Origin of the sequence: Ruegeria sp. HKCCA5463, from assembly GCF_013034175.1 — a bacterium.
Taxonomy (GTDB): Bacteria; Pseudomonadota; Alphaproteobacteria; order Rhodobacterales; family Rhodobacteraceae; genus Ruegeria.
In genome coordinates, this window is the sequence record NZ_WQFL01000004.1 from 115,344 (window position 1) to 346,029 (window position 230,686).

A 230,686-nucleotide genomic window follows, 5' to 3' on the forward strand; every position below is an offset into this window, starting at 1 on the left:
GGTAATCGACCGGTCCGTGAAGGCCCGCAGTTCCGTCTTGGCCAACAGCCGGTCCAGCCGATCTTCATCCATATATGCCAACAAAGCTTTCCCGATGCCCGATGCGTGCATCGGAGACAGCGTGCCCGGAGGGAAAAACGCCCGGATGCTGGCATGGGTTTCCACCTGGCTCAGGAACAACACCATTCCTTCTTTTTCGACCCCAAGGTTTGCGGTCTCGCCGGTGGCCTCCATCAGCTTTCGCATCACGGGTCGGGCCCGGTCCACAAGGCTGGTGCGACGCAGAAAGCGCGAGCCGATTACGAACGCACGAGGACCGATGTGCCAGACCTGCTCGTCATGATCGAACTCGACAAGTCCCCTGCCCTCAAGCGTAACGAGAATTCGATAAACTGTGGCGGGCGACTGGCCCATTTCGTCGGACAGCGCAGTTAACGCCTTGCCCTGCGCTTCACTCAAATACTCAAAAACTTCCATCGCACGGTCCAGAGATTTGATCGTGTTTTGCGCTGTCTTGTCGTCCCATCCCCGTGGTCTTCCACGGGCTTTTCTGCGGACTTCGCGAGTATTGTCTTGAGAATCCATAAAAACCCTTTGATCATTCGTGAAAGACTAATTCATGATATGAAAAATATAACACACTGACAATTATAAATTAAATTCAAAACGTGGTGTTTCGAAAGTCTTTTTCAAAAATATATCGGGCAGAACGGCTAGAACTTATTGTGTGGTCAACAACGGAAGGAGACCACCCATGAGCTTTCAAAATCCCGTTTTCATTCCGGGCCCGACCAATATCCCCGAAAGCCTTCGCAAGGCTTGCGACATGCCCACGATCGATCACCGCTCGCCACTGTTCGGGCAAATCCTACATCCAGCGCGCGCGGGTGTTCAGAAAGTACTGAAAAGCAACAGCGCCGAAGTCTTCATCTTCCCGTCGACCGGAACAGGAGGCTGGGAGACCGCGCTGACCAACACCCTGTCGGCCGGTGACAAGGTTCTGGCGGCACGCAACGGCATGTTCAGCCATCGCTGGATCGATATGTGCCAGCGCCACGGTCTGAACGTCGAGATCGTCGAAACCCCTTGGGGCGAAGGTCTGCCAGCCGATCGTTACGAAGAGATCCTGACCGCCGACACAAGCCACGAAATCAAGGCTGTTCTTGCCACGCACAACGAAACGGCGACCGGTGTGAAATCGGATATTGCCGCTGTACGCAAGGCTCTGAATGCTGCCGGGCACCCCGCAATGCTGTTCGTCGATGGTGTTTCATCGATCGGATCCATGGATTTCCGTTTTGACGAATGGGGCGTTGATGTGGCCGTCACGGGTTCGCAGAAAGGGTTCATGTTGCCTGCGGGCCTTGCCATCGTCGGGTTCAGCCAGCGGGCAATGGACGCGACCAGCACAGGGACCCTGCCCCGCACCTTCTTTGACGTGCACGACATGGCGAAAGGCTATACCAACAGCGCATACCCCTACACACCTGCGGTTGGCTTGATGAATGGCCTCAATCAGGCCTGTGACATGCTGCTGGGTGAAGGTTTGGAAAACGTCTTTGCCCGGCATCACCGTATTGCCGAAGGCGTACGTGCCGCCGTGGGCGCCTGGGGGCTGGACCTGTGCGCGGCGGACCCATCGGTATACTCTGACACCGTCAGCGCGATCCGTACGCCAAACGGTTTCAACGCCACCGATATTGTCACGCACGCGGCAGAAAAATATGGCGTTGCCTTCGGTGTCGGCCTTGGCGAGGTCGCGGGCAAGGTATTCCGCATCGGGCATCTGGGAAGCCTGACGGATGTCATGGCCCTGTCCGGGATTGCCACTGCTGAAATGTGCATGGTCGACTTGGGCCTGAACATCCAGTTGGGCTCGGGCGTGGCGGCCGCGCAGGAATACTATCGCGGTCATTCGGGCGCCATTCAAAAGGACGCCGCGTGATGAAGGACTGCAACATGTACATCCCGACCTACGAGGACATGCTGGCGGCACATGATCGGATTGAACCCTTCATCCGCCGCACACCGGTACGTACTTCGGACTTTCTGAACGAGCTGAGCGGTGCACAGCTGTTCTTCAAATGTGAAAACTTTCAGGAACCGGGCGCCTTCAAGGTTCGCGGCGCTGCAAACGCCGTGTTTGGCCTTGATGACGATCAGGCCAAGAAAGGCGTTGCAACCCATTCTTCGGGCAACCACGCCTCGTGCCTGTCCTATGCGGCAATGAAGCGGGGCATACCGTGCAACGTCGTCATGCCACGCACTGCGCCACAGACCAAGAAAGACACGGTGCGGCGCTATGGTGGGAAGATCACGGAATGTGAGCCCTCCACCTCGTCGCGCGAAGCAACCTTTGCCGAGGTTCAGGCCGCCACGGGCGGGGACTTCGTGCACCCCTACAACGATCCGCGGGTGATTGCCGGGCAAGGCACCTGTTCGCGCGAGCTCATCGAGCAGACCGACGGTCTGGATGCGGTTGTAGCACCTATCGGCGGCGGCGGCATGGTGTCCGGCACCTGTCTGACACTGTCGACGCTCGCCCCGGAAACCGCGATCATCGCGGCGGAACCGGAACAGGCCGACGATGCCTATCGCAGCTTCAAAGCCGGCCACATCATCGCGGATGACGCACCCAAGACGATTGCCGACGGGCTGCTGGTTCCACTGAAAGAGCTGACCTGGCATTTCGTGTCGAACCATGTCTCTGAAATCTACACGGCCTCAGAGCAAGAGATCATCGATGCGATGAAGCTGACGTGGAAACACCTTCGGATCGTGATGGAACCATCTTCGGCCGTTCCGCTGGCCACGATCCTGAAGAACCCGGACGCATTCAAAGGCAAGCGTGTCGGTCTGATCATAACCGGGGGCAATGTCGATCTGGACAGGCTGCCCTGGCTGAACGCGTGACATCAATCCCGACATAGGAATACGGAAATGAAAGATATGACCAATCTCGACGAATTCGAAGTAGGCTTTGACATTCCGGCCAAGCCCGGAATGGATGAAGCAGATATCCAGACCCCTAGCTTGGTGCTGGATCTCGATGCGCTTGAGCGCAACATCAAGAAGATGGGCGACTATGCCAAGGCGCACGGCATGCGCCACCGCGTGCATGGAAAAATGCACAAATCGGTAGACGTGGCCAAGTTGCAGGAGAAGATCGGAGGCGCCGTTGGCGTCTGCTGCCAGAAAGTTTCAGAGGCCGAAGTGTTCGTGCGCGGTGGTATCAAGGACGTTCTGGTCTCGAACCAGGTTCGCGACCCCGCCAAGATCGACCGTCTTGCCAGCTTGCCAAAGTTGGGCAGCCGCATCATCGTCTGTGTCGATGATCTGGACAATGTCGCGGATCTTTCAGGCGCAGCGGTGGATCACGGAACACAGTTGGAGGTCTTCGTCGAAATCGACTGCGGCGCTGGCCGGTGCGGTGTGACGACAACATCCGACGTGATCGAAATCGCCAAAGCGGTCGAAGCAGCCGAGAACCTGAAATTCACCGGCATTCAGGCCTATCAGGGCGCAATGCAGCACCTCGACAGCTATGAGGCGCGCAAGGAAAAGCTCGACACCGCAATTTCGATGGTAAAAGACGCGGTTGAAGGCCTCAAAGCCGAAGGCATCGAATGCGAATTGGTCTCGGGCGGCGGCACCGGCTCATATTACTTCGAATCAAACTCGGGCGTGTACAACGAACTGCAATGCGGGTCCTACGCCTTCATGGACGCCGATTATGGCCGGATCCTGGACAAGGACGGCAACCGGATCGATCAAGGCGAGTGGGAAAACGCATTCTTCATCCTGACCAGCGTCATGAGCCACGCTAAGGCGGACAAGGCGATCGTCGATGCGGGCCTCAAGGCGCAATCGGTGGACAGCGGTCTGCCCGTTATCTTCGGCCGAGATGATGTCGAGTACATCAAATGTTCGGACGAACACGGCGTCGTGATGGACCCGAACGGTGTGCTGAAGGTCAACGACAAGCTCAGGCTGGTTCCGGGGCACTGCGACCCAACCGCAAATGTACATGATTGGTATGTCGGCGTTCGCAACGGCAAGGTCGAGACCGTCTGGCCCGTATCCGCCCGCGGACGCGCTTATTGATTCGAACTTGCTCTGTTTGGGAGGGCTGGCTCGGAAGCAGCCAGACAGCCGCCCGCGTGTATGCTCTCCTTCCGGCAGTGGCACGCGGGCGCACGAATGTTTGATTGGAGAATGAAATGCTGATCGTACCCGAGCGTGAGATCGCTGACCTTATGACCCGACAAGCGGCTTTTGACGCGGTCGAACAGGTCTTTGCCGCAATGGCGTCCGGCGACGCCTACAACTTCCCTGTCGTGCGTGAAGCCATCGGGCACGAAGATGCACTATACGGCTTCAAAGGGGGGTTTGACCGCGCCGGCCTGACGCTGGGACTGAAGGCGGGCGGCTATTGGCCGAACAATCTGGAAAAACGCGGGCTGATCAACCACCAGTCCACCGTTTTTCTTTTCGACCCCGACACGGGCAAGCCATCTGCGATGGTCGGCGGCAACCTTCTCACGGCCCTTCGAACGGCGGCAGCATCATCGGTATCGATCAAGCATCTCGCACGCAGGGACGCCAAGGTCATAGGCATGATAGGCGCTGGCCACCAGGCAGCCTTTCAGCTTCGCGCGGCACTGGAGCAGCGCGCCTTTGAAAAGGTCATTGGCTGGAACTACCACCCTGAAATGCTGCCGAATATCGAGAAGGTCGCCAATGAAGCCGGCGTTCCGTTCCAGGCGGTCGAGCTTGACGAAATGACTGAGGCGGATGTGATCATTTCGATCACTTCGGCCTTTGCGCCCTCGCTGATGGCGAACCATGTCAGCCCCGGAACTCATATCGCCTGCATGGGCACGGACACTAAAGGAAAACAGGAAGTCGAAGCCGCCCTTCTGGCCAGGGCAAGCGTGTTCACGGACGAAGTCGCGCAATCCGTCAGCATCGGTGAAGCGCAGCACGCGGTGGCCGAAGGCCTGATCCAAGAAAGCGATGTGGCGCAGCTTGGCGCGGTCATCAACGGCACCGATCCGGGCCGGATATCGGACAATCAGATCACGCTGTTCGATGGCACGGGGGTTGGCCTTCAAGATCTTGCGGTCGCTGCGTCCGTGGTTGACCTCGCCGTTCGGAAAGGGGTCGCGATCGAGGTCGATTTCTGAAGCCAGACGGCGACACCTTCTTGGGCATTGTCTCGGCGGTCCTTTTGGGCAGAGAGCTTTTGACAGCAGATCTCCATTAAATGGTGACCAAAAAATGAAACGCGGCGCGCCAAGGCGCGCCGCTTCATGTTTTTTCCAGGAAGATCAGTGTATCAGGCCGAACGCATCAGACGTGGTCGTCTTGCTCGATGGACCCAAGACCATGTCCGGCCATGCCGCCCGAGACCTCTTCCGTCGCTTCGTCGGAAAGTTCTTCGGGAAGCACCAGATTCAATACAATGGCGATGACGGCGGCGGGCAGGATTCCTGATGTCGCCAGAACCTTCAATGTGCCGGGCAAGTATTGCAACGCGTTGGGTTCCAGTTGCAAACCCAGTCCAAGGCTCAGGGCGATTGCAAAAATCACCATGTTGCGCCGGTTCCAGTTCACGTCCGACAGCATCGAGACCCCTGCGGCAACAACCATGCCAAACATCACGATCACACCGCCGCCAAGAACCTCAATCGGAATGGACGAGATTATCGCCCCGATTTTGGGGATAAGCCCACAAACGATCAGGAAAAGCGCGCCGATGGTCACGACCATGCGGCTCATGACTCCGGTCATGGCAATCAACCCGACATTCTGGCTGAACGACGTGTTGGGCAGCGCCCCAAACAGGCCAGAGATCGCAGTACCAAGACCATCTGCATAGGTCGCGCCCTGTATTTCCTTGTCGGTGGCTTCTCGGCCAGCGCCCCCTTTGGTGATACCGGATACGTCCCCAACGGTTTCAACGGCGGAAACAAAAGACATTGCACAGAAACCGATGATGGCCGCGACCGAGAATTCAAGACCAAAATGCAAGGGGTTCGGCAGAGCAAAGGATGCCGCGTTGCCGACGTTGCCCAGATTCACTTGGCCAAGTAGGAAGGCCACGGCATATCCGACCAGCAGTCCGATCAGAACCGCCGACACCGACAACATGCCCCGGGCAAAGAATTTCAGGCCAAGCGTGACCACGATTACGGTTCCGGCCATGAACCAGTTCAGACCCGAGCCATATTCCTCGGTACCTATGGCGGGCACACCGCCGGCGGCATATTGGATGCCGACTTTGACAAGTGCCAGGCCGATCATGGTCACCACAAGGCCCGTAACCAGCGGCGGAAGAGCAAAGCGAATACGTCCAATGAACAACCCGAGGAATGCGTGGAACAATCCACCAACAACGATACCGCCCATCAGAACGGCAATGGCGTCGACGCCCTTTCCAACCACCAGCGGGATCATGATCGGGATGAAGGCAAACGAAGTCCCCTGCACGATGGGCAGCCGGGCACCGACCGGGCCTATGCCAACAGATTGAAACAACGTGGCGACGCCCGCGAAGAACATCGACATCTGGATCATGTAGATCATCTGCGGAAAATCGGGGCTGTTCGAGCCAAAGCCGAAACCGGCCGCGCCGCAAACGATAATGGCTGGCGTGACGTTGGACACGAACATCGCCAGCACATGCTGAATTCCAAGCGGCACCGCCTTCAACAGCGGCGGAGTATAATTCGGATCGCGGAGTTGTTCCGGCGATCCGATGGATGCATCTGACATTTGGTCTTTCCTCCCTTGAGGTTCGCAGCCGGCTCCTCTTCCGGCAACGCGCCTCATTCTGTGATTTCAATCGCCTCCTCGAACCAATGCTCTTCGAGGTTGGGCCCGGCTCCAATTCGGTCGACCACCGCAAAAAGTCCGGGCGCATGAAGCGGGGTCAGAACGCCATGCCAGGTATTGCGATGATAATTCACTCCCTGTCCGGGCGCTGTTTTGAAGGCGATGGGCCGCCCGGGTGTTCCGTTTTCATCCGGGGCCACAACCACGACAAATGGCTTGTCCGACAAAGGCAAAAAGGCTTGGCTGCCATCCGGATGGCGTTCAACCATTTCCAACTTGATCGGCAGGCTGAAGGCTTCGGACTGAAACACGCTGATACCCGCGCGCCCATCGTGGAAATCCAACACGGCCCGGTCGTGATAGCGGGCGCATCTACCCTGATTAATAAGCTTGTCCGCCTGGCCAGCCGCCTCGATGACATCGCCGAAAGGTGCAAATGCCTCTGACGTCAAGGGGCGGAGTTTCAAGGCAGCCGTCATTGCGCGAACTTCTCGATCAGGCGCAATTCGGCAATGCGCTCGACCTGATGGCAGGCTTCGGCAAATTCGCTGTCGCGGTCATTGTCGATGCGACGGCGAAAGGCTTCCAGAATGCTGGCCTTGGTGTTGTCTTTGACGGCAATGATGAAAGGAAAGCCGAACTTGGTCGTGTAGGCTTCGTTCAACGCCGTGAACGTTGCGCGTTCTTCATCGGTCAGCATGTCCAGACCCGCACCGGCCTGTTCCGCGGTGCTTTCCTTGGTCAGGCGGCCGGCGGCGGCCAGCTTGCCCGCCAGGTCCGGGTGGGCTGTCAGAACGCCAAGGCGCTGCTCGGGCGAGGCGGAACGGAACACACGCGCCAGCGCGTTGTGGACACCAGCGGCATTGTCATGCGTCGGGCCCAGTTCCAGTTCATACGCACCTTCGGCAATCCACGGGCTATGCTCGAACACGCCGCCGAATTCCAACACGAAGGTTGGTCGATCCATTTCGGACGGGGTCAGCCGTTGCACCGGTGGGTGTTCCCTGGCCCAGTGGTCGGCAATCTGCTCGCGCGTTGCGAACCAGACACCGTCGTGGTTTCTGAAATAATCAAGTGCGCGTTTCAGCGCCATGGCGCGACCCGGGCGACCGATCAGACGGCAGTGCAACCCAATCGAGAGCATCTTGGGCGCGCCCGCCTCACCCTCGGCATAGAGCATGTCAAAACTGTCTTTCAGATAGCTTTCGAATTGTTCCCCATTGGTGAACCCAGCCTGGATTGCAAAGCGCATATCGTTGCAGTCCAGTGTATAGGGCATGATCAGTTGATCCTTGCCCCCTGCCTTGATCCAATATGGCAGATCGTCGGCGTAGCTGTCGGCGATATAGGCAAAGTCGCCTTCCTTGGCGGCCAGTTCGACCGTATTCATCGAACAGCGGCCGGTATACCAACCACGGGGCGGCTGACCTGTAACCTCTGTGTGCAGGCGGATTGCTTCGCGGATCTGGGAACGTTCTTCTTCTGCGCCCATGTCCTTGTGTTCAATCCACTTCAAACCGTGGCTGGCGATCTCCCAACCGGCATGCTTCATCGCCGCAACCTGTGCAGGTGCACGCGCCAAAGCAGTTGCAACACCGTAGACGGTAACAGGCAGATCCTGCAAAAGGCGATGCACGCGCCAGAACCCCGCGCGGCTGCCGTATTCATAGATCGATTCCATGTTCCAATGCCGTTGCCCCGGCCAAGGGGCGGCTCCGGTGATCTCGGACAGAAACGCTTCGGATGCGGCATCGCCGTGCAGAACGTTGTTTTCACCGCCCTCTTCGTAATTCAGCACGATCTGAATGGCGATTTTGGCGTCGTTCGGCCAGTTTGCTTTGGGAACTTGCCCACCGTAACCGGTCATGTCTCGTGGATAAGGCTTCACATCGGTTTCCTTCTTCTTGAATTGATCAATACCCCAGATAATCAAAGATGTTTTTCAAAAAATGCAGAAAGCAGCTTCCCACAGACTGCCTTTGCTCCTGGATGCGAAATCAGACTAGTAACTGTATAACTTGAGGAGTAGCGCAAATGACCGGTTACCTTACAACACATGTTCTGGATACGGCCCGGGGGTGCCCCGCCGAAGGATTGAAAATCGAACTGTTCCGCATTGAAGGTGCAGACCGCCAGTTGCTGAAAACTCTGGTCACCAATGACGACGGCAGGACCGACGAACAAATTCTGCCCGAAGCAGAGTTTTCAACAGGTGACTACGAACTTGTCTTCCATGCCGGGGATTACCTTGATGCCTGCGGCACACCACCTGAAAACCCGCGCTTTCTGAACGTCATCCCGATCCGGTTTGGAATGTCCGAACATTCGCATTACCACGTGCCTCTGCTGCTTTCGCCCTTCGGGTACTCGACCTATCGCGGCAGCTGAGCGACCTACCGGGCCGTATTTGCCGCCGCAATCGACGACCCGATGCGTTCGATTATGAATTCCATGAAAAGCCGCGTTTTTGGGTCCTGCATACGGCGGTGCGTAAACAGACATGCCATCTGAATCGGTTCTGGCGGCGTCTTTTCCGCCACCGGAACCAGTGTCCCGGCCTTGAGATGTTGAGCGATCTCAAAAATCGGCTTCAACGCGATACCATGTCCGCCAAGCGCCCAGTCTGTCAGCACATCGCCATCGTCTGACTCGTAGCGCCCGGAAACCCGGAACCGTTTGGGCCCCGTATCGGTCCTCAAAAGCCATTGAAACTCGGTCGCGCCCGGGAACCGCAAATTGAGACATTCGTGCTCATCTGCGATCAACGCGTCCCCGCTTTCGGGCATCCCGCGCTTTTTGATGTATTTCGGGGATGCACAAAGCACTCTTTCGACATCCGCGATCTTGCGAATACGCAGGTTGCTGTCCTCTGGCTGACCAAGAAAAAATGCCAGGTCCAGACCTTCGGTTGTCAGATCAACCTTTCGGTCGGTAAGCCTTAGCCGGACGTTCACCTCGGGGTACTCGGCAAGAAACTTCGGGACCTGCGGCGCAATCAACCGACGCCCGACCCCCAAAGGCGCCGCGACATAGAGTGACCCTTTCAGGTTTTCGGTAAGATTGACGATCTGGGCTTCGGCACTTTCGACTGCTTCTAGGATCTCTGCCGCGCCACGATAGAAAGATTTTCCCTGCTCGGTGGGGGTCAGGCTGCGTGTCGTGCGTTGGAACAAACGCACGCCAAGATGCTCTTCCAATTGCGATATACGCGCCGACGTGACGGCTGGCGAAACCCTCAGATCACGGCCCGCGGCGGACATGCTGCCCAATTCATAGACCCGGACAAAGGTTCTGATGTTATCAAGGTAGGACATTTTTTTGCATTTTTTGATACTGCTTGGTCTTTACCAGCAATACCAGAACAAAACACACTCGCATAGAGTAACCGGAAGCAAAGAATCTTAGGAGCAAAGCCATGTATGACTTGGCCGTAATGTGGGAGTGGATCGCCTTTTCCGTCCGCTGGTTGCATGTGATCACCGCGATGGCGTGGATTGGGGCGTCATTCTACTTTATCGCGCTGGACCTCATGCTAAAGCCGAACCCAGCCCTGCCGGACGGGGCCTACGGCGAAGAATGGGAAGTACATGGCGGCGGCTTCTACCACACCGTCAAATACCTGGTTGCGCCCTCACGCATGCCTGAGCACCTGACCTGGCACAAATGGCAGAGTTACACGACCTGGCTGTCAGGTGCGGCGTTGCTCATGATCATATACTGGGTTGGTGGCGAGCTGTTCCTGCTTGATCCGACCAAAGTGGACCTGGCGCTGTGGCAGGGGATTCTGATTTCCGGCGGATCGCTGACCATTGGTTGGTTGCTCTACGATCAGATGTGCAAATCCAAGCTGAGCGATCACCCGACCGTTCTGATGCTGCTGTTGTTCGTGATCCTGATGATCATGTCCTGGGGTTACAACCAGATCTTCACCGGTCGTGCCGCGCTTTTGCATCTTGGCGCCTTCACTGCGACGATCATGACGGCCAACGTGTTCTTTCAGATCATGCCTAACCAGCGGATCGTGGTCGAAGACCTCAAGGCCGGTCGGACGCCTGATGCCAAATACGGCAAGATCGCCAAGGTACGATCCACGCATAACAACTACCTGACTTTGCCGGTCGTGTTCCTGATGTTGTCGAACCATTATCCGCTTGCTTTCGGCACCGAGTATTCCTGGATCATCGCCAGTCTGATCTTTCTGACGGGCGTCACCATCCGTCACTATTTCAACACGATGCACGCAACTGGGAAAGGCCCGCACTGGACCTGGGGTGTGACGGTTCTGCTAATGGTCGTGATCGCCTGGCTTTCTTCGGTGAGAAACACCGAGACATGGGAAGACGCCGAAGCGCGCGAGCTGACGCCATACGAGCAGAAATATGCGTCCGCCGCAGGCTTCGAAGATGCCTATGACACGGTCTTGGGCAATTGCTCGATGTGCCACGCCCGCGAGCCGGTGTACGGCACCATGAAATGGGCCCCGAAGAAAGTTTACCTTGAGACACCCGGCGATGTCGCCCGACATGCTGACCAGATCTATCTGCAAGCCGGGATCAGCCACGCAATGCCGCCGCCAACGGCAGTGCAAATGGATGAAGAGGCACGCCAAACCATCATCGCATGGGTGCGTGAAGTCAGAAACCAATAGTCGCCTTCGCGCAAAACGATGACAGCGAACCGGGCCGTGATGCCTGGTTTTCTTTACGCGAAAAAGCGTTTGCTGTGCTGTGCGATATGTTCGACGAACAGGCGCACCTTGGGATCTTGCAGCTTTTTGTGCGGATAAAGGCACCCGAAAATCGTTGGCAAGGGGGGCGTCTCGGGCAGGACCTCGACCAGCCGCCCATCCTCGAGAAACTCCCGCACGTCAAAGCGCGGCTTGTTGACGATCCCACGACCGGCCAAAGCCCAGTCCGTCAGCACATCACCATCATCCGCGTCGTATTTGCCGCCAACTTCAAGCTTTCGCGGCCCCATGTCAGTGCGAAGAGTCCAATAGTATTCCGGAGACCTTGGATAACGCAGCAACAGGCAGTTATGGGGCATGTGCAACAAATCATCCGGTGTTTTGGGCGTCCCAAACCGCGACAGGTAATCGGGCGAAGCGCACAGAACACGATCACAATCCGCGAACTTCCGCAGTTTCATGGTTGAATCGCCGGGTTCACCAATGAAAAAGGCGATATCCAGACCGTCGGCCAGAATGTCCACCTTGCGATCGGACAGACGCATGCGAATCTCTGTTTCCGGGTAGCGGTCAGAAAATTCCGGCACCAGAGGCGCAACGATTCTGCGCCCGACACCCAAAGGCGCGGTGATGCGGATCGCCCCCCGAGGCGCGTCGGAAAAGCTGGCGACACGCGCTTCGGCGTGATCAAGCGCCAGCAGGACCGCCTTGGCTTCATCGTAGAAAACCGTCCCCACTTCGGTTGGTGTCATCGACCGGGTGGTTCGGTTGAACAGCCGCACACCCAGATGGTTTTCAAGCTCTTTCAACCGTTTGCTGGCCACCGCCGGGGTCAACCGAAGATCACGCCCGCCAGAGGTGATGCTGCCCAGCTCCATCACTCGGACAAAAACACGCAGACTTTCGATGTAAGACATTGGATCCTCCCAGCAGCGAAAGAATGCGCCATGGCCCCATCTTTTTCAACGATCTGTTGAAAGTATTTGCCGTTTGCAGCGATTTTCCACCTCAATCTTTGCTCCTATGGTTCCACTGACCACCCTCCGGAAGGCAGGGGCAGAGGGAGAATTCCATGACGCATCGCACCGACATCCGATTTGTCCTGAATGGCCGGGACGTGTCCGTCGCAAATGTTTCGGCAGACCAGACGCTTCTGGATTTCCTGCGGCTGGACCGCCGGCTGACAGGTACCAAGGAAGGCTGCGCCGAAGGCGACTGCGGTGCTTGCACCGTTCTTGTCGGGCGGCTTGGTGACGCTGGTCTGACCTATGCTCCGGTCAATGCCTGTATCCGGTTTCTTGCCTCCGTCGATGGCTGCCATGTGGTCACGGTTGAACACCTGTCCGGCCCCGATGGTCGCCTGCATCCCGTTCAACAGGCGATGGTCGATCACCATGGCAGCCAATGCGGGTTCTGTACGCCGGGCTTCGTCATGGCCCTCTATGCGCTTTGGATGCACACTCCGGAACCGACCGAAGTGCAGGTTGAAACCGCATTGCAGGGCAACCTGTGCCGCTGCACCGGGTATGAGCCGATCATCCGAGCGGCCATTGCCGTCAGCCGCTACGGCACCCCGGCATCTGATCATCTGAACACCGAACGCGAAACCATGACCGCGCGTCTGGCGGCCCTGAAGGACGGGCGGCGCGTGGTCTCCGGACCCGAAAACAACCTGAGCATTCTGCCATCCAGCGTCGATGATCTTGCCGAATGCCTGCAAGCTTATCCAAACGCCACGATCGTGGCCGGAGCCACCGATGTGGGCCTTTGGGTGACCAAGTTCCTGCGCGACATTGGCCCCGCCATCTTCACCGGTCATCTCGAAGACCTGAAAACAGTCGAAAGACAGGGGTCTCTCCTCCTGATCGGTGCCGGCGCCAGCTACACCGATTGCCAGGACCTTCTGTCTGAACACCTGCCACACCTGTCCTCCTACTGGGATCGCATCGCAGGGTGGCAGGTGCGGAATATGGGAACCGTAGGTGGGAATATCGCCAACGGCTCACCCATCGGGGACACGCCGCCGGTTCTCATCGCGCTCGGCGCGGAAATCACTCTGCGGCGCGGTTCCGAACGCCGAACCCTGCCTCTGGCTGACTTCTTCATCGACTATGGCAAGCAGGACCGTCTGCCAGACGAATTTGTCGAAAGCATCCGCGTGCCCCTGCCCCGACCCGATGATCTGGACGCGGCTTACAAGATTTCCAAGCGCCGAGACGAGGATATTTCTTCCGTGGCCGCCGGACTGCACATGAGCGTCACAGACGGGATCATCAGCGATGTGCGCATTGCATTCGGGGGCATGGCCGCCACGCCTAAACGCGCATCGACAGCCGAGGCGGCGCTGAACGGCCAACCCTGGGCACGCGAAAGTTTCGAAGCCGCCGCTGAAGCGCTGGCCGAGGATTTCGCGCCTCTTACAGATTGGCGCGCATCGTCGGACTATCGGATGCTGACCGCCCAAAACCTGCTGCGCCGGTTCTTCCTTGAAAACGACGGCGAAACCGACACCCCCGTTCAACTGGCTAGTGCCTGATCAGGAGACGACAACATGAAAGACAACGTTTCCATCATTGGATCGGCTCACACCAATGTAAACCATGACAGTGCGGTCAAGCACGTCACGGGGCAGGCCGACTACACGGACGACATTGCGCTGCCACAAGGCGCGCTGCACGCGTATCTCGGCGTTTCAGACGTCGCGCACGCCAAGCTTCTGGGTATCGATTTCAGCGACGTTCTGGCAATGCCCGGCGTGGTCGGCGTGCTGACCGCTGATGACGTGCCGGGGGCCAATGATATCAGCCCGACCCACCTGAACGACGAACCGGTTTTCCCGACCGACGCCATACAATTTCACGGCCAGCCGTTGTTTGCCGTGATTGCCGAGACCCGCGACATCGCGCGCCGCGCCGCTGAACGGGCAAAGATCGAATACGAAACCCTGCCCCACGCGTTGGACCCGATCACCGCGCAGAAAGCAGGATACCCGCATGTCACAGCGCCCCTCAAGCTGGAGCGGGGAGACGTGGCACCGGCTCAGGCGGCCGCGCCCAACCGGATCAAAGGCCGCATGAGCGTTGGCGGTCAGGATCACATGTACCTTGAAGGTCACATCGCCTTTGCGATTCCCGGCGAAGACGACGACGTGGTGGTGCATTGCTCGACCCAGCACCCGTCCGAGGCGCAGCACATGGTGGCGCATGTCCTTGGGGTGCCGTCCAATGCGGTCGTGGTCAACGTCCGTCGCATGGGTGGGGGGTTTGGCGGCAAGGAAAGCCAGATGAACCTGTTCTGCGCAGTGGCGGCCATGGCTGCCAAAAAGTGGAACCGCGCCGTCAAAATCCGCCCCGACCGGGATCAGGACATGACCGCAACCGGCAAACGCCACGACTTCGTGATCGACTATGATGTCGCCTTTGACGATGAAGGTCGCATTCAGGCGGTCGAAGGCAGCTTTGCCGCGCGCTGTGGCTTTTCGGCAGACCTGTCCGGCCCCGTGACCGACCGGGCGCTTTTCCACGCGGACAACGCCTATTTCTATCCGAATGTGCGTCTGAACAGTCGCCCGATGAAGACCAACACCGTATCGAATACCGCGTTTCGTGGGTTTGGCGGCCCGCAGGGCGTGATCGCGGCGGAACGGATGATCGAAGAAATCGCCTATGCCACGGGGCAGGATCCGTTGGATGTGCGCAAGGCCAATTTCTATGGCACCACGGACCGCAACGTGACCCCGTATCACCAAGAGGTCGAAGACTGCATTCTCGACCGGCTGGTCGGAGAGCTGGAAGAGACCTCGGAATACCGCCAGCGCCGTCAGGATATCATCGCGTTCAACAAGACATCGCCGGTTCTGAAAAAAGGCATAGCGCTGACACCGGTCAAGTTCGGCATTTCTTTCACTGCGACCTGGTACAATCAGGCCGGTGCGCTGGTGCATGTCTATAACGACGGGTCGATCCACCTGAACCATGGTGGCACCGAAATGGGCCAGGGTCTGAACACCAAGGTTGCTCAGGTCGTGGCCGAGGCCTTCCAGGTCGATTTCAACCGGATCAAGATTACCAAGACGACGACTGAAAAAGTTCCCAACACCTCGGCCACTGCGGCGTCCAGCGGGACCGACCTGAATGGCATGGCGGCGTTGAACGCAGTCGAACAGATCAAGGAACGTCTGGTGAAGTTCGCATCCGAGACCTGGAACGTCTCGCCAGAGGAAGTGGTCTTCCACGCCAATCAGGTGCATATCGGCCAAGACGTTCTGGCCTTCGATGCATTCATCAAACAGGCCTATCTGGCGCGCGTGCAACTGTCGGCGGCCGGGTTCTACAAGACGCCAAAAATCCACTGGGACCGGGCCAAAGGACAAGGCCGCCCGTTCTATTACTTCGCCTATGGTGCGTCCTGTTCAGAGGTCGCGATTGACACACTGACCGGTGAATACCGCGTGGATCGGACGGATCTGCTGCACGACGTCGGACGTTCGCTGAACCCTATGCTGGACAAAGGTCAGGTCGAAGGCGCATTCATTCAAGGTATGGGATGGCTGACCACTGAAGAACTTTGGTGGGACGATGCCGGCCGCCTGCGCACCCATGCTCCGTCGACATACAAGATCCCGCTCGCGTCAGACCGCCCGCGCATCTTCAACGTGAACCTTACCGATTGGTCGGAAAACCGCGAGCTGACCATCAAACGCTCCAAGGCCGTCGGTGAGCCGCCGTTCATGCTGGGAATTTCGGTGTTCGAGGCCCTGTCGATGGCCGTTGCCTCGGTCACTGATTACCGGGAATGCCCCCGCCTTGACGCGCCGGCCACGCCCGAACGTGTGCTCATGGCCGTCGCGCGGCTGCAAGCCGGGTCCTGAGCCATGGTTGCCCCGGGTTCTCTGAACGAATTTCTGTCCGCGCAGCATAGCGTGATCCGCGTTGCGTTGACCCGAGTCCGCGGGTCTTCGCCGCGCAATGAGGGGACAGAAATGTTCGTCGCGCCCGGGGCGTTGTGGGGAACCATAGGCGGTGGACAATTGGAATTCCTCGCCATCAACGCCGCGCGGGACATGCTGCGTGACGGTGCGTTGCATCAGGATCTGGACGTGCCACTTGGCCCCGAGATCGGGCAATGCTGCGGCGGCCGGGTCGAATTGAACCTGTCCCGCATGCGTGCGTCCGACAAATGGGCCGCGACGGAACGCGCGGCCCGGAACGAAGATGCTTTGCCTCATGTCTATGTCATGGGGGCGGGCCACGTGGGGCGTGCCCTGGCCAATCAGTTTCAGCATCTGCCGGTGCGCTGCATCCTCGTCGATACCAGACCCGAAGAGATCGCGCTTTGCGCCGCAGATGTCGAAACCCGGGTCAGCGCGATTCCCGAAGCCGAAATCTGGCGCGCGCCCGCAGGCAGCGCCTTTGTCGTTCTGACCCATGATCACGGGCTGGATTTTCTGCTGACGACCGCCGCGCTGGAACGAAATGACGCCGCTTATGTGGGGATGATCGGTTCCGCCACAAAGCGAATAAAGCTCAGGAACTGGGCGCAGAAACACTGTGACGGACAGTCCATCGAACATTTGAAATGCCCCATTGGGGCTAGCGGTAGCCGCGACAAGCGGCCCAGCGTCATCGCCGCCTTCGTGGCGGCCGAAGTGATGGCTGAATTGACCTCTGAAACTGCCGCGACCGCCCTGACCGGGGCAAACCAGGCACCCCTGCGGGGCCATCATCACGACCGGAAAGGGAGATCGGCCTGACACCTGTCGGGCCAAACCGGTCACATCAGAGGAGGAGACCGTCATGGACGGGAGGACCTATGAATACAAGCTGTTTAGCCGCAGCGATTTCAGCGCTTTCTGGGCGCTGTTTACCGACAACCTTGTCAACTTGCTGATCCTGTCCGGGGTCTGCCAATTCGTGTTTCAAATGCCTGCGGACATCGTCTTTGGCCGCATCGTTCCCGGCGCTGCCATAGCGATTTTGGCCGGTGTAACCGTCTACGCATACCTCGCCAAATGGGCGGCAAACGCGCAGGGCAAAGACGTAACCGCGTTGCCCTACGGCATCTCGACGCCAGTTATGTTCGTCTACCTGTTCGGGGTGATCGGACCCATCTATTGGGCGACAAATGATCCAATGCTTGCCTGGCAAGTGGGCATCGGCGCCGGGTTCATGGGCGGCATCGTCGCGGCTTTGGGCGCGGTGGTTGGACCGTATCTCAAGCGGATCACGCCACGTGCGGGGATGCTGGGGACGCTGTGCGGCATTGCCCTGGTCTTCATCGGCTCTGTGCCGCTGGCCGAAGTGTTCGAGAACCCCATCATTGGCTTTACGTCGCTGCTGTTCATCCTCTGGGGGTTGATCGGCCGTTTCCGCCTGCCGGGCAATGTTCCGGCCGGCCTTGTCGCGATTGCTGCCGGTACCGTGATCGCCCTTCTGCTTGGCGAGTCCAAAATTGATGTCAGCGGCATCGGGTTCTACCCGCCGATCCCGTATTTCGGTGATCTGATCGCCGGTGTGCAATACCTGTTCGCCAACCCTGAGCTGTTCCTGGTGCTGATCCCCGTGCAGATCTACAACTTCATCGAAACGATGAACAACGTGGAATCCGCCGAAGCGGCAGGCGACCATTACCCTGTCGGGCTCTGCCAGGTGACGGACGGCGCAGGCACGATGCTGGGCGCTCTGTTTGGTTCGCCATTCCCGACAACCGTTTACATCGGCCATCCGGCCTATAAACGGCTTGATGCCCATGCGGGGTATATTGTCGGTGTGGCCGTTGTAATTGCCGCCGCCGCCTTTCTGGGGTTCCTGTCCTTCCTTGCGGGGCTGATCCCGATCGCCGCAGCCGCACCGGTACTGGTCTTTGTATCAGTCAGCCTGATCACCAACACCGCCTGGGCCGTTAAACCGATGCACATGGCCGCGGTATCCTTTGCGATCCTGCCCCATATCTCGGCCTTCCTGATGGTCAAATGGGGATCGTTGATGAACGCGCTGCGCAGCAGCGGTGTCGAAGGGCTGCCATCCTTGGGAGATCCTGATCTGACCTCGGCCCTTCTGATGGAAGGGGCTCATTACGAGGGGCACCTTGCCCTGAGCCAGGGGGCGATCATCACCGGTCTGGTCTGGGGTGCCATCGTGGCCGATGTGATTGACGGGCGCTTCCGGATGGCCGGCGCGTTTGCTGTCGCAGGTGGGCTGATGTCTTCGATCGGCATCATCCATTCCTACACGCTACAGATGCCTCAGTTCGACGGGATAACCATCGGCTATCTGATCATCGGCGCGTTCCTGTACGTCTACCCGGTGTTCGCCCCCAAAGAGGATCTTGAGCATCGCATCATCGTACCGGACGAGCCCGACCTCATCGATGACGACTCACCAGCTCAACAGGCCTGATCGGCAACGGGGCAGTCGCACGGCTGCCCCAAAAACCATCCCTTCCCGTTCAATCGTGGCCGTTCAAGACGCAGAGTTTGCCCTGCGGTCGCTTGCAGATCTTTCTCTCGCCTATCTCAGAGTTACGGCATGTGGTTCGAAAGGGTCTTGCAGAGGATCGTCCTTCCGAACCACGCATCTGCGTCGCCTGGGCATCTTCCATCACGAACACGGGCGCTGCATCGGCCGGGTCACACAAAACAGACGACCACAGGTGACGTGCGCGGGGTCAAGACCCTCACCCGCAAGCGCCGCAATCGGCCAGGCGTGACGAATTTTGTCGTTTGCAGGCATTTTTGTCGCTTTCCGGCTTGTTGCGGCAAGCTGGTGTGAACAAGAATACCTGCTTATGAAGAGTTGTTTTCCAAATCCCATGGACCGCCGTGCCACCGGCTGTGACCTTGTGATCCCAGCCTGATCTCAGGGCCTCTGGCCCCTACGCATCACGCTGTGACTACGGATTTTTCGGATAACCTCATGACAACTCAAGCGCTGCGCCTGGCCATCGATATTGGCGGCACGTTCACGGATACGGTTCTTGTCTCTGGCGAAGAGACGATACTTGCCTCGACCAAAACCCTGACCACACATCACAACCCCGCCGACGGAGCCATTCAAGGCGCAGCGCGCGTAATGCAACAGACAGGGCACCGTCTGAGCGAAGTCACCGGTTTCATTCACGGCACCACGCTGGCCACCAACGCGCTGATCGAAAAACGCGGCGCGGTCGTGGCAACCGTGACCACCGAAGGGTTCAGGGACATTCTGGAAATCGCCTACGAGCGGCGCTATTCGCAATATGACATCAATCTGGAAAAACCTGATCTGCTGGTGCCGCGTGAGCGCGCGCTGACGGTCCGCGAGCGCGTTTCGGCGGATGGCAAGGTATTGATACCGATGGAAGACACAGCCATCGACGCGCTGTTGAAGGACATCGACGCCAGCGGAGCAGAAGCCATCGCCATCTGCCTGATGCACGCATATGCAAACCCCGAGCACGAGCGCAGGCTGCGCGACATGCTGGCGGACAGGCGCCCCTATCTGACCGTCTCGATTTCGTCGGACGTCAGCCCCGAAGCGCGCGAATTCGACCGGCTGTGCACGACAGTAGCCAACGCCTATATCCAGCCTCTGATGGCAACGTATCTGGCCCGGTTTGTCCGGCAATTCGAGGCCCAGGGCGTCACCTGTCCGATCCTGATGATGACAGCGGGTGGTGGAATGTGCACCATGCGAACCGCCGCGCGGTTTCCGATCCGGCTGGTGGAATCCGGCCCTGCCGGCGGTGCCATTCTGGCCGCCCGCGTCGCTGCCCGCGCCGGTCTGGGCCAGGTATTGTCCTTTGACGTGGGTGGCACCACCGCCAAACTGTGCCTGATCGACAACGCCCGTCCCCAGACCTCGCGCCAGTTTGAGATTGCACGCGCCGCACGGTTTATCAAAGGGTCCGGTATGCCGGTGCGTATACCGGTCATCGAAATGATCGAGATCGGCGCCGGAGGCGGTTCGATTGCCGGGGTTGACCGGTTGGGGCGGCTGACCGTGGGGCCAAAATCAGCGGGATCCGAGCCCGGCCCCGCCGCCTTCATGCGCGGCGGAACCGAACCTACGGTGACTGACAGTGATATTGCACTGGGATATATCGTACCGGACACGTTTGCCGAGGGGCATATTCAGCTTGATCCCGACGCTTCGAAACGAGCGCTGAGCCGGGTGATCGGGTCAAAGCTGGATCTGGATGCCGTAGGCGCCGCCGATGGCGTCAGCCGTATCGTCGACGAAAGCATGGCCAGCGCGGGTCGGATGCATGCGGTGGAATCCGGCAAGGACCTTGGCCCACGAACAATGATAGCGTTTGGGGGCAACGGGCCATTGCACGCCAGCCGGGTCGCGCGATCCGCCGGGGTCAGCCGCATCGTGATCCCGCCCGATCCCGGTGTCGGATCGGCTGTCGGCTTCCTGTTCGCTCCGGTGTCTTTCGAGATCGTCCGATCGCATTATACGTTGCTGGGCAGCATGGACCTGAACGGGATCAACACGCTGTTCGAAGCCATGATTTCCGAGGCAAGAGAGGTCGTCTTGCAAGGGGCCGGCGATGTCCCGACCCAGACGCTGCGCACTGCTTTCATGCGCTACCACGGACAAGGGCACGAGATCGAGATCACCCTTCCCGACCGCCCCCTGACCGCCGAAGATATCGAGCCGCTGACCGCTGCATTCGAACAGGAATACCGCAAGCAATTCTCGCGCCCAGTGCCGGGGATGCAGATCGAGATCCTCAATTGGGCGGTGCGGGTCGCGACCTGTGACAGCTTCGTGCCGGCGGTTCCTGAAACGCCCCGGTTGAAGACAATCTCGGCGCCGGAAACCCGTCCGATCACCTGTGACGTGGACGGAGTGTCGAAACCAGCGGCCTTCGTTGCCCGAGCGGATCTGAAGCCGGGCGACTACGTTCACGGCCCCGCATTGATCACCGAACCGCAGACAACCACGCTCGTATCCGCCGACTTCTCGGCCCACGTGGATGCCATGGGAAACCTCGTCCTCGTTCGGGGCCAGAAAGGAGGCGCATGATGTCGTCCGATCTTTCACACGATCTTTCGCCCGCCCGATTGCAGGTGATGTGGAATCGTCTGCTGGCCGTGGTCGAAGAACAGGGCCAAACCCTGATCCGCGCCGCCTTCAGCCCGATCGTACGCGAATGCGGTGACATCTCTGCCGGGATATTTGACGCCGATGGCCGGATGCTGGCGCAGGCCGTGACCGGCACACCAGGGCACATCAACACCATGGCCGAGGCGGTGCAGCACCTGCGCCGGGCTTTCCCGGTTCAGACCATGAAGCCGGGCGACATCTACATGACGAACGACCCATGGCTTGCCTCGGGGCACCTGAACGATTTTCTGCTGATGATGCCCGCATTCAAGGATGGCAAGGTGGTGGGCTTTACCTCCTGCACCTCGCATCTTGTTGATCTGGGTGGGTTGGGCATGGGCCCCGAAGGTTCCGACATCTATGACGAGGGCCTGCTGATCCCGCCCTGCAAGCTGGTTGAACAGGGCACTCCCAACGCTTTGCTGCTGGACATCATCCGCGCCAACAGCCGCGAACCCGTCGCCAATGATGGCGACATCTATGCACTGATCGCCTGTTGCGAAGCCGGGGTTGCAAGGCTGCTGTCGATGATGGAGGAATTTAGCCTCGACGATCTGGAGACGCTCGGCTCGTACATCATCGACACGTCGCGCCGCGGCACGCTGGAGGCCATCGCCGACGTGCCCGAAGGTGTCTACAAGAATGTTCTGAAGATGGACGGCTATGAGAATGAGCTGGAGCTGCACGCCACCCTGACCGTAAGGAAGGACGGCATGCATGTGGATTTCTCGGGCACCTCGGGCTGTTCGCGCAAGGGCATCAACGTGCCGCTGAACTATGCCACCGCCTATACGGTGTTTGCCTTGCGCTGCATTGTCGGCGCGGACATTCCCAACAATGCGGGATCGCTGGAGCCGTTTACCGTTGACGGGCCAAAGGGCTGCATCCTGAACGCGCAGCGCCCGGTGCCGGTTGCGATGCGGCATACCCTGGGTCAGGTCACGCCCGATCTGGTTCTGGGCTGCCTGCATCAGGCCCTGCCCGATGCGGTCCCGGCCGAAGGCGCAAGTTGCATGTTCGACTTGCCCATGCGCCACGCACCCGAAGTGGCCCGTGACGGCGGTCGCGAATTCGCGGTGGAACCCGTGCACAATGGCGGAACCGGCGCGCGACCTCATGCCGATGGTCTGTCGGCCACGGCCTATCCGTCGGGCGTGTTCGGCAGTCAGGTCGAGATCACCGAAAGCGTCGCACCCGTGACGATCTGGCGGCGCGAACTGCGCCCAGATTCCGGCGGCGCGGGCAAGTATCGCGGCGGGCTGGGGCAACGGATCGAGATGACCTCGTCCAACGGGGCGCCCTTTATCGTGTTCCTGTCGGTCGAACGGCTGAAATACCCGGCGCTTGGCCGTATGGGCGGCAGACCCGGCGCGCCCGGTCGCATCCGATTCAGGGACGGTGCAAACGATATTCCGGGCAAAGGAGAATTGCGGGTGGAACACGGTGATTATCTGATCTTCGATACACCGGGGGGTGGAGGCTTTGGCGACCCCGCCGAACGCGACCCGGATGCGCTGGCACTGGACATCAAACGCGGGTTGGTAAGTGCGCAAGGCGCCAGGATTTACGGGGATGACGCATGATCCGACCGGTTCCTTACGTAGGTGCCATGGGCGCTTATACGCTGGCTGATCCGAACGGCGCAGGCACGATTTCACTGGCGCAGAACGAAAGCGCCTTTCCCGCAAGCCCCGCCGCCGTTGCGGCCGGGCAGGCAGCGCTGGCGGATCTGGCCCTTTATCCAGATCCGGAATGGGCCGAAATGCGCTCGGCCATTGCCGAGGTGCACAGGCTCGACCCCGCGCGCATTTTATGTGGGGCGGGCTCGATGGAACTGATTGGCTGTCTGATCCGCGCCTTTGCCGGACCGGGCGATCAGGTGCTGGGCACACAATATGGCTATGCCTTTGTCGCCTCGGCCACAGCACAGGCACAGGCCGAATATGTGGCAGCGCCCGAGGTCGATTTGACCGTATCGGTGGACGCGCTGCTGGCCGCTGTCACACCTGCCACCCGCATCGTGTTCGTCTGCAATCCGGGCAACCCCACCGGCACGCTGATCCCGAATGACGAAATTGTCCGCCTGCGATCGGATCTGCCTGGCGATACATTGCTGGTGGTGGACCAGGCCTATGCGGAATTTGCCGATGCCACGAACGATCCCGCGCAGATCTTTGCGCTGGTGGATCGGAGCGACACCGTGATCACGCGTACATGTTCCAAGGCCTACGGGCTGGCGGGGGCGCGGGCCGGCTGGGGCTGTTTCCCAAGCGAAATCTCGGGTGAGGTCCGCAAGCTTTTGAATCCCAACAATATCTCGATTGCCTCGCAGGCAGCGGCGGCGGCGGCGATGCGGGATCAGGCCCATATGCGCAACGTGGTCGCACGGACAGCCGAAATTCGGGACCGGTTTGCGCAGGAATGCCGCGAACTGGGCCTGAGCGTGCCGGAAAGCCACACAAATTTCGTGCTGATCCGCTTTGCCTCGACCGCGCAGGCACAGCGCGCCGACACGGCCCTGCGGGCTGAGCGCCTGATGATGCGCGGCATGGGCGGCTATGGTTTGTCGGACTGTTTGCGCGCCACGATCTGTGCGCCCGAGGTGATGGACAAGGCCCGCGACATCTTGAAAGGAGCGCTGACATGACCGAGACCCGCACAGCCGCCAAGATCGGTGTTCTGGTGCCCTTCACCAACACCAATCTGGAACCGGATATGGAGATGCTGCGACCACCAAACACCACCATCCATTTCCAGCGCATGGGCGGCTATGACGTGAATGAAATTCCCGGCTCGGATCAAATGGCAGGTTTGGGCGCTTCGGATATCAGCCACGATCTGCGGATGATCTCGGGGGTGCGGCCCGATGTGGTGCTGTACGGCTGCACCTCGGCCACCCTGACCCATGGGCCGTCTTTCGACGCTGAGCTGGCGCAACAGATCAAATCGGAATCCGGTGCGCTGTCGCTGACCGCGGCCGGATCATTGATCGCCGCAATCAAGGCACTGGGGGCCACGAAGGTCGGCTTTTCCTCGCCCTATCTGGGCGAAATAAACGCTCAGGCGATGGATTTCATGGCCCAGAACGGAATCGAGACCGTTCGATGCGCCGATGTGGGCCGAAAGCTGGGCAATTACGGTCAGGGAGAGCTGACCCCGGACGACGTCTATGAACTGGCCTGTCAGGCCGATCACCCGCAGGCACAGGCCATAATTCTCAGCTGCACCGACATGCGTTCGGTCGAGGCGGTCGACCGGATTGAAGCAACGCTGGGCAAGCCGGTCGTCACCTCAAATCAGGCGATGATGTTCTGCCTTATGCGGGCGCTGAACCTGCCGCGTCATGACGCGCTGCCAGGGCGATTGTTCGACCTGCTCTGACCGGATCAGGGCGCAAGGCGACAATGTAAAAAAGCAAGCTCACCTCGAGCGGGTCTTGGATCACCCAGACTTGCTCCCAGCTCCAATTCAACCTGTGCAGCGGGCGGCAGGGCCTGCATCATCGCCGCCATCAGGATCAAGGGTGCGGATGTGCCGGTCGGAACGCGTTTCAACGGCAGCTTCGGCAGATTTTACGTCTGGTCGGCGGGGGCGTAGATCAACGCGCCAAGGTCCGAGAATTTCGAGCCCGGCGCGCCCAGCCCCAGAACCGCATCACGAATGGCGGCGGCACGGGATGCACCCAGTGATGGTGTCGCAAATTCCATGAATTTGTCGATCACTTCGGTCTCATCCATTGGTGCCTCGGGTCCGCCGCGTGCATGTACGTCGCCAGACTCGAGTATTCGCCCGTCGGTCAGAGTGATGCTGACATCGGCGAACCGGCTTTCGGGGAAACGGTCGGAATGGCGTGCGGCCTCTGAAACCGAGATACGCTCGACGATCGAGGCGACCAGCGGTTCGGCCAGGCCCGCACCGGTGATGTTCTCAACTCCGATCCGGCCATGCGCAACCATTGTCGCGACGGCAAATGGCAGCGAATACTGCGCCTTGGACGTATCATCCGGCATGCCCTGGAAAAGGCAGGCGCTTTCCCGAAACGTGTTTACATGAATCGCGGCAATATCGCGGTAAGTCAGGTCGTTTTCACGCATGAGTGCACGGGTGGCATCAATTGCGGCGTGGGCCCAACGGCAGATCGGGTAGGGTTTGACATATTGATGCTCCATTTGCCAGAAATCGCCCAGATCTTGCCAATGGGGGGCAACGTCTGCCGCTTCGATGGTGATGGCCGGCGCCCCGGTAAAGCCTTTCTCGGCCAATACCGCTGAAGAAATGCCAACCAACGCGCCCCAGCCCGAACCGTCATGCAGCATGGTGGGATTGGCGATCTCGCGCATCATCTGGCTGCGCGGGCCATGATATTCGGCGATCCCCATGGCCTGCCGCATCTGTTCGGCCGTCAAACCGCGCAAGCGCGCCGCCACGGCCACCACGCCAAGCGCGTTCCAAGCTCCGGATGTGTGATAATCGCTGACGGTGTCATGCAAAGAAATGCCCGCGCGTCCCGCGACCTCGTATCCAACGATCACCGCCGCCAGCGCTTCGGGGCCTGAAAAATCTTGAACGGTTTCAGCCAGTGCCGCCAGTGCGGGAACGACGACAACCCCAATGTGGCCTTTGGTCGGATTGTATCCATCATGGCCGTCCAGATTGTCGGTCTGTGTGGCCGCTGCATAGGCCGCACCCGCGACGCTGACGCGACGACCGTCGAAAAGCATGCGCGCGCTCAGCCCCGGATCGCCCGCGCCAAACAGCGCTACCGCACTCTCGCGTGCAATCTGTCCGGCCTGCATCGGCCCCGATCCTATGGTGATCCCCAGCGTATCCAGCAGCATCAACGCCGCTGCCTTGCGTCCGGTGTCAGGAAAATCCTGCGCGGCACGATTCAGCGCAAAATCTGCAACGGTCTGAAAGGTATCTGTCACGGTGTCCAGTCGAGGTTTTTCTTTCGGGTTCAGGTTACAAGAAAAAGCCTATGTGAGTTTGCGCATAGCGGCACGAAAACAATGATGGGGCAATGGCCCCGGATTATTTGTGACTAGGACCAGATCACATTTCGAGGCAGAACCATACGTGTGAGTCGCTCATGGGCAAGACAGCAAGCCCTGGGCTTATTAATTCTTTGCGATGTGCCTTGCCTGAGAAACGTCCGTCATGATGAATCTTCCACACCTGACCTTTCTTCGCTCGTTCGAAGCGGCGGCACGGCACCTGAGCTTCACCGCTGCTGCCGAAGAGCTGAACTGCACCCAATCTGCCGTCAGCAATCATGTCCGCTCGTTGGAAGAGTTTTTGCAGCGACCCCTGTTCGTGCGTCATCCCCGGTCCCTGTCGCTGACAGATGTGGGCGAGGCCTATCTGCCGTCGGTGCGCCATGCCCTCCAGGAAATCAACGCTGCCACGCAATCGGTCATCGTGCGGTCGCATACCCGCAAAGTGGTGGTTTCTTGCCCGGTCAGTCTGGCCGAGAACTGGTTGCCGGATGTGATCCGTGGTTTCAACGCGGTGCATCCCGATATTGATCTGACGGTTCATGGCACTGTCTGGACTGATGTCGAACCAAATGTTTCGGACATCTCGCTGACAATCAATCATGTCGACGATGTGTCGCCGGACGCCCAACGTTTGTGGGTCGAAAAGCTGGCCTTGGTCTGTGCGCCCGGTTTTCTGGTCGATGGCGAGCCGCTGACCGACCCCAAGCAATTGCAGAATGCACCGCTGATCCATATCCTGGGCCGCCCCTCCTATTGGGAGCACGCGGCGCGGCATTTCGGGTTGTCCGATCTGAGCCAGAAGGGCGGGTTGCGGACGAATGTCTCGAATCTGGCGATGGAAATGGCCGCCAAGTCACTGGGATGCGTCGCCCTGCCCCGGTCGCTGGCCCGGTCCTATGTCGAGCGGGGGCTGCTGATCGAGCCTTTCCGGTTTGATCTGAACAGTCCCTGGACCTATTTCATGCGTCTCAAGGAAAAACCCGTTTCACCACCGGTCCGGCTGTTTCAGAACTGGCTGTTGCAAGCCGCCGCTGAAATGGACAGCTGATCGACCGGTCATTTGCCGGGGCATGTCACGCGGCCCCTATTTTCCTTGCCAGCCAGCTTGTTGGCGGCGAGAACGCGCAATCACTTCCGCGCGTCATCAATACCCAAGGTAGGGGCTATTCCAGCCCTCAACAGCACCCTCTTTGCAACCGAGTTTCGACACCAACCAGTTCTTCCTGATCGTCGGTTCCGCTGAACAAAGCCGACATGATCGCGATTTCGGAGGGCTTTGCACCATCTGCGCTTCTATTGCCTCAATATCCGCAAGAATCTATGGGATGCATCACGCAAGTGCTGACGGCCATTGAAACCGGCGTCAGTTTCTTTGATTGTGCCCACGCCGTCCGTGGTAATTGGTAAAAAGGATTTTTGGATGCGTATTGCAATGATCGGCACCGGTTATGTTGGCTTAGTGTCCGGTGTATGCTTTTCGGACTTCGGTCATGACGTGATTTGCGTCGACAAGGCTGAGCAAAAGATCGACATGCTCAAGGCCGGAGAAGTGCCGATCTATGAACCGGGCCTGGATGTGCTGATGGCAAAAAACGTTGCTGCCGGTCGCCTGAGTTTTTCAACCGATCTGAAGACGGCAGTTGATGGCGCCGATGCGGTTTTCATCGCGGTCGGAACTCCGACCCGACGAGGGGACGGCCACGCGGATTTGACCTATGTGATGGCCGCGGCAGAAGAGATCGCCCAAGCGGTTACCGGTTACACGGTCATCGTCACCAAATCGACCGTGCCGGTGGGAACAAACAGAAAAGTTCAGGAAGTCGTTGCGGCCGCCAACCCCACAGCCGAATTCGACGTGGCCTCGAACCCTGAATTTCTGCGCGAAGGCGCTGCAATCGACGACTTCATGCGCCCCGATCGCGTCGTTGTCGGTGTGGAAAACGATCGCGCCGCCGAAGTGATGGCCGAGATTTACCGACCGCTTTATCTGCGTGACTTTCCGATCCTGACCACCGATCTGGAAAGCGCCGAGATGATAAAATACGCCGCCAACGCGTTTCTGGCGACCAAGATCACTTTCATCAATGAAATCGCAGGCCTGTGTGAAAAGGTCGGTGCGGATGTCAAGGAAGTTTCCCGCGGCATCGGTCTGGACGGACGAATTGGCAACAAATTCCTGCATGCGGGGCCGGGCTATGGTGGCTCTTGTTTTCCCAAGGATACCGCCGCGCTGGCGCGGATCGGGCAGGATCATGCATATCCGATGCAGATCACGGAAACCGTCATTCGGGTGAATGACGAGGTCAAGAAACGGATGATCGAGAAAATCCGCGACGCCTGCGACGACCGCCTTAACGGCAAGACGGTGGCGGTTCTGGGTGTCACTTTCAAACCCAACACAGACGACATGCGCGACGCGCCATCACTGTCCATCATTCCCGCTTTGATCGGCGGAGGAGCCAAAGTGCGCGTCGTCGATCCGCAGGGCAAAACTGAAGGCGATGCGCTATTGCCCGGGGTCGAATGGTGCGACGACCCCTATGCAGCGGTTCAAGGGGCTGACGTTGTGGTGTTGCTGACAGAGTGGAACGAGTTCCGCGCGTTGAACCTGACCGAGCTGGCCGGTTCCATGAACTCTGCCCGAATGGTGGACCTGCGCAATATCTATTCGAAGTCACAGGCGCTGAAATCCGGCTTTGAAACCTATGTCGGCGTTGGACGCTGAAGGCACCCCGCCTTTTGGATCAAACACGCCCACCGGACCCGCTTGGGTCCGGCAGGGATCTGCCTTCACGGGCTATTCGGTGGCCCAGATCTTGCGGCGGCGTTCCTTGACCATTTCATTGCCTTCATCGGTGCCGTCGTGGAACGTGTTGAACCATTCATCCCAAGGGGTTTCCCAAGTGCCGTAGTTGCAGTCGAAAAACCGATGGTGCAGCTGATGAAAGAAATCCCCGACCTGAAACTTGGCCTTGTTGCCGAACTTCACGTGCTCGAACCCGGCATGAGAGGTCGGAGCGCCGATGCCGTGATGGAACAGCAGGAAAACGGCGTGGATCGGATGCGACGGCAGCAGGAAAAAGATCATCGTATCGAACATCAGAAAGAAACTTTCGACCGGATGCATCGCAAGCCCCGACCAAGGACCGGTATTGATGTTGCGGTGATGCCAAGCGTGGACTCTTGTATAAAGCACACCCACATGCAGCAGCCTGTGCAGCCAGTAGAAATGGAACCCGGCCCAGATCGGCACAAAGACGGTCATGGCGATGAACCAGATCGGGTTGCCGTCTAACGTGATCATCGTGATCCAGCCATTGGCATAGGAATACAGGATCAGACATTCCCAGAACGTCCAGAACGTCAACGCCGGGCCCAAGGTCCAGAACATGTTGTCCCAGACCTGATTTTTGAATGTGAATACCTTGGCGCCCTTCATCATCGGGCGCATGTCATAGCGGTATTCGTCCTGCTGCGTGCGGAACCTCCAAAGCGCTAGGTGCAAGCCGCCTGCGACCACCATCAGGATACAGAAATTGCGGAACCAGATTTCCGCAACCCAATCCCAGCCGAAGGTCTCGATCCTGCTCAGTGAAGGCGTCAGATAGGTCCAGGTGATGACCGCAAAGACCAGCAGCAGCGCCCGCAATGCAAGCGGATTCCAGCTTTGCAGCAGGTATTTCAACGCGGACAGAGGTTTCATCGGCCAATCCCAATAGGGCGCGGTCTGAATCGGCAGCTGAGGCGTGTAATTCCAGATCTTGCGCTTGGCTCGTGGCGGCAGGGCGGGGTCTGACATAGAAGGCTCATTTCATCTGTTCACTGATCACAAGCCTAAGGCGGGGGATCAAAAGCTCAGACCTAATTGCCTTGCCGGTGAGGCTAAGTTCTGCTTAGCCTGTCGGAATGAACACCCGCGTCCCTTCCCTCAACTGGTTGCGCGTATTCGAGGCTGCGGCCCGAACCGAAAGCTTTGCCCGCGCCGCGACCCAGTTGAACATGACGCCTGCCGCCGTCAGCCAGCAGGTCAAGGCGCTGGAAACAAGACTGGGCACACCCTTGTTTCACCGTCACGCGCATGCGGTCACTTTGACCGAGACCGGGCGCGCCTATCTGCCGCCGGTACAGCAATCCTTGCTTATGCTGGAAACGGCAACCGCCGGTCTGTTCGGTGAAACCCGCGAGCAAAGGCTTTATGTGCAGTCGGTGCTGCTGTTTGCACATGGCATTCTGGCCGGGGGTGTTCCCGATTTTCAGGCGGCGCATCCTCAGATCAATCTTTCGCTTTCAACTGGCAATGTCATGTCGGATTTTGCCAATCGGTTCACTGACCTTCAGATCGTGTTCGGAAACCCCGCGCTGTTCGGCTCGGAAAGTGAAGAGTTGATGCGCGAACATCTCTATCCCATCGCCCCGCCCGAGATTGCTGCCCGGATCGAGACGGCAAGGGATTTGTTCGACTTCACCTTGATCGAAGTTTCGACCCATCGGGCAAGCTGGCCGCATTGGTTCGAACACCAGCGGCTGCCAGCAGGCCAGGCACGGTATTTTTTTGCCGACAATTCGGTGATGGCGGCCGAGCTCTGCGCCAGCGGATGCGGCATTGCCTTGGCGCGCGCGCCCGCGTCAGATCGCATTATGAAACTGTCGGGTTTGGTCCCCTGCCTGCCGGACTTCTCCTGCCCGGGGCAGGAAGCCTATCATCTGGTCTATCCCTCCCGCACGGCGCTGCGCCCGGCAGCGCGTATGTTTCGCGATTGGCTGATGGATTACAGCGCCGCCGTCCAGACGCGGTAACGCCCCTGCCCGGTGACCTCGCGAACCAGACCCCGCTGCGCGAACAGGTCGAAATTGCGCTGTACCGCCGCGCGGGAAGCCTTGGTCAGGTCTTCGGCCAAAGGCGCGGATACCATGGGCCAGGCCGTCAATGCATTGATCAGGCGCGGCGGGGTGCGGCCGCTCAGATCCTGCGTGACCTCTTTGGCTTTCGCCTCCCACGCGCTGATCCGGTCCAGATGCAGCAACGCCGCAAGGGCAGCCTGGCCTGCGCCGCCGATCCATGCGCTCAGTTTTTCCGACGGATCCCCCGAGCCGCGCAGCGCACGCGGCCCGGACAAAGCCAAGGGCATGAACTGCGCACCGCCGCGCCCCATGGAGGCCGCATGCCGCGCGGCTATGACGGCTGCTTCCGTGTCCTGTCCGATGCCTTGTGACACCGCCCGCCAGGCGTGAAACGCAATTGCCGACTGCGTCACAGGATGCAACCCTTCGGCGTTTTGCATGACCTCGGCCAGATCAATGATGGATTCCGGGGTCGTGTCGGCCCCCTGAGCCAGTCGGTCAAGAAACGCGGTCAGCCCGCGTTCCCAACCGCCGGCAGCAGGCGGCGCGCCCGAACTCAGGCGTCGCACGGCCCATCCGGCCCGGAACAGGGCCTGCACGTCATCATGAGTCGCGCCGATCCGCAAACCGGTCCACAAAGCCAATCTATCCACGCTGATCCGGTCTCCGGTCCACCACCCCAGATCGGACGTCTCCATCAATGCCAAGCGATGCGTCCAGCCTTCGGGGCCCGCTCGCAACCGTTCATCCAGCGCGCCAAAAGTCAGGGCCAGATCCGCAAGTTCCGCAGAAAGGTCGGACTGCGCAGCCCGCCAATCACGCGGATCGAACAGCAGGCGCTGTTCGCGTCGCGGCCCGGGCAGGAAGAAACCCTCGTCTTCCTCGACTTCATCCGGTGGCAAGAACCACAGGTCGTCCTCTTCGGACGGATCGCCGTCATAGATGCTGGCGGGGCCAAGATCTTCGGCCTCGTCTTCAGGAAGGGGCAAGGGTTTCTTCGACGTCATACCCCGCATTCTTCGGGCATTCCCGTTGCTTCACAAGGGGTATTCCGTCAGCTCGCAAAGGTTCGGGTCAGAACATCCAGTTCGCTGCTCAAATCGGTCTGCGGAGAGCTGCCCAGCAGCATGTAACCATAGCCATCCTGCGCCCAGGTCGCTGTTGCCAAACCGCTCAGAATGGCCTGTTTGACCTCTGCCTTCGGGGCGTTCGGCCCCTGGCGGATAACACAGAAGGCAAAGGGTTGACCCTGCTCATCGGCGAAAACGACCTGAACCAAAGGCTTTCCCTTGAACGAAAGCACTTGTGCTCGCTTCAACTCCAGCCCAGGCAGGGAGTCCAGCGCTTCACGGTTCAGAGACCTGCCAAGTGCTGCCTCGGCCATCGCGAACTGCTTGTCCAGCGATGCCTCGGAACTGTCCAGCGAGACAATCGTCTCGGGCACATAAAGCGACTGATAGATCGCCGCTTGCTGCGCCCAGCCCAGTTCCGCCGGACGCGTCGCCCAGAATGTCAGGGCAACGGCTGCAACCCCGACGCCCGCGGCCACGGCCAGAAGGCGCAGAAACCCGCCATTGGTGTTTCGCGCCACGGGTTCCGGCAAATCGACCTTCGGCGCCGCGGTGGGCAGTGTCTCAAAGACCTGCCGAACGACAGGCGCAAACGGATCCAGCGCCATCAGGCGGCGTTCAAGCTCGACATCATCCTCAACCGCGGCCTCGATGGCGCGGCTCTGAGCCTCATCCAGCGTGCCTTTCAGATACGCCAACAGCGTCTCGTCGGAAAACGTCATTTGCCACTCCGTCGCGCGGCGTCTGCCGCCTCAAACTGCATCACGGTTTTCAGTTTCCGCCGGGCATTCGATAGCCGGCTCATGATTGTGCCGATGGGAACGTCCAGCAATGCAGCGGTTTCGCGGTAGCTGTACCCTTCGACGAACACGAGCATGACCGTTTCCCGCTGCGCTTCTGGCAGCTGCATCACTTGAGTAAACACTTCAGCCGCAAAAATATTCGTTTCTGAATCCGGCAAAGTTGCGACCAGTTCCGATTCTGGGGTCACGGACAGCGCCTGTGCCCGCCGGACGGAACGAGACCGCACTTCGTTCAACCAGATTGACCGGCAGATCGTCATCAGCCAACTGTCCAGACGATCATGCGACGTTACCTGATGATGCCGCTCGAGCGCACGCAGGCATGTGGCCTGCACCAGATCGTCTGCCACATCCGATGCCCCCGACAACGCCAGAGCAAACCGCCAGACGCGTCTTGAGTGCATCTGTACGGCGTCACGAACGGCCTGTTCGGAAGTCATCTCGGCACTCATCGAATAAAACGCGACCTGTGTGTGTTTGTCAGAAACGGACCCGGCCCGCAGGGCCAAAACTGACATAAACCGCGGAGGAAAGAAATGAAACTTCTGTTGAAGGCAGTCACGTTTGCGTCGGCAATTGTTGCAACACCCATATGGGCAGCGGGTTGGACACTGGAGTCCGATCGCTCGCATCTGGCCTATGGAACGATCAAGAAAAACGCGGTGGGCGAGGTCAACAGCTTCACCAGCCTGAGCGGACACGTGACGCAGGAGGGCGTGGCCGAAATCGAGATCGACCTGTCCTCGGTCGAGACCAACATAGAAATTCGCAACGAACGGATGATCGAATTTGTATTCCGCCAAGCACCCACTGCGCGCCTGACGGCCGAATTCGACATGGCGAAGGTTGCAGGGCTGGCCGTGGGTGAAACCACCACTCTGGATGCTGCTTCCGTGCTTTCGCTGGCCGGCACGGAAGTTGAGTTTGACGCGGAAATGTTCGTCGCACGCTTGTCCGAGACGTCAGTGCTTGTTTCGACAAACGACATGGTGTTTCTCAGCACCGAAGACGCCGGTGTCAACGCCGGCGTGGACAAGCTTATGGAATTGGCAAGCCTGCCCGGCATCACCCGAACGGTACCGATTACAGCCCGGCTGATCTTTCACACGGATGAAGAACATGCCGCGACGGCATCGGAAGCCACAGAGGTTGTTGCTGCCGCAGCTGTTCAGGGTGACGCGACGGCCGGCAAAAAGGTGTTTCGCAAGTGCAGCGCTTGCCACAAATTGAAAGAAGGCAGCCATGGTGTTGGCCCGTCCCTGCACGGCATTCTCGGCGCAAAGGCCGGTCACGCCGAGGGATTCAAGTATTCGACAGCGCTGGAAAGTTCCGACATCGTCTGGACCCATGAAACCCTGAGCGCATTCCTGACGGATCCCAAAGGGTATCTTCAGGGCAATCGAATGCAGTTTCGCGGCCTGAAAAAGGACGAAGATATTGTTAACCTTCTTGCGTATTTGCAAGAAGAGGGGTGACGGCAACACCCAAGAGACCTGCTGAATTTCGATTTCACGCAACCGGCCCCGGGATCGGATACGATGCTTGTGCCCGTCCCCTGTCTGGTTTCGGATCAACACGTGTTCAAAGTCAGGAATTACAGCCTTCTATCAGCGGATTCATGCCGGACACACGACTCGTTTGTGGCAAAACAGCCCGTATTTTAAGGCGTTTTTTGCGGATCCTGTCGCGCCACCAACCCTGCCTGCGCCCGTACAAAGGGGCAAATCGCGGTTGTTGTTGCGCTTTCCAACTCTTGTCCGATCGTCAACCAGCCATTATTTAGCGGGCCTACAGCTCAGATGGTCGGGATGGGCCGCTCTGCCGCAGCATGGCATCTGTCCTTTAGGCCCGACAAGATATAGGTTAACTGAGCGTGCGCACAGTTTCACGATTTGGAGAACGCAATGATAAAGCGCGCCTGGAACAAGTGGCGATCAGGCTATATGGGCCGCCTTGTAGGTGAAAGCTTTTACGCGCAAGGCAAGCTGTATGGTATTGCGGTTCTGGCAATGATTGCCGTGGCGGTCACCACGGCCGGCTCCGCATATATGATGGAGTACATTGTCGATGCGATGACCAGCCCGGAATTGCGGGGCTACGCGCATGTCATTGCGCTTGGGGTCGTGATTCTGTTTCTGGTTAAGGCCATTGCCTCGTATATTCAGTCTGTTTTCCTGGCCCGCGCCGGCAACCGGATCGTCGCGCAACAGCAAGACAGGGTTTATCGCAAACTCCTCAGGCACGGCGTCTCGTTCTTTTCGACCAATGAATCCTCAGATCTTTTGATGCGCACCACCCACGGTGCTCAGGCGGCTCGCAGCCTCATCGATGTCCTGGTCACCGGATTTGTGCGCGACGCCCTGACTTTGGTCGGCCTTGTAGGGGTTATGGTTTACCAGCAACCCGTTCTGTCGGTGATGTTCTTTGTCGTGGGCCCGATCGCCCTTCTAGGGGTACGCTATCTGCTGAAAAGCGTGCGTTCGATCATGCAGGCCGAGTTTGCATCGCTGGCTGAAATTATTCGGGTACTTCAGGAAACATCCGCTGGTATCAAGGTTATCAAGGTCTTCTCACTGGAAGATCGCATGATCAATCGCATGGACACCGCCATTCGGAGGGTCGAGGACCGGGCAAACGATATCTCGAGACTTCAGTCCGTGGCCAGCCCCCTCATGGAATTTTTGGCCGGTCTTGCTGTGGCAGGTGTACTAGTCGTCAGCACAATGGGAATCGCTGGAAGCGAACAACCTAGCGCAGGTCAGTTGATGTCTTTCATAACCGCACTTCTGATGGCATATGAACCAGCAAAACGTCTGTCGAGAATGCGTGTCCAGATCGAAACCTGCATGGTCGGTGTCGCCATGTTGTTCGACTTGCTGGATCAGGACGAGACGATGTTGGAGAGCCCCAAAGCCCATGACCTCATCGACGGCCCCGGACAGATCGAATTGCGCAATGTAACCTTTGGCTATCATGGTGCGATGCCGGTGATCGAAGAGATGAATGTCACGTTCGAGGCCGGTAAAACCACAGCTCTTGTTGGTCAATCCGGCGGCGGTAAGTCCACGTTGTTCGGCCTGATCATGCGTTTCTATGATCCCGATCAGGGCAGCGTTGAGATTGATGGTCAGGATCTACGCGAGGTGAGCTTTGCCTCGCTGAGACGCAAAATATCCTATGTCGGTCAGGATACATTCCTGTTCTCGACATCGATCATGGACAACCTGCGCTGCTCGTCCCCTGACGCCACGGACGAAGAAGTCATAGACGCCGCCAAAGCCGCACATGCGCATGATTTCATCATGGATCTGCCCGAAGGCTACAATACGCAGGTTGGCGAAAACGGCACCTTCCTGTCAGGTGGCCAGAAGCAGCGAATTGCGATTGCCCGCGCTATTCTGAGAAAAGCCGAGATCCTGCTTTTGGACGAAGCCACGAGCGCGCTGGATGCTGAATCGGAATCGCTTGTCAAAAAGGCTTTGGACACCCTGACAAAGGACGTGACCGTCGTCGTCATTGCGCACCGACTTTCGACTGTTCTGGAAGCGGACAAGATTATCGTGGTTCAGGATGGCTCGATCGTGGAACAGGGCAATCTGGACGAGTTGATGAAAAAGAACGGAAGCTTCCGCAATCTGTTCAATCAGCAATTCAAAAAACACGCACCCTCGGCGGAAGTGGCAGAGTAGCCCCTGCATTCGGTCTGGCACATGCCTCCCTTCTCTGGGCAAGACCTGTCCGGAAGAGGGGCGGAGTATTCTCTTCACGCGCGTCCGTGCATCGAAATCATCAAGCCCAAGCCGCCCAAGGGATTTGGGCGGCTCGGGCCGCATCTTGGGAAGTAAACGGTCCGGTATTGCGCAAGGGTTCGAAGATGGCGGTCTTCGACAGTAGCGACACAAACATGTGGCTTGGTCGCCCACGTCGGCGCCTTGGCGGGGTGGTTCTCCCACAAGAAGTCACCGTCGCTTCTATTGCGACCGCCCTGTTTGCCACCCAATCACACCAACGCAGAAACCTACTTGCATTACAAGGGAAACAGACACGCGACCTGATGCGGTTCTCCGGCCAGTTCAGGCAATGTTGCCCTGCACTGATCGGTTGCCAGCCAACATCTTTGCGCAAAGGCGCAACCTTTTGGAATATTCATCGGCGATGGCAGTTCGCCCTCAAGCTTGATCCGTTCTTTTCGGGCCGTGGGGTCGGCCCGGGGCGTCGTGGACAGCAACGCCTTGGAATAGGGGTGGCGCGGCGCGGCGAACAGCTGTTCTTTGGGTGCCTTTTCAACAGCACGCCCCAGATACATCACGATCACGTCGTCTGCAAAATGCCGAACCACGGAAAGATCATGCGAAATGAACAGATAGGCGAGGTCAAGCCGTTCCTGCAAATCCACAAGCAGGTTCAGGATCTGTGACTGGATCGAGACGTCCAGAGCCGAAACCGGTTCATCCAGAACCAGGACCCTGGGATTCAGCATAAGCGCGCGTGCAATGGCGATACGCTGACGCTGCCCGCCAGAGAACATATGTGGATAGCGATCATAATGTTCGGGGCGCAATCCCACCATCTCGATCATGTCGCGCGCTTGTGCCTCGCGGTCTGCGGCGGACATGTCCGGGCGATTGATGATCAGCGGTTCCTGCAATATCTGGCCGATGCGTTGACGTGGATTCAGCGATCCATACGGATCCTGGAACACGATTTGCACCGTTTCCCGCATCTTGCTCCACCGCGACGGGGTAATGTCGACACCGTCAATCGTCAGCCTGCCCGACGTCGGCTCTTCAATCATCGTGACCAATCGCGCCAATGTTGACTTGCCGCAGCCGGACTCTCCGACGACGGCCAGAGTCTTTCCCGGTTTCAGTTCGAAATCCACCCCCGAAAGGGCCTTCACCGTCGCTGACTTGGACAGCAAGCCGCCCTTCACCGTGTAAAACCGGGTCAGATCTTTCGCCTGAACGATGGGGTCGGTCATGCCAATTCTCCGGCCGCAATTTTTTCAACGTGGTGACAACGTGCCTTGCCGAAGGCCTCGGCACGAGGGGTCGGCGGTATTTCAGCGCAAGTTGCATCAGCGAACCGGCATCGCGGGCTGAACAAGCACCCTGCGGGGCGATCGAATTGACCCGGCACAACGCCGGGAATCGTCGGAAGGATCTTGGAAGTCGCGCGCTCGGGCAAAGCGCTCAGCAAGGCCGAAGTATAGGGATGGCGCGGCGTGCGGAACAGATCACGCACGGGCTGCTCTTCGACTTTTTGTCCGGCATATTGCACCTGAACCCGTTCGGCGGTTTCGGCCACCACCCCCATGTCATGAGTGATCAGCACAAGGCCCATATCGTGTTCGTCCCGCAACCGAACAAGCAGGTCGAGTATCTGCGCCTGAATGGTGACATCCAGCGCCGTGGTCGGTTCGTCCGCAATAAGCAGCTTGGGCTTGCAGGCGATGGCCATCGCGATCATGACGCGCTGGTTCATGCCCCCTGACATCTGGTGTGGAAAGGTGTTCAGGCGGCTTTCCGGAGCCGGGATGCCGACCTGGTCGAACAGTTCAATCGCGCGCTGGTGGCGGTCCTTGCGGTTCAAACCAAGATGGATGCGCAGGGCCTCTTTGATCTGGAATCCCACCGTGAAACAGGGGTTCAGCGACGACATCGGCTCCTGAAAGATCATTGCCATGTCTTTGCCGATGATCTTGCGGCGCTCACGGGCCGAAAGACCGGCCAGATCCACCCCCTCAAAGCGCATCTCGTCAGCGGTGATCGTCGCGGTCCAGGGCAACAACCCCATCAGCGCCAGCATCGACACCGACTTGCCCGAGCCGCTTTCGCCGACGATGGCCATCAGCTCGCCCCTGTCGACCGACAGATCGACACCGTCCACGGCGCGGAACTTGCCCGAGGCCGTGGCGAATTCAACAGTCAGGTTGCGGATCTGCAAAAGGCTCATGCGATCAGCTCCGTTTCAGTTTCGGGTCAAGCGCATCACGCAGGCCATCACCCATCAGGTTGATGGCAAGAACGGTGACAAGAATCGCCAGACCGGGGAAGGTGACCACCCACCAGGCGCGCAGTATGAATTCGCGCGCTTCGGCCAGCATGGTGCCCCATTCCGGAGTGGGCGGCTGCGCGCCCATGCCCAGAAAGCCCAAGGCAGCTGCATCCAGGATCGCCGTCGAAAAGGACAGTGCCGCCTGTACGATGATGGGTGCCAGACAATTGGGCAGCACGGTGATGAACATCAGCCGTGACCTGCCAGCACCGGCCACACGCGCCGACGTGACATAATCCTTCTGACGTTCCGCCAGAACCGACGCGCGGGTCAGGCGCACGTAGTGGGGTTGGAAAACGATGGCGATGGCAATCATCGCGTTGGTCAGCGACGGGCCAAGGATGGCCACCAGCACCAGCGCCAACAGCAGCGACGGGAAGGCCAGAACGATATCCATCACCCGCATGATCAGCGTATCGACCCATTTGGGGGCAAAGCCCGACAGCAGGCCAATCATCACGCCACCCGACACGGCCACACAGACGACGACGATTCCGACAAAGAAGGAATAGCGCGAGCCCATGATCAGGCGCGACAGCATGTCCCGACCCAGCGGATCGGTGCCCAACGGGAAAGCCCAGCTTCCGCCCTCCTGCCAAGCAGGCGGTTGCAGGATATGATCGCGGAACTGCTCGGTTGGGTCATAGGGGGCCAGAAGGGGCGCAAAGGCGGCACAAAAAACGAAGGCTGCAAAAACCCAAAGCCCGATGACAGCGCCACGGTTTTCACTGAAGTAGTACCAGAACTCGCGCAGGGCGCTGGGGCGGTCTTCCGTTCTGGGCGGGGTTGAGGATAGTTCGGCCATCACCGCCTCCGAATTTTGGGGTTGATGATGCCATAAAGGACATCGACCAGCAGGTTCACCAGCATCACGATCACCGCGATCATCAGCAATCCGCCCTGAACAACCGGGTAGTCACGGCGAAAGATGCTGTCGACCATCCACTTTCCTATGCCCGGCCAACTGAAGATGGTTTCGGTCAGAATGGCCCCCGCCAGCAAAGTGCCCACCGATAGGCCGATCACCGTAACAACCGGAATCAAAGCGTTTCGCAGCGCGTGCAATCCATTGATCCGCGTTGGTGACAAACCCTTGGCGCGCGCGGTGCGGATGTAATCTTCGCCCAGAACTTCCAGCATCGCCGACCGGGTCTGGCGTGCGATTACCGCCAGCGGAATCGTTCCCAGCACAATCGTCGGCAGGATCAGATGGCGCACGGCTGATCCGAATGCTCCTTCCTGACCCGACAACAGGCTGTCGATCAGCATGAAGCCCGTGACGCTGGGAAAGTAATACAACAGGTCGATCCGGCCCGAGACCGGCGTCCAGCCCAGATTGCCCGAGAATATGATGATCAACAGCAGCGCCCACCAGAAGATGGGCATCGAGTACCCGACCAGCGCCGAGGACATCAGCGCCCGGTCAAAGAACTTCCCTCGGTTCACCGCCGCGATCACACCCGCGGGCAGACCCAGCGCAACGGCAAAGATCATGGCGCACAGGGACAACTCCAGCGTTGCGGGGAACAGCGAAAAGAACTCATCCCATACGGGTTTCCTAGTGACAAAGCTTTCGCCCAGGTCACCTTGAAGCACGCCGGTGAGGTAATCCCAATACTGCTGCAACACCGGCTTGTCGAAACCCAGCTTTTCGACCATTTCCTGATAACGTTCTTCCGTCATGCCGCGTTCACCGGCCATCACGATGATCGGATCGCCGGGCAGCACCCGGATGAACATGAACGAAATCAGCGTCACGCCCAGAAATGTCGGAACAAACAGGCCAAGACGGGTGAGGAAATAGCCAAGCATCAGCGACCTATGATTGTAAGTTCTTTGGGAAAGCGGGTCAGTGACCGACAGCCATCCCCGGTGACAAGGACGTCATCTTCTATGCGAACGCCGAACTTGTCCAATTCATACAGACCGGGTTCGTTGGTCCAGACCATGCCCGGCAGGATTTTCTGGCTGTTGCCGCGCATGATATACGGCGCCTCATGCACATCCCGGCCCAGACCGTGACCTGTCTTGGTCCGGATACGATCGGCAAAGGGCGAGGCCTCAAGCACGCCTGTGACGGCATCGTCGATGTCATGCGCTGTCACGCCGGGGCGGCAGGCTTCGAACCCGGCTTTGTTGGCGCGCAAAACCGTGTCGTAGACATCCCGGCCTTCGTCCGTGACGTCCTGAACGAAAAAAGTTCGCGTGATGTCGGCCGCAAAACCATGTTTTCGAGCGCCAAAGTCGAACAGCAAGGCGTCGCCTGCCTTGATCCGGTAGTTGGCGCGCGCCTTGCCGTGCGGTCGGGCCGAGTTGTCCCCCGCAGCCACGATGGGGGAAAAGGCCAACGACTCGGCGCCTTCCGCAAAAAGCGCCTGTATCAGCGCCTGTTCGATCTGTTTTTCGGTCTGACCTGCACGAACACCTGCGATCACACGCTCCAACGCGCGTTCCGAAATATCGATGGCCGCTTGCAGCGCGGCGATATCTTCTTCGGTTTTGATGATGCGAAGGCCTGAGATTTCGCGTTCGCCGTCCACAATCTGCAGATCCGGAATTGCGCGGGTAAACGCGTCTGACACGAAAAACCGCATCACCTGACCTTCGACGGCCAACGATCTGATCGGACTATGCGCTGCCAGCGCGGAAAAGGCGCCGTCATAGCCGGTCTGATCGCGCCAGTCGAACACGGCACCCTCAAATCCAACCAGATCCCATGAGGCGAGTTCCAGATTGGGCACGATCGCCGCCGGATCACCCTGGGCCGGAATCACCACGACAAAAGGGCGCTCGTGGCTCATGAAGGATTTGCCCAATGCGCGGGTGAAATTCGGACCCGGCACCAGGGCCACTGCGTCCACTGACATATCCAGTGCCAATTGGCGGTATTCGGGCAAATCCGGCATTCTGCCCGACCTCCTCAATAAGAAAGCCGGAGCCACCACTCTGGTGGCTCCGGTTTGCGAGTGGTGGTTTATTCGACGCTCACACCATAGAAGATGTGACCGCCCAGAGGGTGCACCTTATAGCCTTGCACCTTGTTGCTCATGGGCATGTAAACGACCGAATGCGCGATGGTTGCCCACGGAGCCTGCTCTTTGAACACAACCTGCGCTTCTTCATACAGTTTGGTCCGCTCGGCCTGATCCGTGCTTTGCTTGGCCTTCAGGATCAGGTCTTCGAATGGCTGATGGCACCATTGCGCCCGGTTGGATGCTTCGACACCGTCACAGCCCAGCAACACCGCCAGGAAGTTGTCCGGGTCGCCATTGTCCCCGGTCCAGCCCAGCAGAACGGCACCGTCCCGGTTCAGTTCTTTCGACCGAGACAGGTATTCACCCCATTCGTACGAGACGATTTCGACGCCCACACCGATCTTGGCGAAATCCGCCTGGATCAATTCGGCCATGCGACGGGCATTGGGGTTGTAGGGGCGCTGGACGGGCATGGCCCAGATTTTCATCGACAGGTCCGAAACACCTTCGGCCTCAAGCATCGCCTTGGCCGCTTCGGGATCATAGGGATCGTCCACGATGGCGTCGTTGTAGCCCCACATGGTAGGCGGGATCGGGTTCTTGGCCACCTGGCCCGAACCCTGGAAGACCACGTCGATGATCGCCTGCTTGTCGATCGCCATGTTCAGCGCTTTGCGCACCTTCGGATTGTCGAATGGCGCCATGGTGGTGTTGTAGGCCAGATAACCAACGTTCAGGCCCTCTTGTTCCAGCATGTTGATGTCCGGATCATCCTTCATTGCCTGAATGTCGGCAGGGTTCGGATAGGGCATCACATGACATTCGCCTGCTTTCAGCTTTTGATAGCGCACAGACGCATCCGGCGTGATGGCAAAGATCAGGTTTTCGACCTGCGCCGGGTCTTTCCAATACGCATCATTGGCCGCGTAACGGATCACCGCGTCTTTTTGATATGCCACGAACGAGAAAGGTCCGGTGCCGATGGGTGCCGTATTCAGTTTTTCCGGCGTACCGGCTTCCATCATTGCCGCAGCGTATTCCGCCGACACGATTGAGGCAAAGTCCATCGCCATATTGGCGACAAACGGTGCTTCGGGCTTGGACAGGGTAAATTTCACCGCGTAGTCGTCGATCTTTTCGATGGACTCGACCAGATCAGGCATCCCCATACCCTGGAAATATTCCCAGGTTCCACCTGACACTTGATGATAGGGGTGGTTTTCGTCTTTCTGACGCATGAAGGAGAAAATCACGTCATCCGCGTTGAAATCGCGGGTCGGCGTGAACGCGTCGTTCGAGTGGAACTTGACGCCCTGGCGCAGCTTGAAAGTGTATTCCAGACCATCATCGCTGGCCTCGACACTTTCGGCCAGGCCGGGGACCACATTGGTCGTGCCCGTTTCAAATTCAAGCAACCGATTGTAGATCGGATGTGAAGACGCATCAAAGGTCGTCCCTGCGGTGTACAGCGCAGGATCGAACCCTTCAGGCGATCCTTCGGAACAATATACAAGTGTATTTGCCTGCGCCACGGCACCCGTCAGGGCGATCGCAGTGGTTGCGGCCAGAAGTTTGAGTTTCATGATTTTCTCCCAGAAAAGGACTTCAAAAGACAATCGCATGGCTCTTTGTCGCCAGAGCATTCAGTGACAGCACAGGTCGTCGCGATCCCTCTGTCTAATGTATCCAAAATACAAAATCTAATGTCAACAGTGTCTTTCTGCGGATATCTTTGAAGGCTTTTTCTGCTATTGCACCCTGATTTCCGGATCTCACTCTCATCTTCGCTGCGCAAACGATACGACGGCCCGAAACGCCCTGCCGCGACCTCAGACCTTGCTGTTCATGGGTGCGGATTGCATGCTCTCATGGCCTGCACGCTCACGTCTTGTCCGTATGCGTAACCGCACGCCAATCCCCCGAGGGAGGGTTGGTCAAAAGTTTCGTTGCGCGCAGCTTCATGGCGACGGATACAGGGTCCCCGCCCCGCATTTTGTCCGCAGCCTCAAACGCAGCTATCGCCTGCTCGAACCGGCCGGAACGATAATGCGCAAGACCTTGTTCGTAGGTCTCGATCCAATCAAGGGAACCTTCAAAACCGTCGGCCATCGCAATCAGCTCATAGACCACCAGTTCCTCGGTCCGGCCAAAGACCGCGAGCGTGTCAAGCTCTCGGACGACAATTGCGTCGCCTGCTTCGCGCCGGGTCTCGGGGCCGATCAGAATACGCGTGCCATACTCCTTGTTGGCCCCTTCCAATCGGCTGGCCACATTCACGACGTCACCGATCGCCGTGTAGTTCAACCGCTGCTCTGACCCAATGTTGCCAACCAGAGCTTCACCGCTGTTCAACCCGATCCTGACACGCAGGGAATTTCCGGCCTCGTCTTTGATGCCCGCATCTTCCACGGTCACGACAAGATCCAGTGCCGCGCGGCAGGCATTTTCGGCATGGAGCGCATCCTTGCGCGGTGCCCCCCAGATCGCCATGACCGCGTCACCCATGAATTTGTCGATCGTCCCGTCATGGCGCGCGACGGCTGCTGCGGCCGCAGAGAAAAAAGGCTCCATCAACTGGATGATTTTGGGGCCGAGTTTTTCCGACAACCCGGTGAATCCGGTCACATCGCAAAACAACACGGATATCTGCTTCATGTCGCCACCGGGCTGCGTTTTGATGCCCTCGGCGACCAGCATCTTCACAAGATCGGTCGGCACGTATTTTCGAAACGCGGACAATCCTGCTGCCATGCTGGCCGTTGCCGCAGACAGATTGGCAAGCTCGGACAGGTTTGAAGGCCGGCGTGGAATGCGTTCGACGTCAAAGCGTTCGATCTTGCTCAGATCCTCGGCAATGCGCGCCAAAGGATTGGCCACAATTCGACGGATCAACCAGATCGCCAGAGCGGTTGAGACGATCACGACCCCGATCAGGATATAGATCAGGTCTATCAAGGTTGCATCGATGCCAGACAAAAAGGCCGCCTCAGGAATGACCGTAGCGACGCGCCACCCGTAAAAACCCAAAGGTGTCAGGGCCACCGCATAGGGGACGCCATCGATCACCACGCGCTTCGTCGAACTGCCCGCAGTATTGCCATCCGGGTCGCCCAACAGTTTTTCCCCCGAGATCTTGGCAACCTCGTACAGTTCACCCTCGCCCATGCGCGCCGGTGTAACTTCGTCCGCTTTTGCGTCGGGAACAGCAATTACTTTGCCATCAGCATCCAGAATAAAGGCGGCTCCGAATTCGCCGGGCTCGAGCGTCGCCAGAAAGCGTGACAAACGGTCGGTTTCGATTGCGACCGCAAGAACACCCTGCCGTGCCCGGTTGACATCGATCGGCCCCGCAAATGCGTATACGGTCTTGTCACTGCCCGGAAGATCGCGTGCTTCGATCCATCCCATCGTGTCCAGGGACATGAAATTGTTGAACCAGGCATGATCACGAGGATCATAGGAGGTCGGAACAAAGGTCCTTTCTTCGAACTGAATATCCCCGGGAATAAAAATGTATCGATCGGTCCGCAGGTTCCGGTCGCGGATGTCCTTGTCGATCTCTATCATCTCAAGCCCGCTGTCGCCCAAACGGTGCGACGCGAAAAAATTGCCGTCCGGCCAACCAAAGAAAATCCAGGAAATATTCGGCTGCGCCTGCAACTGAGACAGAAAGACGAACTCTCGTTTATCGGCCTGCCGTGTTGCGATGACATTCTGTACAAAGATCGTGCGCACCGCCGACCATGCGGCTTCGGCGGATCTGAGGGTTGCCCCGACTTCGATACGGACCGTGTTTGCAATCTGGCTGTTGATCTCAGCGGCAAGCATGCGGCTGTTGTCACGCGCGGTCGTCCACCACAGCGAATGAACAACGAAGGTCGACACGCCGATGGATACGGCGACCAGCATAGATACAGCAATGCCGACACTGAACCGCATGAAAACCCCGAAAAGAATGTCCTGTACCACAGTATTCGGTTGAGATCGCAGGAAGAGCAAAGCTTAGTTTGCTCCTACCCCGAAAAATCACGCAACTGTTAAGCACATGTGTATGCCGCGACCGAAATCCACGGCACCTGGTCACTTGCCGATGCCCAGAGGACAGACCTTGCGCGTGGCGGAAATCAACTGCCCTTGGGTCCGGATTTGCGACGTTTTGGAACTGCGTTGCCACCCTTGGCGGATTTGACGGCCGCCGCGCGTGCACGATTCTTCTTGCTGTTTGGCTTGCCCTTTGGCGGCGGCGGACCTTTCGGCGCGTCTCCGGCTGGTTTGGAGCGACCTCTCCTTTGCTCGACACTGCCGGGCTTGCGTTTTTTCGGTTTTGCGCCCGAAGCGCTGAACTGGCTTTTTGCGTCGTCATCCGACGCTCGGCGGGTTTCGGTCGCGGGCACGGTCTGGGCAGGCTGAACCTCGGGCTTGGATTGGCGGCGGCGGGCTTTCCGCTCAGCCGGAGAGTTTTCCGTTTTGTGTCCCGTAGGTCTGCCTTTGAACTTTCTTTTGAGACCAGACCGACCGGTTGACGACAGGTCCGGTGCTTTGTCCAACCGCACAAGGTCTTTGGTTTCTTCGATTTTCATCTCTGGACCAATGGCCGTCAGAAAGCGGTCGACACTTCCCTCACTGATTTCGAAATAAGTTACGTCCTCGGCAATCCGAATGGCACCGATGTCGTCTTTTGTCAGATCGCCCGCCTTGCAGATCATCGGCAGCATATGACGGGGAGACGCATTCTGATTGCGTCCTTCGGACAGTGAAAACCAGACGCCTGGCCCAAAAGATGCGCGCAGCTTTGGGGCGGTCTGATCGACCCCCGACAGCTCTTCCGGGGCGGAATGGCGTAGTTTGTATTGCCTGAGGTAAGCGGCTGCGATTTTTTCGGGCGTGAAGCGAGCAATCAGTTTTTCAACAGACGGGCGCTCGCTTTCCGTGATCTCGACCTGCCAGTCCTCCGATGCCAGCATCCGAGCCTGATCACGCTCGTTCACCTCATCCGCAGACGGGGCCGATCCCCATTCTGCTGTCAGCTTGGCAAATTTCAGAATGCGCTCTGCCTTTTTGCGCGATGATGGCGCGACGATCAGGGCACTGACGCCCTTGCGCCCAGCGCGACCCGTGCGGCCAGACCGGTGCAGCAGTGTTTCATGGCTGTTGGGCAGTTCGGCATGGACCACCAGATCAAGGTTGGGCAGATCGATACCGCGGGCCGCAACATCGGTTGCGACACAGACCCGGGCCCGTCCATCGCGCATGGCCTGCAACGCGTTGGACCGTTCGCTCTGGGTCAGCTCACCGGACAGGGCCACGACAGAAAACCCCCGGTTCGACAGGCGCGCGGTCAGGCGCGAAACCATCGCTCGGGTGTTGCAGAAAACGATGGCATTGGGGGCCTCGTAATATCGCAGCACATTGATTATCGCGTTTTCACCATCACGCGGCGCCACCGTCATGGCCCGATACTCGATATCCGCATGCTGGGTCAGTTCGCCGACCGTGCTCACACGTTCCGCGTCGCGCTGGTACCGCTTGGCCAGATTGGCAATTGCGCGTGGCACAGTGGCAGAAAACAACAAGGTCTGACGATCTGCGGGTGTTTCATCAAGGATGAACTCAAGATCCTCGCGGAACCCCAGATCCAGCATTTCATCCGCTTCGTCCAGGACAACCGCTCGGATAGCTGTCAGATCGATTGAACCTCGATTGATATGGTCGCGAAGTCGTCCCGGAGTGGCCACAACGATATGGGCGCCTCGGGCCAACGCGCGACGTTCATCCCGAATGTCCATGCCCCCGACGCACGAGGCCAGAAACGCTCCCGCTCCGGAATACAACCAGCCAAGTTCCCGTTTTACCTGAAGTGCCAGCTCGCGGGTCGGTGCGACAACCAGCGCCAACGGCGCTTCGGGTTTGCCGAGCGTTTCTTCATCGCCCAGCACCCTGTGCGCTATCGCCAGACCAAACCCAATGGTCTTCCCTGATCCGGTCTGGGCCGAAACCAGCATGTCGCGCCCTTCCAGCTCGGGCTGGGTGACGGCTCGCTGAACTTGGGTCAATGTATCATAGCCCTTGCGCGCTAGCGCATCTGCAATGGTTTGTTTCACGGTGGTGGTTCTTTGTATCGGCCAGGTGATAGGCGCTGTGCGGAATTGCGATCAGCGGATCATCCAAGGGTAAAGACAGCCCCTTATCGGCTGCCATCCCGGTTGTATAGACGGGAAAACGGGCATTTTCGCCGAAAAGCTCCTCATAAGGTAACACCCTGACAGGTCAGACCCTGACGCAACCGCCAGGGCCGGGCCGCGTCAAGCCTAGGTCAACGCGGGAACATAATTCAACATCTTGCCGGCAGCTGCCTGCTGTTGGGCGTCGGAAACATGCACCGGGCACGCATAACCGTGCCGATCATTTCGATGACATCGACCGTCGTCGATGCGACATGGGTCAAACAAGAGCCCGAGCGGGATCGTTCCTGATCTTGTTGGCCCAATCTCAAGCCCCTGTTGCCCGATGAAGTACTCTGCCACGGGTCAAACCACTCACTTTTTCGATGATGGCATCGGCATCAATACAGTGGTGGCGATAGAGATCACCGATCGTTCCTGTCTGGCCAAAATGTTCGACCCCCATCGGAATGGTCTGATGACCGCGCACAGCGCCCAGCCACGACAATGTTGCAGGATGCCCGTCAATCACGGTGACCAGATTGCAGTGCGCTGGCAGACCAGACATCAGGGTTTCGATGTGGGATAGTGCGGCGGGGTTGCCGCGCGACCGCGCGCGTTGTGCAGCCGTCCAACCGGCATTCAGCCGATCCGCGGACGTCACGGCCAAAACGCCGACATCGCGGCGACCCTCGCCGATGATACCGGCGGCCTTGATTGCCTCGGGCGCGACAGCACCTTGATAGGCGATTACAACTTCGCAATTGGGCCCCGGTTTTCGCAACCAATAGGCCCCGTCAATGGCACCCTGCCGAAACTCGTCATCCACGCGTTTGCCGGGCTGCTCAATCGGGTTGGTCGTCAGACGCAAATAGACGGAACCGCCGGTTTCATCGCGCAGCCATGTGCGCTCGTCCGGTTGTCCTTCACCGTCGCGTTGCAGATAGTCGAAGGCCCATTCCATGATCACCGCCAGTTCATCAGCAAAGGCGGGTTCAAATGCAGCCAGCCCGTCCTGGCTCATCCCGATCAGCGGTGTGCCGACGGATTGATGCGCTCCGCCTTCAGGTGCCAGTGTCACGCCCGACGGCGTACCAACGAGAATAAAGCGTGCATCCTGATAGCAGGCATAGTTCAGCGCATCGAGGCCGCGACTGACAAAGGGGTCATAGACGGTGCCGATCGGGATCAAACGTTTGCCAAACAGGGAATGCGACAGACCCGCCGCTCCCAGAAGCAGCATCAGGTTCATTTCGGCGATCCCAAGCTCGATATGCTGCCCTTCCGGCGTGAATTCCCATTTCGCCGTCGAAGGGATCCGATGTTCTATGAAGGCATCGGCTTGCGTGGATCGGGCAAACAGCTTGCGCCTGTTCACCCAAGGCCCCAGGTTCGTCGTGCCGGTGACATCCGGAGAGGTTGTCACGATGCGTTCGGTCAACGGGCCATCACCTTTTGACAGATCGTCAAGGATCTTGCCAAACGCCATCTGGGTCGAGATTTCACGGCTGGTGTCGACCTCGATCCTTGGCACGTCCAGCTTGTCATCGAAATAGCGGCGCGGACCCTTGGCAGAGAACGGTGCCCTGGCCAGAAAATCCTTGAATGCGGCGGGGTCCTGTACTGTCGCAAGCGGCTCCCATTCCTCGCCGTCTGGCACGCCCATATGCGACTGCCACGCGGCGAACTGGCTGTTGTTCATCAGCCCGCCGTGATTGTCCTTGTGACCTGCGATGGGGGTGCCCCACCCTTTGACGGTGTAGGCCAGGAAACAGGTCGGGCGATCATGATCGATGGCGGCAAATGTCCGGGCCATGGTCTCGACGCAATTGCCGCCAAGATTTTCCATCAGCGCCGCCAGCTCTGCGTCCGTCCGCCGTTCAATCAGAGCGGTCACATCCCCCTGATCCCCCAGATCGTCCATCAGGCGCTGCCGCCAGACTGCGCCCCCCATGAAGGTCAAAGCCGAATAATCCTGATTGGGGCACGCATCGATCCAGTCGCGCAGGCGATCGCCACCCGGTTCTTCAAAGGCCGCGCGTTGCAGAACCCCATATTTCACGCGCACGACATCCCAACCGAACGCATCGAAGATCTTTTCAATCCGTTCGAATAGCCCTTCGCGGACGATGCCATCCAGGGATTGCCGGTTGTAGTCAATGATCCACCACGTATTGCGCAGGTCGTTCTTCCAGCCTTCCTGCAATGCCTCGTACACATTGCCTTCGTCCAGTTCGGCGTCGCCTACAAGGGCCACCATCCGCCCCATCGGAGCATCCGAGCCCCAGCTTTTGGCCTTGATGTAATCCTGAATGATCGAAGCAAACGAGGTGATCGCGACACCCAGCCCCACAGACCCGGTGGAAAAATCAACGTCGTCGATATCTTTGGTTCGGCTGGGATAGCTTTGCACACCGCCAAAACCACGGAAATTTTCCATCTTCTCGCGCGTTTGATTGCCCATGAGATACTGCATCGCATGGAAAACCGGCGAGGCATGGGGTTTGACAGCCACCCGGTCTTCAGGGCGCAGGGCCGAAAAATAGAGCGCGGTCATGATCGACACCATCGAAGCAGACGACGCCTGATGGCCACCAACCTTGATCCCATCCACCTTTGGCCGGATGTGGTTGGCATGGTGGATCATCCAATGCGACAACCATAACAGACGTTGTTCAACGATCTTCAACTGGGTGGGATCAATGTGCATGGCGGTCTCCGGGTTCAGGCGGCGCTGCGGGCAGGATACGGCAAAGCTTGCTCCAGGTCTGCGAGGATATCTTCGACATCCTCAAGCCCGACGGACAAACGGATCAAACCATCGCTGATCCCATGCTCGGCCCGTTCTTCCGGGGTATAGGTCGAATGAGTCATGGATGCAGGGTGCTGGATCAGCGTTTCGGCATCGCCCAAGGACACCGCGCGCTGGATCATGTTCAGACGATTCATGAATTCGATCCCACCGGACAGGCCGGACTTGATCTCGAACGCGATCATGGCGCCGGGTTGGGACATTTGCCGCTGCGCGACATCATGCTGGGCAAAGCTTTTCAGCCCGGGGAAGTAAACCTCGCCGACGGCGGGATGGGCCTCGAGGAAATCAGCGACGACCCTGGCTGACGCGCAATGACGATCCAGACGCAGGTTCAGTGTTTTCAGGCCACGCAGGATCAGCATCGCGTTGAAAGGGGCCATGACCGCACCGGTCATATCCTTCATTCCGACCAGGCGGATTTCGGCGATCTGTTCGGCGGTGCCGACAACCAGACCAGCGACCACGTCGCCATGACCGCCGAGATATTTGGTGGCAGAATGCAGAACGATATCCGCCCCGTGCTCGATCGGGCGGGTCAGATAGGGGCTGGCATAGGTGTTGTCGACGACAACCGTTGCTCCGACCGAATGCGCAATTTCGGCGCTGGCGGCGATGTCCACCAAGCGCATGTTCGGATTGGCCGGAGTTTCGAAATAGACAACGCGGGTTTTGTCGGAAACGGCGGCTTTCAGGTTCTCTGGGTCTGTCATGTCGACATGGGTAATTGTGACCCCCCATTTTGCCAGTCCGTGGCGCATGAAGGCGAAGGTGCAGCCATAGAGCGTTTTGTCCACGATGACTTCGTCCCCCGGCGACAGCAGGGTCCAAAGCACTGCCGTGATCGCCCCCATGCCGCTGGAAAGGGCCAGTCCGGCCTCGGCCCCTTCAAGCACGGCAATGCGTTGTTCCAGAAGGTCACATGTGGGGTTCGAAATACGGCTGTAGATATGACCTGCGCGTTCACCGGCGAACATCTCTCCACCAGCCTCTGCGGTTTCAAAGGTAAACGTGGACGTCAAATGCAGCGGTGGGGTAAGGGCGCCTTCATTTTCCAAAGGGTTGTAAGCGTGGTGAATGGCGCGGGTGGCAAATCCGGTTGAACGAGTCATTGCAAGCTCCTGTTTCAAGCTGGCGCCAGTTTGCACCTTTACTTTGGGCTTTTGTTTGCAAATAGTACCAATACTGCGATCCATGTTGGCAGATTCTGCCAAGTATAAGGTTGAAATGGACGAAAAAGACAGACAGATCATTCGGGCGCTGCAAAAGGACGGGCGCATGACGAACCAGGACCTTGCCGACGAGGTGAACCTGTCTCCGTCGCCGTGTCTGCGCCGGGTCAAGAACCTCGAAGCTCGCGGAATCATCAAGGGTTACAGCGCAGATGTGGACGCCGCCGCATACGGCATAGGCATTACTGTTTTTGTGCGGATCCGATTGGAGCGGCACAATGAAACGGACGTTCAGAATTTCGAAAAACGCGTTCGGATGATCGACGAAGTTCTTGAATGCCACGTGCTAACCGGGGCGATGGACTATCAGTTGCGGGTGTTGGTATCGGATCTCGAGGCATATGAAGAATTCATTCGAAACAGAATTCACCCAATCGGTGGGATTGCTTCGATCGACACCAGCTTTGTTTATGGAACCGTAAAGAAGACCGCCGTTTTTCCACCCTGATGGAACGCCCGGCCAATCTGCAAACTCAGGTTGAGGTGCATGTTTAACGGGCGCGGGGACGAGGAGTCACAGCCAACAGATGACGATGGCGACGCGGACGAGAAGACCATTGAGCCTCGGTTGCACAGGGTTGCGACGCGCCGCCAGCCCTTGATCCTGTCGAACAAGATCTTGACGCGATTGCGCCGCTTGGCGTGCTTTGCAGGCAACCAGCACTGTTTGCGACCTTGGTTTCTGGCACGTATCCCGAAGATCAGACATGTTCACCGCTCGTTTTTTTCGAACCGTGAACACGCTGACCTGCCAAGTTCAATGGGTTCCGGGCCTAGTAGGCGACCATCGTCAAAAGCTCATATTCCGCAACCATTTCATCATCCTGCTGGGTCAGGGTGACATGCCAGCGGACTTCGCCGTATTCCTCGTTCCGTTTGGTCTTGGCCTTGACCGTCAACCGCACCTTGATGGTATCACCCGCCTCGACGGGCTTCATGAATCGCAACCCGTCAAGACCGGTGTTTGCCAGAACTGGGCCTTCGTTCGGTTCAACAAACAATCCGGCTGCAAATGACAAAAGCAGATACCCATGGGCCACACGGCCCGGGAAGAACGGGTTCCGTTCCGCCGCTGCCTGATCCATATGCGCATAGAACGTATCGCCGGTGAAATTGGCAAAGTGTTCGATGTCTTCCATCGTGATTGTACGGGGCGCCGTGTGGAGGGTCTCGCCAATCGCCAACTCGTGAAACCGGCGCGTGAACGGATGGGCTGGCCCTTCGACCTCGGTCGCGCCGGGAACCCATTTGTTCCCGATCGCGGTCAGCAGATCAGGCGATCCCTGAATGGCTGTCCTCTGCATGTAATGCTTCACGCCACGCACACCGCCCATCTCCTCGCCGCCACCAGCGCGTCCAGGTCCGCCGTGAACCATATGCGGCAGAGGAGAGCCGTGGCCGGTAGATTCCTTCATCGAGTCGCGATTGTTGAAATACAGCCGCCCGTGATAGGCCCCGGCCCCCAGGGCAACGTGCCGTGCCACATCCGCGTCACAGGTTATGACCGATGCCACCAGCGACCCTTGCCCGCGATTTGCCAGTTCGATCGCATGGTCAAGATCGCGATACCCCATCACCGTGCTGACCGGGCCAAAAGCCTCGGTGTCATGGACGCGTCGGGCCGCATCCGGATTGGCACAGTGGTACAACATCGGCGGCAGGAACGCGCCTTTCTCGGCATCCGCCCCATCAACCTGAAAATCGTCAGGGTTGCCGAAAACGCGCTCGGCTTCCTGCCCAATGATTGCCGCCTTTTCCAGAACATCGCGTTTCTGACCGTTCGAGACCAGCGCGCCCATGCGTGTGGTTTCCAGCCTTGGGTCGCCGATAACCGTTTTTGCCAACCGCACGGACAGGGCTTCGATCACCGCCTGCACCTGAGGCTCTGGGGCAATGATCCGGCGGATCGCCGTACATTTCTGCCCGGCCTTCGTGGTCATCTCGCGCTGGACTTCTTTGACGAAAAGATCGAATTCCGGCGTTTCAGGCTCGGCATCAGGGCCCAGGATGGAGCAGTTCAGACTGTCCTGCTCGGCTACGAAACGAACAGAATTCTCCAGAATCACCGGGTTGGAACGCAGTTTCGACGCCGTTTCCGCGGATCCGGTGAAACTGACCACGTCCTGCATGGTCAGACGGTCCAGCATATCGCCCAGACCACCCGAAACCAGCTGCAACGCGCCGGCAGGCAAAATGCCGGAGTCCAGCATCAGCCGGACGCATAGTTCGGTGACGTAGCACGAGTTCGTCGCTGGCTTTACGATGGCCGGAACGCCTGCCAGAAGCGTTGGAGCCAGCTTTTCCAGCATCCCCCAAACAGGAAAGTTGAACGCGTTGATGTGAACCGCCACCCCATGCAACGGGGTGCAGATATGCTGCCCCAGAAAGGTGCCATTGCGCGACAACTGCTCGACCTCACCGTCAAGATAGACATGTCCGTCCGGCATCTCGCGTCGACCTTTCGAAGCGAAGACGAACATCGTGCCGATACCACCGTCTATGTCGATCAAGTGGTCGGACTGGGTCGCACCTGTGCTGAAAGACAGGTCATACATTGCCTGTTTGTGCTGACCCAAATGAACGGACAACGCCTTGAGCATCTTGGCCCGCTCGTGGAACGTCATCTGCCGCAGCGCCGGCCCGCCCACATTGCGCGCATAGTCCAGCATCCCCTGCACATCCAACGCGCTATTGCCAGCCGTGGCGATCACCTCGCCGGTGACCGCGCTTGTAATATTGCGGGCACCCGCACCGGGCGAAACCCATTCACCGGCCGCGAAGCTGGAAATCTGTTGGATTGTCATGAGCGTCTCCTCATTTGTTGTGTGAACTTCTCGCGGCCATATGCCCGTCTCACGAAATCATAATATAAACCGATCGGTCGGTCAATAAATTGGCGAATTGGCAACCCAAACCGCACATCTCAGACTTGAGCTGGCAGTCGCGCGAAACCCCGAAACCGGATGCGCCCGCCCCGTTCGGCGCCGTCAGTGATGCGATAGGTCGGGAATCGCGCAAGAAACCGTCCGACGGCCACGCGACCCTCCATACGCGCCAGGGTCAGGCCGACGCAGGTATGGGGACCTCCGGCAAACGCGTGATGCTTGTTGGGACGTCGATCCAATACAACCTCATCAGGTTGTGCAAACTGCCGCGGATCGCGATTGGCCGCGCCGATACACAGGTGAATGTCCGTACCTGCCGGAATGGTCTGACCGTGGAACATTACATCTTCGGTGGTCAGACGATTGCCAAACTGATTTGGGCTTTCCAGCCGCAGAAACTCGTCCACTGCCGTGTTGATCAGATCCGGATTGGCCAGAAGCTCGGCCCGTTTGTCGCGGTGCCGTTCCAACAGTTCCAATGCGTTGCCGATCAGGTTGGTGGTGGTCTCGTGCCCTGCATTCAGAATGAAGATGCAGTTCTGGTACAGCTCGACCTCGGTCAAGCCACCATCGGTGTCATCCTGCATCAAACGTGTCAGGACATCCGTCGCAGGATCTCCGGGATTGGCCCGGCGATCTTCTATGACATGCCGAAGATAGTCCTTGAAATCATATACCGACCGGTTGCCCCACTCTTCCTGCTCGGGCGTCAATTGAGGTTCCAAAGCGCCCAGAATAGCCAAAGACCAATCCCGCAAAGGGCCACGTTCCGATCTGGGAATGCCAAGCAGGTGGCCGATGATCTCGATCGGGATGGCACCGGCGAAATCCTCGATCAACTCTACCGAGCCCTTGGCCTGCATCTCGTCCAGCAGCCCATCGACAAGTTGAATCAGGCCCGGTTCCATCTGCGCCAGCGCCCGTGGGTTCATCGCACCGACCATGACCTTGCGGACGCGGGTATGCAGAGGCGGATCATTGAACACAAGGCTGGTGGTATGGTGTTCGTACAGCGGGCTGTCGATACCGTATTTGGGGCCGAAAACCGCCTTTTTATCCGATATGAAACGCTCGGTATCCCGGTACACCAGATCCAGGTCGTCATACCGCGACAGGACCACCGAACCATCGGGCTGCCAGCAGACGGGCGTGTCTTCGCGCAACGCGGCGTAGGTTGGATAGGGATCCGTATGAAACCCGTCCGGAAGCGCAGTCAAAGAGAACATCAGTGACCCATCGCTCCCATTTGTTCGGGAAGGACCAGAACCAGCCAAGGCACCAGAACGATTAGAGCCAGACGGAAGATGTCTGCCACCCAGAACGGTGTGACCCCCTTGAAGATTGTTCCGGTCGATACGTCCCCGACCACGCCTTTCAGAATGAACACGTTCAGACCCACGGGCGGCGTGATCAAACTGATCTCGGTCACGACGACGACAACGATGCCGAACCAGATCGGATCATATCCCAATGACGTGACCAGTGGGAAAAAGATCGGAACCGTCAGCAACAGCATCGACAGCGATTCAAAGACGCATCCCAGAATGATGTAGATCCCGAGGATCATCAGGATCACGACGAAGGGCTCCACCTCATATGCGGTGACCAAGGCGATCAACGCTTCGGGCAGACCGGCCAGGTTGATGAAGTTCGAAAAGATCTGCGCGCCGATCAGAACCGAGAACAGCGCCGCGGCGGTGAAACTGGTTTCCTTCAGCACTTCAAAGGTCGACCCAAGGGTCAGCCCGCCGCGCGACAATGCGATCAGGAATGCCCCCATGGCGCCCATACCGGCGGCTTCGGTCGGGCTGAAGGTCAGGTTCAGAGGATAGAAATCGAACGCTCCGTACAAGCCGCCGATCACCAGGAAGAACAAAAGCAACACCGCCCAGACCGAGCGCAGGGCCGACAGGCGTTCGCCCCAGCCGTGGCGTTCACCGGCGGGGCCGGCCTCGGGCCTGCGCCAAACGGTCCAGCGCACCGCGAACAGATAGAAGAGGATGCCAAGTACACCGGGGATGATGCCCGCAACGAAGAGTTTGCCGATCGATGTTTCGGTCAGCAGGCCGTAGATCACCAAAATGACCGACGGTGGGATCAGGATACCCAGCGTGCCCCCCGCTGCAATCGACGCGGTCGACAGCTCATCCGAGTAGCGGTACCGGCGCATCTCGGGCATCGCGACTTTGGACATGGTCGCAGCCGTTGCCAGCGAGGAACCGCAAATGGCCGAAAAGCCGCCGCACGCGGCAACCGTCGCCATGGCGATACCACCTCGGAAGTGGCCCAGGAAGGCGTTTGAAACCGCGTATAACTCGCGCGCGAGCCCGCCCTTGTTCACGAACAGGCCCATGAGGATGAACAGTGGAACGACCGAAAGGCCATAGTCCTGTGCCGTGTCCGTAATCTGGCGACCCACCATCGACATGGCGGCCTTCAGCCCGCGCTCGGACAGAATGCTGCCACCGCGTTCATATGCGAACCCAAGCGTCCCCACGAGGCCCATCGCAAACACGATGGGCAAACGTACCAACACAAGAACCAAGACAAGGGCGAAACCGATCAGTGCGGCAGTCATCAGGCGTGCTCCGACAAGGTTTGGGGGGCAAAGATGTGCAAAAGACCGGTGATGACCATCGCAACGGCCGTTATTGCGGTGAAGGCGGCGATGAACCAGCCGACATAGAAGACAGGGATCGACAGGTATTCGGTGACATCCCCGTAATCCCTTGCACGTTCAGCCAGAACCCAAACGCGCTGAATCGGCCAGATCAGCATGATGCCGGACACCAGATAGACAATTGCATCGCGCACCCTGCTCAGCCGCAGGCGGGAAAAAATTCCATCGGTCAGATCAACGGCGATTTGCCCTTTCCCGGCCGAAATCATCGGCAGAACCGAGAACACAAGGATCGCCATCAGAATCCGCGTCAGTTCGGTTGCCGCCTCGATCGGAGCATTGAAGACTGAGCGCAGGATGACGTCAAAAAAGGTCATCACCATCAGGATGAACAGCGCCACACAGGCCAGCACCGTCGGAATGATACTGACGCGACGCGCGAAGGTCACGATAGATTGCATGATTGGCCCCCAACGGGTGAAGATGGCTGGCGGGTCAACCCCGCCAGCCGGGCTGCGTTACTGGGCAGCCATTTCGTTAACGATCATGTCATAAGCGGCTTGCGCATCGACGCCCGTGCCATTGACCTCTTCGATGACCTTGGCGCGCACATCGGCAGCAATCGCATTGAACTTTTCCAGATCTTCGGCAGAGGCTGCATTGATCGCGTTGCCCTCGGTCTGCTCGGTCGCCTCACGGCCGATCGCGTCGATCTCATCCCAGATTTTACCGATTTCGCGGCTCAGCGGTTCGCCGAAGACCTTTTCTTCCAAAGCGGCCTGCACATCGGCGGGAAGATCCGCAAAAGTGTCTTCGTTCATGATGAACGCAAATGACCCGCGATACAGGCCACCCGGAACTTCATATACGTTTTGCGCCACTTCCGTCAGTTTGAAACCCTTGCGGGATTCAAATGGCATGACCACGCCATCAGCAGCTTTCGACGCGAGTGTCTCGTATACTTTCGGCGCGGGAACCTGGATTCCGGTTGCGCCCAGCGCGGTGCCGACATCTCCGCCGACACCACCCGGGATACGGACTTTGAGGCCCGATACCTCGTCGAGCTTGGTCACTGGGCTGCTGGAATGAAGCTGTGCCGGGCCATGGGTGTGCAGGGCGATCACTTTCACACCGCGATGTTCGTCCGCTGCCTTGAGATACTTGTCGTATGTACGCCAATACGCGACCGAGGCCGCTTCGGCCGAGCCCTCATATCCGGGCAGCTCAATCATCTTGGTGGTGACGAAACGACCGGGCTGGTATCCGTGGAAGATGATCGACGCATCCGCCGCGCCATCCATGATCAGGTCCATCTGCGCCGGCGGCGGGGCAATTCCCAGCTTCAGTTCAGCTGTGACTTTGCCGTCGGTGGCTTCTTCGACCATTTCCACGAATTTCGGCCACATCTTCGCGTTTATGCCGTGGGTCGGCGGTGCCCAGCTGGAAATCGTCAGCGTATAATCCGCTGCCAGCGCCACCGTGCCCGAAACGGCCAGCGCGGCCGAGGCCAAAAGAGTGCTCAACTTGGTGAACTTCATGGTTTTGTCTCCTCCCTGTGAAACATGACTCGAGAATGCGTTAATGGTCACTTTTGTAACCATCAACATGTTAATTGTTTTCCAATTGGCCCGCGAGGCGCCACGAACCGGGGCTTTCTTTCGCTACGGTTAGCATATTTGCGGCGCACCGGCTGATGCCGATTTCGTTGCAATAGTTCATCGGTCCTCCTCTCCAACGGGGAAAGCCGTATCCATGGATTTGAACCATATCGACAGCTTCGGCGTTTTCCGCGATCCCCTCTTCAATGATCAAAGCGCCCTCGTTGGCCAAGACCGCCAGCAACCGAGAACAGATTTCCTCGTCCGAAAAATCCCTGCGGGTGATGCCCTGCTGGTCGGAATAAGCTTCAATCAATGCCTCAACTTCGGGATCCCGAACCGGATCGCGACTGCCCTCTTCGTAACGGTACCACCCTTTGCCGACACGCTGGCCGAAACGCTCGTGCTGACAAAGCTGGTCCGCGATGGTGACATAACGTTCGTTCGGGTCGCGGTTGGCGGCATTGCGTTTGCGGTTTGCCCAGGCAATTTGAAGACCGGTCAGATCCTGAAGCTCGTACGGCCCCATGGGCATCCCGAACGCCCGCATTGCACGGTCCACCTGATGGGGAAGCGCCCCATCTGCCAGCAGATAATCGGCCGCGCGCCGATAGGCAGCCAACATGCGGTTGCCAATGAACCCATCGCAGATACCCGACAGCACCGAAACCTTGCGAAGCTTCTTCCCAAGCGCGACCGCGGTTGCGACCACTTCAGCAGACGTTTGCGGAGCTACCACGATCTCGAGCAGTTTCATGACATGGGCCGGGCTAAAGAAATGCAGCCCGATGCATCGGGCCTGATTGCCGACGTCCGCGAAAATTTCGCGCGGGTCCAGATAGGACGTATTGGTGGCCAAAATCGCATCGCTGCTCATACGCCTTGCCAGCTCGTCAAATACCTGCTGCTTGACGGACAGGTCTTCAAAGACGGCCTCGATCGCCAGTTCGGCATCCGCAGCGTCTGCATAACTGTTCACCGCACGAAACGCAGCAAGGCGATCCCGAAGCTGCGCCTCGGACATCTTGCCTCTCTTGACCGCGCCTTGCAGCAGACCCTCGACCCGATTGCGCGCTGCGGCCGCGGCGTCGGCGTCTCGCTCGATCAACGTCACGGACAGCCCGCCGTTCAGGGCCGCAGTTGCGATCCCTGCCCCCATCAACCCACCTCCGACAACGGCGATCCGTGTTATGTCACGGGCGGCCACACCTTTGATCAAAGAAGGTTTGGACACGGCCCGTTCACCAAAAAACGCGTAGCGCAAAGCGCGGCTTTCCGGGCTTTGGCGCAACTCCAGATGGCGCGCGCGCTCTTTCGGTTGTGCGGTGGCAAATGGCTCAACCGACCAACCAAGCGCCGTCAGGTTTTCCAATGGCGATTTCTGACCCTTGGCGCGTTTTTTCAAAGCCTCGCGGCTCGCCTCCAACAGATCCGGCGCAAATTCCGCCACAGCACGCTGGCTGACAGGTATTGGGCGTTCGGGCAGGTCGGCAACCAATTCCAGAGCAGCAGCCTTGGGGTCTTCGGCGACGCGGTCGACGCCGCCAAGCTCGGCCAGTGTCTCTGCCTTGAGAATTTTGCCCGAACAGGCCACGTCAATTGCAGCCTGCATCCCGACCAGACGCGGCAATCGTTGTGTGCCCCCTGCCCCGGGGATCAAACCCACATTGACTTCCGGCAGGCCAAATCCCGTTCCCGGCGCCGCGATCCGCCATGCACAGGCCATAGCGATTTCGAACCCGCCACCCAGCACGTTGCCATGCATGCAGGCAATGAACGGAACCTCGCTGTCTTCGATTTTCTGAACAACGTCGGGCAAGTGCGGCTCGACCGGCGGCGCATCGAATTCGGACATGTCGCCGCCTGCGACAAAAGTTTTTCCGGCGCAACACAGCACCGCCACACGCGCGCCCTTGACCGCATCAACCGCGTCAGACAGCCCTTGCCGAACACCTGTCGACGTCGCGTTTACCGGCGGGTTGTCAATGGTGACCCACGCCACGTCGCCCTCAAATTCAACGCTCACCAGCGACGACTGCGACATTTGCAATCCCTTTGATCGGTTCAGATTCGGTTCGGGTTTATATATTGACCAACCGTTCGGTTAATGCAATGATTAAGTTGAAACGAGACCAGATGAGACAGTCATGAGCGATACGATTCTTGTACAAGACAACGGGAACTGGGCCGAAATCACCCTGAACCGCCCGGACAAGCTGAACTCGTTCAATGAAGAAATGCACCTGGCGCTTCAGGATGCGCTGAAAGCCGCGCGCGACAGCGGGGCCCGCGCGATATTGCTGACCGGTGCCGGACGAGGGTTTTGTGCCGGTCAGGACCTCGGCGATCGCGACCCGTCGAAAATGGATGGCCCGCCGGATTTAAGCAAAACGGTACGCAGGTTCTATGCCCCTCTTGTCCGGTTGATCCGGTCGATGAATATCCCGGTGATCTGCGCCGTGAACGGAGTAGCCGCCGGGGCGGGTGCAAATCTGGCGCTGGCCTGTGATATGGTTCTGGCTGCGGAAAGTGCGAAATTCATTCAGAGCTTTTCCAAGGTGGGCCTGATTCCCGACACAGGCGGCAGTTGGCACTTGCCGCGCCTGTTGGGCGAGGCGCGCGCCAAGGGGCTGGCCCTGACAGCCCAACCCCTTCCGGCCAAACAAGCCGAAGATTGGGGGCTGATCTGGAAGGCAGTGGCCGACGATCAATTGATGACCGAAGCGCGCGCGCTTGCCGCGCAATTGGCAAACGGCCCCACCCTCGGGCTCGGGCTGACCAAACAGTGCATTCAAACTGCTGCCACCACGTCCCTCTCGGATCAGCTCGAGATCGAAGCAGACGCAATGAAGACCTGCGGGGAAAGCGCGGATTACGCCGAAGGCGTATCCAGTTTTCTTGAAAAGCGGGCACCGAATTTCCAGGGACGCTGATGATGACACCCAAGGAACGTGCCACGAGATCCGCTGAAGCGATGTGGGCGAATGACCAAGCCAGCAAATGGTTCGGGATGGATCTGGTCGACGTCGACGAAGGCCGTGCAGTCCTGACCCTGACAGTCGGGGACCATCACTGCAACGGGCACGGCATTTGCCACGGGGGCGTCACTCATGCCCTGGCCGACAGCGCCTTTGCCTTCGCCTGCAACAGTCGCAACGTGGCAACCGTCGGCCAGCATACGATGATGAGCTATCTCGCGCCCGGAAAAAAGGGGGACCTTCTGACCGCAACCGCGACAGAGGTTGCCGTCACCGGCCGCAGTGGCATCTATGACGTCCGCGTCACCAATCAAGACAACACCCTGATCGCCGAGTTTCGCGGAATGTCCCGCGCGGTCGGCGGGCAGAATTTTCAGGAATAGCTTCGCGACTGGAGGAGTGACGCGATGGAAGACCTTTCCCCAAACAAAGCGGATCTGGACCCGATCGAGATCGCCTCAATCGACGAAATCCGCGCGACGCAGCTTGAACGCCTCAAATGGTCCGTTCGCCACGCCTATGAGAACGTTCCGATGTATAAGCAACGGTTTGACGAAACCGGTGTGCATCCTGACGATCTTCAGCAGCTTTCGGATCTGGCGAAGTTTCCGTTCACGTACAAGAATGATCTGCGTGACAACTATCCGTTCGGCCTGTTCGCCGTTCCACGCAGCCAGATCATTCGCCTGCACGCCTCGTCCGGTACGACGGGCAAGCCGACGGTGGTGGGCTACACGAAAAACGACATCGACAATTGGGCGGATCTGGGCGCAAGGTCCCTGCGCGCATCGGGGTTGCGCAAAGGTGACATGGTGCACAATGCCTATGGTTACGGGTTGTTCACCGGCGGTCTTGGCGCACATTACGGGATCGAGCGACTTGGCGCGACCGTCGTCCCCATGTCCGGCGGGCAAACCGAAAAGCAAGTCAACCTGATCAACGATTTCCGGCCCGACGGGATCATGGTTACGCCTTCCTATATGCTCAATATCCTTGAACAGTTCCACAAGGCGGGGCTCGACCCGCGTGAAAGCTCGCTGAAGGTTGGCGTGTTCGGTGCCGAGCCCTGGACAGACGCCATGCGTGCCGAAGTCGAGGATGCGTTTGATATGCATGCGGTCGACATCTATGGCCTGTCCGAAATCATGGGGCCCGGGGTGGCCAATGAATGCGTGGAAACCAAGGATGGCCCGGTGATCTGGGAAGATCACTTCCTGCCTGAAATCATTGATCCCGCGACCGGAGAGGTCCTGCCCGATGGCGAAACTGGCGAGTTGGTGTTCACGACCCTGACCAAGGAGGGTTTGCCGATGATCCGCTATCGCACGCGCGATCTGACCTGCCTGCTGCCGGGGACAGCACGATCCATGCGCCGGATGGCCAAGATCACCGGTCGCAGCGACGACATGATGATCCTGCGCGGCGTCAACGTCTTTCCCAGCCAGATCGAAGAACAGGTCATGGCGACGGGGGGCCTTGCCCCTTATTATCAGATCGAGCTGTACAAATCCGGCCGCATGGACGCCATGCGGGTTTATGTTGAATCGTCCCCGGATTCCACCGACGAACTGTCCAAGACGGCCGCGGCACGGATGCTGACCAAGCGGATCAAGGACGTCGTTGGCGTCTCAACGGAAATTGTTGTAGGTGACCCCGGCGACGTCGAACGCTCTCAGGGCAAGGCGAAGCGCGTCGTCGACAATCGCGATAAGGAATAAGCCGTGGCCCGTACAATCGCCAAAGATCACGACCAGAAGCGGAAGCAAATCCTGAAAACGGCCGCCAAAGTGTTCGCCGACCAAGGGTTTGATCGCGCCTCGATGACCCTGTTGGCAAAAGAGTGCGGGATTTCCAAGGCAAACATCTACCACTATTACGACAGCAAGGATGCCATCTTGTATGACATCCTTGAAACCTACCTGCGCGAGCTTCGCGACCGTATCTGCAATGTGGATCTGAACGGTCTTACGTCTGAACAGAAGCTGCGGAAAGCGGTGCGCGAAATCCTGTTTGCCTACCAAGGCGCAGATGACGAACACCGAGTGCAGATCAGCGGCATGAGCGCCTTGACCGAGGAACAGCAGAAACTTCTGCGCGGGTATCAGCTGGAATTGGTGAATTTTGTGCGCGAAATCCTGAAAGAACTGGCCCCGACAGCCTTCAACGATGACAAGGACAAGCTGCGCGGCACCACGATGTCAGTTTTTGGGATGCTGAACTGGTATTACATGTGGAACAGCGGAGCAGGGCCCAAGGCCCGCGAAGACTATGCCGATCTGGTCAGCACTCTGACCGTCCATGGTATCCAAAAGCTCTAGCTGAGGCCTTTCGAGCAAAACCGTTCCAAGCCCAACACAGGGGTGCCTGCCCTTGACCCGTTGCCACAGTGGCAGGTTCAGGGCCGCAACGTGTTTTCCTCATCCTGACCAATCAATGCGGAATTCTTCCCGAAACGCAAAACGCGCCAGATGAGCCTCGATGACCTGTTGCCATCGGGCCAGATCACCGCGCGCCCGGGTGGCGGCGATTACGGTCAGGCTGGTGTCGCCCGCCGAAAGGGTGACGCGGTTCCCGTCCGGAAAGCTCACGCTGCCTTGTGTTTCATCGAATGTTACCTGAGCCTTGTGCGACCAGTGTTTGCAAAGCTGTTGCAGGTATTTCGACGCCGCGCCTGTCTGCGCGATTCCCGAAACCACCTGATCGGGCAGCAGGCTGAGCCCATCAGCGGCAGCAGCCCGGATTGCCTTGGCGAACAAAGTCACATCGATGTCCGTGGCCACGAATGTTGCCCCCAGATCCAGGCATTTTCGCTGCATGACCGGGTCCAGCGACAATATCCCTGCCGGCTTGCCTGCCGCAACGATGCGCCGGATCGCATCAAGAACGGCCTCGATCACGTCCGGGTGCCCGGCATCGCCGATATGGCCCATATCTGCGGCCAGATCCGACGGGCCGACGAACACCCCATCGACGTCGGTCGCCAGGATGTCGTCCAGCGCCTCCAGCCCAAGCCTGTTTTCGACCTGCACCAAAAGACAGATCTGCTCGTCCGCCGTTTTCAGATAATCCGGGATAGCCGCAAAACGCGAGGCCCGCGCCAAAGCGGAACCTACGCCCCGAACGCCACGGGGTGGATACTGCACGGCCCGCACCAGTTCGCGCGCCTGATCGCCGCTTTCGACCATCGGCACCAGAATATTCTGCACACCGGCATCAAGATATTGCTTGATCATCCAGGTCTCGCCAATCGGCAGGCGTGCGACGGGGGTACTGCCAGATCCTTCAATCACCCTCACCTGCTCGAGGATCGAGCGCAGATCGTTTGGCGCATGCTCACCGTCGACCAGCAGCCAGTCAAACTGCGCGGTTGCGGCGATCTCGGAGGTATAGGCATTGGCCAAGCCGATCCAACACCCGATCAAAGGGGTTCCAGACGTCAGCGCGGCCTTGAACGAATTGATTGGCGCAGGCATTGGCGCTCCTTTCAGGCGAAATTGATATCGACTGAGCCGAACGGTCCGAAATCCGCGTGGATTTCTGTTCCCGGGGGGCATTCGACCGGGCGGATAAAGCTGCCGGACAGAACGACCTGGCCCGGCGCGATGCTCTGACCGTATTGCGCCATGCGACGCGCCAGCCACACGACGCTTTCGACCGGATCGTTCAGCACCCCCGCGCCCAGACCGGTTTCTTCGATCTCGCCATTGCGGAAGGTCAGCGCGCCAACCCATCGCAGATCAAAGGCATCCACCCTGTGGCGATCGTTGCCCAAAACGATACCGGCATTGGCGGCATTGTCACTGATCGTGTCAAAAACCGTGCGGGCTTTGCCGGTTTCGGGATCCACCCGTTGAATCCGCGTATCCAGAATTTCGATGGACGGCACAACGTAATCCGTCGCCGCGATGATATCTGCGCGGGACACGTTTTCCGCGCCTATGGCCGATTTCATGACAAAGGCAATTTCGGCCTCGATCCGGGGCTGGATGAAGCGCCCGGCCGGAACGGTGGCACCCTGTGCAAACACCATGTCGTCAAACAGAATTCCACTGTCAGGAATGTCGATGTTCAACGCGTATTGCATGGCTTTCGAAGTCAGGCCGATCTTCCACCCGATCACGTTGCGCCCTTCGGACAGTTTCTGGCGACAGATGGCGTTCTGCACCTCGTAAGCGTCATCCATGCCCATCTCGGGGTGGCGCAGGCTGAGCAGGCCAATCTGTTCATGCGTTCGTTCCGCCTGCAACAGATCAGCGGCCGCGCGAGCATGGTCTTCGGGCGTCATACTTTTTCGTCCTCAACCGTGTTTCGCAGAGTACCGATACCGTCGACCGAGACCTCGACCACATCACCGGGTGCCAGGAATTTCGGCGGATCGAACCGCGCGCCCGCCCCGGTCGGTGTACCGGTCACAATGATATCGCCGGGCTGAAGCGTCATGAAAGTCGAGATATATTCGATCTCGCGCCGGATCGGGAACATCATGCGGTTCAGCGTATCATCCTGTCGCAGCTCGCCATTCACACGGGTTTGAAGACGCGCCTCATCCAGCTGAGCCGCATCCGTGAACGGAACCAGCCACGGGCCGATGGCCCCGGACCTATCCCAGTTCTTGCCTTGTGTGACATTGAACTTGGCGTGCCGAACCCAGTCGCGAATGGTTCCCTCATTGCACAACGTCAGCGCGGCGATGTGATCATACGCGTCTTCCTGTGGAATGCGGCGGCCAGCCTTGCCAATCACGATGGCAACTTCGCCTTCGTAGTCCAGCGTGTGGTTTTCCGGCGGGCGGATCAGAGGCCGGTCATGGCCGGTAAAGCCACTGGCGAAACGCGGGAACAGGGACATGTATTTGGGCCGCGCGCTGCCATCTTTGTATTCTGCGTTCCGGTCGGGAAAGTTCACTCCGACGCAAAGGATACGTCGCGCATCCGGCATCACCATGTCATAGATGAAATCGGGATGGGTGACAGGTTTCCCCCCGGCCGCCTCTGCCAGTTGATCGAACGCCCCGGCCGCGATCACCTCATAAAGGCTGTCGTGTTCCGGGAATTCCTGGTTCAATGCAATGGCACCACCGTCGGTGATTGCCCCGAAGAAACGTTCTTCGTCCGAAACGAAAGTTGCAAACTTCATTTCATGGCCTCCCACACGTCCCGGATCACGTCCGCAGCCATCAACACGTCGTCGCGGGTGGTATCGAATTGCCCGACCTGAAAGCGGATGATCTTGCGGCCGTCGAACATGCCCTGCGTGAGGTAAATCCTCCCATCGTCATTCAGCGCGTCCACCAGACGCTGCTGCTGTGCATCGTCCCCGGGACAGCGGAAGGAAAACAGGCTGAGGATTGGGCCGGTTGTGATCTCGAACCCCTCGATCGAACCGATCTTCTCCGCCAGTTCGCCGGCCCAAGTCACGTGATTGCGGATCCGTTCGCGCAATCCTTCCAACCCGTAGGAACGCAACAGGAACCAGATTTTCAACGCCCGGAACCTGCGGCCCAGAGGGATGGTCCACTCAGAGTAATTCGTCACCTCTGCACCGGTCGTCTTGAGGTATTCCGGTTCGATTTTCAGCGTATCGAGCTGCGGCGTGGCGTCCCTCAGGAACTGGATCGCACAATCGAATTGCGCACCCATCCACTTATGCGGGTTAAAGACGATGCTGTCATAGCGGTCGGCGCCCTGCCACAGAGCCCTGCGGAATTCGGGGCAGATCATGGCCGAACCCGCCCAGGCGGCGTCAAGATGGGTGTAGAGGTCGTATTTTTGCGCAATATCAGCCACGGCCATCAGATCATCGCAGGCCCCCACACCTGTGCCACCGGTAATCGCAACGATCCCGGCCGGGACATGTCCGGCGGCTATGTCATTCTGAATGGCGGCCTCAAGCGCCGAGGGAACAATCCCGAAATTCGGCCCCTGCGTGGGCAACTTGACCAGATTGTCCTGACCGATCCCGGCAACCCAGCATGCCCGGTCAATCGACGAATGCACCTGATCGGAACAATAGATCCGCAACGCTCCCTTCGCGTTCAGGCCCTCCCGGTTGCCGGTAAAGCCGGTGGCCCGTTCCCGCATGGTCAGTACCGCCGACAAGGTGGCCGAAGAGGCGCTGTCCTGTATGACGCCGGTCATACCCTCGGGTAATCCGAGGGCCTGCCGCAGCCAGTCGACCATGACGCCCTCGACCTCGGTCGCGGCAGGCGAGGTCTGCCACAACATGCATTGGGCCGCGATGGTCGTCACCAGCATCTCGGCCAACATGGACGGGGGTGCAGCGTTGGCCGGGAAATACGCAAAAAAGCGCGGATGCTGCCAATGGGTGATGCCCGGCATCACGATCCGTTCAAAATCGGCCATGATGGCGTCCATCGGCTCGCCTATCTCGGGTGGCGTTGCAACAAGCTGTGCCGCGATTTCCCCCGGCGCGGTCTGCGCCCGCACGGGACGTTCAGCAAGTGTCCTGTGATAATCCGCCGCCCATTTCGAGATGTGCTGACCCCAATACGAAAACGTGTCCCAGTTCATCTACTGACTTTCCTTTGTGACGGGATCACCGCCAAATCCTTTTGTTCCGTTGCGTGCGTCACACCGAAAAGCTGACATTGGCCTGACCGGTGCCAGAGCTGCCGAAATACGGGGTGTAAATGTCGATCTCACCCTTGTAGCTTCCCCACCCCAACGCACCAAACAGCAAAGCGGTGTCATTCATGGCGCATTCACCGGTGCATTTTTTTGCATAGTCCGGCAGCATTTCCAGAAACTCTTCAAATCGGCCCTGCTGCCACAGCTCCAGAACGCGCATGTCCATCTGGCGGTTGAACTCGCCATTCACGGCATTCAGCCCGTCGACCGAGCGTTCATTCGGCGTAAAGTCGTGGCTGAGCGAGCCGGACGCCAGAATGGATACATTGCGGTCCGAACGTCGGATACCCTCGGCAATGGCCTCGCCCCAGGCCCGGTTTTCCGCAATCGACGAGAATTGATTGACCGCCACCGGCAAAACCCGGGCATTCACGCCATCATTGATGAAATGCATCGGCAGGAGGGTGCCGTATTCCATGCCCATGTCGGGGTGCGAATGGCCCAGCGCCCGCTCTCCCCGTTCGCGCAGAACGTCAAGGATGGTTTCCCCAAGTTCATGATCGCCGCGATAGTCGAACTCCATATCCGCCAACATATGCGGCAGTTCGTGACTTATGAACCGGCCCTTGTGATGTTCCTTCGTGTTCAGGTGAAACCCTTGATTGGTGATCCAATGGGTGTCGAACACGATGAACGTCTCGACCCCGCGGTCGATCGCGTCCTGACGCAGGCGTGCATATCCATCAATGGCGGATTGCCGGATGCCCTTGTACTTTGGCATCGTGTGGGACATCCAGATGCTGGGTACATGCGTGATCTTTGCGGCCTGTACTATCTTTCCCATGGCAATTCCTCCTCGTGTAATGGGCTTGCCCCAGCCGGGGTCGGCCTACGTGATCTATTTACCCAACTGCATGATCTTGTGCTGACCGGTGGCAAAGCCGATATGTTTCTGTTCCATATAGAATTCAAAGCTCCAGTCGCCGCCATCCCGGCCGATGCCGGACGCCTTGACCCCACCGAACGGCGTGGGCAGGTGACGCACGTTCTCGGAATTCACCCAGATCATTCCAGCCTCCAGCCTGTCTGTAAACCGAAGCGCGCGGGTCAGATCATTGGTCCAGACATAGCCGGTCAGGCCATACGGCGTGTCGTTGGCGATCTCCAGCGCCTCATCCTCGGTCGAGAACGGGATCGAGGTCAGGACAGGGCCAAATATCTCCTCACGCGCGATGCGCATCTGGTTGGTGGCATTGGTGAACAGGGTCGGCCGGACGAAATAGCCCGCATCCCCCACCGTGACGCCGCCAGCGGCGACAGTTGCGCCATCTTCCTTGGCGATGTCGAAATAGCTCGTGACCTTGGTGTAGTGTTCTTCGGTCACCAACGGCCCGATCTCGGTATCGGGGTCCAAGGGGTGGCCCACCTTGATGTTGTTGACGCGCTCAATCAATCTGGCTTCGAAGTCTTCCTTGATCGTGTCCTGCACCAAAAGCCGCGAAGACGAGGTGCAGCGCTCGCCATTGATCGAATAGATCATGAAGATCACGGCATCCAAAGCGCGGTCCAGATCCGCATCATCAAACACGACAACCGGGTTTTTTCCACCCAGTTCCAGATGGTTGCGCTTATGGGTATCTGCGCCTTGCTTGACGATCAGACTGCCGGTACGGCTTTCGCCCACAAAGGCAATGGCCTTGATCAGCGCATGCTCACACAAAGCCTTGCCAGCGTCGGGGCCAAACCCGTTGACCGTGTTCAGCACACCTTTGGGCAGCCCTGCCTGTTCGGCGATTTCCACCAGAAGACGGGCCGTCAGAGGGGAATCCTCGGCGGGTTTGTGAACCACCGTGCAACCCGCAGCCAACGCAGGCGCGATCTTCCAGGTCGACAGCATGAACGGCGTGTTCCACGGGGTAATCACGCCAACCGGGCCAATCGGCACACGGGTCGTCACATTCATCAGCGTCGGAGACTTCAGGTGCTGCCCATCCCGCGCCTGAATCACCTGATCCGCGAAATACCGGAAGTTCTCTGCCCCGCGCAAAGCTGCCTTTGACATGAAGCGCAGGGTCTGCCCCGTGTCCCAACACTCGCACAGTGCTATTTCCTCGGCGCGCGCTTCAATGGCATCAGCCACATTCAACAAGATGCGACGGCGTTGGGTGGCGGGCATGTCTCTCCACTCTGCAAAGGCTGCGTGGGCGGCCTTGGCTGCCGCATCGATGTCATCTGCCGTGCCATGGGCAACATCACAGATCACGGATTTATCGACGGGCGAGACCGACTGAAACACTCCGGCGGATCCGTCCCGGTCTTCACCCGCGATACGGTTGCGGATGCCCGTTTCCCGGATCCGGTCCAGAAAGCCGTTCAGCTTTTCGATGTTTGTGTCCAGTGCGCTCATGCGTCAGGTCTCCTGCGTGGTCGCCGACAGGTGGTCGCGGATCGTACCGGCCTTGGGCGACAGCTTGGGGTCGATGTCACGCATCTCAAGCGAGAGCGCGATGGAATGCTGTGAAAAAACCGGCGCCAGATATGTTTTGACCGCCTCGAATATGCGCTGTGTCGCATCCTCTTTGACATCCGCGGATCGGCCTGCCCGCAGGCGGATCGAGATATCAATGAACCCATGCACCGGGTTGCCGTCCGCTATGGCGTAATGATCGACCCGTGTCGCGCGCACACGAATACCGGGCATGGGAAAGGTCTCGATTCCGGCCGCCGTTGACCGAATGCACTCGCACAGGCCATCCATGTCGATCCTGTCTTCAAGATTGCCGGAATATTCGACATGGAAGTGAGGCATGGTCTCTCCTTTATTAGTTAACATGTTTAGTTTTTAATGCACCCCCTGTCAAGAGATTGCTTTGTTAATCTTTGCAATTCACGGAACGGCGTTCTAGAAGGCCGCATGAACACTCAAAGCCATTCCAAAAGTACGGCCCGGTCCCTTCCGATCGCGTTGTTGCGTGCCCGTGAAACCGTCATGGCTCCGATCCGGGATATGCTGCAAGGCATCCAACTGACCGAGCAGAAATGGCGCATCCTGCGCGTTCTGGACGAGTTGGGCGAAGTGGAGCAAAGCACCATCGCGCACGAGGCGTGCCTGCTGCTGCCCAGCGTGACCCGCATTTTGCGCACGATGGAGGCCGACGGCCAGATCACCCGCCGTCAGGACAGCGATGACAAACGCCGCACCATGGTCAAGATCACCGAAGCAGGAAGCGCCATCCTCAGGGAAAACCTGGCCACTTCACTTGCGATCTCCAGCAATATCGAAACGCAGATGGGCAAGGAGAAGCTGGATCAGCTGCTGGACCTGCTCGAGGAGCTGCAAGCCATCAAAGTCTGACCCCGCCAGGTTCCGACGGGGTCGGTTGACCACCTACAAAGTGGCAAGACCGGTATCCAGCGCCGACAGAATTTTGGCCACATCTTCCGAAGTGACGATCAGCGGCGGCGACAGAATGATGTTGTTGCCAGACACACGCACCATCACGCCATCTTCATATGCGGCTTTCTGAACCTGAAGCGGCAGGTGTTTTGCGACAGGCGCCTTGGTCGCCCGGTCCGAAACCAGTTCCAATGCACACATCAGTCCCTCGCCGCCCCGCACGTCCCCGATCGCGTCATGCTTGTCGGCCAGCTTTTGCAACCCGGCAAACAACTCATCGCCACGCGCGGCGGCGTTTTCCCAGATCCTCAGCCGGTTGATCTCGGACAGGGCGGCCAAGGCCGCGGCCGCCCCGACCGGATGGCCAGAATAGGTATACCCCTGATCCACGGATGCTAGGCCCGTGGTATCACTTTCAAACACCTCTGCGACCGCACCGGAAACCATGGCCGCGCCAAAAGGGAAATACCCGTTGGTGATCGCCTTGGCCGTCGTCATGATGTCGGGCTGAACACCCCAGTGCCGCGCACCGCTTTCGCTGCCGGTGCGACCAAAAGCGGTGATGATCTCGTCCGAGATCAGCAGGATGCCGTGTTTCGAACAGACCTCGCGCACCATGGGCATGAAGCTCTTGTGTGGCGGGATCACACCGCCCGCGCCCAGCACCGGCTCCATGATGAAGGCGGCAACAGTGTTTGCACCCTGAAAAGCGATCTCGGCCTCAAGCGCCTTGACGCAAAGCTGCGCCAGACGCTCGGGGTCGGTTTCGTCAAACGGGTTGCGATAGGTCCACGGCGCCGGCACGTGAAAACAGCCGGGCATCATCGGCTCATACACGGCGCGGAATTTCTGGTTGCCGTTGACGGAAGCGGCGGCGAAATGGGTGCCGTGATAACCCTGCTTCAGGCTGATGAACTTGGTGCGCCCTGCTTCACCCCGGACCTTGTGATATTGACGCGCAAGCTTCAGCGCAATTTCGACCGAATCCGACCCGCCCGACGTAAAGAATGAACGGGTCAGCCCGTCGGCCTCGAAGAACTGGGCCAGCTCATAGGACAGCTCGATCGCCTTGTCGTTGCTGGTGCCGCGAAAGGTCGAGTAATAGGGCAACGCGTTCAGCTGATCCGCTATGGCCTGTTTCACCGGTTCACAGGAATAGCCCAGATTGACGTTCCACAACCCCCCCACGGCGTCCAGCGCCGTGTGGCCATCGACATCAGTGATGTTGACCCCTTCACCACCGCTGAGAATGGTCGGTGGGTTCTTCCGGCTGTCGGCAGGGTGCGCCATCGGGTGCCAGAAGTACCGGGCGTTGTTTTCCTTCAGAAAGTTGGAGTCTTTCATGTCGCGGGTCTCCGAGTGTTGAATCCGCCCTGGGTCACGGGTGGAATCCGGTTGGAAAGGAGTCGGGCAACTGGCCGCCAAAACCAGCAGTCAGATCAACCGAAAGTGAATGCAGCGTGGACAGTATTGCCGGAAGGCGGTCGCCGGTTGCCCGGGTTTCCGGGACAGCTATCGCGATGGTACCCAATGCGACCTGATCGATGCCGAAGATCGGCGCGGCATATCCAAAAACACCTTCTTCGTAACTACCACGGCTGTCGGCCCAGCCTGAAACTCTGATCTTTGCGACCCGTTCCTTGATAAGCTTCGGATCAGTAAGCGTGGCTTGTGTAAACCGTGCCTGCACGTCCTGATCCAACTGCTCCAAAAGGTAAGCCGGCCCGAAACTGAGCATGCACAGACCGGAAGCCGTCGCATTGAGTGGCAGCATCTCGCTGGGATCAAGACTGACACGAACACTGTGCTGCGTTGTTTCCACCACAAGCGCCGTCTGCAACCCCGTTTTCTCAAGCAAAGACAGATGCAGGGATTCACCGACCACCTGCATAGCGGCCTGCATTTTTTGACGCGCGTCCTCAATGCCGGGTCTGGCGATCTCTCGCAGCGCGGCCAAACGCAAAGCCGCCGGCCCGATCGCATAGGATTTCGTCATCGGGTTCTGTTCGATCAACCCGAACTCCTCAAGCGCGCGCAGGTGCCGCAACGCCGTTGCTTTGTTCAGCCCGGACAACCGCGCCAGGTGACTCAGCCCGATCTCAGGGCGGGCATTGGAAAAGTAGTCCAGCATTTTTAGGGCGTTAAGGGCTGTACCCATGTGCGTGTGGTCCTCTTGCTCAGGTAATACTTGACAGAACTAACTTAACAAAGCAACATTATTATTGTTAACGAGGTTCAAATATTGAACCACTAACGGGAGGTGTCAATGAAGAAATTTCTAACAGCCGCCGCTTTTGCGGCTTCGGCCACTGCCGCACTGGCAGAGTACCCTGAAAAGCCGGTAAGTTTTGTCGTCCCCTGGCCTCCGGGTGATCTGGAAGATGTCCTTACCCGGATGATCGCCGACGAATTCCAGGCCATGTACGGTGTGCCTGCCGCTGTCGTGAACAAACCCGGCGGCGGAGGCGGCCCATTCCCCGGCGCTGTCGAGGTGGCAACCGCCCCGGCGGATGGCTACACCATCGGCTCATTCGTCATCGGCGTACCTGTCATCGGCCCCGAAATCGGAATTCCCGAACTCAACCCGAATCCTTTTGATCCAATCGGCATCTTCCTGACCTATCCCTTCGTCATCGCAGCCAGCAAAGACGCGCCGTTTTCAAGCTGGGAAGAACTGGCCGAACACGGCAAGGAAAACGACGTTGCGCTTGGCCATTTCGGATCGGTTCTGCCCCCCACTCAGGTCACCTTTGCAGCTGCGGTCAGCAGCGGGTTCGACTTTGCCAGCGAAGCGGCCTTCGACGCACTGGATTGCAACACGCTAGCCTCAGGCGACGTGGATGTCATCAATACGACGCTACAGCTTATCCTTCCCTGCCTTGATCAGGTGAACGTCCTTGCCAGCATCGGCGGCGAGCGGATTTCACTGGTTCCGGATACGCCGACGATCGTGGAGCTCAATCCGGACCTTCCATTGGCCCTTTGGAACGGGCTGTTTGTGCACAAGGACACGCCCGCCGACGCGCGTGAAAAGATCACGGCTGCCGCGCAGAAAGCGTTGTCCTCGGACAAAGCCAAGACGCTGGCTGAGGAAACCGGCGCCCTGATCTACTGGCAGGACCCGGACGCGTCCAAAGCTCAGATCGAGCAGGACAAAGCCTCTTTCGCCAAGATCGAAGAGATTCTGGGCGAATAATCCGAAAGAGGCCCGGCAAGGCCAAACAACCCCGGGCCTTTTTCATTCAAACAGGAGGCCAAAATGATCGCAAAGACGCTGCAAGACATGTTCCGACGGTATCGACGTCCTGGCGATATTGTCTTTGCTTTCCTTTTCTTCGGCTTCTCCCTGTTCCTTCTCAGCCAGATCGGCGCTGAGACTCAGATCGTCAAACGAACCAAGTGGTTTGCGCAACCCGCCCTTTGGCCCAAGATCGCGATCTGGGGCATGGTTTTGTTCAGCGGCCTCCACTTGCTGGGCTCCTTCCTGTCCCCACGCATTCCCGGACGGTTGCAAGAGGTGACGTTCTGGTTGATGTCCCTCGAATACGTTGCCTATTTTCTGATCTATGTCGTGGCGGTTCCGTGGCTTGGATACCTGCCATCGACCATGCTTTTTGCAGCCCTGCTGACGATACGATTGGGGTTTCGATTGCCCGGGGCTTTTTGCGTTGCACTTGGCTTCGGCGCGGTCGTTGCAGTCGTTTTCCGCGCGTTGCTTCAGGTGAACATTCCTGCCGGTCGGATATACGAATACCTGCCCGACGGGCTGCGCGCCTTTGCGCTGACCTACCTGTGAGGCCAAGATGGACAATCTGATTTCCGGCTTTGCAATTCTGGCGCAGTGGCAGGTCGTCGTGGCATTGGTCATCGGATCGGTGGGCGGGGTCATCATCGGCGCATTGCCCGGCGTCGGCGCTGCTGTCGCAATTGCCATCCTGCTGCCCGCCACCTTCGCGTTCGAGCCCATCGTCGGCCTGACCCTTCTGTTGGGCATCTACGGGTCGTCCATGTATGGCGGCGCAATCCCCGCCATCCTGATCAACACGCCCGGTACCGCCGTCAATGCACTGACCACTTATGACGGCTATCCCATGACCAAGCGCGGCGAGGGCCACCGGGCCCTGTCGCTGGCCTATTCGGCGTCGTTTTTCGGCGGCATCTTCTCGATCCTCTGTCTGATCATCCTGTCACCCGTATTGGCCTGGGTTGCCCCGCATTTCGGCAGCCGCGAGATTTTTCTGGCCGCACTCATGGGCATCCTTCTGGTGATCCTGGCTCATCGCGGGCAAACCTTCTCGGCCGCGATGCTGGCGTTCTTCGGCATCTTCCTCAGCACCGTCGGTCTGGAACCCGTCAAATACACCAAACGTTTCACCTTTGACCAAACCTGGCTTTCGTCAGGTATCGATCTGATCGTGGTGGTTCTTGGGCTGTTCGCCATCAGTCAGGCGCTGCTGTTGCTGGTCGACAAAGAACACGCGCCGGGCGAAGCCCATGTGCGCGGCAGCATCTTCGCGGGCCTCAAAGAGCTGCTGGGCCTGAAACGCATCGCGACGGTTTCGTCATCGCTGGGTGTGCTCATGGGCATGATACCGGGCACAGGCGAATTCACATCACAGTTCCTGTCATACACATACGCACAGAAAACCTCTGAGGACCCGGACAAATTCGGCGATGGGTCACCCGAAGGTCTGGTGGCGTCCGAGGCGGCCAACAATGCCGTCCCCGGGGCTGCGATGATTCCACTGCTGGCGCTGGGTATTCCGGGCGAGGCGCTGACCGCGATGATGCTGTCCGTCTTCTACGTTCACAACGTGATCCCCGGACCGCAGCTATTCGCCGACCAGATGGATTTTGTCATGGCGCTGTACATGTCGCTGATCCTGCTCAACGTGATCGTTCTGGTCTTTCTTTTGTTCTCGACCAACCTGCTGCTGAAGATCATTCAGATCCCGACGCGCTTTCTGGGGATCATGATCCTGACGCTGTCCTTTGTCGGGGTATTCAGCCTGCGCAACTCAGTCACGGACTGCGCCATTGCCGCCGGGTTCGGCGTGTTCGGGCTGATCCTGAAGCGCCTGAACCTGCCCATTGTTCCGATCATTCTGGGCATGGTTCTGGGCGGGATCATGGAAGTCAAACTGCGCAGCGCCATGGCGCGGGTGAAGTCACCACTTGATTTCATCGACCGACCGATTGCCGCAATTCTTTTCATCATGATCCTCGGGATCATTCTGCTCCACGTTCGCTCGCTGATCAAGGAACACAAGGAACGCATCACACCGCAGCCGGTTCTCGACGAAGACACAACTCAGCAAGGATAACCCCCATGGACCAATCCTCGATTGATGCGCTGCGTGCGCAGGACATTGCTCCGCGCGGGCATTTCATAAACGGCCGCGTTCAGGATGGCGAAACCGGGGCCCGGCATCAGGTTCTGTCTCCGATCAACGGCCAACCTCTGGCGCTGATCGCCGAAGGCACACCGGCCGATGTCGACATGGCCGTGCGCGCGGCGCGCGATGCTTTCGAGGACGGGCGATGGTCGCGCATGGCCCCTGCCGGCCGCAAGAAAGTGCTGCTGAAGCTGGCCGACCTGATCGAAGCCCGCGCGCTTGAACTGGCCGTGCTGGGCGTACGCGACAACGGAACCGAGATCACCATGGCCTACAAGGCCGAGGCGCTCTCGGCGGCGGCCACTTTCCGGTATTATGCCGAGGCGATCGACAAGATCTACGGGCAGATCGCCCCGACAAGCGGTGACGTTCTGGGTCTTGTGCATCACGCTCCGGTCGGGGTTGTCGGGGCCATCGTGCCCTGGAACTTTCCACTGATGATCGGCAGCTGGAAAATTGCACCGGCACTGGCCGCAGGCAATTCCGTCGTGCTGAAACCTGCCGAAAGCGCCTCACTCAGCCTGCTCAAGATTGCCGAGCTTGCCGCGGAAGCCGGAGTGCCCGATGGGGTGTTCAACGTCGTGACCGGGCGTGGCTCGGTCGTGGGTGAGGCGCTGGCCCTGTCGATAGATGTCGACATCATGGTGTTTACCGGCTCGGGCACAACCGGGCGGCGGCTGCTGGAGTATTCGGCGCGGTCGAACCTGAAACGCTGCTATCTTGAACTGGGCGGAAAATCCCCGAACATCGTTTTTGCCGACGCCCCTGATCTGGCCGAAGCCGCCAAGGTTTCCGCGGCGGGCATCTTCCGCAATTCTGGTCAGGTCTGCGTCGCCGGATCGCGCCTGTTGGTTCAGCAAGAGATCTACGAGGACTTCGTCGCCGAGATCAGCCGCCACGCCGAAGGCTTTCGCGTCGGCGACCCGCTGGATCTCAACAGCCAGATCGGTGCGGTCCACAGCCTGCCAGAGCTTCAGGCCAATCTGGATTTCGTCACGAAGGCCGAGGCCGAAGGCGCCGAGCGCCGGACCGGCGGAAACCGCATCCTGACCGAGACCGGAGGCTATTACATGGCGCCGACCGTGATGGCCAACGTGAAAGAGACCGACACCCTGTTCCAGAATGAGGTCTTTGGCCCTGTTCTGGCCGTCACGCCCTTTGCCGACGAAGACGAAGCGCTGCGCCTTGCCAATGCCACCGTATATGGGCTGGCCGGTGGTGTCTGGACCTCGAACCTCAGCCGCGCGCATCGCATGGTGGCAGGCATTCGCGCCGGCGTTGTGCATGTCAATACATATGGCGGTGCCGACCTGACCGTTCCGCTGGGCGGGGTTCGCCAATCCGGCAACGGGCACGACAAATCACTGCACGCGATCGAGAAATACTTCGATCTGAAAACCGCATGGATAAAACTCTGAGAAAAGGCCGCCCTCATGACTCTTCCAGCGAAATCTGTTGAACTCATTGAACGCCGGGCCAAGCTATTGGGCCCTAACGTGTCGACGTTCTACGACGAGCCGGTTCATTTCGTGAAAGGTGAAGGCGTCTGGCTGTGGGATGCAGACGGGCGCAAGTATCTGGACTGCTACAACAACGTGCCACATGTAGGGCATTGCAACCCGCGCGTGGTCGAGGCGATCTGCCGTCAGGCGCGCACGCTCAACACGCACACCCGGTATCTGCACGACGGGATTCTGGACTATGTGGAAAAACTGACCGGGACGATGGATGCAGCGCTGGATACGGCCATCCTCACCTGCACCGGTTCCGAGGCAAATGACATTGCTTTGCGAATGGCCGAGGCGATGACCGGAAAACGAGGGATCATTGCCACTGACGCCACCTATCACGGAAATACCGCGCTGGTCAGCCAGTTGAGCAGATCGAACATCCCGACAGTCGGCTTCGGGCTGAGCCAGTATTGCCGCTTTGTCAGCGCGCCCGACAGCTATCGCGATCCCGACCCGGACGGGTCAAAATTCGCCGATGCCGTGGCGGAACAGATTGCCGAGCACGAAAAGGCCGGCACCGGTTTTGCCGCATTGATCCTCTGCCCTTATTTTCTGAACGAGGGGTTTCCCGACAATCCGGACGGTTGGCTGGCACCCACGGCCAAGGTCGTACGCCAGGCCGGCGGCCTGTTGATCTGCGACGAGGTGCAATCAGGCTTTGGCCGAACCGGCACCCATATGTGGGCGCATCAGAAGTTGGGCGTTGTGCCGGATGTCATGACCTTGGGCAAACCCATGGCCAACGGCCATCCAGTAGGCGGCGTGGTCACAGGTTCCGAGATCATTTCGGCATTCCGCAAGGGATATCGGTACTTCAACACGTTTGGCGGAAACCCTGTTTCCTGTGCTGCCGCGATGGCGGTTTTGGAAGAGATCGAAGACCAGAGCCTGGTCGCACACGCCAGATCCGTTGGCGACCATGCGCGAAAACGGCTGAACCTTTTGAAAGAAAAATATGACGTCATCGGAGACATACGCGGCTCGGGGCTGATATTCGGGGCTGAAATGGTCCTTGATCGCGACAGCAAGGAACCCGCCGGTGAATTCACCGACCGTATCATCAACGCCATGCGCCAGCGCGGGATCATTCACTCCAAGCTTGGGCGTCACAAGAATACTCTGAAAATTCGCCCGCCCATGCCATTCTCTGTCGAAAACGCGGATCTTCTTTTCGACACGCTGGACGACGTGTTGGCGGAAACGCCGCTGGTGGCATGAAGCAGATCGTGGAACATGCGCTTTCCCTTTGGGGGCTGGCTGATGGCCAGGCGTCTCTTGTGGCGGCTCGGGAAAACCGCGTCTATCGCGTTCAGGCAGGCCAGACCGCCTATGCCCTGAGACTGCATCGCAAGGGCTTGCGAACGGATGCCGAACTCCGGTCAGAGCTACAGTGGATGGCTGTTCTCGGCAAAAACGGGGTCCGGGTTCCAACGCCCGTTCCGGCCGCAGATGGGCGCTATCTGCATCTGGTGGACGGTATTCAGGTCGACATACTCGACTGGTTGCCGGGCCGCCCTTTGGGTGCGACAGGACAGGCTTTGACGCATCAGGACAGGACAGGCGTCTTTTGCTCAATCGGCCGGGAAATGGCACGGCTGCACCACATCAGCGACCAATGGACACCTCCTCAGGACTTCTTGCGTTGGTCATGGGATCGCAGCGGGCTGCTTGGAGACGCCCCTGTCTGGGGTCGTTTCTGGGAAAACCCAACGCTTGGAAAAACGGACCGGGCCCTGTTCCTCGCGTTCCGGGATATCGCAGATCGTGACCTTCGGCGCGCGGAAAATCAGTTGGATTACGGCCTGATCCACGCCGATCTTGTCCGCGAAAACGTCATGGTTGACGGGGACAAACTGTGGCTGATTGATTTCGACGATGCCGGGTTCGGTTTTCGCCTGTTTGATATCGCAACGACGCTTCTCAAGAACCTGCACGAACCTGATTTCAACCGGCTGCGCGGTGCTTTGCTGGCGGGGTATCGATCTGAACGACCGATCTGCACCCGCCAACTCGACCTGTTCATGGCACTGCGCGCCGTAACCTACGTGGGATGGGTTGCATCCCGCCTGAACGAAGATGGATCGGGCTTACGCAATGAGCGGTTCATTGAAACCGCCCGGGCGTTGATGTCCCAATACCTTCAACAGCACACTTAGACAGGAGGCACCAATGGCCGAAAAGACAATCCTGCTGATTGGTACGTATGATACCAAAGAGCCCGAAATGCGGTTTATCGAAAAGGCGGTCAGAGCGCAGGGCGCTGACGTGCTGACCATGGATGTATCGGTTCTGGGTGATGCGTCCGAACCGACGGATATCTCGAAACACGACGTTGCCGCTGCCGGTGGCATGACAATAGAACAGGTCATCGCGCAAGGAGACGAGAACAAAGCCTTTCGCGTGATGTCCGCAGGGGCCGCAAAAGTTGTTGCACAAGCCTATTCAGAAGGTCGATTTGACGGGATGCTGGCCACGGGCGGGACCATGGGCACAGACCTTGCGCTGGATTGTGCACAGGCTTTGCCGATGGGCGTTCCCAAATATATCGTGTCAACGGTCAGCTTCTCGCCTCTGATCCCTCCGCACCGGTTGGCGCCGGATGTTCAGATGATCCTGTGGGCCGGCGGCCTGTATGGCATGAATTCGATCTGCAAGTCGTCGCTCAGCCAAGCTGCCGGGGCCGTCGTGGGCGCAGCCAGGGCGGCGACCGCAACCGATCGCAGCAAACCTCTGATCGGGATGACCAGCCTTGGTTCGTCCTGCCTGCGCTACATGAAAATTCTGAAACCGGCACTGGAAGACCGCGGCTTTGAAGTGGCCGTGTTCCACTCTACCGGCATGGGCGGCATGGCCTATGAAAAACTGGCGGGCGAAGGCGCGTTTGCCTGCGTGATGGACTTCTGTATGCAGGAATTCGGCAACCTGATGGCGGGTTCCGTTGTCTCCAGCGGCGATGACCGGGTCACCAATGCCGGGCGCGTAGGAACGCCCCAGATGGTGGCGCCCGGTGCGTTGGATCTATTGGATTTCGCGGGTTGGCAGGACATCCCCGAGCAATATGCCGATCGCCCGTTCCACGAACACAACCGCCTGATCAAAAGCTCGGTCTTCAACGGGGCTGAACGGCGCGCGTGGATTCGGGAACTCGCCAACCGACTGGAAGCCGCAACCGGGCCCGTGCATTTCTTTTTGCCCGTTCAGGGCGTCGAGGCCTGGGACAGGGAAGGCGAAGAGGCGCATGATCCAGAGGCTCTGGCCGAAATGGTGGACGAGGCGCGCAAGGTCATGCCCGGCCGGGTGCCGATGACCGAGCTGGATGTTCACATCAACGACGCGGCTTTCTGTCAGGCTGTTCTGTCACGATTTGACACGTGGGTGGAAACCGGCGTCATCAGAACAGACTGAACGCCATTGGCAGCATCGGGAAAGGGAAAAACAACCCTGCGCGTTGTCTTACAGCGAATGGGGGCACCTGTCCGGGTTGTGCAGGTCGGTTCCGTGACCCTCGGGCACCCAGTCCTCAGGCGGACGGTTCCAGAACGTGTTGGGGTTTTCTACGTCCATCCCGGCCCGTTTCAAGCTGCGCAACGCGGACCGGATCAGAATGACCGGTCCTTCATTGGATGTTGCGCCAAAAGCGTCTCCACAACGTTTTGAACGGTTGGATGATCGGCTTGCTCCCACCCCCAAGACGATCAATCAGCCAAGGGCGTTTCTTGAACAATTGATCCATCCTGTAGCCGGGTACGGGCCCGTTTCTGTTGCCGGTGGAAACTTTTTATGGATGTTGGATCCAATATCCTTTATTCGTGATCGCATCTTTGATTCAGGGAGGATCACATGCTCAAGAAACTCGTCGCTTTGGCGGCCTTCACCACTTTCACAACAGGTCCTGCGATGGCGGACACGCTCGACGATGTCGTGGATCGCGGTACTCTTCGCTGCGGCGTTGTTCTGGACTTTCCGCCGATCGGGTATCGCGACGCCAGCAACGAACCGGCGGGTTTTGACGTGGATTACTGCAATGATCTGGCCGCGGCGCTTGAAGTTGATGCGGAAATCCTGCCTTTGACCTGGGCCGAACGCCTGCCGGTCATCGTGACCGGGCGCGCCGACGTCGTGTTCGGCGCAACCTCGGACAGCCTTGAACGGGCGCGGACCGTGGGCTTCAGCATTCCCTATGCAATCTACTATGCGCAGGGCGTCGTGAACGCGGACAGCGGGATCGAAACCTTCGAAGACATCCGCGGCAAACGCGTCGCCGCCGCGATTGGCACCGTGCCGGAACAGGAATGGCTGAAGATTGCCGCCGAATGGGGTGAGGAAGGCAATTATCAGGGCTATCAGTCGGAAAACGAGGTGTTTCTGGCGGTCGCGCAGGGCAAGGCCGATATCGGCATCACCACCAACACCGCCGTTCTGCCGATCACCCAGCAGTATGAAACCGTGCTGGCCGGCCCCCGTATGCCCTGGACCACCGACTACACCTCGGTCGTGGGCAAACGACAGGACGTCACCTGGCTGAATTTCCTGAACCTGTTTGTCACGCATCAGGTGCGCTCGGGCCGGTACCAGGAACTGTGGGGCAAATATGTCGGAGGTGAAGCACCCGAGCTGCGCATCCCCGGCGTGATGTACTGATTTCACCCCCCAAGTGCTCTTTCGTCGGGTTTCGCCCGGCGAAAGTGCCGGTCAATTCGGAAAAAACCCGTGTTCGATTACAACTTCCACTGGCGGCCGGTCATGAAAAGCCTGCCGGACTTGCTTGAGGCATCGCTGCTGACCTTGCAAGTCGCGGTTCTGGCGATGATCCTGGGCATCCTTATCGGCCTGTGTCTTGCGCTGACGCGGCTGCACCTGAAGGGGCCGCTGTACTGGTTCGCCTCGGCCTGGGTCGAACTGGCCCGAAACACGCCCGCCCTGTTTCAGCTGTTCTTTTTCGGCTTCGGGCTTGGCGCATTCGGCCTACACCTGTCGCCTTACTTCATCGTGCTGGCGGGTTTGACCTTCAATTGCGCCGGCTATCTGGCCGAAAACTTTCGCGGAGGTTTCCAGGCCGTCCCCGAGACGCAACTGCGGGCCTCTCGTTCTCTGGGCATGACCGCGTGGCAGGCTTACACACGCGTGGTGATCCCGCAGGTGTTTCGCATCGTCTATCACCCGATCACCAATCAGATGGTCTGGGCCGTACTCATGTCCTCGCTGGGCATGCTGGTCGGTTTCCGCGAGCTGTCAGGCGAGACGCAGTTCTTTGCCTCGCGCACCTTCCGCATCTTTGAATATTTCGCCGTCACCGCGATCATCTACTACGTGATCGTCAAAATCATTCTCGGAGCCTCACGCCTGCTGGCGACCCGGCTCTTTCGCTACTGAAGGACGCTCGGATGGAACCCACTGTCAGCTTTTTCAGCGGCTTCACCATCAATGATCTGTGGTTTCTGGGCGAAGCGGCCCTGCGGACACTCTGGATTTCGGTTCTGTCGATATCCATCGGAACGCTTCTTGGCGTGGTATGCGGGTGGATCCTGTACGAGGGCAAGCTGGCCGCAGCCTTCACAGTGGCCCCGTTTCTGGATGTTTTCCGTTCCGTCCCGCTGATCATCCAACTGGTGCTGTTCTACAACTTTGCGCCCATTGTCGGGCTCAATCTGGATCCGTTCGCCTCGGGCGTGGTGATCCTGTCGATCTACACGGCCGCCTTGGTTGCGAATGTCGCACGCGGCGGGATCGAGGCCGTCGGTGCGCCGATGCGCCGTGCCGCGCGCAGTCTGGGCATGACCTATTGGCAGGATCTGCGCTATGTCGTCTTCCCGATTGGCGGGCGCGCGGTGTTCCCGGCCTGGGTCGGTGTCGCATTGGGAGTGATGAAAGACAGCGCGTTGGTTTCGGTGCTGGGCTATGTCGAACTGCTCAAGGCCAGTCAGATCCTGATCACCCGGACGCAGGAACCTTTCCTGATCCTGACAATCGCAGGCGCGTTCTATTTCGCGCTCAGCTATCCGATTTCGCGCTATTCCGCGTCTCTTGAAAAAAGGTGGGCCCAATGATCGAAATTCGCGACCTGCACAAGTACTTCGGCGCGTTGCATGTGCTGAAGGGCATCGATCTAGATGTGCAGAAAGGAGAGGTGCTGTCGGTGATCGGCGCATCGGGCTCCGGTAAATCGACCCTGCTGTATTGCATCAACGGGCTGGAACCGATCCAGCAAGGCTCGGTCATAGTGGATGGCACAGATGTTCATGCCAAAGGCACCGATATCAACAAGCTGCGCACAAAGCTGGGAATGGTGTTTCAGCAATGGAACAGCTTTCCCCACCTGACCGCATTGGAAAACGTCGCGCTGGCCCCCAAGATCGTCAAAGGACTGTCAAAATCAGAAGCCCGCGATATCGCCGCCCGCCAACTGACCCATGTTGGCCTGGGCGAAAAGCTCGACGTCTACCCATCTGCCCTTTCGGGTGGCCAGCAACAGCGTCTGGCCATCGCCCGCGCGCTGGCGATGGAGCCGGAATACATGCTGTTTGATGAGGCGACGTCAGCGTTGGATCCCGAACTGGTGGGCGAGGTTCTCGACACGATGCGCCTTTTGGCCGAAGAAGGGATGACCATGATCTGTGTCACGCACGAGATGGGTTTCGCACGCGATGTGTCGGACCGGGTTGCTTTCTTCCATCAGGGCGTGATGGAAGAGATCGGTCCGCCCGGGCAGATATTCGGTGATGCGCAATCCGAACACACCCGTAAATTCCTGGCCAACGTGCGCTGAGTGCACTGGCCCCCTGAAACAACGAGGAAAATCACCTTCATGTCCAAGAATATCTTTACCGGCACCATGCCAGCCCTGATGACCCCGTGCAAAGCCGACCGGACTCCGGATTTCGATGCCCTGGTGAAAAAGGGCAAGGAAATGATCGAGGCCGGCATGTCGGCCGTGGTGTATTGCGGCTCGATGGGCGACTGGCCGTTGCTGTCGGATGCCGAACGCATGCAAGGTGTCGAACGCCTGATCGACGCCGGCCTTCCTGTCGTCGTCGGCACCGGTGCGATAAACTCGAAATCTGCCGTGGCGCTGGCTGCACATGCGCAAAAGGTCGGCGCGGCAGGGCTTATGGTCATCCCACGTGTGCTGTCGCGCGGATCGTCCATCCCGGCACAGCGCAACCACTTCAAGGCAATCCTGTCAGCCGCGCCGGATATTCCGGCCATCATTTACAACAGCCCCGTTTACGGCTTCGCCACCCGCGCCGATTTGTTCCTGGAATTGCGTGCAGATCATCCGAACCTTGTCGGGTTCAAGGAATTCGGAGGCAAAGGCGACCTGCGCTACGCCGCGGAACACATCACCTCGAAGGATGATCAGGTCACGCTGATGGTGGGCGTGGACACCGAGGTTTATCATGGCTTCGTCAACTGCGGCGCCACGGGTTCGATTACCGGTATCGGCACTGCCCTGCCCAAAGAGGCACTGCTGCTGGCCGCCCTGTGCCAGAAGGCGGCGGCGGGCCATGCCGAAGCGCGCCTGCGCGCGCGCGAGCTTGAAGAAGCCTTTGGCGTGCTGGCCAGCTTTGACGAAGGCACCGATCTGGTGCTGTACTACAAGCACCTGCTGGTCCTGAACGGTGAAGAGGAATACCGCTTGCACTTCAACGAAACCGACGAGCTGACGGATGCCCAGCGCAATTATTGCGAACAGCAATACAAACTGTTCCGCACCTGGTTTGCCGACTGGTCCAGCCAGGGCGGGGTCATCGCTGAATGCATGTGATCGACAGCCACACCGGAGGCATGCCCACGCGGGTCATCCTGAACGGCGGCCCCGATCTGGGGTCGGGCCCGCTGGTCGAGCGCGCGCAACGCCTGGCCACCGAGCACAAGGAATTCTACAAATCGGTCCTTCTGGAACCACGCGGTCAACCCGGCATGGTCGGGGCGCTTCTGGTGGCCCCGGAAACGTCTGGCTGCGAAACCGGCGTGATCTATTTCGATGCCGACGCCGTTCTGGGCATGTGCGGTCATGGCACCATCGGCCTTGGGGTCACTCTGGCCCATCTGGGCCAGATCGGTCCGGGGACGCACAGGGTCGAAACGCCGGCCGGCGTCATCTCGGTTGACCTGTTGGACGCCAATACGGTGCGCGTCACCAATATCGAAAGCCGCCGGGTCAAGGCTTCGGTGTCGGTTGACGTCGAAGGCCATGGAAAAGTGACCGGCGATCTGGCCTATGGTGGCAACTGGTTCTTCATTGTCGATCCCAGCCCGATGGACGTGACGCCCGGCAACATCCGTGCCCTCACCGATCTGACCATTGCAATTCGCAAAGCCTGCATCGACCAGAACGTGCGTGGCGAAAACGGGGAACCGGTGGACCACGTGATCTTGCAGGACAAATCCCCGGACAAAGACGTTCACAGCAGGAATTTCGTCCTGTGCCCGGACGATCAATATGACCGATCCCCGTGCGGGACCGGCAGTTCTGCGCGTCTGGCCTGTCTGGCGGCGGATGGGGTTCTGGTTCCGGGGCAAGAGATCGTGCAGGAAAGCGTGATCGGCAGCTCTTACCGGCTGAGCTTTCAGCCTGGTCCCAATGGCGGCATCATTCCGACCCTGACCGGGCAGGCGCATATCATGGCCGAGGGCACATTGTTTTTCGCGCAAAACGATCCGTTCCGCGGTGGGATCCTTCTTTGACAAAACTATCGGGGACTGGCGCAATCCAGCCCCCGGAACCAAGCCACAGTTTGAGAAGATCTGGCCATGCTGCAAGACAACCCGACGGATATCGTTGTGATCGGTGCCGGTATCATCGGCATCAGCACCGCACTTGAATTGCAAAAACGCGGCCGGCGCGTGCTGGTGCTGGATCGCGAAGGCGTAGGAGCCGGTGCCTCGAAGGGCAACGCCGGAGCCTTTGCCTTTACCGACATCGTGCCATTGGCCACCCCCGGGATCATGCGCAAGGCTCCGAAATGGCTGTTTGACCCGCTGGGTCCACTTTCAATTCCTCCTTCTTACGCTTTGAACATCGCGCCGTGGATGCTGCGGTTCTGGCGGGCCAGTTGGCAGGATCGCTATGCTGCGGCCTTGTCTGCGCAGGCTGCTTTGATGGATCACAGCCGCGCGGCGCTGGAACGCCAGATCGCGGATGTCGATGGCGAAGCGCTGATGCAACGCGACGGCCAGTTGCAGGTGTTCGAGGGTGAAGCAGAATTCCGCGCCAGTCGGCCCACATGGGACAGGCGCAAGGATCACGGCATCCCCTTTGACCTGCTGGACAACCCCGACGCGATTGCGGAAATCCAGCCCGGGCTTGACCGACGATTTACCCATGCGGGTTTTACGCCCACCTGGATGAACACGGTCGATCCGGCCAGCTGGGCAAGACATTTGGCCACCCGGTTCACCGCCCGCGGCGGTCAGGTTGAAATCGCGGCAATCAACGCGCTCGCACCGATGGATTCGGGCGTTCGCCTGACGACTTCGATCGGTGAAATTGAAGCAAGACAGGTGATCGTGGCCGCCGGGGCCTGGTCTCACCAACTCGCGAAAACCCTAGGCGATCGCATCCCTCTTGAAACCGAGCGCGGATACAACACCACCCTGCCCGAAGGGGCCTTTGACCTGCGCACCCATCTGACATTCGGGGGACACGGGTTCGTGGTGACTCGGATCAACGGCGGTGTGCGCATCGGAGGCGCGGTCGAGTTGGGCGGGCTGGAACTGCCACCCAATTACAAACGCGCCGACACGTTGCTGGCAAAGGCCGGTCGCTTCATGCCTGGCCTGAATTTGGAAGGCGGCACGCAATGGATGGGCTTCCGGCCGTCGCTTCCCGACAGTTTGCCGGTGATCGACCGCTCGGCCCGTGCGTCACAGGTGTTCTACGCCTTCGGACATGGCCATCTGGGCTTGACGCAATCCGCAGGCACGGCGGAACTGGTCGCGGATCTGGTCACGAACACAAAGCCCGCGCTCGACATGAAGCCTTACGCATCCACACGCTTCTGATCAGGAGAACACCACATGAAAATCACTGCACTGAACGTATATCAGGTGGATCTGCCGCTGAAGGAAGGTCGCTATAGCTGGTCCAATGGCAACTATGTCGAAGTCTTCGACAGCACCGTTCTCGAGATCATCACGGATGAAGGTCTCAAGGGGTATGCCGAATGCTGCCCGCTGGGATCGGCTTATCTTCCGTCCTTTGCAATGGGCGTCAGGGCCGGGCTGGCGGAATTGTCGCCACATCTGATCGGGCAGGATCCGCTGAATATCGGCCAGATCAATCGCACCATGGATGGCGCCCTGCGTGGCCACCCCTATGCCAAGGCGCCTGTTGATATCGCCTGCTGGGATCTGCTGGGCAAGGCGACCGGACAACCCCTTTACACCCTGTTGGGCGGCGACGCGCAACAGGACGTGGTGCTGTATCGCGCGATCAGCCAGGAAGCACCGGACATCATGGCGCAAAAGATCGAAGGTTATGCGGCCGAAGGCTATACGAAGTTTCAACTGAAAGTGGGCGGCGACGCCAATGACGACATCGACCGCATTCACGCCACCCGCGCGGTTCTGAAAAAGACCGACCTGCTGGTGGCAGATGCCAACACCGGCTGGACCCGGCACGAGGCCGCGCGTGTCGTAGGCGCCATCGCGGGCATGGATGTCTATGTGGAACAACCCTGTTTGACTTATGAGGAATGCGTGTCGATCCGCCGGCGCACCGCGCTGCCCTTCGTGATGGATGAGGTCATCGACACGCCCAACACATTGGTCCGCGGCATTGCCGACGACGCCATGGACGTGATCAACCTGAAAATCTCAAAGGTAGGAGGTTTGAGCAAAGCCAGGCTGATGCGCGATCTTTGCGTCGCACATGGTATCCCGATGACCATCGAAGACACCTGGGGGGGCGATATCACCACCGCCGCCATCGCTCATCTGGCGCGGTCGACACCGTCCGAGTTCACGTTCTCGGCCACCGATTTCAATTCCTATGGTACCGTGGACATCGCCGAAGGTGCGCCAAAGCGTGTCAATGGCCGGATGACCGCAGCAGATCGTCCCGGTCTGGGCGTCACACCGATCTTCGACGCGCTGGATGCCCCTGTCGCGCAATATAGCTGAGGTAAACATGCGCAGCAGCAAAACCATACATGTGATCTCGGCCCATGCCGAAGGTGAGGTTGGAGATGTCATCGTCGGAGGTGTCGCCCCACCGCCGGGCGACACTCTCTGGGATCAGCGAAGCTTCATTGCGCAGGACCAGACACTGCGCAACTTTGTTCTCAACGAGCCGCGCGGCGGTGTGTTCCGGCATGTCAACCTTCTGGTTCCGCCAAAACACCCCGAGGCGGACGCCGCCTGGATCATCATGGAACCCGAAGACACGCCGCCCATGTCGGGGTCCAACTCGATCTGTGTCTCAACCGTGTTGCTGGATGGCGGGATCATTCCGATGAAAGAGCCGGAAACCCATATGGTGCTCGAGGCACCGGGCGGGCTGGTCCGGGTGCGTGCGGAATGCCGCGATGGCAAGGCGCGGCGCATCTTCGTCCAGAACCTGCCCAGCTTTGCCGACAAGCTGTCGGTCCCGCTTGAGGTATCCGGACTGGGCACGATCACGGTAGATACCGCTTATGGCGGCGACAGCTTCGTGGTCGTCGATGCGCAGACGCTTGGGTTTGCAATCGTCGACAACGAGGCCCGCGACATAGCCCGGTTGGGGGTAAAGATCACGAACGCCGCCAATGAACAGCTTGGGTTCTCTCATCCCGAGAACCCGGACTGGGATCATATATCGTTCTGCGCCTTTTGCGGCCCGCTGAGCGAGACGGAAACCGGTCTAAGCGGCAAGTCCGCCGTGGCGATCCAGCCGGGTAAGGTTGACCGTTCACCAACGGGTACCGCGGTGTCTGCCCGCATGGCGCTGATGGCGGCCAAGGGGGTGATGAAACCCGGCCAGACCTTCGACGCGGTTTCGATCATCGGATCACGATTTACCGGTCGGATCCTTGACACTGTGCAGATAGGTGGCCGCCCGGCAATCGTTCCTGAAATCAGCGGTCGCGGTTGGATCACCGGAATACATCAGCACATGTTGGACCCTGACGACCCGTGGCCCGGTGGGTATCGCCTGTCTGACACCTGGGGTGTCTGATGTCGGCAAACACATTATTCAGAGACGGAAAAGCCTGAAGATACGCGGGCTGGTTACGGATTCATAACCAGATTCAGGCTTTTCCAGATCTCGGGCATGGGTCGAACATGGGTCGAAATCCAAGTTCGGCTTGGAAAAGTCGATGATTACGGGTAATTGTATCCAAAAAACCGTGGCGGGATATTGGACATGGCAGGGAAACGCGCGATCACGAAACAAAGCCTACCGGACGTCATCGCAAATGATCTGCGTGAACGTATCCTGAGCGGCGAACTTGCCGAAGGTGAGACGATCCGGCAGGAAGCTCTGGCCGAGGAATATGATGTCTCGCGCATGCCGATCCGCGAGGCGCTGAAGCGCCTGAATGCCGAAGGTCTGGTGCAATGGGCCAACAATCGCGGCGGCTCGGTGACCAAGCACTCCCTCGACGAAATCGGTGAAATTTTCGATCTTCGCATCCTGATCGAAGTGGATCTGTTTCGCCGGGCCATCCCGAATATGGGCCCGAGGGAATTTGCGCGTTGCGACGAGATTCTCAGGCAGATGGAAGCGTCATATGACGAAAATGACGTCGGCAAGTGGGGGATATTGAACTATCAATATCACTCGGCGCTTTATGCGGCGTCACAGCGGAAGCTGACCAATGAATTGCTGGACCGCGTCAACCTGCAATCGGATCGTTATGTAAGGATGCACCTGAGCGTGATGAAACAGCGCGAACCCGCAAAAAAGGAACATCGTGATCTGTTGCGGCTGGCGCAGGAAGGCAATGTGGACAAAGCCTGCGAGGTCTTGACGCAGCATATTCGCCGGACCAAGGAACAGCTTCTGGAAATGATCGCCTCGAAGCGCGGGACAGACGAACCCTAGGGCGGTCTTGCATGTCCCGTTATTTTGGATACATTATCCATAAATCTGGACATCCCGAAATACGAGGCCCAAATGACCTTTACTCCGCATGGCAAGCACCTGATCGCCGGCAACTGGCTTGCTGGTGACGATTTCTTTGCGTCACAACCCGCACATGGGCCATCGCATGACTTTTCGAAAGGTCGGATTTCAGACGTCGACGCCGCTGCGCAGGCCGCAGAAGAGGCGTTTTGGAGTTATGGTTATTCCTCTCGGGAAGAACGCGCCGCCTTTCTGAACGCCATTGCCGACGAGATCGAAGCGCGCGCCGATGCAATTACCGAGATTGGCACTCAGGAAACCGGCCTGCCCGAGGCTCGGCTGCAAGGTGAGCGGGGCCGCACGTCGGGGCAGCTGAGGCTGTTTGCAACGCATATCCTCAGCGGCGATTATCTGGACCGGCGCCACGACAGCGCGCTGCCGAACCGTGCGCCCCTGCCCCGGCCCGATCTGAAGATGATCCAGCGCCCGATCGGCCCGGTCGCGGTGTTCGGCGCATCAAATTTCCCGCTGGCATTTTCCACCGCCGGGGGGGACACCGCCGCCGCATTGGCTGCCGGCTGCCCGGTTGTCGTCAAAGGCCACGGCGCCCACCCGGGCACCGGCGAAATCATCGCCGAAGCAATCCTCGCAGCCACCCGCCGGTGCAACATTCATCCCGGTGTTTTCAGCCTGATCCAGGACGGCGGCCCGGCTGTGGGTTCAGCCTTGGTGCAACACCCTCTGATCAAGGCGGTCGGGTTCACCGGATCGCTTGCGGGCGGTCGCGCCCTGTTCGATCTGTGCGCCGCACGCCCCGAACCGATTCCGTTTTTTGGTGAGCTTGGATCGGTCAACCCCATGTTCATTCTGGATGCGGCACTGGCAAACCGGGGTGAAGACATCGCCAAAGGCTGGGCCGGCTCGCTGACGATGGGCGCAGGTCAGTTCTGCACCAACCCGGGCGTCGTCGTGATGGTGGCAGGTGAAGCAACGGACCGTTTCGCCGAGATCGCACAGGCCGCATTGACCGAAGTTCCGGCGCAGACCATGCTGACCGACGGCATCGCCGACGCCTATCGCAACGGTCAGGCCCGTGTTGCTGAAACCGCTGGCGTTCACGAGGTTCTGGCTTCGACATGCGATCAGCGCAACGCAACCCCCTTCCTTTACCAAACAAGCGCCGCGACATGGCTGGCCAACGAAACCCTCGCGGAAGAGGTGTTTGGCCCGCTGGGCATCATCGTGACCGCCGAGACACCCGACGAAATGCGCGACGTCGCGCGCGGATTGCACGGGCAGCTGACCTGCACCCTGCATATGGACGAGGAAGACATCGGCATGGCGCGATCCCTGCTGCCGATCCTTGAACGCAAAGCCGGACGCGTATTGGCCAACGGCTTCCCCACGGGGGTCGAGGTATGTGACAGCATGGTCCATGGCGGCCCCTACCCGGCTTCGACCAATTTCGGCGCCACATCCGTGGGCACATTGTCGATCCGACGTTTCCTGCGTCCTGTCTGCTATCAGAACCTGCCGGATGCCTTGCTGCCGGAACACTTCTCATAGGGAAATCAGTCGACACCCGCCGATACTCTGAAAGCACGATGCGCAGCAGGGTGTCGGCGGTTGTAACTGCCAAGCGACAGGGGACGGAGGCACATGCCCCCGGATCCAATTGCACAGTTTCATTTGGGTAACAGTGCTTTTGATCAATCGGTTCATGGCAACGCAATCACGGCCCGATCCGTTGGCACCATGGTCAACTACCTGTATGAATTGACCCGTGTTGCCCAATACCACGAACAATTCGCCAATACCCATGAGATGATCGCCTCATTCGAGATCCATTTCCTCGCTGCATCCACCTCTCTCTCCATACTTCAAGAAAGGTAAACCTGATGGCCAACCCCCTCTATGACGGCCTGTTCGGCATTCATGCTGGCAAAGGCACACCTTTTTTGCGGCTGCTGGACGGGACAACGATTTCCCATCAGGACTTTCTCGGCAAAGCGGCGCAGATTGCACATGTGGCCAAGCATCTGGGCCTGAATCCCGGTGATCGCGTTGCGGCGCAGGTTGAGAAGTCACCCGAGGCGCTGGCGCTTTATGCTGCCTGCGCCCAGGCCGGTCTGGTGTTCCTGCCCCTGAATACCGCCTACACGGTCGATGAATTGACCTATTTCATTGAAAACAGCGGGGCCGCGCTGATTATCTGCGACACCGAAAGTGAGGAAAAACTCACCCCTGTCGGCGCGCAGCTGGGCGCCCGGGTAGAGACGCTGAACGCGGATGGCAGCGGGTCTCTGTCAGATCTGGCCGCGACCATGCCGACACGTTTCGAAACCGTCCCCCGCGATGGCGAGGACCTGGCTGCGTTCCTCTATACATCGGGAACCACAGGCCGGTCCAAGGGGGCCATGCTGACCCAGAACAACCTGCTGTCGAATGCCCGGACACTGGTCAGGGAATGGCGCTTCAACTCGCAGGATGTGCTGCTGCATGCCCTGCCGATCTTTCACACCCACGGGCTGTTCGTCGCGACCAATATCATGCTGGCCACGGGTGGATGCATGATCTGGCTGCCCAAGTTCGATCTGGACCAGATCATCGACAATTTGCCCTTTGCCACGTCGATGATGGGCGTCCCAACCTTCTATACGCGCCTGTTGGACGACCCGCGTTTTACCAGGGAACTGGCCACCCATATTCGCCTGTTCGTTTCCGGATCGGCACCGCTGCGGGCGGAAACCCATGCGCAGTTCGAAAAACGAACGGGGCATCGCATCCTTGAACGCTATGGCATGACTGAAACCAACATGAACACGTCAAACCCGTATGACGGCGAGCGGCGCGCCGGAACGGTCGGGCACCCGCTGCCCGGGGTCGAACTGAAGATCTGTGATTCAGACGGCAATACCCTGCCTGCGGGCGAGATCGGCACAATTGAAGTGCGCGGGCCCAACGTCTTCAAAGGGTATTGGCAGATGCCTGAAAAAACCGCTGCCGAACTGCGCGACAACGGCTTTTTCATCACCGGTGATCTGGGCCGCATCGACGAGGATGGGTACGTCCATATCGTCGGTCGCAACAAGGATCTGATCATTTCGGGCGGCTACAACATCTACCCAAAAGAGATCGAGATGGTTCTCGATGATCAACCCGGTGTTCTGGAAAGCGCCGTGATCGGCGTGCCACATCCCGATTTCGGTGAAACGGTTGTTGGTGTCATCGTGGCAGAGCCCGGCCAGACCCCTGATCCGGAGGCGATAACGGTCGCGGTCCGCGAAGGTCTGGCCCGGTTCAAGCATCCGCGCAAGCTGATCGTTCTGGATGAGTTGCCCCGCAACACGATGGGCAAGGTTCAAAAGAACATTCTGCGTGACCGATACAAAGATCTCTTCATGACTGTGTGAGTGAGTCTCGGCAAAGCGGGGATCAGCGGATGCACCCCCTGAAAAGAAAATCAGGCGAGGGTGTCCCCGCCTGATTTACTATATGTTTCAGGCAACCAGATCGAACCGGTCGTTGTTCATGATCTTGGTCCATGCCGCCACAAAGTCGCGCACGAACTTCTCGGCATTGTCGTCCTGAGCGTAGACCTCAGCATAGCTGCGCAGGATCGAGTTCGATCCGAAGACCAGATCAGCGCTGGTTGCGGTGAACTTGACCTCACCCGAGGCGCGGTCGCGCAGCTCATAGGTGCCTCCGCCAACCGGATGCCAACTCAGCGACATATCCGTCAGGTTGACGAAAAAGTCGGTTGTCAGCTGGCCTAACCGGTCGGTGAAGACGCCATGCGGCGATCCGCCATGGTTGGCACCCAGCACACGCAGACCACCGACCAGAACGGTCATCTCGGCCGCGGTCAGACCCAGCAGTTGCGCGCGATCCAGCATCATCGCCTCTGGCGAGACCGCGTATTCCTTCAGCTGCCAGTTGCGGAACCCGTCCGCCAGCGGCTCAAGTACCGAGAAGCTGTCCACATCGGTCTGCTCGATCGACGCGTCGCCGCGACCGGCCGAGAACGGAACCGCCACGTCAAAGCCTGCGGCGTTGATCGCCTGCTCCAACCCGACATTGCCCGCCAGAACGATCACGTCGGCAACCGAGGCACCGGTTTCCGCCGCGATCGGCTCCAGCACACCCAGCACTTTCGCCAGACGTTCGGGCTCGTTGCCTGCCCAGTCCTTTTGCGGCGCCAGTCGGATGCGCGCGCCATTTGCGCCGCCGCGCTTGTCCGACCCGCGGAAGGTTCGGGCACTGTCCCAGGCGGTGGTGATCATCTCGGCGATGGTCAGGCCACTGTCTGCGATCTTGGCCTTGACGGCATCTATGTCGTAATCTGTCGAACCAGCCGGGAACGGATCCTGCCAGATCAGATCTTCCGACGGCACGTCCGGGCCATAATAGTTGACGCGCGGACCCATGTCGCGGTGAGTCAACTTGAACCAGGCACGTGCAAATGTATCGGCAAAATAGTCCGGATCCGCCATGAATTTCTGACAGATCGCGTTGTAGGTCGGGTCGACCTTCATCGCCATATCCGCATCGGTCATCATCGGCATGCGACGAACGGTGGGGTCGGTCGGGTCGACCGGCTTTTCGTCTTCGGGCATGTCGACGGGCTGCCACTGATGGGCACCTGCGGGTGATTTGCCCAGTTCCCACTCGTAGCCGAACAGGTAGTCGAAATAGCCCATGTCAAATTTCAACGGCTCTTTCGTCCACGCCCCTTCGATCCCCGAGGTAAAGGCGTTGGCCGCTTTGCCGTTCTGATCAGGGTTTTCCCATCCCAGCCCCTGGCTGGACGCCGGGCAGGCTTCGGGCTCGGCGCCGATATTGTCGCCGGGCATCGCACCATGGGCTTTGCCGACGGTATGGCCCCCGCAGGTCAATGCCGCGGTCTCTTCGTCATTCATCGCCATACGCGCAAAGGTTTCACGGATATGCATCGCGGTTTTGGCCGGATCCGGATTGCCGTTCACGCCTTCGGGGTTCACATAGATCAGTCCCATATGCACCGCACCCAGAGGGTTTTCCAGCGTGCCGGGGGTTTCCAGATCGCCATAGCGGTTCTCGGACGGGGCCAGCCACTGGTTTTCAGAACCCCAGTAAACATCTTTCTCGGGGCCCCAGATGTCTTCGCGACCAAAGCCGAAACCAAAGGTCTTCAATCCCATGGATTCATACGCCACCGTGCCCGACAGAACGATCAGATCGGCCCAGGACAGCGCGTTGCCGTATTTCTTTTTCACCGGCCACAGCAGACGGCGGGCTTTGTCCAGGCTTGCATTGTCCGGCCATGAATTCAGCGGCGCGAACCGGATGTTGCCCGAACCGGCGCCACCTCGACCATCCCCCAGACGGTAAGACCCCGCCGAGTGCCACGCCAGACGGATCATCAGCCCGCCATAGTGACCCCAGTCAGCCGGCCACCAGTCCTGGCTGTCGGTCAGCAACGCCTCGACATCGGCACGAACCGCCTTGAAGTCCAGCCCCTTGACCGCTTCTCGGTGATTGTAATCCGCATCCATCGGGTTGGTGCGCGTGTCGTGCTGGCTCAGAATGTCCAGGTTCAGCGCATCCGGCCACCACTTGGTGACGGAATTGCCCGTTCCAGTATTGCCGCCATGCATGACAGGGCAGCCGCCGGATTGGTGATTGTGGGGGGTACCATCCATTGTAAATCTCCTGAGTATTTACCTAGGGGTTCAGATATCTTGACTCGTACCCCACGGCTTCGATAATTGGAAATTTGTAATTTCTATCATTGTGATTAATTTTTCATATGAAAGCACTCACCCTCAAACACCTGCGCTATTTCGAGGCGCTCGCCACGCACGGCCACTTTGGCAAGGCCGCCGCGGCCAGTGCGATATCGCAGCCTGCGCTTTCCATACAAATCAAAGAGCTGGAGGCAATTATGGGTGGGCCGCTGGTCGAACGCGCGGCCCGGCAAACCCGCCTGACTGCACTTGGCGAAGACGTGCTGAAACATGGCCGCGAAATCCTGACCCGGGTCGAGGATTTGGGGAAATTGGTGCAATCTCCCTCAGGCCCCTTGTCCGGCCGCATCAGAATCGGGGTCATTCCCACGGTCGCACCCTATCTGCTGCCCTCGATCATCAAAGCTCTGTCGCAGCGTTTCCCACAACTGACTATCGAACCCAAGGAAACGATAACCAAGACGTTGATCGGTGAAATACTGGATTCGAAACTGGATTTCGGTGTCGTTGCCCTGCCCGTCTCGGAACCCAACCTCCGAGAGTTCTCGCTGTTCAACGAAGATTTTCTGCTGGTTCGCCCGGCGCAGGATGCCAACCTGCCGATGCCAAGTTCCTCGCAGCTCAGAACCATGCGCCTGCTGTTGCTGGAAGAGGGGCATTGCTTCAGGGATCAGGCCCTGTCCTTCTGTTCAATCCGCAACATCGAACCGCAGCACATCATGGAGGGCAGTTCGCTTTCCACACTGGTTCAGATGGTCGGCGCCGGCATCGGTGTGACCCTGATACCGGAAATGGCGGTCGGGCTGGAAACCCGATCCGCGGATGTGTCCATTGCCCGGTTTCAGGACACGCCGCCGACGCGGACGATTGGTCTGATCTGGCGAAAGACCAACCCGCTCAGCGAAAACCTGTTGAAGATCGGCGCGATCATCCGCAAAACAGCCGAAGAAAACACGTGGGGCGTGAAACCGCCTCAGCCTGAAACAACAGGCTGACCCGCCCAAAACGATGTTCCTCGGCACGAAGGCCAGACCCGGCGCAACCCGTCAGTCGTCACCCTTGTAATAGCCGATCACATCATTCTCGGTCGTTGCACCCAACCCGTTCAGCAACCGATTTGAATAATTGAAATAGGCGCAGACCTGATTGACCTCCAGGATCTCGCCATCCTCACAGCCAGCAATCTTGAGCGCTTCGAAGTCGGACTTGACCATTTTGCCAACATCCGTCGTCAGCTTGGCGGCATAGCGCAGCAGCGCCAGTTCCTTGCCCTCGAATTCATCCTCGGGCCGATGCGCCTTGAGCGCGACGAAAATCCGGTCACTGCGCGGCTGATCCTTAAGCAGGTTGCGCACGTTCATGAAGTGATGGGTCAGTGAATAGGTGCAATCGTTCAGGATCGAAGTATAGCTGGCGACAACTTCGAGGAACCAGAATGGCAACTGGTTGTCATCGGAATGCAGGACCGAACGGTACAGCGTCACATGCCCGTTCATCGTTTCGGGCCGCAATGAATGCACACGCATGACCGTATCCACGGTGCCATGAGGGGTGCGGGCCTTGTCCAGCAGCTCTTTCAGGCGGCCCTCGGCCTTGTCGTCCGAGATCATCTCGATCCAAGCGCTCATTGCTGTGTCTCCTGTCTTGTTCGGGCTCAGCTTATGTACAAAGCCCACAGGCATGTCAGTTAATTTTTTTCTTAAGATGAAATTTTTTCTGGATCACGGAAACGTGAAAGATGTAAAATACCAGCGCGGGGGATTTTGTTGAGGATCAACGCGAATGCACAGTCCAGAGCTTATGGCAGGTGCCGAAAACCTGTTGTTCAGATGCGGCGGCCTGGCGGCGGGCGACCAGTTGCTTGTGGTCTGCGAAGATGCGGCCAACGGGTATTACGATGCCGAGATCACTGAGGCTATCGTGGACTGCGCCCGGGAAAACCGGATCAAGACCGCAGTTCGAACCCTCGCATTCGATCCCATGGGTTCATCGCTGCCAGCGGATTTGAAAACGGCGATGGAGATGGCGGATCGCACCTTGTTTCTGTCCCGCACCGGCGATCAGATTCGTTTCGACGCAGGAATGAGGGACGTTCGGCCCATCATGTCATATGCGCTGGACGCCGGAATGCTGGCCTCGGGTTTCGGGCGCGCCAACTACACCGGGTTCGTTGAATTGAAAAACGCGGTCAACCGGCTGCTGGCCAATGCCGGGTACATCCACGTGACCTGCCCATTGGGCACCGACTTCGCGGGCCCCGGCGCCGCCTTCCCCCCAGCAGGTGCAGCGGATGTCAGCGTGGCGCGTTTTCCGATGTCGGTCTTTGCCCCGGTTCCCGCGCAGGGGTTTTCCGGCGTGCTGGTTCAGGACGGGTTTCTGGTCGGCACCGGTTCGAAATTCTACGAACCATACGGCTGCGACCTGCGCGAACCGCTGACCATACGGTTCGAAAACAACCGCCTGACCGGCTTTGAGGGCCATCCCATGGATGTGCATTGCGCGCAGATGCATTACGAAAAAGTCGGCAAGATGTTCGACCTTGACCCCCTGACCATGCATTCCTGGCACGCAGGCATCCACCCGGGCTGCGCCTACACGACCCCGGCGCGAAGCAATTTTGAACGTTGGAGCGGGTCGGCCTTTGGCAATCCACGCCTGCTGCACTTTCACACATGCGGGCATTATGCGCCGGGTGAGATTTCACTGAACGTGCTGGACCCGACGATCCGCGTGGATGGTGTTTCGATCTGGGATGCCGGTGTTCTCCGGGCCGATCTGTTGCCCGGTGGGGCTGAAATTCTCGACCGGTATCCCTGCATCAAAGCGGTGTTCGACGCCCCGGCCCGACACGTGGGCCAGGGCGCGAACGGGCGCTTGTCGGCCTGATGATCAGCCGGCCTGCTGTGCGATCAGCTTTGCAACCCGCGCGCGGAACCGCATCGCGCCCGCGTCCAGCCCGAGGTTGATATAGCCGGTCTTGCGCCGCGCCATGCCGGTTTGAACGTGTTCCAGAACCTCTTTGTCCTCGTTGAAGGCCATGACCGCGCCTTCGAACATACGCTGCGACATGGCTGTGTCATCCGCGTGCATGTTGCGGTGCTGGAACCAGAAATACCGCGATGTTTCCGCATCGACCGGTGTGATGAAGTTGTACGAAATATTGACAAAGGCATTGGGCGAAATCGGCCGATCCGCCCCGCCTTCTCCGGCCGGAGTGTAAATGGACATGTTGATCGCAGTGGACGGCAGACGGCATTCGTAATGCTGCTTGCGGTCGCAGCTTGGCCCGAACGACAGTATCGGCGCATAGTAGGGCGGCGCGGGTTCATCCGCGATCCAGCGCGAAACTATGACGCCGGTTTCGGTTTCTTCAAGATCCAGCGGGCGGTTGTCGGTTCCCGCCCCGGCAAACGAGGTCAGATGCACCCAGGCCACATGGCTTGGATCCAGCAGGTTGTCGATAATGTAAAGGTAATGGCACGCCATCTCCATCGCACCGGTCCGGGTCTTGCCCCAGGACGGGTTGTCGAAATTGGGGATGTCGATGATGTCGTCTGTGCTGGCTTTGTCCGGGTCCCCCATCCACAGCCAAAGAAACCCCCAGCGGTCTTCGGCCGGGTATGCATGCACGGCGGCGCGGCGCGGAGGATTGTCCAGCTGTGTCGGGGCGCTGACACATTCACCGCCGCAGCCGAATGTCAGACCGTGATAGCCGCAAACCACATGATCCCCTTCGATGGTGCCCCGAGACAGCGGCAGCTTTCTATGCGGGCAAGCGTCCTCCAACGCGATTGCTTTGCCCGCTGTGTCACGATAGATTACGATATCATCGCCCAACATTCGCACGGCACTCAGGCTGCGGCCAAAATCCTCGGACCGTCCGGCGACGTACCAGCTGTTGCGAATAAACCCCTCTGCTCCGGCCAGATCAGGACGCATGTTTCTTACTCCGAAAACTCGTCAAAAGCCCTGAGCGCCTTGGCGCTGTAGGCATAGGACGGCCCGCCGCCCATATAGGTGGCCATGGCCAATGCCTCGCACATCTGAGCGCGGGTTGCGCCCAGCCGAACCAGCGAACGCACGTGGAATCCGATGCAGCTGTCGCAGCGGGTCGCGATCGCAATGCCGAGCGCCATGAACTCCTTGGTTTTCTCGCTCAGCGCCCCGTCAGTCTTGGCCGCCTTGCCCATGATGCCAAAGCCGCGCACGGTTTCCGGCACTTCTTTCGAGAAGGTTCCGATATTGGCCTCGGTCTCGGCCATGAAATCTTTCCAGTTCATTTCTTCACTCCTTATCCGCGCTCGTCCGCGCCCATGCGACGCTCCAGCCAGCGCACCCCGGCTGAGATGATCAAAACCAGGATCAGGTATTCGAAAATCAGCAGGGTGTAGATTTCCAGCGGGCGGTATTCCGTCACCACCAGTTCATTCGCCCGGCGGGTCAGTTCCTGCATCCCGATGACGCTGGCAAAGGCGCTCATCTTGACGATGTAGATGAACTGGTTTGCCAAAGGCGGCAGAATGCGCCGGATCGCCTGCGGCAGGATCACATAGCGCATGGTCTGCACATAGTTCAGCCCGATGGTCTGCGCTGCCTCGCGCTGTCCACGCGCAATGGATTGAATGCCTGCGCGATAGATCTCGGCCGTAAAGGCGCTGTCTGAAATCGCCAACGTTATGATCGCCCCCCAGAAGGGATCGATGGGGATGTTCAGACCCATCGACTGAAACACGATGGGCAAGCCGTAAAACACCCAGAACAGCATCGGCAACAGGGGAATGGCGCGGATGAACTCCACGTAAACCCTGTTCACAACCCGCCAGCCACGTTTTTCGGACAATCCCGGCAGGGCGACCAGCAATCCGATGACGATCGACAGAACGGCGGCGATCAGGGAAATCTGGATCGTCGCGCCCATCCCCGAGATCAGGAATTTCACATTGGTCCAACCCGAGGCCGTCGTCGGATCGATAACGTACCAGCCCCAGGTCTGCGACGACGAACAGCCTGCCAGAAGAAGCAGAGGCAAAATGAGAAGAAGTTTTTTCATCGGCCCCTCTCAGTGTTGCAGGATCTGGGACAGGAATTTGCGACACCGATCGGACTGAGGATTGGTGAAGAAATGTTCGGGCTTGCCTTCTTCGACGATTTCACCGGCATCCATGAAGATCATCTTGTCGGCCACCTTTCGGGCAAACCCCATCTCATGCGTGACAACCACCATGGTCATCCCCTCATTGGCCAACTCGACCATCACGTCCAACACTTCCGAGATCATCTCGGGGTCCAGTGCCGAAGTCGGCTCGTCAAACAGCAGCACACGTGGCTCCATGCACAGCGACCGGGCGATGGCGACGCGTTGCTGCTGACCACCCGACAAATGAATGGGCTTTTTGTCGGCCTGATCTGGAATGTGCACCCGGTCCAGATAGTGGCGCGCTTTTTCCTCTGCCTCTTTGCGGCCGAGACCGCGCGCCTTGATCGGGCCCAAAGTCAGGTTTTCCAATACGGTCAGATGCGGGAACAGGTTGAACTGCTGGAACACCATTCCAACCTCGGACCGGATCCTGGCCACGGATTTCTCGTCATCCGTCAACTCGATCCCATCTACGCGGATGGTTCCTTTCTGATGTTTTTCCAACTGGTTGATACATCGCACAACGGTGGATTTTCCTGACCCGGAAGGCCCGCAAATCACCACCTTTTCGCCGCTGTTGACCGTCAGATTGATGTCCTTGAGAACGTGAAACGTGTCGAACCACTTGTTCACGCCCACAAGTTCGATTGCGGCGTCTGGCATAAGATGAACTGCCCCTGTTTTAGTCCCAGTATAATATTTTCTTGAGGTTATCTTTCCCTTTGGGCTTAAATCAATGAAGAATACGGCCACAAGGTCGAAACGCCACCAACGGGAGAAACCGATGAACACTTTTTGGAAAGCTGCGGCAGCCGCTGCGTTTGGACTTGTCTTGTCAGGCGCTGCGCAGGCGCAATCTGCACTGAACGAGGTGCTGGATTCCGGCGTGCTCAAGGTGGGCACCACGGGCGATTGGAATCCCATGTCGCTCCGCGACCCTGCAACCAACAGCTACAAAGGGTACGACATCGACATCATGAACGAGCTGGCCGCCGATCTGGGGGTCGAGGTCGAATATGTCCCCACCGACTGGAAAACACTGGTCAACGGTGTGGTGGCAGGCAAGTATCACCTGACCGGATCGGCATCGATTTCGCCGCCGCGCATGAAGGTCGCAGGTTTTTCCGACAGCTATATTTCGGTGGAACTCTTCCCCTATACGACCAAGGACAAGGCCGACAAGTTCGACGGTTATGACTCGATCAACCAGCCCGGAGTAAAAGTCGCGACCACCCTGGGCACAACATTCGAAAAGCGTGTCCGCGAATGGTTCCCGAACGCAGATATCAAGGTGGTCGAGGCCCCGGCCCGCGGTTTTCAGGAAGTAATCGCAGGACGCGCGGATGTCTTCATCACGTCGAACATCGAAGGTTCGACCCTCGAGGCGAAGTTTCCGGTGGTACGCGTGAAGAACGCAGGCCCGCGTTCGCCGTCACCCATAGCGATGATCCTGCCACAGGCCGATCAGGTGTGGATCAACTATGTAAACAACTGGATCGAAGTCAAAAAGGCGCAAGGGTTCTTCGAAGAAAACCGCAAGAAGTGGGGTCTCTGACTTTTCTCGGATCACCTTGATTCCCTAACGCCCGGCTTGGTCGCCGGGCGTTTTTCAATTATCGCCCGACACGGCCTTGGCAACCACGGTGACAAAGCTGACTGTATCAGTTTTCAACTCCAACGGCCCATGAGTGGCGTTTGAATCAAAACTCAGACTGTCGCCCGGCCGCATGTGATAAGCGGCTTCACCGCAGCCATAGACCATCTCGCCGGCGGTGACGTGGATGAATTCGACACCCTGATGTTGGTAAAGCGGGCGTTCGTCCAACGGACCTTCCAATGTAACGCTGAAACTCTCGAAACTGACATGTTTCGCTTCCGCCCGACCGATCAGCTTGTAACTGTGCCCGAAACCGGTGCCCAACCGTTGCACGGTTACACCTTCGCCCGCAGCCACAAATGATACATCCGTGCGTTCGACCGTGCCGGCAAAGAAGTTGATCAACGGAACGCCGATTCCGCCGGCCAGAGCCTCAAGCGTCGCCAGTGAAGCAGACACCTGACCGCGCTCGATCTTGGAAATCATCGCCGTGGACACGCCGGACCGCTGAGACAATTCGGCCAGAGTCAACCCGGCCAGCGCGCGATGCGTTTTCACCGCGGACCCGACTAGGTGATCCAGCGGCGGTTTTTCGGCGGAAAGCACAGGTGAATCTTCCATTTGCGAAGCCTATCGACACGTATGAAAAAGGCAAAAGAAATGTCACCGAACCATTCGCACCAGTTCGGCGGCAAACTCTCAGCTTCCGTTCAGGATGTCTCCTGTAAGATCATTCAACTTGGCCAACCCGTTGCGCAGATGATCTTCGGGCAGGGCCGAGCTGAACCGAAAATGGTTCTCGACCCCGAACCGCGACCCCGGAATGACCAGCACGTCTTTTTCGCGCAACAGGCGCATGCTGAACGCCTCGGATGCGATCGGTAGATTGAACCGCACGAACGACATGGCCGACGCCTGAGGTGGTACAACGGAAAACACCCCCTGATGCCGCGCCAGTTCTTCCGTCAGAACGTCGAAACCCGTGCGGATCAGACGGCGCGCGCGGGCTTTCAACTTGGACCGTGCCGGTTCGGCAAGCGCCTTGTCCGCCAGTTCCATCGACAACATGGATGCCGCGATCGAGGCATATTCGTGCCGCCGCCAGCAGTGCTGAATGATGTCTTCGGGCCCAACCAGCCATCCCAGCCTCAGCCCCGGAAGCCCATAGGCCTTGGACATGGAGTTCACCACGAGAACCCTGTCCGTACTTCCCCAGAACGAAGGCGTTTCGGTGTCACCTTCCCGCTCGGTTCCGGCATAAACCTCGTCTGAAACGATCCAGGCGCCAACGCGCTCGGCAGCCGATACGATGCGGGCGCGATCCGCTTCGGTCAGAATACGGCCCGTTGGATTGTTCGGGTTCACTACATGGATGATGCGGGTTCTGTCATCGACCGCCCGCTCAAGCGCCTCTGCGTCTATGCCCCACCCTGCGGATTCGATCAGATCGACCCAACGCACTTCGTTGCCCAGATTGGCGGCGTTTCCTGAAATCTGTTCATAGGTCGGTCGGAAACACACAACATTGTCGCCGGGCTCCAACAAGGTGTTGGCCACCAGCGTGTTCGCTTCGGTTGCCCCGACCGTGACCAATACCCCATCTGCCGAGGCCCCCGGATACAAGCCTGCGATGGTGTTGCGCAGGGATTGCTTTCCATTGACTTGCGGATAGTCGATCATCGTTGTCAGCAGAGCGTCGAGATCAATCCCGGCCAGCTCTACCAATCCCTGCAACGACATGGGATGAACGCCGCTTTCCGAGAAATTGAAGGCCACCCCGTGTTCCGTTTCGGACAGGAACTGTTCGACCCGAAATGGTTGAAAATTTCGGTTGATCATGATGCATCCTTTGCTCGGCCGTGCTGCGCACCTGACAGCCTCAATCGGCTGCGTTTACATGAACCGTTCTGATACTGGGATCGACGCGGCTGTAGGCGGCCAGCAATCGTGCCGTCCATTTCTGTGCAATGTAATCCGCCATGAACCGCGAGGGTGCAACCAGAATGACGCGCCCCCCTGCCCTTTCCGACTCGGACAGATGCTGGAACCAACTCGCCCACAGCTCGGGATCGCGCCCGTGAAGGATTGACTGCACCTGCGACCAGACATCCTCGGGCTTGGCTTCGGGGGTGTTGATTTCAGGCCCCGGGGATTTTGCCGCGAAAGGCACGACATTTGTAACGGGCTCGGAATCCTCGCTCATCCGGGCCTGGAAATCGGAGCCTATGATCGGCCAGACCTCCTGCGTATCGATCATGATCTGTTTGAGGTCGATTTCATAGACCGCGACCCGGCCCCGTGCAGCAGGCCGTTTGACCGTTACCCAACCTAGTGCGCGAAATCTGGCCATTTCGCGCTTTACAGTCCTTTCGTTCACTGACCAAAGGCGCGAAATTTCTTCGCGTCCAATCGATAATTCGTTGTTTCGCCAGTTATATCGTGTCGTAATCAATGAGATGACACGCAGTACGCTGCGTTGCCGATGCTTGTCGCCTGACAACGCATATATGGTGAGTGCAGAAAGTATATCATATTTCAAGGCCGCCGCATTTCGCCCGACCGGTTTAGCCAGCTGCATACCCGTTCTCACCGCTCTATCTGCCTCAGACGGGTGTGTCCCGCCGATCTCGCGCTGTTTGCCAACGCTTTTCGTCATCTTGGCCTAATTAGCGTCCAAAGCCTCGATTCTGTCAAGAAGAGTCTGAAACAGGTCAGAAAATTGCGCCAATCCAGATCAAAAAATATAAGAAATCTGGTGAAGTATTGGTGAAGGGGGACGTTCAGGATGACCCCTTATTGGCTTGTTATGTCCCCCCATATATCGCCGTTCCAGTAAGAATGCCCCCCTAAATACGGTTGAGGGCGTGTTGCGAATCGTCACCCCTCATCTTCTGCGCTGCCGAATCGGCGATGGCCTTGCAGGGCCTTGTTTTCTTACCCGTGGGTAAGATTTGAGTTTCATCATATTTTCTTTTGCGTAAAGCGCAAATCGGGCGTAAATAGGAAACGAACAGAAATTTACGTTCCAAACAAAGAGACATGAGGCATGTACACGCACGAAGACCTGAATGCATTGCGCAATCAATCTCTCAAACTCCAGGGGTGGATTCGTCAGCAGACCTTTAGCCCCGAGATGGAGAAGACACTCCGCCGGTTTTCGAGCTGGGAAGTGTCCGAGCTGATCTTCCGGGTCAACCAGTCAACCTTTCGCGGAAAGCTGGCCGCTGATCCGTCTCTGCCCGGAGGCGAGGTTGAGCCCGAGGGGCGGCAGCGCTGGTTCAGCCTGGAGGAGGTGAATGAGTTGCGGCGGCGGCTCAAGGTGAATCGTAAATCCCTCATGCCACCGCGTCCCGAGGGCAAGCGGGCCATTCGCGCGGCCGTAGCGAACTTCAAGGGCGGGGCGGGCAAGTCAACGGTCGCGTTGCATCTTGCGCATGCTGCCGCGCTTGATGGGTACCGTGTTCTTGTCGTTGACTTCGACCCGCAGGCCACGCTGAGCCATTCAATGGGCCTGACCGATGTCGCCGAGGATTACACTGTCTGGGGGATCATGGCGCGTGACCTGATCCGCGAGACCGAGCGCATGAACAACCGGCCCGCCGCGGCCGAGTCCGGCACCGCCCTACCCCGCCGGGAACTGCCCCCGGCGATCACGGATATGGGGCTTGGAGATCTGCGGATCAGCGATTTCATCAGGCGGACGTCCTGGTCCACCATCGATGCGATCCCATCCTGTGCGAACGCGGCCTTCGTCGAATTTGCCTCGGCACAGTATCGCCACCTGAACCCTGAATGGTCTTTCTTTGCCGCAGTGTCCCGGTATCTGGATCAAATCCCTGACGACGCCTATGACCTGATCCTGTTCGATTGCCCGCCGGCCATTGGGTATCAGTCCATGAACGCGGTGTTCGCGGCGGACATGTTGTACATCCCGTCTGGCCCCGGGTACTGGGAATATGACTCGACCACGTCCTTTATCGGTCAGCTGGCAGAAGCTTTGGAGGACCTGGCCTACGGGTTCGACAAAACCTTACCCACGGGTAAGATCGGTCTTCCCAAAACCTTCTGCGAACTGCGGTTCCTGCTTACAAGGTACGAGCCCGGAAACGCCTTGCATCTGGCGATGTTTGACGCGTTCCAGAAAGTCTTCGGAGACCACGTCGCCCAGCACCCTGTTGAAATGACCCGCGCGGTCGAGCAATCCGGCCGCTTTCTGAGCTCGGTGTACGAAATGGATTATCGCGAAATGACCCGCGAAACCTGGCGTCGGGCCCGTTCGACGTTCGACAATGTTTACGAGGAATTCCGAGGTGTGATGCTGTCTGCCTGGGACAAGCTGGAGGATGACGCATGAGCCGCAAGCGCAGAATGTTTGATATCGACCTGCCCGCAATGGATGACATTCCTGTCGGCAAGGTTCCGGACAAGGTTCTTGAAAAGCGGCGAGGCCCGATGGCTGCGGCCATTTCGGAAAATGCTGATGCGCTGCGCGACCAGCAATCGACGGAAGAAACCATTCGCGCAGAAAACGATCGTCTTGCGCATGAACTCGTGCGCCTGCGTTCCGAAGGTCTGGTGACCGAACGTGTAGCATTGGCTGACATTCTGTTTGAAAAGCTGACGCGGGATCGTAAACCCGGGCCGGATCCGGAACTGGACGAGCTAAAAGCGTCAATTCAGGAAATCGGATTGTCCAACCCCATCCGACTTGAGCGTCGCTCAGACGGACGATTTGAACTGATTCAGGGGATGCGGCGCCTGTCTGCCTATCGGGCCTTGTATGAAGAAACGGGCGATGAGTCCTATGCCAGAATTCCAGCGGGTATTTCAGAGGCGGGCGATCTCGACAGCAGCTACCGGCGCATGGTGGATGAGAACCTGATCCGCAAGGATATCTCGTTTGCGGAAATGGGTGCTCTGGCGCGCGCGTATGCCGAAGACCCGGCAAATGATTGCCCGGATGTAGACAAGGCGGTTTCCACGCTGTTCAAATCCGCCAGTTACACAAAACGGAGTTACATTAGGTCATTTGCCAGTTTGCTGATGATGTTGGACAAGGTTTTGAAACACCCGAACGACATTCCGCGCAACGTAGGCGTAGAGCTGAAGCGCAAGCTGGATGCAACGCCCGGTCTGGTGCGCCAGGTGAGTGCCGCGGTCATGAGCGAGCCGGACCGTGACGGAGCGCGTGAGGTTGCTATCCTCAGGTCATTTCTGGGCGCGCCGGAAACAAGCGTGGCAAAGAAGGCTCCGGTTGAAAGCGCCGATAAACCACGACGTGCAAAGACCACGTTTCAGGTATCAGGGCGGGCAGGGATCGCCAAGTGCTCGGCATCCAGTGGTCGAATTGAGTTGAGATATGATTTGGACTTTACGCGTGTTGATCGCAGCAAACTTGAGGCGGCAATAGCTGCTTTCATCGATGCTCTTCCCGAGGAAGACGATCTTACCCACGGGTAAGGTTTGGTTTGAAGGTCCGAGAAAAGGCGCCGGTCGAATCCGGCGCCTTTGTCTTGTCGCTAATGCCTGGACGTTCTCAGCAAGGGATTACTGCCCATAAGTTGTTTTGCCTTGAATTCGTGTCCCGTGATAGATGATGCCGCAGCTTGAGACGGGGTTTGTGGCTTCAGTCATCGACGTTGGTTCAGGAACGGTCATTTTCACGGAGTGTTGTCGGGGCCTAAAACCACGGCGTCTTGTTCGGGTTCGTACGTTCAGATCACGGAAGGGCGCCCGATACCTGCTCGAGATTTCGGCATGCAATATGTGACACGGGAATAAGGTGATATGACGGCTACTCACTGCACACAATCTCGGCTAGAGCAATTACATATGATAAGAAAAATTATCAAATGTTATAGTGAAATCGTGTTGTGAAAAAGTAAGGATCAAAAACCAAAAATTATGCGCACAAGCGGAGAGGCGGCCTGAAAACACCTGCGGTTGGCAATGCTTTGCTGCTCTACAGTGTAATAAAGAAATCCGACTTCATTCTTCCCTATGTTTGACATGCTTTCGACCCACCACCTGACCGCGATGTTACGGTGGCGGTTTAACCGTGAGTGAGTGTTTTCAGTACGTTCTGCACTCGGGGGCTGGTTCCCCCGAGTGGCATTCAACCGACCGTGAGTGTGGTTTCATGGAGTTCAATAGTTACTCTGGCCAGGCCAGTTGTGCGCCTCGTACACAGTTCGCAATTGGCCTGTGATCGATCTCAGACAACCGGACCCTCTCAAGTCGCGGCATGAACACGGATGTGACGACCGCGGGTCAATCTCGTGATGGTTGTAGAGATCACAAATGGTTCCCGTCTGGCCAAAACGCTCGGCACCGAGCCAGATCGTATGGTCTCCAGCCACACCCCAAGCCATGCGAGGGAGGCCGGGTACCCATCAATGGCAGCGACGATCTTGCAGTGCGACGGTAATTCGCCCATCAGGGTTTCGATGTGTGACTGGGCAAGAGAATTTCCTAGCGAACGGGCCCGCCGTGCGGCAGTCCAATCAGCATTAAGCCGTTCAGCTGACGCCGGTTTTATCGCAAACTCTGTCTCCACCTGTCAGCTTGAACGAAGTTCTGTTAACGCGGGCTAGAATATGACAGGAACCAATCGCGACGATCTCTTTCAAGGGCGCATTTCCGAAAGACGTCATCTTGCACGCGGTTTTCGTCTTCCTTCGATACAGTGTGTCGTGCCGTGACCTGGAAGAAATCATGGCGGAACGCGGCGTTAATCTGGATCATGCAACACTGAACCGTTGGGTCACAAAATACGCTAGTGCAATTGCCGATGTCGCGTGCAGGCGAAAGGGGCCGTGCGACTGTTCCAGGAGAATGGAAGAGACTTGCATCAAGGTAAAAGGAGCGTAGGTCTGTCACTATCGCGCTGTCGACAGGAACGGAAAGACACTTGATTCCATGCTTTCGCAGCGTCGAAACAAACCCGCCGCCGCCAAATTCTTCGCGTAGCTGCTGGAGGTCAACGGCCATCCAGGAAAGACTGCCATCGACAAAAGCGGAGCTAACACGGCTGGCATCAGAGCGATAAACAAGATGCCGAAAGGCTTTCGCTGCCCGATCGCAGTCGAGATGGTCAGGCGGAAGTATCTAAATAACATCGTGGAACAGGACCATCGCTGCATCAAGAGACGAACACGGCCTATGTTGGGGTTCAAGGCCTTCGCTTCAGCGGCGGTTACATTGGACGGGATCGAAGTGGCGCATATGATCCGCAAAGGCCAACTCACGCCTGCGGTCTGCCCGTTACGCCAATTTGCAGAACTGGCGGCATGAGCCGCGGGTTCGGTGTCAACTCTTCGGTCAATAAATAACTTAGCAACAGATCCGTTTCGTACTGTTGCGGAGACGACGCTGAGGCGCTTTGACACCCTTATATTATGCGCACGCCCGGTCGCAGCTTGGTATACCTGACATCCTTGAGCTGACACGGAAACTGCCCCCGTACGGCACATTTCAAGACTTTTTGCGCGATGGGTTCAAAGTCGGCTCGGAAGTGGGTTGTGCTTTTGACACATAGTATCCGAGCGTCTGCCGGTTCAAGGTTGAACAAACGTATTTGCGCCAGATCCAGACACTGATTTCGAATGCTGGTGACAAGGACATGGATTTGCGTTCCAATCAGCTGTAAGGCGGCCGACGGACCCATCGTAGCAACGCCGCCGCCATACATTTCGCCCGAATAACGACATTGGCCATCGCTTAAGTGATGCACGCGCACCTTTGAGGCGAAAGGAACGTCGCCGGGACCTCGACCACCAATCTCGGCCTCGAGTTCCGCGCCTTCGCCCAATTCGTGGGCCTTGGCCGCCAGTTGCGGGTCGTTCAGCAACCCGAGAATGGCCGAGGGGGCGTTTTGTTGCATCAACTCACGTAGCAATCCTGTCGTGTCGGCCGACGCTCCAGCCCCCGGATTGTCCTGCACATCAGCGATTACTACAGGCCCTTTGCCATTTGCATGCCGTGCAGTTTCAACAGCATCTTTCGGACAAAGCAGAGACGTATCGAACTGCGTTTCCGCCGCTTGCAGCTTTGCGAATATCTGCGCGGCCATTGCATCGGCATCGGATTGTGACTCGCCGTAGGCCAAGACAGATGGTCCACAATCGGCCGTATCCGCTGCAGTAAACCCAGCGGCGAGTTCAACCAGACGCGCGTTTGGCCAGTCGAAGACATCCAACGCGGCGTACAGCGTTTTGGCGGGGGCGACTTCGGTATACTGGCTGTGCAGCGGGATCAGATACTCCCCTTGACGCCACGCTTTTGCGGGCGGGCCATTTGTGCAGATGTCGCGCATCATTCGAAAGGCCCGCGCGCCTGTTTCTGCCATGTCGAGGTGCGGATAGGTGCGGAAAATGGTCATCGCGTCCGACAGATCCACCATTTGCCTCGAGATATTGGCATGCATATCGAGGCTTGCAACAAGCGGCAGGTCCGGACCGACGACCTGTCTGATCCGCGACAACAGCTCTCCCTCCCCATCATCCAAAGACTCTGTGACCATGGCCCCATGCAGGTCCAGGTAGACCCCATCAAGCTGCGTCATGTTCGCCAGCGCATTGGTGATATGTCCGGCAATGGTATCAAAGGCGTGATCCGCAACCTTGCCACACGGTTCAGCAGCGCACCACAGGATAGGTTGTAATTCGACCCCATCCGCCAAGGCAGTTTTTGCGAAACCGGCTATGGGCAGGTTCATACCTTGGGTTATGTTCAGAACGTCTTGACCCCAAAGCAATTCCGGCCAGCTGTCTGCCTGCTCAAAATCGCTCAGTTGCGTTGGAGTGGCGACGAAGGTATTGGTTTCGTGTTGAAATCCTGCGATAGCGATTCTCATCTGACCCTTCAGCCGCTTATTGCTGCACCAATTCGGCGGTCAAAATCTCACGTAGTTTTGCCGCCACGACTTCCGGTTTGTGGCGGGTCATTGAAACATGACCCAGGCCAGGAATTTCATGGAACACGCCGTTCAGCGCAAGATCAGAAACCACCTTGCACATGACCGGAGCGGTTTGAACATCCTCGGAAAAGGCGATGACATGCATCGGGACCGGGCAGGTTTTCAACCCTTCACGACAGTCAAATTTCAGACAGGCTTCCCACTGATCAATTGTTGCCTGCGGGTCGCGATTCCGAAAACGCTCGGTGTAGGAGGCTTTGAGCTGCTCCCAAAGCTCAGGCTCGTGCAGCGCTTTTGCCGGAAAGGCGTAAACGGCATAGTGCGGGGCCAGGAAATAATCAGGCAGAGTGATGCCGTCCTTGCGCAAGTCGATCTCGGCCTGCATCCAGTCGCGAGTGAACCCGTCAATATAGGCCGAGGTGCCCATCGGAATTGCCAGTCGCACCTTTTCCGGGAAGTCGATTGCGGTTTGCTGCGTGACCAGCCCGCCCAGTGACAACCCGCAGACAGCGGCCTGACCACCAGCGAATGCATCAATCACCGCAGCGCAATCGGCCGCGTAATCCTGCATCGACCAGGGCGGAGGGGGCGATTGCGTGTCACCCGCGCCGCGTGGATCATAAGTGATGCATTTAAAGTGATCTGACAGGCACGAGAATTGTTCGGAATAAGCCTCAGCCGTCTGATCTCCGCCGGGGACGAACACGACCGGAGGCCCTTCGCCTTCAACGACGACTCGCATGGTGACGCCGCCCATGGTCAATTGATGTGTTTCTGATTTTAGACCAAATTCGGGGAAGACTGACATTGGAAGGCTCCTGTGGCCGCAAGGATGCGCTACATTCCGTTGCGGGGAATGATGTGCGTCTCTTCTTCTTCGAAAATGAGTTCACCACCTGACCAGGCTTTTAGGCGTGAGGTCAGGAGAAACTCGGTTGCCGTTGCCCGTTGCTCGGAATAGGTCCAGATTTTCGCGGACCAGCCGTCCCGATCGAAACCGGCTGTTTGCTCCATTGTGGCGACGGCAGACAAGGGATCGCCGGGGTGGATCGTGTAGCGCCGGTCGGACACATCGCTGAGCACCGTTCCGATGTCGTCAAGACGGAAATCGCCGACCGGACCAAATACACCGCCATCCAGAAAGAACCGGTGGGTCACTTCGCCATTCGTCAGATCAGTGTGGACCGAGCGTTCCATTGAGCCATTGCGAACATGGGTTTTTCGCGGGGCCGCGTTTGGGGGCTCCGGTTCCGGCAGCGGACGCGGCTCGGCGCTGCCGTCAGGCTGGACTCTGATCGGCAGGGTCAGCCGGGACATGCCGGACTTGATCATGAGTGTCACCGGCTGTGGCGCAGGCCACAGAACAGGCCAATAGGCTGAGGCGATTTGCAATGTGATGCGGTGGCCTTCGGGAACATGATAGCCGGTTCCGTACAAGGGAACCGTAACGGTCATGTCTTCGCCGGGCGTGATCGGCGTAGGTTGGGTGTCGCTGTCGCGGTGGTTGAGATTGCAAAATCCCCGCGCGATCAGCGTTTGCGCGCCGTCCGGGGCCTCATCCACCAGCAGCACGGCGACATAGGCTTGCGTCTGATCCGCCGACACCGTCAGGTCAACGCTGGGCTGACCCAACAAGTCCAGCGGTTCGGTCAGGGGTAACCCCTTGAACTGTAATGCCCCCCCAGCGTCGATCCGGCAATCCTCTGCCATATCGCCGGGAATGGCGAAAGAGCACATATCGCCCGCAGCGGCACCGAAGCTCTGTGGCGAGCAGATGGACATCGCAGTCCCTGACTGTGCCGTTTCGCCCAGAGTTTGGTCATTCAGCCAGAACGTTTGCTCGGCGATATTGGGCGACGGCCAAGACGGTTCTTCAACCCAGCGCCCCGTGCGTTGCAGATGGGTCCCCGAAGGCGCCGCGCTGTCCTGCAAGAAAAACCGCAATGGGGGTTCATCCATTAACCCCGTGTCGATCCCTTTCAGCCAATGATCCCAGAAACGGATTAACTCGCCGACAAAATCGACCTTGGGGCCGGGCACCCCTTCATGTGGGTAAAGATGCGCCCAAGGTCCCATCAGGATTTTGACTGGTCCGCCGAGGTGTTCTGCAATGCGGAAGGGCGTGTCCCGATACAGATCCATCCAGCCGCCAAAGAAGTAGACCGGTACCTGTAGGTCAGAGTAATTCTCGCAGATCGAACCACGTCGCCACATTTCGTCGTGGGTTTGGTGTTCCAGCCACATGGCGGGCCAGAATTCAGCGCCTTCCAAACGTTCGCACCACATGTCGAGCCAGCGATCAGCTCCGACAATTTCGGGGTCCGGCGGCATAGCGTTGTAGAGCTGCATGATTGAGCCCCACCAGAAATTGTCATTGGCCAAACAGCCGCCGTAGAAGTGAATATCCTCGCGCCATCGGTCATCCGTGCCCATCACCGGAGCGATTGCCTTAAGTGCCGGGGGCCGGGTCGCCGCAACTTGGAACGCGTTATACGCCCCCCAACTTTTGCCGAACATGCCGACATTTCCGTCGCACCAGTCCTGATCGGCTATCCATTGGACAATGTCATGGCCGTCCTGGATTTCCTGGTGGGAATACTCATCCTCGGACACGCCTTCACTGTCGCCATACCCTCTTATGTCGACGCGGATTGAGGCGTACCCGGCGGCTGCGAAATGCGGGTGCATGCTTTCATCGCGCATACGCGTGCGATCCCGACGCCGGTAGGGGATATATTCGAGGATACAGGGCATCGGTGAAGTTCTGGCTGTTTCGGGCAGCCAGAGCCGGGCAGCAAGCTTGGTTCCGTCAGGCATTGGAATCCAAACGGTTTCAATGACCTCTATATCGCTCATGACGCTGCCTTTTCTGCTAGTTCCGGCGGGCGGGCGCCGGGTTCCAAAGGGAAATGACAGGCGACAGCGCGCCCGTTTGCAACCTGCCGCTCCGGCGCATCCACACTGCATCGCGATTGCGCCCATGGGCAGCGGGTGTGGAACTCGCATCCCGATGGGCGGGCCAGCAACGAGGGGACTTCGGCCGGCAGCGTGATCCGGTCATGTGTCTTATCCGGGTCGGGCTCGGGGTTGGCTGACAGAAGCGCCGCCGTATAGGGGTGTTGAGGCGCACTGAACACCTGTTCGGTGTCTCCGGCCTCGACAAAGCGGCCCAGATACATGACTGCGGTTCTGTCCGCCACATGATGTACCACATGCAGGTTATGGGTGATGATCACCATCGCCAGACCCAGCCGTTCGCGCAGATCATTCAGCAGGTTCAAAACTTCGCCCTGCACCGACACATCCAGGCCCGCAGTGGGTTCATCCGCGATGATCAGCGCCGGGTCCAGCGCAATGGCGCGCGCGACGCCGACACGTCGGGCCTGTCCACCCGACAGCTGATGCGGGAAACGCGACGCGAAGCTGGTCGGCAAACCCACTAGTGTCAGCAGGCGGTCAGCTTCTTCCCGCAGATTGCGCCCCTCTATACCGTGAATTCGGAAAGGTTCAGTCACCAGATCGCCGACGGTCATGCGGGGCGAGAGGGAGCCTACCGGGTCCTGAAACATCATCGACATGCGTTTGCGAACGGGCTTCATCGCCTTTCGGTCCAACTCGTCGATGCGCTGGTCCTCAAAAGTGATGGCGCCGGCGCTAATCTCCTGCAAACCGTTCACGGCCCGCGCAAGCGTTGTTTTGCCAGAACCGCTTTCGCCAACCAGGGCAAAGGTCTCGCCGCGGTTGACCTCAAAACTCACCCCAGCCACACCCAGGATCGCGCTGCGGCGTCCCAGTCTGCCGACCGGAAACGAGACCTGAACATCTTCGACCTTGAGAATCGGATCGCTGCTCATGCTGTCACTCCGGTTTCTGCTGGTGTGTCCGCGACAAAGCAGCGGGCGATATGGCCTTCCCCGATGTCCTTGTCAGGTGGCGGGGCGGAACACGCGTCGCTTACCCGGTCACAGCGGTTGGCAAAGATGCAGCCCGCGGGCCGTGCGCGCAGATCGGGGATTTCCCCGGGTATTGTCGGCAAGTGCCGGGTGCGTTCGCTTTGCCGCGCAGGGTCGCATTCCAGCAGCCGCGCTGTGTAGGGGTGGCGTGGATCCTGGAATATCTGCCGGACGGTACCGCGCTCGACCACTTCCCCGGCGTACATCACCACGACATCGTCACAGAGCTCGGCGATGACACCCAGATGGTGCGAGATGAACATGACTGAACAGCCGATCTTTTGCTGAAGGTCCTTGAGAAGTTCGATTGTCGTAACCTCAAGCGTCGCATCCAGCGCCGTTGTGGGTTCGTCCGCGATCAGCAGAGCGGGCTCCATCATCAAGGCCATGGCGATGGCGATGCGTTGCTTCATCCCTCCCGAGAACTGGTGCGGATACCGCGCCAGCGCCGCACGGGCATCGGGGATGCGCACCAATTCCAGCATCTCGACCGCGCGGCTTAGCTTTTCGTCCTTTGAAAGGGGCGAGCGATACTGAATGTTCAGCATCTGTTTGCCGACCGAGATCACAGGGTTCAGCGCGCCCATCGGGTCCTGAAACACGGTTGCGATGCGCGGGCCGCGCAGGTCCCGCATGCGCGACGGGGGCAGGGTGGTCAGCTCATCCTGCCCCTCAAACAGGATCGATCCGCTGTCGATGCTGCCATTGTCGGCCAGCAATCCAAGAATGGCGTTGATCAGGGTGGATTTCCCGCAGCCAGATTCGCCCACGATACCGACAATCCGGTTTTCGGGCACATCGAAGCTGACGTTTTTCAACGCGTGCAGCGGCCCGGCCTCGGTCGAGAAGCTGACGTTCAGATTTTCTATGCGCAGCGTGGTCATCAGCGTCCTTTCAGCCGGGGATCGAATACGTCCCGCAGCGTCTCGCCCAAAAAGGTAAAGCCCAGCGTTGTGATGATGATCGGCACGCCGCCAGCAATCGCGATCCAGGCAGTATCGCGGATATTGGTGAAACCGTCATTCAGGATCGAGCCCCAGCTTGGGGTCGGGGGGCGCACACCGAGGCCCAGAAAACTCATCCCTGCTTCGATGCCGATGACGACTGGGATGTCCATCGATGCGAGGATAACCAGCGGACCGATGACGTTCGGCAGAATGTGCACCCGCAGGATACGCGCCGAAGAAGCGCCCATGCTTTGCGCCGCCGTGACATATTCTGACGTCTTCAACGCGATAGTCTGAGTGCGAATGATCCGCGCGTAACCGGGCACGGTGACCAGAACAACGACGACCATAACGGCGGTCAGCGACGGCCCCATAAGCGTGACCAGCGCAAGGGCCAGCATGACGGTCGGAAAGCTTTTCATTGCGTCGAACAAAAGGATCATCAGATTGTCCAGCCAACGCGGCCCATAGCCCGCGATCAAGCCCAGAACGATGCCTATCACCAGCGACACAGCAGTCGAGACCAAAGCCACAAAAAGCGCAATCCGTCCACCATGCAGCACCCGGGCAAACAGATCCCGGCCCAGCTGATCGGTGCCCATCAGATGCTGCGCGCTTGGGCCTTGGAACCGGTCACGCGGGTTGATTTTCGACGGGTCCCAGCTGGTGAGAAAATCGGCAAACACGGCGCCAAAGATGACAAACAGCACAAGGAATAGTCCCAGCGCGCCCAGCGGTTCACGCAGGATTTTGCGGATCGGGCGCCACAGCTCGGCCATGCGCCCGGGGGCGGGGTTAGAAACTGCTTCTGACACGGGGATCCAAAGCTCCGATGATGAGGTCTGCCAACAGATTGAGCAGAACGAACAGGACTGTCGTGATCAGAACGGTTCCTGTCACAATGGGGAAGTTGCGGGTCAGGATGGCGTCATAGACCAGCTTGCCAACGCCGGGGCGGGCAAAGACGATCTCGGCAAAGACAGCCGAGGACAACATCTGACCGATGCCCACGCCCAGCAACGTGACCGTGGGCAGGATCGCAATCGACAGGGCATAGCGGTAGGTGATCGTTCGATCCGGCAGGCCAAAGGCGCGGGCGGTGCGGATATGGCTGGCCTCAAGCACTTCGAGCATCGAAGCGCGCACCATGCGGGCAATATAGCCGACCCAGCCCAGACCAACCGCCAGCGAAGGCAGGACCAGGTGCGTGAGTTGATCGCCGAGATTGCCGGGTTCGCCTGCGCCAATGGCAGGTAGCCAACGCAATTCAACGGCAAAGATCAGCAGCGCATAGATCGCGATCACGAACGAGGGGACGGCAATCACTGCAACGGACAGGATGCCAACGATCCGGTCGGCCCAGCTGCCGCGGCTGACCGCCGCCCAGCAACCCAGCGGAATACCAAGCGCAACCGACCACGTGATGCCGCCGACGATCAAGGCCAGCGTATAGGGCAGTTGTTCGAACACGACCGTAGTGACGGGACGACCCGATAGAACCTCATCCCCTAAATCACCTGTCCAGGCCCCGATGTAAAAATTCCAGAACTGAACCAGAACCGGCTGGTTCAGCCCCATTTTTTCGCGCAGGGCGGCGCGCATTTCCTCGGTTGCCCTGGGCCCCAGCGCAACCGAGGCCGGGTCGCCGGGGATCAGGTAAATCATGCAAAACAACAGGAACATGGCGACCGAAACGATCGCGGCAGCCAGCCCAAGCCGTTTGAAAAAATAGCTCAGCATACGCGCCCCCCAAAAGGCCGTGCGGGCGGCGGCCATACGCCGCCCGTTTGCGTGGATCAGGCGGGTTTGAACAACGGCAGCAGCGGCTCGCCATTCGGTTTCAGGCCCGGATTGACCGTATCCTTGTGGATCAGGCCGACCACTTCGTGCGTCAGGAAGACATAGCAGCCACTTTCATCCATAAGACCTTGCATCTTCTTGTAGATCTCATCACGCTTGGCCGGATCGCTTTCGACCAGGCCCTCTTCGTGCAGCGCCTTGTATTCCGCGTTGTTGAACCGTTCCCAGTTCCAGACGCCAACCTGTTCCGGCGTGAACCAGACCGTAGCCCAGCTTGGGTCAGGGTTCATCGAAAACCGGCTGAGCACCAACTGAAGATCCATGAAATAGTCGCCGTCCTTGGAACCAAGCGTCCAGAACGTCCCACTGTCATTTTGCTTGATCTCGCAGGTGATCCCCACATCGGCCAGATTGGCCTGTATGACCTGAGCCGCCGTCAGGCGTTCGGACTGGTTCAGGATGTCGAGCGTAACGGTCATGCCTTCCGCACCCGCTTCGGCCAGCAGTTCGCGCGCTTTATCGGGGTCGTAGTCGTATGTCACGCTATCCCGGCTGCCCGGCAGGCCAGGGGCGATGATACCGTTGCCCACGGCCGCTGCGCCGAAATAGGCCGCGTCAACCACAGTCTGCCGGTCAATCGCGTGTTGAATGGCACGGCGGATGCGAACGTCTTTCAGTGCTTCGTTGTCCTGATTCATGCCCAGCCAGACATAGGCCAGCGAGGGTTTTTCCTCGACAACCGATCCCGCCGGCGGGTTTTCCTTAAGCCGCGGCAGAGAGGATACCGAAGTCCAGGTGTAGTCCAGATCACCAGCTTCAAAACCCAGCTCGGCGGTCGAGGGGTCCTCAATGGGCAGGATGTGGATTTCCTCATACCCGCCAGGTTCATAAGCCCAATCCGGGTTGCGCTTTAGAACGGTTTTCTGCTTGGGAACCCATTCAGTCAGAATGTACTGGCCAGATTGCGCGACCGGATCGGACCCGATCTTTCCGCCGATTTCCTCGACCGCTTTGCGCGAAACGATACACGAGGCGGGGGTCGGCAGCGTGGTTGTCCACAGCGGCACGAATTTGTTTTTCAGATGAATCAGGCCCGAAAGGGAGTCTTTTACTTCGACCTCTTTCAGCGCGCTCCAGTCACCCGCATAGGGGCTTTCATTCGCTGGGTCAGCGATACGCTCGATCGAGAACTTCACGTCATCGGCGGTCATCTGACCAAAACCATCCGTGAACCCGATCTTGTCACGCAGTTTGAAGGCGATGGTCAGATCGTCCAGCTGTTCGATGCTTTCAACAGCAACGGGCCGCCAGTTCCACTCATCGCCCTGTTGGTTTGAGACCAGCGGGGCATAGATCGACCGCATGATGTCGGCCTCGGGCAGAGCCAGCCAGAAGGCCGGGTCCAGCACTTGCAAATCGCTATAGGATCGGATGGTCAGAACTGAGCCATCGGCACTAACTGCCATATGGGGAAATGCGAGGCTGGCTGCGCCCAATGCACCGGCACCGGCCAGAACGGAGCGTCGGGAAACGTCCCCTTTGAAAATCGAACTCATTTGCTTACTCCCTGTTTGTCTTCGTCTCCGGGCATCTGTCCGGTTTGGTTGCTTGCGGGCTGGCGTGCCCGCGACTTCAGGTGCCAGCAGGCGTTATCCGTTCTTTTTCTTGTGTGACTGTGGCAGTTGCTCATCAACGCCGAGCGCTGAGAATCTTGGAATGATCACGGGTGAGTTCACCCAGATCATGCGCGCAGGTTGATTGGATACGTTGCGCAGGACGTGAAGAATGTCTCCGGGAAAGCTGAAACTGTCACCGGTGCGCAAGGTTACGGTTTCGTCCTCGAGCACCAGTTCCAGCTCACCGTCCAGAATGACCCCGTGCATCTCGCCATCGCGCGAGAAATATTGGTCTACGACCTGTTCGGAATAAGGGCGGTAGTCCGAGACGCCCATACAAAACCCACCGCCGATGGAGCTGGACAGTAACTGATCGGCATAACCCGATTGCTCGGCCGGTTCGTCATACAGCATGTTCAGGTTCCGTCGGTTGGACTGGCGCACGACATAGGCGCGCTCCAACGGGCCAGAACCGGGGCGGTGGTTGAAAAACCATTCCTCAGGGACGCCAAGAGCATCGGCAATGCGCGAGATCTTGTTGAGAGACGCGCTGACGGTTCCGCGCTCGATCGCGCTGAGATGGCTGATCGAAACACCGCTGCTGGTCGCAAGCTCGGCCAGGGTCATCTGGCGCGCTTTGCGCAGCTGGCGCACCTCGGCACCGAAGGCTGCAAGGCCCTCTTCGCTGGCGGTGCGGGTTTGTTTTTTCGATTTGCCCTGGCTCACGAATCCTCCCTACGCTCGCTGGGTATGTCGGAAATCCTACGTTTGTTTTTCTTTTCCGCAAGAAAAACTATTCAAAATTCCTGTATTGGCGCTGCCTCCCTGCGCTTGCTACCATTGGATGCCCATACGCAGGGCGTCGTAGATAGCTGCGTGAATGTTGCGTGCCGATACGGCGTCACCGATGCGATACAGGTCAAATCTGGCGCTGGGATTGGGTTGCGGAAACAGGCCGCCTGTGCCGGAGACAAGCGCACCCTGATTCACCGCTCCGCGATTGCGCGACAGAGGTTTAAGATCAAAATAGAGATCGTCCAGAGGCTGCGTGCCTTGATTGACAACCACTTGATCATATTCCTTTTTTTCGACCAGATCAGAATAGTCTGTGCCGATATGGGCTTGCAGCTGATTGCCTGATTTTTCGATCGCTTGCAGCGTTCGTGCGACGGTAAACTTGGCTCCGGTTTTCTGCAAAGAGCGCATATAGGGCACCAGATTCATTGCCATAACCTCGGGCGCAAAGCTGCGGTCACGGGTCATGATTTCGACCCGTGCGCCGGAGGCGGCGATGACCTCGGCGGCCATCAGGGCGGGGTGATCTCCTGCATCGTCATAGATCAGCACGTTTTCGCCCGGCTGCACGTCGCCGGATAGGATATCCCAGGCGGATACCGCCAGCTCATTGCCCGAATCGAGGATCGTTGTATTCGGCAGGCCCCCGGTCGCAATCACGACGATATCCGGTGACAGCGCGGTCACGTCACTGGCTTCGGCATATGTGTTGAACTGAAACTGAACGTCCCGCGCAGCACATTGCGCCATGCGCCAGTCGATGATCCCGATCATCTCGGCCCGGCGCTTGGATTTTGCTGTAAGGCGCACCTGCCCACCAGGTTCGGGGGCGGCTTCCAGAACGGTGACATCGTGCCCGCGTTCTGCGGCGACCCGCGCGGCCTCCAACCCCCCGGGGCCTGCGCCCACGATGACTGCCCGGCGGCGCGTGTCCGCCGCAGGTATTACATGCGGCATGGTCAGTTCACGCCCGGTGGCAGGGTTGTGGATGCACAGCGCTTCGCCCGCTTGATAAATGCGATCCAAACAATAGGTCGCGCCGACGCAGGGCCGGATGTCACCTTCCTGTCCGGCTTGAACCTTGGAAACGATCATCGGGTCGGCCATGTGAGCGCGGGTCATCCCCACCATATCCAAAAGCCCCGAGGACACCGCATGTCTCGCCGTTGCCACGTCAGGGATGCGCGAAGCATGGAAGGTCGGCATGCCCGTTTCGGCCCGCACCCGCCCGGCGAAATCCAGATGCGGCGCGCTTTTCATGCCCTGCACAGGGATCACGTCCGTCATGGCAGGGTCGGTGTGAATGCGCCCGCGAATGACATTCAGGAAATCCACCTGACCGCTGTCGCGCAGCCTGCGCGCGATCTCGAGCCCTTCTTCCTCGGTGATGCCGCCCTTTTCAACCTCATCGGCAGTATAGCGAACGCCGACAATGAACTCTGGTCCTACACGGTCGCGGATCGCATCCAGTACCATGAAGCCAAAGCGCAGTCGGTTGTCGAGATCACCTCCGAACGGTGCGTCCATCGTGTTGGTCAGCGGCGACCAGAACTGGTCCAGCAGATGCCCGTAGGCCTGCAACTCGATCCCGTCCAATCCGGCGGCCTGCATGCGTTCAGCCGCATCGGCATAGTCGGTCACGATCCGCTCGATGTCGAAGTCTTCCATCTTCTTCGGAAAGGCCCGATGCGCGGGTTCCCGGTAGTGCGATGGAGAAACTGACGGCAACCAGTCACCTTTGTTCCAACCGGTACGCCGACCCAGATGGGTCAGCTGGATCATCACGGCGCAGCCATGGGCGTGGCAGGCGTCGGTTAATTCACCCATCCAGCGCACGACCTCATCTTTGTAGGCGAGGATATTGTTGAACACCGGGGGGCTGTCACGGCTGACGGTGGCAGAGCCAGCGGTCATCGTCATCGCAACGCCGGCTTTCGCTCGCATTTCGTGATAGGCGCGATAGCGTTCCTTAGGCATTCCGTCTTCGGGATAGGCGGGTTCATGACTGGTGGTCATGATCCTGTTTTTCAGGGTCAGGTGCTTCAGTTGATAGGGTTGCAACAGGGCGTCGCTGCTCATGAGGACGTTTCCCGGTTAGAAGGCTGCGTTGCGACGACATCCTTGGGAATGACGACAGGTGAGACGGCCCAGATCAACCGGCAGACCTGATCGGTGCGGTTGCGGGCATGGTGCGGGATGCGTGCGTCAAAGCTGTAGCTGTCCCCGGCGCGCAGGGTGATGAACTCATCCCCGATCTGCATCTCCAGCTCGCCTTCCAAAACCAGCCCGTGCTCTTCGCCTTCGTGTTTTTGCAAAGGGTCGTCCGGGCGTTCTGAATGTGGTGCGTAGACCGCCATGCCCATATAGAATTGTCCTCCGATCGAGCTGGACAGCAGATGATCGGTATAGCCCAGCTCTGCCACGTCCTGACCGTACAGGGTATTAAGGGCTCGACGGTTCTGGGCGCGCACAACAAAAGCCTGTTCCATTGGACCCGCCCCAGCACGGCGGGCAAAGAACCAATCTGGCGTGACGCTGAGCGCGCTGGCGATAGTTTGCAATACGTCAACAGAAGGCTTGGATACCCCGCGCTCAATCGCCGACACGTGACTGAGCGAGATGCCCGCTTCTTCGCTCAGTTGCTTCAGCGTAAGCTGACGGGCTTTGCGTAACTGCCGAACCTCGCTGCCCAGCGAAGAAATAGCGGATGGCAAGGCGACAACTTTGTCAGATGACATGCGGGTCTCCGAAAAATGAGTAGAGTGGATGAACTCTACCCAAATTGAAAGCAGACTAGAATTTTAAAGTCAAATTCTATTTTTGGACGAATAGCACGAAACTATTGCATGTTCGATCTGGATTTGCAGAAGTGAGGCAGACATGGATTCCACGCGGCGGATCAAAATGACCGATCAAACCGATCATCCCTTCAAAGTGTCAGAGACAGACCATCTATGGATCGAAATGCCTGATGGCGTACGTTTGGCAGGCCGTCTGTGGTGCCCGGTAACACAGATGCCTGTTCCTGCCATTTTGGAATACATCCCGTACCGCAAAACCGACATGGTGCGCGCGCGCGATGAAAGGAACCACCCCTACTTTGCAGCCCACGGCTACGCCTGCATTCGGGTTGACATGCGGGGCTCGGGCGACAGCGAAGGGCACATGCCGGATATGTATGCTCAGGCTGAACTGGACGATGCGCGACAAGTGATCAAGTGGCTGGCTGCGCAACCTTGGTGCAATGGCCGTGTGGGAATGTTCGGCACGTCCTGGGGCGGTACGGCATCGTTGCAGGCCAGTGTGAACGCGCCCGATGCGCTGAAGGCGGCGATCGCCGTTTGCGCAACCCATGACCGTTTTGAGGATGACATCCACTATATGGGTGGTTGCGTTTTGTCGGATACGTTCGAATGGGGTGCGACGCTTCCGGCTATTCTGGCCTCGCCTCCAACGGCAAATGTCGGGACAGATTGGAAAGCGCTGTGGAAAGAGAGAATTGAGAACCTTACGTTTCCATTGGAAAACTGGCTGCGCGAGGATGGTAGGGGGCAATACTGGCGACACGGTTCTGTCATTCATCAAGCAGATGCACTTTCTGTCCCGGTTCTGGCTATCGGAGGGTGGAGCGATCGCTATTCCAATTCGGTAATGTCTCTGGTTGATGCGCGACCGACCCAGGTTTGGGGGGTGGTTGGCCCTTGGGGTCACCACTATCCAGATCAAGGGTCGCCCGGACCCGCCGTCGGGTTTCAGAAACTGGCTCTGGATTGGTGGGATCACTGGCTGAAGTCAGACACGTCTCAAACGCCAAACTGGCCGCGGCTTCGGGTTTGGTTACGCGAATACGTTGATCCGCAGGATTTTTTATCCATGGCCACAGGGAAATGGATAGAAAGTGGCCCAACGATCCAAGAAACAAAAGTTCAGGAAATTTCCCTGTCTTCACTAAAATCCAATACCAACCACGAGCGGTGGATCGTTCCAGCAGATCCGACGGTGGGGCAAAGCGCAGGGGATACAGGGTATTTTGGCCGAACCGGCGGTTTACCCCTTGATCAAAACTTTGATGATTCCCGTTCTTTGGTTTTCGAAACAGCGCCTCTTACAGAGGATCTGATAATCTATGGGTCGGTCGTTTTGAGGTTACATGGAGAAACGAAAGGCCAACCAAATCAGATTATCGCAAGACTCAGTGATGTAAATTCTGACGGCGTGTCGGCACGTATAACCTATGGCGTCAGGAATCTGTCGCTGGATGAGAACCTGGATCGCATTTCGCCCTCGGCAAAAACCGATGCATTTAACGCAGACATCCGTTTTCACTCAACCGCCTACCGCATCCGCAAAGGACATCGCATCCGACTAGCGTTCTCTTCGTTTTACTGGCCCCTCATTCACGCGGCGGCACCGAAAGGTGACCTGAGTCTGGATGATGGAGAACTTGTTCTTCCTTTGATGGCCAATAAGCCTTCCGACTTAAGCGAACCTCTTCCGCCTGCAGAAGATTTGCCAGAAGAGAAATCGCATTTCACTTCTGCTGCTGACAGGCTGACACGCTGGAATAAAACCCGTGACAACTGTATCGAGATGGGCTGGCGCCAACCACTGGTGAAGACTGCATTCCCTCAGATGGGTACTGTTTTTAGCTACGAAACAGGCATGGTGCATAGATTGAAGACCTCGGATGTCGTCGAGCAAGAGACAAACGTTGATCACAAAATGATTTTTGAGCGACCTGACGGAACCGCAGAGGTTTCAGTTGCTTTGACTGCGTGTTCATCGCTCGGGCATACGACGGTGGATGCTGAACTGATTGTTACATGGAACAAAGAAATCTTCATGACACGGCACTGGCGTAAATCTTAATCAATGCAGCGCAAGTGGTTTCCTCCAACCAGTGTTAGCTGTATTGCAGGTTTTCAATGTCTCGGCACTGGTTGCAATCAAGTAGAAACGTCGCTGGTTCTGCAAAGTACAAATATCACCATAGTGCGCGGCGGCAGCAAAGCCTGACAGTGCAGAGGTTTCATAAATCGTAGCCCCAGCTGGCTTTGCGGTCGTTGATGCGCTTACGATCAGCCAATGAGCTTCAACCGTCATTGCGACGGCCGTTTGGCTTGTATCTTGAGCGTTGTTTGCCAGCACATCGTTTCTTCAGTGGCGCTTTGTCCTGTTCTTCTTCGATGAACTCCGGGACGGAACTGAGGCGCTTGTTCTCGGTGATTGCGGCATGGGTGATGCGCTGATCCTTGTCGAAGACACAGTAGCGGGGCGAGACGCCCTTCCAGCGATTTGCCAGTCCTGAAGCGCATGCGCGACGCGGAGCACCGGCCCATCCTCAGGCTCGTCTGTGCGGAACTTGCAACTCCAATTCATGAGCACCGGATCGGGGCCAAGCGGTATTGCCAGGATACGCTTGGACGCCACATGTGGCGAGACGGCCCATTGCGCCAGAATGCTTGTACCTTGGTTTGCAGCAACCAATTCGACAATGGCTTCGGGCAACTCGACGGCTGCAGTCCAGTTGGGATAGCGACGTTCTGCACGAAACAGCCTTGCAAATTCTTGATCAGGCTCGGGGATCTTGGTGAATGTGATAAACCGTTGCCCTTCGATATCACGTGCAGATACCGATGCAGCCCCGGCCAGCGGGTGTTCTGGCGCGCAAACGAATACAAGAGGATCCTGAAAGAGATGCAACGACCGCGTCGCTGCATGGCTCGACTCTCCGGCGACGATGGCCAGGTCAATCTGACGGTCCAGAAGCGATGTGACCATGTCACGACGGTAACCAGCCATTATCTGAATATCGATCGCTGGGTGTTTAGCGCGAAACATTTGCAGAAACGCGGGGAACCAGTGATAGGCGCTGTAGTTTTCCACCGCGATGCGCACGACGTGATCAATGCCCGCATTCATCCGACGCACTTCATCTTCGATCACATACATCTCGCTCAGAAACTTGTCGCTGAATCGGGCAAGATACTCGGCGGCAGCCGTCATGCGCAAACGCTTGTGCATGCGTTCAAACAGGGGCACACCCAGCCTGCGTTCTGCTTCGCGGATTCTGTGGGACAGCGCTGACGGTGTCAGGCCCAACTCATCGGCCGCGTCAACGACGCGACCGGTTTTCCCAATGGCGCGGATCATCTGCAGGTGGCGGATGTCTAGTCGGGGATTTTCCATACTGATCTCTGCATGAAAGTTGTTCATGAAAACCTACGATTAACGCGAGTGTTGCTCAATAATTTTTCGCCAAGAATACCCCCGGCACAGATGATCAAGATCCATATGGACAAGCTCGCAGACGTCGATTCACCCCGCGCTTGGGACCGTCAGTTCCATGTGCATGGACAGACGAACGCCCGCCTGCATCAGCAAGATAGCCCCACCGCGATGGTGACGCGCGGCCAAGGGGTCCGGATTGAAACGGATGATGGGCAAAGCATCATAGACGGCTTTTTCGGGTTGGGATGCGTGTCATTGGGTAATCATGACGACCGGCTGGCGCGGGCGGCCATGGATCAGATGCAGGAACTGCCTTTCGCGCCGACATTTTACGGGAGGTCCCATCCAAGAGCCGCGGATTTAGCGCGCACACTAACGTCGAAAGCAGCGGTGCTCTGTCCGGCCAGCTTCACATTCATGCGGGCTTTGGTCTGCCGATGCATGATTTTCTCAAGCTGTCGACGTCGAACTACTATTTAAATGCCGAGGCCAGTGAAACCGAGGAGGAGTTCTCTGCCCGCATGGCGGCCGAGTTCGAAGCCACCGTGCTGGAGGCGGGACCAGACACAATCGCCGCGTTTCTTTGCTGAGCCGATGCAATCCGGCGGCGGCGCGATCCGCCCGCCAAAGGGAAAGTGGCATGCGATGCAGACCGTGATCCGGAAGTATGACATTCATTTCCATGTGGACGAGACCGTTTGCGGCTTTGGCCGCACCGGGCATTACTGGGGCGTAGAGGCCTTCGATCTAACCCCTGATATCACCACCTGCGCCAAGGCGCTGACCGCAGCGTTTTTCCCGATATCGGCGATCATGTTCCGGCAGGATTTCTTTGACGATCTGATGCTGAGCTCAGACGCACCCGGCGTGCTGGGCCACGGGTTCACTTATGCTGGTCACCCTGTCGGTGCCGCCGTCGCGTCGGAGGCGCTGAAAATCTATGGCGACATAGATCTGATCGGTCATGTGCGCGGGATCGGTCTGTTTTGCGGTATTCAACTGGTGCAGGGCAAAGGGACGCGTGCGCTGTGGGATCCGGCGCTGAAGGTGGGGACAATGGTGCAGAATCGCGCCCACACGCGGGGGCTGTACTTGCGGCCCGTCCCGCCCGATCGGATTAGTTTTATGCCGCCGTTGATTATCAACGAAGATGAGATCGACGAGGCAACTGCGATCCTGAAAGCCGCCTTGGACGATGTCCGGGCCGAGGTGAAAGGGCGCGCCTGGGACTTATCCAGAACGCGGCCATCATGGTAGGAAATCAGCGATTTCATCGCATCGGCCCAATTGAGTTTCAGACAAAAGAAAAAGGTGCCTATTCATACAGACGCCTTTAGTCGTTCAGGCCTTCATTTTCAGATTGTCCGGGTCATAGACATGGGGATTGTGCCGCCGAGCGTTGCGGGGCTGGCCAAGCACACGCACCGTGCAATCGGCCCCCATACCCAGTGATCCGCGCTTGATATAAGCCAGAACACAATGTGTTCCGGTGCGATAGCCTTGGCTGGCTGAGGTCACGTACCCGATCCATTCGCCATCCTTCAGGATCGGATCAGAGGCAAGCGGTTCGGGGCTGTCGTCACTGATTTCCAGCCCGATCCATTCCCAGTTGGCCTCCTCGCCAGACTGCCGCTCGACCGCATCGCGTCCGATGAACTCCCCCTTATTCATATTGGCAAACCGGCCCAGACCCGCATCGTAAAGCGTATATTCCGTTCCGAAATCCGAACCCCATCCGTGATAACCTTTTTCGATCCGCATCGCGTTCAGCGCGTAGGAGCCGAACTGGCAGCCGCCAACCTCGGTCACGCGCGTCATGATCGTGTCGTAGACCGCTACAAGGTGCTCGGAAGCCAGATGCAACTCCCAACCCAGCTCACCGACGTATGATACGCGCATCGCGGTGACAGGAAAGCCGGCCAGCGTGATCTCGGCCACTGACAGCCACGGGGCAGCAGCGGCAGACAGGTCTGCATCGGTCAGCGGGGCAAGCACCTCTCGCGATTTGGGGCCCATGACCATCAAAGCGGCATCGTGTTTGTAGCCGCGGCTTAGTGTGACGCCCTCTGCTGGTAGGTGGGTGTTCAGCCAGTCGAAGTCTCGCAGATCGGCCAGGGTCGGGCCACATAGAAGGAACCTGTCACCCGTCAGTCGCGCAACGGTGGCTTCTGACCAGATGTGCCCCTTTGGGGTCAGCATATAGCTGAGCCGGACGCGTCCCGGTTTCGGAACGCCGCCGCACAGGACGCTGGATAGGAACGCCTCAGCGCCGGGGCCGCGCAGATCGTATTTGGTGAAACCGCCGTGATCCATGACGCCGACGCTTCTTGCCAAGGTTTTGCATTCTTGCGCGACAGCTTCCTGCCAGGGTTCGTGGTGGAAGGACAGGTCGGCATCGCCATTGTCCTTGATCGCATCGGTTTCGAACCAGAAGGCGCGCTCCCACCCGGCGATCTGGCCCATGACGGCGCCCTGATCCTTCAGGCGTTCAAAAAGCGGGGTACATAGCACCGGGCGGCCACGCTGCATGTTCCGATGCGGAAATGGAATGGCATATTGCAGATCATAGTGTTGCGAGGCACGGGAATGGGCATAGTCCTGCGTGGTCCAATCGCCAAAGCGGCGCGGATCCCACGCACTGAGGTCCCATTCTGTTTCGCCTTCGGTGATCCATTCGGCCATCGCTTTGCCGATAGCGGCCGAATGGGTGATGCCAACCTGCACGCCAGTCGCTTGATAGAAATTCGGCGCACCCGCCGCCGGGCCGACCAGCGGCAGGGCATCTGGGGCATAGGCGATGGGGCCGTTGACAAACCGCTGCGCGCCCGCTTCGCCAAGCAGCGGCACATGGACCATCGTCGCCTCCAGCACATCCAGAATATCCTCAACACTGTCAGGGAAAAGCTGATGCGCAAAGTCATCCGGCGGGCCGTCCTCCTCCCACGCGGGGCGACCATCATGGGCGTAGGAACCAACAAGGAAAGCGTTGCGTTCGCGGCGCAGATAGAAGCGGATATCGGGGTCACGCACCAGTGGGAAAAGATCGGCATGATCCTCCAACGCTTTGAGCGGTTCGGTCACAAGATACTGGTGCTCGAGCGTGACCACCGGGGCAGGCAATCCTGCCATCTCGGAGATTTTGCGGCCGTAAAAGCCACCTGCGTTGATGACGATCTCTGCCTTTACTGTGCCTTTCGCACAAGTGACCAGCCATTCCCCTGACGCCGTGCGGTCAATGGCTTTCACGGGCGCAAAGCGTTCCACCTGCGCCCCCAGATCCCGTGCGCCCTTGGCCAGCGCTTGCGTTAGCTGGCTGGGGTCAATGTCACCTTCGTAAGGGTCCAGAATACCGCCCAGAACGGATTCGTCCGGATGCCAGAACGGGTGAATCTTGTCCATCTCGGACGGGCTCAGCATCTGCAGATCGAAGCCTGCGCTCTCCGAAATTCCGCAAAGATGGTGGAACAGGTCCATCCGTTCCGGCGTATGGGCAGGCCAGAACGCCGACGTATGACGATAGGTGATCGCGCTGCCCACCTTTTCGGCCAGATCTTTATAGGTTGACCAGCCGTAGTTTCCTGCCCTCATTCCCAGCCATGAAGTCGCGTAGGTCGGGATGTTGCCGGCTGCGTGCCAGGTCGAGCCGGAGGTCAGTTCGTTGCGCTCAAGTAGAAGCGTATCAGTTACGCCGGCCAAAGCGAGATGATACAGGATTGAGGTGCCAACGGCCCCCCCGCCAATCACAACAACGCGGGCAGTGTCTTTCATGGGGCTATTTTCCTTCGGGCAATCGGATATCGAAAGCGGCGCGTATCGCGGCCTCCCGGTCCTTGGGCAAATGGGTTGGTGGCTCGCGCAACATCTCGGCGCTGCGATCAACAGCGACATCCCAGATCGTGCGCGACCCGGCATCTTTCCAATCCGAAATGCTCTGCCGGTTGCCGAGGCTCGGATAAGTGTATTCGGATTTCATGAGTTCCAGTGTCTGCGCCTCGCCCAGGTAGTGGCCGTCGCCGGTCGCCACGGCTTCGATTCGGCTGAGGTCGATCGCGGTTTCGGTCAACTCGACCCCGCGAACCGACCGTAGGATCGCGCCACACATGTCATCGTCGATCACCAATGCCTCGCGCGAGGCGGCCATGATGGACCCGAGCATGCCAACAGACAGGTTGATCATGTCTGCCCCGGCTTGCGCTGCAAGAGCCACCGTGTACCCTTTTTCATACCCCGCCTGCGCATCGGGGGTTTTGGCATCGGTCATTCCCGCAGAAGCGGTTGACGGCAAGCCTAGATGCAACAGCAGTTGCGTGGCGGCAGCGGCGGCGACGGCAGCTTCGCCTGATCCACCTGTCATTGCACCGGTGCGCAAATCGGAAATGAATGGCATGAACGCAAAGATGCAGGGATACCCCGGCTCGAGGGCGTCGACGACCATCAACCCAGCCAGCGTTTCCGCAAGACCCTGCGCCAGCGCGCCCGCCAAAGTGACAGGGCTGGTTGCCCCCGCCTGTGCCGCGGTGCAGATCTGCAGCGGCATTCTGTGGGCCATGGCCCGTTGCATAATCTCTAACCCTTCGGGCGCAAAGCGCAGCGGCGAGACCGCATGCACGATCACGCCGAAACAGAAGGGTTGCGCCCGAAAGGCGCCCTCGTGGCCCAGGGACATATCAAACATGGCGATAGCCGGATCCAGATGCGCGGCGCTGTCAAAGCTGATCCCGATGGGTTTGGGGCAGGCCCTGAGACAGGCAAACCCGGTGTTGAGGTCCAGCAGCAAGGGCTGGTCCATGTCCCGTGCAATCACCGGGCGCAAACCGTAGTGGATGTTCTGCAATCGTCCCACCAACTGCATAAGATCGTAGAGATCGTACAGCTGGGCACCGCGAAACTCGCCGGTGGCGCTGTCCAGAACCTCTGTCGCCGCTCCGCCTGTTCCGATATGCACACGGCCGCCGCCAACGGTCAGGCCCATATCCTCCACAAACCCTGGTAGATTTACGCGCCTCGCCGCCCGCGCAATGGCGGTTTCCACCATCGATTGCGAAAAGCAGACCCGCCCATCCGAACGTCTGGTTGCCCCGGCATTGACGAATTGCGCTGCGATGGCATCGGGGCATTCTGCGATCCCGGTCCGCGCAAGGATATCAAACGCGGCCTGCACGATCCGATCAACCGCAGCAGCATCCAGTGGCGCAAACCGCCCACCCTGTGGAGGCGGAGTGATGCGGGGCGCGCGACGGTCGGTTTTTGAGCGGATTCTGCGGGCCATCGGGCGGTCCTTAGAAGAACAATCTACGCAAGGATTGCGCAAACTCACGCAATGGCAATTCGAAAATTCGCGCACTCAGACCAGAATCTTTCATGCAAACGTCGGCTTTTCCTGCGCAATACTAAGGACTAGGGTTTGACGTCCTACGACTTCGGCGGGGTGAACATGGCGAGGATTGCGTTTATTGGCTTGGGCACGATGGGCCGTCCGATGGCGCAAGTTCTGCGGGACGCAGGCCATGACGTAACGGGCATGGATATCAGCCCCGAAATGCGTGAAGCGTTTGTCGGTGCGATCGCGCCGTCGTCGGATAGCATCGCAGCGGCAGAGGTCATTATCACCATGCTGCCAGAAGCCGATCACGTCGCGCGCGTTCATGAGACACTGATCCGAGCGGCTGCCAAACCTGGCGCGCTGGTGATCGATTGTTCGACCATTGATGTGAACACGGCGCATGCGCTCGCCCTTGAGGCGATGTCTCATGGGTTGGCAATGCTAGACGCGCCCGTTTCCGGCGGCCCTGCTGGGGCCGAGGCCGGGACACTTAGCTTCATGGTCGGCGGAGACGCGGCGAACATCGAACGGGCGCAACCAATCCTGCTGGCAATGGGTTCCAAAATTACCCATTTCGGTGGACCCGGAACGGGGCAGGCCGCGAAGGCCAGTCACAACATGATCTGCGGTATTACCGCGATGGCGGTGATGGAAGGATTTGCGCTTGCCGACGCCTTGGACCTCGATCTCGACAAATTCTATGCGTTGTGCGCGGGGGCCGCGGCGCAAAGCTGGACGCTTGAAAACCGCTGCCCGATTCCCGGTGTGGTTCCCGACGCCCCATCGTCCAACAACTTTGACCCCGGCTTTGCCGTGCGCCTGATGGCAAAGGATTTGCAACTTGCTCAGGCGGCGGCAAAGTCGAGCGGACAGCCCACGCCTTTCGGGGCCGAGGCGGCCAAAGCCTTTACAAAATTTGCCGAAACGCGCGGCGACCGCGACTTCTCGGCCTTTTACACCACGCTTCGGGCATTGCCCGAGCACCAGAAGGAATAACACATGGCTATTCTGGATTACACCTTGCCCACAGATGGGTTGGCCGGGTCCTTCATAGACGGGCAATGGCATTGGCCCGCAAGCGGAGAGATGCTGGCAGTTGAAAACCCCTCGCGGCGCGAAACGATCTGCGAGATTGGCCGGGGGACCAAAGTAGAAGTAAGCCTTGCCGTTGCCGCCGCTGAGCGGGCGCGCCAGGACTGGGCCGCGCGACCTGCCGCAGAACGCGGCGCAATGCTGACCGAACTGGGCAACCGCCTGACCACACATGCCGAAGAGGTCGCCCGCGTTCTGGCCGCCGAAAGTGGCAATGCGGTCCGCACACAATCACGGGGCGAAGCGATGGGCGCGGCTGGAGTGCTCAAGTATTATGGCGGTGTTGCGGGTGAGCAAAAGGGCGAAACGCTGCCCTTTGGCCCCGGGCTGATGTCGTATTCCACGCGCGAGCCATTGGGCGTTGTCGGCTCGATCATCCCATGGAACTCGCCCTTGCAATTAGGCGCGGTGAAGATTTCCATGGCGCTGGCCACGGGCAACTGCATCGTCCTGAAGCCTGCCGAAGATGCGCCACTCGCCGTTCTGAGGCTGGTTGAGCTGGCTGCCGACATCTTTCCACCAGGTGTCTTCAACGTGGTCACCGGGCTTGGGGAAGAGGCCGGCGCGGCGCTGGTCAATCATCCCGGTATCGCGAAAGTGTCGTTCACCGGATCGTCCGAAGTGGGCAAACTGGTGGCTCATTCCGTGGCGGATCGGGTGGCCAATGTAACGCTTGAACTGGGGGGCAAAAGCCCCTGCATCATCTTTCCCGACGCTTGCGCACCAGAGCGTATCGACGCCACGGCGCAAGGTGTGGTCAATGCCATGCGATTTGCACGTCAGGGGCAAAGCTGCACAGCCGGATCTCGCCTGTTTGTGCATAAATCTGTCTGGGATGACCTGATGCCTTTGGTCGCAGAAAAAGCCGCTGCGATGAAAATCGGCGATGCGCTGGATGAAGACAGCGACATCGGGGCCGTGGTGAATGAAGAACGCTACTCTGAGATTTGTGCCTATGTCGCTGAGGCCGAAGAGCAAGGCGCCACATTCCTGACGGGCGAAACGCCAAAGGCTACAGACAATGGGTTTCATCCGATCCCCACAATCCTGACGGGGCTAGACAATTCTTGGCGGATTGCCCGCGAAGAAGTGTTTGGCCCTGTCCTGGTCGCAATCCCGTGGGAGGATGAGGCCGATATGATCGCGCAGGCCAACGACACGCATTACGGGCTGGCGGCGTTCATTTTCAGCCACGACATGAGCACCGTCATCCGCATGACCCGCGCGCTGGAGGCCGGCTGGGTGCAGGTCAATCAGGGTGGCGGGCAAATCCCCGGGATGTCTTACGGCGGGATCAAGCAATCCGGAATGGGCAGCGAATATTCTATCGAAGGCGCGCTTGAGGCCTATACCTATCGTAAGTGCGTGACCGTGGCGCTGTAGGCATGGAAACAGACCGATTCGGGAACATGATTGACGCTTCGGTCGGCTATGCGCGGGGGCGATATTTGTCCTCCAGCGCGACCGAAATCCGCCGGCTGCGCCATGCGCAAGTGGTCGCGGCAGAGGTCGTGGAAACGCGCGGGGCTGACGGAATTGGGATTTTTACAGGTAACCCGCGTTACTTTCCGCTGAAACCGGATGATCTGTCGACCTATTGCGAAGAATGGGTGGGACCGGGCCTGTTTTCAGCGGAACTGACCCAGGCTGCCATCGCGCATTTCGGGGGCGGGGATACGGTCGCTGTCACCAACCGCACAAGTGCAGGTATTGTGGCGGCCATATTGGCGCTATGCGATGGGCGACCCGTGGTCTCCGTGGTGCCCGATAAGGACCGCAGCCACGCATCGGTTGTGCGCGGATGTCGGCTGGCGGGCGTCGAGCTTGTGGAAATCGAAGGATCGGCGGACCTAGGGCCAGCGATAGCCACGCACGCGCCCGCATTGGTGGTGATCACGACTGTCACAAGCACGTTGGCGCGATTGCCGGACGCCGAGACGAGCCGCGCCATAGCTGAGGGGCGGGCCGCGGGCGCCACCGTGTTCCTGGACGAAGCTTATGGCGCGCGTCTGCGCCCGGTGCTGCATGGTGGAGCGCTGAGCCTTTCCATGGGAGCGGATATAGCCATCACGAATGCGGATAAGGCGGGCCTGTGCGGCCCGCGTGCGGGCATCCTTTGTGGGGCGTCCGCGCCGGTACTGGCCACGCTTGCCAAGGCGTCGGAACTGGGCCAGGAGGCACGCGCACCCATAGCGGCCGGCGCGATGCGCAGCCTGCAGGCCTTTGACCCGGAAGATTTGCGGATCGAGGCAAGCGACGGCGCGTCCATTGCAGAAGCGATGGCCGGGGCCTGGGGTGCAGAGGTTGTGCTGCGGTCTGATTTGGGGCCGATGCTGGATGAAGAGGACGTGTTAGCGCGGGTGCTGTCACTGGCAGGACGGGACAAGACTGACATTGTCCCGGCAGAGGCGACAGCGGCCATCGGTATGCTATTGCTGAAAGAGCACGGCGTTTTGACCGTGAACACCCATGGCGCGCCGGGCGGAAGGGTTTCGCTGCGCCTGAAACCGACCGCCGGAGCTGTGACCGCTGTGGGTGGGGTTGCCGCTTTGGTGTCGGCGCTGGACTCGGCCACAGAAGAAGTGTCGCACAGGCTTGACGATGACGCGTGGTTCACGGCGGTTTTGTTCGGAGACGAGTCATGAGCGAATTTGCAAAGTATGATGACAGGCTGGACCGGCTGGTGAACCTCGACCTCGGCAACCGGGGGATCGAGCCGCTCTATGACGCCTCGCGCGCCTTGGCGGGCCAAGCGTTGTGCGGCGCCGCGGCGGATTTGCTGCTTGCCATGCCCGAAAGCGGGACGGCAATCGTCACCACGGGATCCGTGTCGCGGGCGTGGCTGTCTCCGGCTTTGGGCGAAAACGATGGCCCGTCCGGGGCGGCGGCCCTCATTCGCGCGCTTTGGCTCGCCCGAAAAGCAACCTGCGTATTGGTGATTGAGGAAACACTGATCCCGCCCATGGCTGCTACCTTGCAGGCCTGTGGCGTCGCGATCGTGGATCTTGAGACGACGCGCAAGGCCAGTGCGGATGGCTCAATGGCCTGCGCAACCTTGCTGCCGTATCCGGTGACAGATGCCGAGGGCGCTGTTGCGGCGGCCAAGATGCTGAATCAGCTCAAGCCCGATATCATGGTCTCGACCGAACGCGTGGGGCGCAACGAAAACGGCATTTATTACAACATGCGTGGGCGCGACTACGGCTTAGGCCGGGCGCGCATCGACATGCTGTTCGATGCTGCCATGGCGCGAGGTATCCCGACGCTGGCTGTGGGTGATGGCGGCAACGAGATCGGCATGGGGCTGGTCGCCGATATCGTGAAAATCGCCGTTCCCTTTGCTGCCCCCGGCGATTGCGCATGCGGTGGTGGGATCGGCGCGACCTCTGGCGCCGATATCCTGATGACCGCTGCGGTTTCGAATTGGGGCTGCACAGCGATTTGCGCGGCCATGGCCATGCGCACAGGCGACGCCCGCCTGATCCACACCCCAGCGATGGAAGCCCGCCTGTTGAAGGTCATGACCGCCAACGGGCTGATCAATTCTGCCGATGGGATCATCGACCCCCATGTGGACGGCATCAAGGACACCACCCATATCGCGCTGGCGGAAATGGCCGAGGCCATTACCCGCAAAGCGCCGTCATAGCAGAAAGACCCAACCGTGATAACCGAAACACTCCTTCGCAATTTCCGCGACCCCATCGCTCATGTGGAAAATTGCCCTGTGACGGGGGCTCTGCTGCAAAGTTTTGGCGGTTGATGCGCCTGAGTTTAACGTGCGGATGGCTTTCGGTCCAATTGTAAACGTAAGGTTGAAATTTCCTGATAGCATTGTTGAGCAAGGCCATCGGTTCAACAAATGTCTGGCAAAGCCAATGCTATGGTCTAAGTCCGTCGGTACAAAAATATACGTCCTTGCGGGAATGGAACTGGTCAACATGACCAGCAATTTCAATTCACGCCAGGTCGCTCTTTCCGGTTCAGCAGGTTGCTCAGCTGGTGGGCTAAAAGGATCGCCATTCCCATCGAGGCGGGTCTCAATGAATTTTGCGAGAGACCCGTATCCCAGATAGAATGTGCGTCACATTGAGAGGGGCTGAATGCGCTATCTGTTGTTGCAAATATTGGCGATTGTCGCTTTTGCAGGCGCGCTTTGTGCAGAGAAGAGCGATTATATCGAACTTGCACAGAGAGGATGGGGGTATGAGCTGCGGTCCACGATGCTGGGGCGTGACATGGCGATCCCCGTGCACATCAATGGCCGCGATCAGGCCGGTGCAGCCTTGTGCCTGGTCGGTGAAAAACCGCATCCGCAAACGCTTGTCGTTCTTGATACCTTTCGGGCGTTGCTGAAACACAGCTTCGGCCACCCGACACCCATGCGCTACGCTGGCCCGTCTGCGCGCGATTGTGGAACCGGTCGAACCGTGGTTTTGCGATTGTATTCCGGGTACCCTCCCAATCGGGACCTTTCGTCAGATATCGACTGGCTCAGCGAACTCCACCAGCTTGGTTTGCCTGCGGGTCGAAACTATGTGGTGACATCACCGGCGATGGCACAGACCTTTTTTGGTCATCGGGGGCAGGGGACCCATATTGTGGTGAAACAACCGGCGCATGATCGGCCCAGCAAGCTTGAAAGGGATTTTCACAAATCGATCCTGCTGGAAGAGCTGTTTCAGTCCTTCACCTTTGGCATGGACATCCTGTTATATGACAAATCGTCAGGGTTCTTGTCGAAATTGCAGGAAACGCCGGTAAACTTGCAGCGCCTGCCTTGGAGTTCGCACGACTTCATGCGCGCATTGCTGGCTTCGAACCCAAGCGGTCTTTGTGCGTTTGACGTCTTTATGATGCATGCTGTCGCGCAATCCCCGGTGGATCAAACCATAGACCCCGGCTTTATCGAATACATTGACGCCCAATATGATCGGCTATGGGCGCAGGCGGACGAAACCCTGGCCAATCCCAGATTTGCAGCCCTTTTTGATGAAGGCTGCGCCAATTCGGTTCGTGTGCCCAGGTAATACCATCTGACGTGTTTTGTCGGGCGGGTGACTCCGGGTAGCCTGAGCGCAGGCAATGCGCCCTCAGAGGCTATGGGAGGACATATGGATACGAGGCCTGAAAACCCGCCACGCGTCATTGCGGGATTGTCCGCGTATCTGTCGCAGGGGCTTATCGGTCACGCGCATCTGGTGGACTCTCTTTTGATCGCGCTGCTGGAAGGTGGCCATCTTCTTGTAGAAGGTCCGCCCGGGCTGGCGAAGACACGGGCCGTCAAATGGCTGTCAAACGCTGTCGAGGGCGGCTTTGCCCGTATTCAATGCACACCTGACCTGATGCCTTCTGATCTGACCGGAACACCAGTTTACCAGCCTCAGGAAGGCCGCTTTGAGTTTGTTCCGGGGCCGGTGTTTCACACGCTGGTGCTGGTTGACGAGATCAACCGCGCGCCACCAAAGGTGCAGTCTGCCTTGCTGGAGGCCATGGCAGAACACCAGGTTACGGTTGGCAATGAAACATATGCCCTGCCGGATCCCTTTCTGGTCGTGGCGACCCAGAACCCCATTGAACATGATGGAACCTTTCCCTTGCCCGAGGCGCAGTTGGACAGGTTTCTGCTGCATGTCGTACTGACATTGCCGGATCTGGAAACGGAACGTGAGATCCTTGATCTGGTCATCGCCGAAACCCGGAATGGGCCTCCGGACGCGCAGCGGATGACGCTTGAGGAGCTGAAGATTGCCCGTACCGAGGCACAGTCGGTTCACGTCGCGCCAGAATTGCGGGACTATATCGTACGGCTTGTGCTTGCGACCCGTGAAGGTCCGTTTTCCGAATATATTGAACACGCAGTCTCGCCGCGCGGGTCATTGGCTCTGGCCTCCGCATCGCGCGCGCGCGCCTATCTGCGGGGCCGGGATTTCGCCCTGCCTGAAGATGTCGCCGCTGTTGCGCCCGATGCGCTGGCCCACCGCATGGTGCTGACCTGGAGAGCCGTTGCAGATGGGAAAAAGCCGCGCGAGTTGGTGGCCGAAATTCTGAATGCGGTCGAGCCGCTGTGACGGGGGTGCTGGCACATGCGGGGGTTCGCCTGACGACCGAGGCCTTGATTGCATTGCGGCATATCGCAGTGACCGACCACGGCAACCCGACAATGACGGCCCTGCCCGGAGGATTTCTGACCCGAAAGCGCGGTCAGGGCGTCGAGGTTGCAGATGTACGCGAATATGTGGACGGGGATGACATTCGTCATTTGGATCGCGGAACAACCGCCCGCACGGGGCGTATGCATATCCGGCAGTTTCAGGAGGAACAGGACCGCGTCGCCCTGTTGGTTGCGGATTTTCGTGCACCGATGTTCTGGGGCATCCAGCGGGCGTTTCTGTCAGTCGCTGCCGCCGAAGCCTTGACCCTGATCGGGTGGTTCATGGTTGAAAGCGGCGGGCGTGTTGGTCTGTTGGCGCTTACCCCCGGCGCACCCGTCATCGTACCGTTGAGAGGGAAAACGCGCGGAATGCTGGACGTGATCGGTGGCCTGGTTCAGGCTCATGCGCGCAGTCTGACCGCGCTGCAAAAAGGTGAGGATGAAAGCTGGACGCTGGAACAGGCACTTGCCGGCGTTGAGCGCCTGACGCCGACGGGGGCCGAGATTATCATCGCGTCTGGCTTCGATCAGCAGGGAGAGGGCTTTTCGGACGTGCTGGGCCGGCTCGATCATCGCCGCACCCCCAGACTGCTGCTTGTGACCGAAAGCAAAGCGCATGAGATGCCAAGAGGCTGGTATCCGATCCGCCTTTCAGATGGGCGGCAAAAGCGGGTCTATCTGGCCCGGGCAGAGCCTGCCGGTGTACTTGCGTTTCAGAGGGTGGCAGCACATCCCGCGCTTGTCCTGAATGCTAGTGACCCGGTCGAACAAACCTCTCGTCGCATTTCGTCGGTTTTCGCGGCAAGATATGTGGCATGAGTGAGAAAGCACTCTCTGAAGCCACGATGCTGGCCAGCCTGCGGGATATCCATTTGCCCGCCGAGGCCGCAGGCGGGGCGGTTGCGGAATACGCGGCTGTTCTTGGTATCGCGGCGCTGGCCTCGGTCGGCTGTGTCGCAATCTTGCGGTTGTTGAGTGTCAGGACCGCGGCAAACAGGCGGCCGGATCCACCTGATAAATCTGCTGAACAACCGGGGTGGTCCGTGGATCGCCGCAGGGTGGCTCTTTTGCACAAACTGCGCGCTCAGAATCCGAAGCGTTATGCAGAGTTGACGGGTGATCTTTATCAACCCGGCGGCGAACCGGATCTGGCGACCCTGCAAGAGGAGGTCGCGGGTCGTGTTTGAGCTTGCTGACCCCTGGATCTTGCTGGCGCTGCCATTGCCTCTTGTCATCACACGTTTGGTCAAGCCGCGGCCGGTTTTCGAGCGGGGGTTCCCAGTTCCGGACCGCATAGGTGGAATGCTTATGGCGGCCAGCCCACAGGCTCAGGCCAGGACCCGGACTTTGGCGGACCTCCTGATTTTGTGGATCATTTGGGGGCTCATGATTTTTGCACTGTCCGGTCCGCGCCAACTGCAACCCGTCAGCGCCTTGAAAGTGTCCGGACGGGACCTTGCGATTGTTCTGGATCTTTCGGGATCGATGGTGCGGGAGGACTTTTATCTCGATGGGCACCAGATCACCCGTTTGCAGGCGGTGACCCGCGTTGGATCCGAGTTCGCCCGACGCCGCGCCGGCGACCGGGTGGCCTTGATTGTTTTCGGATCCGAAGCCTATTTCGCCACGCCTTTCACTTTCGATACAGAGGCTGTCGCGCGACGGATCCAAGAGGCCACGATCGGTATCTCGGGCCGTGCGACAAACATATCCGATGGTCTGGGCCTTGCTTTGAAGCGCCTGGCCAACAGCCAGGCGGCGTCGCGGGTCGTCATTCTGTTGTCGGATGGGGTGAACAACGCGGGCGCTACGAATCCCGGTGGCGTGGCCGAACTGGCGGCCGAGATCGGGGTGCGGGTCCATACGATTGCTCTGGGCCCGAAAGACCTGCAAAGCGCCGAACCTGGTGAGCGCGGCGTCGTCGATGCGACAACCCTGCGCGCCATTGCCGAAATTTCCGGCGGCGAAGCGTTTCGCGTCAAAACCACCGATGATCTTGTCGACGTGACTCAAGCCTTGGATCGGCTGGAAGCGACGGACAGCGCGGGCCTTACGGCCGAGGTCTACCGATCATTTTGGACCTGGCCCGCAGCAATGGCGGCCGCGCTTGCCCTGTTGGCGGCGTGGAGGCAAGCGTGATGATTGAGCTGGATGTCACTCTGCTCAGACCGGCCTGGGGGCTTTTGTTGCCTGTCATCTGCGGGGCAGGGTGGTGGTTGCTTTCCCGTGCCGGAGGGTTCGGAGCCTGGGACAAGATCACCGATCCGCAGCTTGTCCAGGCGATGGCCGCGATCGGCCGGATCGAAGGCGGCTCCTTCCCGGTTAAACCAGCCGCCTTGCTGCTGACCACCGGCATCATCGCAACTGCCTTGACCGGCCCTGCAATCGAACGGCGCGACGCGCAGACCTATCGCAATCTGGATGGCGTATTGTTCCTTGTGGATGCATCAGACAGCGTGGTGGAAGACGACCGCTGGCCGCAACTGCTGAGCATGGGGCGTTTGGGTGTCAGTGCGCTTGGGTCCCGCCCCGGCGGCATCATCGTTTACGCGGGTGATGCCTATGTCGCCACGGATATGACCACCGATCACCGCCAATTGGGACAAACGCTGTCGCTCATCGATGGTCAGACCGTTCCGGACAAGGGATCGCGACCCGAACGCGCGCTGGCTTTGGCGTTGCAGCGGATGGAAGGGGCGGGCATCCTGGCCGGGGACGTCGTCCTGTTCACTGACGGGGACGGGCTGGGATCACCCTCATTGCAGCGGGTCGCATTGCTTGCCGCACGAGGGGTGCGCGTGTCCTTGGTGTCGGTTCACCCCACGACTGCGCAAATCCAAACCCACGCCGCGCTCGGCGGTGGCGCTGTCTTCACTTTGGACCAGTCAGATGATCTGGCCAATTGGCTGGCAGATGATGCCGCAACCCGCTTGATACGGGCGGACTATCCGGTGCTGTTCTGGCATGATCTGGGGCGGTACTTGCTGTATTTCGCATTGCTCCCCCTGCTGTTTTTGTTCTGGAGGGAAGGGGCATGAGGTGGTTCGCGATTGCAGGTGCCACTTGTATTGCCGTTGCCTTTGCGCTGGGCGGCGCTGCCCCATTTGGCCGCGTCACATTGGCAATCGGTCTGTATCCAATGGCTGCAAAGCTGTTTCCCGACCCTGACTGGCAAGGTGTCGCCTTCTACCGCGCGGGCGTTTTTGACAAAGCGGCCAGTGCTTTCGAGCGCGCCGGGAACCAGTACAACCTCGGCAATGCTTACGCCCGGACCGGCCAATTGGCCGCCGCGCTGGAAGCCTATGATCAGGCCATGGCCAGGGGAAACCTGGATGCTCAGGCGAATTTCGATGTGCTGGCCGCCTATTACGCAGGGCAGCAGATCACCCTAGAGGCGTTGAGCCTTTTCCCCGAACGCAAATCCGGCCCCAAGGCCGACAGTTTTGTCGCGCGCGGGAATGCGCGGGCGGCGGGAACCGGCAGTGAGGTCACGAACGCGAACACGATGCTGGGACTGGCGGAATTGGACAGTCGCGGGCAACTGGGCGTGCGCCGCATCTTTGATGACAAGTTCATGGTTGCCGATCTGCGCTGGCTCAATCAGCTTTCCGATGTTCCGGGTGAGTTCATGGCGGCCCGGATCGCACACGAACACAAACGCCGGGCAAAGCTTGGTCTTTCGCCTCCAGAAGCGGAGAACCCGGAATGAAGTGGCTGTTTCTGCTTCTTATTGCATTTCCGATGCAGGTTTTGGCGCAGTCGAAAACAGTGCTGCCGTCCGAGGCGTTGATCAAAGTTGCCATCGAAGACAATGCCCCGGTTCCGTTCACCCAAGAGATGGTGCTGTTGACGATCCGGGGTGTCTATCGTCGGCACATCACGCGCGAAGAGCTGATCCAACCCCGCTTGGATGGGTTCAGCTGGGCGCAACTGGGCCCGGACAGCTGGTCGGAGCAAAGGATCAATGGCCGGAAATACAAAGTGTTCACCCGACGGATGGCGATCTATCCTGTCGAGGCAGGCAAGCTTACAATTGGTCCGTTTGTGCACAGGTTGACCCTGACAGACGAAAATGACGACTGGTTCGAACACGAGATTCAATCAGAGCCGCTGACCATTCAGGTGGCGCAAGCCCCGGCCACCAAGGAGTGGTGGTTTCCGGTTCGCAAATTGCAGATTTCCGATCAGTGGTCGAATGCGCCGGATCAACTTGCGTCGGGTGAGGGGGTCTTGCGCGTCATTCGACTGGAAGCCCTGGGCGCGACGCCCGAGATGATCCCGCCCATGCCCGAGTTGACCTCGCCTTCGGCCCTGATCTTCCCGCATCCTGAGAAACGGCTTGTCGAACTGACCCCGGAAGGGCCGGTCACCCATGCGTTCTGGCGCTGGACCATACGCCCCTCGAACGACACGTCCGGCATCGTTGAACCCTTGCAATTCAGTTATTTTGATACCGTGGCCCGCGAAACCCGAGAGGTCGTCATCTCACCACAACGCATTGCCTATGGCACGGCCATCGAAAACGCAGGCCTTGGCGGCGCAGAGGCAGATGCGCCACCAGCAACGCTGTTGGGTTGGCCAATGGCCGCAATCGCCATTGTCGTTTTTCTGGCCGGTTTGGGATTGGGGCTGTCCGGTCACAAACTGGCCGTTTCAAGGGCATTGCGCCGCTTTGGGGTTTTTGATCCGTTGGCCCGGGAATTGCGGCGCAGTGCCAGGGCTGGTCGCGCAGACAGGCTGCGGCAAGCGGCTTCTGCCATCCTGCGCCGCGACGGCCCTTCATCCAGTCGACTCAAACACATGCAAGACTTTGACAGGCAGTATTTTGATCCCAATGCTGCGGCGCCCGATTTGAACGCGTTTGCCAGGGTCTTCCTCAGGAACCAGACCGGCTGAGTCATCAAGCATTTGTTATCTATGGTATCTTTCGCGTGTCTCAAAATGAAACAGTTGAACTGATCGGGAAATGCTGTACCTTTCCTGTCGGAGGAGAAGCAATGCACATTGCGGGATGCCCTAAACCGGTGGACCAGGTGTCCAGCGTGCTTATCGTGGATGATCATCCGCTGTTCAGCGATGCGTTGGCCGCGGCGTTGCAGTTGAGTTTCGAGAACTGCCGAATTGAAAAAGCCAACACGCTGAAGCAGACACTTGAAATACTTGGCGCAGGCTTCAAGCCCGATCTGATCATGTTCGATCTGAAATTGCCGGACGTAACGGGTATCTCGGGTTTTCAGCAGCTACGGCAGCGCTGTCCGAATGCGCCGGTTCTGGTGATATCGTCCTTGGCATCCGGAGAGCTGGTAAGATCTTTGCTGGACCACGGTGCGATGGGATTTCTGCCGAAAGATACGCCGGCGCAAACCCTGAAACACGCCATTCAGGAGATCACCTCTGGGCGGAGATACGTACCCACCGAATACAACCGCGTCGAAGAGCTGAAGCCCTCCGAAAGCACCGTCTACCAATCCAGCCCCGAGCTTTCATCACTGACGCCGCAGCAGGTCAAAATTCTCAAGCTTATCTGCGTGGGCCAATCCAACAAACAGATTGCATATGAGCTGTCGTTGGCAGAGGCGACGGTCAAGGCACATATCACCGCTTTGCTGCGCCGCCTTGGGGTGCGCAACCGGACCCAGGCCGCTGTTCTGGTCGACTCGGTTGTCGCCAGACAGTCGCGACACGAACCGGAGGTCAAATCCTTTCTTCAACACTAGGGGGGACACATGCGGGATCTGGAGCATGAACCGAATTTCATTGTGATTGGCCGTTCCGATGATTTGGACCCGACGACCGCCGTTGAAGAAGCCTGCGCGGAAATCGATAGTCTGTCGTCCTGCTTTGTCCTGGCCTTTGTCCCCAGCACTCTTGACCCGGCAGAGGTGTCACGTTGCCTGAACAGAAGACTTGCGGGTGTTCCAGTCTTTGGCTGCACCACCGCAGGTCAAATCACGCGATCGGGTTATGAATCGCATGCGCTTTTGCTGTTGGCCTTTCCAAAGTCCAACTTTCGGTGTTCGTCCATTCTTTTCGAGTCGCTCAGGCCGCTCAATTCAATGGAAATCGCTGCCGCAGCGCAGCGGTTGGCCGAAAGATTCCGCCACACGGCGGGGTGGAACAGGCTGGCGCTGGTGTTTACGGATGGATTGTCCAAGCAGGAAGACTTGCTGGTTTCAACGCTGGAAACCGTTCTGGATGGATTGCCGATATTCGGCGGCTCTGCCGGGGATGGCCTTCAATATGAAGAGACGTTCGTTTTTCACGGTGGCAGTGCGCACAACAATGCTGCCGTCCTGTTGCTGATTGAAACCAACCTTGGTTTTCAGGGTATCGGTTTTGATCATTTCCTGCCCATCGGGTCAGAGATCATCATCACCGACGCCAACCCGGAAGAACGCGTGGTGTATGAGATCAACGGGGCGCCGGCAGCGAAGGAATATGCACGACTGGTCGGGTGCGCGGCCGAAGATCTTTCGCCACTGGTATTCGCGGAAAACCCGCTGCTTCTCAGGCAGAACCTCAATTACTATGTGCGTGCCATTCGTGAACCGATGGAGGGGGGATCCCTGTCTTTTCTAGCGGCGATCGATGACGGCCTTATCATGACACTGGGGCGCGGGAAGGAGATCATTGAAACGCTCGAAGCTGGACTGAATGTGCGCGACAACACCGGCGCGGCCCCGGATTTCATTCTTGGATTCGACTGTATTCTGCGGAAACTCGAAATCGAACAGAAGCAGTTGAGCAAACAGGTTTCGGATGTTTTGCAATCCCACCGGGTGGTTGGCTTCAACACCTACGGAGAGCAGCAATCCGGCGTACACATGAACCAGACCTTTGTAGGGGTCGCTTTCTTTGAACCCGAAAAGCGGGAACTGAGCTGACCATGCTTAATCCGGACGACCCGCCAGAGATCCAGATATCCAAACAGGCCAAGATCATTGATGCGCTGATGCGGCGCGCCAATCGTCAGAAAGATGTAGGCCCGTCCGCCTTTCTGGCGTTTCAGTCGGCGATAGAGTTGCAGCAGCAGGTGATGAAGCAGAGTCGCGATCTGGAACGCGCGACCACCGAACTTGAAAGCGCCAGGTACGAACGCGAACAAACCCGCAAGAGCCTCGTCAAGGCCCTGTCTTCCATGGAAGAAGGGTTTGCGCTGTTCACGGATGGTGAATTGAACCTGTGCAACGAGCTGTTTCAGGCGATCTTCCCTGATATGTCCGATATTGTCGGGCCCGGCCTCAGCCTGGGTCGGTTTTTTCTGTTGGTGCAGAACAGCCCCGAATTCGTATCGTCCGACAATGGCATATCGAAAATGCTGGATACGCTTGAGCGCAATTGCCATACCGGGATGGTGTCCAGCGACGTGATCGAACTGATTGGGGATCGTTGGTATCAACTCAGCGCACAATACACGTCGCCTCAGAATGTGGTCATTCTGTTGACCGATATCACATCCGTTGTTCGCAGAAACCGTGATGAGAAAGAAACCCTTATTGACCGTCAGGAGGACTACCTTAAGGCGGTTTTTCAAAACATGAGCTCAGGCGTTTGCACGTTTTCATCAGATACGAAGATCATGATGCACAATGCGCGGTTCCGGGAAATACTGAACCTGCCGCTTTCCGTCTTGCAGGCAAATATGCCAGTGCAAACGCTTTTGGATTTGATGCGGGCGCGTGGGTTGATCAAGGCCGATGATGAACTCAGGATCGGCAAATGGCAACACGCGCTGAAAAGCCGTGGCTGGTTGCGCAAACGTGTGCGCGACGGATCAGACCGCGTATTGGACATTCAGGTCAACCAGCTGCCGGATGGTGGTTTTCTGGTCGAACTGAAAGACGTAACGTTTGAGGCACGCGCGACCGAAACCCTGGAAAACCGGGTAATGGAACGCACGGCAGAGTTGACCCATGCCAACGCCAAGCTGGTTCAGGAATACGAAGAAAAAGCGCGGGTGGAAGAGGCTCTGCGGATCGCAAAGGAACGCGCCGAAGCTGCGGTTTCTTCCAAGACGCGATTTCTTGCGGCCGCCAGCCACGATCTGCTTCAACCGATCAATGCTGCAAAACTTATGATCTCGACCCTGCTGGAGATCACGCGTGAGACAGAGCTTCATGAGATGATGGAGCGTTTGGACGGTGCGTTTGGATCTGCTGAACAACTGTTGCACTCATTGCTGGATATATCGCGGCTTGAAACCGCTGACCCGGACACGGTCTCACCCACGGAAGTTAGCCTTGCTACGATGATTGCAGGGATACAGGGCGACCAAACGCTGGTGGCCGAGAGCAAGAATGTGACGCTTGATGTGGTTCCGTGTTCGGAAATCGTGAAATCCGACCCGGTCTATCTGTTGCGCTCGATCCAGAATTTGGTCGTGAATGCCATACAGTATACCGAACCGGGTGGTCGGGTTCTGGTGGGGTGCCGCAGGCGCGGCGACAAGGTCATTTTGCAGGTCTGGGATACGGGTATCGGGATCGCACGCAAAGACCAGGAGCGCGTGTTCGAGGAATTCACGCGGGCCGAAAACGTGCCATTGGGGTCCGGCATGGGGCTGGGTTTGTCCGTCGTGGACCGCGCCTGCCGGTTGTTGGGTCATAAGCTGTCGCTGCGGTCCAAACCTGGCATTGGTTCAGTGTTCAGCATAGAAATGGACAGGGTCGAAACCGGGCCAAGCACCATCGAACCCTTGGATCTTCTGGCCAATACGGGCGACGTGCCGTTGGATTTCATCATTCTGGTGATTGAAAACGACCGTGACGTTCTTTTTGGAACAACGCAGTGGCTGGAACAGAACGGCGCCAGTGTTCTGCCGGCCCGGTCACCGAAAGAAGCGCTGCAATTCATAAAAGACATAGGAATGCCCCCGGATATCATTCTGGCCGACTATCAATTGGATGATGGGGAAACTGGCGTGATGGTCATTCACCGGATCCGAGAGATGACGCAGACTCAAGTTCCGGCGATCCTGATCACGGCTGATCGCAGCGAAGCGTTGCGCAAAGACGGATTGCGGCATGAAATTTCGGTTATGGCGAAACCGGTCAAGCTGCCTCGGCTGCGGTCTTTGATCTTTTGGAAAATACAGAATGCCCTGCACGCGCAAACGCTCAACACCGACAAAAGTCGGCGATGACATGGGGCGATTTGCCCATACTCTCATCCTTGGGAGGGCCAGGTCATGAGAAGGCTTCTTTGCGGCATCGCCGTTTTGTTTCTGAGTTTGAATGCCGTATCCGCGGCATCGGTTGATGCCGAGCAAGCCTATGATTTGCTGTTCCAAAATGGCGTTCTGGACACAATCGAACGTGACAAGGAATTGATCTATCAGCGTACCGTCACAAACCGGATAAGACCCGATGCGGCGGAACGTGATACCGGTCTTATCTCTCTCAGTTTTTCGGATGACGGGAACGAGATGGCCCATCTTGAATTTCGCCAAGATGACAAACACCGCGCCATGGGTGTTTTTCCGGCCAGCGTCGGCAATCCGATGATCATGGTTTTCTATGAAAGCGCCATCCGGGATATGGCCGAGTCCGCCGGAGGCAGCCCGTTTTACATCCGAAACCGTATCAAAGATGCGCTGGTTCAACCTGCCGAGATCGTCGAGGGCGAGGCGGCGATTGGTGGCAAAACCATCCCCGTTCGGACCATTTTCATGCGTCCTTTCGCCGAGGATCCGAACCGCGACCGGATGCAAGGGTTCGGCGACCTGGTTCTTCGCGTCACGGTGTCGGAAGAGGTTCCGGGCTGGTATCTGAGCCTTGTGGCGGAAGCTGTTTCCGAACGTGACGGCACGGCCGTTTATCGATCGGAAATGCGGTTTGAAGGAATGCAGGAGGGTCGCGAATGAAAACGCCAGGCCAAATTAGGGAACGCAGCCGCATGACCTTTACAGCCTTGATCGCGGGCATTCTGGCCGCGCCCATTGCAGCGTCAGCACAAAGCGTTGCGGATCGGCTCAATGACTACCCAACCGCGGCGCGCGCGGATTACGTGTTTGCATGCATGGTCACCAACGGTCAAACCCGCGAGATGCTGGACAGGTGCTCATGCTCGATCGATTTGATCGCTTCGATCCTGCCGTATGAGCAATATGAACAGGCGGAAACTGTTCTGTCGATGCGTCGGGTCGGGGGAGAGCGTATGGCGTTTTTCAAAAGCGCGGTACTGGCCGAAAACATGGTGGCTGACCTGCGCCGGGCGCAGGCAGAAGCCGAGGTTGTCTGTTTCCGATAAACGCAGGCTCGTCCGTCAGCTGGCCGCAGCTTTGGGAAGGTCTTTTTCGAACGTGTTGCCCTCGGTATCCGTTGCCTTGACTGTCAACATGGTCGAACCGTTGTCATTGTAGGCAAAACGGAAAGCCGGGTTTTCCGAGATCGAGATGCCGCCATCCATCGTGAACAGCAACTCATCGCCCTGCCAGACTTCGATATGGTCGATGAAATGCGCGGGGATGAACAGTTGCGTGACCTGATCGCGTTGCAGGCCGGAATAGTTCGGGTGGCGGATCATGATTTGAGCTTCTCGGCGTGATGTGGAAATCTGCGCCTCTTCCCCAAAGCTGCGCAGCTTCATCTTGCCCATGGACGCCAATGCGACCTCTGGGTCTTTGCTGGCCGGTGCCGAACAGCCGCCCGACGCTTTGACAAACCGGCCTGTCATATGAAGCCCGTCAGGCGTTTCAGCGATCACGCGGACATTCGAATATTGGTTCACGCGAACACGCATCTCGAAATCCAACTGACCCATGGCCGGTGAAAAGCTGAAGACGCCTGCGATCGGGGCCGGGTTTTCGTCGATCACGACGGTAGCAGCGGAAATCCGGACATCGGGATCAAGCTGTTTCAAAACGATTGGCACCGTTGCGGCATCATGCGCCCGGTAAGGGGCGTCCAGCGCAAGCAGCGTGTCCGTGTTCCCGATCTGGGCGTCGCCCACGACATCGTATTGCAGATCCTTCCAGGTTTCGCCTTCGACCAGCGGGTTTTTGATCGGCTGCTGTGCCCATGCAGGCAGGGACAGCGCAAGAGAAAGGATCGCTGCGGGTGCTAGTGCTTTGGCCATGGTGTCTCCTCCGGCAACCGGTGGCCAAGAATGTGCCACAAAATGCGGGGAAAATACATGCCGACGAAAGGCGCGGTGGTTCGGGCAGAGAACTGTGCCAATGTTCCGGTCGGAGGGCTGCCATGTTTGAAGCCGTGATTTTGCTATGCGCGCAGGTTGCGACAGAGCCTTGCAGAGAACAGCTTTTGCCGGGTTACGAAGCCCGATCCCAGGCTGAATGCGAGCAGAAGCTGATAACAACTCCTCCGCCGCTGTCGGATTGGCGTAGCGGCGCGCCTTTTTGCCAACCCATTGGCCAGGCTCTGGAATTTGAAGAAGCTGCGCCCGGTCTGTTCGTGCATCGCGGCTTGATAGCGGAACCCGACGCGGACAATCTGGGCGACGTGTCCAATATCGGGTTTGTCATTGGTCAGGACAGTGTCGCCGTGATTGACACGGGAACGGCACCATGGATAGGCGAGGCTGTCTGGCGGGCCATTCGGGCCGAGACGGACAAGCCGGTCAGTCACGTAATTTTGACTCACATGCATCCCGATCACACATTGGGCACAGAGCCTTTGGCCCTTTCAGGTGCGCAGGTTGTCGGCCATGTGGGGCTGGAGCGAGCGTTGCTGGACCGGTTGGGCAACTATGTCGAAAGCCTGAGCGCCGCGATCGGCGAAAGCGCCTATGTGGGCGTCGGGCCGATTTCCGTCGACATCGCCGTCGAAACCACGCACGAGATTGATCTGGGTGGGCGCAAACTGATCCTGCGGGCCTGGCCGCGGGCACATACCGGGAATGACTTGACCGTCATGGATGCAAACACCGGCGTCATGTTCACCGGCGATCTTGTATTTCACCGGCACACCCCGGCATTGGATGGTCAACTGATCGGCTGGCAACGCGTCTTGAAACAGATGACCGGGCTTGAGGTCACCCAAATCGTGCCGGGCCATGGTGGGCCGATCCTGGCGTGGCCTGAAGGGGCCGAGGATATGATGCGCTATTTGAACGTACTGGAAAGCGACACGCGCGAAGCAATCGACAGTGGTCAGCGGTTGGGGGATGCGGTTGAAACGATCGCTCAGGAAGAAGCGGTGCACTGGGACTTGTTTGACGCCTACAACCCGCGCAATGCAACGGTCGCATTCACCGAACTTGAATGGGAATAGCCCGGTCAGCGAATGGCCCGATCCAGGTTTTTCGCTTCGTTCAGATTGGCCTGATCTGCGCCCTGAACATCAGTCAGCCGCGTTGCCGTCAAATCGGCATTCGTAAAATCGGCACCGGACAAAGTGGCCCCTGTCAGGTCCGCCCCGCCCAATGTTGCCATCGACAAATCGGCATTGGTGAAATTGGCGTTGGGCAATTTGGCAAATTCCAGATCGGCGCGGGACATTTGCGCATCAGTGAAATCCACGTCCGATCCACGAGCCGAGGACAGAACTCCGCGCATAAGCCCCATGGATTGGTTGCGCATGTCGGCCGAAAAATCCGCCCCTTTGAATACTGCCCGGTTCAGATTGGCCTTGGTAAAATCGGCGGCTGTTCTGGCGTTTGTGAAATCCGTATCGCTCAGATCCGCCTGGCTGAGCTGAGTCTGGAACAGCTCGGCCCCAACAAGAGATGCGCCTGAAAGGTTGGCGCCGATCATCCAGGATTGGCTGAGAATCGCGCCGTCCAGAGTCGATCCCGACAAATTGGTGCCGTTCAATGATGTCGCTCGCAGGATCGCGCTGCTGAAATCCAACCCGGACAAGTCGAGATTGTTCAGCCAGACCCGAGTGAAATCGGCGGGCGCGTCGGACGTGGCAGCCGCAAGCCGGGCCACGACATCGGCGCGGGTCATTTGCGCTTGGGTCATTTTGGGCAGGGTCATGTCAACGCCGCTGAGTGGGGACTGGCCCAGGGCCGAGAGGGGCGACAGCGTCAGAAAGATGATCAATACGTGTTTCATGTGTCCCTCCTTCCTCCGCCGGCGCTGCGTCAACCCTGGTCTGAGGTCAATTGTTGCAGCATTTGCGAAATCGCGAACAGGCGCCGTTCGATAATTTGCGGCGTTTCACACAGATAGGTGATCGAGCGTTGACGGTCAGAATAGATAAGCTGATCCCAATCCAATTGCTCTTCCAGGGCGTCAACGCGGTCATAGTCGGGCGGGTCGGAAGACAGGGCTTGGTCCATTTCCACCCTGGCCAGATCAATCTTTTCGGCCAGATCGATCTGCTTGAGCGAAAACTCTCCGATCCCCGCGATGATGTGCTTGCGCCTTTTGGACAAGGTGTCAAAGACGCGCTGGAACACCTGACCCAGAATATCCGGATCCCCGTTGTACCGCGCGGCAAACTCTGCAACCTGGGGCCGAAGGTCTTCCAGTTCGATCCGCCTCAGGGCCAACAGCCCGGCGATTTCGTCGATGTCGGTACTGTTTTCAGCGGTTTCGCCGTCAACAACCTGATACGGCCACATGAGGCCCAGCGACAGGTCCTCGACCTTGCGCTGAATGCACGGCCATGTTGGATCGGAGAAATCCGCAGCCAAGCCAGGGCCAGCCGCACCCAGACAGGCCAGCGCCAAAACAATCAGCTTGCCGTTTGACATCACAGCTTTCCTCCACGCGGACATCATGCACGAAATGTGCGCGCGAAGTCCATTCAACCCAATACACACCATTGTCTTAATTGTTTGCACGTGGTGCTCGCCCCCATACTCGACCCAAGCTGCCGGACTGCGGTTGATTCCGGTGCCATGGGAGGACAGACGGAGATGAGAACACGCGCGGCGGTTGCTGTGGCGGCAGGCCAACCTCTGGAAATTATGGAGGTTGAGCTGGATGGCCCGAAAGCAGGTGAAGTCCTGATCGAGGTCAAGGCGACCGGTCTATGTCATACGGATGAGTTTACCCGTTCCGGAGATGACCCCGAAGGGATATTCCCTGCAATTCTGGGCCATGAAGGTGCCGGGGTTGTTCTGGAGGTCGGGGAAGGCGTTACCAGCCTTGCCGTCGGGGATCACGTGATCCCGCTGTACACACCAGAGTGCCGCGAATGCGAATATTGCCTGAACCCCAAGACGAACCTGTGTCAGAAAGTGCGGGCGACTCAGGGTGCCGGCCTTTTGCCGGATGGAACGACGCGGTTCAGCATGTTGGATGGCACACCGATCCACCACTACATGGGCTGTTCGACGTTTGCCAATCACACCGTTGTGCCCGAGATAGCGTTGGCCAAGGTGCGCAAGGACGCGCCGTTTGACAAGATTTGTTACATCGGCTGCGGCGTTACCACCGGCATAGGGGCCGTCATCAACACCGCCAAGGTCGAAATTGGGTCGCGCTGCGTGGTCTTTGGTCTGGGCGGAATTGGCCTGAACGTCATTCAGGGCTGTCGCATGGCGGGCTGTGATCAGATCGTTGGTGTCGACCTGAACGACGGCAAGGCCGAAATGGCGACTCATTTCGGTATGACCGATTTCGTGAACCCCTCGAACGTCAGTGGTGATATCGTGGCGCATCTGGTCGAACTGACCGGCGGCGGTGCGGATTATACCTTTGACGCGACCGGCAATGTCGGCGTGATGCGGACCGCTTTGGAATGCGCACACAAAGGTTGGGGTGAAAGCATCATCATCGGTGTGGCACCCGCTGGCGCCGAGATTTCAACGCGTCCGTTCCAGCTGGTCACCGGCCGGTCATGGCGCGGAACCGCGTTCGGCGGTGCCAAGGGCCGGACGGATGTTCCGAAGATCGTGGATTGGTACATGGCCGGGAAGATCGAGATCGACCCCATGATCACGCACAAGCTGACGCTTGATGAAATCAACCACGGCTTTGACCTGATGCACCAGGGTAAGTCGATCCGCGCGGTCGTGGAGTACTGACATGGGTTTGAAAGTTATCTCGCAAAACCGCAGTTTCGGAGGGGAACAGACCGTGTACTCCCACTCGTCCGAGACCTGTGATTGCGAGATGACCTTTGCCGTCTACCTGCCGCCTCAGGCCAAATCCGGCCCGGTGCCGGTGTTGTGGTACTTGTCCGGCCTGACCTGCACCCATGAAAACGCGATGACCAAAGGCGGATTTCAGGAGGCGGCTGCGGACTACGGTGTCGCGGTTGTGTTTCCCGATACGTCCCCGCGTGGCGACAATGTTGCCGATGATGACGCCTATGACCTGGGGCAGGGGGCCGGGTTCTACGTGAACGCCACCCGGGACCCGTGGCGGGCCCATTTCAAGATGTATGACTACATCGTCGACGAACTGCGCGACATTGTACTGAAGAATTTCCCCGTACAGGATCGCCACGGGATCACAGGCCATTCCATGGGTGGACATGGTGCGATTACGATCGCGATACGCAACGCCGACAAATTCGGGTCTCTTTCGGCATTTGCGCCGATTGCGCACCCGACGCGGTCGGATTGGGGCCGTAAGCAGCTCAGCAGCTATCTGGGTGACGACGAAAACACCTGGGTCGCGCATGACGCCACGCTGCTGCTGGAAGAGCACGGCTGGAAAGGTGACCTGCTGATCGATCAGGGCGCGGATGATCAGTTCCTTGATCTGCTCAAACCCGAAGCTCTGGCCAACATGATGGCCAAGCGCCGCCAGCCCGGACAGATCAGAATCCAGGAGGGGTATGACCATTCGTATTTCTTCGTGAACAGTTTTGCGCGCGACCATGTCGAATGGCACGCGGAACGTCTCAGCCAATGAAAATAACAAGGAAAGATTGATAGTGATCAGAACGGTATTCGCAGCAACCTGCCTCATGCTTTCCCCCGCCTTCGCAAGTGCCGATGGCGACCCCGAAGCGGGTGAGAAGGTCTTTCGCAAGTGCAAGGCCTGCCATGCGGTGGGCGAGGGGGCTGAAAACAAGGTGGGGCCGATGCTGAACGGCATTGTTGGACGTCAGGCCGCAACCGTCGAAGGGTTTGGCTATTCACCGGTGTTGATTTCGCTGTCCGAAGAAGGGCTGGTTTGGACACCCGAAGAACTGGACGCGTTTCTGACGAAACCGCGCGACTATGCGAAGGGGATCAAGATGACCTTCGCCGGGCTGCGAAAAGAGGACGATCGGGCCAATATCATCGCATATCTTGCGACCTTTGAGGACAGCGGGTCGTAGGAGATCGCATTGCTCTCCCACCTAAGCGACCGGAAAACCGTCGGTCGGGGCGAGCATCAACAGACACCGTAATCCGACCTGGGTGAGGTGTTGCAATGCAGAGAGAGATCGCTGCACGAAAGGGAGGAGATTGAATGAAAAATCTATCGCTTTGGACCTCCGGGATTGCCATTGCACTGGCCACCACGGCCTATGCAAATGACGACCTGGTTGCCCAGATGGAGAACGCAAAACAATGGGCGATCCAGACGGGTGACTACAAAAATCAGCGCTATTCCGAACTGGATCAGATCAACGCAGACAATGTAGGTGATCTGCAAGTGGCCTGGACCTTCTCGACTGGTGTTCTGCGCGGGCACGAGGGCTCACCGCTGGTGATTGGTGACATGATGTATGTCCACACGCCGTTCCCGAACATTGTCTATGCTCTGGATCTGGCAAATGAGGGCAAAATCGTCTGGAAGTACGAGCCCAAGCAGGACCCGGACGTGATTCCGGTCATGTGCTGTGACACGGTGAACCGCGGTGTGGCTTATGCGGATGGCAAGATCTTCCTGCATCAGGCCGACACCAAGGTTGTGGCGCTTGATGCCAAGTCCGGGGATGTCGTCTGGGAAGTCCAGAATGGCGACCCGGCGATTGGTGAAACCAACACAGCCACGGTGTTGCCAATCAAGGACAAGGTCATTGTCGGCATCTCGGGTGGAGAATTCGGTGTGCGCGGGTCAGTTACGGCCTATGACATGAACTCGGGCGAGCAGGTCTGGAGGGCCTATTCCATGGGGCCGGATTCGGACATTCTTGTCGATCCGGAAAAGACCACCCATCTGGGTAAGCCGGTTGGCGCGGACTCGGGTACAAACACTTGGGAAGGCGATCAGTGGAAGATTGGCGGCGGCACCACATGGGGCTGGTATTCTGCGGATCTGGACGAGAACCTGATGTACTATGGCACGGGTAACCCATCGACCTGGAACCCGGCGCAGCGCCCGGGTGACAACCGCTGGTCCATGACCATCATGGCGCGTGACATCGACACCGGTATGGCAAGATGGTTCTACCAGATGACGCCGCATGACGAATGGGACTATGACGGCATCAATGAAATGATCCTTACGGAGCAGGAAATTGATGGCGAGCAGCGCAAGTTGCTGACCCATTTCGACCGCAACGGTCTGGCCTACACCATGGACCGCGTCACGGGTGAGCTGCTGGTGGCCGAAAAATTCGACCCGGTTGTGAACTGGACAACTGGCGTCGACATGGATCCCAACAGCGAAACCTATGGCCGCCCGGCCGTGGTTGCGCAGTATTCGACGGAACAGAACGGCGAGGACGTGAACTCGACCGGTATCTGCCCGGCGGCTTTGGGCACCAAAGACCAGCAGCCGGCGTCGTATGACCCGAACCTTGGTCTGTTCCTCGTGCCAACGAACCACGTTTGCATGGACTACGAGCCGTTCCGTGTCAGCTACACCGCCGGTCAACCCTATGTGGGCGCGACGCTGGCGATGTATCCTGCACCGGATAGCCACGGTGGTATGGGTAACTTCATCGCTTGGGACAACATCAAAGGTGAGATCAAGTGGTCTATTCCCGAGCAGTTCTCGGTCTGGTCGGGTTCGCTGACCACCGCAGGAGGCGTCACCTTCTATGGTACACTAGAAGGTTACATCAAGGCGGTGAATACCGAGACAGGTGAAGAACTTTACAAGTTCAAAACACCCTCTGGTATCATCGGCAACGTGATGACGTACGAGCAAGGTGGCAAGCAGTATATCGGCATCCTGTCAGGTGTCGGTGGCTGGGCCGGTATTGGTTTGGCGGCTGGTTTGACCAACCCGAATGACGGTCTGGGCGCCGTGGGTGGCTATGCCGCACTCAGCGACTATACCGCGCTGGGCGGTCAGCTCACCGTGTTCGCATTGCCGAACTAAGCCAAAGATCTGGCCGGCGCGGTTCAATCGGACCGCGCCGGTATTCACTTGAAAAGAAACGAGCGTTCCATGAACCATTCTGTACGTCTTCTGGCATCAATTCTTGCATTGTGCCTTCCTGTTGCCGCCATTGCTGACAATCTGGCAGTCGCGTATTCCGAAGATGGACGGTATTACACCGAAGACGATATCCCGACATTCAACGTGGCCGAGGATGGAACCGTGGACTGGATGACATTTTCAGGCTTCCGGCGCTATCACGCAGAATGCCATGTCTGTCATGGCCCGGATGGCGAGGGCTCGACCTATGCGCCGGCTCTGAAAAACTCAGCGTTGGAAATGGATTATTACGACTTCGTTGATATCGTCACCAATGGCCGCCAGGTGGTGAACGCCGCTGAAAACTCGGTGATGCCGGGATTTGGCGACAACCCGAATGTGATGTGCTTTCTTGATGATATCTATGTATATCTCAAAGCCCATGGATCGGGCGCGATCCCGCGTGGCCGCCCGCCCAAGAAAGAGGCGAAATCTGACGTGATCCGCGAGGATGAAGATGCGTGTATGGGCTAAGGCCTGCCTGCCGATTTTCGGACTTTGCGTCTGGCTTTGTCAGGCAGTGCCCGTGTCGGCGCAGACGTCTGACCTGGTTTCAAGAACGGCTTTTCGCGTTTGTGCGGATCCAGCCAACTATCCCGTGTCATCCAAGGATGGATCGGGATATGAAAACAAACTGGCCGAATTGATTGCCGAAAAGCTGGAACTGCCCGTGCAATATGTCTGGTTTCCGCAGGCGACAGGCTTCATACGGAACACGCTGGCCGCCAAGCGTTGCGATGTGGTGATCGGTTATGCGCAAGGTCATGAGCTGGTGCAGAACACCAACCACTACTACACGTCCGCCTATGCGCTGATCGTGCCGATGGACAGTGATCTGGCCCAGGTGGACAGGCTGAACGATCCCATGCTCAAGGGGAAACGGATCGGGATCGTGGCGGGTACACCGCCTGCGGCTCATATGGCGCGGAACGGGCTGATCGGGCAAGCCAAGCCTTACAATCTTTTTGTCGACCGACGTGTGGAAAGCCCGGCCATCGACATGCTGGATGACCTGCAAACAGGTGAGATCGATGCGGCCATTCTTTGGGGCCCGCTGGGCGGACCACTGGTCAAGGCGGACTATCCTGATTTCAAGGTGATCCCACTGGTCAAGGAAGAGCTGCCGCCGCGCCTGTTCTATCGCATCACCATGGGCGTACGGCAGGGTGAGAAGGTTTGGCAGAGACAGCTGAATTCCCTGATCCGGCGCAACCAGGACGAGATCAATTCGTTATTGGCCGAGGCTGGTGTTTCCTTGGTGAATGATCTGGGGACCGAGGTTCTGGACCTGTCGCAATGATGCGCGCATCGGTGGCAATTACGTTGATCTCGACTGCCGCAATAGCGCAGACAGTACCCGAACCAGGTGATTATCGCATGGACCACTACCGCGCGCCGGTGCCGGATCAGATAACCGGCGGGACGGTCATCGGCCCGGAAGAGGCGCACGGCCTGTGGCAGGAACAAAGCGTCGCGTTCATCGACGTTTTGCCGCAGCCGCCCAAACCGGCCAATCTGCCCGAAGGCACGATCTGGCGCGACAAGCCGCGCGACAGCATTCCGGGATCACTGTGGTTGCCCAATGTCGGCTACGGCGCAATTGCCGATGTTACGGCAGACTATTTTCGAACCGGCCTAGAAGCCAGCACCAATGGCGATATCAACCACGGTCTCGTGTTCTTTTGTCTGGAAGATTGCTGGATGAGCTGGAACGCCGCCCGACGCGCAATCGAATGGGGATACACCAAAGTCTATTGGTTCCCGGAAGGTACCGACGGCTGGGCCTTGTGGGGCTATCCGCTGGAACGGGTAGAGCCAGCCCCGGGCCAACCCGTTGCCGGAGGCGGCTGATCTAAAAACCCGCCAGTTTTTTGTGTAAATGACTGACCGTGCCGTCCGTATCCGTCATAGTCACGTCAACTGCTTGCGCCCTGCTTGGAACGGAAATGCCGACCCTTGGATTTTCGGACAGTGAAATCGACCCCGTCATCTGGACATACCCCGCGCCATCAAGATCGATATCCACGGTCTCTACATATCGCATCGGGATGAACAGCAGGGAAATCTGATCCATCTGCATTCCGGAATGCGACGGGTGATCAATGTTCAGATCCATCTTGTTGGCCCGGTTCGCCCCCAAGCTGGACAATCGTGCCCGTGTGTTCAACGCAGGGACGCGGCCCACCAGTTCGGCCTCCATCGTTCCAAGGTTTGCCAACGCCAGTTCCGGATCAGTTCCGGGAGGTGCCGCGCAGGCGCCAAGGCCCGAGGTTTTGACGAAAGTTTCTGACACCCAAAGGTGGCCATCCGTGGTTTCGGCGATGACATGTATCGGCGTCGGGCCGTTCACGCGCATGGTCACGTCGAAGTAGAAACTCGGCAATGGTTCTTCCAACTCGAACACGGCAGAAACCGGCATCGGGTTTTCGTCCAGCACCAAAGTCACCTTGGCCACTTTCGTCCCCCGAGGGGCCGCAATCTGAGCCGCCAGTTGAGCCCGCGCATCGTCGGGCGTGCGATAGGGGGCATCAATCGCGATGAACGCATCTCCGTTTTGCATCGGTCGGTCGCCATACAACATCGCTCGGACATTTTCCCATGCCTCGTTGGATGCCCAAACCGGAGCCGCCAGCACACAGAACAGGACTGCAATCAGATGAGAAACTTTCATGGTCGTCCTCCTTGCAGGAACCTGCCAAAGGCACGGGGCCCATCACAGGTTTCCATTGTTTCTAACACCGACAGTGCCTGCGGGTCCACGATGCTGACGGTGTTGTCGAACCAGTTTGCGATGACCAGAAGATCTTCGCCCGCCGTCGCATCAATGCCTTCGGGGTATTCTCCAACATCAATCACGGCCTCATGTTCGAGCGTCTCCAGAGATATGACGCTTAGCGTATTGGCATATTGGTTCGTGACGAACGCCCGGCCGTGGGCGAAGGCGATGCCGTAAGGGCGTTCCCCGACCGGGACCGTTGCGAGAACGGAGCCGGTTTCCGCATCGACCACGCTGACATCATTGCTGCCGACATTGCCGACGAACAGACGCCCATCCGGGTCAAAACGCAGCCCGAAGGGGCGTGATCCAACCGGGCTGCGGTGCAGAGGCTGAAGAGTGTCGGCATCGAAAACCGACACCTGGTCCGCGTCCTTGTCGGCCGACGCCAGAAAACGCCCGTCTTTTGATATCGCAATACCCGCCGGGGCGGCTCCGGTGGGCAACTCGGATTGAACTTTCAGAGTTTCACTGTCCAGCACCCACAGTCGGGCGTTGTACCAGTCCGAGACGAAAACCCGCCCGCGATCCTGATCCAGAGCGATTCCAATCGGCCCCCCTTCAAGCGTGACTTGCGCGACCGTTTCACCGGTCTCGGCAGACAAACGCCTGACCATCTTGCTGTCCGGGGATACGGTTAACAGCGTTTCATCCAGACCAACCGCCACACCCGCCGGCTTGCCAGGTAGGGGCCAGCGGGCCGTTTCCTGCATCCCCGCAAGATCTATCCGGCTCAGTTCCTCACCGTTCTGACAGGTGATGAATGCTGTCTGTGCCAGTGTCGGGCAGCCAGAGAACGCCAAAAACAACATCAGCGGGTGTCTAACTTGCCGCACCGAACCGCTCGATCAACGCGTCGAGACCCGCCTGATAGACGCCGGTCACGGCGGCAATGGCGGCTTCGTCATTCAACTCGGCCGGAGGATCGTTGTTTGGATACCCGCGATAGAAGGCACCGCGCCATTCGATGATCGAACCACCTCCGTCGCGCGGTTTTACCGTCAGATGCGACGAGTAGTTGGTGACAGGCAGCACCTCTACCGCGACTTCGGTGATCCGGTAGGAGTAGCTCATTTTTTCTGCGCTGTACTTGTACAGTATTTCATTGATCGTCGGACCGCCTTCCTGGCCAAGTGTCAGCAATCGGGTCGCATCAATCTTATTGCCGCCGTTTCCTTCGGTCGCAAACACAGCCGGATGCCACGACATGTCATCAAAGTTCCCGACAACGGCCCAGACTTCCTCTGGTGAGGCTGCGACCTCGGCAGTCAGCGTGACTTTCTGCCGGGTCGGCCCGTGGGCCCAAACCAGACCCGGAACCAGCAGAGCGGCGGTTGCGGCAAGAAGAAATCGTCGATTCATTCCATGTCCTCCCTGAATGCGCAGAGCGTTTGCACACGCCGCGCGCTTGCGGCGTTTCTTTTGTCAGACCTGACGTGCGAGCGCACGTTGACGGTCACCCGTCACACCCCCTGAAAAATCGGCGGGTGTCGCGGGAAACCGCAGCAAGATCAACCATATACGCGCATTCTTATAAAATAAGAATCGAGCTTAATGATGAAGCTGATAGGCTTTGTTTTACAACACGGCCAAAAGTATCGGTTCCGTTTTTCGGGGCGCTATGCCCCGCATGTTTCAACCTGAACTCTGACTTTCAGGCAACGGGAGGACATCTTGAGCATTCGCCTGCTGCCGCTGCTTGCGGCGCTTCTTTGGTGTGCATCCGCGATGACCGCGGCGGCGCTCGATGTAAAGGCTGCGGTGCTGCGGATCGACTATCCGTCGCTTCTGCCGATCTCGCGATATGATTTGAAACCGGACGATCTGGGGTTTGCCGGTGCGGCGCTTGGGGATGAGGATAACGGAACCACGGGCGGATTTCTGGGACATACCTATGAGACCATCACGATGGCCGTTCCGCCGGAAGAGGCTGACGCCGCAATGGACCAGATCCTTGCCGGAGGCGTGCGCCTGATCGTCCTTTTGGCCAAGGCGCCGGACATGTTGCGCCTGACGGACAAGGCGGCAGAGTCCGGGGCGCTTGTTTTCAACGTGTCTGCACCTGATGTCGATCTTCGCGACGCAAACTGCCGGGGCAACCTGCTTCATATCGCCCCGTCCCGCGCCATGAAGGCCGATGCGGTTGCACAGTTTGCCGTCTGGAAGAAATGGGGCGACTGGTTCCTGTTGGCGGGATCCAACCCCGAGGATGTCCAGCTTGCGGACGCGTATCGCCGTGCAGCGAACAAGTTCGGCGCGAAGATTGCCGAAGATCGGACCTTTGCGGATACCGGGGGATCTCGCAGAACGGATTCCGGTCATGTTCTTGTTCAGCGCCAATTGCCATTGGACACGCAAGATGCGCGAGACCATGACGTTGTGATTGCCGCGGACGAAACCGATTATTTTGCGCGGTATCTGTCCTATCACCTTTGGACCCCACGCCCCGTGATGGGTTCAGGCGGCTTGCGTCCGACGACGTTTCACGGCGCACATGAGGCATGGGGCGCGACCCAGTTCCAGACCCGTTTCGAGGATCTGACAGGGCGCTATGTCCGCCCCGAAGACTACAACACCTGGCTTGCACTGCGCGTGGTCGGCGAGGCCGTGACCCGTGCCAGTACGGCAGAGCCCGAAGGTGTTCGGGATTATGCTCTGTCGGACGAGTTTGAGCTTGCCGCATTCAAGGGGCAGAAAGTGACATTCCGCGATTGGAACGGGCAGTTGCGTCAGCCGATCCTTCTGTATGACGGGTCGATCACTGTCAGCGTCAGCCCGCAAGAGGGGTTTCTGCACCAGGTCTCACCGCTCGATACGATGGGGTTGGATCGGGCGGAATCCAGCTGTCGCGCATTCGAGTAAACAGGAGGTATTGATGAAACGACTGTTGTTGACCGTTGCCTGTGCTGCGCTGACTGCGGGTCCCGTGTTTGCGGGCAAGGCTTTTGTCTCGAACGAGCGGGGCAATACGATTACCGTGGTTGATACCGAAACCTGGGAAGTGATCACCGAATTTCCAGGCGGCAACCGACCGCGCGGGATCACCGTCAGCCCGGATGGCGGCACGCTGTATGTCTGTGCCTCGGATGACAATATCATCCGGGTATTTGATACAGAGACCTATGAGGAACTTCCCAGTTTGCCCTCTGGTCCGGACCCCGAACTTTTCATTCTCGAACCCTCGGGCAAGCGGCTCTATATCGCCAATGAGGACGACAATCTGGTGACGGTCACCGACACTGAAACCCGCACCATTCTGGCCGAGGTTCCGGTCGGCGTCGAGCCCGAGGGCATGGGGATCAGCCCCGATGCCAAGTTCGTGGTCAACACGTCCGAGACCACCAACATGGCGCATTTCATTTCCACCGAGGATTATTCCATCAAGCATAATGTCCTGGTCGACCAGCGCCCGCGCTATGCCCAGTATACAGCGGATGGAAAGCGCCTGTTCGTGACATCGGAAATCGGCGGAACCGTCACTGTCATGGACATTGCAGAAGACGGAACGCCGACGGTTGTCGGCAAAATCAGTTTCGAAGTGGCGGGCGTGCAGCCGGAATGGCTGCAGCCTGTCGGTGCCAAGGTGACATCGGATGGCAAACGCCTGTTCGTTGCTTTGGGGCCCGCAAACCGGGTTGCCGTCGTTGACGCGCAAAGTCTTGAAGTGCTGGACTATATTCTGGTGGGACAGCGGGTCTGGCAGTTGGATTTCACGCCGGACGAAAAATATCTGCTGACCACGAATGGCAATTCAAACGACATCACAATCATTGATGTGGCTGCAGAGAAAGCCATCAAATCAGTACAGGTCGGTCAACAGCCCTGGGGCGTGGTGACCATTGACTGAAGTTCTGGGAGGGACGGGAATGAAGAAATTAGTGATCGCAGCGATGGTAGCAGCGTTGGGTGGGCCAGTATCGGCGGCGCCGCTGTGTGACGATCTGGGATTTGCCGGACTTCTGGCGAAATGCAACCGGGGAGAAACCATAAAGCTGACACTCGCCTCAGGGCAGCCGCTGGGTGAAGACGTGGTTCTGCAATCCGGTGCGTATTACAAGCTTGAGATCACCGCTGATGGTTCAGCGGAACTGGCCATCGAGGGGCCATCGTTCTTTCGCGCGATCTGGATGAACGAAATCGTGATTAACAAGATCGAAATCCGTCCGATGGCGGTAGATAGCATCGAGTTTGACAAGGCTGGCGTGGCTGAATTGTCGTTTATCGCAATCAAACCCGGCAGTCATGAAATTCGCATCCCCGGGTCCACGGGTGAAACGCAACGCATCACTGTTAGTATTCAATAGAGAAGGGCTAGGTACATGAAAAATATTGGAATTTTGATAATCACCGGACTTTTGGCGGCGCCGGCTTCCGCCGACGAAATTGATACCGAAACAGTGGAAAGGATTGAGGCCTATCTTGCCTCTATCGAATGCCAGATGGACCCGGATGACATCGAGGTTGAAGACGATGGGTATGATCTGGATGACGTCATTTGCAAGGGTGGCAACCAGTTCGATATCAAGCTGGACAAGGATTTGAATGAAGTCAGCCGAAAGGCGGAATAGCGAATGAACAGGATTGAGCCATGACCAAACTATTTGCCGCCTGCCTTGCACTTGCACTCATTTCGGGGGCTCTGGCCGCTGAGACCCTGCCGACCATTCGGGCGGCCGTACTCAAGATAGGTACGGTGAATTGGGAACTGGAGACCATTCGCCAGAACGGTCTGGATCGGAAACATGGCTTTATCCTTGATGTTCAACCTTTTGCCGACAATGGCGCAACGCGCATTGCGGTCGAAGGCGGCGAAGCCGATCTAGCCGTTGCCGATTGGATCTGGGTTGCTCGACAAAGGGCTGCGGGCAAGGGCTATGTTTTCATTCCCTATTCCAAAGCAGTTGGTGGCGTGGTTGTACCCGCTGACAGCTCTGCAACCAGTTTGAGAGATCTGGCCGGTGGCAAGATCGGCATCGCGGGTGGCCCACTGGATAAATCCTGGCTGATTTTACGCGCCTATGCAGCACGGGAATATGGTATGGACCTGAAAGCCGACACCGAACAGGTGTTCGGTGCGCCCCCTCTGATCTTCAAATCTGCTTTGAATGGTGACTATGCCGGCGCGATCAATTTCTGGCATTTTCTGGCCAAGATGAAGGCGTCCGGCATGAAAGAGCTGATCTCGGTTGAGGCTGCTGGGCAGGCTTTGGGGCTCGACACAAATACACCCCTGCTGGGTTATTACCTGAAAGAGAGTTTTCTGAACGAACACCCCGACCTTGCGCAAAGCCTGTTTGCCGCCAGCCGCGACGCCAAGGACCTGCTGGCCAATTCGCCCGAAGCATGGGAGGCGATCAGACCGCGCATGAACGTCAAGTCCGATGCACAGTTTGAACAACTCAAGATCGATTGGATTGCCGGTATTCCCGATCGCCGCCCGGTAGATGCGGTCGCGGCCAACAGGATGCTGGAACTTATGGCCGAATTGGGCGGGGCTGAACTGGTGGGCGCCGCGACGACTGTGCCGCAGGGTCTTTTTGCCGACGTGGAATAGGATCAGATGCAAAACGCGCGCCTCACGCCGCTTATGTCTATCGCAGGCCTTGTGGCGTTGTGGATTGTTGCGGCGTCGCTGACCGCAGACCCTCAGATACTGCCGCAACCCTGGGACCTGATCCCCCGGTTTCATCAAGAGCTTGCGTCAGGAGAGTTGCTGCGCAGCCTTGGCGCGACCCTGTCACGCGTGATCTGGGCGTTCGTGCTGGCAATGACATTGGGAACGATCATTGGCCTGGCCATGGGGCGGTCGGATGCGCTGAACCGCTGGCTCGATCCATGGCTGGTTGTCTTCCTGAACCTGCCCGCGCTGGTTCTGATCGTGCTGTGCTACCTCTGGATCGGATTGACCGAGGCTGCGGCGATCACGGCGGTTACGCTGAACAAAATTCCCAATGTCGCGACGATCCTCCGAGAGGGCGGCCGGGCGCTGAGCCCGGATCTGGATGCGTTGGCACGGGTCTACCGGATGCCGTGGCAAAGGCGACAGCGCCATGTGATCCTGCCGCAGCTTGCCCCGTTTATCGCAGCTGCCGCACGGTCCGGACTTTCTCTGATCTGGAAGATCGTGCTCGTGGTCGAGTTTCTTGGGCGCTCATCCGGTGTCGGGTTTCAAATCCACTTGTATTTTCAGCTGTTTGATGTGGCAATGGTGCTGGTCTACGCGTTTTCGTTCATTGCCGTCATGCTGGTTGTCGAATGGCTGGTTCTTCAACCTTTGGAGCGTAGCGCTCGACGGTGGAGAACTGCATGATCCGAATTGACATCCGAAAGAAGCGCTTTGAACACCACGCCGTTCTGGGCCCCATTGCATTTGACATCGCCGCCGGGGAAACGGTCGCGCTGACCGGACCATCGGGCATCGGAAAGACGACGTTGCTGCGATTGGTGGCAGGCATTGACCCGGATTTCGAAGGCCAGATTGTGCGGCCGGATCGGCTTGCGATTGTGTTTCAGGAACCCACTTTGCTGCCATGGCGCTCGGCTTTCGATAATCTCGCCCTGATCCATGGTAACCTGTCGCAGGCTGACATTGACGCTGCGCTGTCAGACGTTGGCCTGGACGGAAAGGGGGATTTGTTTCCCGGTCAATTGTCATTGGGTCAGCAGCGCCGGCTTTCTCTGGCGCGCGCCTTTGCCGGGCAGCCTGAATTTCTGATTATGGACGAGCCTTTTGTATCACTGGATTCCGAAACGGCCGAGACGATGCTGACCCTGACCGAGGACCTCATCACGCGGCATCGCCCGGCGACCCTGTTCGTGACGCATTCCAAACCGGAAGCACAGCGGCTTTCCGACCGGATCCTGAACCTGGTAGCCGGGCCAGACGGGGCCGTTCTGGGTTAGGGTCATTCCGCAGGCTCTCTCGCGGCACCGGGTGCGGTTCGATACATGAAGGGCGCATCCGCTTTGGCGGCATGTTCGTTTGCCTGGTTTTGCAGGGTCTGATGATGGGGTGATTTTATGCAAACCGGATCGGTGGCGCCTGCGTCTCCGATAACGGCCATGGCCTGACAGCGGCAGCCGCCAAAATCAATGGTTTTGCGTTCGCAGGTTTTGCACGGGTCCGACATCCATTCCGTTCCGCGATACGCATTGAACGCGCTGCTATTGTACCAGATATCCGCAAGCGGTTTGTCCTGTACCCGGTCAAATGTCAGATGCGGGATGGACTGTGCCGCATGGCAAGGCAGAACCTGACCGTCTGGCGCCACGTTCAGCCCGGTTGTGCCCCAACCGCCCATGCATCGCTTGGGATAGTCATCATGATAGTCCGCCGGAACATAATCGATGACCAGTTGCCCCTTGAGGTTTTTCCTGGCCTCGGCCACCTGTCGCGTCACCTGTTGCGCCTGTTCCCGCGTCGGCATCAAGGCATCCCTATTCCGCAAGGCCCAGCCGTGGAACTGTACCGTTGCAACCTCGATCCGTCGTGCTCCCATTTCGCGCGCCAGTTCCAGCGCCCGCGGCAGCTGGTGGGCATTGTGACGGTGCAGCACGAAGTTCAGGGTCAGCGGAAACCCGATCTTCTTGATCCATTCGACCGTTTTCATCTTGCGGTCAAACCCACCCCGATAGCCGCCTACCTTATCCGCCATCGCGGCGTCAGTGCCCTGAAGAGAAAGCTGGATATGGTCCAGGCCGACGTCGTCCAGTTCATGCAGGCGTCGCTCGGACAGGCCGATCGCCGACGTGATCAGGTTGGTATACAACCCGGCCTCACGCGCGGCATTGACCAGCGCAGCCAGATCGCGGCGGGATGCGGGCTCTCCACCTGACAGATGCAATTGCAAGACACCAAGCGCCGCCGCCTCCTTGAAAATACGTTCCCAGGTTTCAGCATCCATTTCACTGTCGAGTTTGGCCATTTCGACTGGGTTGGAGCAATAAGGGCAGGACAATGGGCATCGATGCGTCAGCTCGGCCAGCATGGCAATTGGGGGAGGGGGTTTTACCTGCATCAGATGACATCCAGAAAGCGACGCACCCGAAGGGCATCCAGAAACCCCGAGCTGTCTTCGACAATCTGTTCTTCCGGGGCGTTGTATTTCCTGGACAGTCTTGCGGTGATCTGACCAAAGCTGCGTTGGCCGTCTACTTCGCTCAGAATCGCATGTCCGATCTGATCCAACGTCACGGCCCGTTCAGGTGCCAGCAGTACCCATTGTTCCCGAACGGAATCGTACTGGATGCGGACACCACGTGGAAGCAAGGGGACCTCCTGCGCCAACATCACGACGCCTGCCGCATCCGTAAGCCGGTGTCCGGCTTCCATGCCCCCGGAGGAATTCGGGCAGGTTCGACATAGGCACCCCACAGGGCATCCAGCTGCGACCAGAGGACATCGGTCTTGAATATCAGTGCCTTGGCTGCCGCGTCTTGTTTTTCTGCGGTGTCGGCATGATCCAGAACCCATGCCAGACCAAAGGCCACATCCTTGGGGGCTTCTTTCAGGCGGTTGCGGAAATAGGCAAGTGAGCTGTCATCCGCAAAATCGTAATGCCGAAGCAGGCCTTCGATCCTGTTGGCATGAATCTTGGGAGCAAACAGTTCTGTGAGTGAGGCCGCAACCGCTTCCAGCAACGACTTTTCGCGGACGTATCGCACGTAAGCATCCACCGCAAATCTGGTGGCAGGCAATACGCCGTCGCATGAAGCGACATAGTCCGGATCAAGACCGACTGCTTCGGCCAGTCGCAACCAGCGCCGGATACCACCTTCGTTGTCTTCCGTGCCGTCATGATCTTCGATCCGAGACCGCCAGGCTCGGCGCAGCGCAGGATCTTCTACACGCGACATGAAGGCGGCGTCCTTCATCGGGATGGAATGCTGATAATAGTAGCGGTTGATCACCCAGGCCCGCACTTCGTCAGGCGTGCATTGACCTCCGTGAAGGCGATGATGAAACGGATGAAGGTCGTGGTAACGCTCGGCTCCGATCTGACGAAGTCGGGCCTCGAACTCTTTGCGGCTTTGGGTCATAGCGTTATCTCCATGCCATCCTGGCCTATCGTCCAGCCTTTCGCCCGTGCCTGGGCGTTCTCGGCGCTGTCGGGGCGCAGAACCGGATTGGTGTTGTTCATGTGGATGAACACTTTCCGGCCGATTTTCATATCGACGAAAACAGCGATCGATCCATCGGGGCCGTCCATCGACATATGGCCCATGCGCTTGCCCGTTTTCTGACCCAACCCGGCCTGCACCATTTCCGTGTCGTGCCAAAGTGTGCCGTCGAAAAGCAGAAGATCGGCCTCATCAAGCCGGGCGCGCAGCTCGGGCGTCAATGCGGCACAGCCCGGTATGTAATATGCCGTCTTCCCCTGCGCGCTCAGTGCCACCCCGACGGTTTGTTCGCCAACCAATTCGGTTTCGACATGCTCCCCTTCAAGATACAGAGGCACTTTGCCGGGCACCGGGAACAAAGTTGCCTGCAAGCCGGGAACCAGATCGAACGTCTGATTCAACGAGATCGGCGCGCGAGTCACGACCAAGGCGTTCAAGGCGTCGAAAATCGGGTTCTGCGCGATGACGTCCTGAATACTTTGGGTCGCAAACAGCGTGAATGGCTGCATCTCGCGCAGCGTCAGCAAGCCAGCCACATGGTCGATGTCACCATTCGTCACCAGCACCGATTGAATCGGCACCTCTCGCAACCCGGTCGGATACAGGACGGGCGTATTGCCAAGCTGCGCTCGAATATCCGGAGACGCGTTCAGAATGGCCCAGTTCTGGCCATCGGGTGAGACCGCGAGTGATGATTGCGTCTGCGCCGGAATATGTCCGCTTCGGGCCAGATTGCAGTTTTCACATCCGCAATTCCATTGCGGAAGGCCGCCACCAGCAGCGGCCCCTAGTATTATCGCGCGCAACGTCATCTATTGTTGGCGCTTGCGGCTGATCAGATCAGGCCGCCACCGCGCTCATCGTCATGATCAGGGCCATACATGTTGATTTCCATGCCGCATTCGATCTCGCGAATAACAGGTCTGTTCCAAGCCATATCAGGGTCCTCCTCCTAGGATGTGCTTGCGAGCAATGTGGCAGTTCTCATGCGCCCGTGCGACTCTTAATTCATAAGAAGGATTTAGACTTTGGTCGGTACTCAGGTGTCATCCGACAACGGGGCGACCCCCTGAATGCAAAACCCCTGGTTGCGTATGGTTTTGATTTCAAATCCAAAATCATCCGACCCCAATTTCTTTCTCAGATATCCGATGTAGACGTCCACCACATTTTCGTTACTGGACCCGTCCTGTGACCAGAGCGTGTCAAACAGTTCTCCTCGGGATATTGGCGATCCGGCCTTGCTGTTGAGCAGCGTGAGCAGTTCGAATTCACGTTCGGTGAGCGCAATGCATGTCTCGCGGATCGAAAGTGTTCTGTCCCGCGACGACAGGCGCGCGGGGTCCGGGCGCTGAGAGAGCACGCGTTGTTCCTGTACTTGCAACCGGGCGACAAGCTCATCAAAGCTGAACGGCTTAACGACGTAATCATCGGCCCCGGCTTCAAGCCCGGCGGCACGATGATCGACATCGGAAAGGGCAGACAACATCAATATCGGGATTCCGACCCCGGCAAGACGCGCGGCCCGGACCAGCTCGATACCACTGTCGGTTCCCAGCATGACATCGACAATCGCGCCCGAGAATACACCGCTTTTCAACCGCTCCAACCCTTGGTCGGCGCGGTTTTCAGCCTCGGCTGAGTAGCCGTGCAGCGACAGGCCCCGGACAAGGGCCGACGTGATTCTGGGGTCGTCATCTATGATCAGCAGTCTGGAGACCATTTTTCTATGCCTCCGCCAGCGGTAGTCGAATGCAGACATTTGTACCGGCATTTGATCCCAGGGCGTTTTCACGCGGAACCGGGCTTGCCACCGAAATGGTTCCTTCATGGGCCTCGACGACCCACCTGGCCAGTGCCAGCCCGACACCGAAACCCTGACTGTTTGCTGCCCCTCCCTGAACAAACCGCTCGAAGATCCGGGTTTGGGCGCCGTCGGGAATTCCGGGGCCGTTATCGGTCAGCTGTATTTGAACGCCACCATCAACCGATTGGCCGGACAGCAACAACGCCTTCCCGTCCCGCGCATGTCGGATCGCATTGCGTATCAGACTGAGCAGGACCTGACGAATCCAGTTCAGGTCACAGTGCAACGAACAATCCGGGAAGTCGCCCGTTTCAAGCTGCATGTCGGCGCCATCGATTTCAGGTTGAATGTCGCTCACAACTGTTTGCATCAGATCGCATAGTGCAACGTTGGTTGGTTCCAGAGCCAGCTCACCGGTTTCGGAACGGGCGACGCGCAGCAAATCATCGATTCTCTGGTTCAGTTTTGCCGCGCTGCTTTCGATTGTCGCCAACGCCTCTGGCGCGGTCTGGTTATCCCTCTGGCCAATCTGAGCTTCCATCATGATGACCGTCAGCGGTGTGCGCAGTTCGTGACTGACATCAGCAAAAAAGCGGCGCCGGTTTTCGTCGATCTTGGACAGGGATTCATTTGCAGCGCTCAGTTCGCGGGTTCGCTGGGCAATGGTCTCGTTCAACCGGGCCCATTCTGCGTCAACCTCGGCCTGGCGTTTTCTCAATGCAGCGGCCATGCGGTTGGTCTCGCCATATAACTGGCCGATCTCATCATTGCGGGTTTGAGGCAGCGAAATTGCGAATTCGGATCGGCCGACCTGAACCGCCGCGTTGCGCAACCGATCCAGACGAGAGAACTGCGGTCGCACAAGGCCAAAATAGAACCACGCCGTGCTGAGCAAGGCGAACAGTGCCAGTGCCAGTGCCGCCCAGGTCAGAACCCAACGGGTCCGTTCGATCCCCGCCATGACGGAGTTTCGAAACAGAACCTCGGTATTCACCGCCTGGCTGAGCAGAGGATCAAACGCCGACGCAAACGAGTCGACATAGGCGCGCAGCTGGGCCTGATCGGCTTCTGCGTCGGCTAGCCCTTCCAGCGTGCTGGCCAGCAGCGCCTCCATTCTGGCCAGACCCAGGGATTGGGTTCCGTATCGCGATTGTTCGTCCAGCCCCAGAGATCGAACCGCGGCAACTGCATCTTCCACATCGGAACGAAGGTTCAGAAACGTTGCCCCAATCTGGTCTCGGATCGGCGAAAGGCGATCAAGTCGAGACTCGACTGTTTGGCCGGTCTGTATCGACTCGGTTGCGATCACAAGAAATGTGGCCGCCTGGGTCGACAGAGCAGCATAGCGTGCCATGCGGGTTTCCGATGCCAGTGCCGTTTCCAGGCGGCTGGCGACGGTCTGCATCCCGAAGTAAAGGATTGCGGCCGCCAGCAGGGTGCCTGATCCAAGCACGACGGCCCCAAGGCCCAAGCGCGTTTTCAGAAGCAGATTCCGCTTTGCGGTTTGTGGCGCGGCCGTCATGATTTTCGCCTCATCAGGCCCCGGGCCGGGTCATACCCCCAAACGGCGATCGTGCTCAGTATTGCGGTTGACGCCAGAACCCACAGCAGGGCCCCCCAGTTGATCTGCAAGTAAAGCAGAAACCGGATCAACTCGACCACATGCGTGAAAGGATTGAGCGCACAGATATCACGCAGCAATGGCGAGCTTTCAGCCATTTTCCACAGCGGATAAAGGGCGGAGGACAGGAAGAACATCGGGAAGATGACAAAGTTCATCACCCCGGCGAAATTCTCCAGCTGCTTGATGAAACTGGACAGCACCAGCCCCAGCGCGCCCAGCATCAGACCGCCCAGAACCAGCCCCGGCAGAACCGCGACATATCCGGGTAGGGGCAGGACAATGCCGAACACAGCGGCCAATCCGAGAAACGTGTAGACTTGCAGGATGGATATCGCGGTTGATCCCAGCAGACGGCAGAACAACAGCCACCAGCGCGGGAATGAGCTGGTCAGCAGTAGGCGCATCGAGCCCATCTCGCGGTCGTAGACAAGGCTGAGCGAGCTTTGCATCCCATTGAACAACAGAACCATCGCACACAGGCCGGGGACGATATAGGTCTCGTAAGTGATATAGGTCTGGTAGGGGGGAATGATCGACAGGCCGAGGGCCGCGCGAAACCCTGCTGCGAAGATCAAAAGCCAAACCATTGGCCGGACCAGGGCTGCCAGAAATCGTTCGCGTTGATGGATGAAACGCAGAAACTCGCGTCCGATGATGGCGCGGGCGACTCCCAGGAATCCGTTCATGTCGGGACCTCGGTTCGGGACAGGAACCAATCAGACAGCGTTTGATCCCCCCGCAGGCGGCCCACCTGCCCACTGGCAAGAATCTGACCGCGATGAAGAACCAGCAGCTGGTCGTCGTCGCGCATTTCATCTGTCAGATGCGTGGCCCACAATACGCACAGCCCCTGTTCCGCCAGGTCGTGCACATGGTCGGTTATCGCGTGCCGAGCCGCGGCATCAAGCCCAACGGTCGGTTCGTCCAACAGCAACACCGAAGGTTCGTGCAACAGGGCACGCGCCAGTTCCATCCGGCGGCGATGACCGCCATTGAGATCGCGCACTCGTTCCCCGGCGCGGTCGCGCATGTTCAGCCGATCCAGCGCCGCATCGATACGGCCAGGGACTTCGGATCGCGACAACCCATGCAGAGCTGCGAAATATGCCATGTTCTGGCGCACCGTCAAACCCAGATCCAGTGTCGGTTGCTGAAAGACCACGCCAAGCTTTGTCAGCGCCTTGCGTGGGGATTGGCGCAGATCATGGCCCGCGACCGTGATTTCACCGTCCGGCGCCACAAGCAATCGCGTGAGCAGCGACACCAGTGTCGATTTCCCGGCCCCATTCGGACCAAGCAGACCGCAGAACATCCCCGCCGACACGTCAAAAGAGACAGCATCCAAAGCCGTCTTGGCGCCATAATGAAAGCTCAGGTCGCGTACGGCGAGACCAGGATCGGTTTCCGCCGAGGGGCGCGCGTCTGACATTCTTCCTCCGTCCCGAACCATGGTTCTTGACAGCAGCTTGCATCGTCGGGGCGCGTTTCTCAACCTTCCAGTCCGAGGCCGGACCACGACTTAAGTATGTGAAGCTTCACGGATTTGATGGTATTTCCCGAAGGATCCGTCGCCAAAACTGGCCAGCCGAGACTGTCAGGGGAAGGCGGGCCTGATCGGCGCGAACACCCCGTTTTGCGGGCACCGCTTTTCAGTTTGCGTTCAGCAAAAACGATCTGAACTCTTTGAAGACGGGGGATCTGCTGAAAGAGGGTGTGAATTTGGCCACCATTACGCGGGGCAGCTTCAACGAGGCCGAATACGGGCGAACCAGATCGCCATTGTCCAGCAAGTTCTGAACCAGAACTTCGTGCGCCATCAACACGCCACCGCCATGACGCGCCTCTTCCAGCGCGACGGAATACAACGAGTGCACGGTTCCCGTCTTCGGTACACCTGCGCCATCCGGTTGGCTGTTCAGCCAAATGTCCCAATCATTTGCCCATGCCCCGTCATGGAGAAGGGTTTCCCGCGAAAGATCTGAAACAGATTTCAATCTGTCCGCGACCGAGGGCGCGCAAACCGGGAAAATCACATCTTCGGCTATTTTGATTTCGTTGATTCCGATCGGTTCACCGGAAAAGAACAAAGTCATGTCAAATGGTTCACGCGCAAGGTTTGGCGGCGTTTCAAGGGCCACGACAGACACGGACAAATCCGGGGCAATTTGCCTGAGCGTTCCAAGTCTGGGCGCCAGCCACAATTGCGCGATCGACGGCAGCGCGGCGACCTTGACCTTGCGCGGCAGGGCCTTGGTTCGAAGTTCCTGCACGGCCATTCCCAATTGATCAAACGCCTGGGTGAACCCGGGCAAAAGCTCTTCGGCGAGCGCCGTCATCTCGACCCCGCGGGCATTTCGGACAAAAAGTTGGGTGCCGGCCCAGGCTTCAAGGGCCTTGACGTGCTGAGTTATCGCGCCCGGAGTAACGGATAGCTCGTCTGCCGCAGCGGCAAAACTTCCAAGCCGAGCCGCCGCTTCAAATGCTCGTAAAGCATTGAGATGTGGGCCTTTCGGGCGACGAGGGGAAAGTGACATCCATTTAAGCCTTAGTTTTTCTGCGGCAAATAAATAGCAATACTGATTTGCTTCGGCCAGTGGAACTCTGGAATTTTGGTGAAAACGCAATCGCATCGGAGGAGCCCGGATGTCGCGGCACTTTGAAAACCCAGTCAGGATGACCGACCCCGTCGTCGCAGAAGCTCTTGCAAACGAGAAAAAGCGCCAGCAGGACCAAATTGAGCTGATCGCGTCCGAAAATATCGTCAGCCGCGCGGTGCTGGATGCTCTTGGGCATGAGATGACCAACAAGACGCTTGAAGGGTATCCGGGAAACCGGTTCCACGGGGGTGGTCAGTTTGTCGACGTCGTCGAGCAGGCGGCAATTGACCGCGCCAGGGAACTGTTCGGATGCGACTATGCCAATGTTCAGCCCCATTCCGGCAGCCAGGCGAACCTTGCTGTTTTCTTTCTGCTGCTCAAGCCTGGTGACAGGGTCTTGTCGCTGGATCTGGCCGCCGGCGGTCATCTGAGTCACGGCCTGAAGGCCAACCTGTCGGGTCGCTGGTTCGAACCGCATCATTATGGTGTCGATGCCGAATCCGAGGTCATTGACTGCGATGCGCTGGAAAAACTGGCCGAGGAAATCCGGCCAAAGCTGCTGATCGCGGGTGGGTCTGCCTATCCACGGGAAATCGACTTCGAGCGCATGGGGCAAATCGCCAGGAAGGTCGGTGCGCATTTTCATGTGGACATGGCCCATATTGCCGGGCTGGTCGCCGCGGGCGTGCATCCTTCGCCTTTTCCGCATGCGGACATTGTGACGTGCACCACGACAAAAACACTGCGTGGTCCTCGTGGCGGGCTGATCCTCACCAACAAAGAGGATTGGTTCAAAACGCTGCAATCTGCGGTTTTTCCAGGCGTTCAGGGTTCGATCCACAGCCAGGTTCTGGCGGCCAAAGCGGTTTGCCTTGCCGAAGCGCTTACGGATGAATTCAAGGACTACGGAGCGCAGGTCAAAGCCAACGCCGCCAAACTTGCGGAAACCTTGCAGTCCCGGGGGTTGCGTATCGTGTCCGGTGGTACTGACACGCATCTGGTGCTCGTGGATCTCAGCCCCAAGGGTATCACAGGCAAACGCGCCGAGGTCGTTCTGGAGAAGGCCAATATCACAACCAACAAAAACGCGATCCCCAATGACAGCACGCGACCGCCAGAATGGGTTGGATTGCGCCTGGGCGTGAGCGCGGCAACGACCCGCGGAATGAAAGAGGCCGAGTTCGACCAATTGGCAAACGTGATTGCGGATTTGATCGAAGCTGAGGCCGCGGGTGATACCGGCGCGACAATTCTGCGCTGCAAAGCCTCGGTCGCAGCGTTGTGCAAATCGTTCCCCATCTACCCGGCGTAGTTACTGCGTGCCCGGTGGCAGGGTCCATTGACCGCTCTGGACCATTGGTGTGAGCGCGTCACCGCGGCGCCATAGTAACGCGTGTCTGATTGGGTGTTTGGGCTGTACCATGTTTGCAAATTTTGGCATATTCGTGCAGTCCAAAACCAAAGGGCCGGCCAATGCTCGCACCTGAACGCCACGCCATCATACTGGAAGAAGTCTCGCGCCAGCCTGCGGTCTCGATCCGTTCGCTGACGGAACGGCTTGGTGTGTCACGGGAAACCGTGCGCAAGGATATTGAACAGTTGGCACTGGAGAACAAGCTTCATCAGGTGCGGGGCGGCGCGACCAGTATCCGCAGGCGGGAACCTCCGATGGCCGACCGGGCTCAAACCAACCCGCAAGGCAAGGAACGGATTGGAGCCTATGTGGCAAGCGTGATCCCGGACGGGGCCAGCGTGATAATCGACAGCGGGTCAACGACAATGGCGGCGGCGCAGGCTCTGGCCGCTGTACGGCAAAATCTTACCATATATACCAATGATTTGGCGATTGCATCTGTGTTGGCGCCGGCGGCCGCCGAAGTCACGCTGCTGGGCGGGCGGCTGGATTTTTCAGAGAATGCCACATTGGGTTTGGACACGCTCGACCACCTGTCGCGGTACAATGCAGAATATGCGTTGATCGGGGTCGGCGGTGTGAGCTCTCGGGCATTATTTACGGATTTCTCGCTGGAAGGCGCCAACCTGCGTCATATGATGATGCAGCGGTCGCAGCGGCCGCTGATCCTGGCTGATAGCAGCAAGTTCGACATGGTTGGTCCGATCGTAATGAAACCTCTGCCGGTTAAAGCGACACTGGTGGTGGATGAGGAGTTGCCAAATAGCATTGCTGGCGCGCTGCAAAGCCAGCCCGTGGATATTGTGATCGCATGACGCAATAACAGGAAAAAAATTGCCAAAATTTGCAAGGTACAAATAGGGTGAAGGGAAATCCGAATCCCTGAGTACGGAGCGACCCGATGGCTGACACCAAACTTCCGCACAGCGCAGCATGTCATTGTCGGAGGCATCATCATTGGCTGCACGGTTGCGTATCATCTGACCGGAAAGTTGCATCGTGATGTGGTGCTTATTGAGCAGGGGTAACCAAGCCGTGGCACCACATGGCATGCGGTTGGTCTGGATCGTCAGTTGTGCAACCAACCCGCGATGACCAACCTGATCCGCCCCTCGCCAGGGTTGCATTGCCCAGCGGGTTTGAGCCCAATAAAGCGTTGCCGTCGCGATACAGGTCAAGCTTTGGTCGAGCCGCTGTGTGTGCGCGCAAACAAGCGCTCTGAAAGCCGAATTGTGACGCAAGACAAATATTCAGCTCATATCGTCGGGCCACAATGACATTACAGGCAGTTCTCATCGTCTTGACCGCAGCCGTGTTGCACGCGCTCTGGAATGCGGTTGTCAAAGGCGCGCCCGACAAAGCGGTTGTTTTGGGGTTGGTGGCGCTTGGCCACGCCGTGCCTGCGCTGATTGCGTTGCCTTTTATCGGCTTGCCGGTTTGGGCGGCGTTCCCCTTCATCATCGGCTCGACCCTGATCCACTGGGGGTACTATTGGTTTCTCAACACCGCGTACAAACATGGAGATCTGTCGGTGGTGTACCCGATCTCACGCGGGATGACACCAATCCTGGTCACGGTGGGTGCCATTCTTTTCGCGGGTGAGTTTCTGCCGCCGATCGCGTCGGTCGGCATTGTCTGCATCTCGGCTGGGATTGGGTGCCTGTCCCTGGTCGGGCTGGGCCGAAACACAAGCTGGGTCGCCGTGGCGGCGGCGTTTGGCACGGGTCTGATGATAGCGTCCTATTCGATTGTGGACGGCATTGGTATCCGGCTGTCCGGGAACATACTGGGATACATTGCGGCACTGTTCGTTGCCGAAATTTTTGTTGCCGGGTTTATCTTCGCGACCAGATGGCAGCGTGTCGTCGCGCTGCCCAGGCGTTATGTCTGGGCAGGTCTGACAGGCGGCGTCATCTCTGGCCTGGCGTATGGGTTGGTGCTGTATGCCAAGACGGTCGCGCCCTTGGGCGTTGTATCCGCCCTTAGGGAAAGTTCGGTTATCTTTGCGTCGCTTATTGGTGTGATGTGGTTCGGCGAAGGACCGAAATCCAACAGGCTTCTTGCAGCGACCATCGTCGCGATCGGGATCGGACTCCTTGCGATGACACGTTGAGCGTTTTTGTGCCGCCGCAGGGAAAGTCTGAAGAATTCAGAACCTTTGACATGCCCTGTTGATCTGTTGATCGTCATGGTCCCGTTCCGCACCGATCTGCTGGGGCGGGCGGATTTCATCTATAGGAAATGCTTATGACATCGAAGATATAATCGATTTTTATTGGCATTTTTATCTGTCAAACTGCTGTCAAACAATCGGTGCACAATAATCGAGTTCGAACGCCGCGCAAGAATGGCGAAAATAACATTACTACCAACAGAGGATCACAATGAAACACAAAGCATCACTTCTCGCAGCTCTGACTATCGGTGCGCTGACGGCGACGGCGGCGGCATCGGAAACGGAATTGACAGTTTATACCGCAGTCGAGGCGGAAGACTTGGCCCGGTATGCCGAGACGTTCAATCAAAGCCATCCTGATATCAAGATCAATTGGGTTCGCGACTCGACCGGGATCATTACGGCGAAATTGCTGGCAGAACGTGATAATCCGCAGGCCGACGTTGTTTGGGGCCTGGCCGCCACGTCGCTGCTGCTGCTGAAATCAGAAGGTATGCTGGAGCCTTATGCGCCGGCCGGTGTGGAAAAGCTGGACAAAAAATTTGTTGATGGCGACAACCCCCCTGCCTGGGTCGGCATGGACGCCTGGGTTGCATCCGTCTGCTACAATACCGTCGAGGCCGAAAAGGCCGGGTTGACCCCGCCGACATCCTGGAAGGATCTCACCGATCCGATGTACAAAGATCAGGTGATCATGCCCAATCCGAACTCATCGGGCACCGGTTTCCTTGATGTGTCCAGCTGGTTGCAGATGTTCGGTGAAGAAGGTGGTTGGGAATACATGGATGCGCTGCACGAGAACATCGCGCGTTACACCCATTCAGGTTCAAAACCCTGCAAACTGGCCGCAGCAGGCGAAATCCCGATCGGCATTTCTTTTGCGTTCCGCGGGGCAAAGTCCAAAGCTGACGGCGCGCCGCTTGAGATCATCGTGCCTTCTGAGGGCGTCGGCTGGGACATGGAAGCCACCGCAATTGTTGCTGGCACCGCCAATTTGGAGGCCGCGCAAAAGCTGGTGGATTTCACCGTCACCAAGGAAGCCAACGAGATGTACAACACCGGCTATGCAGTTGTCGCCTATCCGGGCGTTGCAAAACCGGTTGAGCACTTCCCAGAGGGTCTTCTGGATGCAATGATCGAAAATGATTTTGAGTTTGCCGCCAACAATCGCGCGGCAATCCTGAAGGAATGGCAGTCTCGCTATGACGGAAAGTCGGAAGCGAAGTAACCCCATTGACAGGAGAGGCTTTCGTGCCTCTCCTGCGCACCAGTCTCTTGTTCCCCGAAAAACAACTTACTCACCCGGTTTCAACCGGCCAGGACCGGCCGCGCCCGAGGTGCAGATGTGAGGACTTCTCCCGTGCTTCAGAAAACACCACCCGGTGAACTGTATCTCAGCATCCAGAGTTTGTGGAAAGCGTTCGGAAACTTTCTAGCGCTCAAGGACATCTCTTTGGAAATCAACGAGGGCGAGTTTGTTTGTTTCCTCGGCCCGTCCGGGTGCGGCAAGACCACTCTTTTGCGGGCAATCGCCGGATTGGATTTGCAGACCAAGGGTACGGTCATGCAGGATGGCAAGGACGTGTCCAATCTGCCCCCGTCCGAGCGTGATTTCGGGATCGTGTTTCAGTCCTACGCGTTGTTCCCAAACCTGACCATTGAAAAGAACATCGCTTTTGGCCTTGAAAACACCGGCCGCAGCAAATCGGATATCGCTGTTCGCGTAAACGAACTCTTGACCCTGGTTGGTCTGCCGGATCAGGGCAAGAAATATCCGGCGCAATTGTCAGGTGGTCAGCAGCAGCGGATTGCGCTGGCGCGTGCCATCGCGACCAACCCCGGACTTTTGCTGCTGGACGAACCCTTGTCGGCGCTGGACGCCAAAGTGCGTGTTCATCTGCGGCACGAGATCAAGGAGTTGCAGCGCAAGCTGGGTGTGACCACCGTGATGGTGACCCACGATCAGGAAGAAGCGCTGGCCATGGCAGACCGGATCGTGGTCATGAACCATGGTGTGATCGAACAGGTGGGGCCTCCTACCGAAATCTACCGGGAGCCGGCCAATCTGTTCGTTGCCGACTTTATCGGTGAAATGAACCAGATCCGGTCACAGGTCACCAAAGGCGGACGTTTGAGCGTCGGGGAAAAGACCTTTGCCTGCCTCAGCCACAAGTTCAACGATGGAACCCCGATCATCGCGGCCATTCGACCCGAAGACATCATCCCTCATGAAGCTGGTTATCTCGACACGGGCGGCAATCGGAACTGCATAGAGGTGACGCTGGATGAGATGGAGTTCCTGGGTTCGTTCTGGCGCTGCCGCTTGAACAACGAGAAGTTCGGATCATCGGAACTGATCGCGGATTTCTCGATCAACGCTGTGCGTCGTCTGGAACTGGAAGAGGGGCGCAGCGTGGTGATTGAGCTCCCCGAGAACCGCCTTATGGCGTTTGAAGTGCCGGAGGCCAAGGCATGAGCTCGGTTTCTACCAATCAGGACAGCCTGCCTGTCGGGCCGGACATCAAGCCCAAGCTCAGCCGTGATGATATCCTGATGCGCAGCAGCATGATGGTGATCGCGCTGTATCTTGTCGTGACATTGGCGTTGCCGCTTTACACGATGCTGTCCAAGTCGTTTTCGACCTATCGGGTCGAGCTGTCCCAGTACGAGTTTCAGGTAAGTGACGACGCAGGCGTCTTTGATGGAACGATCCTGTCGGCAGACGAGTTGAACAGGCAATTGGGGGTCTATTCCGACTCTGATCTGGTGACGGGTTCCGACGGGCGCTTGCCGGTGACCGGTCTCTTTCCTGATTTCAGCTTTCGCAGTCCAGTGATGTACAAGATCCGCAACACGACGGATACCGGGCGCTTTCTGGTCGGATCGACATTGAATGAAGGCACCGATTGGGTCGAGCTTGATTCCAACACGTTCCGCCGGGTGCAAATGCGGCCGGTCCAGTCGCGAGGGCTGGACAATTTCATCAACTACTTCTCGACACCGGCATTGTTCAATTCGATCAAGAACTCGCTTTGGATCTCGGTAGTCAGCACCATTGTGACGGTGACACTGGCGTTTTGGTTCGCCTATGCGCTGAACCGAAGCTGCATGCGGTTCAAGGGTGTTTTTCGCCTCATTGCGATGGCACCGATCCTGGTTCCGTCGCTTTTGCCGGGCATCGCGTTGGTCTACCTGTTCGGCAATCAGGGCATGATCAAGGAGTTGCTGTTCGGTGCCAGCATTTACGGCCCCATAGGCATCGTGATCGGATCGGTTTTCTTTACCTTTCCGCACGCGTTCCTGATCATATCGACCGCGCTCGCGATATCTGACGCGCGCCTGTATGAAGCTGCGGCCAGCTTGCGGTCGACGCCATGGCGGACCTTCTGGACCGTAACCATCCCCGGGGCCCGCTATGGCCTGATCTCGGCGGCCTTTGTCGTGTTCAACCTGGTGATCACTGATTTCGGATTGCCGAAGGTTATCGGTGGTCAATTCAACGTGCTTGCGGTGGATATCTACAAACAGGTGATCGGCCAGCAGAATTTTGAAATGGGCGCCGTGGTCTCTGTGGTTCTGGTCATCCCGGCCATTCTGGCTTTTGCCATCGACCGGATGGTTCAGTCCAAGCAGGTTGCGCTGCTTTCGGCGCGTTCCGTGCCATATCAGGCGACGCCAAACCCGAAAGCTGACCGCATATTCCTGATCTATTGCAGCCTGATCGGCCTGTTCATCGTTGGTCTTCTGGCTGTGTGTCAGTTTGCGGCGCTGATCAAGTTCTGGCCCTACGACCTGAGTCTGAGCCTCAAGAACTATCAGTTCAACAGAATGGACGGCGGCGGCTGGGGGTCGTATTTCAACTCGATCAAACTGGCGTTGCTGACGGCAGTCATCGGCACGACGGTTGTGTTCTTCGGGGCCTATCTGGTGGAAAAATCAAACGGGTTCAGAACCGGCCGGTCGATTTTCCAGATGTTCGCGATGCTGCCCATGGCGATCCCAGGCATGGTATTGGGGCTGTCTTACATCTTCTTCTTCAACAACCCGTCCAATCCGCTGAACGGGATTTACGGCACGATGGCGATTTTGGTGATTTGCACTGTGACGCATTTCTACACCGTATCGCACCTGACGGCCGTCACCGCGCTCAAGCAAATGGACAGAGAATTTGAGTCAGTGTCTGCCTCGCTCAAACAGCCGACAATGAAGCTGTTCGCACGGGTAACGGTTCCGGTTTGTCTGCCGGCGGTGTTGGACATCTCAATCTATCTGTTCGTCAATGCGATGACGACCGTGTCGGCAGTGGTGTTTCTTTACTCTCCCAAAACGACGCTTGCGTCCATCGCGGTGCTGAACATGGATGATGCCGGGGATATCGCGCCTGCGGCGGCGATGGGCATGATGATCTTTTACACCAACGCGGCTGCCCGGATCGTTCACCTGATTGCTTCAAAAGGCATTCTCAAGCGCACCCAGGCTTGGCGAATCCGGTAACCAAAAGAACCCTGCCTCCGCCGGTCAGGTATCGGCGGGGGGGCTTTTTTCTTCCAGCGCGCGCTGGGCGAAGTCCATGAAGGCTCGGATGATCTTTACGTTGCGCCGTTGCGACAGCGAAATCATGCTTTCACCCATTTGCAACTTCACGTCCTTGAGCTTGATTTGTCGCAACCGATCATCATGCCCATACTCTGCCTGAGAGACAAATCCGATGCCTGCGCCCGAGGCCACAAGCTCGCGAACGGCCTCGCGCCCTTCCGCAACGATTGCAGGATTCAACGTGATACCGCGCCTTTCGGCTTCTTCTTCCAGTTTCTGACGTGTTTTTGACCCGTGCTCTCTGAATACCAGCGGCAGATCGGCCAGTTCTTCCAAAGAAAGCGAAGGTTTGGATGCCAAAAGCACGCCTTGGGCAGCAAAGGCCACGATTTCAGTGGACCCCAGGTTCAACACATCCATGTCCTTGCCGGGGGACAGGCTGCCGACAACACCGATCTCGGCATTGTACGACCGAAGTTCCTCCAGAATTTCTTCGGTGTTTCCGGACCGCACGGTGATGGTGATTTTGGGGTACTTCTTTTGAAACGACCCCAGGAAAGACGTCATATGATGCGCTGAATCAGCGATGATCCGCAATTCCCCGTCGATTGCGGCCTTGGTTTCCGAAAGATAGTCCTCGATCTGATCTTCGATCTCAAAATACTGCTTTGTGAACCGGTAAAGCTGTTCGCCTTCGGGGGTGAGGTTCACGCGTTTTCGTTCGCGCTGAAACAACAACAGGTCGTGATCCTGTTCCAGCTTTCGAACCTGTTCGGAAATCGCCGGCTGCGTCAGAAAAAGCGCCTCGGCCGCGCGGGAAAACCCGCCATGTTTGGCCACGTAATGAAAGGCTTTGAGCTGGCTGTGCCGCATCACCGGTCCCCAATGATTTGTGCATAGGCTGCACTTATAATTAGATTGATATTTGCAATTTCACATATAGCAACCGTTGCTGCAATGGTGTTTGTGAAAACGCTGTTCTGGAGCCCGGTAATGACGCCATCCCATCCAAAAATCGAGCAACCGCGCCTCGGCGAACCATACCTTTTGACACCCGGTCCTTTGACAACGTCCTATGCCGTGAAAGAGGCCATGCTGAAGGACTGGGGCAGCTGGGACGACGACTTTCGCGCCATGACAAGAGAGCTGCGGTCAAGCCTGCTGGGCCTGCTTGGTGACGGCGCCGACGCCTTCGATTGCGTGCCAATGCAGGGCAGCGGCTCCTTCTCGGTCGAAGCAATGCTGGCGTCGTTTATTCCGCCGGAAGGAAAGGCGCTGGTACTGGCCAATGGCGCCTATGGGCAACGTTCTGCGCAAACGCTACAGTATCTGGGCCGAGACCATATCGTGCTGGACAAGGGCGATTACCTGCCGCCACGGGGCGACGAGGTTGCGCGCATTCTCGCGGATGATCCGGCCATCACGCATGTTGTTGCCATTCACTGCGAAACCAGCTCGGGTATCTTGAACCCCGTCGAGGAAATATCCGAGGCCACCTATGCAGCCGGCCGCAAGCTGTTGATCGACTCGATGTCGGCCTTCGGCGCGATCGAGCTCAGGCCCTCGGATATTCGATATGAAGCCATGGTGTCTTCGGCCAACAAGTGCATCGAGGGCGTTCCCGGATTTGGCTTCATTGTGGCGCGCAAGAACGAGCTGGAAGCCGCAAAGGGCAACAGTCATTCCCTGTCTCTGGATGTGCACGCCCAGTGGGCGCACATGAACAAGACCGGTCAGTGGCGTTTTACCCCGCCGACGCACGTGGTCGCCGCCTTTATCGAAGCGCTTCGGGCGCATGCCGCTGAAGGCGGTGTTGCCGGCCGCGGCGCACGTTACACCCGCAACCGGGACGTCATGGTTGCAGGCATGCGTGAACTGGGTTTCGAAACGCTGCTGGACAATCGTTGGCTCAGCCCGATCATCGTCACGTTCTTCTGCCCCGCCGATGAGAAATTCGTATTCGATCGGTTCTACAACCTGATGAAGGACAAAGGGTTCATTATCTACCCGGGCAAGCTGACCGTCGTCGACAGTTTCCGCGTCGGATGCATCGGTCAGATGGACGAAGTCGTCATGCGCAATGTCGTGCGCGCAGCAAAGGAATCCCTGGAAGAAATGGGCGTGACAAACGCCGCTCCTCCTCTTCGGGCACTGGAAGAACGCGCCAAGCTGGCCGCTTAAACATCAAGGAAAATACAGATGACCATTCAAACCCCCGTCGAAGCAAATGAGCGCGTCTATCCGACGCCGAAGGTGCCTGCTATTGCCATCTGCCTTGATGGATGCGAGCCCGAATACCTTGATGTCGCGATTGCGAAAGGGCTGATGCCCAATCTCAAGCGGATACGCGAAGAGGGTACGGACCGACTGGCCCATTCCGTTATCCCGTCCTTCACCAACCCCAACAATCTTTCGATTGCCACCGGGCGCCCTCCGATCGTGCATGGCATCTGCGGCAACTACCTCATCGACCCTGACAGCGGCGAGGAAGTGATGATGAATGATGTCCGCTTCCTGCGTGCGCCGACCATTTTTTCCCAATTCTACGACGCGGGTTTCCGCGTGGCGATGGTAACCGCCAAGGACAAGCTGCGCGCGCTGTTGGGGGCCGGGCTAAAATTTGACGAGGGCAGGGCGGTTGCGTTTTCTTCCGAACGGTCGGGTGAAACGACGCTGGCGGAACATGGCATCGACAACGCCAGCAAATGGCTGGGCATGGACGTCCCCGAGGTCTACTCGGCAGAACTTTCCGAATTTGTCTTTGCCGCTGGCGTCAAGCTGCTGAAAGAGTTCAAGCCTGACGTGATGTATTTGTCGACCACCGACTATATCCAGCACAAGTTTGCACCCGATCAAAAAGGCGCTCTCGATTTCTATGCCATGTTTGACCGGTATCTGGGCGAACTGGATGAATTGGGTGCGGCCATCGTGGTGACCGCGGACCACGGCATGAAGCCAAAGCATTTGGCGGATGGATCCCCCTCGGTGGTGTACGTGCAGGACCTGATGGACGAATGGTTGGGCAAGGATGCGGCGCGGGTCATTCTTCCGATTACCGACCCATACGTCGTGCATCATGGTGCATTGGGGTCTTTTGCAACCGCCTATTTGCCTGACGGAGCAGACCAGGGCGACATCATCCGCAAGCTCAAGGCGACCAGCGGCATCACTCATGTGCTGACCAAGGCCGAGGCGATCGAGCAATTCGAATTGCCGGGTGACCGCATTGGCGACATCGTGATGGTTTCCGGTGAAAACATCTGCATCGGCACGTCCGAGCACCGCCACGATCTGGCAGCACTCAAAGAACCGTTGCGCAGTCATGGTGGTTTGACCGAGCAGGAAGTTCCCTTCATCGTGAACCGTGTCATCGACCTGCCAAACCAACCCGTGCTGCGCAATTTCGATGCCTTCTTCTACGCAACAACAGCGGCGGCACAGTAAGCTATGAAAGATCAGACCATGTCGAAAATCGAAGTACGCAACGAGGGAATGCGGATCGGTGGCGAGATTGTCTTTACCGACGACACCGTTCCCGTTCTCTACCCGTACACAAACGAGGTTGTGGGTCACGTACCAGCCGGTACAGCCGAACATGCGCGCCGGGCGTTCGAGATTGCGGCGAATTTCAAACCCAAGCTGACCCGATACGAGCGCAGCCAGATCCTGCAACGGGCGGGCGAGTTGATCGGCGAAAAACGCGATTATCTTGCGAAATGGCTGACGCTGGAGTTGGGGATCTGTCACCAGCATGCGATCTACGAAACCAAGCGCGCGCAGGACGTGTATCAATTCGCGGCGGCCGAGGCATTGAAGGATGATGGTGAGATCTTCTCCTGCGACCTGACCCACAACGGCAAGGCCCGCAAGATTTTCACCACCCGAGAGCCGGTTAAAGCAATCAGCGCAATCACGCCGTTCAATCACCCGCTGAACATGGTCAGCCACAAGATCGCGCCGTCGATTGCCACCAACAATTGCATGGTTTGCAAACCGACCGAGCTGACGCCGCTGACCGCATTGACACTGGCTGACATACTCTATGAGGCCGGCTTGCCGCCCGAGATGTTCCAGGTCGTGACAGGTTGGCCCGCCGACATTGGCGACGAAATGATCACCAATGAACACATCGATATCATCACCTTCACCGGCGGTGTGCCCGTGGGCAAGATGATCGCCGAAAAGGGCGTCTACAAGCGTCAGGCGCTGGAACTTGGCGGCAACGACCCTCTGATCGTACTGAATGACCTGAGTGAGGCCGATCTGGACAAGGCGGCAGCCATTGCGGTGGCGGGGGCTACCGGAAATTCCGGCCAGCGTTGCACGGCGGTCAAGCGCATTCTCGTGCAGGAAAGCGTTGCCGATACATTCGTGCCGCTGGTTCTTGAGAAGGCCAGGAAGATCAAGTTCGGCGATCCCCAGGACCCGGAAACCGAACTTGGATGCGTGATCCATGACAAGGCCGCCGAGGTTTTTGAAAACCGCGTTTTTCAGGCGGAAAAAGAAGGTGCTGAAATTCTGTACCACCCCGGTCGCCAGGGTGCGCTGCTGCCGCCTATCGTGGTCGACAAGGTGCCCCATGACAGCGAGCTGGTGATGGAGGAAACCTTTGGACCCATCGTGCCGATCGTTCGCGTGCCGGACAACGACGAAGAAGTGATGGCAATTTCCAACGGAACCGAGTTCGGCCTGTCTTCGGGTGTCTGCACAAACGATCTGAACCGGGCGATTGCCTTCATCAACGGGTTGAACGTCGGCACCTGCAACATCTGGGAACAGCCGGGTTACCGCATTGAAATGTCGCCCTTTGGCGGCATCAAGGACAGTGGAAACGGGGTGAAGGAAGGCGTCATCGAAGCGATGAAGTTTTTCACCAACGTCAAAACCTATTCGCTGCCGTGGCCTAACTGAGTCTGTTGCCCTTACCCCTTTTGCGGAAAGGGCAACACAGTTCCTCCCTGGTACTGGCGGGCTTGCGGGGTCCGCATCTTTTGATGACGGCAAAGAGGAGCGGCGATGCCACAAATTGTCCACACTGAAGGGGAATCAAACACGTCCGAGGCGCGCAAGGCGTGGCTGCAAAAGTCGACGGGGCCGAAATCATCGCCATTGCTCAAACGCGATGCGAACGTGTTCCTGCATCAATCTCTGTCCTCACCCTGCGTCAGCACCATTGCAAAGGCCGAAGGGCTCTGGATCGAAGATATCGAGGGCCGCCGGTACATGGATTTCCACGGCAACTCGGTGCACCACATCGGGTATGGCCATCCCCGCTTGGTAGCCGCCATAAAGGCACAGCTTGACGATCTGCCCTTTGCGCCCCGCCGCTTTACCAATGATCCGGCGGTGGAACTGGCTGAAAAACTGGCAGAGATCGTGCCTGGTGATCTGGGCAAAATGCTCTTTACCACCGGCGGCTCTGACGCCAACGAGGTTGCCCTCAGGATCGCGCGCGCCGCTACGGGTCGGTTCAAAACGATCAGCTTCTGGGATGCTTTCCATGGCGCGGGGTTCGGCGCTGCAAGCGTCGGCGGAGAGGCGACCTTTCGCAGTCACATTGCGGGGCCCCTTTTGTCCGGTACCGAACATGTCGCCCCCTTTGCCTGCTATCGATGCCCGTACAATCATGCGGGCCCCGAAACCTGCGGGCTGGCCTGTGCGAAAATGGTGGAATATGTCCTCGAGCGCGAAGGAGATGTGGCGGCGGTCATTGCGGAACCGATGCGCGCCGTGCCCTATGTCCCGCCGCCGGGGTTCTGGAAGACGGTGCGCGAGGCATGCAACCGTCACGGGGCGCTGTTGATCATGGATGAAATCCCGACGGGTCTTGGCAAGACGGGCAGGATGTTCGCCTTTGAACATGACGAGATCATCCCGGACATCGTTACACTTGGGAAGGCGCTTGGCGGCGGCATCCTGCCTATTGCCGCCTGTGTCGCCCGGAAACAGCTGGATGTTTGCGGAGATTTTGCCATCGGGCATTACACGCACGAAAAGAACCCGGTCACCGCCCGGGCCGCTTTGACGACGATCCAGATCATCGAAGACGAAGGCCTGGTTCGCCGGTCAGCCGAATTGGGTGAACATGCCATTGGTCGCTTGATGGATGAACTTCAGAACGTTCCGATTGTCGGAGACATCCGGGGACGGGGCCTGATGTTCGGGATCGAAATCGTGGATGATCGCGCCGACAAAACACCGGGAAACGCGTGCGCCGAACGGATCTACTATGCCTGCCTCGAGGCCGGTCTGAGCTATAAGATCAGTCAGGGGTGCGTTCTGACATTGTCACCGCCGCTGACCATCTCGCGTTTGGAGTTGGACCGCGCAATCGACATCGTAATTGCTGCAATCAAGGCCGAGAGTTGACGCCCCTTACCGATCTCGTGTCACAATAGAGGATCAGGGGCCGCGTCCTTCCGGGCGCCCTTGGCCAAGTTCATAGGTGACGGATGTTCCGCCAAAGCGCGGTCAAGTGCTTGCGGTGAAGCTCACAGGAGTTTACGCCTTGTAGGCCAAAAATGGGATGTATCCCTTCCCAATCGCGGCCGGTAACATGAATAATACAATGCGCCGCGACAAGCTGGGCCAAGAAGAATAACGGGGTAGAGTATGGCAATTGTCAGCTTCCTTATCAGCCTTGCCGGGGCGACGATGCTGCTGCTTTACGCGGTTCGTATGGTGCGAACCGGGATCGAGCGCAGCTATGGGGCGTCGTTCCAGCGGGTAATGACCCAACAACGCAGCTACCTTCAGGCCTCGGTGGTTGGGTTGACGATGGCGGTCGTGCTGCAAAGCTCGGCGGCCGTTGCTCTGTTGACCTCGGGGTTTGCGGCCAGTGGAATGCTCAGTTTTCCTGCCGGCCTTGCGATTGTTCTTGGCGGCGATCTGGGGTCGGCGCTGATCATCCAGATTCTTTCGTTCCGGCTGGACTGGCTTGTTCCGATGCTGTTGGCGGTTGGGGGGTATCTGTTCGTAAAGACCGACGCCAAAAAAACCCGGCAAATGGGGCGCATCCTGATGGGCGTGGCCTTTATCCTGATCTCGCTTCGGTTCCTTCGCGAGGCGATGGATCCCATTCGGGACAGCGCGTTTCTGCCCGCGGTGGCAGATTATCTGGCGCGCGACTATATCACCGCGTTTCTGGTCGGGGGCGCCTTGGCTTTCGTCATGCATTCCTCGGTCGCGGCCATCCTCATGTGTGTCACCCTTGTGCAGATCGGAGCGATCCCGTTCGCCGCCGGGATGTCTTTGGTGTTTGGCGCGAACTTCGGCTCTGCCTTCATTCCGGTCTGGCTCACCCGTGCCATGCCAGTCCAGGCCCGGCGCATTCCATATGCCAACCTGGCATTGCGTGGCAGTTGGGCTTTGGTGAGTTTGTTTGCCGCCAACATGGCTTTGCGGACCGGGTTGTTAGGAGACCCGCAAGGCGGGCAGATGCTGGTCAATGTGCATGTTTTGTTCAACCTGTCACTGCTGCTACTGGCCTTGCCATTTTGCGGTAAGTTGAAAGTTCTCTTCGAAAGGTTTTTGCCGGATCAGAAGAAGGAACTGGTTCCGCAACCGGCACGACCGGCCAGCGCATTGGACATAGGCAACGTGGCAAATCCCAGCCAGGCCCTGCCAAGCCTCAAACGTGAGCTGCTGCGGATGAGCGACCTTGTCGAAACCATGTTCCGGCCTTGCCTGGAATTGTATCGCAGTGGCGACAAACAACAGATTCGAGCGGTACAAGCCATCGACGAGGACGTGAACAATTGCCTGTCCGGGATCAGGGCATTCGTTTCGGCGATTCCACCGGATGTATACGAAAAAAAGGACGCGAAAACTGCACGCGATCTTATGGAGTTCGCTATCCGGCTTGAGACGGCCGGGGACGTCGTTGCCAAGCGCTTGACAGTGTTGGCGGGTGAAATGCGAGCCAAAGGCTCGAGCTTCTCGCAGGAAGGCTGGTCGGAACTTGTTCAGATGCACGAGGGCATTCTGGCTAACATGAAGCTGGCTTCAAACGTACTCATTTCAGACGATCTGGAAAGCGCGCGCCTGCTCAGCCTCGAGAAGACCGAAATCAAACGGGTGGAACGTGAAAGCCGAAAACGACATCTGCGCCGATTGCAGCACGGGTCACGGGAAAGCTTCGAAACCAGTGATATTCATCTTGAGACGTTGCGGGCGTTCCGGGAGTTCAACAGCCATATCGCATCTATTGCTTACCCGGTGCTGTACCAGAATGGCCAGCTTCTCGAGACGCGGCTGATCGACGAAATTGCGAAATAGCCGGAAGGTTCTGTGATAAAAATCTGAAAAAGCAAAGGAATGATGCTACACTTCTGATGACGGCAGCGAACAGGAGCCGGACTCGATGCAAGCACGGGTAAAGAAAACAGGAAGATCGAAACGCGAAGCAACAAAATGGCTTCAGTTTCGAAATTCGGTTTTGCGGCTTTTCGGCGTCGATGGAAGCTTCCGCCCAGAGCGCGGCGCAGAAGGCGGAATCCAAAAGGTCGCGGTCGAAAAGGCAACCACGTTTTACCTGCCTTGAAGCTGAATTGCGCGACGGTTTTTGGGGCGTTCCCAGACCTGATCCTTGAAAAATTCTATGAACATCAATTCCGTGGAGTTTGGCGGGCCAAATCGTAGCTTCGGAACATGTTCGAGTGAGTCTTTCGCTTGGTGCGTTCAAAGCTTTGCAACAAAGCCCACACCAGACGGCAAGTCCCACCCGGGGAACCGATCTCAACAGGAAGGAATGGGCAGGGCGTTGCTGCGTTTGATTTCGCGCAGAACGACATTTGTTTGCGCGCTTTCCACCGCCGGCAGGCGAAACAGGAATTCTTCAAGAAAAACGTTGTAAGCCCCGATATCCTTGCAGATCACCCGCATGTGGTAATCTGCCTGCCCGGTCGTTGCGTAGCATTCCATGACTTCCGGGCGCTTCTCGATCGCTGCAATGAAGCGTTCAAGATGTTCCGGATTGTGCCGGGTCAGATGAACATGCACCAGGGCCTGAAACGAAAGCCCGGCGTGTTCAGGCGACAATTCGGCACGGTACTGCGAAATCAGGCCGGCCTCTTCAAACACGCGGACTCGACGCCAGCAAGCAGAGGATGACATGCCCACCCGTTCTGCAAGGTCAGCATTTGAGATGCGGCAATCCTTTTGAAGCAGCGCGAGAAGTTGGCAGTCACGTGAGTCGAGAAGCATCCGAGAAAAATACCCCATAATGTGACAAAATAAGAGAGGATTTTTCAAGAATACCCGGAAATGACGGGAAGTTAGAACAGATTCCTCAAAAGAATCCGGTAAAATACCCAGAAAAGGCGAGGTATCCATGACTGACCAGTCCCTGAAATTCGATACTTACGCCCTGTCGGACCGATACAAAGCCTCAGAGGGTCGTGTTTTCTTGACGGGAACGCAAGCTCTGGTGCGCATCATGTTGGACCAGGCCCGCAGGGACGCAGCAGCGGGAAACAACACGGCCGGGTTCATCTCCGGATATCGGGGGTCTCCTCTTGGTGGTTTGGATCTGGAGCTGTGGCGAGCGAAAGAGGAAACCGAGGCGGCCAGGATCACATTCATGCCGGCCGTAAACGAAGACCTCGGCGCCACAGCGGTTCTTGGTGCCCAGCAGGCCTCGCTTGATCCCGATTGTGAAGTCGAGGGCGTGTTTTCGATGTGGTACGGGAAGGGCCCCGGAGTTGACCGTTCAGGGGACGCGTTGCGCCATGGCAATGCCTATGGCTCGTCGCCGAAGGGCGGGGTTCTGGTTGTCGCGGGTGACGATCATGGCTGCGTGTCTTCTTCAATGCCGCATCAGTCCGACGTCGCCTTCATGACCTGGTTCATGCCAACGCTGAACCCTGCCAACGTGGCTGAATACCTGGAGTTCGGTGAATACGGGATCGCGCTGAGCCGATACTCGGGCACCTGGGTCGGGTTCAAGGCGATTTCGGAAACCGTGGAAAGCGGGCAATCCGTGCGGTTGAAGCCGGACCGTAAATTTACCTTGCCGGAAATAGATCTGCCGCCGGGCGGCTTGCACGTGCGCAGCGCCGATTTGCCAAGCCCGGCCATCGAGACGCGGATCGAACACAAGTTGCGGGCAGTCGAGGCTTTTGTCGAGGCGAACCCGATCGACCGGCGCATCTATGACATCAAGGATGCCCCATTCGGGATTGTCACAACGGGTAAAAGCCATCTGGACCTGATGGAAGTGCTGCGTCTTCTGGGGCTCGACGAAAGCGGATGCCGCCGTTTGGGCATCGACATCTACAAGGTCGGGATGGTTTGGCCTTTGGCGCGGCGCGATGCGCTGTCTTTCGTCCATGGCAAAAAAGAGGTGCTGGTCGTCGAGGAAAAACGCGGGATCATCGAAAGCCAGTTCAAGGAATATTTCTATGACTGGCCGGGGGATAAGCCCGAAAAGATGGTCGGAAAACACCGCGCAGCGGGCGATCCGTTGATCCCCTGGACCGGAGAGTTGAGCCCGTTGAACCTGGTTCCGGTCGTTGCAGAGCGACTCGACCGCTTTTTCCCGGAAGAGGGATTTCTGGAAAAGGCGAAGGCGCTGACGGACGAACCGCCATCCGTTCTGAATGTTCCGGGTGCGGTCAGGGCTCCGTATTTTTGCTCGGGTTGTCCCCACAACACATCCACCAAAGTCCCCGATGGAAGCACGGCTGCGTCAGGCATCGGCTGTCACGTGATGGCAAGTTGGATGAACCGCAACACGGTCGGTTATGCGCAGATGGGGGGCGAAGGTGTGCCGCATGTTGTTGCCTCGAAATTCAATGGCAACAAACATATCTTTCAAAACCTTGGCGAGGGCACCTGGTATCATTCCGGGTCGCTTGCCATTCGCCAGGCCGTGGCGGCGGGTACGAACATCACCTACAAGATCCTGTACAATGACGCAGTGGCAATGACGGGGGGGCAGCCTGTTGATGGCCCTATCAGCGTTTCCGGGATCGCCCAGACCTGTCGCGCAGAAGGTGTCGACCGGATCGCCTTGGTTTCAGACGACATAACGAAGTTCGATTCCAGCGATTTTCCGGCACGAACGAGCTTTCACCCCCGGGAAGAGATGGATGCCGTGCAGCGTGAGCTGCGTGACATCCAAGGTGTTACGGTTTTGATTTACGAGCAGACCTGCGCCACCGAGAAACGCCGTCGCCGCAAGCGTGGCAAAACAGAAGACCCCAAGCGGTTTGCTTTCATCAACCCCGCGGTGTGCGAAGGCTGCGGCGATTGCTCTGTCGAAAGCAACTGTCTGAGTATCGAACCCCTGGAAACCCCATTGGGCCGCAAGCGAAAGGTCAACCTGAACTCTTGCAACAAGGACTTTTCCTGCCTGAACGGGTTTTGCCCCAGTTTCATTACTGTGGAAGGGGCGGTGCGGCGAAAGGAACCCAGGCAGAAACTGGATATCCCGTCGCTTCTTGCCAAGGTTCCCGACCCGCAGCTTCCTGACCTGCACGCGCCGTACGATCTTTTGGTCGGTGGGGTCGGCGGCACCGGTGTCGTAACGGTGGGCGCCGTTCTGACGATGGCGGCGCATTTGGAAGGCAAAGGCGCCAGCGTGCTGGATTTTACCGGGTTCGCCCAGAAATTCGGTACGGTTGTCGGCTATGTTCGCATTGCCCGCACGCCCGAAGAAATCAATCAGGTCCGAATTGAGGCCAAAAGCGCCGACGCCGTCATTGGGTGTGACGTGGTCGTGTCTTCGGCGCCCAAAGCCTCGGTTCACTATCGCAAGGGCACAAAAGTCGTACTGAACCGTGCGGAAATGCCAACAGGCGACCTTGTTTTGCACCGCGATGCCCAGCTCAAGGTCGACGAACGAGAAGCGCTGATACGCCGGACCGTCGGCGAAGAAAATGTCTTCGCGTTGGATGCAAACCAGTTGGCCGTGGATTTGCTGGGGGATTCGGTCTTTGCCAATACCTTGCTGTTTGGTGTCGCGTGGCAGCTGGGGAACATTCCGATCAGTGATGTTGCAATCAAACAGGCGATCAAGCTCAATGGAACCGCGATTGAGGCCAACATAATGGCCTTTGATCTGGGACGGGTGATCGCTGCAAACCCACAGATGCTGAATGCGAAGGAGAAGAGCTTTTCGCAAGAAACATCGCAGCAGATAATCGATTACCGGTCCGATGAATTGGCGACCTATCACGATGACGCTTATGCGCAACAGTACCGGGATCGCCTGGCCCGTCTGTCAGCAGCACTGTCTGACCAGATACGCGAGGAAGCGCTTTCGCTTGCGGCAAAATCCCTGTTTCGCCTCATGGCAATCAAGGACGAATACGAGGTTGCTCGGTTGCTGACATCGCAACAATTCGAGAAACAATTGCGGTCCGAGTTCGAAGGGGATTTTCGGATCAAATACCACCTCGCGCCACCGGTTCTGAGCGGTCGCAAGGATGCACGCGGGCGACCGCGCAAGCGAAGCTACGGTGGTTGGATGACCCCCGTTCTGAGGCTCCTTTCGCGTGCACGCAGGCTTCGCGGCGGCTGGCTTGATCCATTCCGGTTATCAAGGGACCGCAAGCTTGAAAACGAAACCCTGGCCTGGTTTTTGGCTGTCTTGGATCGCATCGAAGAAGTCAGCCCCGAGCTGGAGGCGGAAACCTGCCTGAAGATCCTGTCAGCGCCGCTGGATATCCGCGGTTTTGGCCCGGTGCGCGAAGCGGCAACACAAACCGTACGTACAGATGTAGATGCCATGCTGAACGTGATCGGAGAACAGCGAAGGGATGCGCAGGGCGCCGCTTCTCACAAGGTTTGATTGTTCTTTCGGGAAACTGTCTGGAAACGCGGATTGTACGCGGGGCTGAACGGATCTGAAACCCCGTACACTCCGGTGTAATGGACTGCTGCCTGAAACGGTCCGGTTTTCGTTCGGGCGTCACCGGCAGCGGCGCGACGCCGCCACCGGACAGACAGATGTGGGTAACCCTTCGTCACGGGCATTGCGTTGGCAGAGGCCGTCTTGCTCTGGGTGGACGAGCAAGGGGCTTGTAAGTGCATTTCACCCAGCCGGCTTTCATTGTCTCCGACCCTTGTGATCAGACCCGTGCTTTTTCAAAGGCGGCCCAGGCGGTTTCGAATGCTTCGAAATCAAACGCGGGCTCGCGGGCTGCGTCCAGAACAATACGTTCTGTCGCCAAAAGCTTATGGATTGCAGCTTCCAATTGATCAACGACATCATTCGGTATGACCAATGCGCCATGACGATCGGCGTGAACAAGATCACCGGGGTCAACTGTCTGACCAAAAATCGAAACCTGAGTGTCAATCTCGCGGACGTGGACGAAACCATGGCTCGGTCCGATGGAACCAGCGACAACCGGGAACCCTGAGGGCAAATCCCCGAGATCCCGCATGACACCGTTGGTCAGAGCGCCAGACATGCCGAATCCCTTGTGAACCGTCGTATTGATCTCACCCCAATAAGCGCCGATGCAATCGGGATAATCCAGATCCTCGATAACGGCGATTGAAGGGCCGGGTGCCTCGGCCATGTACTTGTAATAGGCCATACGTCGGGCTTTGATGACGTCGGGCGGCTCGGTCGGGGGATTGACCGCAGCAATTTTGGCGGTGCGCGCATAGCCGACGATGGCAGGCCCTTCGGGGGCCGAGCTTAGCATGGTGCCACGCGTGAACCTGTCGAATCCGCGCCTGCCCTGTGCCACCTCGATGGCATTGCAGACAGTTGGCGTATCGACTTTGCGAAGCAAAGACAAAAGGGACGGTGTCATGTGTCCTCCAGCCAGCGGGACAGCGCCGCTGTTGTTTTTTCAGGTTGTTCCAATGTCGGGAGATGGCCCGCGTCGCCGATGATCTCAAGCGCGCTTCGTGGCAGCAGGTCATGCATAAGTCGGTGGCGTTCAACTGGGCAAAGCCGGTCTTCACGTCCGCACAAGACCAGAGCCTTTCCGGTATAAGCCGTCAGCGTCTCGCTTTGGTCCGGTCGGTTCATAAGCGCCTTGGACTGACGTATGAAAACGTTCGGGCCCAGGTCGGTGGCCATTGCCATGCACAGATCCAGGATCGCCCCCCGGTTCGGTCCGTCAGCCAGATAACCGGGCTTCATCTCGTCACGCATCACGGTCCTCAGCTGACCGTTGCGAACGGCGGACATCTGCGGCGTACGACGCGCTTTTACCTCTGGCTTTTCCGCCAGTGGATTGGTGTCGAGCAAGGCCAGACCCGAAACACGTTCGGGGGCTTGGCGCGTTACCTCCATCGCCACGATACCCCCCATGGACAGCCCAGCCAGCGCGAAGACCGGCGGCGCATTCCCGAGGATATCCTGGGCCATGGCCTCTATGCTGTCGTGATGAGACAACGGAAAGGTCATCACGGGCATTCTGCCCGACAGAGCATTGATCTGGGGGCCAAAAAGCCGGGCATCACACATCATGCCCGGCAACAAGATCAGAGGTTTCATGCCGAAGCCAGCTTTGCCCCTTCGGACAACGCCGCCAGCTTGGCATAGGCGATCTGGGGATCGACGGCACCGAATCCTGCAAAAGTGCCAAAGCCGCAATCGCTGCCCGCGATCACCCGGTCCGGTCCCACGATTTCCGTGAACCGGTCAATCCGTTGGGCCACAAGTTCGGGATGTTCGACGAAATTGGTCGTGGTGTCGACCACGCCGGGCACCAGAACCTTGTCATCGGGAATCTCGGCCTTGCGGTCCCGGAAGACAGTCCATTCATGGGCATGCCGCGGATTGGACGTTTCGAACAGGACATAGCGCGACTTGGTCGCCATCAGAGTGCTGAAGACCTTGTCCATGGCGATGTCACAGCAATGCGGGCCTTCGTAGTTGCCCCAGCAAATATGTACCCGTACCCGATCCTGCGGGACGTTCTGAAGCGCGTGGTTCAGGGCCTCGACATGCATGTCGGCAATCTTGATGAACGCCTCATCCGACAGGTCGGTGAACAGCATGTGGCGCGACAGGGCAAGATCGGGGCAATCCAGTTGCAGGTCCAACCCGGCGGCGACGATGGTTTCGTATTCGTCCTTCATCGCGTCGGCCAACGCTGCCAGATAGGCCTCTCGCGTAGGGTAGAAATCATTCTGCAAAAACAACGAGATCACTCCGGGAGACGCGGCATTCATGAAACCGCGCTCGGCCCCGTGTCGAGCCATGGCCGCCTTGAGGTTGGCGATGTCCTTTTGTAACTCGCCTTGCCCTTTTGATCGCACCTCACCCGTGCACATCGGCCTTGCGTATTGTGGGGTACCGCCGTCATCGGCCAGTCTTTGCAGAAAGCCGGGGAACATCTTCAAGTCTGCCGGCGCGTTACGAGGGCTGTCGCCCGAAAACCCGGTGTAGCGATCTTTGACATAGGTCGCATAGGAGATTTTCGAAGTTTCGCCGTCGCTGACGATATCAACACCGGCTTCGACCTGTTTGCGCACCGTTTCGGCCACGGCGTTGGCCATGCAGGTATCAAAGGCGCCTGTGTCGTAAGGTTCGCCGTTTTCGCGGGCAAAAATAAAATCCACGACGTCCTGCGTTCGGGGCAGAGAGCCAACATGTGTTGTTTTTACGGTCATGGGGACCTCCTTAAATTTTTCGTGCCATCAGGATCGTGTGGCTTTGGGCTTCTGGATCTTCGGCCAGGTATCCGGTCATTTGCAGCCCGTTTTTCTCAAGACATCCGGCGTAACCGGCCGGGGACAGCGACGCGTGGTAGACAAGCTCTGATCCCACCGTGCCGCTGACCTCTCCGGCACGAGGTCCGACGGTCAGCATGAGCATTCCCTTGGGCCGCAAATGGCGCGCCATCCGGGCGATACAGTCTTTCTGCTCGTCCGCTGTAAGGTGGAAAAAGCTGTTCCAGGCAATGATGCCGTCGAACTGTTGATCCAGTTCAAAACTCCGCATATCCGCGTTGCGCCAGTCGCCATCGGGCCAACGGTCGCGGGCAATGGCAAGCATGGCGTCGGAAAAATCGATACCCGTGACGTCAAACCCTTCGGCCATGAACCAGCGTGCGATGGGGTCGCCCGAGCCACAGCCCAGGTCCAATACGCGGTCACCCGGCTTCAGGCTGGCCGTGAAGCGCGCCAACCAGCGCGCTTCGAACAGGGCCTTGGAACGGCGCCTGTCATATTCGGTCGCCTGCCGTTCATAAACGGCGTGGGTGTCATTCGGGTCCGCGTTCATCCTGTCCAGGTCGCTCCTGCCGGGTCATCGGTTGCGGTGATGCGGTACATGCCCGCCTGTCCGGTCATGGATGGCTGAACGCCATAGGTTTCGCCGGGAAGAACCAAGGCCGTGTCGCCCACCGAGATAGTGGTCTCGTACCCGTCGATCGAAACACGCCAGTGACCGCTGGCCGGCATCAGAACCACTGGTTTCTCGGCAGCGATCGGTTGGGTCACTGCGGACCCGCGCCCCAGAAAATCGACCTCGAATCCGGGTTTGTCCTTGATCAACGCGTTTTCGCCAATCACCTTTGCGGGCTTTTTGGCCGACAACGCCATTAGATCCCAATACCGCGCAACGTATTTGCCGACCACATCTTCGACAGGAACTTCGGGATAGCTTTTCAGCTGTTCTTCGGTCAGCAAAGGCATCGGGCGGACATTGTGCGGCAGTTCCTGGCCCAGTTTGGAGTCGTACAGAACGCCATTGTCGCCCAGCATCAGACCATGTGCCTGTGCATCTTCGATCACCTGAGGCGCCCAGGTGACGCCGCCACCCGCATCGTCTCCGCCCAGGATCGACATGATCATTCCGTAATCCTGGCCGACATTCTCAAAGCCCCGGAAAATACCCGTTGGAATGTTGAAGATGTCTCCTTCCTCGGCGATGAATTCCCCGGCCGTACCATAGCGGCCCCAGAAAAACCGCCAACGACCCTTGGCAACGAAAAAGACCTCGGCCGTGGTGTGGCTGTGCAGTGAGTTGCGGCATTTCGGCGGCTGCCCGGCCGCTCCGATGTTGAAACCGATCTTGTCCGTGATGTGGACATGCTGGTCCGGAGATTCCGAGACGCCGCCGCCGATTATCGTGAAGTTCTCTTTCTGGTCGCTGCCGGGAGTATGGGCATCGATAAAAGCGGTTTTACAGGGTTGAAGCTCGCCATAGCGGACTATGCGGGAAGGGATGGATGATTTTGTCATGACGTACGATCCGATTTAGCGTTTTTGGAAAGAAAGCTCGTGTGCCCAAATAGGACAGGCCCTTACTTTCCGGGCGGGCGCAGGTTCAGTCGCCGCGCCCTCAGGCTTTGACGGTACATATGGAAAAGCCGAACGGTCCGGGGCTCGGACAGACCGCCCGACAGGATGCGATATGAGACCGGGCGGCCCACTCAGACCTCGCCGTTCTGCAACAGGATCTGCTTCCAGACCGAGGTTTCATCGAACAGGGTGTATTCACGGCGCAACTGCGGCTGCCCTGTAATAAGCGCGCCGAATTCAGCGTGGCTGATCCCGAGGACATAAACCTGCGCACCAGTCGGCGCGCCAAACACGCCCCAGCCGTCATGCTTGCCCCAAAGGCTCCAGCGAATTGCCGCACGCGGAGGCATATTGGGGTCATCTCGTCCGATCTGATGCTCGATCTTGAATTCCGCATTCGGAAAACTCGCCCGCAGACCCATCCAGAAGCGGTCGATGGCCTGCCAGCCATGCCCGGTTACGCCACCCACATATTCTGACTGAACAGCGCGGTCATATTCTGAACCGATCACGCCCATATCTGCGTTCATGATACGCGTCAGAACGTCGGCGTAGCGCTGCCCCCATTCATTGTCATTCCCATGGCCTTTGTATGGTCCAGGCTGATCGATTTCGGGCGTCAGAGGTTTGACGCAGTTCTCTTTGCCGCCTTCCCGGGCAATCAGATCAGCGGCGTATTCCTTGGGATCCCAGCCCATCTGGCGCACAATCGCGCCCTGATCGCGGATCAGCCATTCATCGTTGATCTGATTGTCGATGGCGTGGCAATCCGCAAGAATCCGGTAACGCAGCTTGGTGCCGGTGGGCTTGCCATAGACACCCTCGGCCAAATGCGTGGCCGTTGAAATGATCCGATGAGAGCTCAACATGCCCTCTTCCGGTGTACCGGACCAAATCACGTCTTCGCCCAGCAGCTGCCGATCCGGAAACTCGGCCAGCGTTGCCATTGTGGCCCCAATGACATTCTGATTGCCCAAAACAACCGAACCAGGCGAACGGACGACGATGTCATCGCTGTAATACTCATGCAGCGTGGCGATCCCCCGATCTTCCCAGATCTCTTTGGTGATGCCGATGATGTAGTCCGGAAAATCCCGGAATTTCGGATCGAAGCCTTTCATGTCTCTGTCCTTTGTGGGGCCCACCCCTTTGGCAATCGGGCCGAGGTCCGCACAACCAGTGGTCCATCAATGGCCACTTTGCGCGGTTCGGCTTTCGCCGGGGTGTCGATATGTTCGAAAAGTGCGGCAACGGTTTCGGCCACCATAAGGTTGGCCCGCTGCCGGATCGTTGTCAAATTGTAAGCCGGCCAACCGGCCGGCGGCACGTCATCATAACCCACGACCGAGACATCCTCGGGGACGCGCAGGCCAAGTTCAAAACGGATCACGTCCATCGCCGCCAATGCCATGTGATCATTGGCCACAAATACGGCATCCGGCCGTCGTTCAGGGGCGACATCGAACATCCGACGGGCTGCTGTACGGGCGTTTTCCGTGTGAAACTCCCCTACTTCGTGGGCAAACAGTTCCTGCCCGGCCTCGGCCAGTGCGGCGCGATACCCGGCTTCGCGGTCCCGCTGCGTCGAGGCCCCTTGCCAACCTGCGATATAGGCAATCCGTTGGTGCCCACCGGCTAGCAGAAATTCCGCGACTTTGCGGCCCCCGGCATAGTTGTCGGACGTGACCGTGGTGATGCCCTCGATGTCCTGGCTGCGGTTGAACAGCACCACTGGCACCCCGGCCTGTTGGCAGCGCATGGCGATATCCGACGACATGGGCACCGAGGCCAGGATGACGCCATCCACCTGGTAATCGAGAATCTCTTCCATCACATCGTCGATGTTCCCGGCCGATCGAGAGGCCATGAAGATCAGCACGTGATAGCCTTGCTCCTGAAGGGCGTTTGACAGCTTCTCGAGCGCTTCCGGATAAAAATAGTTATCAAGGTAGCCCACCACCAAACCGATAATCCGGCTTTTCCCGGACACCATGGCGCGGGCCAGAACGTTTGGACGATAGCCCAGTTCAGCAGCGGCTTTGCGCACCTTCTCTTCGGTCTTTTTGCTGACGGACGCGCCGGGCGTGAATACGCGGCTGACGGCGGACTGGCTGACACCAGCCAGTTGGGCGACCTGAAGGGATGTTACTTTTTCCGCCATCAATCTGCTGTCCAACCCCCGTCGATAAGCATTGACGTGCCGGTGACCAGTGCAGAGGCGTCTGACGCGAGATAACGCACCGCGCCCATGATGTCTTCGACTTCTCCGACCCGGTCCAACTTGATCTTTTCCATGATCCACGCGGCGCGTTCAGGATTGTCGAAAGTGGATTGGGTCAGGGGGGTTCTGATGAAAGTCGGGCAGACAGTGTTGATCCGAATGCCTTGTTTGCCCCATTCGATGGCCATGGATTTGACCATGCCCTCAAGCCCATGTTTGGTCGCACAATAAAGCGCCCGGTCGACCCCACCGACATGCCCCATCTGGCTGGAGATGTGGATGATCGATCCCGGCTTTCCTGCCAAGATCAAAGCGCGGGCGGCGTAGGCCGACAGGAAATAGGCCGAACGCAAATTGACGTTGGTGACAACATCAAAGTCATCGGGCGTGGTTTCGATGGCCGGGCTGTGGCGCGCCAGGCCCGCTGAATTCACCACGATATCGAAGGTGCGGTGATCGAAAAGCTTTTTCAGGGCATCCAGATCACCCTGATCCATCACAAGCGCTTCGGCCGACCAGCCGTGATCTCGCAAGGCGGAGACGGTGTCATTCAACCGGTCCGCCCCTCTGGCCGCACAAACAACATGCGCGCCTGCCTCGGCCAAAGCCACCGCACAACCCTGACCGATACCCGACGAGGCTCCGGTAACGAGGGCTGATTTTCCGTTCAGAGAAAACGAAGGGGTGCGTGGCAATTCCGTCATCAGCGCATTCCATCCGGTATTTCAATACGGCCCAAATTGCGGGCCTTGTTGAATTCCCGCAGGCGGGCAAAGACGTCAACGCCAAGCTGCCTGTAGGCATCCAGCAAATCAACCAGCACCCAGTTTTCCCGGATCCTGCCGTTTTCCAAACGCCAGAAATCGAGGCTGCGCATGGTGATCTTCTTGCCTGACGGAGCGATGCCCATCCAACCACCGTCTGTGACGGTCTGGATCATGTTGGGCCAGCCTGTCACGGCCGCATAATCCCCATCCCCGAAGAAGTGATAGGTGATGTCGTCCACAAACTGCCCGCGATCCGGCATTCCGTTCAGGAACGGGATCTGATGCCAGTTGCGGAACCCTGCATACCCGCGCCCGGTGCCGATGCCCGAAGGGCCGTACCAGTTCATGCGCGGGTGCCAGAACCGCTCCATCTCCATCACTTCGGGGCCGCCTTGGGACGGGTGTTTCTTGAGATGCTCCAGCATGTCGATGATATGCTGGCAGGTCTGTTTGCCCTTGGCTTCATCATAAGGGCCGGGGACAAACCCGTCCTGGGTGGCAGGGCCGGGGACATGCCATTCACGGCCCAGACTTGGCGCCATCGGCCAGGCACTCGCCTGCATCATGACTTCGGGGATGTCCCAAAGGGCCTGCATCTCGACGATCTTGCCGTTTTCGAAGCGGTAAAATTCATGAAACCGCATCGTGACTTGATGACCCGTCGGCGGGATGTCCAGCCAGGGGCCGGTGAAAACACCGGTGTAATAACCGCCACATCCGACCCAATCTGCGCCGAACTCATCCGGGCCGGCCATGACGATGTAATCCCGTCGTTCAAGATCGGGCCAGGCCGCCAGCAAGTCTTTGTAACCAGTGTCATAGAAAGCATCACTGCCGACGCTGTCCCCAAAGGGATGACACAGACGGAACACGGCATCCGGTGACGTGACCTCCGCCAAAGCCAGGCGTACGCCCGCCTCGTCGAAATCGTACATCGCGGCCCTGAGCGGTTCGATCAGGGCCTTGTGATGTGTGTGTTTGTCACTCATTCAGCAGCGTCCCGGTAAGGCGCCGGCGCACCGTAGGGCACATTGATTCCGCCATATCGGCGCACACGAACGTTGCATTGTTCCGCGTGGCCAACGAACCCTTCAAGCATGCACAGGCGCGAGCCATACTCGCCGATCAGCGTCGCGGCCTCATCCGTCAGAACTTTTTGATAGCTGTGCGTCTTCAGGTATTTACCAACCCAAAGACCACCCGTGTAACGCCCGGCTTTTTTGGTGGGCAGCGTGTGGTTTGTGCCAATCACCTTGTCCCCGTTCGAAACATTGGTGCGCGGCCCAAGGAACAACGCCCCATAGCAGGTCATGTTTTCAAGGAACCAGTCGTCTCGGTCGGTCATCACCTGTACATGTTCCGAGGCGATGTCATCGGCAACCTGCAACATCTCATCATAAGTGTCGCAAACGATCACCTCACCATATTCGTCCCACGACACCTTCGCGGTATCCGCGGTTGGAAGGATGCCCAGCAGCCGGTCGACCTCGGTCAGGGTGTCATTGGCCAGATTGCGTGAGTTGGTCAGCAGAACGCAGGGGCTGTTGTATCCATGCTCGGCCTGCCCCAGCAGATCGGTTGCGCACAGCTCCGCATCTGCGGCGGTCTCGTCGGCAATGACCATCGTTTCGGTCGGCCCTGCAAAAAGATCAATCCCGACACGACCGAACAACTGACGTTTGGCTTCCGCGACAAAGGCGTTGCCGGGGCCAACAAGCATGTGAACCGGATCGATTGTTTCGGTGCCCAATGCCATGGCCCCGATGGCCTGAATGCCGCCCATGACATAGATCTCATGCGCGCCACCCAGGTGCATAGCGGCAATCACCGCTGCATTGGGTTTGCCCTGAAACGGGGGTGTGCATGCTATGATGCGCGGAACACCGGCGACCGAGGCGGTCGCCACCGACATATGCGCCGAGGCGACCATGGGGAACTTGCCGCCCGGAACATAGCAACCCACGGATTGCACCGGGATGTTCTTGTGCCCCAGAATGACACCGGGCAGGGTTTCGACCTCGATGTCCAGCATTGAATCCCGCTGCGCCTGCGCAAAGTTGCGCACCTGTTCCTGCGCGAATTTGATATCGGCCAGCTCACGATCGGACAATTGCCCGATCAGGTCATCAATTTCCTGCTGGCTCAGGCGGAACGAGGCAGGTGAGTAGTTGTCGAACTTCTCACTCAACTCGCGCACCGCGGCATCCCCACGGGTTTCGATGTCTTTCAGCGTCGCTTCAACCACGGCGCGGGTCTTGGCATCATCTTCCGCCCGATCCGCATCGGATTTGCCGCGTTTAAGATACTCGATTGCCATCTTTCCAATCCTCAGTTTTCCGGCCGTGGCGGAGTCTTCTCGCCTCGGTCAAATGCTTCCCAGCCTTCGCCGTTGAACAGGTCCACGCCCAGCTGAGCGGCGACGTGGGCAAAGTCGACATTCACCCAGTTGTCGACAATTTTGCCGTCGACCACTTTCCAGAAGTCCATGTACCTGATTTCGACACGCTTGCCTGTGGGGGCAATGCCCAGAAATTCGCCGGAATGCGTGGCTTCCTGGCGGCCGAAGGCGGCGGCCCATTCACCCATGTAAAGGCGCGCTTCGTCAACACAGACCTTATCCGAAAACGCGGCTTGAAACGGGCGCTGCCAGTTATCCTGAAATTCCTGCAGGCCGGTCTTGGTGCCGCAGCCCTGATTGCCCATCCAGCGAAAACCTTGGGCGAAGAATTCACCGATGTCATCAATGCGGTGATCATTCAGACCATCAACCATCGTTTCGATCACGCGGCGCGTGTCTTCCGTCTTGCTCATGTCCGTGTCGCGGGTCAGAACCGCTTGTTCGGGACGGGAACCTTTCATTTTTCTATCCTTTGAGGTTGCCGAAGGGAGGGATTGGGACGTGCGGCCCCAATGCTCAGAAAGTCCCTCGGCATCCTGTTCAGCGCCGGGTGGCGCGACATGGCGTTATGTCGGGCGTTCTTGCTCATCAGCCTTTCACTGCCCCGGCTGTCAGTCCGCTGACAATCTGGCGCTGGAAAATCAGCACAAGGAAGATCAGAGGCGCGGTGATCGACACGGCAGCGGCAACCGCAACGACCTGATCGGTTGTCGTCGTCTCGCGATTGAACATGCCGACGATGGCGGGAACCATGGTCTGGTTCTGCGCATCAAGCAGCAGCGCGGTGACTAGAAAATCGTTGTACGCCAGCAAGAAGCTGAACAGCCCCGTAGTGATCACGCCTGGCCACATCACCGGCATGATGACACGGCGGAAGGCCTGAAAGTGGCTGCACCCATCCACGCGGGCGGCCTCATCCAGCTCGGCCGGGATGTTCTGGAAGAACGAACGCAGCATCCAGATCGTGAAGGGTTGATTGATCGCAACCAGAACAGCGATCACCGCAAAAGGCTTGCCGTACAAGGTTGGTGCGTTTTCACCCAAGATCGGGCTGAGCCATTCGGCCGAGTTGATGAACACCGGCAGATAGCCCGCCACCAGAACAGAATGCGGCAATGCCCGGAACACCAGTGCGACGATCAGGATCCAGAAGGCCAACGTTGATCCTGACCGCGCCAGACCGTAGCCCGCCAATGTGCCCACGGTCAGCGACACTGTCACCACGCCCGTCGTTACGATCAGCGAGTTCTTGAAGTTGTTTGAAAAACCCCGGTCGATCCAGACGGTTTTGTAATGCTCGGTCGTCAGACCAAGCACATCCCGTCCCAGTGGGCCAAACAGCGGGTTCAACACGTTCAGGATTGCAGGCAGGACCACGAAGAACACCAGCAGGAAACCCACCAGCAAGGACAGCACACCGATCAGCCAGCCGAACCATTCCTGACCGGGCTTGGTGTAGGACTTTATCATCGAAGGCAGTGTTTTGGTGGCAGCGAAGATCGTGCCCCAGATAACCGCGATGCCCAGAATGATATCCAGCAGCGACAAGCCCTTTCCGACGCTCAGCGTGGCCGGCCCGAAGATCACGTTCAGCGCGTTGCTGTCGAACGCATCGACGGGTGACTTGAAGCTCATAACCACGATCCAGAAGATCGGAAAGGCCGCGATCAGGCACCAGAGTGCAAGGAAGATGTTCGAGGTCAACCGCAGGCTTAACGGCTGGCGAAGCGCACGCGAGGACATGTCAGTGACCTCCTTTATGGTCGCGCCATGTACGGCGCAGCGGCAGGATAAGCAGGATGACGACACCGATCATGGTCAGCATCGAGTTGGCGGACGCCCGGCTGATCGACCGGTTGCCGGCCTGATCCGGCGTCAGGTAGTCGAAGGTCAGCCACTGTAGCGAGATGACGTAGCCCTGGCTCGAAAAACCGACGATCTCTTCGAACACGCGGTAGCTGTCCATCAGGTGGATCATCGACACGAAAATGATCAGTGGCATCAGGTGTGGAATGACGATGTATTTCAGGCGCTGCCAACGGGTCGCACCGTCAATCACGGCACTTTCAAGACTATCCTGATTGACCGTTTGCAGACCGGCGTAGAAGACGATTGCGGCAAAGGGTGCCACATGCCAGACGCGGTAGAGCATCATCAGTATTTCGATGGTCCAGGCTTGGGCGAAAAGGGCGATGTCCCGGTTCAGCCACCATTCCATCATTGCGGTCAGGATGCCGTCGCCCCGGAACAGCCAGTTGATCGACAGCACTCCGATTACGGGTGTGATGATGAAGGGCAGCAAGGACACAAAGATCACTGGACCGCGGATGGACCGCGCCGCGTTGTTGATCAGTATTGCGATCCCAAGCCCGCACCCGACCACCAGTGGCAGAGTGATCAAGGTGAAGGTCAGGGTGAACCGAAGCGCCTTCCAGAAGTTGATCGTAGACAGCACATGCCAACTGCCGTCGCTTATGGCGCGCCATGCGCGTTCAGGCTCCAATACGTTGCGATAGCTTTGCAAGCCGACATATTGGGTTTGGGTAATGACCTCGCCATGTTCGTCAAGTTTTGGCTGCGAAACCATCTCGGTCACGCAGGTCTGCGTCAGGAAACCGGGCGTGCAGGTTTCCTTTTCGACCGTCTCATAGATCGGCTGAGTAACGTAAAAACTCTGCTTGAACACGCTGACCAGAGGAAACGCGATAAAGAGAAGCATCATAAAGACAGAGGGGCCGACAAATGCGGCAAATGTCCGGAAATTCATGGCTCTGCCTTTCTCATGACTCTCGAGGGGAAGGGGCGGGAGGGCCGTAGCCCTCCCACGGGAGGATCAGTTGCTGATCAGACCTGCTTCTTTCGCGGCAGTGATGTAATCTGCCTCGATATCCGCCAGCGTTGTCTGAGCATCCTTGGCGCCGGTCAGGTAGTCGGCCAGACCGTTGCCCAGGGCGGTGTGCATGATGCCCATCGGGCCAGATGCCGGGTAAGCCTTTGCGCCCGCTTCCGCCGAAGCGGCTGCTCCTGCCGCCAAAGCACCCGCTGAATAGGCAGGGCTCAGCCAAACAGCGACGTCATTGTTTGCGCTGACCATTTCGCCGTCCATGCCCTCAAGCGCGACGCGGAATGCGGCGTCGGCCTCTTCGTCGCTCATGTTCGAAGCGAGAACGATGCCATCCCACCAGATGGTGGTTGCCGGCGCTGCCGAACCCATAGGAGCGGCTGCCATGGTGACTTTGCCGACGACCTGGCTTTCGGCCTCATCATTCATGGCGGCTGCACGGCTGGCCCAAAGGTTCGCCATGGCGATCTTGCCCTGTTGGAACTGTTGCTGCACGTATGTCGAGTCGGAAACCAGATATTCCGGATCCATGTACTCGGTCATGGCTTTCAGTGTTTCCAGCGCAGCGACGCCCTGCTCGTTGTTGATCGTTGGAACGTTGCCGTCGCCAAAGAACGAGCCGCCTTCGCCAAGGTACATGTTGACGAATTCCTGGCCGAGGTTCCAACCGGTCTTGAACGTTCCCCCGATTGGATAGTCCATGACGCCGGCTTCTTTGATCTTGGCGGCCGCTGCCAGGACGTCATCATAGGTTTTTGGTTCTTCGATGCCCAGTTCAGCCAGAACATCATCGCGATACATCAGGTGCTGCGCATTCACCATCATCGCAATGGCCATGGTCTTGCCATCGACCTTGATCAACTGGTTGGGAAGCAGGTCCTGGCCGTATTTTTCGACCAGATCATCCAACGGACGGATCGTGCCTGCGTTCAGCAACGGCACCAGGGTCGCGTTTGAAACACCGCCGATCTGATAAAGCGCGGGATCCGCAGCAAATGCTTCGGGCTGCTTTTCGCGGAATTCCTGATCCAGCGATGCGCTGAAATTGCCGCATTCTGCCATCGCATCGGTGACGGCTTTCCACGCTTCAAAACCGGCGGACAGTGATTTTAGCGGCACTTCGTTTTCAAAGGCGCAATCTGCCCACGCGCCGGTGGCGGCGATGGACATGGCACCGGCCATGAGGATCGTCTTGAGTTTCATAGGTTTCTCCCTGTCAGGATCGGTCCGTCGTCGACGTCCGGACCGGTGTTATGCCCTTGCGGGCCGTTTGTGGGGTTAGCCCCCGATCCGCGCACCGCTTCCAGCTTCGAAGAGGTGACAGATATCCGTCGGCACCGAGAACGAGACCGTTTCGCCAATCTCGGCGCGGAATGCTTTGTCTGCTTTCACCGAAACCAGAGCTCCGCCGACCCGAACCGAGATCATGGTCGCGTCGCCCAGCAGTTCCAGCGTATAGATCGGAGCGGTGATCTGACCTTTGCCATCGGCAAGGCTGGCATCTTCGGCCCTGAAACCCAGTGTCATTGGGCCATCCGGTGCATCCACCGCAATTTCGACATGTTCGGCGCGGAAAATTCCGCCCGCCACTTCGCCATCCATCAAATTCATGGCGGGTGAACCGATGAAGCTGGCGACGAACGTATTCGCGGGACGGTCATAAATTTCTGTCGGGCTTCCGACCTGCTGAACCACGCCCTGTTTCATCACGACGACGCGGTCTGCAAGGGTCATGGCCTCGATCTGGTCGTGGGTGACGTAAATGGTGGTTACAGCCAGCTCATGGCTCAGGTTCTTGATCTGGGCCCGAGTGGAAACCCGCAGCTTGGCGTCCAGATTGGACAACGGCTCGTCCATCAGGAACACGTTGGGTTCGCGCACGATGGCACGTGCAAGTGCCACACGCTGTCTCTGACCACCCGACAACTCGGCTGGCTTGCGATGCAGGAAATCGTCCAGTTCAACCATGGCGCTGGCGCGGCGCACCTTTTCGTCGTGTGTTGCCGGGTCGATACCACGCACTTTCAGCGGAAAGCGGATGTTCTCGTAGACGTTCATGTTGGGATACAGAGCGTAGCTCTGGAACACCATCGCCACGTCACGGTCTTTGGGTTCCAGATCATTGACCACGTTGCCGTCGACAAGGATTTCGCCCTCCGTCACGTCTTCGAGGCCGGCGATCATGCGCATTGTGGTTGTCTTGCCGCAGCCTGACGGGCCGAGCAGCACCAGAAACTCACGATCTGCAATCGTGAGGTCGAAATTGTGAACCCCAACGAATGAGCCCCATCGCTTGCCGACGTTCCGCAATTGAATTTCCGCCATGGTGCCCCCTGCAAGGAATCGTTTTGCATACGTTTGCAAAACTGTAATTCGCATGTATCAAATCAGGCAAGACTTTTTTGCATACGTATGCAAAAATAACGGAGAAATCCGACTCAACCTGGCTTCGCGCCGCTCGCAAAACTTTGACTACAATGGTAAATACCGTGAACTTTCAGACAGAAAAAAAACTAGTCTCTGCGTTTCACACCGCATTGGAATCCGCCGCAGTGACGGAAACTCCGAAGGTGATGAGCCAATTCTGCGCTTCGGATTCGAGGTGGCGCGGCTTTCATCCGTTCAACGAAATCAACGGCGCCGAACAGGTTGCCCGGAAATTCTGGCAGCCGCTGAAGGGCAGCCTTGCTCATTTGCAGAACCGAGTGGATATTCTGTTTGCGGGGCAAAACTCGTTGCGGAAAGAAACCGACGTTTGGGTTGTCGCCATGGGCCATCTGGTGGGGCTGTTCGACCGACCGTGGTTGGGTATTCGCCCGACCGGCAAGATGGCGTTCCTGCGATATTGCGCGTTCTACAAAGTGGCTGGTGGCAGAATTGTCGAAACAGCGATGTATTTCGACATCCCGCACTTGATGGTCCAGGCTGGCCAGAATCCGTTCCCCCCGCAGACCGCGGCACATCTGGTTCAGCCCGGACCAAGGACCCATGATGGTTTGCTGCTTGATGAGCAGCCCGCAGACGAAGGCGAAAAAACGCTGGCGGTCATCAACGCGATGATTGCGGATCTGGGCCGTTGGGACAGCGGACTGTCGCTGGAAGAAGAATTGGCGCGCACGTGGCACCAGGACATGATCTGGTGGGGCCCCGAAGGAATTGGCGCGACCTACACGATCGAACGCTATGCCAGGCAACACTCTGGCCCGTTTCGCGCCTCCTTCACGGACCGGTCAAAGACCAATCACGTCTGCCGTCTGGCCGAAGGGCATTACGGTGGCTTCTTTGGATGGCCCAACTTCACTGCCACGCCCACAGGGGGTTTCATGGGGATGCCAGCCACCGGAAAACCCGGCGAATTCAGGGTGATCGATATCTATCGCCGCGTCGAAGACAAGCTGGCCGAAAACTGGATCTTCATTGACTTGCTGCATTTCTGGAAAGGGCAGGGTGTGGATATTCTGGCGCGCACCACCGGGATTGAAGCATCATGAGGATAGATGCGCATCACCACCTGTGGGACCTTTCGTCCGTGCACTACCCCTGGCTTATGGAGAAAGGTATCGTTCGATTTTTCGGCGATCCGTCTTCCATCCAGCGGGACTATTTGCTCCCGGAATTTCGCGCAGACACCGAAGCCATGGGGTTCGGCGCTTCGGTTCACATTCAGGTCGGCGCCGCTGAACCCTGGGCCGAGGCGCAGTCGGTACAATCCGTTGCCGACCAGTTCCCTGACTGGCCGCTGGTGCAGGTGGCATTCTGCGATCTGACCTCGGATGATCTGGATGCACAGCTCGACCGTCTTCAAACCCTGCCTTCGGTGCGTGGCGTTCGTCAGATTATTGGCCGCGCTCCGGGTGAAGACGCCTCAACTGGCACGAACGCGATACTTGAAGACCCAAAGTTCTTGACCGGTCTGAAGCAACTGGGCGCGCGTGGTCTTTCCTTTGATCTTCAACTGCTGCCAGAGCTGATGAGTCAAACCGCGAATGTCCTTGCACAGGCCCCGGAGACCCGGATCGCTCTTTGCCACGCAGGTTCGCCATACGACCGGACCCCGCAAGGGTTGCGACGGTGGGCAGATGAATTGACGGCCTTGTCAAACCTGCCACATGTCTTTTGCAAACTCTCCGGCCTGGGAATGTTCGACCACAACTGGCATGCTGAAAGCGTCTCGCCGATCGTTTCAACCTGCCTGTCGCAATTTGGCGCCGATCGCTGCATGTTCGGATCGAATTTCCCGGTCGACAGCCTTACCTCGACCTACAAGGAAACCGTTTCCCGGCATGAGACGCTCATCCCGGGGGCGATGCTGGACGACGTCTTTCGCGGCACGTCAGAACGTTTCTATCGCATTGAATAGCGACGGAAATGACAAACCGGACTTCCTGCACCGGTTTTCTGAAACGGCTTGGCAACCTCGGCGCGCCGGCTCTGAGGCTGACCGGCGGCCCGCAGGTTCATGTCACCTGTTTCCTTTGATCATCCATTCCCATCGAACACAGAATCGGGCTGTTTCTTTGGCGAGACTGAAATGTCGACTTGTCCGACAGTCCGGACCAATTGGTCAGGATCAGGCTTTGTGCGACGGCTCCGCCCAGCGTGGTGCCGGGACCGGTCACAATGAACAGATCCGGTGCGAACTCATGCGCGGCCTGTGCGATGGCATGGGTGAAATCATAAGTCTCGGTCACCTGATGACCCAACGTGTAATCCCAAAGCGCATTCGGGTCGCAAGCTCCGGGCCACCATATCCGGCCACGACCGTCGATCAGGGGCAGGTCTGGTTGTCGAAACAGGCCAGCGCTCAGTTGCGTGCGGCCCTGCGCCGAGACCGGAGCCTGAAGATGCGAATGGAACCCGGCATGGTTGGCCAATCGCATGGGAAAACGTTCCTGAACCACCGGTACGGCCTTTTCGAACGCCGCCAAACCGGCGTCATCGCCTGCAAGCACCAACATGCCGCCCAGATCAATCGACAGGGTCAGCGTTGCATCGGTTCGGTCAATGTCATCCACCAAGGCAAGCAGCTCTGCCTTGCGGGCCTGGTCAGGATGCCAGTCGGCATCCACGAAAGGATAGATCAATTGTCCACCGATCATGTTTTCCTGCATCAGAGTGCCCATGGTGTTGACCACCTCGAACCCTCCTTCGGCGGACAGCGCACCGCCGCAGGCCAGCGCCGAATACCAGCCCATCGAATTTCCCGTCACCGCAACCACTTCGATTTTGTCAGGATTGATGGCGCGGAAATCGCCCAAAGTCGCGGCATAGATCAAAGCAGATGCATTGTCGCCGCGCGTGTGCCTGGCAATGGAATATCGGGCGGCACCGTCCAGTTCGCTGAGCGTGTCTTGCCCCTGCGCGCGCCGCATGTCATCAAAGCGTCGCAACAGGGCCTTGTCGCTGAATTGCCGGCCCAAGACACCCAGTTCTGGTTTGTTGTAGGTACCGCGGCCAGGGCAGATGACGACGGCAGTCTGTTTGGCGGAACTCATGTGCCGGCCTCCATCAAGGATCGCGCGGCGGCTTCGATACTGTCCTTCGATGGCATGGTCGCAGCATAGGCCGGGCCTGTTGCGATAAAGCTGTCTTCTGCGGTGATGCGGGCCAGCGGCACATCGCTTGTTTCATGAAAATGCGCCATCAGAGCTTCGGCCACGCCGCCATGGTGGCGGGTTTCGTCGACGATCAGGATGCGTTCGGCCCCGGTCACGGCCTGTGTCAGTGCCGCTTTGGGCAAAGGGGACAACCAGCGCATATCGATGATCCGTGTCTTGATCCCGTCGGCCTGCAAGGCCGTGCGCGCCTGATGGCTGAGATAGACGCCGTTTCCAAAGGTGACGATGGCCAGATCGTTGCCGTCACCGTCCACGCCCACCTCGCCGAAGCCGATCTTTTCAGAAGGGTCGGGATAGGTTTGCATCCAGCCGCCATCTCCGGCCTCGTGCAGGTCCCGCATCGGGTAGAGGGCGATGGGTTCGAGGAAAACGACCAGCCGCTGTTCTTCACGCGCCAGGCGCACGCATTCACGCAGCATCCGCGCGGCGTCGGCACCGTTCGACGGGCAGGCCAGGATCAGGCCCGGGATGTCGCGCAATACAGCGACCGAGTTGTCATTGTGGAAATGTCCGCCAAACCCTTTTTGATACCCCAGCCCGGCAATGCGCACGACCATCGGGTTGGTGTATTGACCGTTCGAGAAAAAGGGCAGGGTGGCGGCCTCACCTCGCAGCTGATCCTCGGCATTGTGAAGATAGGCCAGAAACTGGATTTCCGGCATTGGCGTGAACCCGTTCTGGGCCATGCCGATCGCCAGGCCCAGGATCGACTGTTCGTCCAGCAACGTGTCGATCATCCGGTCAGGGCCAAACCGTGTTTGCAGCTTTTGGGTCACGCCGTAAACGCCGCCCTTGCGCCCGACATCTTCGCCCATCATGACGATCTCGCCGTGTTCCAGCATCAGATCGGTCAGTGCCCAGTTGATCAATCGCGACATGATCTGCGGTTCGGAATGGGCCTTGAGATCGCCGCCGAACACCTCGGCCCGACGCTCGGGTGTTGGGCCATTGGTCGGCGCGCAGGGGCGTGCCGGCGGGATCAGGCTGGCCATCACCTCTGTTGCGTTTTGCAGGCGAGGGCGTGTGATGGCCTGATCGGCCACGCGGGCGACCCGGGCGCAGGTATCATTGTAGACGCTCAGCGCCTGTTCCGGGCTCATCGCGCCGCACTGATCCAGCAGGCGCACGGAATGCAGCAGCGGGTCGTTGGCCTCTTCGGCCTCAACCTCGGCCTTTGGCATATAGGTGGTTGGCATATCGGCCCCGGCGTGACCGTACAGGCGAACAGTCCGAACATGCAGGAAGGCAGGTTTCCTGCGGCTGCGCACATAGTCGGCCGCCTGTTGCGCAACGCGATAGGTGTCGAACAGATCCAACCCGTCGCACGAGAAATACTTCAGGCCCGGACGGTTGGTGAATGTGGCCGCGATCCAGCCTTTCGGCGTTTTGGTCGAGATACCGATACCGTTGTCTTCGCAGCAGAACAGAAGGGGCAGAGGCACAGATTGAAAGGACGTCCACTGCGCCGTGTTGAACGCGCCCTGTGCGGTGGAGTGGTTGGCCGAGGCATCCCCGAACGAGCAATAGACGATGGCATCCTCGGGCATGTCTGCATGTTCAGGGCGATGACGCCGTGCAGCGGCGACGGCATATGCCGCGCCGACCGCCTTCGGCAGATGGCTGGCGATGGTCGAGGTCTGCGGCGGAATGCACAGCGCTTTCGATCCCAGAACCTTGTGACGCCCGCCACTGATCGGATCCTCGGAAGACGAGGCAAAGGACAGCAGAATATCCCATGTCGGGCTTTGGCCCGGCACCTGATCCGCCCGGGCAATCTGAAAGGCCGCATCGCGGTAGTGCAGAAAGGCCGGATCGGTCGGGCGCAGGGCCGCGGCAACGGCCGCCATGCCCTCATGCCCGGATGACCCGATCGTATAGAACCCCTGGCCCGCCTTCTGCATCGCGCGGCTTTGCCGGTCCAGCGCGCGGCTCAGGCATTGCGCCCTGTAAAGCGCAACGGCTTCATGACCGCTCAGCGGCCCGGCCGCTGCGGACCCTTCGGGAAAGTCCCGCGCCGCAACACGGCGCAGGAAATTGTCATGCACGATTGCGGCGCGATCCATGTCAGATGTCCTTAGGCGAAGGCTTGCAGACCTGTCTGCGCACGGCCAAGGATCAGGGCATGCACATCATGGGTGCCTTCATAGGTGTTGACGGTTTCAAGGTTCACCATGTGGCGGATCACGTGAAAGTCCTGACTGATCCCGTTGCCACCATGCATGTCGCGGGCATGACGGGCGATCTCAAGCGCCTTGCCGCAATTGTTCCGTTTGATCAGGCTGACCATCTCGGGCGCGGCGCGGGCCTCGTCCATCAGGCGACCCACGCGCAGCGCGGCTTGCAGGCCCAGCGTGATCTCGGTCTGCATGTTGGCAAGCTTCAGCTGGAACAGTTGTGTCTGCGCCAGCGGACGTCCGAACTGTTTGCGGTCCAGCCCGTATTGCCGGGCCGCGTGCCAGCACGCCTCGGCGGCGCCCATCGACCCCCAGGCAATGCCGTAACGCGCACGGTTCAGACAGCCGAACGGGCCTTTCAAACCTTCGACGTTGGGCAGCAGGGCGTCCTCGCCGACCTCGACATTGTTCATCACGATCTCACCGGTGATCGAGGCGCGCAAGGACAGCTTGCCTTCGATCTTGGGCGCCGACAATCCAGCCGTTCCCTTGTCCAGAACAAAGCCCTTGATCTTGCCGCCATGCGCCTCGGATTTAGCCCAAACGACGAACACATCGGCGATCGGGGCGTTCGAGATCCACATTTTCGACCCGTTCAGCAAATAGCCGCCCTCGGTTTTCTTCGCGACAGTCTTCATCGAGCCGGGGTCCGAACCGGCATCGGGTTCCGTCAGCCCGAAGCAGCCGATAAATTCGCCGGTTGCCAGTTTGGGCAGGTACTTCTGGCGCTGCTCTTCGGTGCCGTAAGCGTAGATCGGATACATCACCAGGCTGGACTGCACCGACATCATCGAACGATAGCCGCTGTCCACACGCTCGACCTCGCGCGCGACCAGACCATAGGTCACATAGCTGGACCCAATGCCGCCGTATTCCTCGGGAATGGTTGTTCCCAGCAAACCCATCTCACCCATCTCGCGAAAGATGGCCGGGTCGGTTTCTTCATTGGCAAACGCGGCAGTTACCCGAGACAGCAGCTTGTCCTGCGCGTAGGCATGCGCAGCGTCACGAACCATGCGTTCGTCTTCGGCCAACTGGTCTTCCAACAGGAACGGATCGTCCCAGGTGAAAGGGCCAAGGTGCGGGGCGGATTGAGGTTTCATGCAAGTTTCCTTTCCACAGCGGTTTTCAGACGCGCAAGGCCCGCTGCAATTGTATCTTCAGCATATGCGAATGACAGGCGAAGATGGCCCGGCATCCCAAAGGCGCGGCCGGGCACCAGGGCAACGCCGGCATCTTCCAGCAACCACGTGCAGAATTCCGCGTCGCTGTCAAATGGCCCGCCTTGTTCCTTCAACAGGCCAGTGCAGGACGGAAAGGCGTAAAACGCCCCGTCCGGGGTGGAACAGCGCAGCCCGGGTACTGCGTTCAACCCGTCGACGACCAGATCGCGGCGCGCGGCAAAGAGGGCGCGACGCTCCTCCAGCAACTCGGGGTCGCAAGTGATGGCGGCCAGCGACGCCCATTGCGAGATCGAGCATGCCCCCGATGTGACCTGACCCTGAACAGCGACCATGGCGCTTATCAGATCGGACGGTCCGATCCCCCAGCCGATGCGCCATCCGGTCATCGACCACGCCTTGGCCACACCGTTGACGATCAGCATGCGATGGGTCAGCGCCGGGGCGGCTTCGGCCGCGGACGTGAAAGGTGCAAAGCTGAGATGGCGATAAATCTCATCGGCCAGAACCCAGACCTGCGAGTGACGCTCCAGCACTTTTGCCAGCCCCGCAAGTTCTTCCTTCGAGTAAATCGCGCCCGACGGGTTCGAGGGTGAATTCAGCATCAGCCAGCGCGTGCGCGGTGTGATGGCGGCCTGCAATTGTTCAGGCAGCAGTTTGAAGCTCTGCTCCATCGGGCAAGGCAGAACAACCGGCACCCCACCTGCCATCCGGACAATATCGGAATAGCTGGTCCAATAGGGGGCGGGCATGATGACCTCGTCGCCGGGGTTAAGGCTGGCCAGCATCGCATTTGCGATCACCTGTTTCGCGCCTGTCGATACGATGACCTGAGCCATCTCGGCACCTGCCTGTCGGGCAATTTCCGTGCGCAGTTCAGGCACACCCGCAGTGGGCGGGTACCTGGTTTTGCTCTCCAGTGCCGCTGAATGCGCAGCTTCGACCACATGGGGCGGCGTCGGCAGGTCCGGTTCGCCGGTTGACAGCGCCAGAATATCACGCCCTTGGGTGCGCAGGCGGGCGGCGGCCTCTGAGATCTGGACGATTTCCGACAATTCGATACCGTTCAACCGGTCAGCGCGCTGGAACACCATGAACCTTCCTCTGCAAACAGGTTCGGTTTTAGCCACAAAGTCACTTGAGAAAAATACGCCAATGAGTATCTTTTCAGTGACTAAAACTCATGAGTTCCATGCCCCGGATCAACTCACTGCCATCGCTGGCCCTTATGCGCAGTTTCGAAGCCGCCGCGCGCCATGAAAGCTATACCATGGCGGCCGAAGAGCTTGGCGTGACGCAAAGCGCGATCAGCCGCCAGGTCCGAGAGCTTGAGGCCGCGATTGGCGTTACGCTGTTTCGGCGGGTTGGACGCGCAGTGCGCCTTTCCAAAGCGGGGCGGGCCTTGCGGGACGAGCTGGCAGGTGATCTTGAACGTCTCAGTGGTACGATCAACCGTGCGATTGCAGCCGGAGACGGTGCGTCGCTTTTGACCCTGGCCGTCCTGCCCACCTTTGCGACACGGTGGTTGGTGCCGCGCCTGCCGGATTTCAAAACGCGTCATCCCGGGATCGAACTGGATCTGCACTCTTACACGACGCCTTTCAGCCTTGAAGAACGACGTATGGATCTGGCCATCCATTTCGGGCAGGAGGATTGGCCGGGCGCGCAATTGCGCAGGTTGTTCCCCGAGCATCTGGTGGTCACGGCAGCACCCGCGCTGCTGAGACGTCACAGGCTGGACACCCGCGCGCAAACCTTCGAGCTTCCGCTTTTACATCTGACCTCGCGCCCCGAGCTGTGGTCTACCTATCACTCTCAGATCGGGCTGGATCCGGGAGCGGTTTTTCCGGGGATGCGGTTTGATCAGTTCTCGATGCTGATCGAGGCCGCCGTCGTCGGTTTGGGTGCCGCCATTCTGCCCTCGTATTTGATTGAAGAAGAGCTGGCGTCCGGCGTTCTGACCGAAATCGGCCAGATCGCCAACACGTCGAACAGCGCCTATTACATCGCGACGCCAACAGGTCAGAAGAACGACGCCGTTCAAGTTTTTGCAAACTGGATCAGCAAGCAGACGCGGGCACGCGCGTAACTGGTCAAATACAGAAGATCGAACTCATTGCCCGCAGGCACGTCTCAGGCGAAAATCTGTTTTAGCCAGGTTTCAAACATCTGTTTTGCAGCAGAGTTCGCGTTCGATCTCTGACCATCGACAAGGAAATGGCTCTGTTCGATTGGAATGGGGTTCCCGACTATCGCGATGGACCTTCCGGCCTTGATTGCGGTTCTGGCAAAGCGCTCAAGGATTACCGCGTAACCTCCACCTTCCGCCACGATGTCCACGGCGGCAATTGTCGTGTCCACGGTGAAGCAAGACGCCGCAGGAGAATATTCTGTGCCGAAAGCGGAAAAATACCGGTGCCACATGTCCTGAAATCCCAAAATCTGTATCTGGGGTTTGACCAGCAGTTCTTCCGTCGAAGGCCATTTCCGATCTCGTGATCCGGCTGCAACCGGAACGATACGCTCATCCGAGATCTTGCTGAACGGCCCGTCGTTCCATTCCCCGTTTCCCAAACGCAGCTCGACATCGACGTTTTCCCTGCCCGCGGATTCTGCCCAGATATTTGAAACCAACCTGATCGATACACCCGGGTGTGCGCGTGAAAACTCGGGCAATCTGCCGGCAAGGAACAAGCTGGCTGTGGAAATCGGCGCGCGCACGACCAGCTCGTGCTTGTGACTGGAGCCAAACAGGCTTGCGGTTGACAGGTCGATATCGCCCAAGGCACGCCGAACTGAAAACGCATACGCCTGCCCGACCTCTGTCAGGCTGAGGTTGCGCGCGGCACGAAAGAACAAAGGGCAGCCCAGCTGTGCTTCCAATGAGCGGACGTGCAGGCTCAGGGCCGTCTGTGTGATGCCAAGCTCTTCTGCCGCAGCAGTAAAGTTCATATGCCGTGCGGCACAGTCAAAAGACCGCAGCCAGACCAGATTGGGCGATTTTGACATTTCCAGCACCAAAAAATTTTATGGATACTGGCGATATTTATTCGTTTTACATGCTGCATTCAACGCCCGTAGATTTCATCAGGGAAAAACAGCGCTGGTCCTCTGATTGGCCACCGGAAAGGGAACGCAGGTATGAAAGTTGGATTTATCGGCCTTGGAAATGTCGGCGGGAAACTCAGTGGCAGTTTGCTGCGCAATGGCGTTGATCTGACCGTACATGATCTGAACTCTGACCTGGTGTCAGGTTTCGTCGACCGCGGGGCAAAGGCTGCCGAGAATCCGGCACAACTGATGCGGGATTGTGATGCGGTGATCACCTGCCTGCCCTCTCCGGCGGCTTCGGACGCTGTGATGGAGGACATGCTGCCCGAAGTGACCGCGGGCAAAATCTGGATGGAGATGTCCACCACGGATGAAGCAGAGGTCAAGCGTCTGGGTGCGATGGTGAAGGAACGCGGTGGCGCTGCCGTCGATTGTCCGGTCTCGGGGGGGTGTCATCGGGCGGATACCGGCAACATTTCGATTTTTGCCGGATGTGATCGCGCCACGTTCGAACGTATTCTGCCCTTTCTGACCACGATGGGGCGTCGCATCCTTCATACCGGTGAACTGGGATCTGCTTCGGTACTGAAAGTGCTGACCAACTATCTGGCCACTGCAAACCTGATCACCTGTTCAGAGGCGCTTGTCGTTGCCAAGGCCGCCGGAATGGATTTGAATACGGCGTATGAGGCAATGAAGATCAGTTCGGGAACATCCTTCGTGCATGAAACCGAAAGTCAGGTCATCCTAAACGGATCTCGCGATATCTCGTTCACGATGGACCTGGTGTTGAAGGATATCGGCCTGTTTCAGGAGGTGGCGGATCGCGCCGGGGTGCCGCTGGAGATCAATCCGCTGATGATCGAGATTTTCAAGGACGGGATCGAGAAATACGGACCTCGTGAGTTTTCCCCCAACATCATCCGCCGGCTCGAAGACAAAACCGGGCTGGATGTTCGCGCGCCGGGGTTCCCATCGGAAATGCTGGACGATGAACCCGAAGAGCCCGGTTACGAAGTGATCCCGCAAGGATCTGACCTGAAGGCCGCCGAATAGGGCGGTGCGCGGCGGGCAGGAAACGGATCTATAGTATGGCGGATCATCATTCTTGCGCCGTTACATTCGCCGACATGAGGGGATCCTGCACCACGCCTGAAGCAAATCGGCTGGAACGTCTGGCCGTTTTTCGTGCCGCCGTTTCTGAGGGGAACGGTTCGCTTTCCGCTGCCGGTGTCCGCAAGAAACCGGATGGGCGGGGCAGGTTGCGCAAGGCGCTCGATAACCACCGCCCGTTCCACGAATAGGTCACATCATTTATCGCCGGCCATCACGCAAATATCCTTACGAGCCGCCTCCGGCCTGGTCCTGAAAAAGGCGACTTTATTCAGGAAAGGACAATCACGTGACGACCCAAGACGCGAACCCTCAGGACACCACCAAGGCAAACCCCGAGCGCGGCCCCATGAGCCGCGAATGGCATTGGCACCCGGACTTGCCGGTGAAATACGCCCCGTACTGGAACTGGCCGCCGAAAATCGGCATCCTGGCGAAATGGGTTTGGCAGAACTGGCTTCAGTTCTCGGACCGCTCGATCTTTCTGGCCTTGGCCTTCCTTGTGGCCTTCTGGGTACAACCCGTCGATGCCGGGCAGGCCTCGTTTGCCCCGGGCTGGATGTCATGGGTATTCATTCGGAACTGGGTGCTGCTGTTGATCGTCGCCGGTGGTCTGCACATGTGGTTCTACGGCGTTGACGGGCAGGGAAAGCTGCTGAAATACGACCCACGGCCTTACATGAAGCGCAAGAATGCACTGTTCAAGTTCGGCTATCAGACCTGGGACAACATCTACCATTCGATGGTCTTTGGCGCGACATTCCTGTCGATGCTGGAGTGCTTTCTGCGCTGGATGTACGCCAACAATTACATCGCCACGCTCAGCTTCGCTGTACATCCGGTCTGGTTCGTGCTGCTGTTTCCGATCCTGGCGATCTGGCAGAGCTTTCATTTCTACGTTGTGCATCTGTTTCTGCACCAGCCATTCATCTACAGACATGTTCACGCCGTGCATCACCGCAACGTCAACACCGGCCCATGGTCGGGCATGTCGATGCATCCGGTCGAGGCTTTGGGGTACCTCAGTGCCATCCTGATCGTGCTGGTACTGCCCAGCAACCCGGTGCACATGATCTTTCTGGGGTATTGGCTGATGTTGGGCGCCGCCTCGTCTCATTCCGGGTACGAGGCCATCTGGGCGCGCGACCGTCAGGCGTTGTTGATCGGGGCGTTTTTCCACCAATTGCATCACCGGTATTACGAATGCAATTACGGCAACGCGGAAATGCCCTGGGACAAGTGGTTCGGAACCTATCATGATGGCTCGGAAGAGGCCACGAAACGGACTCGCAACCGCAAACGTGACATGCACGCCAAACAGAGCGGCAGGCAACGCGACGCGCGCGCAGATGGCGCTGCCTCGGTCGATCGTTTGTCTTGCCCGACAACGCTTGACTGAACCGACCCCGTTGGCGAAATCCTGACCCTGAACGAAACTGGGCGCGTGGGGCCGGATGGCATTTCCTTCGGGCCCGATTATACTGGGCAAATGAAAGATACCGCTCCAGACTGGTTTGAAACCTGTGTCAGCCGGCTGACCACGACAAGCACCCAGCGGGTGTGGTCTGTTCTGGTCACGATTTTCGGCGATCTGGCGCAGGATGGATCAGATCAGATCAGTGGATCACTAATCACCGCGCTTACGCGTCTGGCGGGGATCAGGGCCGAGGCCACGCGTGTTGCGTTGCATCGGTTGCGCAAGGAAGGCTGGATTGAAAGCACGCGGGTCGGTCGGAACAGTGTGCACAGGCTGACCAGCTTTGGCCGCCGTCAAAGCGTTGCAGCCGCACCACGTATCTATTCCCGCGACCCGAACATGCCGGATATCTGGCATGTCCTCATCGCCAGCAACTCGGAAAGTTCCCGAAAGGAATTGTCGGACCTGATGCTGACAGGGGATTACTTCTCGCTGAATGCGTCGACGGCCATGGCGCCCGGGCCGATGCCGCATGATCTTGAAGAGCTTCTGGGTTTCGAGAGCGACACGATGTCCGTCCCGAACTGGCTTCGAGACCTGTGCGGGCCGGAGCCGTTGAAAACCGCCTATGATCAGTTCTGGGATGCCATTCAGGTGGTTGAGCGGCTTTTGCCCGCAGAGGGGGCGGGCGATCCGATGCGGTCGGCGGTTCTGCGCGTACTGGTGGTGCATGCCTGGCGACGTATCGTTCTGCGCCACCCAAGCCTGCCACCGGTTTTCCTGCCGGACGACTGGAAAGGCGCCGCGTGCAGAGAAGCTGTCTCACACTTGTTGGACAGGCTGCCGCGCCCCTCGCTATCGAGCTTGGAAGCCGAGCTGATGGACTGACCCACAGCGGTGCAAAGTTCGGGCGAGCTGCTGGATGTCCTGCCATTGTTAAGAAGGGCTGCGTCGTCTTTTTTGCAGTCAAGAAAACCTCTTTGGTCAGCAGTCACCTTTAATGTTACAAGATGTGCGATACATGAGAAGATTGAGTAACATAAGACTTGCATCGAATCAGGGGAAGATTTATTAACCGACCAGACGGTTGATATTGTTCCGTGGGAACAGGAGTACTCTAAGATGGACGCTTTCATTTGTGACGCGACGCGCACTCCGATCGGACGCTACGGAGGAGCGTTTTCGTCGGTCCGCACAGATGATCTGGCTGCTCTGCCGTTGGCGGCATTGAAGGCGCGCAACCCTCAGGTCGACTGGGCCAGTGTTGACGACGTGATCTATGGCGATGCCAATCAGGCGGGCGAGAGCAACCGAAACGTTGCGCGTATGGCGGCGCTGTTGGCGGGTTTACCGATTGATGTGCCGGGAACGACGGTGAACCGTCTGTGTGCCAGCGGCATGGACGCCGTGGGAATGGCGGCGCGCGGCATCAAGGCGGGCGACTATGATTTGGTCATTGCTGGTGGCGTGGAAAGCATGTCACGCGCGCCGTTCGTGATGCCCAAGGCAAGTTCGGCGTTCACTCGCAGCAACGCGGTTTACGACACCACGATCGGATGGCGTTTCGTGAACCCGAAGATGAAGCAGGCATACGGCGTCGACTCCATGCCGCAAACGGCCGACAATGTCGCCGAAGATTATGGTATCAGCCGGGAAGACCAGGATGCCTTTGCCGCGCGCAGCCAGTCCCGCTGGGCCGCCGCGCATGCGGCTGGGGTGTTCAAGGACGAAATCACCCCGGTTTCGGTTCCCCAGCGCAAGGGTGATCCGATTGTCGTTGATACGGACGAGCACCCGCGCCCGGGAACTACGGCAGAAAAACTCGCGGGTCTGAAAGGTGTGAACGGGCCCGACAAAACCGTGACGGCGGGGAATGCGTCCGGTGTGAATGATGGCGCGGCGGCGATCCTGATGGCGAATGAGGCCGCAGCAGCCAAGAACGGCCTGACCCCGATGGCCCGTGTGGTTGGCATGTCGGTTGCGGGTGTTGCACCACGTGTGATGGGCATCGGCCCGGTGCCGGCCAGCCGCAAGGTGTTGGCCCGGGCAGGGCTGAGCGTGGATCAGATGGACGTGATCGAACTGAACGAGGCGTTTGCGTCTCAGGGCCTTGCCACTTTGCGCGAGCTGGGTCTTCCCGACGACGCGCCCCACGTGAACCCCAACGGTGGCGCAATAGCGCTGGGCCATCCCCTTGGCATGAGCGGTGCGCGTCTTGTGCTGACCGCGGCCTATCAATTGAAACGTACCGGCGGGCGCTATGCCCTGTGCACCATGTGTGTGGGTGTCGGGCAGGGTGCGGCCCTTATACTTGAACGCGTGTAACGGAGGAGACGGGACATGTATGCTCAGATGGTAGAATCCGAAGCGTCGAATGAAGATCCGGACAAGCTTGCTGAATTCCAGGCGCGGATCGACGCGGATATCAAGATCGAGCCAAAGGACTGGATGCCGCACGGGTATCGGAAGACGCTGATCCGTCAGATTGGACAGCACGCTCATTCCGAGATTGTGGGCCAATTGCCCGAAGGCAACTGGATCACGCGCGCGCCGACGCTGGAGCGGAAGGCGATCCTTCTCGCCAAGGTGCAGGACGAGGCCGGGCACGGTCTTTACCTGTATTGTGCCGCCGAAACGTTGGGTGTCAGCCGCGATGAACTGACCGAGATGCTGCTGGATGGCCGCATGAAATATTCGTCGATCTTCAATTACCCGACCTTGAACTGGGCCGATATCGGTGCCGTCGGGTGGCTGGTTGACGGGGCGGCGATCATGAACCAGGTGCCGCTGCAAAGAACGTCCTACGGGCCGTATTCGCGCGCCATGATCCGCATCTGCAAGGAAGAAAGCTTTCACCAGCGCCAGGGTTACGATGCCATTCGCAAAATGGCCGAAGGTACGCCCGAGCAACGCAAGATGGCGCAGGATGCGATGAACCGCTTCTGGTACCCGTCACTGATGATGTTCGGCCCCTCCGACAAGGACTCGGTGCATTCGGCCCAGTCGATGGCGTGGAAGATCAAGATCAACACCAATGATGAGCTGCGCCAGAAATTCGTCGACCAGACCGTGCCGCAGGCTGAATATCTGGGTCTGACAATCCCTGATCCGGATCTGAAGTGGAACGAAGAGCGGGGGCATTACGACTTTACCGAACCCGACTGGTCGGAATTCTTTGACGTGATCAAAGGCAACGGCCCGTGCAACGTGGATCGGCTGGCCGCGCGCAACAAGGCATGGGACGACGGCAAGTGGGTCCGTGACGGGCTGCTGGCCCACGCCCGCAAGAAACAGGCCGGCAATCTGGCTGCTGAATAAGCTTACCCTGAGGAGGATACCCGATGAATACCGAATGGCCCCTGTGGGAAATCTTCATCCGCGGTCAGCATGGGATGAGCCACCGACATGTCGGTTCGCTACATGCCCCTGACGCGGAAATGGCAATCAAGAACGCGCGCGATGTCTACACCCGCCGCAACGAAGGCGTCTCGATCTGGGTGGTCGAAGCCAACAACATCTCGGCGTCGTCGCCCAGCGACAAAGGCCCGCTGTACGAACCGAGCCAAAGCAAAGTTTACCGCCACCCAACTTTCTTCGACATTCCCGATGAAGTGGGGGCAATGTGATGACCCGGGACGAGGCATTTCTGCAATTCCTGCTGCGGATGGGGGACAACACCCTGATCCTCGGCCATCGTGTCAGTGAGTGGTGCGGCCATGCGCCGGTTCTGGAAGAAGACATAGCGCTGGCCAACACTGCGCTGGACCTGATTGGCCAGACCCAGATGTGGCTGGGCCTTGCCGGAGAGGCGGATGGTGGCAAAAGCGCCGACGATCTGGCCTTCCTGCGCGACGCCTGGGATTTCCGCAACGTGTTGCTGGTCGAGGTGCCGAACGGCGATTTCGGCCGTACGCTGATGCGTCAATTCCTGTTCGATGCGTGGCACTCGATCATGCTGGGGCGCCTGATGGCTTCCTCGGACGAGCGGGTCGCGGCAATCGCCGCCAAGGCCAGCAAGGAAGTGACCTACCATCTGGAACGTTCGGGCGACACGGTTGTCGGGCTTGGTGATGGAACCGAGGAAAGTCATGCCCGGATGCAGGACGCACTAGATTACCTGTGGCCCTATGTGGGCGAGATGTTTGCCAGCGACGAGGTGGACGCCCAGATGGTCGCCGCAGGGATCGCGCCGAACCCGGCGGATTTGCGAGAGGAATACGACGCTCTGGTTGAGCGGGTCCTCAATCAGGCGACGCTGACCATTCCGGAAAGCCGTTTTGCCCATAAAGGTGGCCGCGACGGGCGCATGCATACCGAACATCTGGGCCATCTGCTGACTCAGATGCAATGGCTGCAACGCGCCTATCCCGGAGCAAAGTGGTAAAAGCGGATGCGGGTCTCGACTGACCAGATATGGAGCTGGCTGGATGCCGTGCCCGATCCAGAAATCCCGGTGATTTCCGTCGTGGATTTGGGCATTGTGCGCGATGTGCGCTGGGACGCTGACACGCTGGTCGTAACCGTCACGCCAACGTATTCCGGTTG

General features: G+C 58.4%; 207 protein-coding genes and 1 pseudogene (2 of these 208 only partly in view). 110 read left to right on the forward strand and 98 right to left on the reverse strand.

Annotated features, from left to right (window positions below; genetic code table 11):
• Nucleotides 1–585 carry the 5' portion of an HTH-type transcriptional regulator BhcR gene (gene bhcR, locus GOW09_RS10515; protein WP_171118060.1) on the reverse strand. Its footprint begins 264 nt before the window's first position, so the window shows 585 of its 849 coding nt (coding positions 1–585); it begins with the start codon at nt 583–585; its stop codon lies off the left edge, out of view.
• A gap of 169 nt (nt 586–754) precedes the next feature.
• Between bhcR and bhcA the strand changes: the two genes are divergently transcribed.
• From bhcA to bhcD, 4 genes are all read left to right on the forward strand, one after another.
• Nucleotides 755–1,945 carry an L-aspartate--glyoxylate aminotransferase BhcA gene (bhcA, locus tag GOW09_RS10520; RefSeq protein ID WP_171118062.1) on the forward strand — a complete coding sequence of 397 codons (1,191 nt, stop codon included), beginning with the start codon at nt 755–757 and terminating at the stop codon, nt 1,943–1,945.
• On the forward strand, nt 1,945–2,913 hold the full coding sequence (gene bhcB / locus GOW09_RS10525) for a beta-hydroxyaspartate dehydratase BhcB (RefSeq protein ID WP_171118065.1): 969 nt from the start codon (nt 1,945–1,947) through the stop codon (nt 2,911–2,913). The genes bhcA and bhcB overlap by 1 nt, the downstream gene beginning before the upstream one ends.
• Before the next feature lie 27 nt (nt 2,914–2,940).
• Complete coding sequence (gene bhcC, locus GOW09_RS10530; RefSeq protein WP_152460532.1) at nt 2,941–4,104, forward strand: 3-hydroxy-D-aspartate aldolase BhcC; 1,164 nt, start codon at nt 2,941–2,943, stop codon at nt 4,102–4,104.
• A 116-nt stretch (nt 4,105–4,220) separates the two neighbouring features.
• On the forward strand, nt 4,221–5,186 hold the full coding sequence (gene bhcD / locus GOW09_RS10535) for an iminosuccinate reductase BhcD (protein WP_171118067.1): 966 nt from the start codon (nt 4,221–4,223) through the stop codon (nt 5,184–5,186).
• 166 nt (nt 5,187–5,352) lie between these two features.
• Here the strand turns inward: bhcD and GOW09_RS10540 are convergent, their stop codons facing one another.
• From GOW09_RS10540 to puuE, 3 genes are read right to left on the reverse strand one after another with little or no spacing between them, the layout of a single operon-like run.
• Nucleotides 5,353–6,777, reverse strand: a complete 1,425-nt coding sequence (locus GOW09_RS10540) for a uracil-xanthine permease family protein (RefSeq protein WP_171118069.1) — start codon at nt 6,775–6,777, stop codon at nt 5,353–5,355.
• A 53-nt stretch (nt 6,778–6,830) separates the two neighbouring features.
• The gene (locus GOW09_RS10545) at nt 6,831–7,316 is read right to left on the reverse strand and encodes an ureidoglycolate lyase (protein WP_171118071.1); all 486 of its coding nucleotides are present in this window, start codon (nt 7,314–7,316) and stop codon (nt 6,831–6,833) included.
• Nucleotides 7,313–8,725, reverse strand: a complete 1,413-nt coding sequence (puuE, locus tag GOW09_RS10550; RefSeq protein WP_371808046.1) for an allantoinase PuuE — start codon at nt 8,723–8,725, stop codon at nt 7,313–7,315. Before puuE ends, GOW09_RS10545 begins: the two co-directional genes overlap by 4 nt.
• Nucleotides 8,726–8,871: 146 nt before the next feature.
• Here puuE and uraH point away from each other — a divergent pair, with 146 nt between their 5' ends.
• Nucleotides 8,872–9,225: a hydroxyisourate hydrolase gene (uraH, locus tag GOW09_RS10555; RefSeq protein ID WP_171118073.1), complete on the forward strand. Its 354-nt coding sequence runs from the start codon at nt 8,872–8,874 to the stop codon at nt 9,223–9,225.
• Nucleotides 9,226–9,230: 5 nt separating this feature from the next.
• On the opposite strand, the gene GOW09_RS10560 is transcribed toward uraH, so the two are convergent.
• Complete coding sequence (locus GOW09_RS10560; protein WP_152460538.1) at nt 9,231–10,151, reverse strand: LysR family transcriptional regulator; 921 nt, start codon at nt 10,149–10,151, stop codon at nt 9,231–9,233.
• Between the two features lie 101 nt (nt 10,152–10,252).
• Here GOW09_RS10560 and GOW09_RS10565 point away from each other — a divergent pair, with 101 nt between their 5' ends.
• The gene (locus GOW09_RS10565; protein WP_171118075.1) at nt 10,253–11,485 is read left to right on the forward strand and encodes a urate hydroxylase PuuD; all 1,233 of its coding nucleotides are present in this window, start codon (nt 10,253–10,255) and stop codon (nt 11,483–11,485) included.
• Between the two features lie 53 nt (nt 11,486–11,538).
• Here GOW09_RS10565 and GOW09_RS10570 read toward each other — a convergent pair whose 3' ends face one another.
• Complete coding sequence (locus GOW09_RS10570; RefSeq protein WP_152460540.1) at nt 11,539–12,441, reverse strand: LysR family transcriptional regulator; 903 nt, start codon at nt 12,439–12,441, stop codon at nt 11,539–11,541.
• Between the two features lie 155 nt (nt 12,442–12,596).
• Here GOW09_RS10570 and xdhA point away from each other — a divergent pair, with 155 nt between their 5' ends.
• The 8 genes from xdhA to GOW09_RS10610 all read left to right on the forward strand — a co-directional run bounded on the left by xdhA (nt 12,597) and on the right by GOW09_RS10610 (nt 24,996).
• Nucleotides 12,597–14,060 (forward strand): xanthine dehydrogenase small subunit, encoded by a 1,464-nt coding sequence (gene xdhA, locus GOW09_RS10575; protein WP_171118076.1) that lies wholly within the window; start codon nt 12,597–12,599, stop codon nt 14,058–14,060.
• Between the two features lie 15 nt (nt 14,061–14,075).
• Entirely contained in the window at nt 14,076–16,394 is a 2,319-nt protein-coding gene (gene xdhB / locus GOW09_RS10580; protein WP_171118078.1) for a xanthine dehydrogenase molybdopterin binding subunit, read from the forward strand.
• Nucleotides 16,395–16,397: 3 nt separating this feature from the next.
• Nucleotides 16,398–17,276: a xanthine dehydrogenase accessory protein XdhC gene (xdhC, locus tag GOW09_RS10585; RefSeq protein WP_171118080.1), complete on the forward strand. Its 879-nt coding sequence runs from the start codon at nt 16,398–16,400 to the stop codon at nt 17,274–17,276.
• A 43-nt stretch (nt 17,277–17,319) separates the two neighbouring features.
• Nucleotides 17,320–18,921 carry a xanthine/uracil/vitamin C permease gene (locus tag GOW09_RS10590; RefSeq protein ID WP_171118082.1) on the forward strand — a complete coding sequence of 534 codons (1,602 nt, stop codon included), beginning with the start codon at nt 17,320–17,322 and terminating at the stop codon, nt 18,919–18,921.
• A gap of 516 nt (nt 18,922–19,437) precedes the next feature.
• Nucleotides 19,438–21,534: a hydantoinase/oxoprolinase family protein gene (locus GOW09_RS10595; RefSeq protein WP_171118084.1), complete on the forward strand. Its 2,097-nt coding sequence runs from the start codon at nt 19,438–19,440 to the stop codon at nt 21,532–21,534.
• A complete protein-coding gene (locus GOW09_RS10600; protein WP_171118086.1) occupies nt 21,534–23,198 on the forward strand; it encodes a hydantoinase B/oxoprolinase family protein in 1,665 nt (554 codons plus the stop codon). Before GOW09_RS10595 ends, GOW09_RS10600 begins: the two co-directional genes overlap by 1 nt.
• On the forward strand, nt 23,195–24,262 hold the full coding sequence (locus GOW09_RS10605) for a histidinol-phosphate transaminase (protein ID WP_171118089.1): 1,068 nt from the start codon (nt 23,195–23,197) through the stop codon (nt 24,260–24,262). Before GOW09_RS10600 ends, GOW09_RS10605 begins: the two co-directional genes overlap by 4 nt.
• Complete coding sequence (locus GOW09_RS10610) at nt 24,259–24,996, forward strand: Asp/Glu racemase (protein ID WP_171118091.1); 738 nt, start codon at nt 24,259–24,261, stop codon at nt 24,994–24,996. The genes GOW09_RS10605 and GOW09_RS10610 overlap by 4 nt, the downstream gene beginning before the upstream one ends.
• A gap of 191 nt (nt 24,997–25,187) precedes the next feature.
• Here the strand turns inward: GOW09_RS10610 and GOW09_RS10615 are convergent, their stop codons facing one another.
• On the reverse strand, nt 25,188–26,543 hold the full coding sequence (locus GOW09_RS10615; RefSeq protein WP_171118093.1) for an MmgE/PrpD family protein: 1,356 nt from the start codon (nt 26,541–26,543) through the stop codon (nt 25,188–25,190).
• 232 nt (nt 26,544–26,775) lie between these two features.
• Between GOW09_RS10615 and GOW09_RS10620 the strand changes: the two genes are divergently transcribed.
• Together GOW09_RS10620 and GOW09_RS10625 are read left to right on the forward strand one after the other, a co-directional pair.
• Nucleotides 26,776–27,660, forward strand: a complete 885-nt coding sequence (locus GOW09_RS10620; RefSeq protein ID WP_254442725.1) for a LysR substrate-binding domain-containing protein — start codon at nt 26,776–26,778, stop codon at nt 27,658–27,660.
• A 372-nt stretch (nt 27,661–28,032) separates the two neighbouring features.
• On the forward strand, nt 28,033–29,337 hold the full coding sequence (locus GOW09_RS10625; RefSeq protein WP_171118098.1) for a UDP-glucose/GDP-mannose dehydrogenase family protein: 1,305 nt from the start codon (nt 28,033–28,035) through the stop codon (nt 29,335–29,337).
• 72 nt (nt 29,338–29,409) lie between these two features.
• Here the strand turns inward: GOW09_RS10625 and GOW09_RS10630 are convergent, their stop codons facing one another.
• Nucleotides 29,410–30,411 carry a sterol desaturase family protein gene (locus tag GOW09_RS10630; RefSeq protein ID WP_171118100.1) on the reverse strand — a complete coding sequence of 334 codons (1,002 nt, stop codon included), beginning with the start codon at nt 30,409–30,411 and terminating at the stop codon, nt 29,410–29,412.
• 107 nt (nt 30,412–30,518) lie between these two features.
• On the opposite strand from GOW09_RS10630, the gene GOW09_RS10635 reads away from it, so the two are divergent.
• On the forward strand, nt 30,519–31,409 hold the full coding sequence (locus tag GOW09_RS10635) for a LysR substrate-binding domain-containing protein (protein ID WP_171118102.1): 891 nt from the start codon (nt 30,519–30,521) through the stop codon (nt 31,407–31,409).
• Here the strand turns inward: GOW09_RS10635 and GOW09_RS10640 are convergent.
• The 3 genes from GOW09_RS10640 to GOW09_RS10650 are packed head-to-tail and all read right to left on the reverse strand — an operon-like array spanning nt 31,382 to nt 33,779.
• The gene (locus GOW09_RS10640; RefSeq protein ID WP_371808039.1) at nt 31,382–32,470 is read right to left on the reverse strand and encodes a helix-turn-helix domain-containing protein; all 1,089 of its coding nucleotides are present in this window, start codon (nt 32,468–32,470) and stop codon (nt 31,382–31,384) included. The genes GOW09_RS10635 and GOW09_RS10640 overlap by 28 nt on opposite strands.
• 38 nt (nt 32,471–32,508) lie before the next feature.
• A complete protein-coding gene (locus GOW09_RS10645; protein WP_171118105.1) occupies nt 32,509–33,246 on the reverse strand; it encodes a hypothetical protein in 738 nt (245 codons plus the stop codon).
• Nucleotides 33,243–33,779 carry an RNA polymerase sigma factor gene (locus tag GOW09_RS10650; RefSeq protein WP_171118108.1) on the reverse strand — a complete coding sequence of 179 codons (537 nt, stop codon included), beginning with the start codon at nt 33,777–33,779 and terminating at the stop codon, nt 33,243–33,245. The genes GOW09_RS10645 and GOW09_RS10650 overlap by 4 nt, the downstream gene beginning before the upstream one ends.
• Before the next feature lie 84 nt (nt 33,780–33,863).
• Here GOW09_RS10650 and GOW09_RS22570 point away from each other — a divergent pair, with 84 nt between their 5' ends.
• Both GOW09_RS22570 and GOW09_RS10660 read left to right on the forward strand, forming a co-directional pair.
• Nucleotides 33,864–34,802 (forward strand): cytochrome c family protein, encoded by a 939-nt coding sequence (locus GOW09_RS22570; protein ID WP_254442726.1) that lies wholly within the window; start codon nt 33,864–33,866, stop codon nt 34,800–34,802.
• 429 nt (nt 34,803–35,231) lie between these two features.
• Nucleotides 35,232–37,016 (forward strand): ABC transporter ATP-binding protein, encoded by a 1,785-nt coding sequence (locus tag GOW09_RS10660; protein ID WP_171118111.1) that lies wholly within the window; start codon nt 35,232–35,234, stop codon nt 37,014–37,016.
• Between the two features lie 338 nt (nt 37,017–37,354).
• Here the strand turns inward: GOW09_RS10660 and GOW09_RS10665 are convergent, their stop codons facing one another.
• The 10 genes from GOW09_RS10665 to GOW09_RS10710 all read right to left on the reverse strand — a co-directional run bounded on the left by GOW09_RS10665 (nt 37,355) and on the right by GOW09_RS10710 (nt 52,444).
• A complete protein-coding gene (locus tag GOW09_RS10665; RefSeq protein ID WP_171118113.1) occupies nt 37,355–38,308 on the reverse strand; it encodes an ABC transporter ATP-binding protein in 954 nt (317 codons plus the stop codon).
• The gene (locus GOW09_RS10670; RefSeq protein WP_171118115.1) at nt 38,305–39,282 is read right to left on the reverse strand and encodes an ABC transporter ATP-binding protein; all 978 of its coding nucleotides are present in this window, start codon (nt 39,280–39,282) and stop codon (nt 38,305–38,307) included. Before GOW09_RS10670 ends, GOW09_RS10665 begins: the two co-directional genes overlap by 4 nt.
• Nucleotides 39,283–39,286: 4 nt before the next feature.
• Complete coding sequence (locus GOW09_RS10675; RefSeq protein WP_152460560.1) at nt 39,287–40,189, reverse strand: ABC transporter permease subunit; 903 nt, start codon at nt 40,187–40,189, stop codon at nt 39,287–39,289.
• A complete protein-coding gene (locus tag GOW09_RS10680) occupies nt 40,189–41,196 on the reverse strand; it encodes an ABC transporter permease subunit (protein WP_152460561.1) in 1,008 nt (335 codons plus the stop codon). The genes GOW09_RS10675 and GOW09_RS10680 overlap by 1 nt, the downstream gene beginning before the upstream one ends.
• Complete coding sequence (locus GOW09_RS10685; RefSeq protein WP_171118117.1) at nt 41,196–42,290, reverse strand: Xaa-Pro peptidase family protein; 1,095 nt, start codon at nt 42,288–42,290, stop codon at nt 41,196–41,198. Before GOW09_RS10685 ends, GOW09_RS10680 begins: the two co-directional genes overlap by 1 nt.
• Before the next feature lie 68 nt (nt 42,291–42,358).
• On the reverse strand, nt 42,359–43,942 hold the full coding sequence (locus GOW09_RS10690) for an ABC transporter substrate-binding protein (protein WP_305849003.1): 1,584 nt from the start codon (nt 43,940–43,942) through the stop codon (nt 42,359–42,361).
• A 298-nt stretch (nt 43,943–44,240) separates the two neighbouring features.
• A complete protein-coding gene (locus GOW09_RS10695; RefSeq protein ID WP_253284243.1) occupies nt 44,241–46,298 on the reverse strand; it encodes an adenylate/guanylate cyclase domain-containing protein in 2,058 nt (685 codons plus the stop codon).
• Nucleotides 46,299–46,483: 185 nt separating this feature from the next.
• A complete protein-coding gene (locus GOW09_RS10700) occupies nt 46,484–48,460 on the reverse strand; it encodes a DEAD/DEAH box helicase (protein ID WP_171118121.1) in 1,977 nt (658 codons plus the stop codon).
• Nucleotides 48,461–48,848: 388 nt separating this feature from the next.
• A complete protein-coding gene (locus GOW09_RS10705) occupies nt 48,849–51,230 on the reverse strand; it encodes a 1-deoxy-D-xylulose-5-phosphate synthase N-terminal domain-containing protein (protein WP_171118123.1) in 2,382 nt (793 codons plus the stop codon).
• Between the two features lie 14 nt (nt 51,231–51,244).
• Nucleotides 51,245–52,444, reverse strand: a complete 1,200-nt coding sequence (locus tag GOW09_RS10710; protein WP_171118126.1) for a methionine gamma-lyase — start codon at nt 52,442–52,444, stop codon at nt 51,245–51,247.
• Nucleotides 52,445–52,559: 115 nt separating this feature from the next.
• Here GOW09_RS10710 and GOW09_RS10715 point away from each other — a divergent pair, with 115 nt between their 5' ends.
• Nucleotides 52,560–53,012 carry an Lrp/AsnC family transcriptional regulator gene (locus tag GOW09_RS10715; protein WP_171118128.1) on the forward strand — a complete coding sequence of 151 codons (453 nt, stop codon included), beginning with the start codon at nt 52,560–52,562 and terminating at the stop codon, nt 53,010–53,012.
• A gap of 325 nt (nt 53,013–53,337) precedes the next feature.
• Here the strand turns inward: GOW09_RS10715 and paaZ are convergent, their stop codons facing one another.
• The 6 genes from paaZ to GOW09_RS10745 form a co-directional block, all read right to left on the reverse strand.
• The gene (paaZ, locus tag GOW09_RS10720) at nt 53,338–55,368 is read right to left on the reverse strand and encodes a phenylacetic acid degradation bifunctional protein PaaZ (RefSeq protein WP_171118130.1); all 2,031 of its coding nucleotides are present in this window, start codon (nt 55,366–55,368) and stop codon (nt 53,338–53,340) included.
• A gap of 119 nt (nt 55,369–55,487) precedes the next feature.
• The gene (locus GOW09_RS10725; RefSeq protein WP_171118132.1) at nt 55,488–56,675 is read right to left on the reverse strand and encodes a cytochrome P450; all 1,188 of its coding nucleotides are present in this window, start codon (nt 56,673–56,675) and stop codon (nt 55,488–55,490) included.
• A complete protein-coding gene (locus GOW09_RS10730) occupies nt 56,675–58,027 on the reverse strand; it encodes a TRAP transporter large permease (protein WP_171118134.1) in 1,353 nt (450 codons plus the stop codon). Before GOW09_RS10730 ends, GOW09_RS10725 begins: the two co-directional genes overlap by 1 nt.
• Nucleotides 58,027–58,530 (reverse strand): TRAP transporter small permease, encoded by a 504-nt coding sequence (locus GOW09_RS10735; RefSeq protein ID WP_171118136.1) that lies wholly within the window; start codon nt 58,528–58,530, stop codon nt 58,027–58,029. Before GOW09_RS10735 ends, GOW09_RS10730 begins: the two co-directional genes overlap by 1 nt.
• A 57-nt stretch (nt 58,531–58,587) precedes the next feature.
• A complete protein-coding gene (locus tag GOW09_RS10740) occupies nt 58,588–59,607 on the reverse strand; it encodes a TRAP transporter substrate-binding protein (RefSeq protein ID WP_171118138.1) in 1,020 nt (339 codons plus the stop codon).
• A 70-nt stretch (nt 59,608–59,677) separates the two neighbouring features.
• Complete coding sequence (locus GOW09_RS10745) at nt 59,678–61,711, reverse strand: FAD-dependent oxidoreductase (protein WP_171118140.1); 2,034 nt, start codon at nt 61,709–61,711, stop codon at nt 59,678–59,680.
• A gap of 103 nt (nt 61,712–61,814) precedes the next feature.
• On the opposite strand from GOW09_RS10745, the gene paaG reads away from it, so the two are divergent.
• From paaG to GOW09_RS10765, 4 genes are read left to right on the forward strand one after another with little or no spacing between them, the layout of a single operon-like run.
• The gene (gene paaG / locus GOW09_RS10750; RefSeq protein ID WP_171118142.1) at nt 61,815–62,600 is read left to right on the forward strand and encodes a 2-(1,2-epoxy-1,2-dihydrophenyl)acetyl-CoA isomerase PaaG; all 786 of its coding nucleotides are present in this window, start codon (nt 61,815–61,817) and stop codon (nt 62,598–62,600) included.
• Nucleotides 62,601–62,602: 2 nt separating this feature from the next.
• Nucleotides 62,603–63,028: a hydroxyphenylacetyl-CoA thioesterase PaaI gene (gene paaI, locus GOW09_RS10755; RefSeq protein ID WP_170345375.1), complete on the forward strand. Its 426-nt coding sequence runs from the start codon at nt 62,603–62,605 to the stop codon at nt 63,026–63,028.
• Between the two features lie 24 nt (nt 63,029–63,052).
• On the forward strand, nt 63,053–64,363 hold the full coding sequence (gene paaK / locus GOW09_RS10760; protein ID WP_171118144.1) for a phenylacetate--CoA ligase PaaK: 1,311 nt from the start codon (nt 63,053–63,055) through the stop codon (nt 64,361–64,363).
• A gap of 3 nt (nt 64,364–64,366) precedes the next feature.
• Nucleotides 64,367–64,963, forward strand: a complete 597-nt coding sequence (locus GOW09_RS10765) for a TetR/AcrR family transcriptional regulator (RefSeq protein ID WP_171118146.1) — start codon at nt 64,367–64,369, stop codon at nt 64,961–64,963.
• Between the two features lie 99 nt (nt 64,964–65,062).
• Here GOW09_RS10765 and GOW09_RS10770 read toward each other — a convergent pair whose 3' ends face one another.
• Genes GOW09_RS10770 through GOW09_RS10800 form a run of 7 tightly spaced genes read right to left on the reverse strand, consistent with a single transcriptional unit; the run spans nt 65,063 to nt 72,041 of the window.
• On the reverse strand, nt 65,063–66,118 hold the full coding sequence (locus GOW09_RS10770) for an aldolase/citrate lyase family protein (protein ID WP_171118149.1): 1,056 nt from the start codon (nt 66,116–66,118) through the stop codon (nt 65,063–65,065).
• A gap of 11 nt (nt 66,119–66,129) precedes the next feature.
• A complete protein-coding gene (hpaH, locus tag GOW09_RS10775; protein WP_171118151.1) occupies nt 66,130–66,930 on the reverse strand; it encodes a 2-oxo-hept-4-ene-1,7-dioate hydratase in 801 nt (266 codons plus the stop codon).
• A complete protein-coding gene (locus GOW09_RS10780; protein WP_171118153.1) occupies nt 66,927–67,781 on the reverse strand; it encodes a fumarylacetoacetate hydrolase family protein in 855 nt (284 codons plus the stop codon). The genes hpaH and GOW09_RS10780 overlap by 4 nt, the downstream gene beginning before the upstream one ends.
• A complete protein-coding gene (locus GOW09_RS10785) occupies nt 67,778–69,175 on the reverse strand; it encodes a pyridoxal-dependent decarboxylase (protein WP_171118155.1) in 1,398 nt (465 codons plus the stop codon). The genes GOW09_RS10780 and GOW09_RS10785 overlap by 4 nt, the downstream gene beginning before the upstream one ends.
• Before the next feature lie 58 nt (nt 69,176–69,233).
• The gene (hpaD, locus tag GOW09_RS10790; RefSeq protein WP_171118157.1) at nt 69,234–70,076 is read right to left on the reverse strand and encodes a 3,4-dihydroxyphenylacetate 2,3-dioxygenase; all 843 of its coding nucleotides are present in this window, start codon (nt 70,074–70,076) and stop codon (nt 69,234–69,236) included.
• A 54-nt stretch (nt 70,077–70,130) separates the two neighbouring features.
• Nucleotides 70,131–71,639 (reverse strand): 5-carboxymethyl-2-hydroxymuconate semialdehyde dehydrogenase, encoded by a 1,509-nt coding sequence (hpaE, locus tag GOW09_RS10795; RefSeq protein ID WP_171118159.1) that lies wholly within the window; start codon nt 71,637–71,639, stop codon nt 70,131–70,133.
• A gap of 3 nt (nt 71,640–71,642) precedes the next feature.
• A complete protein-coding gene (locus tag GOW09_RS10800) occupies nt 71,643–72,041 on the reverse strand; it encodes a 5-carboxymethyl-2-hydroxymuconate Delta-isomerase (RefSeq protein ID WP_171118161.1) in 399 nt (132 codons plus the stop codon).
• Between the two features lie 105 nt (nt 72,042–72,146).
• Between GOW09_RS10800 and hpaR the strand changes: the two genes are divergently transcribed.
• Nucleotides 72,147–72,587, forward strand: coding sequence for a homoprotocatechuate degradation operon regulator HpaR (gene hpaR, locus GOW09_RS10805; protein ID WP_171118163.1), 441 nt, complete (start codon nt 72,147–72,149; stop codon nt 72,585–72,587).
• Nucleotides 72,588–72,620: 33 nt separating this feature from the next.
• Here the strand turns inward: hpaR and GOW09_RS10810 are convergent, their stop codons facing one another.
• On the reverse strand, nt 72,621–73,973 hold the full coding sequence (locus tag GOW09_RS10810) for an aminotransferase class III-fold pyridoxal phosphate-dependent enzyme (protein ID WP_171118166.1): 1,353 nt from the start codon (nt 73,971–73,973) through the stop codon (nt 72,621–72,623).
• A 34-nt stretch (nt 73,974–74,007) separates the two neighbouring features.
• Nucleotides 74,008–74,787, reverse strand: coding sequence for an IclR family transcriptional regulator (locus GOW09_RS10815; protein ID WP_171118168.1), 780 nt, complete (start codon nt 74,785–74,787; stop codon nt 74,008–74,010).
• 108 nt (nt 74,788–74,895) lie between these two features.
• Between GOW09_RS10815 and GOW09_RS10820 the strand changes: the two genes are divergently transcribed.
• The 20 genes from GOW09_RS10820 to GOW09_RS10915 all read left to right on the forward strand — a co-directional run bounded on the left by GOW09_RS10820 (nt 74,896) and on the right by GOW09_RS10915 (nt 95,997).
• On the forward strand, nt 74,896–75,825 hold the full coding sequence (locus GOW09_RS10820) for a tripartite tricarboxylate transporter substrate binding protein (RefSeq protein WP_171118170.1): 930 nt from the start codon (nt 74,896–74,898) through the stop codon (nt 75,823–75,825).
• A gap of 63 nt (nt 75,826–75,888) precedes the next feature.
• Nucleotides 75,889–76,425 carry a tripartite tricarboxylate transporter TctB family protein gene (locus tag GOW09_RS10825; RefSeq protein ID WP_171118173.1) on the forward strand — a complete coding sequence of 179 codons (537 nt, stop codon included), beginning with the start codon at nt 75,889–75,891 and terminating at the stop codon, nt 76,423–76,425.
• 7 nt (nt 76,426–76,432) lie between these two features.
• Nucleotides 76,433–77,953 (forward strand): tripartite tricarboxylate transporter permease, encoded by a 1,521-nt coding sequence (locus GOW09_RS10830; RefSeq protein WP_171118175.1) that lies wholly within the window; start codon nt 76,433–76,435, stop codon nt 77,951–77,953.
• Between the two features lie 5 nt (nt 77,954–77,958).
• A complete protein-coding gene (locus tag GOW09_RS10835; protein WP_171118177.1) occupies nt 77,959–79,443 on the forward strand; it encodes an aldehyde dehydrogenase in 1,485 nt (494 codons plus the stop codon).
• Nucleotides 79,444–79,458: 15 nt separating this feature from the next.
• A complete protein-coding gene (locus GOW09_RS10840; RefSeq protein WP_171118179.1) occupies nt 79,459–80,754 on the forward strand; it encodes an aspartate aminotransferase family protein in 1,296 nt (431 codons plus the stop codon).
• Nucleotides 80,751–81,692 carry a homoserine kinase gene (locus tag GOW09_RS10845; RefSeq protein WP_171118181.1) on the forward strand — a complete coding sequence of 314 codons (942 nt, stop codon included), beginning with the start codon at nt 80,751–80,753 and terminating at the stop codon, nt 81,690–81,692. The genes GOW09_RS10840 and GOW09_RS10845 overlap by 4 nt, the downstream gene beginning before the upstream one ends.
• Nucleotides 81,693–81,705: 13 nt before the next feature.
• A complete protein-coding gene (locus GOW09_RS10850; protein WP_171118183.1) occupies nt 81,706–82,941 on the forward strand; it encodes a Tm-1-like ATP-binding domain-containing protein in 1,236 nt (411 codons plus the stop codon).
• 435 nt (nt 82,942–83,376) lie between these two features.
• The gene (locus GOW09_RS10855; RefSeq protein WP_171118185.1) at nt 83,377–84,177 is read left to right on the forward strand and encodes a transporter substrate-binding domain-containing protein; all 801 of its coding nucleotides are present in this window, start codon (nt 83,377–83,379) and stop codon (nt 84,175–84,177) included.
• Nucleotides 84,178–84,246: 69 nt separating this feature from the next.
• Nucleotides 84,247–84,909, forward strand: coding sequence for an amino acid ABC transporter permease (locus tag GOW09_RS10860; protein ID WP_171118187.1), 663 nt, complete (start codon nt 84,247–84,249; stop codon nt 84,907–84,909).
• Nucleotides 84,910–84,920: 11 nt separating this feature from the next.
• Nucleotides 84,921–85,583 (forward strand): amino acid ABC transporter permease, encoded by a 663-nt coding sequence (locus GOW09_RS10865; RefSeq protein WP_171118189.1) that lies wholly within the window; start codon nt 84,921–84,923, stop codon nt 85,581–85,583.
• Nucleotides 85,580–86,302: an amino acid ABC transporter ATP-binding protein gene (locus GOW09_RS10870; RefSeq protein WP_171118191.1), complete on the forward strand. Its 723-nt coding sequence runs from the start codon at nt 85,580–85,582 to the stop codon at nt 86,300–86,302. Before GOW09_RS10865 ends, GOW09_RS10870 begins: the two co-directional genes overlap by 4 nt.
• Before the next feature lie 39 nt (nt 86,303–86,341).
• Nucleotides 86,342–87,301, forward strand: coding sequence for a dihydrodipicolinate synthase family protein (locus tag GOW09_RS10875; protein ID WP_171118193.1), 960 nt, complete (start codon nt 86,342–86,344; stop codon nt 87,299–87,301).
• Nucleotides 87,292–88,224: a proline racemase family protein gene (locus GOW09_RS10880; RefSeq protein WP_171118194.1), complete on the forward strand. Its 933-nt coding sequence runs from the start codon at nt 87,292–87,294 to the stop codon at nt 88,222–88,224. Before GOW09_RS10875 ends, GOW09_RS10880 begins: the two co-directional genes overlap by 10 nt.
• A gap of 66 nt (nt 88,225–88,290) precedes the next feature.
• Nucleotides 88,291–89,541, forward strand: a complete 1,251-nt coding sequence (locus GOW09_RS10885; protein ID WP_171118196.1) for an FAD-binding oxidoreductase — start codon at nt 88,291–88,293, stop codon at nt 89,539–89,541.
• A gap of 15 nt (nt 89,542–89,556) precedes the next feature.
• Nucleotides 89,557–90,660 (forward strand): cis-3-hydroxy-L-proline dehydratase, encoded by a 1,104-nt coding sequence (locus tag GOW09_RS10890; protein WP_171118199.1) that lies wholly within the window; start codon nt 89,557–89,559, stop codon nt 90,658–90,660.
• A gap of 7 nt (nt 90,661–90,667) precedes the next feature.
• A complete protein-coding gene (locus GOW09_RS10895; protein ID WP_171118201.1) occupies nt 90,668–91,693 on the forward strand; it encodes a proline racemase family protein in 1,026 nt (341 codons plus the stop codon).
• A 189-nt stretch (nt 91,694–91,882) separates the two neighbouring features.
• Nucleotides 91,883–92,563 (forward strand): GntR family transcriptional regulator, encoded by a 681-nt coding sequence (locus GOW09_RS10900; protein WP_170345149.1) that lies wholly within the window; start codon nt 91,883–91,885, stop codon nt 92,561–92,563.
• A gap of 72 nt (nt 92,564–92,635) precedes the next feature.
• A complete protein-coding gene (locus tag GOW09_RS10905; RefSeq protein ID WP_171118203.1) occupies nt 92,636–94,150 on the forward strand; it encodes an aldehyde dehydrogenase (NADP(+)) in 1,515 nt (504 codons plus the stop codon).
• Between the two features lie 93 nt (nt 94,151–94,243).
• Nucleotides 94,244–94,477 carry a hypothetical protein gene (locus tag GOW09_RS10910; RefSeq protein ID WP_171118205.1) on the forward strand — a complete coding sequence of 78 codons (234 nt, stop codon included), beginning with the start codon at nt 94,244–94,246 and terminating at the stop codon, nt 94,475–94,477.
• Between the two features lie 5 nt (nt 94,478–94,482).
• Nucleotides 94,483–95,997: a malonyl-CoA synthase gene (locus GOW09_RS10915; protein WP_171118207.1), complete on the forward strand. Its 1,515-nt coding sequence runs from the start codon at nt 94,483–94,485 to the stop codon at nt 95,995–95,997.
• A gap of 87 nt (nt 95,998–96,084) precedes the next feature.
• Here GOW09_RS10915 and katG read toward each other — a convergent pair whose 3' ends face one another.
• Entirely contained in the window at nt 96,085–98,265 is a 2,181-nt protein-coding gene (katG, locus tag GOW09_RS10920; protein ID WP_171118209.1) for a catalase/peroxidase HPI, read from the reverse strand.
• A 107-nt stretch (nt 98,266–98,372) separates the two neighbouring features.
• Between katG and GOW09_RS10925 the strand changes: the two genes are divergently transcribed.
• Nucleotides 98,373–99,305 (forward strand): hydrogen peroxide-inducible genes activator, encoded by a 933-nt coding sequence (locus GOW09_RS10925; protein ID WP_171118211.1) that lies wholly within the window; start codon nt 98,373–98,375, stop codon nt 99,303–99,305.
• A gap of 51 nt (nt 99,306–99,356) precedes the next feature.
• Here the strand turns inward: GOW09_RS10925 and GOW09_RS10930 are convergent, their stop codons facing one another.
• Nucleotides 99,357–99,938 (reverse strand): carboxymuconolactone decarboxylase family protein, encoded by a 582-nt coding sequence (locus GOW09_RS10930; RefSeq protein WP_171118213.1) that lies wholly within the window; start codon nt 99,936–99,938, stop codon nt 99,357–99,359.
• A gap of 154 nt (nt 99,939–100,092) precedes the next feature.
• On the opposite strand from GOW09_RS10930, the gene GOW09_RS10935 reads away from it, so the two are divergent.
• A complete protein-coding gene (locus GOW09_RS10935; protein ID WP_171118215.1) occupies nt 100,093–101,196 on the forward strand; it encodes a hypothetical protein in 1,104 nt (367 codons plus the stop codon).
• 3 nt (nt 101,197–101,199) lie between these two features.
• Here the strand turns inward: GOW09_RS10935 and GOW09_RS10940 are convergent, their stop codons facing one another.
• The 4 genes from GOW09_RS10940 to GOW09_RS10955 are packed head-to-tail and all read right to left on the reverse strand — an operon-like array spanning nt 101,200 to nt 104,110.
• On the reverse strand, nt 101,200–102,249 hold the full coding sequence (locus tag GOW09_RS10940; protein ID WP_171118218.1) for an aromatic ring-hydroxylating dioxygenase subunit alpha: 1,050 nt from the start codon (nt 102,247–102,249) through the stop codon (nt 101,200–101,202).
• Between the two features lie 5 nt (nt 102,250–102,254).
• Entirely contained in the window at nt 102,255–102,590 is a 336-nt protein-coding gene (locus tag GOW09_RS10945) for a carboxymuconolactone decarboxylase family protein (RefSeq protein ID WP_171118220.1), read from the reverse strand.
• An 11-nt stretch (nt 102,591–102,601) separates the two neighbouring features.
• Nucleotides 102,602–103,360, reverse strand: a complete 759-nt coding sequence (locus GOW09_RS10950) for an amino acid ABC transporter permease (RefSeq protein ID WP_171118222.1) — start codon at nt 103,358–103,360, stop codon at nt 102,602–102,604.
• A gap of 9 nt (nt 103,361–103,369) precedes the next feature.
• Nucleotides 103,370–104,110, reverse strand: coding sequence for an amino acid ABC transporter ATP-binding protein (locus GOW09_RS10955; protein WP_171118224.1), 741 nt, complete (start codon nt 104,108–104,110; stop codon nt 103,370–103,372).
• A gap of 121 nt (nt 104,111–104,231) precedes the next feature.
• Here GOW09_RS10955 and GOW09_RS10960 point away from each other — a divergent pair, with 121 nt between their 5' ends.
• Nucleotides 104,232–105,002, forward strand: a complete 771-nt coding sequence (locus GOW09_RS10960; protein WP_171118226.1) for a transporter substrate-binding domain-containing protein — start codon at nt 104,232–104,234, stop codon at nt 105,000–105,002.
• Between the two features lie 54 nt (nt 105,003–105,056).
• Here GOW09_RS10960 and GOW09_RS10965 read toward each other — a convergent pair whose 3' ends face one another.
• The 3 genes from GOW09_RS10965 to GOW09_RS10975 form a co-directional block, all read right to left on the reverse strand.
• Entirely contained in the window at nt 105,057–105,665 is a 609-nt protein-coding gene (locus GOW09_RS10965) for a helix-turn-helix domain-containing protein (protein WP_171118228.1), read from the reverse strand.
• Between the two features lie 78 nt (nt 105,666–105,743).
• Entirely contained in the window at nt 105,744–106,883 is a 1,140-nt protein-coding gene (locus tag GOW09_RS10970) for an aminotransferase class I/II-fold pyridoxal phosphate-dependent enzyme (RefSeq protein WP_171118231.1), read from the reverse strand.
• 40 nt (nt 106,884–106,923) lie between these two features.
• Nucleotides 106,924–107,394: a DnaA N-terminal domain-containing protein gene (locus GOW09_RS10975; RefSeq protein WP_253283585.1), complete on the reverse strand. Its 471-nt coding sequence runs from the start codon at nt 107,392–107,394 to the stop codon at nt 106,924–106,926.
• 696 nt (nt 107,395–108,090) lie between these two features.
• On the opposite strand from GOW09_RS10975, the gene GOW09_RS10980 reads away from it, so the two are divergent.
• From GOW09_RS10980 to GOW09_RS10990, 3 genes and pseudogenes are all read left to right on the forward strand, one after another.
• Entirely contained in the window at nt 108,091–109,398 is a 1,308-nt protein-coding gene (locus GOW09_RS10980) for an AAA family ATPase (protein WP_171118234.1), read from the forward strand.
• On the forward strand, nt 109,395–110,504 hold the full coding sequence (locus tag GOW09_RS10985) for a ParB N-terminal domain-containing protein (RefSeq protein ID WP_171118237.1): 1,110 nt from the start codon (nt 109,395–109,397) through the stop codon (nt 110,502–110,504). The genes GOW09_RS10980 and GOW09_RS10985 overlap by 4 nt, the downstream gene beginning before the upstream one ends.
• A 1,149-nt stretch (nt 110,505–111,653) precedes the next feature.
• Nucleotides 111,654–112,337, forward strand: a pseudogene (locus tag GOW09_RS10990) (IS6 family transposase).
• Between the two features lie 97 nt (nt 112,338–112,434).
• On the opposite strand, the gene GOW09_RS10995 reads toward GOW09_RS10990, so the two are convergent.
• The 11 genes from GOW09_RS10995 to GOW09_RS11045 all read right to left on the reverse strand — a co-directional run bounded on the left by GOW09_RS10995 (nt 112,435) and on the right by GOW09_RS11045 (nt 125,810).
• Nucleotides 112,435–113,898: a M81 family metallopeptidase gene (locus tag GOW09_RS10995; RefSeq protein WP_253284244.1), complete on the reverse strand. Its 1,464-nt coding sequence runs from the start codon at nt 113,896–113,898 to the stop codon at nt 112,435–112,437.
• A gap of 16 nt (nt 113,899–113,914) precedes the next feature.
• Nucleotides 113,915–114,769: an alpha/beta fold hydrolase gene (locus GOW09_RS11000; protein WP_171118239.1), complete on the reverse strand. Its 855-nt coding sequence runs from the start codon at nt 114,767–114,769 to the stop codon at nt 113,915–113,917.
• A 29-nt stretch (nt 114,770–114,798) separates the two neighbouring features.
• Nucleotides 114,799–116,817 carry a CocE/NonD family hydrolase gene (locus GOW09_RS11005; protein WP_171118241.1) on the reverse strand — a complete coding sequence of 673 codons (2,019 nt, stop codon included), beginning with the start codon at nt 116,815–116,817 and terminating at the stop codon, nt 114,799–114,801.
• Nucleotides 116,814–117,815 (reverse strand): ABC transporter ATP-binding protein, encoded by a 1,002-nt coding sequence (locus GOW09_RS11010; RefSeq protein WP_171118243.1) that lies wholly within the window; start codon nt 117,813–117,815, stop codon nt 116,814–116,816. The genes GOW09_RS11005 and GOW09_RS11010 overlap by 4 nt, the downstream gene beginning before the upstream one ends.
• Nucleotides 117,812–118,798, reverse strand: coding sequence for an ABC transporter ATP-binding protein (locus tag GOW09_RS11015; RefSeq protein ID WP_171118245.1), 987 nt, complete (start codon nt 118,796–118,798; stop codon nt 117,812–117,814). The genes GOW09_RS11010 and GOW09_RS11015 overlap by 4 nt, the downstream gene beginning before the upstream one ends.
• Nucleotides 118,798–119,676 carry an ABC transporter permease gene (locus GOW09_RS11020; protein ID WP_371808040.1) on the reverse strand — a complete coding sequence of 293 codons (879 nt, stop codon included), beginning with the start codon at nt 119,674–119,676 and terminating at the stop codon, nt 118,798–118,800. Before GOW09_RS11020 ends, GOW09_RS11015 begins: the two co-directional genes overlap by 1 nt.
• Nucleotides 119,657–120,601, reverse strand: a complete 945-nt coding sequence (locus tag GOW09_RS11025; protein ID WP_171118247.1) for an ABC transporter permease — start codon at nt 120,599–120,601, stop codon at nt 119,657–119,659. The genes GOW09_RS11020 and GOW09_RS11025 overlap by 20 nt, the downstream gene beginning before the upstream one ends.
• 56 nt (nt 120,602–120,657) lie before the next feature.
• Nucleotides 120,658–122,217 carry an ABC transporter substrate-binding protein gene (locus GOW09_RS11030; RefSeq protein WP_171118249.1) on the reverse strand — a complete coding sequence of 520 codons (1,560 nt, stop codon included), beginning with the start codon at nt 122,215–122,217 and terminating at the stop codon, nt 120,658–120,660.
• Nucleotides 122,218–122,310: 93 nt separating this feature from the next.
• On the reverse strand, nt 122,311–123,003 hold the full coding sequence (locus GOW09_RS22850) for an XRE family transcriptional regulator (protein ID WP_171118251.1): 693 nt from the start codon (nt 123,001–123,003) through the stop codon (nt 122,311–122,313).
• Nucleotides 123,004–123,111: 108 nt separating this feature from the next.
• Nucleotides 123,112–125,151: an NADH:flavin oxidoreductase gene (locus GOW09_RS11040; protein ID WP_171118254.1), complete on the reverse strand. Its 2,040-nt coding sequence runs from the start codon at nt 125,149–125,151 to the stop codon at nt 123,112–123,114.
• The gene (locus GOW09_RS11045) at nt 125,148–125,810 is read right to left on the reverse strand and encodes a helix-turn-helix domain-containing protein (protein WP_171118256.1); all 663 of its coding nucleotides are present in this window, start codon (nt 125,808–125,810) and stop codon (nt 125,148–125,150) included. Before GOW09_RS11045 ends, GOW09_RS11040 begins: the two co-directional genes overlap by 4 nt.
• Before the next feature lie 166 nt (nt 125,811–125,976).
• Here GOW09_RS11045 and GOW09_RS11050 point away from each other — a divergent pair, with 166 nt between their 5' ends.
• Nucleotides 125,977–127,941, forward strand: coding sequence for a CocE/NonD family hydrolase (locus GOW09_RS11050; protein WP_171118258.1), 1,965 nt, complete (start codon nt 125,977–125,979; stop codon nt 127,939–127,941).
• On the opposite strand, the gene GOW09_RS11055 is transcribed toward GOW09_RS11050, so the two are convergent.
• Together GOW09_RS11055 and GOW09_RS11060 are read right to left on the reverse strand one after the other, a co-directional pair.
• Nucleotides 127,942–128,220, reverse strand: a complete 279-nt coding sequence (locus GOW09_RS11055) for a hypothetical protein (RefSeq protein ID WP_171118260.1) — start codon at nt 128,218–128,220, stop codon at nt 127,942–127,944. It lies immediately after the preceding gene.
• A 9-nt stretch (nt 128,221–128,229) separates the two neighbouring features.
• On the reverse strand, nt 128,230–129,288 hold the full coding sequence (locus GOW09_RS11060; RefSeq protein WP_371808041.1) for a LysR family transcriptional regulator: 1,059 nt from the start codon (nt 129,286–129,288) through the stop codon (nt 128,230–128,232).
• Between the two features lie 452 nt (nt 129,289–129,740).
• Here GOW09_RS11060 and GOW09_RS11065 point away from each other — a divergent pair, with 452 nt between their 5' ends.
• Complete coding sequence (locus GOW09_RS11065; protein WP_171118265.1) at nt 129,741–129,893, forward strand: hypothetical protein; 153 nt, start codon at nt 129,741–129,743, stop codon at nt 129,891–129,893.
• Between the two features lie 4 nt (nt 129,894–129,897).
• The gene (locus tag GOW09_RS11070; protein WP_171118266.1) at nt 129,898–130,560 is read left to right on the forward strand and encodes an aminotransferase class III-fold pyridoxal phosphate-dependent enzyme; all 663 of its coding nucleotides are present in this window, start codon (nt 129,898–129,900) and stop codon (nt 130,558–130,560) included.
• A gap of 84 nt (nt 130,561–130,644) precedes the next feature.
• On the opposite strand, the gene GOW09_RS11075 is transcribed toward GOW09_RS11070, so the two are convergent.
• Nucleotides 130,645–133,071: an FAD-dependent oxidoreductase gene (locus GOW09_RS11075; RefSeq protein ID WP_171118268.1), complete on the reverse strand. Its 2,427-nt coding sequence runs from the start codon at nt 133,069–133,071 to the stop codon at nt 130,645–130,647.
• Between the two features lie 4 nt (nt 133,072–133,075).
• Entirely contained in the window at nt 133,076–134,572 is a 1,497-nt protein-coding gene (locus GOW09_RS11080) for a trimethylamine methyltransferase family protein (RefSeq protein ID WP_171118270.1), read from the reverse strand.
• A 135-nt stretch (nt 134,573–134,707) separates the two neighbouring features.
• Between GOW09_RS11080 and GOW09_RS11085 the strand changes: the two genes are divergently transcribed.
• The 17 genes from GOW09_RS11085 to GOW09_RS11165 all read left to right on the forward strand — a co-directional run bounded on the left by GOW09_RS11085 (nt 134,708) and on the right by GOW09_RS11165 (nt 152,120).
• On the forward strand, nt 134,708–135,622 hold the full coding sequence (locus GOW09_RS11085) for an NAD(P)-dependent oxidoreductase (RefSeq protein WP_216603845.1): 915 nt from the start codon (nt 134,708–134,710) through the stop codon (nt 135,620–135,622).
• Nucleotides 135,623–135,625: 3 nt separating this feature from the next.
• A complete protein-coding gene (locus tag GOW09_RS11090; RefSeq protein WP_171118272.1) occupies nt 135,626–137,101 on the forward strand; it encodes an aldehyde dehydrogenase family protein in 1,476 nt (491 codons plus the stop codon).
• Between the two features lie 2 nt (nt 137,102–137,103).
• Complete coding sequence (locus tag GOW09_RS11095; protein ID WP_171118274.1) at nt 137,104–138,363, forward strand: aminotransferase class I/II-fold pyridoxal phosphate-dependent enzyme; 1,260 nt, start codon at nt 137,104–137,106, stop codon at nt 138,361–138,363.
• A complete protein-coding gene (locus GOW09_RS11100) occupies nt 138,360–139,367 on the forward strand; it encodes a glutamate cyclase domain-containing protein (RefSeq protein WP_171118276.1) in 1,008 nt (335 codons plus the stop codon). The genes GOW09_RS11095 and GOW09_RS11100 overlap by 4 nt, the downstream gene beginning before the upstream one ends.
• Nucleotides 139,368–139,821: 454 nt before the next feature.
• On the forward strand, nt 139,822–140,748 hold the full coding sequence (locus GOW09_RS11105) for a hypothetical protein (RefSeq protein ID WP_171118278.1): 927 nt from the start codon (nt 139,822–139,824) through the stop codon (nt 140,746–140,748).
• Between the two features lie 84 nt (nt 140,749–140,832).
• Nucleotides 140,833–141,789, forward strand: a complete 957-nt coding sequence (locus GOW09_RS11110) for a MoxR family ATPase (RefSeq protein ID WP_171118280.1) — start codon at nt 140,833–140,835, stop codon at nt 141,787–141,789.
• 5 nt (nt 141,790–141,794) lie between these two features.
• The gene (locus tag GOW09_RS11115) at nt 141,795–142,691 is read left to right on the forward strand and encodes a DUF58 domain-containing protein (protein WP_371808042.1); all 897 of its coding nucleotides are present in this window, start codon (nt 141,795–141,797) and stop codon (nt 142,689–142,691) included.
• Nucleotides 142,688–143,059 (forward strand): hypothetical protein, encoded by a 372-nt coding sequence (locus tag GOW09_RS11120; RefSeq protein WP_171118282.1) that lies wholly within the window; start codon nt 142,688–142,690, stop codon nt 143,057–143,059. Before GOW09_RS11115 ends, GOW09_RS11120 begins: the two co-directional genes overlap by 4 nt.
• Entirely contained in the window at nt 143,052–144,011 is a 960-nt protein-coding gene (locus tag GOW09_RS11125) for a VWA domain-containing protein (RefSeq protein WP_171118284.1), read from the forward strand. Before GOW09_RS11120 ends, GOW09_RS11125 begins: the two co-directional genes overlap by 8 nt.
• A complete protein-coding gene (locus GOW09_RS11130) occupies nt 144,011–144,910 on the forward strand; it encodes a vWA domain-containing protein (RefSeq protein ID WP_171118287.1) in 900 nt (299 codons plus the stop codon). The genes GOW09_RS11125 and GOW09_RS11130 overlap by 1 nt, the downstream gene beginning before the upstream one ends.
• Nucleotides 144,907–145,581, forward strand: coding sequence for a tetratricopeptide repeat protein (locus GOW09_RS11135; protein WP_171118288.1), 675 nt, complete (start codon nt 144,907–144,909; stop codon nt 145,579–145,581). The genes GOW09_RS11130 and GOW09_RS11135 overlap by 4 nt, the downstream gene beginning before the upstream one ends.
• Nucleotides 145,578–146,768 carry a BatD family protein gene (locus GOW09_RS11140; RefSeq protein ID WP_171118291.1) on the forward strand — a complete coding sequence of 397 codons (1,191 nt, stop codon included), beginning with the start codon at nt 145,578–145,580 and terminating at the stop codon, nt 146,766–146,768. Before GOW09_RS11135 ends, GOW09_RS11140 begins: the two co-directional genes overlap by 4 nt.
• A 101-nt stretch (nt 146,769–146,869) precedes the next feature.
• The gene (locus GOW09_RS11145) at nt 146,870–147,589 is read left to right on the forward strand and encodes a response regulator transcription factor (protein WP_171118293.1); all 720 of its coding nucleotides are present in this window, start codon (nt 146,870–146,872) and stop codon (nt 147,587–147,589) included.
• A gap of 9 nt (nt 147,590–147,598) precedes the next feature.
• Nucleotides 147,599–148,756 (forward strand): FIST N-terminal domain-containing protein, encoded by a 1,158-nt coding sequence (locus tag GOW09_RS11150; RefSeq protein WP_171118295.1) that lies wholly within the window; start codon nt 147,599–147,601, stop codon nt 148,754–148,756.
• Nucleotides 148,757–148,758: 2 nt separating this feature from the next.
• Nucleotides 148,759–151,014, forward strand: coding sequence for a PAS-domain containing protein (locus tag GOW09_RS11155; protein ID WP_171118298.1), 2,256 nt, complete (start codon nt 148,759–148,761; stop codon nt 151,012–151,014).
• 45 nt (nt 151,015–151,059) lie between these two features.
• Entirely contained in the window at nt 151,060–151,734 is a 675-nt protein-coding gene (locus GOW09_RS11160) for a hypothetical protein (RefSeq protein ID WP_171118300.1), read from the forward strand.
• Between the two features lie 32 nt (nt 151,735–151,766).
• Nucleotides 151,767–152,120: a hypothetical protein gene (locus GOW09_RS11165; RefSeq protein ID WP_171118478.1), complete on the forward strand. Its 354-nt coding sequence runs from the start codon at nt 151,767–151,769 to the stop codon at nt 152,118–152,120.
• Nucleotides 152,121–152,135: 15 nt separating this feature from the next.
• On the opposite strand, the gene GOW09_RS11170 is transcribed toward GOW09_RS11165, so the two are convergent.
• Nucleotides 152,136–152,948, reverse strand: a complete 813-nt coding sequence (locus GOW09_RS11170) for a quinoprotein dehydrogenase-associated SoxYZ-like carrier (protein ID WP_171118302.1) — start codon at nt 152,946–152,948, stop codon at nt 152,136–152,138.
• A gap of 122 nt (nt 152,949–153,070) precedes the next feature.
• Here GOW09_RS11170 and GOW09_RS11175 point away from each other — a divergent pair, with 122 nt between their 5' ends.
• Nucleotides 153,071–154,102, forward strand: coding sequence for a quinoprotein relay system zinc metallohydrolase 2 (locus tag GOW09_RS11175; protein ID WP_171118304.1), 1,032 nt, complete (start codon nt 153,071–153,073; stop codon nt 154,100–154,102).
• A gap of 5 nt (nt 154,103–154,107) precedes the next feature.
• On the opposite strand, the gene GOW09_RS11180 is transcribed toward GOW09_RS11175, so the two are convergent.
• Both GOW09_RS11180 and GOW09_RS11185 read right to left on the reverse strand, forming a co-directional pair.
• Nucleotides 154,108–154,887, reverse strand: a complete 780-nt coding sequence (locus tag GOW09_RS11180) for a pentapeptide repeat-containing protein (protein WP_171118306.1) — start codon at nt 154,885–154,887, stop codon at nt 154,108–154,110.
• 29 nt (nt 154,888–154,916) lie between these two features.
• Nucleotides 154,917–155,531, reverse strand: a complete 615-nt coding sequence (locus tag GOW09_RS11185; protein ID WP_171118309.1) for a hypothetical protein — start codon at nt 155,529–155,531, stop codon at nt 154,917–154,919.
• Between the two features lie 165 nt (nt 155,532–155,696).
• Between GOW09_RS11185 and GOW09_RS11190 the strand changes: the two genes are divergently transcribed.
• From GOW09_RS11190 to GOW09_RS11220, 7 genes are all read left to right on the forward strand, one after another.
• The gene (locus tag GOW09_RS11190) at nt 155,697–156,809 is read left to right on the forward strand and encodes an S-(hydroxymethyl)glutathione dehydrogenase/class III alcohol dehydrogenase (RefSeq protein ID WP_171118312.1); all 1,113 of its coding nucleotides are present in this window, start codon (nt 155,697–155,699) and stop codon (nt 156,807–156,809) included.
• Between the two features lies 1 nt (nt 156,810).
• Complete coding sequence (fghA, locus tag GOW09_RS11195; RefSeq protein WP_216603846.1) at nt 156,811–157,644, forward strand: S-formylglutathione hydrolase; 834 nt, start codon at nt 156,811–156,813, stop codon at nt 157,642–157,644.
• Between the two features lie 55 nt (nt 157,645–157,699).
• Nucleotides 157,700–158,056, forward strand: coding sequence for a cytochrome c family protein (locus GOW09_RS11200; RefSeq protein ID WP_171118314.1), 357 nt, complete (start codon nt 157,700–157,702; stop codon nt 158,054–158,056).
• Nucleotides 158,057–158,190: 134 nt separating this feature from the next.
• Complete coding sequence (locus GOW09_RS11205) at nt 158,191–159,993, forward strand: methanol/ethanol family PQQ-dependent dehydrogenase (protein ID WP_171118316.1); 1,803 nt, start codon at nt 158,191–158,193, stop codon at nt 159,991–159,993.
• Nucleotides 159,994–160,062: 69 nt separating this feature from the next.
• Nucleotides 160,063–160,566, forward strand: a complete 504-nt coding sequence (locus tag GOW09_RS11210; protein ID WP_171118318.1) for a c-type cytochrome, methanol metabolism-related — start codon at nt 160,063–160,065, stop codon at nt 160,564–160,566.
• On the forward strand, nt 160,550–161,392 hold the full coding sequence (locus tag GOW09_RS11215; protein WP_371808043.1) for a substrate-binding domain-containing protein: 843 nt from the start codon (nt 160,550–160,552) through the stop codon (nt 161,390–161,392). Before GOW09_RS11210 ends, GOW09_RS11215 begins: the two co-directional genes overlap by 17 nt.
• The gene (locus tag GOW09_RS11220) at nt 161,389–161,943 is read left to right on the forward strand and encodes a PQQ-dependent catabolism-associated CXXCW motif protein (RefSeq protein ID WP_171118322.1); all 555 of its coding nucleotides are present in this window, start codon (nt 161,389–161,391) and stop codon (nt 161,941–161,943) included. Before GOW09_RS11215 ends, GOW09_RS11220 begins: the two co-directional genes overlap by 4 nt.
• A 1-nt stretch (nt 161,944) precedes the next feature.
• Here the strand turns inward: GOW09_RS11220 and GOW09_RS11225 are convergent, their stop codons facing one another.
• Genes GOW09_RS11225 through GOW09_RS11235 form a run of 3 tightly spaced genes read right to left on the reverse strand, consistent with a single transcriptional unit; the run spans nt 161,945 to nt 164,230 of the window.
• Complete coding sequence (locus tag GOW09_RS11225; RefSeq protein ID WP_171118325.1) at nt 161,945–162,763, reverse strand: quinoprotein dehydrogenase-associated SoxYZ-like carrier; 819 nt, start codon at nt 162,761–162,763, stop codon at nt 161,945–161,947.
• Nucleotides 162,760–163,680, reverse strand: a complete 921-nt coding sequence (locus tag GOW09_RS11230; RefSeq protein WP_171118327.1) for a YncE family protein — start codon at nt 163,678–163,680, stop codon at nt 162,760–162,762. The genes GOW09_RS11225 and GOW09_RS11230 overlap by 4 nt, the downstream gene beginning before the upstream one ends.
• 10 nt (nt 163,681–163,690) lie before the next feature.
• Nucleotides 163,691–164,230 (reverse strand): SRPBCC family protein, encoded by a 540-nt coding sequence (locus GOW09_RS11235; RefSeq protein ID WP_171118329.1) that lies wholly within the window; start codon nt 164,228–164,230, stop codon nt 163,691–163,693.
• A gap of 366 nt (nt 164,231–164,596) precedes the next feature.
• On the opposite strand from GOW09_RS11235, the gene GOW09_RS11240 reads away from it, so the two are divergent.
• Genes GOW09_RS11240 through GOW09_RS11270 form a run of 7 tightly spaced genes read left to right on the forward strand, consistent with a single transcriptional unit; the run spans nt 164,597 to nt 169,771 of the window.
• The gene (locus tag GOW09_RS11240) at nt 164,597–165,730 is read left to right on the forward strand and encodes an ABC transporter substrate-binding protein (protein ID WP_171118482.1); all 1,134 of its coding nucleotides are present in this window, start codon (nt 164,597–164,599) and stop codon (nt 165,728–165,730) included.
• Between the two features lie 13 nt (nt 165,731–165,743).
• Nucleotides 165,744–166,715 (forward strand): YVTN family beta-propeller repeat protein, encoded by a 972-nt coding sequence (locus tag GOW09_RS11245; RefSeq protein WP_171118331.1) that lies wholly within the window; start codon nt 165,744–165,746, stop codon nt 166,713–166,715.
• A 19-nt stretch (nt 166,716–166,734) separates the two neighbouring features.
• On the forward strand, nt 166,735–167,172 hold the full coding sequence (locus tag GOW09_RS11250; protein WP_170346824.1) for a hypothetical protein: 438 nt from the start codon (nt 166,735–166,737) through the stop codon (nt 167,170–167,172).
• Between the two features lie 15 nt (nt 167,173–167,187).
• Nucleotides 167,188–167,436, forward strand: a complete 249-nt coding sequence (locus tag GOW09_RS11255; RefSeq protein ID WP_171118333.1) for a PepSY domain-containing protein — start codon at nt 167,188–167,190, stop codon at nt 167,434–167,436.
• Between the two features lie 20 nt (nt 167,437–167,456).
• Nucleotides 167,457–168,422: an ABC transporter substrate-binding protein gene (locus GOW09_RS11260; RefSeq protein WP_171118335.1), complete on the forward strand. Its 966-nt coding sequence runs from the start codon at nt 167,457–167,459 to the stop codon at nt 168,420–168,422.
• A gap of 6 nt (nt 168,423–168,428) precedes the next feature.
• A complete protein-coding gene (locus GOW09_RS11265) occupies nt 168,429–169,178 on the forward strand; it encodes an ABC transporter permease (protein ID WP_171118337.1) in 750 nt (249 codons plus the stop codon).
• Nucleotides 169,175–169,771 (forward strand): ABC transporter ATP-binding protein, encoded by a 597-nt coding sequence (locus GOW09_RS11270; protein WP_171118339.1) that lies wholly within the window; start codon nt 169,175–169,177, stop codon nt 169,769–169,771. Before GOW09_RS11265 ends, GOW09_RS11270 begins: the two co-directional genes overlap by 4 nt.
• A 2-nt stretch (nt 169,772–169,773) precedes the next feature.
• Here the strand turns inward: GOW09_RS11270 and pqqE are convergent, their stop codons facing one another.
• The 10 genes from pqqE to GOW09_RS11320 form a co-directional block, all read right to left on the reverse strand.
• A complete protein-coding gene (gene pqqE / locus GOW09_RS11275) occupies nt 169,774–170,886 on the reverse strand; it encodes a pyrroloquinoline quinone biosynthesis protein PqqE (protein ID WP_171118341.1) in 1,113 nt (370 codons plus the stop codon).
• Complete coding sequence (pqqD, locus tag GOW09_RS11280) at nt 170,886–171,200, reverse strand: pyrroloquinoline quinone biosynthesis peptide chaperone PqqD (RefSeq protein WP_253284246.1); 315 nt, start codon at nt 171,198–171,200, stop codon at nt 170,886–170,888. The genes pqqE and pqqD overlap by 1 nt, the downstream gene beginning before the upstream one ends.
• Nucleotides 171,158–171,907: a pyrroloquinoline-quinone synthase PqqC gene (pqqC, locus tag GOW09_RS11285; protein ID WP_171118343.1), complete on the reverse strand. Its 750-nt coding sequence runs from the start codon at nt 171,905–171,907 to the stop codon at nt 171,158–171,160. Before pqqC ends, pqqD begins: the two co-directional genes overlap by 43 nt.
• Entirely contained in the window at nt 171,904–172,800 is an 897-nt protein-coding gene (gene pqqB / locus GOW09_RS11290) for a pyrroloquinoline quinone biosynthesis protein PqqB (protein ID WP_171118345.1), read from the reverse strand. Before pqqB ends, pqqC begins: the two co-directional genes overlap by 4 nt.
• 23 nt (nt 172,801–172,823) lie before the next feature.
• Nucleotides 172,824–172,925 (reverse strand): pyrroloquinoline quinone precursor peptide PqqA, encoded by a 102-nt coding sequence (gene pqqA, locus GOW09_RS11295; protein WP_117873022.1) that lies wholly within the window; start codon nt 172,923–172,925, stop codon nt 172,824–172,826.
• A gap of 102 nt (nt 172,926–173,027) precedes the next feature.
• A complete protein-coding gene (locus tag GOW09_RS11300) occupies nt 173,028–173,711 on the reverse strand; it encodes a response regulator transcription factor (RefSeq protein WP_171118347.1) in 684 nt (227 codons plus the stop codon).
• Between the two features lie 4 nt (nt 173,712–173,715).
• Nucleotides 173,716–175,317: a HAMP domain-containing sensor histidine kinase gene (locus tag GOW09_RS11305; protein ID WP_171118348.1), complete on the reverse strand. Its 1,602-nt coding sequence runs from the start codon at nt 175,315–175,317 to the stop codon at nt 173,716–173,718.
• The gene (locus GOW09_RS11310; protein ID WP_171118350.1) at nt 175,314–176,105 is read right to left on the reverse strand and encodes an ABC transporter permease; all 792 of its coding nucleotides are present in this window, start codon (nt 176,103–176,105) and stop codon (nt 175,314–175,316) included. Before GOW09_RS11310 ends, GOW09_RS11305 begins: the two co-directional genes overlap by 4 nt.
• Nucleotides 176,102–176,848: an ABC transporter ATP-binding protein gene (locus tag GOW09_RS11315; RefSeq protein ID WP_171118352.1), complete on the reverse strand. Its 747-nt coding sequence runs from the start codon at nt 176,846–176,848 to the stop codon at nt 176,102–176,104. The genes GOW09_RS11310 and GOW09_RS11315 overlap by 4 nt, the downstream gene beginning before the upstream one ends.
• A gap of 220 nt (nt 176,849–177,068) precedes the next feature.
• A complete protein-coding gene (locus GOW09_RS11320; RefSeq protein ID WP_171118354.1) occupies nt 177,069–177,953 on the reverse strand; it encodes a LysR family transcriptional regulator in 885 nt (294 codons plus the stop codon).
• A 139-nt stretch (nt 177,954–178,092) separates the two neighbouring features.
• On the opposite strand from GOW09_RS11320, the gene glyA reads away from it, so the two are divergent.
• The 6 genes from glyA to GOW09_RS11350 all read left to right on the forward strand — a co-directional run bounded on the left by glyA (nt 178,093) and on the right by GOW09_RS11350 (nt 186,100).
• On the forward strand, nt 178,093–179,328 hold the full coding sequence (gene glyA / locus GOW09_RS11325; RefSeq protein ID WP_254442727.1) for a serine hydroxymethyltransferase: 1,236 nt from the start codon (nt 178,093–178,095) through the stop codon (nt 179,326–179,328).
• Between the two features lie 161 nt (nt 179,329–179,489).
• The gene (locus GOW09_RS11330) at nt 179,490–180,245 is read left to right on the forward strand and encodes a DeoR/GlpR family DNA-binding transcription regulator (RefSeq protein ID WP_171118358.1); all 756 of its coding nucleotides are present in this window, start codon (nt 179,490–179,492) and stop codon (nt 180,243–180,245) included.
• Nucleotides 180,246–180,730: 485 nt separating this feature from the next.
• The gene (locus GOW09_RS11335) at nt 180,731–181,543 is read left to right on the forward strand and encodes a hypothetical protein (RefSeq protein WP_371808044.1); all 813 of its coding nucleotides are present in this window, start codon (nt 180,731–180,733) and stop codon (nt 181,541–181,543) included.
• Nucleotides 181,544–181,814: 271 nt separating this feature from the next.
• The gene (locus tag GOW09_RS11340; RefSeq protein ID WP_171118362.1) at nt 181,815–182,834 is read left to right on the forward strand and encodes a putative 2-aminoethylphosphonate ABC transporter substrate-binding protein; all 1,020 of its coding nucleotides are present in this window, start codon (nt 181,815–181,817) and stop codon (nt 182,832–182,834) included.
• A 132-nt stretch (nt 182,835–182,966) separates the two neighbouring features.
• Nucleotides 182,967–184,082: a putative 2-aminoethylphosphonate ABC transporter ATP-binding protein gene (locus tag GOW09_RS11345; protein WP_367397097.1), complete on the forward strand. Its 1,116-nt coding sequence runs from the start codon at nt 182,967–182,969 to the stop codon at nt 184,080–184,082.
• Nucleotides 184,079–186,100 carry a putative 2-aminoethylphosphonate ABC transporter permease subunit gene (locus tag GOW09_RS11350; RefSeq protein WP_171118366.1) on the forward strand — a complete coding sequence of 674 codons (2,022 nt, stop codon included), beginning with the start codon at nt 184,079–184,081 and terminating at the stop codon, nt 186,098–186,100. The genes GOW09_RS11345 and GOW09_RS11350 overlap by 4 nt, the downstream gene beginning before the upstream one ends.
• Nucleotides 186,101–186,124: 24 nt before the next feature.
• Here GOW09_RS11350 and GOW09_RS11355 read toward each other — a convergent pair whose 3' ends face one another.
• Nucleotides 186,125–187,015, reverse strand: a complete 891-nt coding sequence (locus GOW09_RS11355) for a LysR substrate-binding domain-containing protein (RefSeq protein ID WP_171118368.1) — start codon at nt 187,013–187,015, stop codon at nt 186,125–186,127.
• A gap of 84 nt (nt 187,016–187,099) precedes the next feature.
• Between GOW09_RS11355 and GOW09_RS11360 the strand changes: the two genes are divergently transcribed.
• The 5 genes from GOW09_RS11360 (at nt 187,100) to GOW09_RS11380 (ending at nt 194,419) form a co-directional block, all read left to right on the forward strand.
• On the forward strand, nt 187,100–188,323 hold the full coding sequence (locus GOW09_RS11360; protein ID WP_254442728.1) for a 2-aminoethylphosphonate--pyruvate transaminase: 1,224 nt from the start codon (nt 187,100–187,102) through the stop codon (nt 188,321–188,323).
• An 18-nt stretch (nt 188,324–188,341) separates the two neighbouring features.
• Entirely contained in the window at nt 188,342–189,586 is a 1,245-nt protein-coding gene (phnA, locus tag GOW09_RS11365) for a phosphonoacetate hydrolase (protein ID WP_152460092.1), read from the forward strand.
• Nucleotides 189,587–189,589: 3 nt separating this feature from the next.
• Nucleotides 189,590–191,053 carry a phosphonoacetaldehyde dehydrogenase gene (gene phnY / locus GOW09_RS11370; protein WP_254442729.1) on the forward strand — a complete coding sequence of 488 codons (1,464 nt, stop codon included), beginning with the start codon at nt 189,590–189,592 and terminating at the stop codon, nt 191,051–191,053.
• Between the two features lie 105 nt (nt 191,054–191,158).
• Complete coding sequence (locus GOW09_RS11375) at nt 191,159–192,511, forward strand: aspartate aminotransferase family protein (protein ID WP_171118375.1); 1,353 nt, start codon at nt 191,159–191,161, stop codon at nt 192,509–192,511.
• Nucleotides 192,512–192,754: 243 nt separating this feature from the next.
• Nucleotides 192,755–194,419: a Na/Pi cotransporter family protein gene (locus GOW09_RS11380; RefSeq protein ID WP_171118377.1), complete on the forward strand. Its 1,665-nt coding sequence runs from the start codon at nt 192,755–192,757 to the stop codon at nt 194,417–194,419.
• 459 nt (nt 194,420–194,878) lie between these two features.
• Here the strand turns inward: GOW09_RS11380 and GOW09_RS11385 are convergent, their stop codons facing one another.
• Nucleotides 194,879–195,346, reverse strand: a complete 468-nt coding sequence (locus tag GOW09_RS11385; RefSeq protein WP_171118486.1) for an Lrp/AsnC family transcriptional regulator — start codon at nt 195,344–195,346, stop codon at nt 194,879–194,881.
• Between the two features lie 127 nt (nt 195,347–195,473).
• Here GOW09_RS11385 and GOW09_RS11390 point away from each other — a divergent pair, with 127 nt between their 5' ends.
• Nucleotides 195,474–198,935, forward strand: a complete 3,462-nt coding sequence (locus GOW09_RS11390; RefSeq protein WP_171118378.1) for an indolepyruvate ferredoxin oxidoreductase family protein — start codon at nt 195,474–195,476, stop codon at nt 198,933–198,935.
• 280 nt (nt 198,936–199,215) lie between these two features.
• Here the strand turns inward: GOW09_RS11390 and GOW09_RS11395 are convergent, their stop codons facing one another.
• The 15 genes from GOW09_RS11395 to GOW09_RS11465 all read right to left on the reverse strand — a co-directional run bounded on the left by GOW09_RS11395 (nt 199,216) and on the right by GOW09_RS11465 (nt 213,912).
• A complete protein-coding gene (locus GOW09_RS11395) occupies nt 199,216–199,911 on the reverse strand; it encodes an RraA family protein (protein WP_171118380.1) in 696 nt (231 codons plus the stop codon).
• Nucleotides 199,908–200,603: an alpha/beta fold hydrolase gene (locus tag GOW09_RS11400; RefSeq protein WP_171118382.1), complete on the reverse strand. Its 696-nt coding sequence runs from the start codon at nt 200,601–200,603 to the stop codon at nt 199,908–199,910. The genes GOW09_RS11395 and GOW09_RS11400 overlap by 4 nt, the downstream gene beginning before the upstream one ends.
• Nucleotides 200,600–201,724, reverse strand: a complete 1,125-nt coding sequence (locus GOW09_RS11405; protein WP_171118384.1) for a cobalamin-independent methionine synthase II family protein — start codon at nt 201,722–201,724, stop codon at nt 200,600–200,602. Before GOW09_RS11405 ends, GOW09_RS11400 begins: the two co-directional genes overlap by 4 nt.
• Before the next feature lie 10 nt (nt 201,725–201,734).
• Nucleotides 201,735–202,337: a trans-aconitate 2-methyltransferase gene (locus tag GOW09_RS11410; RefSeq protein ID WP_171118386.1), complete on the reverse strand. Its 603-nt coding sequence runs from the start codon at nt 202,335–202,337 to the stop codon at nt 201,735–201,737.
• Nucleotides 202,334–203,299 (reverse strand): cupin, encoded by a 966-nt coding sequence (locus tag GOW09_RS11415; RefSeq protein WP_171118388.1) that lies wholly within the window; start codon nt 203,297–203,299, stop codon nt 202,334–202,336. The genes GOW09_RS11410 and GOW09_RS11415 overlap by 4 nt, the downstream gene beginning before the upstream one ends.
• Nucleotides 203,300–203,490: 191 nt before the next feature.
• Nucleotides 203,491–204,480, reverse strand: a complete 990-nt coding sequence (locus GOW09_RS11420) for an ester cyclase (RefSeq protein ID WP_171118390.1) — start codon at nt 204,478–204,480, stop codon at nt 203,491–203,493.
• Nucleotides 204,477–205,520: a LacI family DNA-binding transcriptional regulator gene (locus GOW09_RS11425; RefSeq protein ID WP_216597841.1), complete on the reverse strand. Its 1,044-nt coding sequence runs from the start codon at nt 205,518–205,520 to the stop codon at nt 204,477–204,479. Before GOW09_RS11425 ends, GOW09_RS11420 begins: the two co-directional genes overlap by 4 nt.
• Nucleotides 205,520–206,284: an SDR family NAD(P)-dependent oxidoreductase gene (locus tag GOW09_RS11430; protein ID WP_171118392.1), complete on the reverse strand. Its 765-nt coding sequence runs from the start codon at nt 206,282–206,284 to the stop codon at nt 205,520–205,522. Before GOW09_RS11430 ends, GOW09_RS11425 begins: the two co-directional genes overlap by 1 nt.
• The gene (locus GOW09_RS11435; RefSeq protein ID WP_171118394.1) at nt 206,284–207,336 is read right to left on the reverse strand and encodes an ester cyclase; all 1,053 of its coding nucleotides are present in this window, start codon (nt 207,334–207,336) and stop codon (nt 206,284–206,286) included. The genes GOW09_RS11430 and GOW09_RS11435 overlap by 1 nt, the downstream gene beginning before the upstream one ends.
• Nucleotides 207,333–208,664: a histidinol dehydrogenase gene (gene hisD / locus GOW09_RS11440; RefSeq protein ID WP_171118395.1), complete on the reverse strand. Its 1,332-nt coding sequence runs from the start codon at nt 208,662–208,664 to the stop codon at nt 207,333–207,335. The genes GOW09_RS11435 and hisD overlap by 4 nt, the downstream gene beginning before the upstream one ends.
• 11 nt (nt 208,665–208,675) lie before the next feature.
• A complete protein-coding gene (locus GOW09_RS11445; RefSeq protein WP_171118397.1) occupies nt 208,676–209,206 on the reverse strand; it encodes an ester cyclase in 531 nt (176 codons plus the stop codon).
• 127 nt (nt 209,207–209,333) lie between these two features.
• Nucleotides 209,334–210,488 carry a carbohydrate ABC transporter permease gene (locus GOW09_RS11450; RefSeq protein ID WP_152460107.1) on the reverse strand — a complete coding sequence of 385 codons (1,155 nt, stop codon included), beginning with the start codon at nt 210,486–210,488 and terminating at the stop codon, nt 209,334–209,336.
• Between the two features lies 1 nt (nt 210,489).
• Entirely contained in the window at nt 210,490–211,512 is a 1,023-nt protein-coding gene (locus GOW09_RS11455) for a carbohydrate ABC transporter permease (protein WP_152460108.1), read from the reverse strand.
• Between the two features lie 66 nt (nt 211,513–211,578).
• Entirely contained in the window at nt 211,579–212,790 is a 1,212-nt protein-coding gene (locus GOW09_RS11460; protein ID WP_152460109.1) for an ABC transporter substrate-binding protein, read from the reverse strand.
• Nucleotides 212,791–212,865: 75 nt separating this feature from the next.
• Nucleotides 212,866–213,912, reverse strand: a complete 1,047-nt coding sequence (locus GOW09_RS11465; RefSeq protein ID WP_152460110.1) for an ABC transporter ATP-binding protein — start codon at nt 213,910–213,912, stop codon at nt 212,866–212,868.
• A gap of 152 nt (nt 213,913–214,064) precedes the next feature.
• On the opposite strand from GOW09_RS11465, the gene GOW09_RS11470 reads away from it, so the two are divergent.
• Nucleotides 214,065–215,078 (forward strand): nuclear transport factor 2 family protein, encoded by a 1,014-nt coding sequence (locus GOW09_RS11470; RefSeq protein ID WP_171118399.1) that lies wholly within the window; start codon nt 214,065–214,067, stop codon nt 215,076–215,078.
• Entirely contained in the window at nt 215,075–215,947 is an 873-nt protein-coding gene (locus GOW09_RS11475; RefSeq protein ID WP_171118401.1) for an amidohydrolase, read from the forward strand. Before GOW09_RS11470 ends, GOW09_RS11475 begins: the two co-directional genes overlap by 4 nt.
• Nucleotides 215,948–216,044: 97 nt before the next feature.
• Here the strand turns inward: GOW09_RS11475 and GOW09_RS11480 are convergent, their stop codons facing one another.
• From GOW09_RS11480 to GOW09_RS11495, 4 genes are read right to left on the reverse strand one after another with little or no spacing between them, the layout of a single operon-like run.
• Entirely contained in the window at nt 216,045–217,082 is a 1,038-nt protein-coding gene (locus tag GOW09_RS11480) for an ACP S-malonyltransferase (RefSeq protein ID WP_171118403.1), read from the reverse strand.
• On the reverse strand, nt 217,079–219,268 hold the full coding sequence (locus GOW09_RS11485) for a thiamine pyrophosphate-dependent enzyme (RefSeq protein ID WP_171118406.1): 2,190 nt from the start codon (nt 219,266–219,268) through the stop codon (nt 217,079–217,081). Before GOW09_RS11485 ends, GOW09_RS11480 begins: the two co-directional genes overlap by 4 nt.
• A gap of 11 nt (nt 219,269–219,279) precedes the next feature.
• On the reverse strand, nt 219,280–220,482 hold the full coding sequence (locus GOW09_RS11490) for an acyl-CoA dehydrogenase (RefSeq protein ID WP_152460114.1): 1,203 nt from the start codon (nt 220,480–220,482) through the stop codon (nt 219,280–219,282).
• Nucleotides 220,479–221,654, reverse strand: a complete 1,176-nt coding sequence (locus GOW09_RS11495; RefSeq protein ID WP_171118408.1) for a pyridoxal phosphate-dependent aminotransferase — start codon at nt 221,652–221,654, stop codon at nt 220,479–220,481. The genes GOW09_RS11490 and GOW09_RS11495 overlap by 4 nt, the downstream gene beginning before the upstream one ends.
• Before the next feature lie 89 nt (nt 221,655–221,743).
• Between GOW09_RS11495 and GOW09_RS11500 the strand changes: the two genes are divergently transcribed.
• On the forward strand, nt 221,744–222,649 hold the full coding sequence (locus GOW09_RS11500; RefSeq protein WP_253284247.1) for a LysR family transcriptional regulator: 906 nt from the start codon (nt 221,744–221,746) through the stop codon (nt 222,647–222,649).
• Nucleotides 222,650–222,693: 44 nt separating this feature from the next.
• Here GOW09_RS11500 and GOW09_RS11505 read toward each other — a convergent pair whose 3' ends face one another.
• On the reverse strand, nt 222,694–223,569 hold the full coding sequence (locus GOW09_RS11505; RefSeq protein WP_171118410.1) for a LysR family transcriptional regulator: 876 nt from the start codon (nt 223,567–223,569) through the stop codon (nt 222,694–222,696).
• 132 nt (nt 223,570–223,701) lie between these two features.
• On the opposite strand from GOW09_RS11505, the gene GOW09_RS11510 reads away from it, so the two are divergent.
• From GOW09_RS11510 to paaD, 9 genes are all read left to right on the forward strand, one after another.
• Entirely contained in the window at nt 223,702–224,667 is a 966-nt protein-coding gene (locus GOW09_RS11510; RefSeq protein ID WP_171118412.1) for an NAD(P)-dependent oxidoreductase, read from the forward strand.
• Nucleotides 224,668–224,702: 35 nt separating this feature from the next.
• The gene (locus GOW09_RS11515; RefSeq protein WP_171118414.1) at nt 224,703–224,915 is read left to right on the forward strand and encodes a hypothetical protein; all 213 of its coding nucleotides are present in this window, start codon (nt 224,703–224,705) and stop codon (nt 224,913–224,915) included.
• Nucleotides 224,916–225,013: 98 nt separating this feature from the next.
• Nucleotides 225,014–226,123, forward strand: coding sequence for a sterol desaturase family protein (locus GOW09_RS22855; RefSeq protein WP_171118416.1), 1,110 nt, complete (start codon nt 225,014–225,016; stop codon nt 226,121–226,123).
• A gap of 90 nt (nt 226,124–226,213) precedes the next feature.
• The gene (locus tag GOW09_RS11525; RefSeq protein ID WP_171118418.1) at nt 226,214–227,029 is read left to right on the forward strand and encodes a PaaX family transcriptional regulator C-terminal domain-containing protein; all 816 of its coding nucleotides are present in this window, start codon (nt 226,214–226,216) and stop codon (nt 227,027–227,029) included.
• A gap of 234 nt (nt 227,030–227,263) precedes the next feature.
• Entirely contained in the window at nt 227,264–228,466 is a 1,203-nt protein-coding gene (gene pcaF / locus GOW09_RS11530; RefSeq protein WP_171118420.1) for a 3-oxoadipyl-CoA thiolase, read from the forward strand.
• A 15-nt stretch (nt 228,467–228,481) separates the two neighbouring features.
• A complete protein-coding gene (gene paaA / locus GOW09_RS11535) occupies nt 228,482–229,459 on the forward strand; it encodes a 1,2-phenylacetyl-CoA epoxidase subunit PaaA (protein WP_171118422.1) in 978 nt (325 codons plus the stop codon).
• 23 nt (nt 229,460–229,482) lie between these two features.
• A complete protein-coding gene (paaB, locus tag GOW09_RS11540; RefSeq protein ID WP_171118424.1) occupies nt 229,483–229,767 on the forward strand; it encodes a 1,2-phenylacetyl-CoA epoxidase subunit PaaB in 285 nt (94 codons plus the stop codon).
• Nucleotides 229,767–230,525, forward strand: a complete 759-nt coding sequence (gene paaC, locus GOW09_RS11545) for a 1,2-phenylacetyl-CoA epoxidase subunit PaaC (RefSeq protein ID WP_152460124.1) — start codon at nt 229,767–229,769, stop codon at nt 230,523–230,525. Before paaB ends, paaC begins: the two co-directional genes overlap by 1 nt.
• Nucleotides 230,526–230,531: 6 nt before the next feature.
• Nucleotides 230,532–230,686, forward strand: partial view of a 1,2-phenylacetyl-CoA epoxidase subunit PaaD gene (gene paaD / locus GOW09_RS11550; RefSeq protein WP_171118426.1) — the beginning only. The gene runs 304 nt beyond the window's last position; only the first 155 of its 459 coding nucleotides appear in the window; it begins with the start codon at nt 230,532–230,534; its stop codon lies off the right edge, out of view.

Coding starts and splice junctions, on each gene's coding strand:
- GOW09_RS10685 (WP_171118117.1), bottom strand. CDS start 42,290: ATGCCGGATTTGCCCGAATACCGCCAATTGGCACTGGATATGTCAGTG.
- GOW09_RS10975 (WP_253283585.1), bottom strand. CDS start 107,394: ATGGCCAGATTTCGCGCACTAGGTTGGGTAACGGTCAAACGGCCTGCT.
- GOW09_RS10545 (WP_171118071.1), bottom strand. CDS start 7,316: ATGACGGCTGCCTTGAAACTCCGCCCCTTGACGTCAGAGGCATTTGCA.
- fghA (WP_216603846.1), top strand. CDS start 156,811: ATGGGTTTGAAAGTTATCTCGCAAAACCGCAGTTTCGGAGGGGAACAG.
- GOW09_RS10590 (WP_171118082.1), top strand. CDS start 17,320: ATGGACGGGAGGACCTATGAATACAAGCTGTTTAGCCGCAGCGATTTC.
- GOW09_RS10740 (WP_171118138.1), bottom strand. CDS start 59,607: ATGAAGTTCACCAAGTTGAGCACTCTTTTGGCCTCGGCCGCGCTGGCC.
- GOW09_RS10890 (WP_171118199.1), top strand. CDS start 89,557: ATGAAAATCACTGCACTGAACGTATATCAGGTGGATCTGCCGCTGAAG.
- pqqA (WP_117873022.1), bottom strand. CDS start 172,925: ATGGCTTGGAACAGACCTGTTATTCGCGAGATCGAATGCGGCATGGAA.
- GOW09_RS11400 (WP_171118382.1), bottom strand. CDS start 200,603: ATGAAACCTCTGATCTTGTTGCCGGGCATGATGTGTGATGCCCGGCTT.
- hpaH (WP_171118151.1), bottom strand. CDS start 66,930: ATGACGCCCGAAGACCATGCTCGCGCGGCCGCTGATCTGTTGCAGGCG.
- uraH (WP_171118073.1), top strand. CDS start 8,872: ATGACCGGTTACCTTACAACACATGTTCTGGATACGGCCCGGGGGTGC.
- GOW09_RS11200 (WP_171118314.1), top strand. CDS start 157,700: ATGCTTTCCCCCGCCTTCGCAAGTGCCGATGGCGACCCCGAAGCGGGT.
- GOW09_RS11215 (WP_371808043.1), top strand. CDS start 160,550: ATGCGTGTATGGGCTAAGGCCTGCCTGCCGATTTTCGGACTTTGCGTC.
- GOW09_RS11110 (WP_171118280.1), top strand. CDS start 140,833: ATGGATACGAGGCCTGAAAACCCGCCACGCGTCATTGCGGGATTGTCC.
- GOW09_RS11305 (WP_171118348.1), bottom strand. CDS start 175,317: ATGACGGCCGCGCCACAAACCGCAAAGCGGAATCTGCTTCTGAAAACG.
- GOW09_RS10935 (WP_171118215.1), top strand. CDS start 100,093: ATGCACAGTCCAGAGCTTATGGCAGGTGCCGAAAACCTGTTGTTCAGA.
- GOW09_RS10540 (WP_171118069.1), bottom strand. CDS start 6,777: ATGTCAGATGCATCCATCGGATCGCCGGAACAACTCCGCGATCCGAAT.
- GOW09_RS10960 (WP_171118226.1), top strand. CDS start 104,232: ATGAACACTTTTTGGAAAGCTGCGGCAGCCGCTGCGTTTGGACTTGTC.
- GOW09_RS10825 (WP_171118173.1), top strand. CDS start 75,889: ATGATCGCAAAGACGCTGCAAGACATGTTCCGACGGTATCGACGTCCT.
- GOW09_RS11015 (WP_171118245.1), bottom strand. CDS start 118,798: ATGACCACGCTGCGCATAGAAAATCTGAACGTCAGCTTCTCGACCGAG.
- GOW09_RS11120 (WP_171118282.1), top strand. CDS start 142,688: ATGAGTGAGAAAGCACTCTCTGAAGCCACGATGCTGGCCAGCCTGCGG.
- GOW09_RS11135 (WP_171118288.1), top strand. CDS start 144,907: ATGAGGTGGTTCGCGATTGCAGGTGCCACTTGTATTGCCGTTGCCTTT.
- GOW09_RS10660 (WP_171118111.1), top strand. CDS start 35,232: ATGATAAAGCGCGCCTGGAACAAGTGGCGATCAGGCTATATGGGCCGC.
- GOW09_RS10730 (WP_171118134.1), bottom strand. CDS start 58,027: ATGACTGCCGCACTGATCGGTTTCGCCCTTGTCTTGGTTCTTGTGTTG.
- GOW09_RS11495 (WP_171118408.1), bottom strand. CDS start 221,654: ATGGTGTTCCAGCGCGCTGACCGGTTGAACGGTATCGAATTGTCGGAA.
- pqqE (WP_171118341.1), bottom strand. CDS start 170,886: ATGCAGGTAAAACCCCCTCCCCCAATTGCCATGCTGGCCGAGCTGACG.
- GOW09_RS11415 (WP_171118388.1), bottom strand. CDS start 203,299: ATGACAAAATCATCCATCCCTTCCCGCATAGTCCGCTATGGCGAGCTT.
- xdhC (WP_171118080.1), top strand. CDS start 16,398: ATGGTTGCCCCGGGTTCTCTGAACGAATTTCTGTCCGCGCAGCATAGC.
- GOW09_RS10955 (WP_171118224.1), bottom strand. CDS start 104,110: ATGCCAGACGCCGCAATCGAACTTGTGGGCGTGAACAAGTGGTTCGAC.
- GOW09_RS10880 (WP_171118194.1), top strand. CDS start 87,292: ATGCATGTGATCGACAGCCACACCGGAGGCATGCCCACGCGGGTCATC.
- GOW09_RS11185 (WP_171118309.1), bottom strand. CDS start 155,531: ATGTCAAACGGCAAGCTGATTGTTTTGGCGCTGGCCTGTCTGGGTGCG.
- GOW09_RS10965 (WP_171118228.1), bottom strand. CDS start 105,665: ATGGAAGATTCACCTGTGCTTTCCGCCGAAAAACCGCCGCTGGATCAC.
- GOW09_RS10925 (WP_171118211.1), top strand. CDS start 98,373: ATGAAAGCACTCACCCTCAAACACCTGCGCTATTTCGAGGCGCTCGCC.
- GOW09_RS11445 (WP_171118397.1), bottom strand. CDS start 209,206: ATGAAAGGTTCCCGTCCCGAACAAGCGGTTCTGACCCGCGACACGGAC.
- GOW09_RS10635 (WP_171118102.1), top strand. CDS start 30,519: ATGAACACCCGCGTCCCTTCCCTCAACTGGTTGCGCGTATTCGAGGCT.
- hpaD (WP_171118157.1), bottom strand. CDS start 70,076: ATGGGAAAGATAGTACAGGCCGCAAAGATCACGCATGTACCCAGCATC.
- GOW09_RS10780 (WP_171118153.1), bottom strand. CDS start 67,781: ATGAAGTTTGCAACTTTCGTTTCGGACGAAGAACGTTTCTTCGGGGCA.
- GOW09_RS11040 (WP_171118254.1), bottom strand. CDS start 125,151: ATGAGCAGCGACGCCCTGTTGCAACCCTATCAACTGAAGCACCTGACC.
- paaZ (WP_171118130.1), bottom strand. CDS start 55,368: ATGACAATCCAACAGATTTCCAGCTTCGCGGCCGGTGAATGGGTTTCG.
- GOW09_RS10785 (WP_171118155.1), bottom strand. CDS start 69,175: ATGAACTGGGACACGTTTTCGTATTGGGGTCAGCACATCTCGAAATGG.
- GOW09_RS11300 (WP_171118347.1), bottom strand. CDS start 173,711: ATGGTCTCCAGACTGCTGATCATAGATGACGACCCCAGAATCACGTCG.
- GOW09_RS11075 (WP_171118268.1), bottom strand. CDS start 133,071: ATGAAAGACACTGCCCGCGTTGTTGTGATTGGCGGGGGGGCCGTTGGC.
- GOW09_RS10680 (WP_152460561.1), bottom strand. CDS start 41,196: ATGCTTGGCTATTTCCTCACCCGTCTTGGCCTGTTTGTTCCGACATTT.
- hisD (WP_171118395.1), bottom strand. CDS start 208,664: ATGGCAATCGAGTATCTTAAACGCGGCAAATCCGATGCGGATCGGGCG.
- pcaF (WP_171118420.1), top strand. CDS start 227,264: ATGGACGCTTTCATTTGTGACGCGACGCGCACTCCGATCGGACGCTAC.
- GOW09_RS11450 (WP_152460107.1), bottom strand. CDS start 210,488: ATGTCCTCGCGTGCGCTTCGCCAGCCGTTAAGCCTGCGGTTGACCTCG.
- GOW09_RS11385 (WP_171118486.1), bottom strand. CDS start 195,346: ATGCTTCTCGACTCACGTGACTGCCAACTTCTCGCGCTGCTTCAAAAG.
- GOW09_RS11360 (WP_254442728.1), top strand. CDS start 187,100: ATGGTGTTTGTGAAAACGCTGTTCTGGAGCCCGGTAATGACGCCATCC.
- GOW09_RS10570 (WP_152460540.1), bottom strand. CDS start 12,441: ATGTCTTACATCGAAAGTCTGCGTGTTTTTGTCCGAGTGATGGAGCTG.
- GOW09_RS11500 (WP_253284247.1), top strand. CDS start 221,744: ATGAGTTCCATGCCCCGGATCAACTCACTGCCATCGCTGGCCCTTATG.
- GOW09_RS10835 (WP_171118177.1), top strand. CDS start 77,959: ATGGACCAATCCTCGATTGATGCGCTGCGTGCGCAGGACATTGCTCCG.
- GOW09_RS11210 (WP_171118318.1), top strand. CDS start 160,063: ATGAACCATTCTGTACGTCTTCTGGCATCAATTCTTGCATTGTGCCTT.
- GOW09_RS10665 (WP_171118113.1), bottom strand. CDS start 38,308: ATGACCGACCCCATCGTTCAGGCGAAAGATCTGACCCGGTTTTACACG.
- GOW09_RS10770 (WP_171118149.1), bottom strand. CDS start 66,118: ATGCCTGCGCCAATCAATTCGTTCAAGGCCGCGCTGACGTCTGGAACC.
- GOW09_RS11405 (WP_171118384.1), bottom strand. CDS start 201,724: ATGACCGTAAAAACAACACATGTTGGCTCTCTGCCCCGAACGCAGGAC.
- GOW09_RS11315 (WP_171118352.1), bottom strand. CDS start 176,848: ATGTCAGACGCGCGCCCCTCGGCGGAAACCGATCCTGGTCTCGCCGTA.
- GOW09_RS11515 (WP_171118414.1), top strand. CDS start 224,703: ATGGCGGATCATCATTCTTGCGCCGTTACATTCGCCGACATGAGGGGA.
- phnY (WP_254442729.1), top strand. CDS start 189,590: ATGAAAGATCAGACCATGTCGAAAATCGAAGTACGCAACGAGGGAATG.
- GOW09_RS10610 (WP_171118091.1), top strand. CDS start 24,259: ATGACCGAGACCCGCACAGCCGCCAAGATCGGTGTTCTGGTGCCCTTC.
- GOW09_RS11480 (WP_171118403.1), bottom strand. CDS start 217,082: ATGAGTTCCGCCAAACAGACTGCCGTCGTCATCTGCCCTGGCCGCGGT.
- GOW09_RS11485 (WP_171118406.1), bottom strand. CDS start 219,268: ATGGATCGCGCCGCAATCGTGCATGACAATTTCCTGCGCCGTGTTGCG.
- GOW09_RS10995 (WP_253284244.1), bottom strand. CDS start 113,898: ATGAGAATCGCTATCGCAGGATTTCAACACGAAACCAATACCTTCGTC.
- GOW09_RS11340 (WP_171118362.1), top strand. CDS start 181,815: ATGAAACACAAAGCATCACTTCTCGCAGCTCTGACTATCGGTGCGCTG.
- GOW09_RS10735 (WP_171118136.1), bottom strand. CDS start 58,530: ATGCAATCTATCGTGACCTTCGCGCGTCGCGTCAGTATCATTCCGACG.
- hpaE (WP_171118159.1), bottom strand. CDS start 71,639: ATGAGCGCACTGGACACAAACATCGAAAAGCTGAACGGCTTTCTGGAC.
- GOW09_RS11105 (WP_171118278.1), top strand. CDS start 139,822: ATGCGCTATCTGTTGTTGCAAATATTGGCGATTGTCGCTTTTGCAGGC.
- GOW09_RS10950 (WP_171118222.1), bottom strand. CDS start 103,360: ATGAAAAAACTTCTTCTCATTTTGCCTCTGCTTCTTCTGGCAGGCTGT.
- GOW09_RS11065 (WP_171118265.1), top strand. CDS start 129,741: ATGCATGATTTTCTCAAGCTGTCGACGTCGAACTACTATTTAAATGCC.
- phnA (WP_152460092.1), top strand. CDS start 188,342: ATGACCATTCAAACCCCCGTCGAAGCAAATGAGCGCGTCTATCCGACG.
- GOW09_RS10800 (WP_171118161.1), bottom strand. CDS start 72,041: ATGCCTCACTTCCATGTCGAATATTCCGGCAATCTTGAAGACAGGATC.
- GOW09_RS11235 (WP_171118329.1), bottom strand. CDS start 164,230: ATGAATCGACGATTTCTTCTTGCCGCAACCGCCGCTCTGCTGGTTCCG.
- GOW09_RS11505 (WP_171118410.1), bottom strand. CDS start 223,569: ATGTCAAAATCGCCCAATCTGGTCTGGCTGCGGTCTTTTGACTGTGCC.
- GOW09_RS11435 (WP_171118394.1), bottom strand. CDS start 207,336: ATGAGTGACAAACACACACATCACAAGGCCCTGATCGAACCGCTCAGG.
- GOW09_RS11000 (WP_171118239.1), bottom strand. CDS start 114,769: ATGTCAGTCTTCCCCGAATTTGGTCTAAAATCAGAAACACATCAATTG.
- GOW09_RS10915 (WP_171118207.1), top strand. CDS start 94,483: ATGGCCAACCCCCTCTATGACGGCCTGTTCGGCATTCATGCTGGCAAA.
- GOW09_RS11425 (WP_216597841.1), bottom strand. CDS start 205,520: ATGGCGGAAAAAGTAACATCCCTTCAGGTCGCCCAACTGGCTGGTGTC.
- GOW09_RS11165 (WP_171118478.1), top strand. CDS start 151,767: ATGACCTTTACAGCCTTGATCGCGGGCATTCTGGCCGCGCCCATTGCA.
- GOW09_RS10945 (WP_171118220.1), bottom strand. CDS start 102,590: ATGAACTGGAAAGATTTCATGGCCGAGACCGAGGCCAATATCGGAACC.
- GOW09_RS10895 (WP_171118201.1), top strand. CDS start 90,668: ATGCGCAGCAGCAAAACCATACATGTGATCTCGGCCCATGCCGAAGGT.
- pqqC (WP_171118343.1), bottom strand. CDS start 171,907: ATGACCCAAAGCCGCAAAGAGTTCGAGGCCCGACTTCGTCAGATCGGA.
- GOW09_RS11140 (WP_171118291.1), top strand. CDS start 145,578: ATGAAGTGGCTGTTTCTGCTTCTTATTGCATTTCCGATGCAGGTTTTG.
- GOW09_RS11460 (WP_152460109.1), bottom strand. CDS start 212,790: ATGAAACTCAAGACGATCCTCATGGCCGGTGCCATGTCCATCGCCGCC.
- GOW09_RS11080 (WP_171118270.1), bottom strand. CDS start 134,572: ATGGCCCGCAGAATCCGCTCAAAAACCGACCGTCGCGCGCCCCGCATC.
- hpaR (WP_171118163.1), top strand. CDS start 72,147: ATGAACACTCAAAGCCATTCCAAAAGTACGGCCCGGTCCCTTCCGATC.
- paaI (WP_170345375.1), top strand. CDS start 62,603: ATGACACCCAAGGAACGTGCCACGAGATCCGCTGAAGCGATGTGGGCG.
- GOW09_RS11230 (WP_171118327.1), bottom strand. CDS start 163,680: ATGTTGTTTTTGGCGTTCTCTGGCTGCCCGACACTGGCACAGACAGCA.
- GOW09_RS11160 (WP_171118300.1), top strand. CDS start 151,060: ATGAGAAGGCTTCTTTGCGGCATCGCCGTTTTGTTTCTGAGTTTGAAT.
- GOW09_RS10645 (WP_171118105.1), bottom strand. CDS start 33,246: ATGACGTTTTCCGACGAGACGCTGTTGGCGTATCTGAAAGGCACGCTG.
- GOW09_RS11310 (WP_171118350.1), bottom strand. CDS start 176,105: ATGAACGGATTCCTGGGAGTCGCCCGCGCCATCATCGGACGCGAGTTT.
- paaB (WP_171118424.1), top strand. CDS start 229,483: ATGAATACCGAATGGCCCCTGTGGGAAATCTTCATCCGCGGTCAGCAT.
- GOW09_RS11220 (WP_171118322.1), top strand. CDS start 161,389: ATGATGCGCGCATCGGTGGCAATTACGTTGATCTCGACTGCCGCAATA.
- GOW09_RS11190 (WP_171118312.1), top strand. CDS start 155,697: ATGAGAACACGCGCGGCGGTTGCTGTGGCGGCAGGCCAACCTCTGGAA.
- bhcB (WP_171118065.1), top strand. CDS start 1,945: ATGAAGGACTGCAACATGTACATCCCGACCTACGAGGACATGCTGGCG.
- GOW09_RS11070 (WP_171118266.1), top strand. CDS start 129,898: ATGCAATCCGGCGGCGGCGCGATCCGCCCGCCAAAGGGAAAGTGGCAT.
- GOW09_RS10605 (WP_171118089.1), top strand. CDS start 23,195: ATGATCCGACCGGTTCCTTACGTAGGTGCCATGGGCGCTTATACGCTG.
- GOW09_RS11030 (WP_171118249.1), bottom strand. CDS start 122,217: ATGAGTTCGATTTTCAAAGGGGACGTTTCCCGACGCTCCGTTCTGGCC.
- pqqD (WP_253284246.1), bottom strand. CDS start 171,200: ATGGAAGCCGGACACCGGCTTACGGATGCGGCAGGCGTCGTGATGTTG.
- GOW09_RS10820 (WP_171118170.1), top strand. CDS start 74,896: ATGAAGAAATTTCTAACAGCCGCCGCTTTTGCGGCTTCGGCCACTGCC.
- GOW09_RS10905 (WP_171118203.1), top strand. CDS start 92,636: ATGACCTTTACTCCGCATGGCAAGCACCTGATCGCCGGCAACTGGCTT.
- paaG (WP_171118142.1), top strand. CDS start 61,815: ATGAGCGATACGATTCTTGTACAAGACAACGGGAACTGGGCCGAAATC.
- GOW09_RS11100 (WP_171118276.1), top strand. CDS start 138,360: ATGAGCGAATTTGCAAAGTATGATGACAGGCTGGACCGGCTGGTGAAC.
- GOW09_RS10670 (WP_171118115.1), bottom strand. CDS start 39,282: ATGAGCCTTTTGCAGATCCGCAACCTGACTGTTGAATTCGCCACGGCC.
- paaA (WP_171118422.1), top strand. CDS start 228,482: ATGTATGCTCAGATGGTAGAATCCGAAGCGTCGAATGAAGATCCGGAC.
- GOW09_RS11095 (WP_171118274.1), top strand. CDS start 137,104: ATGGAAACAGACCGATTCGGGAACATGATTGACGCTTCGGTCGGCTAT.
- GOW09_RS11245 (WP_171118331.1), top strand. CDS start 165,744: ATGAAACGACTGTTGTTGACCGTTGCCTGTGCTGCGCTGACTGCGGGT.
- GOW09_RS11255 (WP_171118333.1), top strand. CDS start 167,188: ATGAAAAATATTGGAATTTTGATAATCACCGGACTTTTGGCGGCGCCG.
- GOW09_RS10815 (WP_171118168.1), bottom strand. CDS start 74,787: ATGGGTACAGCCCTTAACGCCCTAAAAATGCTGGACTACTTTTCCAAT.
- GOW09_RS10695 (WP_253284243.1), bottom strand. CDS start 46,298: ATGCGGTTCAGTGTCGGCATTGCTGTATCTATGCTGGTCGCCGTATCC.
- GOW09_RS10745 (WP_171118140.1), bottom strand. CDS start 61,711: ATGTCGCAGTCGTCGCTGGTGAGCGTTGAATTTGAGGGCGACGTGGCG.
- GOW09_RS10710 (WP_171118126.1), bottom strand. CDS start 52,444: ATGACTCGTTCAACCGGATTTGCCACCCGCGCCATTCACCACGCTTAC.
- GOW09_RS10850 (WP_171118183.1), top strand. CDS start 81,706: ATGGCCGAAAAGACAATCCTGCTGATTGGTACGTATGATACCAAAGAG.
- GOW09_RS10560 (WP_152460538.1), bottom strand. CDS start 10,151: ATGTCCTACCTTGATAACATCAGAACCTTTGTCCGGGTCTATGAATTG.
- GOW09_RS11155 (WP_171118298.1), top strand. CDS start 148,759: ATGCTTAATCCGGACGACCCGCCAGAGATCCAGATATCCAAACAGGCC.
- GOW09_RS11465 (WP_152460110.1), bottom strand. CDS start 213,912: ATGGCGGAAATTCAATTGCGGAACGTCGGCAAGCGATGGGGCTCATTC.
- bhcD (WP_171118067.1), top strand. CDS start 4,221: ATGCTGATCGTACCCGAGCGTGAGATCGCTGACCTTATGACCCGACAA.
- GOW09_RS10715 (WP_171118128.1), top strand. CDS start 52,560: ATGGACGAAAAAGACAGACAGATCATTCGGGCGCTGCAAAAGGACGGG.
- GOW09_RS11145 (WP_171118293.1), top strand. CDS start 146,870: ATGCACATTGCGGGATGCCCTAAACCGGTGGACCAGGTGTCCAGCGTG.
- GOW09_RS11380 (WP_171118377.1), top strand. CDS start 192,755: ATGGCAATTGTCAGCTTCCTTATCAGCCTTGCCGGGGCGACGATGCTG.
- GOW09_RS10725 (WP_171118132.1), bottom strand. CDS start 56,675: ATGTTCTCTTTGACTGCGCTTCCGGACGGGTTTCATACGGATCCCTAT.
- GOW09_RS11390 (WP_171118378.1), top strand. CDS start 195,474: ATGACTGACCAGTCCCTGAAATTCGATACTTACGCCCTGTCGGACCGA.
- GOW09_RS11260 (WP_171118335.1), top strand. CDS start 167,457: ATGACCAAACTATTTGCCGCCTGCCTTGCACTTGCACTCATTTCGGGG.
- paaC (WP_152460124.1), top strand. CDS start 229,767: ATGACCCGGGACGAGGCATTTCTGCAATTCCTGCTGCGGATGGGGGAC.
- GOW09_RS11330 (WP_171118358.1), top strand. CDS start 179,490: ATGCTCGCACCTGAACGCCACGCCATCATACTGGAAGAAGTCTCGCGC.
- GOW09_RS10870 (WP_171118191.1), top strand. CDS start 85,580: ATGATCGAAATTCGCGACCTGCACAAGTACTTCGGCGCGTTGCATGTG.
- GOW09_RS11510 (WP_171118412.1), top strand. CDS start 223,702: ATGAAAGTTGGATTTATCGGCCTTGGAAATGTCGGCGGGAAACTCAGT.
- GOW09_RS10565 (WP_171118075.1), top strand. CDS start 10,253: ATGTATGACTTGGCCGTAATGTGGGAGTGGATCGCCTTTTCCGTCCGC.
- GOW09_RS11525 (WP_171118418.1), top strand. CDS start 226,214: ATGAAAGATACCGCTCCAGACTGGTTTGAAACCTGTGTCAGCCGGCTG.
- GOW09_RS11265 (WP_171118337.1), top strand. CDS start 168,429: ATGCAAAACGCGCGCCTCACGCCGCTTATGTCTATCGCAGGCCTTGTG.
- GOW09_RS10980 (WP_171118234.1), top strand. CDS start 108,091: ATGTACACGCACGAAGACCTGAATGCATTGCGCAATCAATCTCTCAAA.
- GOW09_RS11250 (WP_170346824.1), top strand. CDS start 166,735: ATGAAGAAATTAGTGATCGCAGCGATGGTAGCAGCGTTGGGTGGGCCA.
- katG (WP_171118209.1), bottom strand. CDS start 98,265: ATGGATGGTACCCCCCACAATCACCAATCCGGCGGCTGCCCTGTCATG.
- paaK (WP_171118144.1), top strand. CDS start 63,053: ATGGAAGACCTTTCCCCAAACAAAGCGGATCTGGACCCGATCGAGATC.
- GOW09_RS11240 (WP_171118482.1), top strand. CDS start 164,597: ATGACCGCGGCGGCGCTCGATGTAAAGGCTGCGGTGCTGCGGATCGAC.
- GOW09_RS10675 (WP_152460560.1), bottom strand. CDS start 40,189: ATGGCCGAACTATCCTCAACCCCGCCCAGAACGGAAGACCGCCCCAGC.
- GOW09_RS11045 (WP_171118256.1), bottom strand. CDS start 125,810: ATGTCATCTGACAAAGTTGTCGCCTTGCCATCCGCTATTTCTTCGCTG.
- GOW09_RS11470 (WP_171118399.1), top strand. CDS start 214,065: ATGGTAAATACCGTGAACTTTCAGACAGAAAAAAAACTAGTCTCTGCG.
- GOW09_RS11420 (WP_171118390.1), bottom strand. CDS start 204,480: ATGAAAGGCTTCGATCCGAAATTCCGGGATTTTCCGGACTACATCATC.
- GOW09_RS10840 (WP_171118179.1), top strand. CDS start 79,459: ATGACTCTTCCAGCGAAATCTGTTGAACTCATTGAACGCCGGGCCAAG.
- GOW09_RS11490 (WP_152460114.1), bottom strand. CDS start 220,482: ATGAAACCTCAATCCGCCCCGCACCTTGGCCCTTTCACCTGGGACGAT.
- GOW09_RS11090 (WP_171118272.1), top strand. CDS start 135,626: ATGGCTATTCTGGATTACACCTTGCCCACAGATGGGTTGGCCGGGTCC.
- GOW09_RS10690 (WP_305849003.1), bottom strand. CDS start 43,942: ATGAAACTCAAACTTCTGGCCGCAACCACTGCGATCGCCCTGACGGGT.
- xdhA (WP_171118076.1), top strand. CDS start 12,597: ATGACGCATCGCACCGACATCCGATTTGTCCTGAATGGCCGGGACGTG.
- GOW09_RS11175 (WP_171118304.1), top strand. CDS start 153,071: ATGTTTGAAGCCGTGATTTTGCTATGCGCGCAGGTTGCGACAGAGCCT.
- GOW09_RS11010 (WP_171118243.1), bottom strand. CDS start 117,815: ATGAGCAGCGATCCGATTCTCAAGGTCGAAGATGTTCAGGTCTCGTTT.
- GOW09_RS11410 (WP_171118386.1), bottom strand. CDS start 202,337: ATGAACGCGGACCCGAATGACACCCACGCCGTTTATGAACGGCAGGCG.
- GOW09_RS11270 (WP_171118339.1), top strand. CDS start 169,175: ATGATCCGAATTGACATCCGAAAGAAGCGCTTTGAACACCACGCCGTT.
- GOW09_RS11355 (WP_171118368.1), bottom strand. CDS start 187,015: ATGCGGCACAGCCAGCTCAAAGCCTTTCATTACGTGGCCAAACATGGC.
- GOW09_RS11025 (WP_171118247.1), bottom strand. CDS start 120,601: ATGCTGAGCTATTTTTTCAAACGGCTTGGGCTGGCTGCCGCGATCGTT.
- GOW09_RS10940 (WP_171118218.1), bottom strand. CDS start 102,249: ATGCGTCCTGATCTGGCCGGAGCAGAGGGGTTTATTCGCAACAGCTGG.
- GOW09_RS11170 (WP_171118302.1), bottom strand. CDS start 152,948: ATGGCCAAAGCACTAGCACCCGCAGCGATCCTTTCTCTTGCGCTGTCC.
- GOW09_RS10595 (WP_171118084.1), top strand. CDS start 19,438: ATGACAACTCAAGCGCTGCGCCTGGCCATCGATATTGGCGGCACGTTC.
- GOW09_RS10830 (WP_171118175.1), top strand. CDS start 76,433: ATGGACAATCTGATTTCCGGCTTTGCAATTCTGGCGCAGTGGCAGGTC.
- GOW09_RS11320 (WP_171118354.1), bottom strand. CDS start 177,953: ATGTCACTTTCCCCTCGTCGCCCGAAAGGCCCACATCTCAATGCTTTA.
- GOW09_RS11205 (WP_171118316.1), top strand. CDS start 158,191: ATGAAAAATCTATCGCTTTGGACCTCCGGGATTGCCATTGCACTGGCC.
- GOW09_RS10600 (WP_171118086.1), top strand. CDS start 21,534: ATGTCGTCCGATCTTTCACACGATCTTTCGCCCGCCCGATTGCAGGTG.
- GOW09_RS10875 (WP_171118193.1), top strand. CDS start 86,342: ATGTCCAAGAATATCTTTACCGGCACCATGCCAGCCCTGATGACCCCG.
- GOW09_RS11395 (WP_171118380.1), bottom strand. CDS start 199,911: ATGACACCGTCCCTTTTGTCTTTGCTTCGCAAAGTCGATACGCCAACT.
- GOW09_RS10625 (WP_171118098.1), top strand. CDS start 28,033: ATGCGTATTGCAATGATCGGCACCGGTTATGTTGGCTTAGTGTCCGGT.
- GOW09_RS11005 (WP_171118241.1), bottom strand. CDS start 116,817: ATGAGCGATATAGAGGTCATTGAAACCGTTTGGATTCCAATGCCTGAC.
- GOW09_RS10910 (WP_171118205.1), top strand. CDS start 94,244: ATGCCCCCGGATCCAATTGCACAGTTTCATTTGGGTAACAGTGCTTTT.
- GOW09_RS11430 (WP_171118392.1), bottom strand. CDS start 206,284: ATGACGGAATTGCCACGCACCCCTTCGTTTTCTCTGAACGGAAAATCA.
- GOW09_RS10885 (WP_171118196.1), top strand. CDS start 88,291: ATGCTGCAAGACAACCCGACGGATATCGTTGTGATCGGTGCCGGTATC.
- GOW09_RS11455 (WP_152460108.1), bottom strand. CDS start 211,512: ATGAATTTCCGGACATTTGCCGCATTTGTCGGCCCCTCTGTCTTTATG.
- GOW09_RS11150 (WP_171118295.1), top strand. CDS start 147,599: ATGCGGGATCTGGAGCATGAACCGAATTTCATTGTGATTGGCCGTTCC.
- GOW09_RS10855 (WP_171118185.1), top strand. CDS start 83,377: ATGCTCAAGAAACTCGTCGCTTTGGCGGCCTTCACCACTTTCACAACA.
- GOW09_RS22570 (WP_254442726.1), top strand. CDS start 33,864: ATGAAACTTCTGTTGAAGGCAGTCACGTTTGCGTCGGCAATTGTTGCA.
- GOW09_RS10930 (WP_171118213.1), bottom strand. CDS start 99,938: ATGAGCGCTTGGATCGAGATGATCTCGGACGACAAGGCCGAGGGCCGC.
- GOW09_RS10705 (WP_171118123.1), bottom strand. CDS start 51,230: ATGCACATTGATCCCACCCAGTTGAAGATCGTTGAACAACGTCTGTTA.
- GOW09_RS11375 (WP_171118375.1), top strand. CDS start 191,159: ATGCCACAAATTGTCCACACTGAAGGGGAATCAAACACGTCCGAGGCG.
- GOW09_RS11180 (WP_171118306.1), bottom strand. CDS start 154,887: ATGAAACACGTATTGATCATCTTTCTGACGCTGTCGCCCCTCTCGGCC.
- GOW09_RS10845 (WP_171118181.1), top strand. CDS start 80,751: ATGAAGCAGATCGTGGAACATGCGCTTTCCCTTTGGGGGCTGGCTGAT.
- GOW09_RS11060 (WP_371808041.1), bottom strand. CDS start 129,288: ATGAACAACTTTCATGCAGAGATCAGTATGGAAAATCCCCGACTAGAC.
- bhcA (WP_171118062.1), top strand. CDS start 755: ATGAGCTTTCAAAATCCCGTTTTCATTCCGGGCCCGACCAATATCCCC.
- GOW09_RS11225 (WP_171118325.1), bottom strand. CDS start 162,763: ATGAAAGTTTCTCATCTGATTGCAGTCCTGTTCTGTGTGCTGGCGGCT.
- GOW09_RS10810 (WP_171118166.1), bottom strand. CDS start 73,973: ATGAAAGACTCCAACTTTCTGAAGGAAAACAACGCCCGGTACTTCTGG.
- GOW09_RS11350 (WP_171118366.1), top strand. CDS start 184,079: ATGAGCTCGGTTTCTACCAATCAGGACAGCCTGCCTGTCGGGCCGGAC.
- GOW09_RS10620 (WP_254442725.1), top strand. CDS start 26,776: ATGAATCTTCCACACCTGACCTTTCTTCGCTCGTTCGAAGCGGCGGCA.
- GOW09_RS10900 (WP_170345149.1), top strand. CDS start 91,883: ATGGCAGGGAAACGCGCGATCACGAAACAAAGCCTACCGGACGTCATC.
- GOW09_RS10640 (WP_371808039.1), bottom strand. CDS start 32,470: ATGCGGGGTATGACGTCGAAGAAACCCTTGCCCCTTCCTGAAGACGAG.
- GOW09_RS10985 (WP_171118237.1), top strand. CDS start 109,395: ATGAGCCGCAAGCGCAGAATGTTTGATATCGACCTGCCCGCAATGGAT.
- xdhB (WP_171118078.1), top strand. CDS start 14,076: ATGAAAGACAACGTTTCCATCATTGGATCGGCTCACACCAATGTAAAC.
- GOW09_RS10650 (WP_171118108.1), bottom strand. CDS start 33,779: ATGAGTGCCGAGATGACTTCCGAACAGGCCGTTCGTGACGCCGTACAG.
- GOW09_RS10865 (WP_171118189.1), top strand. CDS start 84,921: ATGGAACCCACTGTCAGCTTTTTCAGCGGCTTCACCATCAATGATCTG.
- GOW09_RS11050 (WP_171118258.1), top strand. CDS start 125,977: ATGACCGATCAAACCGATCATCCCTTCAAAGTGTCAGAGACAGACCAT.
- GOW09_RS10630 (WP_171118100.1), bottom strand. CDS start 30,411: ATGTCAGACCCCGCCCTGCCGCCACGAGCCAAGCGCAAGATCTGGAAT.
- glyA (WP_254442727.1), top strand. CDS start 178,093: ATGACCGACCCCGTCGTCGCAGAAGCTCTTGCAAACGAGAAAAAGCGC.
- bhcC (WP_152460532.1), top strand. CDS start 2,941: ATGAAAGATATGACCAATCTCGACGAATTCGAAGTAGGCTTTGACATT.
- GOW09_RS10970 (WP_171118231.1), bottom strand. CDS start 106,883: ATGATCAACCGAAATTTTCAACCATTTCGGGTCGAACAGTTCCTGTCC.
- pqqB (WP_171118345.1), bottom strand. CDS start 172,800: ATGACGTTGCGCGCGATAATACTAGGGGCCGCTGCTGGTGGCGGCCTT.
- GOW09_RS11130 (WP_171118287.1), top strand. CDS start 144,011: ATGATTGAGCTGGATGTCACTCTGCTCAGACCGGCCTGGGGGCTTTTG.
- GOW09_RS11475 (WP_171118401.1), top strand. CDS start 215,075: ATGAGGATAGATGCGCATCACCACCTGTGGGACCTTTCGTCCGTGCAC.